Origin of the sequence: Aeromicrobium sp. 9AM, from assembly GCF_902506105.1 — a bacterium.
GTDB lineage: Bacteria > Actinomycetota > Actinomycetes > Propionibacteriales > Nocardioidaceae > Aeromicrobium.
The window spans coordinates 953885-1175480 of the sequence record NZ_LR733303.1 but is presented as its reverse complement, the minus strand read 5'-3'; the positions used below and the strand labels follow the sequence as shown (position 1 = coordinate 1175480).

The 221596-nt window shown below is 68.2% G+C and carries 235 protein-coding genes, 4 tRNA genes and 1 riboswitch (1 of these 240 only partly in view); of the genes, 91 read left to right on the top strand and 148 right to left on the bottom strand.

Annotated elements, in window-relative coordinates:
* Positions 1-41 precede the first annotated feature (41 nt).
* Entirely contained in the window at positions 42-305 is a 264-nt protein-coding gene (locus tag BOSE46_RS05955) for a phosphoribosyl-ATP diphosphatase (RefSeq protein WP_159539269.1), read from the bottom strand.
* 127 nt (positions 306-432) lie between these two features.
* Here BOSE46_RS05955 and BOSE46_RS05950 point away from each other — a divergent pair, with 127 nt between their 5' ends.
* Both BOSE46_RS05950 and BOSE46_RS05945 read left to right on the top strand, forming a co-directional pair.
* Positions 433-1272, top strand: a complete 840-nt coding sequence (locus BOSE46_RS05950) for a metalloregulator ArsR/SmtB family transcription factor (RefSeq protein ID WP_159539267.1) — start codon at positions 433-435, stop codon at positions 1270-1272.
* Positions 1269-1865, top strand: a complete 597-nt coding sequence (locus BOSE46_RS05945) for a dihydrofolate reductase family protein (protein ID WP_159539265.1) — start codon at positions 1269-1271, stop codon at positions 1863-1865. The genes BOSE46_RS05950 and BOSE46_RS05945 overlap by 4 nt, the downstream gene beginning before the upstream one ends.
* A gap of 40 nt (positions 1866-1905) precedes the next feature.
* On the opposite strand, the gene ribH is transcribed toward BOSE46_RS05945, so the two are convergent.
* From ribH to BOSE46_RS05915, 6 genes are all read right to left on the bottom strand, one after another.
* Positions 1906-2376 carry a 6,7-dimethyl-8-ribityllumazine synthase gene (gene ribH, locus BOSE46_RS05940; protein WP_159539264.1) on the bottom strand — a complete coding sequence of 157 codons (471 nt, stop codon included), beginning with the start codon at positions 2374-2376 and terminating at the stop codon, positions 1906-1908.
* Entirely contained in the window at positions 2373-3605 is a 1233-nt protein-coding gene (locus BOSE46_RS05935) for a bifunctional 3,4-dihydroxy-2-butanone-4-phosphate synthase/GTP cyclohydrolase II (RefSeq protein ID WP_159539262.1), read from the bottom strand. The genes ribH and BOSE46_RS05935 overlap by 4 nt, the downstream gene beginning before the upstream one ends.
* Positions 3602-4219: a riboflavin synthase gene (locus BOSE46_RS05930; protein WP_159539260.1), complete on the bottom strand. Its 618-nt coding sequence runs from the start codon at positions 4217-4219 to the stop codon at positions 3602-3604. The genes BOSE46_RS05935 and BOSE46_RS05930 overlap by 4 nt, the downstream gene beginning before the upstream one ends.
* Complete coding sequence (gene ribD / locus BOSE46_RS05925; RefSeq protein WP_159539258.1) at positions 4219-5256, bottom strand: bifunctional diaminohydroxyphosphoribosylaminopyrimidine deaminase/5-amino-6-(5-phosphoribosylamino)uracil reductase RibD; 1038 nt, start codon at positions 5254-5256, stop codon at positions 4219-4221. The genes BOSE46_RS05930 and ribD overlap by 1 nt, the downstream gene beginning before the upstream one ends.
* An 88-nt stretch (positions 5257-5344) precedes the next feature.
* Positions 5345-5482: riboswitch (FMN riboswitch) on the bottom strand.
* A gap of 47 nt (positions 5483-5529) precedes the next feature.
* The gene (gene rpe / locus BOSE46_RS05920) at positions 5530-6192 is read right to left on the bottom strand and encodes a ribulose-phosphate 3-epimerase (RefSeq protein WP_159539256.1); all 663 of its coding nucleotides are present in this window, start codon (positions 6190-6192) and stop codon (positions 5530-5532) included.
* A gap of 31 nt (positions 6193-6223) precedes the next feature.
* Positions 6224-6841 carry a TetR/AcrR family transcriptional regulator gene (locus BOSE46_RS05915; RefSeq protein ID WP_159539254.1) on the bottom strand — a complete coding sequence of 206 codons (618 nt, stop codon included), beginning with the start codon at positions 6839-6841 and terminating at the stop codon, positions 6224-6226.
* Between the two features lie 111 nt (positions 6842-6952).
* On the opposite strand from BOSE46_RS05915, the gene BOSE46_RS05910 reads away from it, so the two are divergent.
* Complete coding sequence (locus BOSE46_RS05910; protein WP_159539252.1) at positions 6953-8365, top strand: MFS transporter; 1413 nt, start codon at positions 6953-6955, stop codon at positions 8363-8365.
* Here the strand turns inward: BOSE46_RS05910 and BOSE46_RS05905 are convergent.
* From BOSE46_RS05905 to pyrR, 15 genes are all read right to left on the bottom strand, one after another.
* On the bottom strand, positions 8351-9634 hold the full coding sequence (locus tag BOSE46_RS05905; protein WP_159539250.1) for an RsmB/NOP family class I SAM-dependent RNA methyltransferase: 1284 nt from the start codon (positions 9632-9634) through the stop codon (positions 8351-8353). The two genes, BOSE46_RS05910 and BOSE46_RS05905, sit on opposite strands and share 15 nt — an antisense overlap.
* Complete coding sequence (gene fmt, locus BOSE46_RS05900; protein ID WP_159539248.1) at positions 9631-10554, bottom strand: methionyl-tRNA formyltransferase; 924 nt, start codon at positions 10552-10554, stop codon at positions 9631-9633. Before fmt ends, BOSE46_RS05905 begins: the two co-directional genes overlap by 4 nt.
* A 44-nt stretch (positions 10555-10598) precedes the next feature.
* Entirely contained in the window at positions 10599-12590 is a 1992-nt protein-coding gene (locus BOSE46_RS05895) for a primosomal protein N' (RefSeq protein WP_159539383.1), read from the bottom strand.
* Between the two features lie 98 nt (positions 12591-12688).
* Positions 12689-13882, bottom strand: a complete 1194-nt coding sequence (gene metK, locus BOSE46_RS05890) for a methionine adenosyltransferase (protein ID WP_159539246.1) — start codon at positions 13880-13882, stop codon at positions 12689-12691.
* A gap of 61 nt (positions 13883-13943) precedes the next feature.
* Entirely contained in the window at positions 13944-15146 is a 1203-nt protein-coding gene (gene coaBC / locus BOSE46_RS05885; protein WP_159539244.1) for a bifunctional phosphopantothenoylcysteine decarboxylase/phosphopantothenate--cysteine ligase CoaBC, read from the bottom strand.
* Positions 15147-15175: 29 nt separating this feature from the next.
* Entirely contained in the window at positions 15176-15466 is a 291-nt protein-coding gene (gene rpoZ, locus BOSE46_RS05880) for a DNA-directed RNA polymerase subunit omega (protein ID WP_159539242.1), read from the bottom strand.
* A 19-nt stretch (positions 15467-15485) separates the two neighbouring features.
* The gene (gmk, locus tag BOSE46_RS05875; protein WP_159539240.1) at positions 15486-16088 is read right to left on the bottom strand and encodes a guanylate kinase; all 603 of its coding nucleotides are present in this window, start codon (positions 16086-16088) and stop codon (positions 15486-15488) included.
* Positions 16081-16419 (bottom strand): integration host factor, actinobacterial type, encoded by a 339-nt coding sequence (gene mihF, locus BOSE46_RS05870; RefSeq protein ID WP_056214275.1) that lies wholly within the window; start codon positions 16417-16419, stop codon positions 16081-16083. The genes gmk and mihF overlap by 8 nt, the downstream gene beginning before the upstream one ends.
* Positions 16420-16449: 30 nt before the next feature.
* Positions 16450-16884 (bottom strand): hypothetical protein, encoded by a 435-nt coding sequence (locus BOSE46_RS05865; RefSeq protein ID WP_159539238.1) that lies wholly within the window; start codon positions 16882-16884, stop codon positions 16450-16452.
* A gap of 35 nt (positions 16885-16919) precedes the next feature.
* Positions 16920-17735, bottom strand: coding sequence for an orotidine-5'-phosphate decarboxylase (pyrF, locus tag BOSE46_RS05860; protein ID WP_159539236.1), 816 nt, complete (start codon positions 17733-17735; stop codon positions 16920-16922).
* 79 nt (positions 17736-17814) lie between these two features.
* Positions 17815-21144: a carbamoyl-phosphate synthase large subunit gene (gene carB, locus BOSE46_RS05855; RefSeq protein ID WP_159539234.1), complete on the bottom strand. Its 3330-nt coding sequence runs from the start codon at positions 21142-21144 to the stop codon at positions 17815-17817.
* Complete coding sequence (carA, locus tag BOSE46_RS05850) at positions 21144-22271, bottom strand: glutamine-hydrolyzing carbamoyl-phosphate synthase small subunit (protein WP_159539222.1); 1128 nt, start codon at positions 22269-22271, stop codon at positions 21144-21146. The genes carB and carA overlap by 1 nt, the downstream gene beginning before the upstream one ends.
* A complete protein-coding gene (locus tag BOSE46_RS05845; protein WP_159539209.1) occupies positions 22268-23563 on the bottom strand; it encodes a dihydroorotase in 1296 nt (431 codons plus the stop codon). The genes carA and BOSE46_RS05845 overlap by 4 nt, the downstream gene beginning before the upstream one ends.
* Positions 23560-24513 carry an aspartate carbamoyltransferase catalytic subunit gene (locus BOSE46_RS05840; protein WP_159539207.1) on the bottom strand — a complete coding sequence of 318 codons (954 nt, stop codon included), beginning with the start codon at positions 24511-24513 and terminating at the stop codon, positions 23560-23562. The genes BOSE46_RS05845 and BOSE46_RS05840 overlap by 4 nt, the downstream gene beginning before the upstream one ends.
* Complete coding sequence (pyrR, locus tag BOSE46_RS05835) at positions 24510-25118, bottom strand: bifunctional pyr operon transcriptional regulator/uracil phosphoribosyltransferase PyrR (protein ID WP_159539205.1); 609 nt, start codon at positions 25116-25118, stop codon at positions 24510-24512. The genes BOSE46_RS05840 and pyrR overlap by 4 nt, the downstream gene beginning before the upstream one ends.
* Before the next feature lie 157 nt (positions 25119-25275).
* On the opposite strand from pyrR, the gene BOSE46_RS05830 reads away from it, so the two are divergent.
* Positions 25276-25476, top strand: coding sequence for a hypothetical protein (locus BOSE46_RS05830; RefSeq protein ID WP_159539203.1), 201 nt, complete (start codon positions 25276-25278; stop codon positions 25474-25476).
* Between the two features lie 109 nt (positions 25477-25585).
* Here BOSE46_RS05830 and BOSE46_RS05825 read toward each other — a convergent pair whose 3' ends face one another.
* From BOSE46_RS05825 to BOSE46_RS05745, 18 genes are all read right to left on the bottom strand, one after another.
* Positions 25586-26317 (bottom strand): WecB/TagA/CpsF family glycosyltransferase, encoded by a 732-nt coding sequence (locus BOSE46_RS05825; protein ID WP_159539201.1) that lies wholly within the window; start codon positions 26315-26317, stop codon positions 25586-25588.
* 221 nt (positions 26318-26538) lie between these two features.
* The gene (gene nusB / locus BOSE46_RS05820; RefSeq protein WP_159539188.1) at positions 26539-26949 is read right to left on the bottom strand and encodes a transcription antitermination factor NusB; all 411 of its coding nucleotides are present in this window, start codon (positions 26947-26949) and stop codon (positions 26539-26541) included.
* Positions 26949-27515 (bottom strand): elongation factor P, encoded by a 567-nt coding sequence (gene efp / locus BOSE46_RS05815; protein ID WP_201299556.1) that lies wholly within the window; start codon positions 27513-27515, stop codon positions 26949-26951. Before efp ends, nusB begins: the two co-directional genes overlap by 1 nt.
* Positions 27512-28579 (bottom strand): Xaa-Pro peptidase family protein, encoded by a 1068-nt coding sequence (locus BOSE46_RS05810; protein ID WP_159539163.1) that lies wholly within the window; start codon positions 28577-28579, stop codon positions 27512-27514. Before BOSE46_RS05810 ends, efp begins: the two co-directional genes overlap by 4 nt.
* The gene (gene aroB / locus BOSE46_RS05805; protein WP_159539142.1) at positions 28576-29670 is read right to left on the bottom strand and encodes a 3-dehydroquinate synthase; all 1095 of its coding nucleotides are present in this window, start codon (positions 29668-29670) and stop codon (positions 28576-28578) included. Before aroB ends, BOSE46_RS05810 begins: the two co-directional genes overlap by 4 nt.
* Complete coding sequence (locus BOSE46_RS05800; protein WP_159539140.1) at positions 29667-30176, bottom strand: shikimate kinase; 510 nt, start codon at positions 30174-30176, stop codon at positions 29667-29669. Before BOSE46_RS05800 ends, aroB begins: the two co-directional genes overlap by 4 nt.
* The gene (aroC, locus tag BOSE46_RS05795) at positions 30173-31351 is read right to left on the bottom strand and encodes a chorismate synthase (protein ID WP_159539138.1); all 1179 of its coding nucleotides are present in this window, start codon (positions 31349-31351) and stop codon (positions 30173-30175) included. Before aroC ends, BOSE46_RS05800 begins: the two co-directional genes overlap by 4 nt.
* Before the next feature lie 54 nt (positions 31352-31405).
* Positions 31406-32077, bottom strand: a complete 672-nt coding sequence (locus BOSE46_RS05790) for an A24 family peptidase (RefSeq protein WP_159539136.1) — start codon at positions 32075-32077, stop codon at positions 31406-31408.
* 10 nt (positions 32078-32087) lie between these two features.
* Positions 32088-32891, bottom strand: coding sequence for a shikimate dehydrogenase (locus BOSE46_RS05785; protein ID WP_236551621.1), 804 nt, complete (start codon positions 32889-32891; stop codon positions 32088-32090).
* The gene (gene mltG / locus BOSE46_RS21425) at positions 32891-34036 is read right to left on the bottom strand and encodes an endolytic transglycosylase MltG (RefSeq protein ID WP_159539132.1); all 1146 of its coding nucleotides are present in this window, start codon (positions 34034-34036) and stop codon (positions 32891-32893) included. The genes BOSE46_RS05785 and mltG overlap by 1 nt, the downstream gene beginning before the upstream one ends.
* 7 nt (positions 34037-34043) lie before the next feature.
* Positions 34044-34490 carry a Holliday junction resolvase RuvX gene (gene ruvX / locus BOSE46_RS05780; protein WP_159539382.1) on the bottom strand — a complete coding sequence of 149 codons (447 nt, stop codon included), beginning with the start codon at positions 34488-34490 and terminating at the stop codon, positions 34044-34046.
* Positions 34491-34492: 2 nt separating this feature from the next.
* Positions 34493-37150, bottom strand: coding sequence for an alanine--tRNA ligase (gene alaS / locus BOSE46_RS05775; protein WP_159539130.1), 2658 nt, complete (start codon positions 37148-37150; stop codon positions 34493-34495).
* A complete protein-coding gene (locus tag BOSE46_RS05770) occupies positions 37150-37422 on the bottom strand; it encodes a DUF6167 family protein (protein WP_159539128.1) in 273 nt (90 codons plus the stop codon). Before BOSE46_RS05770 ends, alaS begins: the two co-directional genes overlap by 1 nt.
* A gap of 76 nt (positions 37423-37498) precedes the next feature.
* On the bottom strand, positions 37499-37963 hold the full coding sequence (locus BOSE46_RS05765) for a hypothetical protein (RefSeq protein WP_159539126.1): 465 nt from the start codon (positions 37961-37963) through the stop codon (positions 37499-37501).
* Positions 37964-37981: 18 nt separating this feature from the next.
* Positions 37982-39346 carry a replication-associated recombination protein A gene (locus BOSE46_RS05760; RefSeq protein ID WP_159539124.1) on the bottom strand — a complete coding sequence of 455 codons (1365 nt, stop codon included), beginning with the start codon at positions 39344-39346 and terminating at the stop codon, positions 37982-37984.
* A 127-nt stretch (positions 39347-39473) separates the two neighbouring features.
* A complete protein-coding gene (aspS, locus tag BOSE46_RS05755; protein WP_159539122.1) occupies positions 39474-41249 on the bottom strand; it encodes an aspartate--tRNA ligase in 1776 nt (591 codons plus the stop codon).
* Positions 41246-42556, bottom strand: coding sequence for a histidine--tRNA ligase (gene hisS / locus BOSE46_RS05750; protein ID WP_159539120.1), 1311 nt, complete (start codon positions 42554-42556; stop codon positions 41246-41248). The genes aspS and hisS overlap by 4 nt, the downstream gene beginning before the upstream one ends.
* Positions 42553-43248 (bottom strand): MBL fold metallo-hydrolase, encoded by a 696-nt coding sequence (locus tag BOSE46_RS05745; protein ID WP_159539118.1) that lies wholly within the window; start codon positions 43246-43248, stop codon positions 42553-42555. Before BOSE46_RS05745 ends, hisS begins: the two co-directional genes overlap by 4 nt.
* A gap of 64 nt (positions 43249-43312) precedes the next feature.
* Between BOSE46_RS05745 and BOSE46_RS05740 the strand changes: the two genes are divergently transcribed.
* Entirely contained in the window at positions 43313-44548 is a 1236-nt protein-coding gene (locus BOSE46_RS05740; RefSeq protein WP_159539116.1) for a DUF349 domain-containing protein, read from the top strand.
* A 95-nt stretch (positions 44549-44643) separates the two neighbouring features.
* Positions 44644-45627, top strand: a complete 984-nt coding sequence (locus BOSE46_RS05735) for a hypothetical protein (protein ID WP_159539114.1) — start codon at positions 44644-44646, stop codon at positions 45625-45627.
* A gap of 36 nt (positions 45628-45663) precedes the next feature.
* On the opposite strand, the gene BOSE46_RS05730 is transcribed toward BOSE46_RS05735, so the two are convergent.
* The 32 genes from BOSE46_RS05730 to thrS form a co-directional block, all read right to left on the bottom strand.
* Positions 45664-47964: a bifunctional (p)ppGpp synthetase/guanosine-3',5'-bis(diphosphate) 3'-pyrophosphohydrolase gene (locus BOSE46_RS05730; RefSeq protein WP_159539112.1), complete on the bottom strand. Its 2301-nt coding sequence runs from the start codon at positions 47962-47964 to the stop codon at positions 45664-45666.
* A 171-nt stretch (positions 47965-48135) separates the two neighbouring features.
* Positions 48136-48666, bottom strand: a complete 531-nt coding sequence (locus BOSE46_RS05725; RefSeq protein ID WP_159539110.1) for an adenine phosphoribosyltransferase — start codon at positions 48664-48666, stop codon at positions 48136-48138.
* Between the two features lie 71 nt (positions 48667-48737).
* Positions 48738-49208 carry a hypothetical protein gene (locus BOSE46_RS05720; RefSeq protein ID WP_159539108.1) on the bottom strand — a complete coding sequence of 157 codons (471 nt, stop codon included), beginning with the start codon at positions 49206-49208 and terminating at the stop codon, positions 48738-48740.
* A gap of 86 nt (positions 49209-49294) precedes the next feature.
* Positions 49295-50395, bottom strand: coding sequence for a protein translocase subunit SecF (secF, locus tag BOSE46_RS05715; RefSeq protein WP_159539106.1), 1101 nt, complete (start codon positions 50393-50395; stop codon positions 49295-49297).
* The gene (gene secD, locus BOSE46_RS05710) at positions 50395-52068 is read right to left on the bottom strand and encodes a protein translocase subunit SecD (protein WP_159539104.1); all 1674 of its coding nucleotides are present in this window, start codon (positions 52066-52068) and stop codon (positions 50395-50397) included. Before secD (BOSE46_RS05710) ends, secF begins: the two co-directional genes overlap by 1 nt.
* Entirely contained in the window at positions 52068-52361 is a 294-nt protein-coding gene (gene yajC / locus BOSE46_RS05705; RefSeq protein WP_159539102.1) for a preprotein translocase subunit YajC, read from the bottom strand. Before yajC ends, secD (BOSE46_RS05710) begins: the two co-directional genes overlap by 1 nt.
* Positions 52362-52478: 117 nt before the next feature.
* Positions 52479-53525 (bottom strand): Holliday junction branch migration DNA helicase RuvB, encoded by a 1047-nt coding sequence (gene ruvB, locus BOSE46_RS05700; RefSeq protein WP_159539100.1) that lies wholly within the window; start codon positions 53523-53525, stop codon positions 52479-52481.
* A complete protein-coding gene (ruvA, locus tag BOSE46_RS05695) occupies positions 53525-54115 on the bottom strand; it encodes a Holliday junction branch migration protein RuvA (protein WP_159539098.1) in 591 nt (196 codons plus the stop codon). Before ruvA ends, ruvB begins: the two co-directional genes overlap by 1 nt.
* Positions 54112-54627, bottom strand: coding sequence for a crossover junction endodeoxyribonuclease RuvC (gene ruvC / locus BOSE46_RS05690; protein ID WP_159539096.1), 516 nt, complete (start codon positions 54625-54627; stop codon positions 54112-54114). Before ruvC ends, ruvA begins: the two co-directional genes overlap by 4 nt.
* Positions 54628-54679: 52 nt before the next feature.
* Entirely contained in the window at positions 54680-55102 is a 423-nt protein-coding gene (locus BOSE46_RS05685) for a hypothetical protein (protein WP_159539094.1), read from the bottom strand.
* A gap of 4 nt (positions 55103-55106) precedes the next feature.
* On the bottom strand, positions 55107-55868 hold the full coding sequence (locus BOSE46_RS05680; RefSeq protein ID WP_159539092.1) for a YebC/PmpR family DNA-binding transcriptional regulator: 762 nt from the start codon (positions 55866-55868) through the stop codon (positions 55107-55109).
* Between the two features lie 12 nt (positions 55869-55880).
* On the bottom strand, positions 55881-56480 hold the full coding sequence (gene pdxT / locus BOSE46_RS05675) for a pyridoxal 5'-phosphate synthase glutaminase subunit PdxT (protein WP_201299532.1): 600 nt from the start codon (positions 56478-56480) through the stop codon (positions 55881-55883).
* A gap of 60 nt (positions 56481-56540) precedes the next feature.
* The gene (locus tag BOSE46_RS05670) at positions 56541-57665 is read right to left on the bottom strand and encodes a signal peptidase I (protein WP_201299531.1); all 1125 of its coding nucleotides are present in this window, start codon (positions 57663-57665) and stop codon (positions 56541-56543) included.
* A complete protein-coding gene (locus BOSE46_RS05665; protein ID WP_159539090.1) occupies positions 57665-58273 on the bottom strand; it encodes a SipW-dependent-type signal peptide-containing protein in 609 nt (202 codons plus the stop codon). The genes BOSE46_RS05670 and BOSE46_RS05665 overlap by 1 nt, the downstream gene beginning before the upstream one ends.
* A complete protein-coding gene (locus BOSE46_RS05660; RefSeq protein ID WP_159539088.1) occupies positions 58266-58892 on the bottom strand; it encodes an LPXTG cell wall anchor domain-containing protein in 627 nt (208 codons plus the stop codon). Before BOSE46_RS05660 ends, BOSE46_RS05665 begins: the two co-directional genes overlap by 8 nt.
* Entirely contained in the window at positions 58889-59443 is a 555-nt protein-coding gene (locus tag BOSE46_RS05655) for a signal peptidase I (RefSeq protein ID WP_159539086.1), read from the bottom strand. Before BOSE46_RS05655 ends, BOSE46_RS05660 begins: the two co-directional genes overlap by 4 nt.
* Positions 59444-59535: 92 nt before the next feature.
* Entirely contained in the window at positions 59536-60060 is a 525-nt protein-coding gene (locus BOSE46_RS05650) for an alternate-type signal peptide domain-containing protein (RefSeq protein ID WP_159539084.1), read from the bottom strand.
* A 394-nt stretch (positions 60061-60454) separates the two neighbouring features.
* A complete protein-coding gene (locus BOSE46_RS05645) occupies positions 60455-60937 on the bottom strand; it encodes a signal peptidase I (RefSeq protein WP_159539082.1) in 483 nt (160 codons plus the stop codon).
* Positions 60938-61038: 101 nt separating this feature from the next.
* Positions 61039-62067: a signal peptidase I gene (locus BOSE46_RS05640; RefSeq protein WP_159539080.1), complete on the bottom strand. Its 1029-nt coding sequence runs from the start codon at positions 62065-62067 to the stop codon at positions 61039-61041.
* Entirely contained in the window at positions 62064-62669 is a 606-nt protein-coding gene (locus tag BOSE46_RS05635; RefSeq protein WP_159539078.1) for a TasA family protein, read from the bottom strand. The genes BOSE46_RS05640 and BOSE46_RS05635 overlap by 4 nt, the downstream gene beginning before the upstream one ends.
* Positions 62662-63276: a hypothetical protein gene (locus tag BOSE46_RS05630; RefSeq protein WP_159539076.1), complete on the bottom strand. Its 615-nt coding sequence runs from the start codon at positions 63274-63276 to the stop codon at positions 62662-62664. The genes BOSE46_RS05635 and BOSE46_RS05630 overlap by 8 nt, the downstream gene beginning before the upstream one ends.
* Positions 63273-63794, bottom strand: coding sequence for a signal peptidase I (locus tag BOSE46_RS05625; RefSeq protein ID WP_236551620.1), 522 nt, complete (start codon positions 63792-63794; stop codon positions 63273-63275). Before BOSE46_RS05625 ends, BOSE46_RS05630 begins: the two co-directional genes overlap by 4 nt.
* Positions 63795-63883: 89 nt before the next feature.
* The gene (locus BOSE46_RS05620; protein WP_159539072.1) at positions 63884-64417 is read right to left on the bottom strand and encodes an alternate-type signal peptide domain-containing protein; all 534 of its coding nucleotides are present in this window, start codon (positions 64415-64417) and stop codon (positions 63884-63886) included.
* 344 nt (positions 64418-64761) lie between these two features.
* Positions 64762-65658 carry a pyridoxal 5'-phosphate synthase lyase subunit PdxS gene (pdxS, locus tag BOSE46_RS05615; protein ID WP_159539070.1) on the bottom strand — a complete coding sequence of 299 codons (897 nt, stop codon included), beginning with the start codon at positions 65656-65658 and terminating at the stop codon, positions 64762-64764.
* Positions 65659-65692: 34 nt separating this feature from the next.
* Positions 65693-67417, bottom strand: coding sequence for an FAD-dependent oxidoreductase (locus tag BOSE46_RS05610; protein ID WP_159539068.1), 1725 nt, complete (start codon positions 67415-67417; stop codon positions 65693-65695).
* Between the two features lie 3 nt (positions 67418-67420).
* Positions 67421-68443, bottom strand: coding sequence for a diiron oxygenase (locus BOSE46_RS05605; protein WP_159539066.1), 1023 nt, complete (start codon positions 68441-68443; stop codon positions 67421-67423).
* A 164-nt stretch (positions 68444-68607) separates the two neighbouring features.
* Positions 68608-69216: a hypothetical protein gene (locus tag BOSE46_RS05600; RefSeq protein WP_159539064.1), complete on the bottom strand. Its 609-nt coding sequence runs from the start codon at positions 69214-69216 to the stop codon at positions 68608-68610.
* A gap of 150 nt (positions 69217-69366) precedes the next feature.
* Positions 69367-69966 carry a sortase domain-bontaining protein gene (locus tag BOSE46_RS05595; protein ID WP_159539062.1) on the bottom strand — a complete coding sequence of 200 codons (600 nt, stop codon included), beginning with the start codon at positions 69964-69966 and terminating at the stop codon, positions 69367-69369.
* Positions 69967-70051: 85 nt separating this feature from the next.
* Complete coding sequence (locus tag BOSE46_RS05590) at positions 70052-71704, bottom strand: sigma-70 family RNA polymerase sigma factor (protein ID WP_159539060.1); 1653 nt, start codon at positions 71702-71704, stop codon at positions 70052-70054.
* A gap of 126 nt (positions 71705-71830) precedes the next feature.
* Positions 71831-72469, bottom strand: coding sequence for a phosphatidylinositol phosphate synthase (gene pgsA / locus BOSE46_RS05585; protein ID WP_159539058.1), 639 nt, complete (start codon positions 72467-72469; stop codon positions 71831-71833).
* A 5-nt stretch (positions 72470-72474) separates the two neighbouring features.
* Positions 72475-73023: an HIT domain-containing protein gene (locus BOSE46_RS05580; RefSeq protein ID WP_159539056.1), complete on the bottom strand. Its 549-nt coding sequence runs from the start codon at positions 73021-73023 to the stop codon at positions 72475-72477.
* Positions 73020-74996 (bottom strand): threonine--tRNA ligase, encoded by a 1977-nt coding sequence (gene thrS / locus BOSE46_RS05575; RefSeq protein ID WP_159539054.1) that lies wholly within the window; start codon positions 74994-74996, stop codon positions 73020-73022. Before thrS ends, BOSE46_RS05580 begins: the two co-directional genes overlap by 4 nt.
* Positions 74997-75133: 137 nt before the next feature.
* On the opposite strand from thrS, the gene BOSE46_RS05570 reads away from it, so the two are divergent.
* Complete coding sequence (locus BOSE46_RS05570; RefSeq protein WP_159539052.1) at positions 75134-77464, top strand: PAS domain S-box protein; 2331 nt, start codon at positions 75134-75136, stop codon at positions 77462-77464.
* Between the two features lies 1 nt (position 77465).
* On the opposite strand, the gene BOSE46_RS05565 is transcribed toward BOSE46_RS05570, so the two are convergent.
* Positions 77466-78950, bottom strand: coding sequence for an FAD-dependent oxidoreductase (locus BOSE46_RS05565; RefSeq protein ID WP_159539050.1), 1485 nt, complete (start codon positions 78948-78950; stop codon positions 77466-77468).
* 127 nt (positions 78951-79077) lie between these two features.
* Here BOSE46_RS05565 and BOSE46_RS05560 point away from each other — a divergent pair, with 127 nt between their 5' ends.
* From BOSE46_RS05560 to BOSE46_RS05550, 3 genes are all read left to right on the top strand, one after another.
* A complete protein-coding gene (locus BOSE46_RS05560) occupies positions 79078-80538 on the top strand; it encodes an NAD(P)/FAD-dependent oxidoreductase (RefSeq protein ID WP_159539048.1) in 1461 nt (486 codons plus the stop codon).
* A 73-nt stretch (positions 80539-80611) separates the two neighbouring features.
* Positions 80612-81217, top strand: a complete 606-nt coding sequence (locus BOSE46_RS05555; protein WP_159539046.1) for an acetoacetate decarboxylase family protein — start codon at positions 80612-80614, stop codon at positions 81215-81217.
* A gap of 25 nt (positions 81218-81242) precedes the next feature.
* Complete coding sequence (locus BOSE46_RS05550) at positions 81243-81632, top strand: hypothetical protein (protein WP_159539044.1); 390 nt, start codon at positions 81243-81245, stop codon at positions 81630-81632.
* 3 nt (positions 81633-81635) lie between these two features.
* Here the strand turns inward: BOSE46_RS05550 and BOSE46_RS05545 are convergent, their stop codons facing one another.
* Entirely contained in the window at positions 81636-81974 is a 339-nt protein-coding gene (locus BOSE46_RS05545; RefSeq protein ID WP_159539042.1) for a cupin domain-containing protein, read from the bottom strand.
* A 195-nt stretch (positions 81975-82169) separates the two neighbouring features.
* On the opposite strand from BOSE46_RS05545, the gene BOSE46_RS05540 reads away from it, so the two are divergent.
* Complete coding sequence (locus BOSE46_RS05540; protein WP_159539040.1) at positions 82170-82337, top strand: hypothetical protein; 168 nt, start codon at positions 82170-82172, stop codon at positions 82335-82337.
* Entirely contained in the window at positions 82334-82468 is a 135-nt protein-coding gene (locus tag BOSE46_RS21555) for a hypothetical protein (RefSeq protein WP_256366697.1), read from the top strand. The genes BOSE46_RS05540 and BOSE46_RS21555 overlap by 4 nt, the downstream gene beginning before the upstream one ends.
* A gap of 7 nt (positions 82469-82475) precedes the next feature.
* Here the strand turns inward: BOSE46_RS21555 and BOSE46_RS05535 are convergent, their stop codons facing one another.
* Positions 82476-82805, bottom strand: coding sequence for a hypothetical protein (locus BOSE46_RS05535; protein WP_159539038.1), 330 nt, complete (start codon positions 82803-82805; stop codon positions 82476-82478).
* Positions 82806-82930: 125 nt separating this feature from the next.
* Between BOSE46_RS05535 and BOSE46_RS05530 the strand changes: the two genes are divergently transcribed.
* Positions 82931-83107, top strand: coding sequence for a YegP family protein (locus BOSE46_RS05530; protein WP_159539036.1), 177 nt, complete (start codon positions 82931-82933; stop codon positions 83105-83107).
* A 170-nt stretch (positions 83108-83277) separates the two neighbouring features.
* Here the strand turns inward: BOSE46_RS05530 and BOSE46_RS05525 are convergent, their stop codons facing one another.
* Entirely contained in the window at positions 83278-83616 is a 339-nt protein-coding gene (locus BOSE46_RS05525; RefSeq protein WP_159539034.1) for a hypothetical protein, read from the bottom strand.
* A gap of 205 nt (positions 83617-83821) precedes the next feature.
* Here BOSE46_RS05525 and BOSE46_RS05520 point away from each other — a divergent pair, with 205 nt between their 5' ends.
* Positions 83822-84457, top strand: coding sequence for a hypothetical protein (locus BOSE46_RS05520; protein WP_159539032.1), 636 nt, complete (start codon positions 83822-83824; stop codon positions 84455-84457).
* A gap of 366 nt (positions 84458-84823) precedes the next feature.
* On the opposite strand, the gene BOSE46_RS05515 is transcribed toward BOSE46_RS05520, so the two are convergent.
* Both BOSE46_RS05515 and BOSE46_RS05510 read right to left on the bottom strand, forming a co-directional pair.
* Positions 84824-84895, bottom strand: a tRNA-Val gene (locus tag BOSE46_RS05515).
* Positions 84896-84949: 54 nt separating this feature from the next.
* Complete coding sequence (locus BOSE46_RS05510; RefSeq protein WP_159539030.1) at positions 84950-85783, bottom strand: aminotransferase class IV; 834 nt, start codon at positions 85781-85783, stop codon at positions 84950-84952.
* 80 nt (positions 85784-85863) lie between these two features.
* Here BOSE46_RS05510 and BOSE46_RS05505 point away from each other — a divergent pair.
* The 4 genes from BOSE46_RS05505 (at position 85864) to BOSE46_RS05490 (ending at position 86462) form a co-directional block, all read left to right on the top strand.
* Positions 85864-85935: transfer RNA gene (locus BOSE46_RS05505), tRNA-Gly, on the top strand.
* Between the two features lie 27 nt (positions 85936-85962).
* Positions 85963-86036, top strand: a tRNA-Cys gene (locus tag BOSE46_RS05500).
* Between the two features lie 21 nt (positions 86037-86057).
* Positions 86058-86134 (top strand) — tRNA-Val (locus BOSE46_RS05495).
* Positions 86135-86231: 97 nt separating this feature from the next.
* Positions 86232-86462 (top strand): hypothetical protein, encoded by a 231-nt coding sequence (locus BOSE46_RS05490; RefSeq protein ID WP_159539028.1) that lies wholly within the window; start codon positions 86232-86234, stop codon positions 86460-86462.
* A 60-nt stretch (positions 86463-86522) separates the two neighbouring features.
* Here the strand turns inward: BOSE46_RS05490 and BOSE46_RS05485 are convergent, their stop codons facing one another.
* The gene (locus tag BOSE46_RS05485) at positions 86523-86726 is read right to left on the bottom strand and encodes a hypothetical protein (protein WP_159539026.1); all 204 of its coding nucleotides are present in this window, start codon (positions 86724-86726) and stop codon (positions 86523-86525) included.
* 171 nt (positions 86727-86897) lie between these two features.
* Here BOSE46_RS05485 and BOSE46_RS05480 point away from each other — a divergent pair, with 171 nt between their 5' ends.
* Both BOSE46_RS05480 and BOSE46_RS05475 read left to right on the top strand, forming a co-directional pair.
* Positions 86898-87065, top strand: coding sequence for a hypothetical protein (locus BOSE46_RS05480; protein WP_159539024.1), 168 nt, complete (start codon positions 86898-86900; stop codon positions 87063-87065).
* 44 nt (positions 87066-87109) lie between these two features.
* Positions 87110-87355 (top strand): hypothetical protein, encoded by a 246-nt coding sequence (locus tag BOSE46_RS05475; protein WP_159539022.1) that lies wholly within the window; start codon positions 87110-87112, stop codon positions 87353-87355.
* 1 nt (position 87356) lies between these two features.
* On the opposite strand, the gene BOSE46_RS05470 is transcribed toward BOSE46_RS05475, so the two are convergent.
* The 4 genes from BOSE46_RS05470 to BOSE46_RS05455 all read right to left on the bottom strand — a co-directional run bounded on the left by BOSE46_RS05470 (position 87357) and on the right by BOSE46_RS05455 (position 92422).
* A complete protein-coding gene (locus BOSE46_RS05470) occupies positions 87357-89114 on the bottom strand; it encodes a beta-galactosidase family protein (protein ID WP_159539020.1) in 1758 nt (585 codons plus the stop codon).
* A 96-nt stretch (positions 89115-89210) separates the two neighbouring features.
* Positions 89211-90551, bottom strand: coding sequence for a sugar ABC transporter substrate-binding protein (locus tag BOSE46_RS05465; protein WP_159539018.1), 1341 nt, complete (start codon positions 90549-90551; stop codon positions 89211-89213).
* Positions 90552-90597: 46 nt separating this feature from the next.
* The gene (locus BOSE46_RS05460; RefSeq protein ID WP_159539016.1) at positions 90598-91497 is read right to left on the bottom strand and encodes a carbohydrate ABC transporter permease; all 900 of its coding nucleotides are present in this window, start codon (positions 91495-91497) and stop codon (positions 90598-90600) included.
* A gap of 1 nt (position 91498) precedes the next feature.
* Positions 91499-92422 carry a carbohydrate ABC transporter permease gene (locus tag BOSE46_RS05455; protein ID WP_159539014.1) on the bottom strand — a complete coding sequence of 308 codons (924 nt, stop codon included), beginning with the start codon at positions 92420-92422 and terminating at the stop codon, positions 91499-91501.
* 180 nt (positions 92423-92602) lie between these two features.
* On the opposite strand from BOSE46_RS05455, the gene BOSE46_RS05450 reads away from it, so the two are divergent.
* The 4 genes from BOSE46_RS05450 (at position 92603) to BOSE46_RS05435 (ending at position 96655) form a co-directional block, all read left to right on the top strand.
* Positions 92603-93595 carry a LacI family DNA-binding transcriptional regulator gene (locus BOSE46_RS05450; protein ID WP_159539012.1) on the top strand — a complete coding sequence of 331 codons (993 nt, stop codon included), beginning with the start codon at positions 92603-92605 and terminating at the stop codon, positions 93593-93595.
* A 54-nt stretch (positions 93596-93649) separates the two neighbouring features.
* On the top strand, positions 93650-94507 hold the full coding sequence (locus BOSE46_RS05445; protein WP_159539010.1) for a hypothetical protein: 858 nt from the start codon (positions 93650-93652) through the stop codon (positions 94505-94507).
* 161 nt (positions 94508-94668) lie between these two features.
* Positions 94669-95136 carry a YdcF family protein gene (locus BOSE46_RS05440; protein WP_201299530.1) on the top strand — a complete coding sequence of 156 codons (468 nt, stop codon included), beginning with the start codon at positions 94669-94671 and terminating at the stop codon, positions 95134-95136.
* Positions 95137-95341: 205 nt separating this feature from the next.
* Positions 95342-96655: an HNH endonuclease signature motif containing protein gene (locus tag BOSE46_RS05435; protein WP_159539006.1), complete on the top strand. Its 1314-nt coding sequence runs from the start codon at positions 95342-95344 to the stop codon at positions 96653-96655.
* Here the strand turns inward: BOSE46_RS05435 and BOSE46_RS05430 are convergent.
* Positions 96652-97563, bottom strand: a complete 912-nt coding sequence (locus BOSE46_RS05430) for a YihY/virulence factor BrkB family protein (protein WP_159539004.1) — start codon at positions 97561-97563, stop codon at positions 96652-96654. The genes BOSE46_RS05435 and BOSE46_RS05430 overlap by 4 nt on opposite strands.
* Before the next feature lie 17 nt (positions 97564-97580).
* Here BOSE46_RS05430 and BOSE46_RS05425 point away from each other — a divergent pair, with 17 nt between their 5' ends.
* The 5 genes from BOSE46_RS05425 to BOSE46_RS05405 all read left to right on the top strand — a co-directional run bounded on the left by BOSE46_RS05425 (position 97581) and on the right by BOSE46_RS05405 (position 103985).
* Positions 97581-99230 (top strand): acyl-CoA dehydrogenase family protein, encoded by a 1650-nt coding sequence (locus BOSE46_RS05425; protein WP_159539002.1) that lies wholly within the window; start codon positions 97581-97583, stop codon positions 99228-99230.
* Positions 99231-99854: a hypothetical protein gene (locus BOSE46_RS05420; RefSeq protein WP_159539000.1), complete on the top strand. Its 624-nt coding sequence runs from the start codon at positions 99231-99233 to the stop codon at positions 99852-99854.
* 312 nt (positions 99855-100166) lie between these two features.
* Complete coding sequence (locus tag BOSE46_RS05415) at positions 100167-101852, top strand: nitrite/sulfite reductase (RefSeq protein ID WP_159538998.1); 1686 nt, start codon at positions 100167-100169, stop codon at positions 101850-101852.
* A gap of 208 nt (positions 101853-102060) precedes the next feature.
* Positions 102061-102819, top strand: coding sequence for a sirohydrochlorin chelatase (locus tag BOSE46_RS05410; RefSeq protein ID WP_159538996.1), 759 nt, complete (start codon positions 102061-102063; stop codon positions 102817-102819).
* A gap of 95 nt (positions 102820-102914) precedes the next feature.
* A complete protein-coding gene (locus tag BOSE46_RS05405; RefSeq protein ID WP_159538993.1) occupies positions 102915-103985 on the top strand; it encodes an acyltransferase family protein in 1071 nt (356 codons plus the stop codon).
* Here BOSE46_RS05405 and BOSE46_RS05400 read toward each other — a convergent pair.
* On the bottom strand, positions 103971-104810 hold the full coding sequence (locus BOSE46_RS05400; RefSeq protein ID WP_159538991.1) for a PPK2 family polyphosphate kinase: 840 nt from the start codon (positions 104808-104810) through the stop codon (positions 103971-103973). The two genes, BOSE46_RS05405 and BOSE46_RS05400, sit on opposite strands and share 15 nt — an antisense overlap.
* A 121-nt stretch (positions 104811-104931) precedes the next feature.
* On the opposite strand from BOSE46_RS05400, the gene BOSE46_RS05395 reads away from it, so the two are divergent.
* The 7 genes from BOSE46_RS05395 to msrB all read left to right on the top strand — a co-directional run bounded on the left by BOSE46_RS05395 (position 104932) and on the right by msrB (position 110752).
* Positions 104932-105564 (top strand): M15 family metallopeptidase, encoded by a 633-nt coding sequence (locus BOSE46_RS05395; protein WP_159538989.1) that lies wholly within the window; start codon positions 104932-104934, stop codon positions 105562-105564.
* Positions 105561-106727, top strand: coding sequence for an alanine racemase (gene alr, locus BOSE46_RS05390; RefSeq protein ID WP_159538987.1), 1167 nt, complete (start codon positions 105561-105563; stop codon positions 106725-106727). Before BOSE46_RS05395 ends, alr begins: the two co-directional genes overlap by 4 nt.
* Positions 106724-107701, top strand: coding sequence for a D-alanine--D-alanine ligase (locus BOSE46_RS05385; RefSeq protein WP_159538985.1), 978 nt, complete (start codon positions 106724-106726; stop codon positions 107699-107701). The genes alr and BOSE46_RS05385 overlap by 4 nt, the downstream gene beginning before the upstream one ends.
* Positions 107702-107827: 126 nt before the next feature.
* Complete coding sequence (locus tag BOSE46_RS05380) at positions 107828-109093, top strand: sensor histidine kinase (RefSeq protein ID WP_159538983.1); 1266 nt, start codon at positions 107828-107830, stop codon at positions 109091-109093.
* Positions 109090-109761, top strand: coding sequence for a response regulator transcription factor (locus BOSE46_RS05375; RefSeq protein ID WP_159538981.1), 672 nt, complete (start codon positions 109090-109092; stop codon positions 109759-109761). The genes BOSE46_RS05380 and BOSE46_RS05375 overlap by 4 nt, the downstream gene beginning before the upstream one ends.
* A 36-nt stretch (positions 109762-109797) precedes the next feature.
* A complete protein-coding gene (locus BOSE46_RS05370) occupies positions 109798-110289 on the top strand; it encodes a hypothetical protein (protein ID WP_159538979.1) in 492 nt (163 codons plus the stop codon).
* Positions 110290-110344: 55 nt separating this feature from the next.
* Entirely contained in the window at positions 110345-110752 is a 408-nt protein-coding gene (msrB, locus tag BOSE46_RS05365; protein WP_159538977.1) for a peptide-methionine (R)-S-oxide reductase MsrB, read from the top strand.
* 98 nt (positions 110753-110850) lie between these two features.
* Here the strand turns inward: msrB and hemQ are convergent, their stop codons facing one another.
* Genes hemQ through hemE form a run of 3 tightly spaced genes read right to left on the bottom strand, consistent with a single transcriptional unit; the run spans position 110851 to position 113931 of the window.
* A complete protein-coding gene (gene hemQ / locus BOSE46_RS05360; RefSeq protein WP_159538975.1) occupies positions 110851-111561 on the bottom strand; it encodes a hydrogen peroxide-dependent heme synthase in 711 nt (236 codons plus the stop codon).
* Complete coding sequence (gene hemG, locus BOSE46_RS05355; RefSeq protein ID WP_159538973.1) at positions 111558-112886, bottom strand: protoporphyrinogen oxidase; 1329 nt, start codon at positions 112884-112886, stop codon at positions 111558-111560. The genes hemQ and hemG overlap by 4 nt, the downstream gene beginning before the upstream one ends.
* Position 112887: 1 nt before the next feature.
* Positions 112888-113931 (bottom strand): uroporphyrinogen decarboxylase, encoded by a 1044-nt coding sequence (gene hemE / locus BOSE46_RS05350; RefSeq protein ID WP_159538971.1) that lies wholly within the window; start codon positions 113929-113931, stop codon positions 112888-112890.
* A 101-nt stretch (positions 113932-114032) separates the two neighbouring features.
* Between hemE and BOSE46_RS05345 the strand changes: the two genes are divergently transcribed.
* The 4 genes from BOSE46_RS05345 to BOSE46_RS05330 all read left to right on the top strand — a co-directional run bounded on the left by BOSE46_RS05345 (position 114033) and on the right by BOSE46_RS05330 (position 117476).
* Positions 114033-114626, top strand: a complete 594-nt coding sequence (locus BOSE46_RS05345; RefSeq protein WP_159538969.1) for a DUF3000 domain-containing protein — start codon at positions 114033-114035, stop codon at positions 114624-114626.
* Positions 114623-115900 (top strand): ribonuclease D, encoded by a 1278-nt coding sequence (locus BOSE46_RS05340; RefSeq protein ID WP_159538967.1) that lies wholly within the window; start codon positions 114623-114625, stop codon positions 115898-115900. Before BOSE46_RS05345 ends, BOSE46_RS05340 begins: the two co-directional genes overlap by 4 nt.
* 57 nt (positions 115901-115957) lie before the next feature.
* A complete protein-coding gene (efeU, locus tag BOSE46_RS05335; protein WP_159538965.1) occupies positions 115958-116824 on the top strand; it encodes an iron uptake transporter permease EfeU in 867 nt (288 codons plus the stop codon).
* Between the two features lie 61 nt (positions 116825-116885).
* Positions 116886-117476: a hypothetical protein gene (locus BOSE46_RS05330; RefSeq protein ID WP_159538963.1), complete on the top strand. Its 591-nt coding sequence runs from the start codon at positions 116886-116888 to the stop codon at positions 117474-117476.
* A 174-nt stretch (positions 117477-117650) separates the two neighbouring features.
* Here BOSE46_RS05330 and BOSE46_RS05325 read toward each other — a convergent pair whose 3' ends face one another.
* Positions 117651-118625, bottom strand: a complete 975-nt coding sequence (locus BOSE46_RS05325; protein WP_159538961.1) for an aldo/keto reductase — start codon at positions 118623-118625, stop codon at positions 117651-117653.
* Between the two features lie 64 nt (positions 118626-118689).
* On the opposite strand from BOSE46_RS05325, the gene BOSE46_RS05320 reads away from it, so the two are divergent.
* The 8 genes from BOSE46_RS05320 to BOSE46_RS05285 all read left to right on the top strand — a co-directional run bounded on the left by BOSE46_RS05320 (position 118690) and on the right by BOSE46_RS05285 (position 126442).
* Entirely contained in the window at positions 118690-119037 is a 348-nt protein-coding gene (locus tag BOSE46_RS05320) for a hypothetical protein (protein ID WP_159538959.1), read from the top strand.
* Between the two features lie 56 nt (positions 119038-119093).
* Entirely contained in the window at positions 119094-121388 is a 2295-nt protein-coding gene (gene secD, locus BOSE46_RS05315) for a protein translocase subunit SecD (RefSeq protein WP_159538957.1), read from the top strand.
* A gap of 31 nt (positions 121389-121419) precedes the next feature.
* A complete protein-coding gene (locus BOSE46_RS05310; protein WP_159538955.1) occupies positions 121420-121905 on the top strand; it encodes a TM2 domain-containing protein in 486 nt (161 codons plus the stop codon).
* Positions 121906-121970: 65 nt separating this feature from the next.
* Complete coding sequence (locus tag BOSE46_RS05305; RefSeq protein WP_159538953.1) at positions 121971-122504, top strand: DUF6318 family protein; 534 nt, start codon at positions 121971-121973, stop codon at positions 122502-122504.
* A 314-nt stretch (positions 122505-122818) separates the two neighbouring features.
* Complete coding sequence (locus BOSE46_RS05300) at positions 122819-123214, top strand: hypothetical protein (RefSeq protein WP_159538951.1); 396 nt, start codon at positions 122819-122821, stop codon at positions 123212-123214.
* A gap of 44 nt (positions 123215-123258) precedes the next feature.
* Positions 123259-124635 (top strand): cystathionine beta-synthase, encoded by a 1377-nt coding sequence (locus BOSE46_RS05295; protein ID WP_159538949.1) that lies wholly within the window; start codon positions 123259-123261, stop codon positions 124633-124635.
* Positions 124632-125807, top strand: coding sequence for a cystathionine gamma-synthase (locus tag BOSE46_RS05290; RefSeq protein WP_159538947.1), 1176 nt, complete (start codon positions 124632-124634; stop codon positions 125805-125807). Before BOSE46_RS05295 ends, BOSE46_RS05290 begins: the two co-directional genes overlap by 4 nt.
* Before the next feature lie 26 nt (positions 125808-125833).
* Complete coding sequence (locus BOSE46_RS05285; RefSeq protein WP_159538945.1) at positions 125834-126442, top strand: DUF998 domain-containing protein; 609 nt, start codon at positions 125834-125836, stop codon at positions 126440-126442.
* Between the two features lie 8 nt (positions 126443-126450).
* Here BOSE46_RS05285 and rmuC read toward each other — a convergent pair whose 3' ends face one another.
* Positions 126451-127800: a DNA recombination protein RmuC gene (rmuC, locus tag BOSE46_RS05280; protein ID WP_159538943.1), complete on the bottom strand. Its 1350-nt coding sequence runs from the start codon at positions 127798-127800 to the stop codon at positions 126451-126453.
* Positions 127801-127901: 101 nt separating this feature from the next.
* Here rmuC and BOSE46_RS05275 point away from each other — a divergent pair, with 101 nt between their 5' ends.
* From BOSE46_RS05275 to tgt, 5 genes are read left to right on the top strand one after another with little or no spacing between them, the layout of a single operon-like run.
* Positions 127902-128522, top strand: a complete 621-nt coding sequence (locus BOSE46_RS05275; RefSeq protein WP_159538941.1) for an NAD(P)H-dependent oxidoreductase — start codon at positions 127902-127904, stop codon at positions 128520-128522.
* A 10-nt stretch (positions 128523-128532) separates the two neighbouring features.
* Complete coding sequence (locus tag BOSE46_RS05270; RefSeq protein ID WP_159538939.1) at positions 128533-129174, top strand: hypothetical protein; 642 nt, start codon at positions 128533-128535, stop codon at positions 129172-129174.
* Between the two features lie 49 nt (positions 129175-129223).
* A complete protein-coding gene (locus tag BOSE46_RS21420; protein ID WP_236551618.1) occupies positions 129224-129628 on the top strand; it encodes a tetratricopeptide repeat protein in 405 nt (134 codons plus the stop codon).
* A complete protein-coding gene (locus BOSE46_RS05265; protein ID WP_371415502.1) occupies positions 129625-130287 on the top strand; it encodes a M50 family metallopeptidase in 663 nt (220 codons plus the stop codon). Before BOSE46_RS21420 ends, BOSE46_RS05265 begins: the two co-directional genes overlap by 4 nt.
* A 13-nt stretch (positions 130288-130300) precedes the next feature.
* A complete protein-coding gene (gene tgt, locus BOSE46_RS05260) occupies positions 130301-131503 on the top strand; it encodes a tRNA guanosine(34) transglycosylase Tgt (protein ID WP_236551617.1) in 1203 nt (400 codons plus the stop codon).
* A gap of 153 nt (positions 131504-131656) precedes the next feature.
* Here the strand turns inward: tgt and BOSE46_RS05255 are convergent, their stop codons facing one another.
* Positions 131657-132382 carry a queuosine precursor transporter gene (locus tag BOSE46_RS05255; RefSeq protein WP_159538935.1) on the bottom strand — a complete coding sequence of 242 codons (726 nt, stop codon included), beginning with the start codon at positions 132380-132382 and terminating at the stop codon, positions 131657-131659.
* A gap of 43 nt (positions 132383-132425) precedes the next feature.
* On the opposite strand from BOSE46_RS05255, the gene BOSE46_RS05250 reads away from it, so the two are divergent.
* Together BOSE46_RS05250 and BOSE46_RS05245 are read left to right on the top strand one after the other, a co-directional pair.
* Positions 132426-133679 carry a geranylgeranyl reductase family protein gene (locus BOSE46_RS05250; protein WP_159538933.1) on the top strand — a complete coding sequence of 418 codons (1254 nt, stop codon included), beginning with the start codon at positions 132426-132428 and terminating at the stop codon, positions 133677-133679.
* A gap of 43 nt (positions 133680-133722) precedes the next feature.
* The gene (locus tag BOSE46_RS05245; RefSeq protein ID WP_159538931.1) at positions 133723-134538 is read left to right on the top strand and encodes a hypothetical protein; all 816 of its coding nucleotides are present in this window, start codon (positions 133723-133725) and stop codon (positions 134536-134538) included.
* A gap of 57 nt (positions 134539-134595) precedes the next feature.
* On the opposite strand, the gene BOSE46_RS05240 is transcribed toward BOSE46_RS05245, so the two are convergent.
* Entirely contained in the window at positions 134596-135093 is a 498-nt protein-coding gene (locus BOSE46_RS05240) for a hypothetical protein (RefSeq protein WP_159538929.1), read from the bottom strand.
* Positions 135094-135219: 126 nt separating this feature from the next.
* Positions 135220-135705, bottom strand: a complete 486-nt coding sequence (locus BOSE46_RS05235) for a hypothetical protein (protein ID WP_159538927.1) — start codon at positions 135703-135705, stop codon at positions 135220-135222.
* Positions 135706-135772: 67 nt separating this feature from the next.
* Here BOSE46_RS05235 and BOSE46_RS05230 point away from each other — a divergent pair, with 67 nt between their 5' ends.
* The 5 genes from BOSE46_RS05230 to BOSE46_RS05210 are packed head-to-tail and all read left to right on the top strand — an operon-like array spanning position 135773 to position 140777.
* A complete protein-coding gene (locus tag BOSE46_RS05230) occupies positions 135773-137425 on the top strand; it encodes an FAD-binding dehydrogenase (protein WP_159538925.1) in 1653 nt (550 codons plus the stop codon).
* 21 nt (positions 137426-137446) lie between these two features.
* On the top strand, positions 137447-138271 hold the full coding sequence (locus BOSE46_RS05225; RefSeq protein WP_159538923.1) for an aldo/keto reductase: 825 nt from the start codon (positions 137447-137449) through the stop codon (positions 138269-138271).
* A gap of 24 nt (positions 138272-138295) precedes the next feature.
* Complete coding sequence (locus BOSE46_RS05220; protein ID WP_159538921.1) at positions 138296-138691, top strand: DUF1304 domain-containing protein; 396 nt, start codon at positions 138296-138298, stop codon at positions 138689-138691.
* Positions 138692-138733: 42 nt separating this feature from the next.
* Positions 138734-139549 carry an exodeoxyribonuclease III gene (locus tag BOSE46_RS05215; protein ID WP_201299529.1) on the top strand — a complete coding sequence of 272 codons (816 nt, stop codon included), beginning with the start codon at positions 138734-138736 and terminating at the stop codon, positions 139547-139549.
* Between the two features lies 1 nt (position 139550).
* Positions 139551-140777, top strand: a complete 1227-nt coding sequence (locus tag BOSE46_RS05210) for an APC family permease (RefSeq protein WP_159538917.1) — start codon at positions 139551-139553, stop codon at positions 140775-140777.
* Here BOSE46_RS05210 and BOSE46_RS05205 read toward each other — a convergent pair.
* Complete coding sequence (locus BOSE46_RS05205) at positions 140764-142479, bottom strand: phospholipase D-like domain-containing protein (protein WP_159538915.1); 1716 nt, start codon at positions 142477-142479, stop codon at positions 140764-140766. The two genes, BOSE46_RS05210 and BOSE46_RS05205, sit on opposite strands and share 14 nt — an antisense overlap.
* 135 nt (positions 142480-142614) lie before the next feature.
* Here BOSE46_RS05205 and BOSE46_RS05200 point away from each other — a divergent pair, with 135 nt between their 5' ends.
* Both BOSE46_RS05200 and BOSE46_RS05195 read left to right on the top strand, forming a co-directional pair.
* Positions 142615-143040, top strand: coding sequence for a MarR family winged helix-turn-helix transcriptional regulator (locus tag BOSE46_RS05200; protein WP_159538913.1), 426 nt, complete (start codon positions 142615-142617; stop codon positions 143038-143040).
* The gene (locus BOSE46_RS05195) at positions 143030-144295 is read left to right on the top strand and encodes an MFS transporter (protein WP_159538911.1); all 1266 of its coding nucleotides are present in this window, start codon (positions 143030-143032) and stop codon (positions 144293-144295) included. Before BOSE46_RS05200 ends, BOSE46_RS05195 begins: the two co-directional genes overlap by 11 nt.
* A gap of 163 nt (positions 144296-144458) precedes the next feature.
* On the opposite strand, the gene BOSE46_RS05190 is transcribed toward BOSE46_RS05195, so the two are convergent.
* Positions 144459-146837, bottom strand: a complete 2379-nt coding sequence (locus BOSE46_RS05190; RefSeq protein ID WP_236551616.1) for an immune inhibitor A domain-containing protein — start codon at positions 146835-146837, stop codon at positions 144459-144461.
* Between the two features lie 308 nt (positions 146838-147145).
* On the opposite strand from BOSE46_RS05190, the gene BOSE46_RS05185 reads away from it, so the two are divergent.
* Positions 147146-147556 (top strand): CAP domain-containing protein, encoded by a 411-nt coding sequence (locus tag BOSE46_RS05185; protein WP_159538907.1) that lies wholly within the window; start codon positions 147146-147148, stop codon positions 147554-147556.
* 214 nt (positions 147557-147770) lie between these two features.
* On the top strand, positions 147771-147974 hold the full coding sequence (locus BOSE46_RS05180; RefSeq protein ID WP_056214575.1) for a cold-shock protein: 204 nt from the start codon (positions 147771-147773) through the stop codon (positions 147972-147974).
* Between the two features lie 113 nt (positions 147975-148087).
* Here the strand turns inward: BOSE46_RS05180 and BOSE46_RS05175 are convergent, their stop codons facing one another.
* Entirely contained in the window at positions 148088-148264 is a 177-nt protein-coding gene (locus BOSE46_RS05175; protein WP_159538905.1) for a hypothetical protein, read from the bottom strand.
* Between the two features lie 80 nt (positions 148265-148344).
* Positions 148345-149457, bottom strand: a complete 1113-nt coding sequence (locus BOSE46_RS05170; protein ID WP_159538903.1) for a sorbosone dehydrogenase family protein — start codon at positions 149455-149457, stop codon at positions 148345-148347.
* 90 nt (positions 149458-149547) lie between these two features.
* Between BOSE46_RS05170 and BOSE46_RS05165 the strand changes: the two genes are divergently transcribed.
* Positions 149548-151221 (top strand): protein kinase domain-containing protein, encoded by a 1674-nt coding sequence (locus tag BOSE46_RS05165; protein ID WP_159538901.1) that lies wholly within the window; start codon positions 149548-149550, stop codon positions 151219-151221.
* An 83-nt stretch (positions 151222-151304) separates the two neighbouring features.
* On the top strand, positions 151305-151691 hold the full coding sequence (locus tag BOSE46_RS05160) for a co-chaperone YbbN (protein WP_159538899.1): 387 nt from the start codon (positions 151305-151307) through the stop codon (positions 151689-151691).
* A 49-nt stretch (positions 151692-151740) separates the two neighbouring features.
* Here the strand turns inward: BOSE46_RS05160 and BOSE46_RS05155 are convergent, their stop codons facing one another.
* The 7 genes from BOSE46_RS05155 to BOSE46_RS05125 form a co-directional block, all read right to left on the bottom strand.
* Positions 151741-151923: an excalibur calcium-binding domain-containing protein gene (locus BOSE46_RS05155; RefSeq protein ID WP_201299528.1), complete on the bottom strand. Its 183-nt coding sequence runs from the start codon at positions 151921-151923 to the stop codon at positions 151741-151743.
* 200 nt (positions 151924-152123) lie between these two features.
* The gene (locus BOSE46_RS05150; protein WP_159538895.1) at positions 152124-152912 is read right to left on the bottom strand and encodes an MBL fold metallo-hydrolase; all 789 of its coding nucleotides are present in this window, start codon (positions 152910-152912) and stop codon (positions 152124-152126) included.
* A 79-nt stretch (positions 152913-152991) separates the two neighbouring features.
* Positions 152992-153411 (bottom strand): DUF4234 domain-containing protein, encoded by a 420-nt coding sequence (locus tag BOSE46_RS05145; RefSeq protein ID WP_201299527.1) that lies wholly within the window; start codon positions 153409-153411, stop codon positions 152992-152994.
* Positions 153412-153504: 93 nt separating this feature from the next.
* A complete protein-coding gene (locus BOSE46_RS05140) occupies positions 153505-154323 on the bottom strand; it encodes a dioxygenase (protein ID WP_159538893.1) in 819 nt (272 codons plus the stop codon).
* A gap of 39 nt (positions 154324-154362) precedes the next feature.
* Positions 154363-154875, bottom strand: coding sequence for a hypothetical protein (locus BOSE46_RS05135; protein WP_159538891.1), 513 nt, complete (start codon positions 154873-154875; stop codon positions 154363-154365).
* Positions 154876-154904: 29 nt separating this feature from the next.
* A complete protein-coding gene (bluB, locus tag BOSE46_RS05130) occupies positions 154905-155549 on the bottom strand; it encodes a 5,6-dimethylbenzimidazole synthase (protein ID WP_159538889.1) in 645 nt (214 codons plus the stop codon).
* Positions 155546-156799 (bottom strand): serine hydrolase, encoded by a 1254-nt coding sequence (locus tag BOSE46_RS05125; RefSeq protein ID WP_159538887.1) that lies wholly within the window; start codon positions 156797-156799, stop codon positions 155546-155548. The genes bluB and BOSE46_RS05125 overlap by 4 nt, the downstream gene beginning before the upstream one ends.
* Before the next feature lie 131 nt (positions 156800-156930).
* Between BOSE46_RS05125 and BOSE46_RS05120 the strand changes: the two genes are divergently transcribed.
* Together BOSE46_RS05120 and BOSE46_RS05115 are read left to right on the top strand one after the other, a co-directional pair.
* Complete coding sequence (locus BOSE46_RS05120; RefSeq protein WP_201299526.1) at positions 156931-158211, top strand: phytase; 1281 nt, start codon at positions 156931-156933, stop codon at positions 158209-158211.
* A 66-nt stretch (positions 158212-158277) separates the two neighbouring features.
* Complete coding sequence (locus BOSE46_RS05115) at positions 158278-160869, top strand: DEAD/DEAH box helicase (protein WP_159538883.1); 2592 nt, start codon at positions 158278-158280, stop codon at positions 160867-160869.
* A gap of 1 nt (position 160870) precedes the next feature.
* On the opposite strand, the gene BOSE46_RS05110 is transcribed toward BOSE46_RS05115, so the two are convergent.
* From BOSE46_RS05110 to BOSE46_RS05075, 8 genes are all read right to left on the bottom strand, one after another.
* On the bottom strand, positions 160871-161284 hold the full coding sequence (locus BOSE46_RS05110; RefSeq protein ID WP_159538881.1) for a type II toxin-antitoxin system VapC family toxin: 414 nt from the start codon (positions 161282-161284) through the stop codon (positions 160871-160873).
* Positions 161281-161505: a FitA-like ribbon-helix-helix domain-containing protein gene (locus BOSE46_RS05105; protein WP_201299525.1), complete on the bottom strand. Its 225-nt coding sequence runs from the start codon at positions 161503-161505 to the stop codon at positions 161281-161283. The genes BOSE46_RS05110 and BOSE46_RS05105 overlap by 4 nt, the downstream gene beginning before the upstream one ends.
* A gap of 79 nt (positions 161506-161584) precedes the next feature.
* The gene (locus tag BOSE46_RS05100; RefSeq protein WP_159538877.1) at positions 161585-161917 is read right to left on the bottom strand and encodes a hypothetical protein; all 333 of its coding nucleotides are present in this window, start codon (positions 161915-161917) and stop codon (positions 161585-161587) included.
* Positions 161918-161920: 3 nt separating this feature from the next.
* On the bottom strand, positions 161921-163177 hold the full coding sequence (locus BOSE46_RS05095) for a histidine-type phosphatase (RefSeq protein WP_159538875.1): 1257 nt from the start codon (positions 163175-163177) through the stop codon (positions 161921-161923).
* 48 nt (positions 163178-163225) lie between these two features.
* The gene (locus BOSE46_RS05090; protein ID WP_159538873.1) at positions 163226-163453 is read right to left on the bottom strand and encodes a hypothetical protein; all 228 of its coding nucleotides are present in this window, start codon (positions 163451-163453) and stop codon (positions 163226-163228) included.
* Positions 163454-163537: 84 nt separating this feature from the next.
* Positions 163538-163807, bottom strand: a complete 270-nt coding sequence (locus tag BOSE46_RS05085; RefSeq protein WP_159538871.1) for a GlsB/YeaQ/YmgE family stress response membrane protein — start codon at positions 163805-163807, stop codon at positions 163538-163540.
* A gap of 90 nt (positions 163808-163897) precedes the next feature.
* Positions 163898-165418, bottom strand: a complete 1521-nt coding sequence (locus BOSE46_RS05080) for a serine/threonine-protein kinase (protein ID WP_159538869.1) — start codon at positions 165416-165418, stop codon at positions 163898-163900.
* Between the two features lie 70 nt (positions 165419-165488).
* A complete protein-coding gene (locus BOSE46_RS05075; RefSeq protein WP_159538867.1) occupies positions 165489-166487 on the bottom strand; it encodes an FhaA domain-containing protein in 999 nt (332 codons plus the stop codon).
* Between BOSE46_RS05075 and BOSE46_RS05070 the strand changes: the two genes are divergently transcribed.
* On the top strand, positions 166486-167298 hold the full coding sequence (locus BOSE46_RS05070) for a hypothetical protein (RefSeq protein WP_159538865.1): 813 nt from the start codon (positions 166486-166488) through the stop codon (positions 167296-167298). The two genes, BOSE46_RS05075 and BOSE46_RS05070, sit on opposite strands and share 2 nt — an antisense overlap.
* A gap of 27 nt (positions 167299-167325) precedes the next feature.
* Entirely contained in the window at positions 167326-167895 is a 570-nt protein-coding gene (locus tag BOSE46_RS05065) for a hypothetical protein (RefSeq protein WP_159538863.1), read from the top strand.
* 38 nt (positions 167896-167933) lie between these two features.
* Here BOSE46_RS05065 and BOSE46_RS05060 read toward each other — a convergent pair whose 3' ends face one another.
* From BOSE46_RS05060 to BOSE46_RS05045, 4 genes are all read right to left on the bottom strand, one after another.
* Complete coding sequence (locus BOSE46_RS05060) at positions 167934-169121, bottom strand: hypothetical protein (protein ID WP_159538861.1); 1188 nt, start codon at positions 169119-169121, stop codon at positions 167934-167936.
* 123 nt (positions 169122-169244) lie between these two features.
* The gene (locus BOSE46_RS05055) at positions 169245-169931 is read right to left on the bottom strand and encodes a FadR/GntR family transcriptional regulator (RefSeq protein WP_159538859.1); all 687 of its coding nucleotides are present in this window, start codon (positions 169929-169931) and stop codon (positions 169245-169247) included.
* Between the two features lies 1 nt (position 169932).
* Positions 169933-170697 (bottom strand): SDR family NAD(P)-dependent oxidoreductase, encoded by a 765-nt coding sequence (locus BOSE46_RS05050; protein WP_159538857.1) that lies wholly within the window; start codon positions 170695-170697, stop codon positions 169933-169935.
* Positions 170694-171554: a fumarylacetoacetate hydrolase family protein gene (locus BOSE46_RS05045; protein ID WP_159538855.1), complete on the bottom strand. Its 861-nt coding sequence runs from the start codon at positions 171552-171554 to the stop codon at positions 170694-170696. The genes BOSE46_RS05050 and BOSE46_RS05045 overlap by 4 nt, the downstream gene beginning before the upstream one ends.
* Positions 171555-171664: 110 nt before the next feature.
* On the opposite strand from BOSE46_RS05045, the gene BOSE46_RS05040 reads away from it, so the two are divergent.
* Complete coding sequence (locus BOSE46_RS05040) at positions 171665-172489, top strand: amidohydrolase (RefSeq protein WP_236551635.1); 825 nt, start codon at positions 171665-171667, stop codon at positions 172487-172489.
* Here the strand turns inward: BOSE46_RS05040 and BOSE46_RS05035 are convergent.
* The 7 genes from BOSE46_RS05035 to BOSE46_RS05005 form a co-directional block, all read right to left on the bottom strand.
* Entirely contained in the window at positions 172486-172824 is a 339-nt protein-coding gene (locus BOSE46_RS05035) for an L-rhamnose mutarotase (RefSeq protein WP_159538851.1), read from the bottom strand. The genes BOSE46_RS05040 and BOSE46_RS05035 overlap by 4 nt on opposite strands.
* Entirely contained in the window at positions 172821-173990 is a 1170-nt protein-coding gene (locus BOSE46_RS05030) for a mandelate racemase/muconate lactonizing enzyme family protein (RefSeq protein WP_159538849.1), read from the bottom strand. The genes BOSE46_RS05035 and BOSE46_RS05030 overlap by 4 nt, the downstream gene beginning before the upstream one ends.
* A complete protein-coding gene (locus BOSE46_RS05025) occupies positions 173987-174886 on the bottom strand; it encodes a carbohydrate ABC transporter permease (RefSeq protein ID WP_159538847.1) in 900 nt (299 codons plus the stop codon). The genes BOSE46_RS05030 and BOSE46_RS05025 overlap by 4 nt, the downstream gene beginning before the upstream one ends.
* Positions 174883-175854, bottom strand: coding sequence for a carbohydrate ABC transporter permease (locus BOSE46_RS05020; protein ID WP_159538845.1), 972 nt, complete (start codon positions 175852-175854; stop codon positions 174883-174885). The genes BOSE46_RS05025 and BOSE46_RS05020 overlap by 4 nt, the downstream gene beginning before the upstream one ends.
* 1 nt (position 175855) lies before the next feature.
* A complete protein-coding gene (locus tag BOSE46_RS05015) occupies positions 175856-177223 on the bottom strand; it encodes an ABC transporter substrate-binding protein (RefSeq protein WP_159538843.1) in 1368 nt (455 codons plus the stop codon).
* Between the two features lie 122 nt (positions 177224-177345).
* Positions 177346-178083: a FadR/GntR family transcriptional regulator gene (locus BOSE46_RS05010; RefSeq protein ID WP_159538841.1), complete on the bottom strand. Its 738-nt coding sequence runs from the start codon at positions 178081-178083 to the stop codon at positions 177346-177348.
* Between the two features lie 135 nt (positions 178084-178218).
* Complete coding sequence (locus BOSE46_RS05005) at positions 178219-179187, bottom strand: aldo/keto reductase (protein ID WP_159538839.1); 969 nt, start codon at positions 179185-179187, stop codon at positions 178219-178221.
* A gap of 154 nt (positions 179188-179341) precedes the next feature.
* On the opposite strand from BOSE46_RS05005, the gene BOSE46_RS05000 reads away from it, so the two are divergent.
* From BOSE46_RS05000 to BOSE46_RS04985, 4 genes are read left to right on the top strand one after another with little or no spacing between them, the layout of a single operon-like run.
* A complete protein-coding gene (locus BOSE46_RS05000) occupies positions 179342-180370 on the top strand; it encodes a zinc-binding dehydrogenase (RefSeq protein WP_159538837.1) in 1029 nt (342 codons plus the stop codon).
* Entirely contained in the window at positions 180367-181125 is a 759-nt protein-coding gene (locus BOSE46_RS04995) for an SDR family oxidoreductase (protein ID WP_159538835.1), read from the top strand. Before BOSE46_RS05000 ends, BOSE46_RS04995 begins: the two co-directional genes overlap by 4 nt.
* Entirely contained in the window at positions 181122-181751 is a 630-nt protein-coding gene (locus BOSE46_RS04990; protein ID WP_159538833.1) for a bifunctional 4-hydroxy-2-oxoglutarate aldolase/2-dehydro-3-deoxy-phosphogluconate aldolase, read from the top strand. The genes BOSE46_RS04995 and BOSE46_RS04990 overlap by 4 nt, the downstream gene beginning before the upstream one ends.
* Positions 181748-182683 (top strand): sugar kinase, encoded by a 936-nt coding sequence (locus BOSE46_RS04985; protein ID WP_159538831.1) that lies wholly within the window; start codon positions 181748-181750, stop codon positions 182681-182683. The genes BOSE46_RS04990 and BOSE46_RS04985 overlap by 4 nt, the downstream gene beginning before the upstream one ends.
* A 3-nt stretch (positions 182684-182686) precedes the next feature.
* Here the strand turns inward: BOSE46_RS04985 and BOSE46_RS04980 are convergent, their stop codons facing one another.
* Together BOSE46_RS04980 and BOSE46_RS04975 are read right to left on the bottom strand one after the other, a co-directional pair.
* Positions 182687-183460 carry a protein NO VEIN domain-containing protein gene (locus BOSE46_RS04980; protein WP_159538829.1) on the bottom strand — a complete coding sequence of 258 codons (774 nt, stop codon included), beginning with the start codon at positions 183458-183460 and terminating at the stop codon, positions 182687-182689.
* A gap of 28 nt (positions 183461-183488) precedes the next feature.
* Complete coding sequence (locus BOSE46_RS04975; protein ID WP_159538827.1) at positions 183489-183854, bottom strand: hypothetical protein; 366 nt, start codon at positions 183852-183854, stop codon at positions 183489-183491.
* A 63-nt stretch (positions 183855-183917) separates the two neighbouring features.
* On the opposite strand from BOSE46_RS04975, the gene BOSE46_RS04970 reads away from it, so the two are divergent.
* Positions 183918-184529 carry a hypothetical protein gene (locus BOSE46_RS04970; RefSeq protein ID WP_159538825.1) on the top strand — a complete coding sequence of 204 codons (612 nt, stop codon included), beginning with the start codon at positions 183918-183920 and terminating at the stop codon, positions 184527-184529.
* Positions 184530-184560: 31 nt separating this feature from the next.
* Here the strand turns inward: BOSE46_RS04970 and BOSE46_RS04965 are convergent, their stop codons facing one another.
* Positions 184561-185874, bottom strand: a complete 1314-nt coding sequence (locus tag BOSE46_RS04965; protein WP_159538823.1) for an HNH endonuclease signature motif containing protein — start codon at positions 185872-185874, stop codon at positions 184561-184563.
* A 266-nt stretch (positions 185875-186140) separates the two neighbouring features.
* Here BOSE46_RS04965 and BOSE46_RS21415 point away from each other — a divergent pair, with 266 nt between their 5' ends.
* On the top strand, positions 186141-186320 hold the full coding sequence (locus BOSE46_RS21415; RefSeq protein WP_236551615.1) for a hypothetical protein: 180 nt from the start codon (positions 186141-186143) through the stop codon (positions 186318-186320).
* Here the strand turns inward: BOSE46_RS21415 and BOSE46_RS04960 are convergent.
* From BOSE46_RS04960 to ppdK, 5 genes are all read right to left on the bottom strand, one after another.
* Positions 186307-187239: an NADP-dependent oxidoreductase gene (locus BOSE46_RS04960; RefSeq protein ID WP_159538821.1), complete on the bottom strand. Its 933-nt coding sequence runs from the start codon at positions 187237-187239 to the stop codon at positions 186307-186309. The genes BOSE46_RS21415 and BOSE46_RS04960 overlap by 14 nt on opposite strands.
* A 32-nt stretch (positions 187240-187271) precedes the next feature.
* Positions 187272-187697 carry a type II toxin-antitoxin system VapC family toxin gene (locus BOSE46_RS04955; RefSeq protein ID WP_159538819.1) on the bottom strand — a complete coding sequence of 142 codons (426 nt, stop codon included), beginning with the start codon at positions 187695-187697 and terminating at the stop codon, positions 187272-187274.
* The gene (locus BOSE46_RS04950) at positions 187694-187927 is read right to left on the bottom strand and encodes a FitA-like ribbon-helix-helix domain-containing protein (RefSeq protein ID WP_159538817.1); all 234 of its coding nucleotides are present in this window, start codon (positions 187925-187927) and stop codon (positions 187694-187696) included. Before BOSE46_RS04950 ends, BOSE46_RS04955 begins: the two co-directional genes overlap by 4 nt.
* 38 nt (positions 187928-187965) lie before the next feature.
* Entirely contained in the window at positions 187966-188610 is a 645-nt protein-coding gene (locus tag BOSE46_RS04945; RefSeq protein WP_159538815.1) for a hypothetical protein, read from the bottom strand.
* Positions 188611-188725: 115 nt separating this feature from the next.
* Positions 188726-191410, bottom strand: a complete 2685-nt coding sequence (gene ppdK / locus BOSE46_RS04940) for a pyruvate, phosphate dikinase (protein WP_159538813.1) — start codon at positions 191408-191410, stop codon at positions 188726-188728.
* 419 nt (positions 191411-191829) lie between these two features.
* Between ppdK and BOSE46_RS04935 the strand changes: the two genes are divergently transcribed.
* The gene (locus tag BOSE46_RS04935; protein WP_159538811.1) at positions 191830-193125 is read left to right on the top strand and encodes a hypothetical protein; all 1296 of its coding nucleotides are present in this window, start codon (positions 191830-191832) and stop codon (positions 193123-193125) included.
* Between the two features lie 182 nt (positions 193126-193307).
* Here the strand turns inward: BOSE46_RS04935 and BOSE46_RS04930 are convergent, their stop codons facing one another.
* Positions 193308-194027, bottom strand: coding sequence for a calcium-binding protein (locus BOSE46_RS04930; RefSeq protein ID WP_159538809.1), 720 nt, complete (start codon positions 194025-194027; stop codon positions 193308-193310).
* A gap of 584 nt (positions 194028-194611) precedes the next feature.
* On the opposite strand from BOSE46_RS04930, the gene BOSE46_RS04925 reads away from it, so the two are divergent.
* The 5 genes from BOSE46_RS04925 to BOSE46_RS04905 all read left to right on the top strand — a co-directional run bounded on the left by BOSE46_RS04925 (position 194612) and on the right by BOSE46_RS04905 (position 198694).
* On the top strand, positions 194612-195274 hold the full coding sequence (locus tag BOSE46_RS04925) for a hypothetical protein (protein WP_159538807.1): 663 nt from the start codon (positions 194612-194614) through the stop codon (positions 195272-195274).
* Positions 195275-195278: 4 nt separating this feature from the next.
* Positions 195279-196172, top strand: a complete 894-nt coding sequence (locus BOSE46_RS04920; RefSeq protein WP_159538805.1) for a hypothetical protein — start codon at positions 195279-195281, stop codon at positions 196170-196172.
* The gene (locus BOSE46_RS04915; protein ID WP_159538803.1) at positions 196169-196597 is read left to right on the top strand and encodes a hypothetical protein; all 429 of its coding nucleotides are present in this window, start codon (positions 196169-196171) and stop codon (positions 196595-196597) included. The genes BOSE46_RS04920 and BOSE46_RS04915 overlap by 4 nt, the downstream gene beginning before the upstream one ends.
* Before the next feature lie 183 nt (positions 196598-196780).
* Positions 196781-198223 carry a hypothetical protein gene (locus BOSE46_RS04910; RefSeq protein WP_159538801.1) on the top strand — a complete coding sequence of 481 codons (1443 nt, stop codon included), beginning with the start codon at positions 196781-196783 and terminating at the stop codon, positions 198221-198223.
* Positions 198224-198244: 21 nt separating this feature from the next.
* Complete coding sequence (locus BOSE46_RS04905) at positions 198245-198694, top strand: very short patch repair endonuclease (RefSeq protein WP_201299523.1); 450 nt, start codon at positions 198245-198247, stop codon at positions 198692-198694.
* Here BOSE46_RS04905 and BOSE46_RS04900 read toward each other — a convergent pair.
* The 5 genes from BOSE46_RS04900 to BOSE46_RS04880 all read right to left on the bottom strand — a co-directional run bounded on the left by BOSE46_RS04900 (position 198675) and on the right by BOSE46_RS04880 (position 205277).
* On the bottom strand, positions 198675-199997 hold the full coding sequence (locus BOSE46_RS04900; RefSeq protein ID WP_159538799.1) for a DNA cytosine methyltransferase: 1323 nt from the start codon (positions 199995-199997) through the stop codon (positions 198675-198677). The two genes, BOSE46_RS04905 and BOSE46_RS04900, sit on opposite strands and share 20 nt — an antisense overlap.
* Before the next feature lie 106 nt (positions 199998-200103).
* Positions 200104-203016, bottom strand: a complete 2913-nt coding sequence (locus BOSE46_RS04895) for a vitamin B12-dependent ribonucleotide reductase (protein WP_159538797.1) — start codon at positions 203014-203016, stop codon at positions 200104-200106.
* A 79-nt stretch (positions 203017-203095) separates the two neighbouring features.
* Positions 203096-203593, bottom strand: a complete 498-nt coding sequence (gene nrdR, locus BOSE46_RS04890; protein ID WP_159538795.1) for a transcriptional regulator NrdR — start codon at positions 203591-203593, stop codon at positions 203096-203098.
* A gap of 343 nt (positions 203594-203936) precedes the next feature.
* The gene (locus BOSE46_RS04885; RefSeq protein ID WP_159538793.1) at positions 203937-204797 is read right to left on the bottom strand and encodes a hypothetical protein; all 861 of its coding nucleotides are present in this window, start codon (positions 204795-204797) and stop codon (positions 203937-203939) included.
* 48 nt (positions 204798-204845) lie between these two features.
* Positions 204846-205277, bottom strand: coding sequence for an SRPBCC family protein (locus tag BOSE46_RS04880; RefSeq protein WP_159538791.1), 432 nt, complete (start codon positions 205275-205277; stop codon positions 204846-204848).
* Between the two features lie 107 nt (positions 205278-205384).
* Between BOSE46_RS04880 and BOSE46_RS04875 the strand changes: the two genes are divergently transcribed.
* The 4 genes from BOSE46_RS04875 to BOSE46_RS04860 all read left to right on the top strand — a co-directional run bounded on the left by BOSE46_RS04875 (position 205385) and on the right by BOSE46_RS04860 (position 208606).
* Positions 205385-205954: a Dps family protein gene (locus BOSE46_RS04875; RefSeq protein WP_159538789.1), complete on the top strand. Its 570-nt coding sequence runs from the start codon at positions 205385-205387 to the stop codon at positions 205952-205954.
* A gap of 158 nt (positions 205955-206112) precedes the next feature.
* Positions 206113-206463: a YciI family protein gene (locus tag BOSE46_RS04870; protein ID WP_159538787.1), complete on the top strand. Its 351-nt coding sequence runs from the start codon at positions 206113-206115 to the stop codon at positions 206461-206463.
* 1 nt (position 206464) lies between these two features.
* Positions 206465-207673, top strand: coding sequence for an RNA polymerase sigma factor (locus tag BOSE46_RS04865; RefSeq protein WP_159538785.1), 1209 nt, complete (start codon positions 206465-206467; stop codon positions 207671-207673).
* A 9-nt stretch (positions 207674-207682) separates the two neighbouring features.
* Complete coding sequence (locus tag BOSE46_RS04860) at positions 207683-208606, top strand: TIR domain-containing protein (RefSeq protein WP_159538783.1); 924 nt, start codon at positions 207683-207685, stop codon at positions 208604-208606.
* Positions 208607-208609: 3 nt separating this feature from the next.
* Here BOSE46_RS04860 and BOSE46_RS04855 read toward each other — a convergent pair whose 3' ends face one another.
* From BOSE46_RS04855 to BOSE46_RS04830, 6 genes are all read right to left on the bottom strand, one after another.
* A complete protein-coding gene (locus tag BOSE46_RS04855; RefSeq protein ID WP_159538781.1) occupies positions 208610-208999 on the bottom strand; it encodes a type II toxin-antitoxin system VapC family toxin in 390 nt (129 codons plus the stop codon).
* Entirely contained in the window at positions 208996-209226 is a 231-nt protein-coding gene (locus BOSE46_RS04850; RefSeq protein WP_159538779.1) for a FitA-like ribbon-helix-helix domain-containing protein, read from the bottom strand. The genes BOSE46_RS04855 and BOSE46_RS04850 overlap by 4 nt, the downstream gene beginning before the upstream one ends.
* Positions 209227-209265: 39 nt before the next feature.
* Positions 209266-209484, bottom strand: coding sequence for a hypothetical protein (locus BOSE46_RS04845; RefSeq protein WP_159538777.1), 219 nt, complete (start codon positions 209482-209484; stop codon positions 209266-209268).
* Positions 209481-210161 (bottom strand): type 1 glutamine amidotransferase, encoded by a 681-nt coding sequence (locus BOSE46_RS04840; RefSeq protein ID WP_159538775.1) that lies wholly within the window; start codon positions 210159-210161, stop codon positions 209481-209483. The genes BOSE46_RS04845 and BOSE46_RS04840 overlap by 4 nt, the downstream gene beginning before the upstream one ends.
* A 30-nt stretch (positions 210162-210191) precedes the next feature.
* On the bottom strand, positions 210192-212081 hold the full coding sequence (locus BOSE46_RS04835) for a penicillin-binding transpeptidase domain-containing protein (protein WP_201299522.1): 1890 nt from the start codon (positions 212079-212081) through the stop codon (positions 210192-210194).
* 235 nt (positions 212082-212316) lie between these two features.
* Positions 212317-212700: a LysM domain-containing protein gene (locus BOSE46_RS04830; RefSeq protein ID WP_159538773.1), complete on the bottom strand. Its 384-nt coding sequence runs from the start codon at positions 212698-212700 to the stop codon at positions 212317-212319.
* A gap of 284 nt (positions 212701-212984) precedes the next feature.
* On the opposite strand from BOSE46_RS04830, the gene BOSE46_RS04825 reads away from it, so the two are divergent.
* Complete coding sequence (locus BOSE46_RS04825; RefSeq protein WP_159538771.1) at positions 212985-213968, top strand: YihY/virulence factor BrkB family protein; 984 nt, start codon at positions 212985-212987, stop codon at positions 213966-213968.
* Here BOSE46_RS04825 and BOSE46_RS04820 read toward each other — a convergent pair.
* Genes BOSE46_RS04820 through BOSE46_RS04810 form a run of 3 tightly spaced genes read right to left on the bottom strand, consistent with a single transcriptional unit; the run spans position 213962 to position 216210 of the window.
* The gene (locus BOSE46_RS04820) at positions 213962-214459 is read right to left on the bottom strand and encodes a hypothetical protein (protein ID WP_159538769.1); all 498 of its coding nucleotides are present in this window, start codon (positions 214457-214459) and stop codon (positions 213962-213964) included. The genes BOSE46_RS04825 and BOSE46_RS04820 overlap by 7 nt on opposite strands.
* Positions 214460-214492: 33 nt before the next feature.
* Positions 214493-215368 (bottom strand): aminoglycoside phosphotransferase family protein, encoded by an 876-nt coding sequence (locus BOSE46_RS04815; protein WP_159538767.1) that lies wholly within the window; start codon positions 215366-215368, stop codon positions 214493-214495.
* Between the two features lie 11 nt (positions 215369-215379).
* Positions 215380-216210, bottom strand: coding sequence for an SDR family oxidoreductase (locus BOSE46_RS04810; RefSeq protein ID WP_159538765.1), 831 nt, complete (start codon positions 216208-216210; stop codon positions 215380-215382).
* An 84-nt stretch (positions 216211-216294) separates the two neighbouring features.
* Here BOSE46_RS04810 and lexA point away from each other — a divergent pair, with 84 nt between their 5' ends.
* From lexA to BOSE46_RS04795, 3 genes are all read left to right on the top strand, one after another.
* Positions 216295-217017 (top strand): transcriptional repressor LexA, encoded by a 723-nt coding sequence (lexA, locus tag BOSE46_RS04805; RefSeq protein ID WP_159538763.1) that lies wholly within the window; start codon positions 216295-216297, stop codon positions 217015-217017.
* Between the two features lie 166 nt (positions 217018-217183).
* A complete protein-coding gene (locus BOSE46_RS04800) occupies positions 217184-217462 on the top strand; it encodes a GIY-YIG nuclease family protein (protein WP_159538761.1) in 279 nt (92 codons plus the stop codon).
* Between the two features lie 326 nt (positions 217463-217788).
* Entirely contained in the window at positions 217789-219405 is a 1617-nt protein-coding gene (locus tag BOSE46_RS04795) for an HAD family acid phosphatase (RefSeq protein ID WP_159538759.1), read from the top strand.
* Positions 219406-219503: 98 nt separating this feature from the next.
* Here the strand turns inward: BOSE46_RS04795 and galE are convergent, their stop codons facing one another.
* On the bottom strand, positions 219504-220469 hold the full coding sequence (galE, locus tag BOSE46_RS04790; RefSeq protein ID WP_159538757.1) for a UDP-glucose 4-epimerase GalE: 966 nt from the start codon (positions 220467-220469) through the stop codon (positions 219504-219506).
* A gap of 25 nt (positions 220470-220494) precedes the next feature.
* Positions 220495-221596, bottom strand: partial view of a hypothetical protein gene (locus BOSE46_RS04785; RefSeq protein ID WP_159538755.1) — the 3' portion only. It continues 818 nt past the right edge of the window; only the last 1102 of its 1920 coding nucleotides appear in the window; its start codon lies beyond the right edge, outside the window; its stop codon occupies positions 220495-220497.

Sequence of the window (221596 nt, the reverse complement as noted above, 5' to 3'; positions counted from 1 at the left end):
CGGTATGGGGAGGCACGGATGGGCGCCGAAGGGCCGATCCGTCACAGATGCGCGTAGACGTCGTCGAGCGTGATGCCGCTGGCGATCATCATGACCTGGGCGTGGTAGATGAGCTGGCTGAGCTCTTCTGCTGTCCGCTCGGCACCTTCGTGCTCTGCCGCCATCCATGACTCGGCCGCCTCCTCGACGAGCTTCTTGCCGATCGCGTGCACGCCGGCGTCGAGCTCGGCGACGGTGCGCGAGCCCTCAGGGCGGCTGGCTGCCTTGTCGGACAGCTCGGCGAAGAGTTCATCGAAGGTCTTCATCGCGGAGCAGTCTATCCGCGCTCCCCAGCGCACGGTCCGCAGCATCACGGGCGCGAGACGGGAGGCAATCCAGAAAGTTCGTCATATTCCTTGACAGGCATATTCTTGTCAGAGAATACTTCTGGCCATGGACACCACATGGGCGGCACTGGCCGACAGCTCCCGCCGGCAGATCATCGGGCTGCTCGCCGAGCGGCCGCGTTCGGTCGGCGTCGTGGCCGACCTCATGGGTCTTCGTCAGCCGCAGGCGACCAAGCACCTGCAGACGCTCGAGCGCTCCGGACTCGCGGTGTCACGCCGTTCCGGCCAGCGCCGCATCTACGCGCTGGAGACCGAGGCGCTCCAGGCCGTCATCGCCGAGCTGGTCCGAGTCGCAGACCTTGCCGAGGCCAACCAGGCGAACCGCGACGCCTTCGACCAGTACGCAGCAGGCGTCGAGAGCGAGTCCACCGCGGCAGGCGACGAGCGCTGGGCCGATGACCGCGAGTACGTCTTCCGCCGCAGCCTTGCCGCACCCCGGCACATCGTCTGGCAGCACCTGACGAACCGCGACCTCCTCCCCGCGTGGTGGGCGCCGGCCGATCTGCGCCTTGCGCTCATCGAGTTCAGCGCCCGCCCCGGCGACCGGGTCGTGCAGGAGTACGCCGACGCCGACGACCACTCGGGCGTCGACGGTGTGATCGGTCGCGCCGAGGGCGTCATCGAAGCCGCGACCGAGGACGAACGACTCTCGTTCCGGCTCGCTCCGGTGCTGCCGGACGGCACGACCGCCTTCACGGCGCACTACACGTACTCGCTCGCCGACGCGGGCGAGGCGACCGATCTCGAGGTTCGGCTGCGCATCAGCGACAGCACCATCCCGTCCGCGGAGTTCATCGCGGGCATCCAGCTCGGCTGGGACCAAAGCCTCGACAAGCTCGCGACGACCGTCGCAGCAGACACCAACAACAGTGAGGAAACGTCATGACCACCAACGGACGCCGCGTCGTCGTCAACATCAGCCTCAGCATCGACGGCTTCTACCACGGCCCCGCCGGCCCGCAGGACATGGGATTTGTGATGCCGCACGCGATCACCGACGTCGCGCGGGACCATCTGACCGGCCTTTGGGAACCGGCGACGACCGCCCTGCTGGGTCGCAACAACGCGGAGGGGTTCATGGGCTTCTGGCCGTCCGTCGCCGACCAGGCTGACGCGGACCCGCGCGATCGCGGCTACGCCGCCTGGCTGCGTGATGCCGAGAAGGTCGTCCTGTCCAGCACGCTCGGCGAGGCACCCTGGGACAACACCCGGGTGTTCAATGAGCCCGCCGAGGACGTCGTCGACCGGCTCAAGGCCGAGGAGGGCGGTGACATCGTGGTCTTCGCGAGCGCCAGCGTCATCAAGGCACTGCTCGCCGCGGACCGGGTCGACCGGCTCTCGTTGATGATCTTCCCCGAGATCCTGGGTGGCGGAGCGCGCCTGTTCGACGAAGGACTGCCTGCCGGATCGTGGGACCTCGCCAGCACCGCGAACGGCGACGGAGTGCTGTCCCTGGCCTACGACCGGGTGCGCGCCTGAACAGCCCCAACCGCGTGGATCGTCCTGCGCGCGCTCGTCGTCAGGCGAGCGTGCGCAGGACGTTCCAGGTGGACAGGGCGGCCTCGACGGCCTCGCGGCCCTTGTCCTCGCGACTGTCGGGCAGGCCCGCGCGATCGAGCGCCTGCGCTTCGTCGTCGCACGTCAGCAGGCCGAAGCCGATCGGCACTCCGGTGTCGAGGGCGACCCGGTTGAGGCCGTCGGTGGCCGCCGCCGAGACGTACTCGAAGTGCGGGGTGCCGCCGCGGATGATCACGCCGAGGGCGATGACCGCGTCGTAGCCGTGCCGGGCGTACGCCTGGCAGAGGATCGGCAGCTCGAACGAGCCCGGTGCGCGGACGAGCAGGACGTCCTCGACCTTGGCGTCCTCGAGCGCGCGCTGCGCCCCGGCGATCAGGCCGTCCATGATCTCGGTGTGCCAGCACGACGCGACGATCGCGACACGCGCGCCCGTCCCGTCGACGAACAAGGTTGGTGCTCCTTGACCGCTCATGCCAGGTCCTCCAGTCCGGGAAGGTCGTGTCCCATGCGCTCCGCCTTGGTCTGCAGGTAGCGCAGGCTGTCCTCGTTGGGCGCGATCCGCAGCGGCAGCCGCTCGCTGATCTTGACCCCGTACGCCTCGAGGGCGATGGTCTTGTCCGGGTTGTTGGTCAGCAGCCGCGCGGACGTGACGCCGAGGTCACGCAGGATCTGCGCGCCGGCGGCGTAGTCACGCTCGTCCTCACCGAACCCGAGCTGCAGGTTGGCGTCGATCGTGTCGGCGCCGGAGTCCTGCAGGGCGTACGCCTGCAGCTTGTGCAGCAGGCCGATGCCGCGACCCTCGTGACCGCGGAGGTAGACGACGATGCCCGCGCCTGCCGTCGTGATCTCGGTCATCGAGAGCTCGAGCTGCGGCCCGCAGTCGCAGCGCCGCGACCCGAAGACATCGCCCGTGAGGCACTCGGAGTGGATGCGGGTCAGGACGTCCTCGGTGCCGGGATCGCCGTAGACCAGGGCGATGTGCTCCGAACCCTCGATCATGTCGCGGAAGCCGTGCGCCGTGAACTCGCCGAACTCCGTCGGGAGCCGGGTCGTCGCGAGCCGCTTGACCTGCGACTCGTGGAGGCGCCGATAGACCTGCAGGTCCTCGATCGACACCAGGGCGATGCCGTGCTCGTCGGCGAACTCCCGCAGCTCGGGTGCCCGCATCAGCGTGCCGTCGTCGTTGAGCACCTCGCCGATGACGCCGGCGGGCGTGAGTCCGGCCAGGCGGGCGAAGTCGACTGCGGCCTCAGTGTGGCCGGCACGTTCGAGCACGCCGCCGTCCTTGGCCCGCAACGGGATGATGTGGCCCGGCTGGTTGAGCTCGAACGGCTCGGTGGCCGAGTCGGCGAGCACGCGGCACGTACGTGCGCGGTCGGCCGCGGAGATGCCGGTCGTGATGCCGTCACGCGCGTCGATCGAGATCGTGTACGCCGTGCGCATCTTCTCGCGGTTGTGCGGGGTCATCAGCGGGATCGCGAGGCGATCGAGGATGTCGCCGGTGATCGGAGCGCAGATGAGGCCGCTGGAGTATCGCACCAGGAAGGCCATGAGCTCGGGGGTCGCCTTGCTCGCGGCGAAGATGATGTCGCCCTCGTTCTCGCGGTCCTCGTCGTCGACCACGACGATGGCCTTGCCGTCGCGGAAGTCCGCGATCGCCCGCTCGATGCTGTCGAGTCGTACGTTCTCATGTTCGGTCATGCCACGTGCCCTTCTGCGCGGGCGCCCAGCAGGCGCTCGACGTACTTCGCGAGGATGTCGACCTCGAGGTTGACCCGGTCCCCCGGGCCCTTGGTGCCGAGCGTCGTCTCGGCCAGCGTCGTGGGAATCAGCGACACCGAGAACCACGGCTCGTCTGCGTCCACGACCTCGACGACTGTCAGCGACGTCCCGTCGACCGTGACCGAGCCCTTGGCTACCAGGTACTTCGCCAGATCGGGCGGCAGCGCGATGCGGACGACTTCCCAGTGCTCGCTCGGCGTACGGTCGAGGATCCGGCCGGTGCCGTCGACGTGTCCCTGGACGATGTGCCCGCCGAGCCGCGCGCCGGCCCTGGTCGCGCGCTCGAGGTTGACCTCGTCGCCGACCCGCAGGTCGCCGAGCGACGTCTTGTCGAGCGACTCCTTCATGACGTCGGCCGCGAACGAGTCGGTGTCCTGCTCCATGACGGTCAGGCACACGCCGCTGACCGCGATCGAGTCGCCGTGCTGGGCGTCGGAGACCACCAGCGGGCCGCGGACCGTCAGGCGTACGGAGTCGCCCAGGTCCTTGACCGCGGTGATCGTGCCCTTCTCCTCGATGAGTCCGGTGAACATCAGTCGAAGTCCTCTCGTTGCATGCGGCCGGGCGTCCCGATGATGCGGATGTCGGGGCCGACCATCGTCAGGTCGTGCAGGTCGATCGGCCGCAGGTCGGCCAGGGTCGTCGCCTCGCCCTCGAGCGCGGCCCGTCCGGAGCCGAGCATCGCCGGGGCGATGTAGCCGATGACCCGGTCGATCACGCCGGCGTTCCAGAATGCGCCGGCGAGCCGGGGCCCGCCCTCGAGCCAGATGTGCCGGATCTGGTTGTCGATGAGCTTCTGCAGCACGACTTCCGGATCTCGGGACTGGACCAAGAGCGTCGGCGCCACGCGGTCGAACACCCGGTAGTAGTTGGGGATCTTGGTCTCGCCCACGACGACGCGCAGCGGCTGCTGGTCGTACGGGAGCGGGATGTCCTTCTCGTCACGCACCGACAGCCGCGGGTCGTCGGCGAGGACAGCGCCGGTTCCCGCCACGATCGCGTCGGACTCGGCACGGAACTTCTGCACGTCACGGCGTGCCTCGTCGCTCGTGATCCACTTGCTGGTGCCATCGGGGGCGGCGCTCAGGCCGTCGAGCGTTGCGGCGTACTTCCAGGTGACGTACGGGCGTCCGGAGGTGACGGCGAACGTCCACTCGACGTTGAGGTCGGTGGCTTCCTCGGCCATGACGCCGGGCTCCACCTCGATGCCCGCTCCCCGGAGCGTCTTGGTGCCGCCGGCAGCCGAACGATCGGGGTCGATCTGGCCGAACACGACGCGGGCGACTCCGGCGTCGATCAGCGCCTGGGCGCACGGCCCGGTGCGACCGGTGTGGTTGCACGGCTCCAGCGTCACGACGGCGGTTGCGCCTCGAGCGGCCTCTCCGGCCTGCGTCAGCGCGTCGATCTCGGCGTGCGGGGTGCCCGCACCGTGATGCACGCCGACCGCGATCTCACTGCCGTCAGCAGCCAGCAGGACGCAACCGACGCGTGGATTGGGGAGCGTACGCCTGACCGCGCGTGCCGCGTCGAGCGCGCGGTGCATCGCGCTGATCTCGGTGTCGGTTGCCATGCATTCCTCCGGGTCGTGATGCGCTCACGCCACCCGGGGTCATCGGCGACGATGTGTCACCGACCGGCCGTGGCGCACAGCGCCGCGACTCATGCTCCTCCCTTCCGGACTTTCACCGTCGGTGCCGGAATTTCACCGGCTCAACCGAAGTCTCATCACGAGGATGGGACCGCGGGTCGCGGACTGTCACCGCCGGCTCGGAATTACACCGACCCCGGAGCACGCGAGCAAAAGTGCTGCTCGTTGTGCTCAAGTCTAGCCGCCGCGTTCCAGTCAGTGCGTGTGACGTCCGGCATGTGACCGCAGCTCGGCCACCATGGCATCGGGGTCGTCGGCACTGAAGACCGCCGAGCCGGCGACGAACGTGTCGGCGCCGGCGTCAGCGCAGCGCTCGATGGTCTCGAGCGATACTCCCCCGTCGACCTGCAGCCAGATGTCCCCGCCGTGCTTGTCGATCAGCGCGCGGGTGCGCTCGATCTTCGGCAGGCAGATGTCGAGGAACTTCTGCCCGCCGAAGCCCGGCTCGACCGTCATGATGAGCACCATGTCGAGCTCGGGCAGCAGGTCCTCGTAGGGCTCGATCGGGGTGGCCGGCTTGAGCGCCATCGACGCACGTGCGCCCTTGGCGCGGATCTCACGGGCGAGCCGAACGGGCGCCTTGGCCGCCTCGACGTGGAACGTGACGCTGCCCGCGCCGGCCTCGACGTACGTTGGCGCCCAGCGGTCGGGGTCCTCGATCATCAGGTGCGCATCGATCGGCTGGGCGGCGACCTTGGCCAGCGCCTCGATGACCGGGGCGCCGAGCGTCAGGTTGGGGACGAAGTGGTTGTCCATGACGTCCATGTGCAACCAGTCGGCACTCGAGATGCGAGCCGCCTCGTCCTCGAGGTTCGCGAAGTCCGACGCCAGCATGCTCGGGGTGATCTGGATGCCCATGCCGCCAGCGTAGTGGTGTGACGCGGGCCGATCAGGAGGTGGCGGAGTCGCGCAGGATGCCGTCGATCACGATGCCGAGCATCGGAGCGGCCTCTTCAGTGGAGATGCCTGATGCATCTGCGACGGTCGCGATGCCGCTGACCAGGCGCATGACCTGACGCGACTCAATGTTGTCGCGGAGCTCGTGCGTGTCGGTCAGGTGACCGACCACGCGCTCGTTGGCGTCGGCGAGCATCTGGCACTTGCGATAGATCGGCGACGACGGATCGTCGAAAGCGGCACTGAGCTTGGCTGCGGCGCCGCGATGCAGTGTCAGGTGCTTGATGAGGTCGGTGAACCACCGCTCGAGCGTCTCGCGTGCCGGGAGGTCGGCCTCGACCGCTGCCTCGCTGTCGGCGAGAACCCGTGCTGACCAGTCGCGCATGAGGGCGTCGATCAGGTCGTCACGGGTCGGGAAGTGGCGGTAGAGCGTGCCCGGTCCGACGCCGGCCCGCTTGGCGATCTCGTCGAGCGACCCCTCGGCGCCACGTTCGGCGAACACCTCGCGCGCGGCCGCCACGAGCTTGTCGTAGTTGCGCTGCGCATCGGCACGGAGCGGCTTGACGCCCTCGTCGGCGGTCGCGGTCTCGGCAGGCGTGACAGGCACCATCGCCGAACCTCCCTTGCTAACCGGAGACATCCTCCGTATAGTCGTCGAAGAACCGGAGCCCTTCTCCGTTCAAGTGTACGACATCGCCGCTCTCCTGGAAGGGAGCCGACCATGACCACCCTCACAACTCCACCCGACACCGGTCGCCGCGCTTCGTACGGCATCGCGATCGTGCTGGTCGCCCAGCTCATGCTGGTGCTCGACGTCACCGTCGTGAACGTCGCACTCCCCCGCATCCAGTCAGACCTCGACTTCTCGCCCGCCGGTCTCTCCTGGGTCCTGAACGGCTACACGTTGGCCTTCGGCGGCTTGCTGCTGCTCGGCGGCCGTCTTGGCGACGTCTTCGGGCGCCTCCGGGTGTTCGAGCTCGGCCTCGGCCTGTTCACGGCCGCTTCGCTCGCGGGTGGGCTCGCGCCGACGCCCGAGCTGCTCGTGACCGCACGCGTCCTGCAGGGCGTCGGTGCCGCGATCGCCGCACCCAGCGTCCTGGCGCTGCTCACGACGTCGACACCGGACGCCGCGTCGCGCAATCGCGCGCTTGCCCTGTTCACCGCAGTCTCGTCGGCTGGCGGCTCCATCGGCCTGATCCTCGGCGGCGCACTCACGGACCTCGGCTCGTGGCGCTGGACACTCGTGATCAACGTGCCGATCGGCATCGGGGTGCTCGCGCTCGTCCGCCGTTTCGTGGACGAGACGGCACGTCGTCCCGGCCGGTTCGACGTCATCGGCGCGGCGACGGCGACGCTGGGCTCTGTCGCCGCTGTCTATGCCTTCATCAACGCGCCCGACCATGGGTGGGACTCGGTCGGCACGATCGGCGGCTTCGCCCTCGCGGCCGCGCTGCTGGTGATCTTCGTGCGCACCGAGCGGAAGGCCCCGCACCCACTCCTTCGGCTCGGGCTGCTGCGCAACCGGCGTCGCGCCAGCGCACTGGTCGTCATGTCCCTGCTCGTCGGCTCGCAGTTCCCGATGTTCTTCCTCCTGGTGCAGTACGACCAGCGGGTGCTGGGCTTCGGTCCACTCGCGTCCGGGTTCGCGTTCCTGCCCCTGACACTCGCGATCTTCGCCGTCTCGCGGATCTCGGCGCGTCTCGTGGGTCGCTTCGGCCCACAGCGGCTGATCGCGATCGGCACGGTCGGCATGGCCATCAGCTTCTTGTGGCTGAGCCAGATCAGCACGAGCAGCGAGTATGTCACCGCGATCCTCGGCCCCATGCTGCTGAGCGGGGCGTCGGCGGGCCTGGCCTTCATGCCGACGACCGTCGCGATCCTCGCGGATGTCGAGCCAGAGCACGCGGGTGCCGCCTCTGGCCTGCTCCAGACGATGCAACAGCTCGGCGGGGCCGTGGGCCTCGCGGTGATCGTCTCGGTCTACGCGTCGGGCGCCGAGCCCGGTGAGGTCGTGCCGGGAGCCGAAGCCGCGTTCCTGACCGCGATGGCCTTCGCCGTGACGGCGTTCCTCATCTCGATGGTCGTGATGCGGTCGCCTCGCAGGGCGGCCGTCCCGGTGTCAGCGCCGGCGTAGGACCGCGCAGAACATCGCATCGGTGCCGTCGATGTGGGGCCACCACTGGTGGGTGGTCTCCACATCGACGTCGTCGCGTCCTGCCGTGACAGCGTCGACCACGCCGCGCGTCTCGCGCACGTGCGGTGAGCAGGTCGCGTAGGCCACGACTCCCCCGGGTCGTACGAGCTCGAGTGCTCGCGTGAGCAGAGCCTCCTGCAGCGGCACAAGGTCGTCGAGGTCGGCCTCGGAACGCCGCCAGCGCGACTCTGGCCTGCGGCGGAGTGCGCCGAGTCCCGTGCACGGGGCGTCGACCAGGATCCGGTCGAACGTCCCGGGCTCCCACGGGCCGCTGCGACCGTCAGCCGTCGTGACGTCCACGTTGTCGAGCAGGCGTACGCCTTGGCGGACCAGCTCGGCCCGATGCTCGAGCACCTCGTTGGCAACCAGCCCTGCCCCGCGCTGCCTGGCCAACGCACCGAGCAGGGCGGCCTTGCCACCCGGGCCTGCGCAGAGGTCGAGCCAACGCGTGTCCTCACCGTCGAGCTCAGCCTCGGCGAGCGTGATCGCCACCATCTGCGAGCCCTCGTCCTGCACGCCGGCCCGACCGTCGCGCACCTGGGGTATCGCGCCTGGGTCGCCACCCTCGTCGAGGATGCGGGCGTACGGCGAGAGGTTGCCGGGCGTGCCAGGCAGCGCGTCGGGATCGCAGAGCCCCGGACGGGCCACGAGCGTGACGCGAGGCGGCGCGTTGTCAGCGGCCAGAAGCTTGTCGATCTGTGCCGCGTGGCCGCCCAGCGCCTCGCGCAGGGCCGTCACGATCCACAGCGGGTGCGACGTGCGTACGGCACGAGCTGCGTCGCCCTCGAGGCCCTCGGTCACGACGGTGAGCCAGCCATCGAGGTCCTTCTGGCCGATCTTGCGGAGCAGGGCGTTCGCGAAGTGCACGGGCTTGTGCCCGATCTCGCGCCGTACGAGGTCGACCGTCTCCGACACCGCTGCGTGCGCCGGGACGCGCATGTTGAGCAGCTGGTGCGTGCCGAGCCTCAGGGCGTCGAGCACCGGCGGGTCGATCGAGGCCAGTCCCTTGCTCGCCACTTGTCCGATGATCACGTCGTACGTGCCCTGCCGGCGGATGGTGCCGTGGACGAGCTCGGTGGCGAAGGCCGCGTCACGGCCCTCGATCTGGTGCTCGGCGAGCATCGCCGGCAGGACCAGGTTGACGTAGGCATCACGCTCGGCGACGGCTCGGAGCACGTGGAATGCGACAGCTCTGGACGGGTCAGTCATGCGAAAGCCGGATCGTCTGGGAACGTGGTTCCGCGGGCCCAGTCGGCGGCAGCCATGCGCTTCTTGCCGAACGCCTGCACCTCGCCGAGCACGAGATCCGTGGTGGTCGTGCCGACCCGGACCTCCTGCTTGCCGATCGACAGCTGACCGGGCACGAGCGTGCGGTCGTCCGCGATCGTGGCCGGGCCGATCTTGACGCGCTCGCCCTCGAGGAGCGTCCACGCACCTGGCGCGGGCGTGCAGCCCCGGATGTGCCGGTCGATGGCGAACGCAGGACGGTTCCAGTCGACGCGCGCCTCCTCGGTCGTCAGCTTGGGCGCGTACGAGATGTTGTCCTCGGGCTGCGGCACCGCGGCGATGTCGCCGTCCTCGATGTGGTCGACGACGTCGACGAGCAGCTTGCTGCCCCAGTCGGCCAGGCGGGCGAGCAGCTCCGCGCTCGTGTCCTCCTCGCGGATCCGCTCCGTGATCGAGCCGAGGACGGGTCCGGCGTCGAGCTCTTCGACGAGGCTGAACACCGTGGCTCCGGTGACCTCGTCGCCGGCCATGATCGCGCGCTGCACGGGAGCGGCTCCGCGCCACGCCGGAAGCACCGAGAAGTGCAGGTTGATCCAGCCGAACTGCGGGATGTCCAGCGCTTCTCGTCGGATCAGGGCTCCATAGGCGACGATCGGGATGCAGTCCGGAGCGATCTGTCGCAGCCGGTCCATGAAGTCGGGGTCGGCCGGCTTCGCAGGCTTGAGCACCTCGATGCCGTGGGCGGCAGCGGCCTCCGCGACGGGAGACGGCCTGAGCGTACGGCCGCGGCCCGCCGGAGCGTCGGGACGGGTGATCACCGCAGCGACATCGTGCCGGCTCGCGACGAGCGCTTCGAGGGACGGGAGGGCGGTCTCGGGCGTACCAGCAAAGACGACTCTCACGGCGTCGAGTCTAGGCGGCAGCGCTGTGCGGCCCGTGGCCGCGGTCAGAGCGACAGCGGATCGACCTGGATGCGCAGGCCCGCCTGCTTGGCGGCACTGCGTTCGGCCGCCAGCGCCGCCAGGGCCGCTGCGAGGGCGGCGCCCTCACGACGTGGTGCGCGCAGGATGAGCCGTTCCCCCGCCTCAGGCGACCGCGGATCGACCGGCACGGGCCCGAGCAGCTCGGTGCGGGGCGTCCAGGTGCGCGCGCTGAGCTCTGCCAGCACTTCGTCAGGACCAGCGACCGTCGCGAGTCGCGCGGTCGGCGGGAGATGTGTCTCGGCGCGGCTCGCCAGCTCTCGTGCGGCGAATCCGGCGGGGTCGGCGCGCACGAGGGCCTGCAGCGTGTGGGCGTCACCGACCGCGACTGCCGTGGCGCCCGGTCCGGCCAGCGCCAGCGCGTTGAACCACCGTCGATGCGACTCCTCCTCGACGCGCACGTCCTCGCGCGCCAGCATGAGCCAGGTGTCGAGCAGGATCACGACGTCGTAGCCGCCGGCAACGTGTGGTTCGGCACCGGGCGTCGCGAGGACGAGGCGCCGGCCGGGCTCGACGTGGTCGAGGATCGTCTGACCACCGGAGGTCACGACCTCGAGGTCGGGGAACGCGCGGGCGAACTCCTCGGCGGTGCGGAGCGCTCCGACGACCGGTGAACGCAGCTCGGTGCCCTGGCAGTGCGGGCAGGCCCACGGGGAGGCCGCCCGCCCGCACCAGCGACACGCGATCGGAGCCGAGGCCGACGGCTGGCCGAGCGGGCCCTGGCACTCGGTGCAGCGGGCGGGTTGGCGACACGTCTGGCAGGACAGCGACTCGCGATAGCCGCGCCGCGGGACCTGCACCAGGACCGGGCCCTTGGCGGCCCGGATCGCGCGGAAGGCCTCCTGCGGGAGGCGAACGGGGGCTGCGCCCGCCGTGGACCCGTCGGTGACCGTGAGTCGAGGCCAGGCGCGGCGACGCTCACGCTGGTCGGCAGTCAGCTCGACGCACCAGCCGCTGTCGATCAACGACTGGCCCTCGGCCGTACGCGCGTGGCCGCCGATCAGGAGGGCCGTCTCCTGGTTGGTGGCGCGCAGCAGGAGCACCTCGCGCGCGTGCGGGTAGGGCGAGCGCGGCTCGGCGAACAGGTCGTCGCCGTCGTCCCACATCGCGACGAGGCCGAGATCGCTGACCGGTGCGAATGCTGCCGCGCGGGTGCCGAGCACGACCTGCACGTCACCACGGGACGCGGCAAGGAACGCACGATAGCGGTCGGCCGGCTCCTCGGCAGCGGTCAGCGCGACGTGGCGGTCCTCGCCGAGCACCTCGGTGAACACCGCGTCCCAGCGTGCGACATCGCGGATGTCGGGCACGCACACGATCGAGCCGCGGCCGGAGCCGAGCGTCGCGAGCACCGCCTCGGCGACCAGCCGGGCCGGGTCCTGACCCGGGAGCGCACTCCACCAGGCCCGCGGCCGCTCCCCCGCACGCAGCGCCGCGACGAAGCCGAGCCCGTGAGCGTACGTCTGCCAGCCCGCGGCACTGCCGACCGGCAGCGCGGTGTCGGGCCGGGTCACTCGTGCCGCCTCAGCCCTCGCGTGTCGCGGCGGGATCGCCAGCCGCAGGACGTCGCCGAGGGTGCCGGCGTATCGGTCGGCCACGGCGCGGGCCAGCGCCAGCACCTCGGGGTGCAGCACAGGCTCGGACGAGACGACCTTGGCCAGGAACGCGAGGCGACCGTCGTGGTCGGTCTTGTCGACCCGCTCGACCACGAACCCGTCGACCAGTCGTCCCGCGAACCGCACCTTGACGCGACAGCCCACGACGGTCCTGGCGTCGAGCGTCGCCGGCACGAGATAGTCGAAGAGCCGGTCGAGGTGGGCCAGGCCGCTGTCGACGACGACCCTGGCCACCGGCCGGATCGAGGCCGCCTCTGGCGCAGGCTTGGCCGCGGGCTTGCGCGCGCGAGTCGTGGGCGCCGGAGGAACCAGAGCCAGCTGCTCGGGACCCTCGTCTGACATCACCGTGCTGTTCTATCAGCCGCCACCCACATCGCCGCACCGTGCGGACGCAGAACAGCCCCCGCCGAGGCGAGGGCTGTTCTGATCAGCAGTGACGCTCAGGCGGTGGCGTGCGCCTTGAGGGCCTCGGCACGGTCCGTCGTCTCCCAGACCACGCCGGGCAGCTCGCGGCCGAAGTGGCCGTATGCAGCGGTCTGCGCGTAGATCGGCTTGAGCAGGTCCAGGTCGCGGATGATCGCGGCCGGGCGCAGGTCGAAGACCTCGAGCACCGCAGCGCGGATCTTGTCGACCGGGACGGTCTCGGTGCCGAACGCCTCGACATAGAAGCCGACCGGGTGGGCCTTGCCGATCGCGTAGGCGACCTGCACCTCGACCTTGGTGGCGAGACCGGCAGCGACGATGTTCTTGGCGACCCAGCGCATCGCGTAGGCGGCCGAGCGGTCGACCTTGCTCGGGTCCTTGCCGGAGAACGCGCCACCACCGTGACGGGCGTAGCCGCCGTAGGTGTCGACGATGATCTTGCGGCCGGTCAGGCCGACGTCACCCATCGGGCCACCGATGACGAACTTGCCGGTCGGGTTGACCAGCAGGCGGTAGTCGGAGGTGTCGATGTCGAAGTCGGCGAGGATCACGTCGACGACGTGCTTCTTGATGTCGACCGTGAGCTGCGAGTCGAGGTCGATGCCGTCCTCGTGCTGCGTCGACAGGACGACGGTGTCGACCCGGACCGGCTTGTCGTTGTCGTCGTACTCGACCGTGACCTGTGTCTTGCCATCAGGACGCAGGTAGGGCAGCGTGCCGTCCTTGCGTACGGCGGTCAGCTGCTCGGCGAGCCGGTGGGCGATGGTGATCGGCAGCGGCATGAGCTCGGGGGTCTCGTCGCACGCGAAGCCGAACATCAGGCCCTGGTCGCCGGCGCCCTGGAGGTCGAGCGGGTCGGCCGAGCCCTCGGTGCGACCCTCGAACGCGGTGTTGACGCCCTGGGCGATGTCGGGCGACTGCGCGTCGAGGGTGATCTGGACACCACAGGAGGCGCCGTCGAAGCCCTTGACCGACGAGTCGTAACCGATCTCGAGCACGCGGTCACGCGCGATCTTGGCGATGTCGGCGTACGCCTCGGTGGTGACCTCGCCACCGACGACGATCAGTCCGGTGGTGATGAAGGTCTCACACGCAACGCGGCTCTTGGGATCCTGCGCCAGCAAGGCGTCGAGGACGCTGTCGCTGATCTGATCGGCGATCTTGTCCGGGTGACCTTCGGTCACCGACTCGGACGTGAAGAAGCGGCTCACATTCTCTCCTGTGTTGGATGGCGGTACAGCATTCTAACGAGCGAGATGACTGGTTGTTTCGTCAGTCCAAGCGATGGACCACAGCATCCCAGATCGCGTGCGCCAGCCGGATCTTGGGACCGTGCGGAATTTCTTCGACCGTCTCGTCGGCGCCGAGGATGACGGCCTCGCTGTCGTCCTGGCCGAAGACCTTGCCGGCACTGACGTCGTTGACGACGAGCAGGTCGCAGCCCTTGCGCGCGAGCTTGGCGCGCGCGTGCTCGATGACGCTCGCCCGGGCATCACCGGTCTCGGCTGCAAAACCGACGATCACCGGGTGCTTGCTCGTCCGTGCGGCGACCAGCTCGAGCAGGATGTCGGGATTCTCGACGAGGTGGATGTCGGGCGCCACACCGTCGGCGGTCTTCTTGATCTTGGCCTCGACGAACTCGGCCGGCCGGAAGTCGGCGGGGGCGGCCGCCATCACGACGGCATCCGCGTCGGCCGCAGCGAGGTGCATCTGCTGGCGCAGGTCCTCGGTGCTGACGACGCGTACGAGCTCGACGCCGGCGGGATCCGGGAGCGACACGTTGGCGGCGACCACCGTGACGCGTGCACCGCGTGCCACCGCCGCTTCGGCCAGCGCGTACCCCTGTCGACCTGATGACCGGTTGCCGAGGTAGCGGACCGGGTCGAGGTACTCGCGGGTGCCTCCGGCCGAGACGACGACGTGCTTGCCGGCGAGGTCCTGGGGTCGACCCTCGAGGATCTGGAGCGCTGCGGCGTAGATCTCGGTGGGCTCGGGCAGCCTGCCCTTGCCGGTGTCGACGCCGGTCAGCCGGCCAACGGCAGGCTCGAGGACGACGGCACCCCGCTCCCGGAGCAACGCGACGTTGGCCTGGGTGGCGGGGTGATTCCACATCTCGGTGTGCATCGCCGGGGCAAACATCACGGGACAGTGGGCCGTCAGCAGCGTGTTGGTGAGCAGGTCGTCGGCCAGGCCGTGCGCCGCCTTGGCCAGGATGTTGGCCGTTGCCGGCGCCACGAGCACGAGGTCGGCGCCCTGCCCGATGCGGACGTGCGCGACCTCGTCGACGTGCTCGAACACGCCGGACTGGACGGGCTTGCCGCTCAGCGCCTCCCACGTCGCGGCGCCGACGAAGTTGAGCGACGAGGCCGTCGGGACGACGCGCACGCTGTGGCCCGACTCGGTGAACAGGCGCAGCAGCTCCGCGGCCTTGTAGGACGCAATGCCACCGGACACACCAAGGACAACCTCGGTCATGTCGTCACCGCCTCACCTCGGAGGATGGATCAGGCCTTGCCGGCCGCAGCTTCGGCCTCGGGGTCGATGTCCTCGACGGTCAGCAGATCGGCATTGATCTCACGCAGCGCGATCGACAGGGGCTTCTCCTGGACACCGGTCTCGAGGAGCGGTCCGACGTACTCGAGCAGGCCCTCGCCGAGCTGCGAGTAGTAGGCGTTGATCTGGCGCGCACGCTTGGCGGAGTAGAGGACCAGCTTGTACTTGCTGTCCGCCTTCTCCAGAAGATCGTCCAGCGGCGGGTTGGTGATGCCGATGGCAGTCGAGCGTGTCGTGGACACAGAGAGCCTCACAAAAAGATTAGGAATGCACCCGGCTCGTGCCGGATCTGAACAAGTCTACCAATTCTTGGCAAGCGGTCTCGACATCGGTGTTGACGATCGTCACGTCGAACTCCGGCTCGGCAGCCAGCTCCGTACGAGCTGTGGTCAGGCGTCGCTCACGCTCTTCGGGCCCCTCGGTCCCCCGGCCGACCAGGCGTCGTTCCAGCTCCTCCCAGCTGGGTGGCGCGAGGAAGCACATCAGCGCGCCCGGCATCCGCTCGCGGACCTGACGCGCGCCCTGCAGATCGATCTCCAGCAGGGCCGGGGTGCCGGCGTTCAGGCGTTCCTCGACGGGTGCGCGTGGCGTGCCGTAACGGGCGGCCCGATGGACCACGGCCCACTCGAGGAGACCGTCCTCGGCGACGAGCCGATCGAACTCCTCGTCGGTGATGAAGTGGTAGTGGACGCCGTCGACCTCACCCGGCCTCGCGGGACGCGTCGTGACCGACACCGAGATCCAGATCTCCGGGTGGCTGCGGCGTACGCAGGCCGCAACCGTGCCCTTGCCGACCGCGGTGGGACCGGCGAGGACGACGAGCCGTGAGGGACGTGTGACGGGTTGCGATGACCCGTCAGGCACGGCCAGAGCGGCCTGTTCTATCAGCGAACTCGGCGATCAGGGCCTTGACCTGGTTGGCGCCCAGGCCACGGAGCCTGCGGCTGTCGGCGATGCCGATGCGCTGCATGATCTCCTGGGCCCGCACCTTGCCGACGCCGGGCATCGACTGCAGGAGGTCGATGACCTTCAGCTTGGCGATGACCTCGTTGGCGCGCGACTCCTGGATCACCTCGGTCAGGCTCGCCCGCGAGTTCTTGAGGCGGTTCTTGACCTCGGCGCGCAGCTGCCGGGCAGCCGCTGCCTTCTCGAGTGCAGCCTTGCGCTGCTCCGGCGTCAATATCGGGAGTGCCACTTGCCTCACCTCATCTGTTGAGCGATTGGATCACTTGAGCTTGATGTCGCACTTCTGCAGGACGTTCTTGACCACGGCGTTGCGCTCGTCCTTCGTGTCGTTGAACGTCTTGTAGGCCGTGTTGAGCTCCTTGAGCTGCGCGGCGGAGAGCTTCTTGACCTTGGCGCTGTCGGTCATGTCCTCGAGCTTGACGCCGGCCTTCTTCTGGGCGTTGATGATGCCGGTGGTGACCGTGGAGAGCGTCGTCCAGTCCTTCTTGATCGACGCCGGCGCCTTCTTGCCGATCGAGCCGAACACGGTGGCGTACTTGGCGTACGCCGCGTCGGTGCGCTTCTGGCCGAACGTGTTGAGGGTGTTCTTGTTCTTCTCGACCGCATCGCAGTAGGGATCACCACCACCGCCGCAGCCCGACAGCGTCGCGATCCCGACAATCGTCGTGACCAGGATCGCGGCGGTTCTCTTCATGCATGTACTCCTCGGGAAACGGGCCACCCTGAACGCTATGACCCTACAAGTTCGGCATTGACGCGGGCGACCGAATCGCGGAGCGCCTGGACATCCGGTCCGGCCGACAGCACGCCACGTGATGTCGACGGGATCACGTTGTCGATGACCGATCCGAAGATCCTGCGGATGTCGTCGACCGTGCCGCCCTGCGCACCGAACCCGGGCACCAGCAAGGGGCCGTTGATCGCCAGGTTCTCGGCCGCGCCGCCGATCGTGGCGCCGACCACTGCCCCGAACGCACCCATCGGGAACGCGTCGGCGTTCAACGCGGCCAGCTGGGCCAGGACATCGCCGGCGACCGTGCGGTCACCGTTGACGGCGTGCTGCACCTCGGGACCCTCCTTGTTGGAGGTCAGGGCGAGGACGAACACGCCGGCGTCGTTCTTGGCCGCGACGTCGAAGAACGGCTGCAACGAGCCGAATCCGAGGAACGGGTTGACGGTGATCGCGTCGGCCGCCATCGGGGCGTCCTCGTCGAGGTAGGCATCGGCGTACGCCGCGGCGGTCGACCCGATGTCACCGCGCTTGACGTCGAGGACCACGAGCGACCCGGTGTGGCGCAGGTCCTGGATCGTACGCTCGAGGACCACGACGCCGCGGGCGCCGAAGCGCTCGAAGAACGCCGACTGCGGCTTGACGAACGCCACGTTGCCGGCGAACGCCTCGACGCAGGTCGACGCGAACCGGTCGAGTCCCTCGACGTTGTCAGGCAGGCCCCACTCGGCGAGCAGGGAGGCGTGCGGGTCGATGCCGACACACGCCGGACCGTATGCCTCCATCGCCGCACGGGCGCGCGAACCAAAGCTCATGCCGCAACCTTCGTCACAAGGGCACGGTACGACGGCCGCGGCATGATTGCTGCCACATGATTCGTTCGCTGGCGCTCACTCATGCTGAGCGCCCCTCGGTCACGATGCGGCCCCAGTCCTGCAGCGACTTCACGCCGATCTTGCCCTCGATCAGCGCCTCGATGCCCTGCACCGCCGCCGCGAGGCCCTGCACCGTGGTGATGCACGGGATGCCCTCGGCGACCGCCGCGGTCCGGATCTCGTAGCCGTCGATGCGGGGACTGCCGCCGGACGTCACGCCGTGAGGCGTGTTGATGATGAGCTGCACGTCCTGCTCGTGGATCTTGTCGACGATCGTGCTGCGGGCCTGACCCGGCAGCGGCTCCTCGTTGAGCTTGCGGATCACCGTCGCGGTGACGCCGTTGCGGGCCAGCACGACCGCCGTGCCGCTCGTCGCGAGGATCTCGAAGCCGAGGTCCGCGAGCCGCTTGACCGGGAAGATCATGTGTCGCTTGTCGCGGTTGGCGACCGAGACGAACACCTTGCCGGACGTCGGCAGGCCGTTCTGGGCGCCGGCCTGCGACTTGGCGAATGCCGTGCCGAAGCCGGCGTCGAAGCCCATGACCTCACCCGTCGAGCGCATCTCCGGGCCCAGCAGCGTGTCGACGTAGCGCCCTTCGTACGTACGGAAGCGGTTGAACGGCATGACCGCTTCCTTGACCGCGATCGGCGCGTTGTCGGGCAGCTTGCCGCCGTCGCCGGACGCCGGCAGGACGCCCGCCGCCCGCAGCTCGGCGATCGACTCCCCCAGCATGAGCCGGGCGGCTGCCTTGGCGAGCGGCGTCGCCGTGGCCTTGGAGACGAACGGGACGGTGCGCGACGCCCTGGGGTTGGCCTCGATGACGTAGAGGATGTCCGAGGACAGCGCGAACTGGATGTTGATGAGTCCGCGGACCCCGACGCCCTTGGCGATCGCCTCGGTCGACGCACGGATGCGCTCGACCTCGGCCTCACCGAGCGTGATGGGCGGGAGCGCGCACGCCGAGTCGCCGGAGTGCACGCCGGCCTCCTCGATGTGCTCCATCACGCCGCCGAGGAACAGGTCGGTGCCGTCGTAGAGCGCGTCGACGTCGATCTCGATCGCGTCGTCGAGGAACCGGTCGACCAGCACGGGACGCTCCGAGGAGATCTCGGTGGCCCGGCCGATGTAGTCCTTGAGGGTCCCTTCGTCGTACACGATCTCCATGCCGCGGCCACCCAGGACGTACGAGGGGCGCACCAGCACCGGATAGCCGATCTCTTCGGCGATCTCACGGGCGCGGGTGAACGAGGTCGCCATGCCGTGCTTGGGCGCAGGCAGGTCGGCATCGGCGAGCACCTTGGCGAACGCGCCGCGCTCCTCGGCCAGGTCGATCGCCGACGGCTGCGTGCCGACGATCGGCACGTCGGCAGCCTCGAGGCCGGCCGCGAGCCCGAGCGGCGTCTGCCCGCCCAGCTGCACGATGACGCCCACCACGGGGCCGGCTTGCTGCTCGGCGTGCACGATCTCGAGGACGTCCTCGAGCGTCAACGGCTCGAAGTAGAGCCGGTCGGAGGTGTCGTAGTCGGTCGAGACGGTCTCGGGGTTGCAGTTGACCATGATCGTCTCGTAGCCGACCTCGGACAGCGCCAGGGCGGCGTGGACGCACGAGTAGTCGAACTCGATGCCCTGACCGATGCGGTTGGGACCGCTGCCGAGGATCAGCACGGCCGGCTTGGTGCGCGGCTCGACCTCGGTCTCCTCGTCGTACGACGAGTAGTGGTAGGGCGTCTTGGCCGAGAACTCCGCGGCACACGTGTCGACGGTCTTGTAGACCGGGCGTACGCCCAGCGCGTGGCGCACGCCGCGCACGACCTCCTCGGTCAGCCCGCGGATCTTGCCGATCTGGGCGTCGGAGAAGCCGTGGCGCTTGGCCCGCCGCAGCAACACGGGCGAGAGCTCCCTCGCGGACGTGAGCTCGACGGCGATCTCGTTGATCAGGGCCAGCTGGTCGACGAACCACGGGTCGATCTTGGTCGCGTCGAAGATCTCCTCAGGCGTGGCGCCGGCGCGGATCGCGTCCATGACCTTCTTGAGCCGGCCGTCGTGCGGCACGCTGATCTCCCGCAGCAGCGCGTCCTTGTCGAGGTCGACCCACTCCTTGCGCCAGTCGAACGCCGCGTCGGGTCGTTCGAGCGAGCGGAGCGCCTTCTGCAGCGCCTCGGTGAAGTTGCGGCCGATCGCCATGGCCTCGCCGACCGACTTCATGTGGGTCGTGAGCGTCGCGTCGGCGGCCGGGAACTTCTCGAACGCGAACCGCGGCACCTTGACGACGACGTAGTCGAGCGTCGGCTCGAACGAGGCCGGCGTCTCCTGCGTGATGTCGTTGGGGATCTCGTCGAGCGTGTAGCCGATCGCGACCTTGGCGGCGATCTTGGCGATCGGGAAGCCGGTCGCCTTGGACGCCAGGGCGGACGAACGGGACACGCGCGGGTTCATCTCGATGACGATGATGCGGCCGTCCTCGGGGTTGACCGCGAACTGGATGTTGCAGCCACCGGTGTCGACGCCGACCTCACGGATGATGCCGATCGAGATGTCACGGAGCCGCTGGTACTCGACGTCGGTCAGCGTCATCGCCGGGGCGACGGTGATCGAGTCGCCGGTGTGGACGCCCATCGGGTCGAGGTTCTCGATCGAGCACACGATCACGACGTTGTCGGCCGTGTCGCGCATGACCTCGAGCTCGTACTCCTTCCAGCCGAGGATCGACTCCTCGAGGAGCACCTCGGTGGTCGGGCTCAGCGCGAGGCCCGAGCCGGCGATCCGGTGCAGGTCCTCCTCGTTGTAGGCCAGGCCGGAACCGGACCCGCCCATCGTGAACGACGGACGTACGACGACGGGATAGCCGCCGAGGCCGTCCACGCCGTCGAGGCACTCCTGCATCGTGTGGCAGATGACGGACTTGGCCGACTCGGCGCCCCACTCCTTGGGCAGCGTCTCGACGACGGCCTTGAACGACTCGCGGTTCTCGCCCTTCTGGATCGCGTCGATCGACGCGCCGATGAGCTCGACGCCGTACTTCTCGAGCACTCCCGCCTCGTGCATCTGGATCGCGGCGTTGAGGGCCGTCTGGCCGCCGAGGGTCGCCAGGAGGGCATCGGGGCGCTCCTGGGCGATGACCTTCTCGACGAACTCCGGCGTGATCGGCTCGATGTAGGTCGCGTCGGCGAACTCCGGGTCGGTCATGATCGTCGCCGGGTTGGAGTTGATCAAGATGACGCGGATGCCCTCCTCACGGAGGACGCGGCACGCCTGGGTGCCGGAGTAGTCGAACTCGCAGGCCTGGCCGATGACGATCGGCCCCGAGCCGATGACGAGGATGCTCTTGAGGTCTTCGCGCTTCGGCATCAGGCACCTGCCTTGCTGGTCGAGCTGGTCATCAGGTCCACGAATCTGTCGAAGAGGTAGGCCGCATCGTGCGGGCCGGCCGCGGCCTCGGGGTGGTACTGAACGCTGAACGCCGGCTGGTCAAGCAGCGCGAGGCCCTCGACGACGTTGTCGTTGAGGCACACGTGGGTCACGCGACCCGGACCGTACGGCGTCTCGAACGTGCCCTCGATCGGCGCGTCGACCGCGAAGCCGTGGTTGTGCGCCGTGATCTCGACCTTGCCGGTCGTCAGGTCCTGGACCGGCTGGTTGATGCCGCGGTGGCCGTAGACGAGCTTGTAGGTGCCGAGGTCGAGCGCGCGGCCGAAGACCTGGTTGCCCAGGCAGATGCCGAAGTAGGGGATGCGCGCCGCCAGCACCTGCTTGAGCACCGCCGTGACGTGGTCCGTCGTCGCCGGGTCACCCGGGCCGTTGGACATGAACACGCCGTCGGGGCTGATCGCGGTGATCTCCTCGTACGTCGCGGTGGCCGGCATGACGTGCACCTCGATGCCGCGCTCAGCCATGCGGCGCGGGGTCATGCCCTTGATGCCGAAGTCGATCGCGGCGACCGTGAGCCGCTTGTCGCCGACGGCCGGCACGACGTACGTCTCGTCGGTCGTCACGTCGGCGAGGAAGTTGGCGCCCTTCATGCCCGGCGCTGCGGTGACCCTGGCCAGAAGGGCTTCGACGTCGGTCGTGGTCGAGCTGATGCCGCCGCGCATGGCGCCGCGCTCGCGCAGGTGCCGCGTCAGGGCGCGGGTGTCGATGCCGGAGATGCCCACGACGTCCTGGGCGGCCAGCTCGTCGTCGAGCGAGCGGTTGGAGCGCCAGTTGGAGCGCACGCGTGCCGGGTCGCGCACGATGTAGCCGTCGACCCAGATGCGGCGGGACTCGAAGTCCTCGTCGTTGACGCCCGTGTTGCCGATGTGGGGTGCGGTCATGGCGACGATCTGGCCCTTGTAGGACGGATCGGTCAGCGTCTCCTGGTAGCCGGTCATGCCGGTGGAGAACACGATCTCACCGATCGTCTCGCCGACAGCGCCGAAGGACTCGCCCCGGAACACCCGCCCGTCCTCGAGCACGAGGATCGCCTCGGTCGTCGTCATACCGTCACTCCTTCCACGAGTGCGCGGTCGCGGACGGTCGGTCTGCCGCGCAGGAACGTCGCGACGACCTCACCGGGCAACGTCAGCCCGGCGTACGGGTTGTTGCGCGACAGCGAGGCGGTGTCTCGTGCGTCGATGACCCGTGTCGCGGCCGGGTCGACCAGCACGATGTTGGCCGGCTCCCCCGCCTCGAGCGGGCGCCCCTGGTCGCGTACGCGGCCGATCGAGGCGGGCTTGGCGGACATCTTGTCGGCGACCTGCGCCCAGGTCAGCAGGCCGGTGTCGACCATGGTCTGCTGCACGACCGACAGCGCGGTCTCGAGACCGAGCATGCCGAACGCGGCAGCGGACCACTCGCACTCCTTGTCCTCCATCGGGTGCGGGGCGTGATCCGTGGCCACGATGTCAATCGTGCCGTCGGCCAGGCCCTCGCGCACGGCGGCGACGTCGTCGTTGGAGCGCAGCGGCGGGTTGACCTTGTAGATCGGGTCGTAGCTGCGGACCAGGTCGTCGCTCAGCAGCAGGTGGTGCGGCGTGACCTCGGCGGTGACGTCGATGCCGCGGCCCTTGGCCCAGCGGATGATCTCGACCGAACCGCGGGTCGACAGGTGGCACACGTGCAGGCGCGATCCGACGTGCTCGGCGAGCAGGACGTCGCGGGCGATGATCGCCTCCTCGGCGACAGCGGGCCAACCGGTGAGGCCGAGCTCGCCGGACAGCGGGCCCTCGTTCATCTGGGCGCCCTCGGTCAGGCGCGGCTCCTGGGCGTGCTGTGCGATGACGCCGTCGAACGCCTTGACGTACTCCAGCGCCCTGCGCATGATCACCGCGTCCGAGACACACTTGCCGTCGTCGGAGAACACCCGCACGCCCGCAGCGGAGTCGGCCATCGCACCGAGCTCGGCCAGGCGCGAGCCGCCGAGGCCGATCGTGACGGCGCCGACGGGCTGCACGTCGCAGTAGCCACCTTCGCGGCCGAGCCGCCAGACCTGCTCGACCACACCTGCCGTGTCGGCGACGGGATCGGTGTTGGCCATGGCGTGCACACAGGTGAATCCGCCGCGTGCGGCGGCCTTGGAGCCGGTCAGGACGGTCTCAGCGTCCTCGCGGCCCGGCTCGCGTACGTGGGTGTGCAGGTCGACGAGTCCGGGCAGCGCGACCAGGCCGGTCGCGTCGATCGTCTCGTCGCCCTCGAGCCCGGTGCCGATCGCGGTGATGACGCCGTCCTCGATCGTGATGTCATTGACGGTCTCGCCGAGGATGTTCGCTCCCCGGATGACGTACGAGGTCATTCAGTGCCTTCTTCGCTGGTGGGTTCCCCGGCCGCGCCGCCGAGGAGGAGGTAGAGGACGGCCATGCGTACGGCGACGCCGTTGGTGACCTGCTCGACGATGACCGAGCGCACGTGGTCGGCGACGTCGGCGGTGATCTCCATGCCGCGGTTCATCGGACCGGGGTGCATGACGATCGCGTGGTCGGGCAGCCGGTTGAGCCGCGGGGTGTCGAGGCCGTAGCGGCGGCTGTACTCGCGGGCGCTGGGGAAGAACGCGGCGTTCATGCGCTCCTGCTGAACGCGCAGCATCATGACGGCGTCGGCCTTCTCGAGCGACGAGTCGAGGTCGTACGACGTGTCGACCGGCCACTTCTCGACGCCGACCGGCAACAGCGTCGGCGGCGCGACGAGCGTGACGTTGGCGCCCAGCGTGTCGAGCAGCAGCGCGTTGGAGCGGGCGACGCGGCTGTGCAGGACGTCGCCGACGATCGTGATGTTCTTGCCCTCGAGGTCGCCCAGGTGCCGGCGCATCGTGAACGCGTCGAGCAGCGCCTGCGTCGGGTGCTCGTGCGTGCCGTCGCCGGCGTTGATGACCGCTCCGTTGGTCCACTTGGCCTTGGCCAGCCGGTGCGGGGCGCCGGAGTGCTGGTGGCGTACGACGACTGCATCGGCACCCATGGCCTGCAGGGTCAGCGCGGTGTCCTTGAGGCTCTCGCCCTTGGAGACGCTCGAGCCCTTGGCGGAGAAGTTGATGACGTCGGCGCTGAGCCGCTTGGCCGCCGCCTCGAACGAGATGCGGGTGCGGGTCGAGTCCTCGAAGAACAGGTTGACCACGGTGCGGCCGCGCAGCGTCGGCAGCTTCTTGATCGGCCGGCTCGCCACCCCGAGGAGCTCCTCGGCGGTGTCGAGGATGCGGATCGCATCCGTACGGTCGAGGTCGCCCGCGCTGAGCAGGTGCGTGAAAGTCATGATGCCGCTCCCCCGTTGGTGCCTTGGATGTCGACGGCATCGCGCTCGTCTGACTCGGTCAGCGCGACCTTGACCTTCTCGACCAGCGAGGTCGGCAGGTTCTTGCCCACGAAGTCAGCCCGGATCGGCAGCTCGCGGTGGCCACGGTCGATCAGCACGGCGAGCTGCACGGCCTTGGGCCGGCCCAGCTCGTTGAGCGCGTCGAGCGCGGCGCGAATCGTACGGCCGGAGAACAGCACGTCATCGACCAGTACAACGATCTTGCCGTCGATGTCGTCGGGGATCTCGGTGTGCTCCAGCGCGCGAGCGGGCTTGAGCCGCAGGTCGTCGCGATACATCGTGATGTCGAGCGCACCGGCGGTGATGGGTCGGCCCTCGACGTCGGACATGCGCTTCGCGATGCGCCGGGCCAGGTGCACCCCGCGGGTCGGGATGCCCAGGAGCACGATGTCGGACGCGTCGCGGTTGCGCTCGAGGATCTCGTGCGTGATGCGCGTCAACGCGCGGGAGATGTCCTTGTCGTCCAGGACGGTTCGAGCGGGTGCAGGCACCGCTTCGGGGATGTGCGCACTGTCAGCACGGGGGGCGTCATCAGACGCAACCATGTCTGACCTCCTTCTCCGCCTCTCGGGACGGCCGTTAAAGGATGTCGATGTTCGTCGGTCAGCCTAGCAGCGCGTCACCCCTGATCCGGACGCGGCTCGACCAGCTGCGCGATTGCAGATCGGGCGCTCGGGGTAGTCCCCACCACCAGGAGGCAACATGCGCATCGGAACCGTCGTCGTACTCATCTGGCTCGTGATCGGGGTGCTCGCGGCCGCCCAACGGGACTACTTCTCGTCGTCGGGCGACGCGGACTGCGCCAAGGTGGGCGACACCGTGCTGACGATCCTCGCGGGTCCACTCAACTACGTCGGGGTCAACCCCAAGGTCGACTGCAAGACACCAGAGCCCTCCAAGTGAGTCGCGTCAGAACGAGACAGCCGTCAGAACGAGACAGGAAGGCGTGACGCCGGGGGCGGGAGTATCCGGGAGGGAGTAGGCCCCCGACGCCACGGTATGTGGGGGCGGCTCAGACGCGGCTGCGACGCAGATAGCTCGGCAGGATGACCTTGAGGAACACCGGCAGGCACTCGATGAAGTAGCGCCGAAACAGTCGGCGCGGCTCCTGGGCCAGGCGGTAGAACCACTCGAGCTTGGTGGCCCGCACCCAGTGCGGGGCCATCGTGGCGTTGCCGGTGACCATGTTGACGGCGCCGCCGACGTTGAGCACGACGCCGTGGAATCCGGCGCGGCGGACCTCTTCGCCGATCATGTCGCCGAACGGCGGGGTGACGGCGACGATCAGGAGGTCGACGCCGTACTTCTGCAGCTTCTTGGCGAGGCGCTTGGGCTTCCAGTCGCCGCGCTGACCGTGGTCACGGAACGCGACCTCGAGCCCCGAGTTGTGCAGCTGACCACGGAAGTCGTAGCCGGCGTGGCGGTCGGCGCCGAGGATGGCCGCCTTCTTGCCGTGGAACTGGCGCCCCGCGAGCATCCGCTCGATGAACTCCGAGCCCGTGACGCGGGCCGGATCGATGCCGCGCGACCTCATCAGCGAGACGATCGGCCAGCCATCAGCCGTGATGAAGTCCGCCTCGTCGATGGTCTTGGCGAAGTCCTTCGACTTCGAGGCGAGTGCCAGGTGGTGCAGGTTGACGGTCTGAATGCGTTTCGGCCGCAGATCGAGCACAGCTGCGTCGAAGTCGTCGTCGTTCAGGATGCACTTTTCCGCCATGCGATCGATGAGTTCGTCGGTGATCACACATTCCCCTGTCTCCACGACGAGGCCTGTAGGCCTCGAATCCCCGATGAAGCCTGTGGGCTTCACACATGGAGAGTGTTGTCTGTCAGGAATATGACGTTCGGGACGACTTATTTTTCAACTAGTTTGCGCCGAGCGCGTGACAGGACCTCCGCGGTTTGTGATGTTCTAGGCGCTATCCCGGCGTTTTAGCGCCTGTAAGTCAACACATCGCGGAGGTTTCAGGAGGTCAGGGTCGGTTTGAGCTCGACGATGCGGCTCAGCAGCCCGTTGACGAATGACGGCGACTCATCGGTCGACAGATCACTCGCGAGACTCACGGCCTCGCTGACGGCGACCGCGTCGGGAACGTCGTCGACGTAGAGGATCTCGTAGGCGCCGATGCGCAGCAGGTTGCGGTCGACGGCCGGCATGCGGTCGAGCGTCCAGTCCTTGGCGTTCTCGGTGATGATCTCGTCGAGCCGGTCACGGTGCGTGACGACGCCCTCGATCAGCAGCACGGCATAGTCGTTGACGGGGTACTCGGTGTCGGCCCGACGGTCCTCGAGGGTGCCGCCGGGCGGCAGGCTCTGCGCCTCGGACTCGAAGAGGATGTCGAGGGCGCGCTTGCGGGACTTGGTGCGCGCAGACATCAGCTCTGCACGCGACCGAGGTAGCTGCCGTCGCGGGTGTCGACCTTGATCTTCTCGCCGTTGACGATGAACAGCGGGACCTGGATCTCCTTGCCGGTCTCGAGGCGGGCGGGCTTGGTGCCGCCGCTCGAGCGGTCGCCCTGCAGGCCCGGCTCGGTGTACTCGACGAGCAGCTCGACCGACGCGGGGAGCTCGATGTAGAGCGGCACACCCTCGTGCATCGCGACCATCGCGTCCTGGTTGTCGAGCATGTAGTCCTTGGCGTCGCCGACGACGGCCTCGGAGATGTTGACCTGGTCGTACGTCGTCTTGTCCATGAAGACGTACGAGTCGCCGTCGTGGTAGAGGTACTGGAAGTCGCGCTTGTCGACGTTGGCTGTCTCGATCTTGAGCCCGGCGTTGAAGGTCTTGTCGACGGTCTTGCCGCTCATGACGTTCTTGAGGGTCGTCTTGACCATCGCACCGCCCTTGCCGGGCTTGTGGTGCTGGAACCACACGACGGACCAGAGCTGTCCGTCGAGGTCGAGGACCATGCCGTTCTTGATGTCGTTCGTGGTGGCCATCAGCCAATCTCCAGGAGGTCTTTGGTCATCGTGGTGAGCACCTCGGGGCTGCCCGTGGTCACGAGGACGGTGTCTTCGATACGCACTCCCCCGCGACCCGGGACGTAGATGCCCGGCTCCATCGTGAGGACAGTGCGACTAGCCAGTTTACCTGCCTGCGAAGGCCCGATGAACGGGTCCTCATGGATCTCGAGCCCGACCCCGTGCCCGAGGCCCGTCGTGAACGCATGGAGCCACCCCGATGCCTCCAGCGCTGACGTCGCCGCAGCGTACGAATCGGCGACCACGACGCCCTCGCGGAGGGCCTCGAGACCGGCGGCCTGTGACTCCTTGACGGCCGCGTGGATCTCGCGCTGCCAGTCGTCGGCCGTGCCGAGCACGAACGTACGGGTGCAGTCGGCGTGATAGCCGTCGACGCGGGCGCCGAAGTCGATCTTGACCAGGTCGCCGTCGGCAAGGACCCGATCGGTCGGGCTGTGGTGCGGGATCGCGGAGTTCTCACCGGCGGCAAGGATCGTCTCGAACGCGATGGCCTCGGCACCGAGATCGAGCATCCGGTTCTCCAGGTCACGGGCGACAGCCCGCTCGGTGCGGCCAACCAAGGGGCCCTGCAGCAGCGAGTCAAGGGCCCGGGTCGAGAGGTCGCACGCGCGCCGCAGCGCGGTGATCTCCACCTCGTCCTTGACCTGGCGCAGCGACTCGACGACGCGGTCGGCGGGTACGAGCGACGTACCAGCCGCCAGCTCCGTGAGCCGGGCGTGGGAGTCGACGCTCAGCAGGTGCGTCTCGACCGCCCAGGTGCCGGCGGTGACGAGCTCTGCGGCAGTGCCGATCAGGTCGCGGCCGATGCGGTGCTCGACGTCAGGCAGCTCGGCCGCCGCCTGGTCGCGATAGCGCCCGTCGGTCAGGAACACCGCAGCACCGTCACGAGGCACGATGAGTGCACCGTTGGAGCCGGTGAACCCGGTCAGGTAGCGGACGTTGACCAGCGCCGTGACGACGATCCCGTCGAGCTCGCGCTCGGCGAGCAGGGCGGTGAGGCGCTCGCGGCGTGCGGCGGCGCTCACGACGAGATGGCCCGGTAGGCGTCCAGGATCAGCTGCTCGTCGGGACCGGCCAGGATCGTGGGCCTGGCCAGGCCGTCAAGGACGACGAACCGCAGCTGGTCGCCACGCGTCTTCTTGTCCAGCCGCATCGTGGCCGACAGCGCCTCCCAGATGCCCGGGCGGTACGTCATGGGGAGCCCCAGCGTGCCGAGGATCGAGCGATGGCGGTCCAGCAGGTCCTGATCGATCCGGCCGGCCCGGTGCGCCACCTCGGCGACGAAGACCATGCCGATCGAGACCGCCTCGCCGTGCCGGATGCGGTAGTGCTCGAACCGCTCGACGGCGTGGCCGAACGTATGACCGTAGTTGAGCGCCTCGCGCCCGATCTGCCCGTCCTCGCCCGTCTCGCGGAGGTCCCCTGCGACGGCGCGCGCCTTGACGGTGATGCCCTTGGCGATCAGCTCCGCGACGATCGGCGACGACGCCTCCGTGACGGCCTCCGGCGCCGCCTCGATCAGGTCGAGGATCGTCGGGTCGGCGATGAAACCGCACTTGGCGACCTCGGCGAGACCGCTGCGCAGCTCGGCCGGGGGCAGGCTCTGCAGGACATCCAGGTCGCACAGCACCCCGACGGGCTCGTGGAACGCACCGACGAGGTTCTTGCCCTCAGAGGTGTTGACGCCGGTCTTGCCGCCCACCGCGGCGTCGACCATGCCGAGCACCGTGGTCGGCACGTTGACGAAGCGCACGCCGCGCAGCCACGTCGCCGCGACGAACCCGGCGAGGTCGGTCGTGGCGCCGCCGCCGAGGCCGACGATGACGTCGGAGCGGGTGAACCCGGTCTCGCCGAGCACCTTCCAGCAGAATGCCAGCACGTCGGAGGTCTTGGCCTGCTCGCCGTCGGGAACCTCGATGAGGTGCACCTCGAGCGCGTCAGACACGAGCGGCTCACGCAGGACCTCTGCCTGCTTGGCCATCGTCGGGGAATGGATGATCGCGACCCGCAGCACGCCGAGGCCGAATCCGACGAGTCCGCGCAGCTGCTCGTGCACGCCGTTGCCGATCACCACGTCGTACGGTCGATCGGTCGGCACGGTCAGGCGCGTGGTCATCGGTCCTCCTTGATCAGGTCGAGTGCCCGGTCGGTCACCTGGGCGGCGTCGAGCTCGTCCGTCTCGATCGTGAATCGGGCCACCTCGGCGTAGAGCGGGCGGCGCTGGTCCAGCAGGTTCTTCATCTGCGCACGGACGTTGCCGAGCAGCAGGGGCCGGTTGCCGGTCATGCCGACACGCGCCACCGCAGCAGGAAGGCTGACGTCGAGGAAGAGCACGCGGTGCTGCGCGAGCTGGCCGCGCGTCGCCGCGCTGAGCACGGCGCCACCGCCGAGTGCGAGCACGCCGTCATGATCTGCGAGGGCTGCCGCGACGGCCTTCTCCTCGAGCGCGCGGAAATGTGCTTCGCCGTGGTCGACGAAGATGTCCTGCACCGACGTACCCTCGCGCGCCTCGATGTCCTGGTCCGTGTCGCGGAAGCTCACACCGAGCTGGGCGGCCAACGCCTGGGCCACCGTGGTCTTGCCCGCACCGGGCGGACCGACGAGGACGACAACGGGGCTCAACGGTGCCTCAGGTTCGCGAGGTAGCCCTCGACGTTGCGACGGGTCTCCTCGACGGCGTCGCCGGCGAACTTCTCGAGGATCGAGTCGGCGACGACGAGCGCCACCATGGCCTCGGCGACGATGCCTGCGGCCGGCACGGCGCACACGTCGGAACGCTGGTGGTGTGCGCGGGCCTCCTCGCCGGTCTCGACGTCGACCGTACGCAGGGCGCGCGGGACGGTCGCGATGGGCTTCATCGCCGCGCGTACGCGCAGGATCTCGCCCGTCGTCATGCCGCCCTCGGTGCCACCCGAACGTCCCGAGACGCGGCGGATGCCGTCGGCGGTCGGCACGATCTCGTCGTGCGCGAGGGAGCCGCGCGTGCGGGCCAGCTCGAAGCCGTCGCCGAGCTCGACACCCTTGATCGCCTGGATGCCCATCAGCGCGGCGGCGAGCCGGCCGTCGAGCCGCTTGTCCCAGTGCGTGTGCGAGCCGAGTCCGGGCGGCAGGCCCTCGACGACGACCTCGACGACGCCGCCGAGCGTGTCGCCGTCCTTGTGGGCCTGGTCGATCTCGGCGACCATCGCAGCGCTGGTCTCGGGGTCGAAGCAGCGTACGGGGTCGGCGTCGAGCGCCTCGACATCACCATGGCGCGGGATGACGCCGGCCGGCGCGCGTACGGTGCCGAGCTCGACGACGTGCGACACGATCGTCGCGCCGGTCGTCTGCTGGATGAACTGCGCGGCGATCTCGCCGAGTGCGACACGGGCAGCGGTCTCGCGCGCGCTCGCGCGCTCGAGGATCGGGCGGGCCTCGTCGAAGCCGTACTTCTGCATGCCGGCCAGGTCGGCGTGACCCGGGCGGGGGCGCGTCAGGGGCGCGTTGCGCTTGAGCCCGTCGAGCACGTCGGCGTCGACCGGGTCGGCGGCCATGACCTGCTCCCACTTGGGCCACTCGCTGTTGCCGATGCGCAGCGCGATCGGGCTGCCCATCGTCGAACCGTGCCGCAGCCCGCCGACGATCTCGAGCTCGTCCTGCTCGAACGCCATGCGCGCACCGCGGCCGTATCCGAGCCGGCGCCGGGCCAGCGCGGCCTGGATGTCCTTGCTGGTCACCTGCACTCCGGCGGGCAATCCCTCGAGCACGGCGACAAGAGCGGGGCCGTGCGACTCACCTGCGGTCAACCAACGAAGCATGGGAGCAATTCTCCCACGCCCCATGCGCAACCCGGGACGGCGTCCGTCCCCCGCTCAGAAGCTGTAGAGCGAGGGGCCCCACGCTGCGCCGATGACCGCGCCGACGACCATGTAGGGCCCGAACGCGTACGACTTGGGGTCGACGAGCTTGAGCCGCGACAGCACCACGCCGAACACGGCGCCGAGGATGAATCCGGCGTACATGCCGACCAGGACCTCGTTGGTGCCGAGCGCGCCGAGCGCCGGCGCCAGCAGGCCGGCCAGGCGTACGTCGCCGAAGCCGAACGCCCCGCGCGCGATCGCGTGAAGGATGCGGTAGATGACGTAGACGACGACATTGGCCACCAGCGCGTCGACGAGGACGTGCACGTCACGCAGCAGCAGCGCACCGAGGCCGACCAGCAACAAGGTGGCCAGATAGGTCGGCGCCACGATGACGTACGGCAGCAGGCGGGTGCGCCAGTCGATGAAGACCAGCCATGAGCCGACCCCGGTGACCAGGACCCAGACCGGCACGAGCTCGGCGTGGTCGATGCGCCACGCCACGACGCCCGCCATGACCGCAGCCCCCAGCGCGAGGCCGACCGTCAGACCCTTGGTGTGCGACAGCGCCTCATAGGTCACCTTGCCCTCGTCGGGCTCAGGAGGCTCGGGGATCCTCCGCATGACGTACGGTCCGGCAGCGCCGAGGAGAGCCGCTGCGAGAGCGGCGATGGCGATGGTCACGCCAGCGAACCTAGCGGGTCGCGAGCGCGGCCAGTGCCGCCTTGCGCAACAGCTGTGGAGAAACCTGGGTGCCGGTCATGAGCTCGACCTGCAGCGCAGCCTGGTGGGCCAGCAGATCCAGGCCCGACACCACACGTACGTCGGCCTGCTCGGCAGCCTTGGCCAGCGGCGTGGGCCACGGGTCGTAGACGACGTCGAACACGGCGCGGGAGGACTCGACGAACTCATGCGACCGCGATCCGACGACATCGCCGGGGACTGTCGAGATCAGCAGGTCGAGCTTGTCGATCAGCGGCTCGTCGACGGTGTGGATCGTGACCTCGAGGCCGGCCGCCTTGGCGACCTGCGCCGCCGCCGAGGCGCGGGACGGCTCACGGACGACGAACTCGACACGCTCGGCGCCCATGATCGACACGGCGTACGCCATGGAGGCAGCGGTCGCGCCGCCACCGAGGATGCGGGCCGAGGTGGCGCGTTCGACACCCCGCTCGTGCAGTGCCGCGATGGCGCCGGGCACGTCGGTGTTGTCGGAGCGGAGTCCGGTGTCCTCGACGATGATCGTGTTGGCCACGCCGAGTCGGCCGACGATCTCGGTGGCCTCGCCAACCAGCTCCGCCGTACGCCGTTTGAGCGGCGCGGTGACCGAGAAGCCGCGCACGTCGTCGCCGAGCGCCGACAGGAACGCCTCGAGGGTGTCCTCCTCGAGCTCGACGGCTTCGTAGGTCCAGTCGAGCCCGAGCTCGGCATAGGCCGCCCGGTGCATCGCCGGCGACAGCGAGTGGGCGATCGGCGAGCCCAGGACGGCGCAGCGCATCAGCAGATCTTGTCGTCGGCGGTCTGGCAGTACTGCTCGAGCTTCTTGACGGCGGCGTCGTGCTCGGCCTTCGTGTTGGAGAACACCGTCTCGCCGGTCTCGAGGTTGACCGCCACGAAGTAGAGCCATGCTCCGTCCGCCGGGTTGAGCGCCGCCTCGATCGTCTTCGCGCCGGGCGAGCCGATCGGTCCCGGCGGCAGGCCCGGGGCCTTGTACGTGTTGTAGGGCGAGTCCGAGTTGCGCTCGGCCTCGGTCGTGAACACGTCGCCCTCGCGACCGCTGGCGTACGAGACCGTCGAGTCGAGCTGCAGCAGCATGCCGTCCTTGAGGCGGTTGTAGAGCACGCGCGCGACCTTGGGGTAGTCCGAGGACTTCCGTGCCTCGTACTCGATGATGCTGGCGACCGTGAGCACCTGCTCGCCGTTGAGGCCGAGCGCGCGGGCGCGCGTGCCGATGTCGAGGTCCTTGGCCACCGAGAGCGTCTTGGCGACCATCTGCTTGAGCAGCTGGACCGCCGTCGTCTTGGCGCCGACCGAGTAGGTCGCCGGGAAGAGGTAGCCCTCGGGGTTGCCCTTGGCCACGGCCGGCAGGCCGATGGCGTCGGGATCGGCGAGGGCCTTCTTGACGTCCGCAGCGGAGATCTTGGTCTTGGCGGCGATGATCTTGGTGATGTTCTTGATGCGCGAGCCCTCGGGGATCGTCACCCGCGACTCCCCCGGAGCGCCGACGATGTTGCCCTTGTTGACGAGCGCCTTCATCGCGGCCTCGGCGGACATCTGCTTCTTGAGCTTGTAGAACCCGGCCTGGATCGCCTGGAACCGGGTGTCCTTGAGGGCGAGCTGGTAGAACGCCTCGGCGCTCTTGACGACGTCCTTCTTGGCGAGGATGTCAGCCATCTGCTGGCCGTTGGAGTTCCTGGGGATCTCGACGACCACGCTGCCCGTGCCGCTGCCGGAGTAGTCGGCGGGTCCGCTGATGTAGCCCGACACCTTGGTCCAGACGAAGTAGCCGCCGAACACGAGCGCCAGGATGACCAGCAGCGTCACGATCCGGCGTCCCCACGGCTTGCTGGGCGGCGAGTCCGCACGCCTGCGCCCGGGGCCTGAGGACCCACCCGTCATCAGGTCCAGTCCGCTGTCACTCATCGATCCCTCACACGCTCTCTCCGGGAGCAGACCCTCGGGTCCGTTCTGTGTCCAGTGCTGTCTGCAGGATCACCGTAGCGGCAGCCTGGTCGATCACGGTGCGCCTGGACGCTCCGGACCGGTTGCTGTGTCGCAGCTGGCCTGCGGCCGTCATGGTCGACATGCGCTCGTCGAACAGCCTGATCGGCACGGGCTTGATCGCCGGCAGCAGCTCGGCGCAGAACGTACGCACCTTGGCCGCAGCCGGGCCCTCGCGCCCCGACAGGCCCACCGGCAGCCCGACGACGCACTCGAGCGCGTCGTACTCCCGGACGAGCTCGGCCAGCCGTCCGATGGCGTCCGGACCCGCCGGCACGGTCTCGACCGGCGTCGCCAGGATGCCGTCTGGATCGCTCACGGCGACCCCGATGCGTACGTCACCGACATCCACACCGAGCCGCCGCCCACGACGCATCGTCACGCTGACAGTGCCGCCTCGACCGCTGCGAGGGCCGCCGGGATCGCCGAGACGTCGGTGCCACCGCCCTGCGCGACGTCGGCCTTGCCGCCGCCGCGTCCGCCGATCTTGTCGCCGACGACACCGATGAGCTGGTTGGCCGAGAGCCCACGCTCCTGAGCGGCCTCGTTGAGCGCGACCACGGCTGCGGGCTTGTCGCCGGCGTCGCCGATCACCACCACGACCGCGGGGCGATCGCGGAGGCGACCGCGGATGTCGAGCGCCAGGGTGCGTACGTCGCCCCCGCCGGCGCCGGCCGCATGGTGGCCGACGTAGGCCACACCGCCGATGTCCTTGGCCTTGGCTGCGATGTCACCGGCAGCACCCACGAGCTGAGCCGCCTTCATGCGCTCGGCGACCTTCTCGGCCGCCTTGAGCCGCTCGACCAGGTCCTTCACGCGCGCCGGGACCTCGTCGGGCTGGGTCTTGAGGATGTCGGTCAGCTGGCGCACGACGTCGCGCTCGCGGGCGAGATACTCAAAGCCTTCGATGCCGGTCAGCGCCTCGATGCGCCGGTTGCCGGCGCCGACCGAGCCGTCGGACGTGACGACGAGCGTGCCGATCTGCGACGAGCGCTCGACGTGGGTACCACCGCAGAGCTCGCGCGACCACGGGCCGCCGATCTCGACGACGCGGACGTCCTCGCCGTACGTCTCGCCGAACAGCGCGAGCGCGCCGAACTCACGAGCCTCGGGCAGCGACATGATCTGGGCACTGACCGGGAGGTCGGCGCGCAACGCGCGGTTGGATGCCTCCTCGACCTGGTGCAGCTGCTCCGGCGAGAGTGCGCCGTTCCAGCCGAAGTCGAGTCGGAGGTAGCCGGGCCGGTTGTAGGAGCCGGACTGCAGCGCCGTGGGGCCGAGCACCTCGCGCAGGGCGGCGTGCACGACGTGCGTGCCGGAGTGGGCCTGCCGGGCGCCGAGACGCCATTCGGGGTCCACGGCCGCCTCGAGCTGCCGGTCGAGCGTCAGCTCGCCCTCGAGCACGCGGACCTGGTGCACGACGAGACCGCGTACGGGGCGCTGGACGTCGAGCACCTCGGCGCGACCGCCGTCCCAGGTCAGGACGCCGGCGTCTGCGTGCTGACCGCCGGACTCGGCGTAGAACGGGGTGCGGTCGAGCACGACCTCGCCGATCGATCCGGCGGATATCGCCGGGACGCTGTCACCACCGGCGATCAGCGCGATGACGCGCGACTCGGTCGTGAGGTCGGTGTAGGCCAGCCAGTCCGTCGGGCCGTTGGCGTCGAGCGCCGCGCGATAGACCGTGGTGTCGGCGTGCGCACCCTTCTTGGACTTCGCGTCGGCCTTGGCGCGGGACCGCTGCTCGGCCATGAGGGCACGGAAGCCCTCCTCGTCGACCGCAAGGCCCTGCTCCGACGCCATCTCGAGCGTCAGGTCGATCGGGAAGCCGTACGTGTCGTGGAGCGCGAACGCCTGCTCGCCGGGCAGCGTCGTGCCGCCGCCGTCCTTGACCGCGATGGCCGCGCTCTCGAAGATCTGCGTGCCCTTGCCGAGGGTCTGGCGGAACGCGTCCTCCTCGGCGTACGCGATCTGGGAGATGCGCGGGAAGTCGGCCTCGAGCTCGGGGTAGGACGCCTTCATGCGGTCGAGGCTGACCGGCAGCAGCTCGGGCAGCGCCGGGTCGTCATAGCCCAGCAGGCGCATCGAGCGCACGGCACGGCGCAGCAGACGGCGCAGGACGTAGCCGCGTGCCTCGTTGCCCGGCGTGACGCCGTCGCCCATCAGCATCAGGCCGCTGCGCACGTGGTCGGCGACCACGCGGAAGCGGACGTCGTCGGCATGGTCCTTGCCGTAGGTGCGCCCGGAGATCTCCGAGGCCTTCTCGATGACGGGGTAGACCTCGTCGATCTCGTAGAGGTTGCCCTTGCCCTGCAGCAGGTAGGCGACGCGCTCGAGGCCCATGCCGGTGTCGATGTTCTTGTTGGGCAGGTCGCCGATGACGTCGAACTGGTCCTTGGCGCGGACGTTGGTGATCTCCTCCTGCATGAACACGAGGTTCCAGATCTCGAGGAAGCGGTCCTCGTCGACGACCGGGCCGCCCTCAGGTCCGAACTCGGGGCCGCGGTCGACATAGATCTCGCTCGCGGGTCCGCCCGGACCGGCGACGCCCATGTGCCAGTAGTTGTCGAGCAGGCCGCGGCTCTGGATGCGCTCGTCGGGCAGGCCGGCGATCTCCTTCCAGAGGCTGCGCGCCTCGTCGTCGGAGTGCAGCACCGTGACCCAGATCGTGTCGGGGTCGAAGCCGAGACCGCCCTCGTCCACCGAGCTCGTGATGAGGGTCCACGCGTGTGTGATGGCGCCGGCCTTGAAGTAGTCGCCGAACGAGAAGTTGCCGTTCATCTGGAAGAACGTGCCGTGGCGGGTGGTCTTGCCGACCTCCTCGATGTCCTGCGTGCGTACGCACTTCTGGACGCTCGTGGCGGTGTCCCACGGCGGGGTCTCCTGGCCCAGGAAGTAGGGCTTGAACGGCACCATGCCGGCGTTGACGAACAGCAGGTTGGGGTCGTCGAACAGCAACGGTGCCGAGGGTACGACGGTGTGGCCGGCGTTCTCGAAGTGCGCGAGGAATCGGCGGCGGATCTCCGCGGTCAGCATCAGGTCTGGTCCTTCTGGGTGTGCTCGGCCTCGAGGCGGAGCAGGTCGGTGTGGGCATCGGGGGTGCCGGACAGCTCGCGCGCGATGTCGCGCTGACGAGTCTCCATGCCGTCTCGCAGCTCTGAGCTGAACGCTCGCCAGCCGAGCCCGAGGGCTGCGGCCTGGTCGACGAGACCCGGCGTGGAGAGCCGGTAGGCGGCTCGACGCGCCTTGACCGAGGCGTAGAGACCGGCCGCGGAGCCGGCCGCGAACCACACCACTCGCGATCTCATGCCGTCACCTCCAATGAGAAGCAACGGTACGGAGGTGCCGGCATCGATGCTTGATTGTTCACTCGCTGGCGCTCGTTCACGGACCCCCCAGCCATTCCTCGGAGGGCGGTGTCGGGCGGCCCGCGCGAACGGCGCGACGGCCGGCTTGCAGGCGTTCGCGGCGACGGCGGCGGTACTCGCGGCGCATCAGCGACGTGATGCGGTCGCGGCTCTCGGGCCGCAGTGCGTGGGCGATCCCGTGAGCGAGGATCGAGAGGCGTACGCCGGGACGTCCCAGCGCGGTGTTGACGACCTGCTGCTGCGACGGGGGCACGATCAGCCGGCCCTCGACCAGACGCGGCTCGAGCTCCTGCGACACCGGCACCGGCCGGGGCTCGTCGTACGTGATCACCAGCGAGGACTCGTAGGGCGCCGTCACGGCCGGCCGGGACTCCACGGGCGGGACGACCCGGCGGGCGGCGCGTACGGCAACGAGCGCAGCACCGATCGCCACGACCGCGAGAACTGCGGTCGCGACGAGGATCCAGAGCTCCGCCGACATGCCCACGAGCCTATCTCGTCAGCGGTCGCGCAGGATGGCCCGGATCACGGCGAGACGTTCACCGAGCCGCGCCTCGAACCCGTGCTCGGTGGGCTCGTAATACGTCGCACCGTCGACGTCGTCAGGCGCGTACTGCTGGCCGACCACACCGCGGACGTCATTGTGGGGGTATGTGTAGTCGTGACCGTGGCCGAGCTTCTTGGCCCCCGAGTAGTGCGCGTCGCGCAGAGCGGGTGGAACGGCACCGATCTTGCCGGCGTGCACGTCCGCCTGCGCACGGTTGATCGCCTCGACGACAGCGTTCGACTTCGGCGCCGACGCGAGGTGGATCACCGCCTGGGCCAACGGGATGCGCGCCTCGGGGAAGCCGATCATCGCGACGGCCTGCGCCGTGGCGGTGGCCAGCGGCAGCGCGGTCGGATCGGCCATGCCGATGTCCTCGCTCGCGTGGATCATCAGGCGCCGCGCGATGAATCGCGGGTCCTCCCCCGCCTCGATCATCCGGGCCAGGTAGTGCAGGGACGCGTCGACGTCCGACCCACGGATCGACTTGATGAACGCGCTGATGACGTCGTAGTGCTGGTCGCCCTGCCGGTCGTAGCGCACCGCGGCCTTGTCGACCGCCAGCGCGGCGTCGTCGACGTCGATCTCGGTCTTGCCCTGGCTCGTCGCGGCTCCCGCCGCGGCCTCGAGATAGGTCAGCACGCGTCGGCCGTCGCCACCTGCGAGGCGTACGAGGTGGTTCTTGGCCTCGTCGGTCAGCGTGACGGTGCCGCCCAGACCGCGCTCGTCCTTGAGCGCGCGGTCGACCAGCACGCCGATGTCGTCGTCGGTCAGCGACTCGAGCGTCAGGAGCAGTGAGCGCGACAGCAGCGGCGAGATGACGCTGAAGTGCGGGTTCTCGGTCGTCGCGGCGACGAGCGACACCCAACGGTTCTCGACACCCGGCAGCAGCGCGTCCTGTTGGGACTTGCTGAAGCGGTGGACCTCGTCGACGAACAGGACCGTCTCGACCCCGCTCTGCGCCAGCGCGCGACGGGCACCGGCGATCGTCTCGCGGACCTCCTTGACGCCGGCCGAGACCGCGGAGACCTCGACGAAACGGCGCTGCGTATGAGCGCTGAGCAGGCTCGCGATCGTGGTCTTGCCGGTGCCGGGCGGCCCCCACAGCAGGATCGTCAGCGGCTGGTTGCCCTCAATCATCTGCCGCAGCGGCGAGCCCGGAGCCAGCAGGTGCTGCTGGCCGACGAGCTCGTCGAGCGACTGCGGCCGCATGCGTACGGCCAACGGCGCCGAGGCATGCGTGTTGCCGGAGAGACTGCCGCCGCCCGTGCCGGTTGACGGGGGTGCCTCAGGAAGGTCGAACAGCCCGTCGTCGCTCATGTGGCGAGCCTAGTTGCCGGTCCGGGACACAAACTGTGCGAGTCTCCCCCGGTGCAGATTCGAACTGTGCGAGTCCGCACCGGCGCGACGGCCAGGATGGTGCAGACTCGCACAGTTTTGCGCTGGGTCAGGCCGATGGGGCGTCGGTCTTCTTGGGCTCGGGCTTCCAGTCCACACCGGCGTCCTTGCGCTGCTCCGGCGTGATGGGTGCCGGCGCCGCGGTCAGCGGGTCGAATCCGCCGCCGGACTTCGGGAACGCGATGACCTCGCGGATCGAGTCCGCGCCCGCGAGCATGGCGCAGATGCGATCCATGCCGACGGCGATGCCGCCGTGGGGCGGGGCGCCGAAGCTGAAGGCGTCGAGCAGGAAGCCGAACTTCTCCTGCGCCTCCTCCTCGCCGATGCCCATCATCGCGAAGACGCGCTTCTGGATGTCCTCGCGGTGGATTCGGATCGAACCACCACCGAGCTCGTTGCCGTTGCAGACGATGTCGTACGCCCAGGCGATCGCGTTGCCGGGATCGGTGTCGAACGTGTCGAGGTCCTGGGGCGACGTGAACGCGTGGTGCACGGCTGTCCAGGCGCCGGCGCCCACCGCGACGTCACCTGAGGCGACGGCGTCGCTCGACGGCTCGAACAGCGGAGCGTCGACGACCCAGACGAACTCCCAGGCGTCCTTGTCGATCAGGTCGCAACGCTCGCCGATCTCGAGGCGCGCGGCACCGAGCAGGCCGCGGGTGGCCTTGGTCGTGCCGGCGCCGAAGAAGACGCAGTCGCCCGGCTTGGCGCCCACGTGCTCGGCGATGCCGGCCCGCTCGGCGTCGGACAGGTTCTTGGCGACGGGACCGCCGAGCTCACCGTCCTCGGAGATGGTGATGTACGCCAGGCCGCGCGCACCACGCTGCTTGGCCCACTCCTGCCACGCGTCGAACTGCCGACGAGGCTGCGAGGCGCCTCCGGGCATCACGACCGCGCCGACGTACTCGGCCTGGAACACCCGGAACGGCGTGTCCTTGAAGAAGTCGGTGCACTCGACGAGCTCCTGACCCATGCGCAGGTCGGGCTTGTCGGAGCCGAACCGGCGCATCGCCTCGGCGTACGTCATGTGCGGGATCGGCGTCGGGATCTCGTAGCCGATGAGCGACCACATCTTGACGAGGATCTGCTCCATGAGCTCGAGCACGTCGGCCTGCTCGACGAAGCTCATCTCGATGTCGAGCTGGGTGAACTCCGGCTGGCGATCGGCGCGGAAGTCTTCGTCGCGATAGCAGCGGGCGATCTGGTAGTAGCGCTCCATGCCGCCGACCATGAGCAGCTGCTTGAAGAGCTGGGGGCTCTGCGGCAGCGCGTACCAGCTGCCGGGCTTGAGCCGGGCCGGGACGAGGAAGTCGCGGGCACCCTCGGGCGTCGAGCGGGTCAGGGTCGGCGTCTCGATCTCGACGAAGTCCTTGGCGGCGAGCACCTCGCGCGCCGCGGCGTTGACCTTGCTGCGCAGCCGGATGGCGGCAGCAGGGCCGGTGCGGCGCAGGTCGAGGTAGCGGTACTTGAGGCGCGCCTCCTCGCCGACGTCGACGTGGTCGTCGATCGGGAACGGCAGGGGTGCCGCGGCGCTGAGGATCTCGACGTCCTCGGCGATGACCTCGATGTCGCCGGTGGGGATGCCGGCGTTCTCGTTGCCCTCGGGGCGCTTCTGCACCGTCCCGACGATCTTGAGGCAGAACTCGGCCCGCAGCTGGTGGGCGACCTCCTCGCGTACGACGACCTGGACCACGCCTGAGGCCTCGCGAAGGTCGATGAACGCCACACCGCCGTGATCTCGACGACGGGCCACCCATCCGGCGAGGGTGACCTGCTGGCCGATGTCTTCGGCGCGCAGGCTTCCGGCGTCATGGGTGCGGATCACGTGTTCTGCTCCTTGCTAGGTGTGCGGAGGATGTGAGGCTTGAGGTCTTCGGCGGGTGGCGCCCAGGTCGCGGGGTCGGCGTCGACCTGCTCACCCGAGCGTATGTCCCGCACGGACGAGGGGGAAAACCAGACGTAGGGGATCCCGCGTCGCTCTGCGTGCTGGATCTGCTTGCCGAACTTGTCGGCCTTGGGCGCGACCTCCGTGGCGATGCCGCGAGCTCGTAGCTGCCGGGCGATCTCGTTGCTGGCGTGGCGGGAGTCCTCCGAGTCGACCGCGACCAGCACGACCGACGGCACGGAGCGCGAGGCGGTGAGCCCGAGCGGCACGAGCAGCCGGGAGACACCCAGCGAGATGCCGACCCCCGGGTACGTGGAGCGCTTGTCCTGCGCGAGCTGGTCGTACCGCCCACCGGAGCAGATCGAACCGAGGTGCTCCCAACCTTCCAGACGTGTCTCGAACACCGTGCCGGTGTAGTAGTCGAGCCCGCGGGCGATTCGCAGGTCCGCGGTGACGACGACTCCGTCGACGCCTGAGGCGCCCTCGATGACCTGGGCGAGCTCCATGAGGCCCTCGGCGAGCAACGGGTGGGTGACGCCGAATGACTCGACTCGTTCGACGAACGACGTGTCGGTCGTGACGACCAGGCCCAGGTCGAGGATCTTCTGGGCCTGATCCTCCTCGACTCCCTGCTCCATGAGCAGGTCCGCGATCTTCTCGGCCGGCACCTTGTCCAGCTTGTCCACGATCTGCATGACGGCGGTGGGATTGTCGAGACCCAGCCCGAGGTAGAAGCCCTCGAGGATCTTGCGGTTGCTGATCTGAAGCGTGGCCGTGGGGATGGGCAGACCGGCCAAGGCCTCGGCCATGACACGCGCCACCTCGATGTCGAAGTGGAACGGCAGCACGTCGCGGGCGACGATGTCGATGTCGGCCTGCGTGAACTCGCGGAAGCGGCCCTGCTGCGGACGCTCTCCCCGCCACACCTTCTGGATCTGCCAGCGCCGGAACGGGAACTCGAGCTTGCCGGCGTTCTCCAGGACGTACCTCGCGAACGGGACGGTCAGGTCGTAGTGCAGTGCCAGCTCGGCGGGCTCGGAGTCGGCCGCAGCGAGGCGCTTGACGGCGTAGACCTCCTTGTCGATCTCGCCCTTCCGCAGCAGCACGTCGAGTGGCTCCACGGCGCGGGTTTCGACATTGGCGAATCCGTTCAGCTCGAACGTCTGACGCAGGTGGTCGAGGACCTGCTGCTCGACGGCTCGCTCACGCGGGAGGAACTCGGGGAAGCCGGACAGAGCCCTGCTCATGACATGACCTCCGCCAGGAACGGGTTGGTGGCGCGTTCGCGGCCGATCGACGTCTGGCCGCCGTGGCCCGGCAGCACGACGATGTCGTCGTCGAGCGGCAGGACGCGGTCGCGGAGGCTGTCCTGCATCTGTGGGTGCGATCCGCCGGTGAGGTCCGTACGCCCGATCGATCCGGCGAACAGGAAGTCACCGGAGAACATGACCTGCGAGACGTCCTCGGGTCCGTCGTAGTCGACGCGGTAGAACACCGTGCCGGGCGTGTGGCCGGGCACGTGGTCGACGAGGAACGTCAGGCCGTCGACCTCGATGCGCGCGCCGTCGACGGCATCGCGTACGTCTGCGGGCTCGGTGAACTCGGGCAGGTCGGTCATGCCCAGCTGACTGCGCAGCATGGCGGCCGACTCCCCCGAGATCGCGGCCATCGGGTCGGCCAGCAGGTGCTTGTCGGCCGGGTGGATCCAGACCGGGCAGCCGTACTCGCTCGCGACGTCCTGGGCGCACCACATGTGGTCGAAGTGGCCGTGCGTGATGAGCACCGCGGTGGGCGTCAGGTTGTGCTCGGCGACGACCGCGCGGACCCCTTCCATGGCGTCCATCCCGGGGTCGACGATGGCGCAGCCGGTGCCCGGCCCGCGCGAGACGAAGTAGCAGTTGGCCTGCAGCGGACCAGCCGGAAATGACGTGAGAAGCACGTGCGACAGGGTACGCGAGACGCACTGGCAACCGACCGACCGGCTGACGCCTACACTGTGGGCCATGAGTTCTGCGCCCACGAACCCTTGGGGTCGTGTCGACGACGAAGGCAATGTCTACGTCAAGACCACTGACGGTGAACGACTGATCGGCCAGTGGCCCGGCGGTGACCCCGCTGAGGCGATGTCGTTGTACGTGCGCCGTTACGAAGGACTCGAGGTCGAGGTCGACCTGCTGGAGAAGCGCCTCGAAGGCGGTGCGCTCTCCCCCGACGACGCGGCCAAGGCCGTCACCAAGGTGCGCGCGCAGATCGTCGACGCCCAAGCGCTCGGCGATCTCGACTCGCTGCTCAAGCGGCTCGACGCCCTGCAGCCGGCGATCGACAAGCAGCGCGAGGTGCGCAAGGTCGAGCGAGCCGCCAAGGTCGCCGAGGCGCAGACCGAGAAGACGCGCATCGCCGACGAGGCCGAGAAGATCGCCGCCGGCAACGACTGGAAGGCAGGCGCCGACAAGCTCCGCGCCCTGCTCGACGAGTGGAAGGCGCTCCCCCGGCTCAGCAAGTCCGCCGACGACGAGCTGTGGCACCGCTTCAGCACGGCCCGCACGGCGTACACGCGGCGTCGCAAGACGCACTTCGGCGAGCAGTCGACGCTGCGCGAGCACGCCAAGACGATCAAGGAGAAGCTGATCGTCGAGGCCGAGGCGCTCTCGACGTCCACCGAGTGGGGGCCGACCGCCGGCAAGTACCGCGACCTGATGACGGAGTGGAAGAAGGCCGGCTCCGCACCCCGCAACGTCGAGGACAAGCTCTGGAAGCGGTTCCGGGCAGCGCAGGACGCGTTCTTCACGGCGCGCGACGAGGAGAACGCCAAGCTCGACGCCGAGTACGAGGTCAACGCCGAGAAGAAGCTCGAGATCCTGGCCGAGGCCGAGAAGCTCCTCCCGATCAAGGACATCGACGCCGCCCGCAAGGCGTGGCTCGACATCGCCGATCGCTGGGAGGCAGCCGGCAAGGTCCCGCGCGCCAAGATCGGTGAGTTCGAGGCGCGCATCCGCAAGGTCGAGCAGGCCGTGCGCGAGGCGACCGAGAGCAAGTGGAAGAAGACGGACCCGGAGAAGTCCGCTCGCGCCGACGACATGATCGGCAAGCTCCAGCGCGCGATCGACGAGGTGGGCGAGAAGATCGCCGCCGCCGAGGCCAAGGGCGACAAGAAGAAGGTCAAGGACCTCGAGGCCGACAAGGCGTCCAAGGAAGCCTTCCTCGACATGGCCAAGAAGGCCCAGGCCGACTACTCCTGACCCACCCCCGCTGAGGAGAGGGTTGCGCCCTGCCGACGGGGTGCCTGTGGACGCGCCGTTCGACGCAAGCATCGGGCCACGAGTTTGATCCGGGCATGCCCGATCTCCTCAACGACGGATTCCCGTTCACGACTGCCCAGGCCCTCGACCTCGCGCTGACGTCCCGTCAGCTCCGACGGATGGTCACCCTTGGTTTGTTACGGCGCGAGTTCCGCAATGTCTACGTGGACGCACGGGTGCCTGATTCCCGGAACGCCCGGCTGCGAGCGATCAAGCTCGTCAAGCCAGATGGCGCTGTCGCGTGCAGCGAGACCGCCGCGTGGTTGTACGGGCTTAATGTCTTCGCGCCCGGAGACCGGCACAAGTTCGAACCCGCCTTCCTCGTGGAGCACTCTCGCACCAAGGTCGAGCGTGCCGGTGCTGTCGGGCGCCAAGCGATTCTCGCTTCCAACGACATCGACTTCGTCGACGGGCTCCACGTGACGACTCCGGTGCGCACGGTCAGCGACCTGCTCCGCAGGATGTACCGCCCATACGCACTCGCGGCCGCCGACGCGTTCGCCCACGCCGGGCTGGTGAGCACCGACGAGGTCATCGAATACGTCGCACGCCTCAAGGGCTACCGCGGCATCGTGCAGGCACGCAGCCTCGCGTTCCTCATTGAGCCCAGGACGCAGTCGCCCGGCGAGTCGTGGCAACGCCTGCGGATCCTGGACGCCGGCTTCCCTCCACCGGATCCGCAGTTCGAGGTCGTGGACGACTTCGGTCGATCCTTCTTCATCGACCTTCCCTATCCGGAACGCCTGATCGGGACCGAGTTCGACGGGCGGGAGTTCCACACCGCTGGATTGCACCAGGCGCATGACCTCGACCGGCGTACATACTTGACTGAGCTCTTCGGCTGGCGCTGGGTCATCGGAACCCGGGAGCGAATCTTCGGCACGGACACATCGTTCGAGGACGAGCTCGGTGCCTTGCTCGGCATGACCCCGATCCCACGCTGGTGGGGAAACAGGCCGCCACCAGCGGTCACAACCCTCTCGTCGGTGGGCCACAACGCTCTCCTCAGCGGGGCATAACCCTCTCCCCGGCGGGTCGCAACCCTCTCGTCAGCGTTATTGGGTGAGACGGTAGACGTCGAAGACGCCTTCGACGGTGCGTACGGCCGACAGGACGTGGCCCAGGTGCTTGGGGTCGGCCATCTCGAACGTGAACTTCGACTTGGCGACGCGGTCGCGGCCCGTGGACAGGGACGCCGACAAGATGTTGACGTGCTGGTCGGAGATGACCCGGGTGATGTCGCTCAGCAGCCGCGGGCGATCGAGGCCCTCGACCTGCACCGCCACGAGGAACGTGCTCTTGCCGGTCGGCGCCCAGTGCACTGACACCAGCCGCTCGGGCTGGCTGCGCAGCGACAGCAGGTTGACGCAGTCCGTGCGGTGCACCGACACGCCGGCCGTACGCGTGACGAACCCCTCGATCGCGTCACCGGGCACAGGGGTGCAGCACCGGGCCAGCTTGATCATGATGTCGCCCTCGAGCCCTTCGACGACCACGCCGGCGTCGCGGCTCTCCGTGCGAGGGCGACGCGTACCGACGCCGGGCAGCGAGGTCGCCTCAGCGAGGTCCTCCTCGGCACCTTCGCGACCGCCGGCGAGGTCGATGACCCGCTCGACGACGTTCTGCGCACCGACGTTGCCCTCGCCGACCGACGCGTAGAGCGTCGACACGTCGGCCAGGTGCAGCTCCTTGGCGACGGTGTCGAGGGTCTCGTGCCGGAACAGCCGGTGCAGCGGCAGACCCTCCTTTCGCATCTGCTTGGCGATCAGGTCCTTGCCGCGCTCGATCGCCTCGTCGCGGCGCTCCTTGGTGAACCACTGCCGGATCTTGTTGCGGGCTCGCGGGCTGGCAACGAACTCGAGCCAGTCACGACTCGGCCCGGCATCTGGCGACTTGGAGGTGAAGACCTCGACGACGTCGCCGCTCTCGAGCTCTGACTCCAGCGACACGAGCCGGCCGTTGACGCGGGCGCCGATGCAGGCGTGCCCGACCTCGGTGTGCACGGCGTACGCGAAGTCGACCGGCGTGGCCTTGGCCGGCAGCTGGATCAGGTCGCCGCGCGGCGTGTAGGCGTAGACGCCGGCGTTGTTGATCTCGAACCGCAGCGAGTCGAGGAAGTCGACGGAGTCCGACGTCTCGGACTGCCAGTCGAGCAGCTCCCGCAGCCACAGCATGTCGTCCTTGTCGGGACCCTTGCCGGACTTGCCCGCGGTGGCGTCCTCCTTGTACTTCCAGTGCGCCGCGACACCGTACTCGGCGCGGCGGTGCATCGCGTTGGTACGGATCTGTAGCTCCACCGGCTTGCCCTGCGGGCCGATCACCGTGGTGTGCAGCGACTGGTACATGTTGAACTTCGGGACCGAGATGTAGTCCTTGAACCGCCCGGGGATCGGGTTCCACCGGGCGTGCAGGACGCCGAGCACGCCATAACAGTCCGCGACGGTGTCGACGAGGATGCGTACGCCGACGAGGTCGAAGATGTCGGAGAACTCGCGGCCGCCGACGAGCATCTTCTGGTAGATCGAGTAGTAGTGCTTGGGCCGGCTGGAGACCTTGGCCTTGAGCTTGACGTGTCGCAGGTCGGACTCGACGTCGTTGACCACGCGCTCGAGGAACTGCTCGCGCGACGGCGCGCGGTCGGCGACGAGCCGCACGATCTCGTCGTAGACCTTGGGGTGCAGGGTCGCGAACGCGAGGTCCTCGAGCTCCCACTTGATCGTGTTCATGCCGAGCCGGTGCGCCAGCGGGGCGAAGATCTCGATGGTCTCGCGCGCGATGCGCTCCTGCTTGTCCTGCCGCAGGTAGCGGAGCGTGCGCATGTTGTGCAGCCGGTCGGCGAGCTTGATGACCAGCACGCGGATGTCGCGGCTCATCGCCACGACCATCTTGCGGATCGTCTCGGACTGCGCCGAGTCGCCGTACTTGACCTTGTCGAGCTTGGTGACGCCGTCGACCAGCTGGCGGACCTCGTCGCCGAAGTCGGTGCTCAGCTCGGCGAGCGTGTAGTCGGTGTCCTCGACGGTGTCGTGCAGCAGCGCCGCGCACAGGGTCGGCGCCGTCATGCCGAGCTCGGCGAGGATCGTCGCCACCGCGAGCGGGTGCGTGATGTAGGGATCGCCGCTCTTGCGGGTCTGCCCTTCGTGCATCCGCTCGGCGATCTCGTACGCCTTCTGGATCGACGTGACGTCGCCCTTGGGATGGGTCGTCCGATAGACCTTGATCAGCGGGTCGAGCACCGCGTCCGAGGACCCCGACTTGCCGCCGATGCGGGCCAGCCGGTTGCGCACGCGCGCAGAAGCCGGTGCCGAGTCGGAATTCTTCGACTCGACCGGCGGCGCCTCGGTGCGTTCAGCCATCGCGTTCCTCACTGTGTCTTTCCATCGTATGTCAGTGGGTCACGCTGCAGGTCAGGTCAGGAGACCGTCGATCAGGGTGGCCGCAGCGGCCAGCACGAGCACGGTGACGAGGATGAGGGCGACGACGCGGACCTGGTGGGGGTTCATGGGTCTCGATTCCGGGATGAGGGCCTAGTACGTACGCAGGCTCGCACAGCCGAGCGGAGCCAGTCGCTCCTGGCCGCCGAGTGCGAGCAGCTCGATCATGACGAGGTTGCCGGCGACCGTGCCGCCGGCCTGGCGCACGAGGTCAGCAGCCGCCAGCATCGTGCCGCCGGTCGCGAGGACGTCGTCGACGACGAGCACCCGCGCACCGGCGTGGAGCGCGTCGACGTGCATCTCGAGGACGGCCGAGCCGTACTCCAGGTCGTACGACGTGGACAACGACGTCGCCGGCAGCTTGCCGGCCTTGCGGACCGGCACGAAGCCGGCGCCGAGTCGCAGGGCGATGCTGGGACCGAACAGGAAGCCGCGCGCCTCGATGCCGAGCACCGCGTCGATCGGTCCGACCTGCTCGGCGAGCTCGACCATCCCGTCGATCACGGCCGCCAGGGCGACCGGGTCGGCGAGCAGGGGCGTGATGTCACGGAACGTGACGCCGGCCTCGGGCCAGTCCTCGATAGGACGGACGAGGCGATCGATCGTCTCGGTCAGGTCGCTCATGTTCTCCCTCTGGTGGCGAATGACAGCAGGTCCCGCGGGCTGATGCCCACGAGACCTGCCGTCAACGTGACTTACGAACCGCTGAGGTCGACCTTGCAGGTCTTCTTCGCGTGCGTCTCGATGGCCTTCGACGACTTGGTGAAGTCCGAGCTGCTGAGCTTGGACATCTCGGTCGCGAGTCCCTGGAGCTTCGACGGGTCGACGTTCTCGGGGATCTTGCCCTGCTGGACCTCGGCCAGGTCGGAGAACTTCAGGCCGGCGTCCTTGAGGGCCTTCTCGACCGTGTTGAGCGCGGTGTCGAGCTTCTTCCAGTCGGCGTCGATGTCGCTCGGCGCTTCGTCGGCCAGCTTGTGGAACGCCTTGAAGGCTGCATCGAGGTCACCGAGGTCACCCGACGAGAAGTCGCCGAAGGACGCCTGGGCCTTCTTGAGGTCCTTGCAGTAGTCACTGCCCGAACCCCCGCTGCCGCCGTCGCCGCCACCACACGCAGCCAGCGTGCCGGCCAGCAGCACGGCACTCGCAATGGCCATAGGGATCTTCATGGGTTTCTCCTCCAAGATGCGGCGTAGCCCGGACTATCCCCGTGCCACTGAATCAGTTGGTACAGCATGGCACGGGGCGGTCGGGTCTAGTGACCCTTGCCCCGCTTGGAGCGCGGCTGCCGGGACGGCTGTGTACGCTTCGAGGCGCCCGAGGACGCGACGGGGCGGTGCACCGTGACCGGCGCGGCGGCCTCGACCGGCGCGTCGCCCTGCTTGGCACGCTTGGCCATGACACGGGCGGCCTGGGCCTTGATCGCCGGCTCCATCTCCTTGAGCTGCGACGCGAACGGGGTCGCGATGAAGATCGACGAGTACGTGCCGGCGAGCATGCCGACGAACAACGCGAGCGCGAGGTCCTTGAGCGGACCGGTGCCGAGGATCGCGGCACCGGCGAACAGCAAGGCACCCACCGGCAACAGTGCCGTGATCGACGTGTTGATCGAGCGTACGAGGGTCTGGTTGAGCGCCAGGTTGGCCTGCTCCGCGTATGTCTTGGACGTCGACTTGAGGATGCCTCGGGTGTTCTCCCGCACCTTGTCGAAGACCACCACGGTGTCGTAGAGCGAATAGCCGAGGATCGTCAGCAGTCCGGTCACGGTCGCAGGGGTGACCTCGAATCCCGACAGCGCATAGACCCCGCCGGTGATGATGAGGTCGTGCGCCAGCGCGACGATGCCGGCGACGGACATCCGCCACTCACGGAAGTACGCCCAGATGAACAGCACGACGATGATCAGGAAGACGATCAGGCCCTTGAGCGCCTTGTTGGCGACCTGTTTGCCGTAGGTCGGTCCGACCAGGTTCTGGCTGACCTCGGTCGCGCCGGCCTTGGTCAAGGCCTGGGTGATCTTTGTCGCCTGGTCCTGCGAGAGGGCCCGGGTCTGGATGCGGATCGAGTCGTTGCCGGACGTCTGTACGGTCGGGTCGCCGGCCTCCGGGACGTTGGCGTCCTCGATTGCCTGCACCATGTCGTCCGAGGTGGCCGAGTTGGCCGCCTTGACCGTCGCAGTGAACTCGACGCCACCCTTGAACTCGACGCCGTAGTTGAAGCCGCGGAGCACGAATGCCGACGCGGCGACGATCACGATGATGACCGAGATGGAGTACCAGAGCTTGCGGCGCCCGACGAAGTCGAACGAGACGCGCCCCTCGTAGAGGTGCTGTCCGAATGTGCTGATGCGGCCCATCAGTTGACCTCTCCAGTGGTGCGGACTTCAGCCGAGTGGGCGATCTGCGAAACCTTGCGACCCGTGATGCCCAGGTGAGCGGCGTCGAGCCCGGACAGCTTGTGGCCCTGCCCGAAGAACTTCGTGCGCGCGAGGATCGAGACCAGGGGCTTGGTGAACAGGAACACGACGAACACGTCGATCAGCGTCGTGAGGCCCAGCGCGAACGCGAAGCCACGGACGACCCCGATCGCGAAGATGAACAGCGTCAGCGCCGCCAGGATCGACACGGCGTCAGCAGCCAGGATCGTGCTCCGCGCGCGAAGCCAGCCGGCCTCGACCGCGAGGCGCAGGGACTTGCCGTCGCGCACCTCGTCTCGTATGCGCTCGAAGAACACGATGAACGAGTCCGCCGTGATGCCGATCGCCACGATGAGGCCCGCGATGCCCGGCAACGTGAGGGTGAAGCCCATGCCCTTGCCGAGCAGCAGCACCATCACGAACGTGAGGGCCGACGCCACGAACAGCGAGCCGATGATGACCAGACCGAGGCCGCGGTAGTAGAAGAGGCAGTAGACCACCACGAGCAGCAGGCCGATGACGCCGGCCAGCAGTCCCGCGTGGAGCTGGGTGCCGGCCAGGGACGGCCCGATCTCCTCGCTGCCGTTGACGCCGAATGTCAGCGGCAGGGCGCCGTACTTCAGCTGGTTGGCGAGCGTCTTCGCCGAACCCGCTGTGAAGTTGCCCTGGACCTGGGACTTGCCGTCCGTGAAGTGGCCGTTGGTCGTCGGCGAGCTGAGGATCTCGCCGTCCAGCACGATGGCGAACTTGCTGGCCTGGTCATTGCCACTCTGCTGCTGCTGGTAGAGCGCGTCGGTGACGGTGCTGAAGGTCTTCTTGCCCTCGCCCTTGATCGCGATCGCCACGACCCACGTCGCCTGCTGCTGCAGGAGCTCGGGGTTGGCGCTCTTGACGTCGGTGCCCTTGATGATCGTCGGGCTCAGGACCTGGACCTCGCCGGTTGCCGGGTCACAGGTCACGAGCGGCTGGTTCGCCACGTCGTTGACCTTGAGGCCCTCCTTGAGGCACTGGAATCCCTTGGCCTGCGCCTGCAGCGCCGCGATTCCCTCCTGGTACGTCTTGGGGAGGGTCTCGAGTCCGGTCGTCTCCGCCTTGATCATCTGGTCGAGCGTGAGCTTGCTCCAGTCGATCTTGTCGATGATCGCCTGCTGCTTCGCGGTGTCGGTCGGCGCCGTGGCGCTGGCCAGTCCGCCGGCCCACACGAGCCGGAAGCGGAGCTGGGCCGTCTTGCCCACCTCGTCGACGATGCCGGCTCGGCGCTCGCCGGGGATCTCGATGATGACCTGGTTGTTGCCCTGCGTCGTGACCTCGGCCTCGCTCACACCGGACGCGTTGACGCGCTGGTCGATGATGTCGCGCGCCTGCTCAAGCTTGGGCTTGGTGACTCGGCCGTCCTTGGAGCTGGCCTTGAGCGTGATGCGGGTGCCGCCCTCGAGGTCGAGCCCGAGCTTGGGCTGCCACGCGCTGTCCTCGCCCTTCTTGTGGTTGAGGTCGATCAGCGCGACCAGGCCGTACAGCGCGATGATCGCCGCGAGGAAGAGCACCAGGGTGCGCCGAGGACGGGGCAGGTTGCCGGCCGCCTTGGTGCCCCGGTTCTTGGGATTGGTCGCCATCAGTCCTCAGTGCTCGTTTCGGTCTCGGGCGTTGCATCAGGGATGACGTGCGCAACGGCCTGGCGCTTGACGACGATGACCGTGTCAGGGGCGATGCGCAGCTCGATCGTCTCGTCGCCGACGGACACGATCTCACCGAAGATGCCGCTCGCGATCATGATGCGCGCGCCGGGAGCGATCTCGCTCTGCACCTTGAGGAACGACTGCTGCCGCGCCCGGGCCGGGCGCAGGACCAGGAAGAAGAACGCAAGGACGATGAGGATGAGGGGCAGGAGTACGCCCAGGTCTTTCACGCTTTGATGCTCCCGTACGAGTATGAGGTTGCCGCTGTTGGGCAGGGATGACCGTAGGCCATCGGGAAGTTTAGCCTCTCCGCGCCAGCATCGTGACCTGGCTCATGTTCCTTCGGGTCAACGCGGGTCGTCATCGAGCGGCAACTGGTCGAGCGCGGCCGGGACAGGGAGTCCCAAATGCCGCCAGGCACGGGGTGTCGCGACACGTCCGCGCGGCGTGCGGGCCAGGAACCCCAGACGTACGAGGAAGGGTTCGGCGAGCTCCTCGACGGTCTCGCGCTCCTCGCCGACGGCGACGGCGAGAGTCGACGCACCGACGGGTCCCCCGCCGAAGCTGCGGCACAGCGCGTCGAGCACGGCCCTGTCGAGCCGGTCGAGACCGAGCTCGTCGACCTCGTAGAGGGCCAGGGCGTCGCGTGCCACGTCGTGGTCGACGACTCCCCCGGCCCTCACCTCGGCGAAGTCGCGTACGCGCCGCAGCAGACGGTTGGCGATGCGTGGTGTGCCCCGGGACCGCGAGGCGATCTCGCGGCCGCCCTCGTCCGTGACCTCGAGGTCGAGCAGGCCGGACGAGCGGTCGACGATGCGGTGCAGCTCCTCGGCGGCGTAGTAGTCGAGCTGCGCAGTGAAGCCGAACCGGTCACGCAGCGGACTGGGCAACAGTCCGGCCCGGGTCGTCGCACCGACGACGGTGAACGGCGGGATCTCGAGCGGGATGGCGGTCGCGCCGGGACCCTTGCCGACGATGACGTCGACCCGGAAGTCCTCCATCGCCATGTAGAGGAGCTCTTCGGCCGGCCGCGACATGCGGTGGATCTCGTCGATGAACAGCACGTCGCCCTCGTTGACCCCCGAGAGGATCGCGGCGAGGTCTCCCGCGTGCTGGATCGCCGGGCCGCTCGTGATGCGCAGCGGCGCCGCGAGCTGGTGGGCGATGATCATCGCGATCGTGGTCTTGCCAAGGCCGGGCGGACCGGACAGCAGCACGTGGTCGGGCGTACGTCCACGAGCCACCGCTGCCTCGAGCATCAGGGAGAGCTGTTCGCGTACGCGCTCCTGGCCGATCAGCTCGTCGAGCGTGCGGGGGCGCAATGCCGCCTCGAACGCGCGGTCCTCAGGTCCGGCCTCGGCGACGATCGCCTCGAACTCTTCGCGTTCGTCCATCAGCGCGCCTTCGAGAGGGTGCGGAGCGCGTCGCGCAGCACGGTGGAGACGTCGGGGGTGGCCCCGGGCTCGAGGTCGGCGGCGACTCGTTCGAGCGCAGCGTCAGCGTCACGCGCCGACCAGCCGAGCCCGAGCAGCGCCTCGTGGACCTGGTCACGCCACGCGGGTGCGCCGGTCGCCGCAATGGTGGCAACCCCGACGCGGTCCTTGAGCTCTACGACGATGCGCTCGGCACCCTTGCGGCCGATGCCGGGCACCGACGTCAGGGTCGCGAGATCGCTCTGCCCGATCGCCTGGCGGAGCCGGTCGGGGTCGAGCACGGCCAGCATCGCCTGGGCGACCTTGGGACCGACGCCGCTGGCGGTCTGGACGAGCTCGAACATGTCGCGCTCATCGGTGCTGGCGAAGCCGAAGATCGTCAGCGAGTCCTCGCGGACCACCATCGAGGTCGAGAGCTGCACCTCGTGGCCGATGCGCAGCGAGGCGATCGTGCTGGGGGTGCACATGATCTGCATGCCGACTCCCCCGACGTCGATCACGGCCGACGTCAGGGTCACGGCGGCGACCGGGCCGCGTACGTGGGCGATCATCGGGCTGCCTTCTCGACCGCGGCTTGCAGCCGGGTCTGCGCTCCCCCGCGCCAGATGTGGCAGATCGCCAGCGCAAGGGCGTCCGCGGCGTCGGCCGGTGTCGGCGCCGTCGTGAGCCGCAGCAGGCGCGTGACCATCTGCGTCACCTGCGCCTTGTCGGCGCGTCCGCTGCCGGTCACCGCAGCCTTGACCTCGCTGGGCGTGTGGAGCTGGACGGGTATGCCGTGACGTGCCGCGACGACCATCGCGATGCCGCTGGCCTGAGCGGTGCCCATCACGGTGCGGACGTTGTGCTGGCTGAAGACGCGTTCGACCGCGACGACGTCGGGGCGGTGCTCGAGGATGCTCGCCTCGATCTGCTGCTCCAGCTGGTGGAGGCGGCGGGCGACGTCGAGGTCGGCCGGCGTGCGGAACACGCCGACGTGGATCATCGTCAGGGCGCGGCCGACCGAGCCGTCGACGACTCCCACGCCACACCGGGTGAGGCCCGGGTCGATGCCGAGAACCCTCATGGCTGCACCACGCATACCGAACGCATGTTCGACAGCCTAGACGGCGCCTCGGTCAGGACGAAGCCGACTCGCCGAGCGGGAAATCCGTGTCCAGACGGCCCAGACGGATCGCTTCGGCGATGTCGTACATGCGTACGCGGGACGGCGTCCAGCCCTTGACCGAGTCGGTCCCCACGTACGTCTTGCCACGCCACACCTCGATGGGCCAGCGTCCGCCCGTCACCGCCCGGACGATGAGCCACAACGGCAGCAAGAGCAACAGGAGCAGCAGCTCTGCCAGCATCGCCGCGAACAGCACGATCACCGGCAGCAGCACGATCAGCAGGATGACGGCCACGATCCCGCTGAGAGCGTCGTCACCGCTGGTGAACATGCCGTCAACAGGCACGTCAGGCACGTCGCGCACCTTGCGGCGCCACGGCAGCCAGCGGCGACGCACCCGCCACGTCTGCCCCTCCGGGTCCTGGACCTTCACGCGGCTACTGGACCTGGGCCATGACCTCGTCGGAGGCGTCGTAGTTGGCGAACACGTTCTGCACGTCGTCGCTGTCCTCGAGCGCGTCGATCAGGCGTACTACCTTGGTCGCCGCGTCGACATCGACCTCGACCGTGACGGTCGGCACGAACGACGCGTCGGCCGAGTCGTAGTCGAGCCCGGCCTCCTGCAGCGCCGTGCGTACGGCTACCAGGTCGGTCGCCTCGCAGATGACCTCGAACGAGCCGTCGAGGTCGTTGACATCCTCGGCGCCCGCGTCGAGCACAGCCATCAGGACGTCGTCCTCGTTGGTCGTGCCGCCCTCCTGCTCGGCCGGCACGATGATGACGCCCTTGCGGTGGAACATGTAGGACACCGAGCCCGGGTCGGCCATCGTGCCGCCGTTGCGGGTCATCGCGGTACGTACTTCCATCGCGGCGCGGTTGCGGTTGTCGGTCAGGCACTCCACGAGCAGCGCGACGCCGCCGGGGGCATAGCCCTCGTACATGATCGTGATGTAGTCGACCGCGTCATCGCCGACGCCACCGCCACGCTTGACCGCGCGGTCGATGTGGTCCTTGGGGACCGAGGACTTCTTGGCCTTCTGGATCGCGTCATAGAGCGTGGGATTGCCTTCGGGGTCGGGTCCGCCGATGCGAGCCGCGACCTCGATGTTCTTGACCATCTTGGCGAACATCTTGCCGCGCTTGGCGTCGACGATGGCCTTCTTGTGCTTGGTCGTCGCCCACTTGGAGTGGCCTGACATGAGCTGCCCTTTCTACGACTGCTTGACGAGGTCGACGAAGTAACGATGGATGCGGTCGTCACTCCCGACTTCGGGGTGGAACGAGGTCGCCATCAGGTTGCCCTGCCGAACGGCGACGATTCTACCGGCGGCCTCGCCCGACGGGATCGTCGCGAGGGTCTCGACCTCCGGGCCGAGCTTCTCGACCCATGGCGCACGGATGAACACGGCGTGCACCGGCTCCCCGAAGCCGTCGAACGCGATGTCGCCCTCGAACGAGTCGACCTGGCGGCCGAACGCGTTGCGCCGGACCGTGATGTCGAGCCCGCCGAGGGTTTCCTGGCCGGCGATGCCGTCCTCGATGTGGTCGGCCAGCATGATCATCCCGGCGCACGTGCCGAAGGCCGGCATGCCGCCGCGGAGCCGCTCGACCAACGGCTCGAACAGCTCGAACGACCGGGCCAGCTTGTACATCGTCGTCGACTCGCCGCCCGGCACCACCAGGGCGTCGCAGCGCTCGAGCTCCTCGGGTCGCCGCACCGTGAACGCGGGCACGCCCAAGTCACCCAGGACGCGTACGTGCTCACGTACGTCGCCCTGGAGGGCGAACACACCGATCGACGGGGAAGTCACCCACCAAGCCTATTGCGGAAGGTTCGGCAGCCAGCCCGTGGGCAGCGACCGCAAGCCGACTCACGGGACCTGGGCGCAGGTCTTCCCGTTGTTCTTGCCTTGGAACCGGTACTTGTTGGACGAGACCGACGTGCCGCCAGGCGTGGTGACAGTCAGGACGAAGTCGCCGGACGAGTCGTTGTACGTGACGGTCTGACCCGTGTACGGCGACGTGTTGTCGGCCAGGTTCTGGGTGGCCGGCGACGGCAGAGGAGCACCCACGAAGTTCGAGTACGTGATCTTGAACTGCGTGTTGGCCGGGGTGGTCGCGGGGGTCGTGTTGGCCCAGGTCCACGTGATCTGGTTTGCCGATTCACCATTTGCCACGGTGCACCCGGTGATGACCGGGGCAGGCGGCACGGGATCGGCGCCCGGATAGTTGCCCGCGGTGAACGTGCCGCTCGTCAGGTTGGCCGCATCCGTGAAGTACGCCTGGGTGTTCGTCGACCCGCCGACGCCCGTCGAGATGAGTCCCACCGTGATGGTCGCGATCGAGATGCCGAACAGCTTGCGCGTCCCGGGCTTGCGCTGGTTGCGCGTGCCCGGGCCGAACGCCGTCAGCAGCAGGAGGCCCGCCAGGAGACCGCCGGCGAAGATACCCGTCGGGCCGGACAGCCAGCTGACCACATAGCCCGCCTTGGGGATGTCGAAGAGGACTCGATCGGCCGAACGCACGATGTAGACGTGGTCGTCGGGCACCTTGTTCGCATCGCCCTTGAGCACCATCGTGGCCTTGCCGTTGGCAAAGGTCAGGTCCTTGACCCGGTGGGTGACCCGGACGCCGGCGTCGGTCTTGACCGTCACGACGTCGCCGATCGCCAGGTCCTTGGCATCGACCGACTGCGAGATGGCGAGCGCACCGGTCTGGATCGACGGGGACATCGATCCCGAGCGGAAGATGATCGGCTTGATGCCGAACGCGAACGACGCAGCGGCCAGCAGGAGGCAGAAGACGCCGGCGACCGCGCCGAAGGTCAGCAGTCCTTCACGAAGACCCTTGACCGAGAACATGCGTCGGACCCGGCTCTTGGGCTTCTCGGCGGTCAGCAGCGCCTTCGCCTCGATCGCCTCATGTTTTGCGGCCTGGACCGCACGAGCCTTCGCGGCCCGCCTCGCCTTGGCTTTCGCCAGCTTGCGCCGGGACATTACGGGGCTCCGACCTGCTTGGCGTTGAACGTGAAGGATGCTGTCGCGCTCGTGCCCTGGCCCGACGTGGTGCCGGTGGGCAGGGTGGCCACGACGCAGAACGACTCGTTGCCGCCGCTCGCGGCGAGCGGGCGGTTGGCCGTGATCACGTTCTGGGTCGAGGCCATGGTCCCGGTGAAGCTCGCCGTTCCGGTGCAGTCGGTCGTGCCGCTCAAGGCGCCGCCAGGGACCACCTTGAACGAGAGCAGCGAGGCCAGTGCACCCCCGCTCGTCACTCCGGTCGCGGTGTAGGTGAAGCCGATGGAACCGGAGTTGCGTACGGTGACGATGGCCGCCTTCGAGTCGCCGGGCTGCATGTTCGTCATCGCGAAGTCGGTGGTGAACTGCGCCGGGCTGTTGTCCACGCCGGGCGCAGGCGAGCCGAGCTTGATGTCGAGATTGCCTGCGATGAACGAGCCGCCCGCCAGGGTCGCGGAGTCCGTCCAATAGGCCAGCGTCCCGACGGCACCGAGGCCGAACACCATGCCGAGGCTCAACAGCGCGCGAACGCGGGTCGACTTGATGCGCTTCAGGCCGGAGGCCGTACGCGGAGGCAGGTGGTTAGACATGGGATTCTCCCTGTTGGGTTTCGCGGCGGCGCGAGACGATCGCGACACCTGTTCCGAGAAGGACCGAGCCGAGGCCGAAGATCCAGAGACCGGGCGCACCCGTGTCGGGCAGCGGTCCGTTGTCGTCGTTGTCGTCCTCGCCGAGGACGGTCGAGGTCTGCTTGAGGTTGATGCGGAAGGTCAGGTCGCTGGAGAGCAGTTGTGTCTCGTTGGTCGATGCGTCCTCGAACGCCACCGTCACGGTGACCGGCACGATCTGATCGGCCTCGACGTCTGGGATGTTCAGGAGCCTGTGGTCGCCGGCACTCGAGACCGTCTTGGCCTGGCTGCCGCTGCTCGCTGTGACCTTCAGGTCGCCCGACTCGATCAGGTCGCTGACCTGCTCGCCGACGATGTCGACCGTCAGCCGAGCCGTGTCGCCGCCCTGGTTGCGTACGTAGAACGTCTCGGACTCGACATCTCCCGGCACCCACGTGAACGCTGGGTCGAAGAGCGAGCCACTGAGTGAGGAGGCGAACGTGACGCCGTTGCGACTGAGGCCGATCTCATCGGCGGCAGAGGCCGGACCGGCGAGGAGCACCACGCCCAGGGCCATGACGATGCTCAGGAGACGCTTCATGCTGCGGCCTCCAGCTTGCGTCGCGATGCGCGAGCTGGACGGGAGTCCGTCGCGGCGGACACGAGCATGAACGCGGCATAGATGAGCAGCCCGCCACCCACCGCCAGCACGATGGTCTGGTGCTGTGACTTGTCGAGCAGGGTGTTGGCGCGACCCAGGACCGGCACGGAGTACCAGAGCTTGCCGCGGATCTGTTCTGGCCGTACGAGGTCGGAATCGGCGGCGGCGTTGTCGTCGCCCTTCGTGATGAGGCGCGGGCTGCCGTCGTCGGCGACGGTCTTGCCGATGACGCGGTGCGACGCGACAGTCGGTTTCCCGCTCTCGATCTGGAAGGTGATGACGTCTCCGATGTCGACGTTGTCCGCCGACGTGGGCTTCACGACGATGAGGGTCCCCGGCGGCAAGGACGACCTCATCGAGCCAGTCAGGATCGTGTACGGCGTGCCGCCGCCGAGCCTGGGGATCAGGACGCACACCGCGAGGACAGCCAGCATCGCGAAGATGACGAACCAGGAGACGACCTGGCCGATCCATCCTGCAGTGCTCTTCATGCGTCCCCGCTTCGCGTCATGTCATGGGTCCCTGGCGTTGGGGTGCCGGCGCGGGCCGGCACCCCTGCCAGGGAGGGATACCTACTGATCGATCAGGGGTTGTGGACCTGCGTGGCCGTGACCACGTAGTCGCTCAGGGTCAGCTGATCGAGCTGGGTGTCGTTGTCGACACCGGTGCCATACGGGAACTTGAGGACGATCTTCGCCGTCAGGGTGTCGCCGTCGTTGTCCTCGGTGATCGATGTGACGGCGTTGCCGTCCACGACGAAGGTGGGCGTGACGGTCACAGCGGCAGCGAGGTCGCCGGAAGCGGCTCCACCACTCGCGCCGAGGGTGGCGCGCAGGTGGTCACCCGTCGCCCCGATCGTGTAGGTGCACGTCTTGGTGATCTCATCGCCCGGGACGATCGAGTCGGCCAGGTTGGCGCCGCCGACCACTTCACCGTTGTCGAGCACCCACTCGGAGCAGTCGTCATCGGTCAAGGTGAGCGAGCCGGCACTGATGTCCGAGCTGTCGATCGTTGCGGTGGCGTTCCAGAAGGCGAGTGACCCGGCCCCGCCGAGGAGGAGTACGCCGGCGGCCGATGCCGCAAGGGCGCCCTTGGTGGATTTCTTCATGTGGGAGTGTCCATTCGGGTTGGCACGACTGACGCCGCGCGGTGTTGTGACCCGATAAACGAGACGTACGTCTCAAAGACACTGTGTCGACGCAAAGATGACCCGTTGTGACTACGGGTCCAGTCCGAAGTGATGGCGCTGCCACACCTCTCGCACGCTGGACGGCGGCGGCGGTGTCAGAGACGAATCTCCAGGGGATACACCACCGCCGCCGCGCTCCCTCTCGGAATCCCTCCCGATCGGGTTCAGCGGAGGCAAGCTGATCGCCGACGACGAACGCCGACACGACCTAGGCTCCCTCTCGAACGCCGCCACCTGTGAGGCACTCCCATACCTCGTGACGGCGGTGACCTGATCTTACTCGTGTCGCGGCGAAAATCGAACTTCGGCCGACTCAGCTTTCGGCGCGTCGCGTCCCACGGAGCCGCCTGCGGGGCACGAACGCCACGATGACCAGGCAGCCGATGAACACTCCCCCGACGACGAGCGCGAGCAGTCCGTCCGCGGGCGCGAACAACCAACCGAGCCAAGGGAGCGCCACCACGACGCGCCTGACCTCGGTGACGTCGTACGTCTCGGCGTCCGGAGCGGGATTGGCGTCGGCCTTCAGGGTCAGGCGGATGCTGCTGCCGTACGGCTCCACCGCGACGACGCGATGCGTCACGCGCCTGCCCTGCCGGTCGTTCACGCTCACGATGTCGCCCTTGGAGACGTCCCCGGCGGAGACCTTCTTCACCAGCACGAGGTCGCTGGTGGAGACGGCTGGCGCCATCGAGTCCGAGCGGAGCACGATCGGGGTCACCTTCATGAGTCCACAGACCGCAGCACTCACCAGGCACAGCACTCCGAGCGCTGCACCGACGTTGAGCAGCGTCAAGCGCCAGAAGCCACTGGTGCTCGGACCAGACCTGGCCCTGCGTCGTCCGCCTTGCGGCATCGGCGTCCCTTCGGGTCTCCCACCCGGCGAAGATCCTAGCGTCAGGTCGCAGTGCCGCAGGTCATCGACAGCCCGAGCAGGCCGACCGTGACCGGCTGGTTGGCGTTGACGGACACCCACGCCCCGTTGGGCGCTGGGAGCTTGGCCTGGATCCGCACGTTGTACGTCTGGTTCAGGACCGTGCTGAGAAGCGATGCCGAGAACGCCACATGACGTGTCGCGCCGTCGTCGACCACCGTGATCGACTGGCCTGTCTCGACCAGTGCCGAGGTGTAGTCGAGCGCGTACGGCGACGACACCTCCGAGAACGTGATCGTCGCGGTCTTCTGGCCAAGGCCGCCGGTGACGTTGCACGACGTGATGACCGGCTTGGGGACCGTGTACGTCGTCATGGTCGTCCCCGCCACGCCGACCGAGTCAGTCCACGGTGCCGCGGCTGCGGGTGAAGTGATCGCGAGCGTGCCGACAGTCGTCGCCAGGAGTGCGCTGCGGACTGTGGACCGCGACCTCGTCGTCCTGCCGAGGCGACGCGATCCGCGGCGGCGCCGGCCGTCGCCCGACCCGGGCCCGTCGGGCCGGTCACCTCTCGGGCGGCGCACGATCAACGTGACCATCCATGCGACGTACAGGCCGAGGACGAAGACGCCACCGGGGCTCGCTGCGGCGTTCACGACGTAGCCGGCCTTGGGCACGTCGAACAGCACCTTCTGGGCGCGGGTCGCGGTGTACACCTCGGCGTCAGCCGTCTTGTTCGCGTCACCCTTGAGGACGAGCTGCGTCGCCCCGTGGCGCTCCGTGGACGCGACCAAACGGTGCGTGACCCGCGACCCGCCGGCATTGATCACCGAGACGATGTCGCCACGCTCGAGCTGTGAGGCGTCGACCTCGCGGGCGATGGCCAGGTCGCCGGTGCGGATGGCAGGTGACATCGACCCGGAACGGAAGACCAGTGGCTTCACATCGAGCACCGCCGAGGCTGCGGTGGCGAGAATGCACACGGCACCCAGCACAGCGCCGAGGGTCAGCAGCACGTCCCGCGTGGTTCGCCGCTGCCGTGTACGGGTCGTCATGAGAGATCCGAGGTCCCGGTGAACGTGAAGCCGACGCTGGTGGATCCGCCCTGGACGGTCGTGGGCGCCGCGGCATCGAGCGTCACCTGTACGCAGATCTGCTCCTCCGTGCTCGGCGCCAGGAGACGGCCGGGCGTGAGGAAGGAGGCTCCCGTGAACGACGTGGCGAAGCCCGTGATCGCCGCTCCCCCGCACGTCGCTGTCGGGAACGTCCCCGTCACGCTCGTCGCCGCGGTGACCTTGACCGTCAAGGACCCGCGTACGTTCTTGCCGTCGGCATTCGACGCCGTCGTCGTGGCGGTGTACTTCAGCGGTGCCGAGCCCTGGTTCCTGATCGTCAGGACCCCGGCGATCGTGTTGCCCGGCACGGCGTTGCTCATGTTCAGGGTCGTGTAGGTCGGGAGGGAGTCTGCGCCGTTGACGCGAAGGTCGATCGTGCCGGCCGTGAACGTCGTCCCGGTGATGACGACGTCGTCGGTCCAGAACGCGAACGTGCCGACGGAGCCGATGCCGAGTGCAATGCCGAGGCTCAGCAGCGCGCGCACGCGAACCGAGGTGAACCAGCCACGGCGCGCACGAGAGGTCGCGCGATGATCAGACATGAGCGTCTTCTCTCTCTGGGCGACGTGACGTCGCGATGATGCCGCCGGCGACGAGCGCGATCCCGAGAACCAGGTCCCACGCTCCCGGGGCGCCGGTGTCCGGCAGTCCGCCACCGTCCGGGCCGACGGCCGAGCGCTGCGTCAGGCTGAGGCGGAACCGGAGATCGAGCTGCCGACGCATCGACTCGTTCGACGATCCCGGGGCGAGGGCCACGGTGACGTCGATCGGCGTGCTCGCGCCCGCTGGCACGGCCACGTCGGACACCAGCCGATGCGTCCCGGGCCGCGACGTCGCACGCCAGTCGATTCCGTCACCGCGGGCCGAGATCCTCAGGTCGCCCGTGTCGAGCAAGGTGTGCAGCGCGGTGCCGAGCACGTCGACCGACAGGGTGGCCACGTCATCGGACTGGTTCCGTACGTAGAACGTGGCGCTGCGGGTGTCGCCCGGCACCCAGCGGAGGTCCGGGTCGAACAGCGGCGCCGTGAGGGTCGGCGCCCACGTCGCACCATCGACACTCAGCCCGATCTCGGTGTCCGCGGCTGCCGGCGACGCGGCGCCGATGACGAGCACGGTCAGGGCCACGACGTGCCAACCGGGCCGTGTCATGACACCGCTCCCATCCGTGTCGACTTCCTGCGTCGTTCCCGGCCGGCACCGAGGAACATCGCTGCGGCATAGCCGAACAACCCGATGGCGGCGATCGTCACCGCCGCCTGTCGTTGGGCGGACGTCAACGCGTTCGAGACGTGGCCGAGGTATGGGATCGCGTACCAACGCTCCCCTTTGACCTGCACCGGCTTGACCGGCTCGGGATCGGGCGCGCTGTTGGCGTCCCCCTGCGTGCGGAACACGCGCTCGCCCTCGCCGTCGAAGCCGATCCCCACGACCCGGTGGGTCACGACGGCCCGCTCGCCGGACTCGAGCTGGTACGTGATGACGGCGCCGACGGCGATGTCGGATGCGTCGACCGGCTTGACCACGACCACCGTTCCCGGCGGCATGCCGGGCTCCATCGAGCTGGTGAGGATCGTGTAGGGCGTGGCGCCCGCCAGCCGCGGGACCAGCACGGAGACGACCAGCACCAACAGGACTGCGGACATGACGAACCAGGAGATGGCCTGCACCAGCCATCCCCGGGTACGTCGTGCGGTGCGATGTGTCGACATCGTGGGTCCCCGAACCGGTCCGCCCCCTGGCGGCGGACCGGATCAGATCAGCTGTGGACCTGCTGAGCGGTGATCGTGACCGCGTTGAGCGTTGCCGACAGGGTCTGCGTGGCGTTGAGCGATGCCCCGTCGAACGTCACGGCGATCGTCGCGGTCACGGTGTCGCCGCCGTTGGCCTCGGTGATCTCGGCCGGGATGTCGACGCCGTCGATCTGGTAGGTCGCGTCGATGTCGAGATCCGCAGTCAGCGCATTCGCGGCGGCGAACCCTGCGGGTGACGCGCCGAGCGTTGCCCGCAGGTGGTCGCCGACGGCCGTGATGTCGAACGTGCAGACCTTGGTGATCACGTCGCCCGGGACCACCTTGTCGCCCGGTTCGTACGGATCGTTGGGCACATCCTCGCCGTCGTCCAGCAGCCAGCCTGCACCACAGTCCGGCGTCGACAGCTTCAGCTCTCCGGCGGCGATGGCGCCTCCGGGGACGGTGACAGTGGCGTTCCAGAACGCCAACGACCCGGCTCCGCCGAGCAGCAGGATCCCTGCTGCAGACGCCGCCAGGGCGCCCTTGGTAGACCTCTTCATGAATTGCTCCCTCTTCCATCGCTGCGCGCCGTGTGCGGTCGCGCAGTCGAACTCCCACCCATGAGCCTGCGCCCTGGAAGAGGAAAAAGTGGCCGAAACGCCGAAAATGGCCCAAAAGCCCTACGCGACGGGACAACAAAACGGCCGGGACCAGAAGGTCCCGACCGTCTCACACGTTGTTCCAAGCGTTGCGCTCAGTGGCTAGACCCGACCATGGGCCGAGCGCACCGAGGCTAGGACTCAGCCATAGCGACGAGCGAAGCGAGGAGAGGGCGTTCCGGCGGAGCCGGACAGCGACGAGGTACGAGTCGCGAAGGAGCTGCGAGGAACGAGCAGCTCACGCCCTACCAACCGCGCTCGGCCAACCGGTGGGGCTCGGGGATGTCGTCGACGTTGATGCCGACCATGGCCTCGCCGAGACCGCGCGAGACCTTGGCGATGACGTCGGGGTCGTCGAAGAACGTCGTGGCCTTGACGATGGCCTCGGCCCGCTGGGCCGGGTTGCCGGACTTGAAGATGCCCGAGCCGACGAACACGCCCTCGGCACCGAGCTGCATCATCATCGCCGCATCGGCCGGGGTGGCGATGCCACCGGCGGTGAACAGCACGACCGGGAGCTTGCCGTTCTCGGCGACTTCCTTGACCAGGTCGTAGGGCGCCTGCAGCTCCTTGGCCGCGACGAACAGCTCGTCCTCGGACAGCGAGCCGAGGCGGCGGATCTGCGCGCGGATCTGGCGCATGTGGGTCGTCGCGTTGGACACGTCACCGGTGCCGGCCTCGCCCTTGGAGCGGATCATCGCCGCACCTTCGGTCAGCCGCCGCAGCGCCTCACCCAGGTTGGTCGCACCACACACGAACGGCACGGTGAACTGCCACTTGTCGATGTGGTTGGCGTAGTCGGCCGGGGTCAGCACCTCGGACTCGTCGATGTAGTCCACACCGAGCGACTGCAGCACCTGCGCCTCGACGAAGTGACCGATGCGGGCCTTGGCCATCACCGGGATCGAGACGGCCTCGATGATGCCGTCGATCAGGTCGGGGTCGGACATACGGGCCACGCCACCCTGCGAGCGGATGTCAGCAGGTACGCGCTCCAGCGCCATGACGGCGACTGCGCCGGCGTCCTCGGCGATCTTGGCCTGCTCGGCGTTGACGACGTCCATGATGACGCCACCCTTGAGCATTTCTGCCATGCCGCGCTTGACCCGCGACGTACCGACCGTGGTTGCCTCGTTGCTCACTGCTGTGTCCTTTGATGTGCCCGGATGATCGCCTTCAGTCTACTCGGGGCCGGCTCTTGCCCATCCGGCGCACAGATCCACGAGACGCGCCGTGACGCCGGGCCAGATCGCGCCAGGTCGTGCGCGGCTGGTGCGCACCGTCGGCGACCTCGAACAGCTCCGCGACATCGGTCAGCTTGCGGCGGGTTCGTCCCTGCCGGGCTCCGTCGAGTCGCTCAGCACGGTCGATCGCCCGCCAGCCGTGCAGGTCGACGAGCTCCGGCACGCGTGACCGTACGAAGGCGGCGAACGCGCGGCGGGACGATCCCGGATCCGGGAGCAACCCGGCATTGAAGTCGGCCAGCAGGTGCTCGACGGTCTCCTGGGCGCAGGTCTTGTTGGTGCCGATGAATCCCGTGGGTCCTCGCTTGATCCACCCCACGGCGTACGTCTGCGGCGTCGCATCGACGCGACCACCGGTGTTGGGGATGACGCCTGCTGCCTCGTCGAACGGGACGCCTGCGACGGCGGCTCCCCGGTAGCCGATCGAGCGCAACAGGAGGCCGGTCTCGATCGTCGAGGCGTCGTCGGTCGGCACGGGGCGTACGACGCCACCGACCGTGATCAGCTGGTTGCGACGGACTCGCACACCGGCGACCTGCTCGCCGCCGAGCACCTCGACCGGCGAGGTCGCGAAGCGGAACACGATGCGCCGGTTGCCCTCGCGTCGTGGTCGAGCGGCGGCTGCGCGGAGCGCCGACAGCTTCTGGCCGACCATGACGTCATCGACGGGCCGGGTCAGGTCGGCGCCCTCCACCTCGACGTCGATGTCGTCGCGGCTGAGCAGCCCGATGAGCTCCGGCAGCGTGAACGCCGCCTCGGCCGCACCGCGCCGGCCGAGCAGCACGATCTCGCGGACGGCACTCTCCCGCAGGGCCTGCAGGGCATGGTCAGCGATGTCGGTGGACACGAGGCGGGTGGGGTGCGTCGCCAGGATTCGGGCGACGTCGAGGGCGACATTGCCGTTGCCCACGATGACCGCCCGCTCGCCGCTCAGGTCGAACGTGTCGCCCGCGTGCTCCGGGTGACCGTTGTACCAAGCCACGAAGTCGGTCGCCGTGGCGCTGCCGGGCAGCTGCTCTCCCGGTATGCCGAGGGTGCGGTCCTGCGCGGCGCCGGTCGCGTAGACGACCGCGTGGTGGTGGTCCAGCAGCTCGTCGTGCGTGAGGTGCGTGCCGACGTCGACGTTGAGGAAGTAGCCGAAACCGGGCTGGTCCTCGATCTGCCGGAACAACCCGTCGATCGACTTCGTGGCCTGGTGATCGGGCGCGACCCCTGCGCGTACGAGGCCGTGCGGCGTGGGCAGCCGGTCGATCATGTCGACCTCGACCCCCGGCCGCTTCAGCAGCTCGTCGGCCGCATACAGCGCTGCCGGTCCGGAGCCGACGATCGCGACCCGCAGGACTCCCCCGGCGGGATCCTTCGCCGCGACCGGCATGACGGGCGCCTGCGGCGGATACGTACGCCCGGCGCAGTGGAACAGCGCGTTGACGTCGACGAACGGCAGCTGCGCCTCCTGCAGCTTGGTGTCCGGCACGATCGCTCCGACCGGGCAGGCCCCGACGCAGGCACCGCAGTCGACGCACGAGACGGGATCGATGTAGAGCATCTCGGCCAGGCCGAAGTCGGCCTCGTCGGGCGTCGGATGGATCGCGTTGACCGGGCAGGCGAAGACGCACGAAGCGTCGCCGCAGCACGCCTGGGTGACGACGTGTGCCATGGCCTAGACCTGGGCGAAGGCGACGGGCGGCTCGCTGCGGAAGCGCGAGGGGCGACCGTCGATCCGGCACAGCTTCCACATCCAGCGAGCGAGACGGTTCTCCCGCAGGCCCGACTGGTCGGCCAGCATGCGTACGTCGCCGAACAGCTCCTGCAGGCGTTCACGCGACTCCGGCGCCCGCCAGTAGAGGTCCTTCATGACCTTGCGCGGGATGCCGAACTCCTTGCGGAACGCCTTGGACGGCACCATGATCACGTCGCACAGCACCCGCATGATGACCGGGAAGAGCAGCGAGATGACGAGCTTCTCGATGCGGCCTAGCTTGGGGGCGTTGCGCCGGATGTAGTGGTGCGCGAACGAGATGTGCCGCGCCTCCTCGGCGACGTGGATCTCCATGATCCGCGACAGCACCGGCGGAAGCTCCTTGCCGCTGCGCAGGATGCCCTTCTGCGTGTGGTCGATGGGCTCCTCGCCCGCGAGCACGCCGATGAAGAACGCGAACGGCACCGCGGAGCCCGCCCACGGCAGGATCCCGGCGATCTTGCGCATGAGCCACGGCATGCCCTCGACGTCGACCCCGATGCGGTTGACGGTCTGCTGGAACATCTGTGTGTGGTGGCACTCCTCGGTCGCCTCGTGGGTGAGGTAGCGGTACTCCGGCGAGCCGTTGGGCAGCGTGAAGACGTACTGCATGATGCCGCGGATCAGGATGTTCTCGAACTGCAGGCCGACCTTGAGGACGTTGGCCTGGCGCCACTGGCCGATCTCGATCTGCCGGGCCAGCGGCTGCGCCTGGTACCACGGGTGGGCGCCGAGCGGGTCGACGTCGGTGGGCAGCACCCACCGCGGGTCGTCGTGGCGCACCTGGAAGTCGGGGTCGTCCCACGGCACGTCGATGAACGCGTCGAAGTGCCGATCCACCGAGGCCTGGGACAGCCCCTCGAGGATGTCCGCGTACTGCTCGGGCGTCACGTCGACCGGGATGTCGGGCAGTTCGGCTTCGTGGTGGTCGAGCGTCTGGGACATCGTGGGCTCCTCGTGATCGGTGAACTTTCGCCAGCATGCGCCATACCGTCGGTATGTGTCAATGCCAATGTTACATAGTTCGTGTCACGTCATCGCCGACCGCTGGAATCGCAAGGAAGGGCCCCGCACCCCTGGACGGTGCGAGGCCCTTCTGTCGGTGCGGGTCAGGCGTTGCTGCCCGTACGCCTGCGGGCCGCGAACGCGACACCGGAAGCGGTGACGGCGAGGCCGCCGGCGAACAGCCACGCGAGGTCGAGGCCGCCTTCCTCCTGCTGATCGGAGGCCAGGCCCGCGTCGACGCGGTTCGGCAGTGCGACGGTGTCGACGACCTGGTCGACGGAGTTGCGCTCCTCGCCTCCGGTGCCCTCGGTGCCGTTGTCACCCTTGGGCTCGTCCTTGTCCGGGGTGCAGTCGACGCCGTGCGTCGGGCAGGGCTTCGGGGCGGTGATGTCGCCGGGACCCTTGGGGCCCTTGGGCTTCGGCGCGTCGGAGAGGTCGCCGGGACCCTGAGGACCCTTCGGCTTGGGCGCGTCGGAGAAGTCGCCCGGGCCCTTGGGCTTGGTGGGCTTCGGCGCCGGAGCGAGGTCGCCCGGGCCCTTCGGCTTCGTCGGCTTCGGCGCCGGTGCGATGTCGAGGTCAGGCTGGGGGTCGGTGTGCGGCGGGACGATGATGACCGGGCCGGGCTCGGTCGCCATGGCTGCGGCGGGGACCATCGTCAAGGCGGCAGTGGCCAGCGGGGCGGCGATGATCAGGTTGCGGATCGTGGTGTTCATGTCATGTTCTCCTGTTGGTTGGTGGTGCTGCTGTGGTGGTGGTGTCTGTGGTTGTTGCTTGCTCGGATGTAGGAGCACGAGCCCCCTCGAGTCCTTGCAACTTTCCTGAATCTTTTTTTCCGGACGCGTCTCGCGCGGCAAAACCGCAGGTCAGCGGGCCAGTCGGGCGTAGACGATCGTGTTGTCCGGATACATCCGGGTGACCGGGTCCGGCGTGCCGCCGCACGTGATCAGGCGCAGCACGGGACGGTCGGTGTCGTTCCAGATCCGGTCGTACGGCAGCGCGGTCTTGCCGGCCTGCTCCACCGACTCGACGACGAACGTCGACCTGCCGTCCGTACGCCTGACCGTCACCCGGTCCCCCGGCTCGAGCTCCTTGAGGCGGGCGAAGACGTCGTCGCCGGCGGGACCGTGGACGTGCGCGACGAGGACGGCCGGTCCCGGCGCGCCAGGACGTGGGCCGCGGTCGTACCAGCCGGCTTCGCCGAAGGCTGGTGTCTGCATCGCGCCGTCGGCCTTGAGCCCGACCGGATGCAGCCGCTCGCTGACCCCGATCGCCGGGATCGCCAGCTGGACAGGCTTGCCGACTGGGCGAGTCTTCTCGTGGGTCACCGTGACCGGCGGCGGTGCCTGCGTCGGCACCGGCTCGGCTGCCGGGACCTCGGTCTCGTGGTGCCCGCAGCCGGCGAGCCCCGACAGGGCTCCCCACGCGGCGAGGGTGACGACGGTCGTACGAATGATGCGGTTCATGCCAGGTGCCTCCGGCTCTCGTGTGACTACACGAGTGGGAGCACCGGCACGGCCCGGTTCTTACAACTTTGTGCCGCTCAGCTAGTTATCCCGGGCACGGGTTGACGTTGACCGTGCGTGACGCGGATGCGGAGTTGCCGCGCTTGTCGGTGGCCGTGACCCGCAAGGTCACGGACCCGCCGGTGTTGAACTGGCCCATGTCGGCTGTCCAGACCCCGCCCGAGCGCGACATCGACCTGCTGCCCGAGCCGGCCCCGCTCCAGCGCAGCGCGACCGACGAGAGTCCGCTCCCGTCCGACACACTGACGCGGACTGGATTGCTCGTGCAGGACGAGCTCGAGCCGAGGCTCGGCCGGCCGACGCTGGGATCGTGCTCCTCGATGAGCGAGACCTTGACCCCCGCACTCCCGGTCGCCCACGAGACGCCGATCGTCCCCGACGACGAGCCCTCGCCGCGGCCGCCGCGGTTCGCGCGTACGGTCACCCGTGTCGACGTGCCAGCCGCGACCCGGCCGGTCGACGGCGAGGCCGACAGCCAGCCGGCGTTCGACGTCAGCCGGTAGTCGACCGGGAGGCCGCCGGAGTTGGTGAGCGTGAACGTCGACGTGCTCCCGCTGCGACCGAGGGAGATCGACGTCGTCGAGACCGCGAGGACGCCAGGTGCCGCCTTCGTCTTGGTGGGCTTCGGCGTCGGGGTCGTGGTGGGCGCCGGGTCGTCGGTCGCGTTTGCGCTCGGTGTCGCTGATGGCTGAGCCGAGGGCGTCGCCACGATGTCGTCCTTGGGCGCCGGGTCGTCGTCATTGCCGGCCCAGAGCACGGCAGCGACTCCGGACAGCACGATGACGACCGCCGCTGCGACAGCCGTGACGGCGACGCGGGGCCTGCGGGTGCCGGGCTTGCGGGCCAGTGTCGACGTCGTCGCCAGCGGCTCCCCGGTCGGCGTCGTGTACGCCACGAGCTGGGTGTCCGCCACGACCCGGTCGCGGAGGGTCAGCGGTGCCGCGAAGATCGGCACGGACGCCAGCAGCATCCACGGGCTGAGGATCTTCTTGCGGCGCTTGGAGCACACGTCGCAGTCGTCGACGTGGCGTGAGACGCGCTTGCGGACGAGCGGTGAGAACGTGCCGTCCCAGTCGGCGAGCAGGTCGTCGAGGTCGTCGCAGTCGTCGCGGCCGAGGCGCGCGATCAGCAAGGCGCCGAGGGACCGATCGACCTGGGCGCGCAGGCGGTTGAGCATGACGTACGCATTGGACGCCGAGACGCCCATCGCCTCGCCGAGCTCGGCACCCTCGAGGCCCTGCCGCAGGTGCAGGTCGAGGAGGGCGCGATCGCGGTCGGCGAGGCCGGCCGAGGCGTCCCAGACGATCTTCTGCATCGCCGCGCGCTCGGCTTCCTGGTCGGGGGTCAGCGCGTCGTCAGCCATCTGAACCAGCTGCTCCTCGCCGCCGAACGCGACGCGTTTTCGCGCTCGAAGCCTGCGCAGGCACTCGCTGCGCACGATGGCGTACAACCACGGGCGCAGCCTCTCCGGGTCGCGCAGCTGGCTGAGTCGCTCGGCGACCAGCACGAACGAGTCCGCCACGGCGTCCGCCGCGTCCTCCCGGTGTCGCAGCATCGAGTAGGCGAAGTCGTAGAGCTTGGTGCCGTAGCGGTCGTAGACCGCAGCGAACGCGTCGCGGTCTGCTGCCAGCACCCCCGCGACGAGCTGGGCATCCGAGGGTCCGGTCTCGTCGGTCACGGTCGCATCCTATGAAGGATTGGTGCGACATTCCGGCAACCCACGACATCGGTCAGCCCTCTTCTCCTGGCGGTCATTTCACCTGTAGGAGTCGCGGGCGGGCCGAGTCTTACAACTTTTCGCCGGTCAACCTTCGAGGCCCGGGTCGGCCACGGCCTGCTTGTGCACCATCAGCATCCGCTGGGCCACCGTGATCGTGCTGGCGACGGCGAGGGCCCAGAGCGTGATCTCGCGCAGGAACGGCGCGTCGAACATGCCGGAGAACCCGGTCATGACGAGGATCGCCACGAGACGGTCCGAGCGCTCGGCGATGCCGCCCTTGGCCGTCATACCGAGGCTCTCGGCGCGCGCCCGGGCGTACGAGGTCAGCGATCCGAGCACGAGGCACGCGAGGCTCAGGTAGAGGTACGTCTTGGGGTTGCCCAGGTCGGCCTCCGCGTCGGAGGTCGTGTAATAGAGCAGCAGGCCGCCGAAGATCGCGGCGTCGCCGACGCGGTCGAGCGTCGAGTCGAGGAAGGCGCCCCACTTGGACGACTGGCCGGACTTGCGGGCCATGTAGCCGTCGATGATGTCGCTGAACACGAACGCCGTGATGACCAGGACGCCGATCAGGAACTCGCCGCGCGGGAAGAAGATCAGTGCGCCCGCGGTGACGCCGATCGTGCCGACCCAGGTGACCCAGTCGGGCTTGACGCCGAGCCGCAGCAGCAGGTCGCCGACCGGCGCCCACACGTTGGACCAGAACTGTCGGAAGCGTTCGAGCATCGGGACTACTCCTTGGGCCAGGCGGCCGCGAGCATGTCGCGGGTGTCGCCGAGCAGTTGCGGCATGGTCTTGGTCTGGCCGATCACGGGCAGGAAGTTCGAGTCGCCGCCCCATCGCGGGACGACGTGCTGGTGCAGGTGCGCGGCGATGCCGGCGCCCGCGACATTGCCCTGGTTCATGCCCAGGTTGAATCCCTGCGGGCTCGTCACCTCGCGCATCGTGCGCATCGCGGTCTTGGTCATCTCGGCGACCTCGAGGGTCTCCTCGTCGGTCAGGTCGGTGTAGTCCGCGACGTGCCGGAAGGGACACACGAGCAGGTGACCGGCGTTGTAGGGGTAGAGGTTGAGCACGGCGTACGCGTGCTCGCCACGGTGCACGATCAGGCCCTCGACGTCGTCCATCAGCGGGATGCGGCAGAACGGGCAGTCGGCCTCCGCGGCAGTCGTGGGCTTGCCCTCACCCTTGATGTAGACGATGCGGTGCGGGGTCCACAGGCGCTCGAACGCGTCCGGCTCCCCCACCCCGTCCTGGTGGCCGGTGTCCTGGTCGGTCATACCTGCACTCGCGTCTCGACCGCCTCGACGATGCGGGCGATGGCGTCATCGATCGCGATGCCGTTCTCCTGCTCGCCGCTGCGATAGCGGAACGACACGGCGCCGGCGTCGACGTCGTTGTCACCGGCGATGACCATGAACGGAACCTTCTGGGTCTGCGCGTTGCGGATCTTCTTCTGCATGCGCTCGTCTGAGTCGTCGACCTCGACGCGGATGCCCTCGGCCTTGAGCTTGGCCGCGAGCTCGTAGAGGTAGTCGGCGTGCCGCTCGGCGACCGGGATGCCGACGACCTGCACGGGTGCAAGCCACGGAGGGAACGCGCCGGCGTAGTGCTCGACGAGGACGCCCATGAACCGCTCGATCGAGCCGAACTTGGCCGAGTGGATCATGACCGGCTGCTGGCGCGACCCGTCGGCGGCGACGTACTCGAGGTTGAAGCGATCAGGTGACGGCTGGTTGAAGTCGTACTGGATCGTGCCGAGCTGCCAGGTGCGGCCGATCGCGTCGCGCGCCTGCACCGACACCTTGGGGCCGTAGTAGGCGGCGCCGCCCGGATCGGGCACGAGCTCGAGACCGCTCTCGACGCACACGTCCTCCAGCACCTTGGTCGCGAGCGCCCAGTCCTCGTCGGAGCCGATGAACTTGTCGGGCTTGGAGTCGTCCCGGGTCGACAGCTCGAGGTAGTAGTCCGGCATGCCGAAGTCGCGCAGCAGGCTGAGCATGAAGTCGAGCAGGTGGCGGATCTCGCCGGGCGCCTGCTCCGGCGTGACGTACGAGTGGGAGTCGTCCTGGGCGAATCCGCGTACGCGAGTCAGGCCGTGGATCACGCCTGACTTCTCGTGCCGGTAGACGTGCCCGAACTCGAAGAGCCGCAGCGGGAGCTCACGGTATGACCGACCGCGCGAACGGAAGATCAGGTTGTGCATCGGGCAGTTCATGGCCTTGAGCCGGTAGTCGTTGCCGTCGACGTCGAGCGCGGGGAACATGCCCTCGCCGTAGTAGGGCAGGTGGCCGGAGGTGTAGAACAGCTCCTCCTTGGCAATGTGCGGCGTACCGACGTACTCGAAGCCGGCCTCGATGTGCCGCTGGCGGACGTAGTCCTCCATCTCGCGCTTGATCACCCCGCCCTTGGGGTGGAAGACGGGCAGGCCGGAGCCGATCTCGTCGGGAAAGCTGTAGAGGTCGAGCTCGGTGCCGAGCCGGCGGTGGTCGCGGCGCTGCGCCTCCTCGATGCGGTGCAAATGGGCATCCAAGGCTTCCTTGGTCTCCCAGGCGGTGCCGTAGATGCGCTGCAGCTGCTTGTTCTTCTCGTCACCGCGCCAGTATGCGGCGGCGCTGCGCATGAGCTTGAACGCCGGGATGCGCTTGGTGGTCGGCAGGTGCGGGCCGCGGCACAGGTCCTTCCACGCCAGCGATCCGTCGCGCTTGAGGTTGTCGTAGATCGTCAGGCCACCGTCGCCGACCTCGACACTGGCACCCTCGGCCGCATCTCCGGCGGTCGACTTGAGGCCGATCAGCTCGAGCTTGTAGGGCTCGTCGGCGAGCTCGGTGCGGGCGGCGTCGTCGGAGATCTCACGGCGATCGAACTTCTGCCCCTCCTTGACGATCTTGCGCATGCGCGACTCGATCTTGTCGAGGTCCTCGGGCACGAACGGCTCGGGCACGTCGAAGTCGTAGTAGAAGCCCTCGGTGATCGGCGGACCGATGCCGAGCTTGGCCTCCGGGAACAGCTCCTGCACGGCCTGCGCCATGACGTGCGCGGTCGAGTGGCGCAGGATGTCGCGGCCGTCGGGTGAGTCGATGGCAACGCCCTCGACCTCGTCGCCGTCGGCCAGCTCGTACGCGAGGTCCTTGAGCTCGCCGCCGACGCGGGCTGCGATGACGTCGGGCGTCTCGGCGAACAGCTGCCACGCCTTCGTGCCCATCTCGACAGCTCGTGACTCTGCGTTCAGGACGACCTGGATGTCGGACATACGTGACCCTCTGTTCGGTATGACGCGCCCTACGGATGGCGCGTGCTGCTTCCCTCCACCCTAGGCCAGCGAGGAAGACCGGGATCAGGTGGCTGTTCCGGTCGCGAAATGTCGCTCGCGCGACCATAGTTGCGGTCATGGGCAACATCACTCCGACGGTCGTGCTCATCGACGACTCCTCCGAGGTCCGGGCCCTGATGAAGACCCAGTTCCGGCTGTCCGGCCTGCTCACCGTGGTCGGTGACGGCTCCGACGGGACCGAGGCGATCGCGCTCGCCCATCAGCATCGGCCCGACCTGCTGCTCCTCGACATGTCGATGCCCACGATGGACGGCCTCGACGCCCTGCCCGGCATCCTGACGGTCTCGCCGGACACCAAAGTCGTCATCTACACCGGGTTCGACAGCAACGGCCTCGCTGCTCGGGCCCTCGAGCTCGGTGCGGCGGCGCTGCTCGAGAAGTCCGTCCCGATCCATCAGGTGGCGCCGCGACTCATCGAGATCCTGACCCGCGAGGACGCACCTCTGGCTCCGCCGGTACTGGAGGCCGTTCCACGCCCGTCAGAGGCCGCCGACGCCCGGAGTCAGGCGCAGGACGACCAGAGCGTGCTCGACGAGCACCTCGAGCGGTTCCGGGAGATCTTCGACCAGGCTGCCATCGGCATGGCGACCATCACCCTCACGGGCGGGATCGTGCGGGCCAACCGCGCTCTCGGCGAGATCGTGCTGCGCAAGCATGACGAGCTCGTCGGTGTCGACTACGCGACGGTGACGGCGGGTCGAGCCGACCTGCTCGAGGGGGCCCTGGCCGAGATCATCTCCGGTTCCTCCGACCTCGTGCACTTCGAGCACGAGGTCAGCGGCGCACCTGAGCCCCGCACGGTGCGGGCCAGCCTCGCTGCCGTACGCGACGCCGCTCGCCAGCCGTTGTACGTGTTCCTGCAGGCGCAGGACGTCACGGCGCAGCGCGCCGCGGAGGATGCCCTGCGGCTCAGCGAGGAGCGCTTCCGGCTCCTGGTCGACGCCGTCGAGGAGTACGCGATCTTCATGCTCGATCCCAGCGGTCACATCGTCAGCTGGAACGCCGGCGCGCAGCGCAGCAAGGGATATCGCGCCGACGAGATCATCGGCCAGCACTTCCGGACGTTCTATCCGCGCGAGCTGCAGGAAGCCCGGCATCCTGAGTACGAGCTCGAGCGCGCCCTCATCGACGGCCACTACTCCGAGGAGGGCTGGCGCCTCCGCAAGGACGGCAGCCGGTTCTGGGCGCACGTGCTCATCACGGCCGTGTTCGACGACGCGGGGCAGCACCTGGGGTTCGCCAAGGTCACGCGCGACATCACGGCCAACCGCGACGCGGAGGAGACCTTGCGCCAGAGCGAGGAACGGTTCCGGCTCCTGGTGGAGGCCGTCGGCGACTACGCGATCTTCATGCTCGATCCCGACGGCCGGGTCGCCAGCTGGAACACCGGCGCGCAGCGGAGCACGGGCTACTCCAGCCGCGAGATCATCGGGCAGCACTTCCGCATCTTCTACTCCGTCGAGAGCCAGACCGAGCGGCATCCGGAGAAGGAGCTGGAGATCGCCGTGCGCGAGGGCCGCTACGAGGAGGAGGGCTGGCGCTACCGCAAGGACGGCTCGCGCTACTGGGCCAACGTCGTGATCACCGCCGTGCACAACGACGTCGGCGAGCACGTCGGATTCGCCAAGGTCACCCGCGACCGCACCGAGAAGCGTCGGGCAGAGGACGAGCGCGAGCAGACGACGTTGGCGCTCGCCGCCTTGAACGAACGCCTTCAGCAGGCCGCGGCCGACCAGTCGCAGTTCCTCGCCGTCACCGCGCACGAGCTGCGTACGCCGACCGCGGTCCTGGGCGGGTCGGCCGGCACCCTGTCACGCCACTGGGAAGAGCTCGGTGAGCAGGAGCGCGCCGGCCTGCTCGAAGGCATGACGGCCAGCGCCGACCGGCTCGGACGCCTGCTCAACGACCTGCTGACCGCCTCCAAGCTCGACGCTGACGCGCTGCACCTCCGCCCGGTGCCCATCTCGATCAGGGCCTTGGTCGAGGCCGCGGCCCAGACCGCCCAGGCGGCGCGCCCCGGTCTCCCGGTCGTCGTGGAGCCCGGGGACGACGCGGAGATCCTGGCCGATCCCGGTCGCATCAGCCAGGCGATCGACAACCTCATCGGCAACGCCCTGACCCACGGCGAACCTCCGGTGAGCGTCACCGTCGCGATCTCCGGCGGGCAGGCGCAGGTCAGGGTCAGTGACGCAGGTGACGGTGTCGACGCCGCCGTGCTCCCACGCCTGTTCGAGCGGTTCGCGACCGGTGACAGCATCGGCGGCAGCGGGCTCGGGCTCTTCATCGTCCGCGAGCTCGCCCGCGCCTCAGGCGGCGACGCGCACTACGAGCCGAGCTCGGCGGAGCAGCCGTCCGGCACGTTCGTCCTGAGTCTTCCGTTGGCCTGACTCAGAGGTGCTTGGCGACCTCTGCAGCAGCGCGCTCCCCCGCACGTACGGCGCCGTCCATGTAGCCGGCCCAGTAGGTCGAGGTCTCGGTGCCTGCCCAGTGAACGCGGCCGTGCGGCTGCCGGATCGTCGACCCGTACGCCACGGTGGCCCCTGGTTGCACCGACGCCACCGGGCTGCCCATCGTCCAGCGTTCGTGGGTCCAGTCGTGCTCGACGTACTCGATCGGGTTGAGCGCCTCGGGCCCCACCGCCTTGGCGAAGGCGGCGAGCACGAGCTTGCGGCGCTCGGCCAGCGGGAGCATCGCGCACCGCTGCCACGAAGAACCGCCGATGAACGCGAGCAGCACGCCGACCTTGGCATCGGCCGGACAGTTGTCGAACATGGTCCGCACGACTCCGTCGTCGAAGGTCGCCGAGCCCGACAGCCCCTTGGCTCGCCAGAACGGTTTGGCGTACACGGCGTCGACCTTCATCAACGTGCCCATCGGCATGTGCTGCAGGAGCTGCAGGCGCCGGGGCGGCAGCAACGGCGACCAGTCGATGCCCAGGGCGAGCGGCGGCGGAACCGCGACGATGACCCGCCTGGCCTTGACCGTGCCGCGGTCGCTGACGACGGTCACGCCGGTGCTCGTCTGCTTGATCTTGCGCACCGGTGCGTTGAGCGCGACCCGCGAGCCCAGCGCCGACGCGATGCGCAGCGGAAGGAGGTCGGAGCCGCCGACGAACCGTGAGTCCTGCGCGGCGTCGGCGGTGCCGGAGGCGCGTTCGAACGTGCCGGGATGGGTCTCGTCACCGGCGGTGGCCATGTACCAGAGGAAGAACAGCATCGAGATGCCCTCGGCGTCGGTGCCGAACGCAGCCTGGAAGAACGCCTTGAGGACCTCACGCACCTGTGGGATCAACGTGTTCTGCCGGAGCCATGAGTCCACCGTCGTCGCGTCCAGGTTCGCAGCGTCGGGGGCGGACCACGGGGCGTCGACCGGCACCTTCGACGCCATGTCGTCGATGCGCAGCTGCAGGATCGCGGCGTCGGCCAGGATCAGCGGGTCGGGCGGCACCGTGCCGGTGTACTTCAGCGTGCCGAGAGTCTTGGAGACGTAGACGTTGTCGCCCGTCACGTACTCCTTGAACGTCTTGACCTTGAGCTCCTTGGCCAGCGCGAGCACGTGATTCTGCGTTGGCCCGACGAAGGCGCCGCCCGACTCGATCACCGACCCGCCCTTCAGCGTGTGGTTGAGCAGTCGCCCGCCGACCCGGTTGCGAGCCTCGAGCACCAGGACGCTGTTGCCCGCCTTGACCAGGTTGCGGGCCGCCACGAGACCGGAGAGCCCACCACCCACGACGACGGCGTCGACGCTGGCGGGCAGGCTGCCTGAGGTGGTCGCCGCCTCTGCGGTCTCACCGATGCCCCCGATGGCGAGGATCGCGCCCCCGGCGGCAGCGCCGCTCAGCAGTCCGCGTCGTGATAGTCCGTGCTCAGCCATGGGGAGCCCTCTCGTTTTGCAGAGTCAACGAGAGTTACGGCAAAAAGAGACGGTGTCGCGGGCGATCCGACCGTGACACTATGTGTGTCAGCATCGGCCGGTCGGCCCGATCGGCGAAGGAGTGCACGTGACCTCAGTGGGCATCATCGGTTCCGGATTCGGCGCGCTGGCCGTCGCCCTCGAGCTCAAGCGCGCAGGGCACACCGATCTCCGGCTGTGGGAACGGTCGGACGACCTCGGCGGGGTGTGGCGAGACAACACCTACCCCGGCGCCGGCTGCGACGTGCCGTCGCCGCTCTACTCGTTCTCGTTCGAGCCCAACCCGCACTGGACCCGCCGCTACGCGCTGCAGGAGGAGATCCACACCTACATCCGGTCGGTCGCCGACAAGCACGGCATCACGCCGCTCGTACGTTTCGGCAGTGAGGTCGTCGCCGCGACGTGGGACGAGCACTCGTCGACGTGGACCGTGAGCTTCGCGGACCCTTCGACAAGCTCAGGGACCAGGGAGGAGACCGTCGACATCCTGGTCAGCGCGGTTGGCCAGCTCTCGCGGCCACGGCTGCCCGCGATCGAGGGCGTCGACTCGTTCGCCGGCACGTCGTTCCACTCCGCGGAGTGGGACCACTCCTTCGACCCGGCCGGCAAGACCATCGCGGTCGTCGGCTCGGGCGCCAGCGCCGTGCAGTTCATCCCGCACCTGGCTCGTGACGCCGCCGAGGTCATCGTCTTCCAGCGCTCCCCCAACTACCTGATGCCGAAGCCCGACAAGCCCTACAAGGCATTCCACAAGGCCCTTTTCCACAAGGTGCCGGCCAGCCAGCGACTCGAGCGCGGCGTCATCTGGACCTTCATGGAGCAGTTCGCCCGTGGCCTTGACGACGAGTCCAGGGTCGGGCGGGTCAACAAGTCCGTCGCCATGTGGCACCTGCGCAAGCAGGTCAAGGATCCCGACCTCCGCGCCAAGCTGACGCCTGACTACCCCATCGGCTGCAAGCGGATCCTGTTCTCCAACGAGTTCTATCCGGCACTCGCACAGGACAACGTCGACGTCGTCACGTACGCGATCACCAAGGTCACCCGCAAGGGCGTCGTCGACTCGGCCGGCACCGAGCACGAGGTCGATGCCATCGTCTACGCGACCGGCTTCGACAGCCAGGACTTCCTCCAGTCGATCGACATCACCGGCACCCACGGACAGAAGCTGGCGACCCAGTGGGCCGACGGCGCACATGCGTACCTCGGCATGTACGTCCCCAACTTCCCCAACCTGTTCGTCACCTACGGCCCCAACACCAACCTCGGTGGCGGATCGATCATCTACATGCTCGAGGCGCAGGCCCGCCACATGAGGCAGGCGCTGGACCGGCTCGTGGCCGGCGACTACGAGACGATCGAGGTCACGCAGGAGGCCGAGGAGGCGTACGACCGCGACGTCGTCGCCAAGCTCGAGCACTCCGCGTGGGCGCACTGCGACAACTGGTATCGCCATCGCTCCGGCCGCATCACGTCCAACTGGCCGGGCGCGACGCTGCCGTTCGCCAAGGCCACCAAGGTGCTCGAGCCGAGCGCCTTCCGGTGGGCATGAGCGAGCTTGCGAGCGAACATCGGGATGTCGTGTCGTCGCCTTCGTATCGTGGGCTTCTGTTGAAGGTGACGACATGACTGACTACCCCGACGAGCCGTGGGACCTGCACGGTCATGCGTACGTCGGCGTGTGGCTGCTCCCCCGTGATCTCGCGCCGGCCGTCAGTGCGCCGGGGACCAGGACCGTCACGCTCCTGGGCCGGGCGATCGTGTGTGCGGCGTTCTTCGTCTACGAGGAGCCGAGCCCGCTGACGTACGACGAGATCATGGCCACCGTGCTCGTGCGCGAGGGGTGGCGGCCGCGGGTGTCGATCACGCACATCTGGGTCAACAGCGTGGCCTCCCGCGATGGGGGGCGCCGGCTCTGGGCCATTCCGAAGGACCTGGCGGACTTCGACGTCGCCCGCCACTCCTCGTACGCCGCCCAGGGCATCGGGTCGCTCGCCGTCCGTCGCTCGCGCCGGCTGCCGTGGCGGCTGCCGGTCGGCTTCCGCATCGCCCAGGACCGGGCGGGCACGTTGCTGGTCTCACTCGTGTCGGGTCGCATTCGCCTCGGCCTCGCCACGGCGAAATGGTCGCTGGCCGGAGACGGGCCGCTCGCCTTCCTCAACGGCCGCAGGCCACTCCTGACCCTCGCCTGCCGGCCGTTCAACCTGCTCTTCGGGCGGCGGGCCGCCTAGCCCACGCTGCCGTTAGGGTCGGATCATGCCTCGCCTCGCGATCCTGACCTTGACCGCTCTGATGCTGCTCGCCGGTTGCACCTCGTCGGATGGCAAGAGCGACGGCCAGAGTGGCAAGGATGGCAAGGACTCGTCGAAGCCCTCGGCCACCAAGACCACACCAGCGCCGACGGGCCCGGACTGCGCCGAGATCTGGAAGAGCGGCGCGACCCTGCCCGAGGACTACACGCAGTGCGTCGAGGACGGCGCGTACGGCACTCAGGAGGTCACCAAGTGCCAGGACGGCACCAAGCTCGTGGCCTACGCCGACGCGTACTACGCGGTCACCGGTGGCCCCATCAGCAAGCCCGACGTCGCACCGATGCAGGACACCGAGGAGTACGGCAAGGCCTACAGCTCCTGCACGGGCGAGTAGCCCTCAGTCCGTCTGCGGCCCCAGCGTCGGCTCTGCGGACGCCGGTCCCGGTTCCTTGAGCTCGATGAACATCACGTGCGTCTCCGTGCTGCCGATGTTCTCGCCCGCGTGGGTCTGCGCCGGCAGCCACGCGGCGAGACCGGGCTCGAGCGACACCTCGCGGACCTGGTCGCCGACACTCAGACGTCGGTCGAATCCGCTCATCGTCACCATGACGGTGTCGGGATGGCTGTGCGGTGTCGTCCGGTCCCCCGGTGCATCGCGGTACTCCAGCACCCGCACCCGTTCGTTCTCGAAGACGACCGTGTAGTGCGACGGGTTGGACTCGACCGGATCTGCCATCCGTCGAGTGTGGTCCCGCGCGCAATGCCGGTCAAGAAGTGTGCGAAAAGGTCCAGAATCAGTGTTTGCTGCCAGACCTTTGGGGTATACACCGGACCTCGACCGGCAGTCGAGATATCGGGCGGGCTGGAGGCCTTACGCAGACTCTCCAGCCCGCCGATCTCATTCCGGAGCCGGCGAGGAAGGGAGAGCAACGTGAGCGAGTCACCCATCGAGCCCGGCGCGGATCCCGAAGCCCGGCCGACCGAGGACCCGGAGATCACACCCTCGTCGAATCCCGACGGCGGCTCCACCGTCATACCGGAGCCGGGAGTCACCAACCCGGACGCCGACGGTGGCGACGGATCCGGGGCCGACGGATGACCGTCGACCCGAGCGACCCGATCCGGCGCCAGGACCCGGACCTCGATCCCGGCCTCGCCCCGGACCCTGAGCACGAGGTCGACGAGAACCCACCCGAAGGCGACGGTCCGGCGCAGGCTGATCGCGACTAGCGACGCGTCAGGGCAGGCGGTCGACGAGCCGCTTGGCGTCGCCGAGTCCCAGCCCGGCGCGCTGCCGGAGGACCTTGACGGCGTGTGCCGGCTTGCGCTGGTCCTTGAGCGCCATGACCTCTACGAGCGTCGAGTCGTTCGGGACCGCCTTGCCCTCGCGCACTCCAGCCGCGACAGACGTGGCGATCTCGAGCCGGGCCGGACTCACGTCTGCAGGCACGGTCACCGCCGCGGCCGATCGCGACCGACCGGGACCGAGGACCCGGAACGCGACGGCCAGAGCCACGATGACCAACGGCGGACCCAGCATCAGCGAAAGCCCGAGCTCATTCGACATACGGACAGCCTATCCGTGACCAGAGTCCGTCGAGCTCACGTCGTTCCGGCGACAAGGCCGCCCGCACAGGACTACCTTGGCTGAACCGCATCATGCGGCGGAACGTCTCCGAGAGGTCGTGCGCCATGGCAGGAAAGTTCGAGCTGTACCGGGACAAGTCCGGCGAGTACCGGTTCCGCCTCAAGGCCAGCAACGGCCAGACCATTGCGGTCTCCGAGGGCTACTCGTCCAAGTCCAGCGCGCTGAACGGCATCGAGTCCGTCAAGAACAACGCGCCGGGAGCGCCCACGGTCGAGGTCTGACGGCTTCGGACGGCACCTCGAAAGCGCCGAATTCTCGGCCGGAATGCGAAATGCCCTCGTGTTCGAGGGCGACGGTCGCAACTGGGATACGGACACAGCGAAAGGCCGAGCCAACGAGCAGGCGCCGTCACCCGCTCAGCATGACAAATCTGAGCGGGTGAGCCTAGGCCTCAGTCCTCAACGTCTCCCGCGAGCGCGTCGTCGAGAGCAGCGCGATCCCACCCGTACAGGTCCACCGCGTCGTCTGCCGAGATCTCATCCGACTTCAGAAGCGGGTGATCGAAGCAAGCGGCCCAGACTCCGAGCCTCCTCAGCACGGCGCCGAGCGTGAAGCGGTAGTCGAATCCGCCGATGCCCACGTACCAGGCCCAGGTAGGCGGAGAGATGAGGCAGAACGCCTCGTCACAGTCGCCATCGTGCGTGCAGAACAGGTCGTTCACCACGGCGGCGGTCAATCCCTTGAGGCCGCCGACGTCGCGGGTCTCGAGAACGATCTTGCCCTCGGGCATGACGAACGTGCTTGATACGTACATTTGAGTACTCCAATCCCAGCCAAATGGCTGGAGCAAGTGGCCGCGCCCCTTACGGGCGCTGACCTATCTCGCGGCGAGATAGTCGCCGATCGGTGTTCATGCGCGTCACGCTACTCCCGGTAGCGGACGGAATGCAGCGAACTACGCCACACTGTTGACCGATCACTGCCATTGTTTCCGCATGGGAATCGGGGCGAGGCGTCATTGGGAGGCCGTGGCCCTCTGGGTTGGGATTCCGGCCAGCTTGCTTGCGTTGGTCGCCTACGCATTCACGGCGACGGAATGGGGCCGAGACTTGCTAGCGAACGACAAGGTTGTCGCAGAGCCACTCAAGAAGGGCGAAGGGTGTGGAAAGACCACCCTGGACAATCCGGGCAAGGATCTCGCGGTGCGTTTGGATGCTCAGCGACCGGGAGCCCACTGCGAGTGGGCCGACGAGGTTTCACCAGTGGGTTCCAGAAAGAAGATCGAGCTCCTGATCACCTACAAGAACACCAGCGCAAAAACGCAGAGGGACGTGATTGCGACCCTCGATCTTCCTTGGCAGCTCGGCCTCGTACCTGAATCGACCGTCATTGCCAATGGAAGCAATCCGGATGGCCTGCAGTTGGATCACGACGCCATAGCCAACACCGGGATACCCATCGGTGGTTACCGTCCGGGCAGCGTTGCCTACGTCAAGGTCACAGTCGTCGCAGCCGGTTTCCAGTCGCTTGAGTGTGGATGGAGCGACGTGCATCCACGGGTGTACGTGGCGCCCAAAGGGCTCGACCCTTGGTACGCCGAGGCGACGATCCGGATGTTCAAGGATTGCTGACGAACGGCCGCCCGACAGACGAGCGCTCGGCTGCTCTTCGGGAAGAAGTGACTGCGGGGCGGTCGAGTTGATGTCGATGCCAGAGCGACACTACGTCGGCCGCGAAGAGGTGCGGCAGCAATCGCTCCATTGACACGCTCCCTTGTCTCTTCCGAGAGATCAGCATCAACCACCAGCACCTTTGTGCGGGACGGTATCGGGCGTCCTTGCCGAGACTGGACCCTCTCACGACACGCACCCTGGATGTCGCTGGAAAAGTCATCTAGTCTCCGTCTCCGATTCCTTGGTGCACGTATGTTGCACGGGACGGGGAATGCGAAAGGCCCCTGACCGCGTTTCCGCTGGTCAGAGGCCATATCTCACGGGTGGGCGATACTGGGTTCGAACCAGTGACCTCTTCGGTGTGAACGAAGCGCGCTACCACTGCGCCAATCGCCCGCGTGCGTCAGAAACCTTAACCCATGGTCGGTGCGGGTTCCGAATGAGGCTGGCTCACGGGTCGACGTCCTTGGCTGCTTCGCGCGCCCAGATCTCCTGAGCCATGCGTGTCACGGGTCCTGGGGCGGGGAGCTCGCGCTCGTCGACGCGCGAGATGCCCTGCACGTCGCGGGTCGTACCGACCAGGATCACCTCGTCCGCCGTCTGGAGCACGTCGATCGGTGCATCGCGCTCGACGACGTCGAGCTCGTCGGCGCACCACTCGAGCACCAGGGCACGAGTGACGCCCGCCAGCGGACCGGCCTCGAGCGTCGGGGTGATGAGCTGCTCGCCGATGACGTAGAAGATGTTGGACCCCGTGCCCTCACACAGCAGGCCCGCAGTGTTGGGCATGACGGCCTCTGAGGCGCCGCGTGCGATCGCGTGCTCGACCATCAGGGCGTTCTCGGCGTACGACGTCGTCTTGAGGCCGGCGAGCGCTCCCCGCTCGTTCCTGGGCCATGGGACGGTCGCGATGGCGCTGACCGACGGCGGGCGCTCGCACGGCTCCGTGATGACGACGTGCGTCAGGCCAGCACTCCCCCGCGGTGACCCCAACGGGCCGGGTCCGGACGTCACGGTCACGCGTATGCGACCGAACGGCAGGCCCTGTCCCTCGATCGTCGCGGCGATGCCCTCGCGGACCGCAGAGACGTCCGGCTTGCCGATGCCGAGGCCCTCGGCGGAGCGCACCAGACGGTCGAGGTGACGGGTCAGCGCGAACGGCTGACCACCCTCGATCTTGACCGTTTCGAACACTCCGTCACCCACGATGATCCCGTGATCGAGGGCGCTGATGGCCGGTGCTTCCGGGGATTGCAGGAGGTCGCCGTTGAGCCATGTCTTCATGCCGCCACGCTAGCCGACCCCAGTTTGGGATCACGCCCACTCATCGGCTAAAGTCTCGTGTCGCCTCAATTTGAGGCAGTGCGGACATAGCTCAGTGGTAGAGCATCACCTTGCCAAGGTGAGGGTCGCGAGTTCGAATCTCGTTGTCCGCTCGGAGAGGGTCACCATACCCATCCTGCGGTGGGTTGGCCGAGAGGCGAGGCAACGGACTGCAAATCCGTTTACACGGGTTCAAATCCCGTACCCACCTCCACCATCACAACTCCATAGGCACGGGCGATTGGCGCAGTCTGGTAGCGCGCTTCCCTGACACGGAAGAGGTCACAGGTTCAAGTCCTGTATCGCCCACCACTGAGAACCTCTGAGAAATCAGAGGTTCTTCTGGTTTCCGGACCTCTGTCGAATCCTCCGTGTCGCGCCCCAGCTGATTGCGTCCTACGGTCGGAGGATGCGCACCACCGTCACCTCCTTGTCCGAGCCTCCCGAAGGTGTCAGCCAGCAGATCGTGGCCGCCGACGAGTCCCTTCGCAAGAGCTTCTCGGGGCTGCCGGTCGAGGACATCCTGCCCGAGGTCGAGCGGTCGCTGGCCGAGATCGGTGTCGAGGTCCCTGACACCCAGGTGCGGGACTACGCCCAGCACATCTCCGATCGCGCCGACTACGAGTTCGTGCTGCCCTGAGCTCTCGGCAGCACAGAAGGCCTCCGGCATCGCCGGAGGCTTTCTTGACGTGCGCCGAGCTCAGCTGGTGGGCGGTTGCGGGGCCTCCGGACCGGTCGCCGGTGCGCCTTGCTGGACCGGGTCGACGGGGTCGCCCTGGCCGGAGTCAGGTCCGGGTGCCGGGTTGGTCGGATCGGGATTCTCACCAGGATTCGGTGCCGGAGCGGTGTCCGGATCCTCGGGCGTCGAGTTCGGATCGGCGGGTGGGACGGGTGACTCGGTCATGAGTGCCTCCTCGTGTTGTCGGTGGCCTGAGACATACCCATCAGCAGCGCCCCGAACCACGTGCTGACCTGCGCGAACATGGTCGCCACGAAGTCTTGAAAATCGGACCGAACCGTCCTAATCTCTGCTTCGAAATCTCTGTGATGTGACGATTATGGGGAGGTCATGACCGTGGCAAGGCAACGCAAGGACGGCGGGTACGAGTCGCCGCTTCCGAACGACGAGCTGGCGGCGAGGATGAGCTCGACCGCAGGTCGCAAGCTCGAGGACAGGCTCCAGTCGATGGGGTGGACGACGGACCGACATCCCGACACCGAGCTCGAGTCTGACGACGTCTGACGCGTACGCGCGTGAGCACGGCCCGGCTGGGGTATGCCTCCGACGTGGACGAATCATCGAAGGACCTCGGCACGACACGCGGCAGCTGGTGGATCGCGATGTCAGTGATCCTCGCGGCCGTCGTCGCGGTGCTCGTCGTGCTCATCCTCGTCGACCAGGACGTGCTCTCGAAGACATGGGCGTACGCCGTCATCCCGGTCGCGATCATCGCGGCGGCGCTGTCGCGAGTACTGACGATGTTCAAGGCCGCCGCCGAGAGCAAGCGTCAGTCGCCACCCAGCCCTGAGTAGGTCAGGCCTCCGTGTGGCCCAGCTCGGGTGCGGACACGAACGACACCTCACGCGCCGTCGTCGCCTGCAGCTCGAACAGGATGATCTCGTTGCCGGCCTGGTGCAGCACCGGGCCAGGGATGTAGAGCGTGCGCTGTGGCCCGCGGGACCAGTAACGGCCGAGGCAGAAGCCGTTGACCCAGGCGACACCCTTGCCCCACGTCGCGGTGTCGAGGTAGAGGTCGCCTGACCCCGGGTGGTCGAAGGACGCGTTGACGAACGCCGGGCCGGCGACGGACGAGAGCCAACCGCTGGACTCCAGGGCCTGTGCCGCGGGGGTGATGTCGCTCAGCTCCAGCGGCAGGACCGACCACGAGCGCAAAGGTCGGCCGTTGATGCCGGCCTCGCCGATCAAGCCCTTGGCCTCACCGATGCGTGGGCCGTAGTCGACCCGGCCCTGATCCTCGACGAGCAGGTCGAGCGTGCCCTTCGCGGCGGCCGGCAGGGAGATCGTGGTGTCGTGGTGGTCGCGCGCCAGCACGCCGAGGCTGTCCTCGTTGAGGAACAGCTGCGCCCGGTCGCGTACCTCGTCGACGTGGAACACCGCAGGACCGGACACGTCGATCGCGGTGCGGTAGACGGCGAAGCCCTCGTAGTGACTCAGCGAGTCCATCGTCGGGGGGTTCTCGTGCGTGGTCCACGAGCCCAGGACCTCGAGCATGTCCCACAGCGGCAGGATGCGGCGGATCGGCGCGGTGAAGGCCGGCGGCGCCGGGGCAGGTTGCGGCTTCTCGTCGCCGACCGGGGCGTACTTCGCGATCACGTCGCGCATCGCCCAGTACTTCTCAGTCGGATTGCCGGCCTCGTCGAGCGGCGCGTCATAGTCGTAGCTCGTGACGATCGGGAGATACGTCCCCTTGTCGTTCGCGCCATTGGTGAAGCCGAAGTTCGTACCGCCGTGGAACATGTAGATGTTGACCGAGGCGCCACGTTCGAGCAGCTCGTCGAGGCTGCGTGCGGTGTCCTCGACCGACGTCAGGTGATGATGGCTCCCCCAGTCGTCGAACCAGCCGTCCCAGAACTCCGAGCACATGAGCGGGCCTGTCGGCTGGTGCCGGCGCAGGGTGTCGAGGCGCTCGGGTGAGCGGGACCCGAACGATCCGGTCCGGTGCAGCTCGGGGATGCTGCCGTTCTCGAGCATGTCGTCAGTCGGCTGGTCGACCGAAGTGAGCGGCACCGTGATGCCGATCCGTCGGTTCACAGCGACGAGCTTGCGCAGGTACGTCTTGTCGGCGCCGTACGCGCCGTACTCGTTCTCGACCTGCACGAGGATGATCGGGCCGCCCTGATCGATCTGGCGCGGCACCAGGACCGGTGCGAGCTGCTCGAGGAAGGTGGTGACGGCCGACATGTAGCGCGGCTCGTCCTGCCGCACCCCGGTCGTGCTGTCGCTGAACAGCCACGCGGGCAGGCCGCCGTTGGTCCACTCGGCGCAGATGTACGGTCCGGGGCGGACGATGGCGTACATGCCTTCTGCGGCCACCGCGTCGAGGAACGCCCCGAGGTCGAGGTTGCCCGAGAGGTCGAACTCGTCCTCCCGGGGTGCGTGGGCGTTCCAGGCGACGTACGTCTCGATCGTGTTGAGACCCATCTGACGGGCCTTGCGGATCCGGTCCGCCCAGAGATCTGGGTGGACGCGGAAGTAGTGGATCGAGCCGGACAGGATCCGGAACGGTTCGCCGTGCAGCAGGAAGTCGTGCTCGCCGATCGCGAATGTCATGCCGTTTCCTTCGTGGGGTGAGAGCAGTGGCGTGGTCCGACGGGGCGGTGAGGGCCTCTGATCGAGAGGCCCCCACCACCCGCGTACGTACGGCGGTCAGTTGACGGTGAAGCCTTGCTGGTCCCCGTAGGAGACCGACTTCTTCTGCCAGTCCTGCAAGCCGTCGGCGAGCGTCGTCTTGGACACGTACGCCTTGCCGACCGTGTCGTTGAAGATGCTGTTGGCGTAGACCTGGAACGGCAGGTAGGACCAACCCTTGACGACGTCCTCGGCCGAGGCCGCGAGGACCTTGTTGATCTCCTGGCCGCCGAAGTAGTCGGACTTCTTGTTGACGAACTCCGGCGAGTTGATCTGCTTGGTCGTTGCCGGGAACGCACCTGCGTCGACCCGGGTCTGGGCACCCTTGCCTGCGGTCGCGTAGTCCGCGAAGGCGTAGGCCAGCGCCTTGTTCTTGCTGGCGGTCGGGATGGCCAGCGAGCTGCCACCGTTCTCCGACGTCGCGTTGGCGCCGGCTTCCCACTGCGGCATCGGTGCGACGCGCCACTTGCCCGCGCCGGCCTTGACACCCGACTCGAGGTTGGCGGGCATCCATGCACCGAGGGTCAGCGTGGCGATCGTGCCGTCACCAAGGCCCTTGTACCAACCGTCGCTCCACGATGCGGTCGGCGCGAGCAGCTTCTTGTCGAGCAGCTTCTGCCACGTGTCGGCGAAGCGCTTGGAGCCGGCATCGCCGAGGTTGATCGAGACCTTCTCACCGTCGACCTTGAACGGCTGGCCGCCGGCCTGCCAGATCATGCTGGTCGTGAACCCGGCGTCGCCGATGTCGTTCGCGATGTACGCCTTGGGGTTGGCGGCGTGGATCTTCTCAGCAGCGGTGACGTACTCGTCCCACGTCTTGGGGACCGCGACCTTGTACTTGTCGAAGACCTCCTTGTTGTAGAACAGCGCCATCGGGCCGGAGTCCATCGGCAGGCCGTAGATGCCGTTGTTCTGCTTGACCGACGCCCAGGGGCCGGGGGTGAACGTCGAGTCGAGGCCGGACGCTCCGAACGAGCTGATGTCGGCGACGGACTTGGCCAGGGAGAACTGCGGGAGCGCGTAGTACTCGATCTGCGCGACGTCGGGGACGCCCTTGCCGGCCTTGACCGCGTTCTGCAGCGCCGTGTACTGGTCGTTGCCGGTGCCGGCGTTGACCAGCTTGACCTTGACGTTGGGGTGCTCGGCCTCGAAGTCCTTGGCAACCGCCTTCAGCGTCGGCTCCCAGGCCCAGACCGTGATGGTCCCGCCCTTCTTGAGCGCGGCCGCGACGTCCTTGGCCCCGCCGGTGTTGCTGGACTTGCCGTCGTCGGAGGCGCCGCCGCAGGCCGACAGGGCGAGCGCCGCCACGGCTGTGACGGCGGCGGCGCGGAGCAGCCGGCGTCGTGGAGTGGTGATCATGTGTTTCCTCTCGTTGGTTCGAAACTTGTGGGGTGGTGCGCCGGCGTCATTCCTTGACGCTGCCTGCCGACAGCCCGGACTGCCAGTAGCGCTGCAGGAGCAGGAACGCCGCGATGAGCGGCACGATCGTCAGGAGCGATCCGGTGATGACGAGGTTGAAGATGACGTCTCCACCCGCGGTCAGTGCCTGCTGGCTCCAGGAGTTGAGCCCGACAGTCAGCGGGTACCAGTCGGGGTCCTTGAGCATGATCAGCGGCAGGAAGTAGTTGTTCCACGTCGCGACCATCGAGAACAGCAGCACCGTGACGATGCCGGGCGCCAGGAGCGGCAGCGACACCTGCACGAACGTGCGGAACTCGGAGGCGCCGTCCATCTTGGCTGCTTCCATCAGCTCGTTGGGGATCGCGTCGGTGGCGAACGTCCACATCAGGTAGAGCCCGAACGGGGAGATGAGGGACGGGATGATCACGGCCCACGGCGTGTCGGTGATGCCCATCTTGCTGAACATCAAGAAGGTGGGGACCGCCAGCGCCGTGCCCGGCACCGCGACGGCGCCGAGGACGACGGCGAAGATGCCCTTCTTGCCCGGGAAGTCGAACTTGGCCAAGGCATAGCCGCCCATCACGGCCAGCACCGTCGCTCCCCCGGCGCCCACCACGACGTACAGCAGCGTGTTGGCGAACCACCGCACGAAGATGCCGTCGTCGTACGTGAACGTGTCCTTGATGTTGCTGAAGAACGAGAACCCGTCGCCGAACCAGAGCCCGAACGACGACAGCAGGTCCTCCTGCGACTTGGTCGAGTTGATCAGCAGCCAGGCGAGCGGGACCAGGCTGTAGACCAGGATGATCCCGGTCAGGACCGTGAGGAGCACGCTGCGGCGTGGCTTCGCGAACGAGTGCGACGTGTGCCGGCGCTGCTGGGGGCGGAGGGTCGTGACAGCCATGTCAGAGGGCCTTTCGCATGCCGCGGAGCTGGACCGTGTAGGCGATGACCATCGTCAGCAGCCCCATGATGATCGCGATCGTGGCGGAGTAGTTGTACTGCTGGCCCGAGAACGACAGCGAGTACGCGTACATGTTGGGCGTGTACTGCGTGTTGATGGCGTTCTTGGCGACGTAGTGCAGGATGTTGGGCTCGTTGAAGAGCTGGAAGCTGCCGATGATCGAGAAGATCGTCGCGATCACCAGCGCTCCCCTGATCGCCGGGAGCTTGATGGCGCGGATGATGCGGAACTCGCTGGCGCCGTCGATCGCGGCGGCCTCGTAGAGCGACACCGGGATGACCCGGAGCGCGGCGTAGAAGATCAGCATGTTGTAGCCGACGAACTCCCAGGTGACGATGTTGCCGATCGATGCGAGCACCAGACCGGGGCCGAGCGGGTCCGGCAGCGAGATCCCGAACGTGTCGTTGATGCTGCCGACCAGGCCGAACTGGTTGCCGTACATGAAGCCCCACATCAGCGTCGCGACGACGGCCGGCACGGCGTACGGCAGGAAGATCGAGATGCGGAACAGTGCTGCACCGTAGAGGCGGCCGCCGTCGATCGCCAGCGCCGCCAGCAGGGCGAGGAACAGCATGATCGGGACCTGGACGACCAGGAACAGGCCGACCCGGCGGACCGAGTCCCAGAACACCGGATCCGTCAGCGCCTGTTGGTAGTTGTCGAAGCCCACGAAGCTGTTGCCGCCGATGAGCTTGTCCTGGTAGACGCTCAGGTAGATCGAGTACGCGATCGGCGCCAGGAAGACGAGCGCGAAGATCACCGCGAACGGAGCCAGGAATCCCCAGCCGGCCCATGACCGGCGGTAGTGACTGGATGACGACGCAGCCTTGCGAGCCGGGGCGACAACCGATCCCGTGGCAACCATCAGTGCGGTCCTTTCGTGGCCCTTGTGGCCGATTCGCTTCACAACAAGCGGGAAACCGCCTATGTTTACGTAAACATCGTTGTGACGCGCGTTACGTTACACCCCTGGAAAGGAACGTCAAGGCCTGTGAGCGAATTAGAACCCGTCTCGAATGGCGCACCCCGGCAACGGCGTGTGTCGATGGCGGACGTGGCCAAGCGGGCGGGTGTCTCGTCGCAAACGGTGTCCCGTGTGTCCAACGGACACCCCGGTGTCATACCGGCGACGCGTGAGGTCGTGCAGGCCGCGATGCGGGAGCTGGGCTACCGGCCCAACAGTGCGGCGCGGGCCCTCAAGTGGGGCAGCTTCCGCACGATCGGCGTCATCCTCTTCTCACTCGCCAACGTCGGAAACAGCAAGACGCTGGAGGGCATCGCCGCTGAGGCCACGGCCCGCGGCTACGGCATCACGTTGATCCCGGTGGCCATGCCCACCGAGGCGGCGGTCATCGGCGCCTTCGGCCGGCTCGAGGAGTTGGCGGTCGACGCGGTGATCGTCATCATGGAGATCCACCTGCTCGACGCCGCGACCGTGGGACTGCCGCCCGGCGCACCCGTCGTCGTCGTCGACTCCAACGCCGGCGACCGCTATCCCGTCGTGGACACCGACCAGTCGAGGGGCGGTCAGCTCGCGGTGGAGCACCTGTTGTCGCTCGGCCACGAGACCGTGTGGCACGTTGCCGGACCTGAGGAGTCGTTCGCGAGCGAGCGTCGCCTGGCCGCGTGGCGCGAGACGCTCACCGCGGCAGGCAAGGACGTACCCCGGGTGCTGCGGGGCGACTGGTCCGCCGAGAGCGGGTATGCCGCCGGCAAGGAGCTCTTGGCCGAGGAGTCCGTGACCGCGGTGTTCGTCGCCAACGACCAGATGGCCCTCGGGCTGATGAACGCCCTGCACGAGGGTGGCCGGCGGGTCCCCGAGGACGTGTCGGTGGTCGGGTTCGACGACCTGCCCGACTCCGCGGCATACCTGCCGCCGCTGACCACGATCCACCAGGACTTCGCCGAGGTGGGCCGGCTCTGTGTGGAGGGTGCGCTCGACCAGGTGGACAACGGCGCGAGCCAGCCCGGCGTGACGCTCGTGCCCACCCGGCTCGTCGTACGCGCGAGCACCGGCTCTCCCCCGCGTCGGGACTGAAACGACAGGTCATATCGGGGACAGTGGACCTGCTCTGGGTCTACCGTTCGCACTATGGCCATCGACGAGCCGATCCACGAGCAGGAGAGCCTGCTGCTCGACGAGCTGAGCTCGCGGCTCGACTCGCTACGGCTCTTCCGCGAGCACGACGAGGCCGAGGCCAATGCCGTGCTCGAGCACTTCGGCAGCTCGGGTGTCATCGAGGACCAGATGCTCAAGGAGCTGAGCAGCCGGCTGCCGTTGAAGCATCCGGCCCGGTTCGACGAGGCCCATCGGCGGGCGATGCGCGCCCTCGAGGTGTTCGACCGCAACGGCGCTCGGCAGCCGTCGGCCCTCAAGGTGCCGCGACTGATCAAGCCGATCGCCAACAAGGTCGTCCAGCTGCTCATCACGGCCATCGTCCGCAGCCACCAGAAGCGCCTCGTCCGAGACCTGCGCCAGCTGTATGCCCTGCGGGAGGCCAACAGCCCGGTCGGCTCGGACGACTATCAGCTGCTGGCCACCGCTCGCATCCAGGTGGACGCGATCACGAACGACCTCAACAAGTCGTCGCTTCCCCTGCCGGCCTTCCTCGTCGGTGGCGCGGCGATCTCGGGGTTGCTGTCGGTGGTCAAGAACAGCCTCACCGGCGAAGCCTGGGAGCAGTACACGTTCTCGGCGGCGTTCTTCGTCATCGGCCTGGGCATGTTCTGGTGCATCCTCCGCGCGGCCGGCATCGCTCGCAGCCGTACGCGGATCGCCCTCGACGCGTCCTTCAAGGCGTTGTGGGAGGTCATCGGCGACGCCGGCAATCCGCCGCGAGACCGGGCGAAGCTGTTCGCCACGATCGCCTCGATCCTGCTGGTGCTCGTGTGGATCATCGTGCCGACGGTCATCGCCTGGGCCGCGATCAACCCGCTCGAGAAGCTCTGAATCGCCGAGTCAGCGCGCACCGCCGTCACGCCTAGAGTTGGCGCATGCGGCGGGCTTGGTACTGGACGGCGGGCGCGAGTGCAGTCTTCGCCTGGAGTGAGTGGCTCGACCGACGGTGGTCACGAGTGCTCACTGCGGACTGCTCGGATGCACGCTCTGAGGTGATCGTCGTCCTCGGCTTCCGCAACGCGGGATCGCGGATCAACCTGATCAACCGGTGGCGGGTCCGCATCGGGCTTCGGTCCGTGGACGATCGCCGTGACACGCTCATGATCTTCAGCGGCGGATCGACTCGTGGACGACATTCCGAAGCTGAGCTGATGGGCGACTATGCCGCGCACACGCAAGGTTTCGGCGGTCGGATCATCCTCGAGTCGCAAAGCCGTTCCACCTGGGAGAATGTCGCGAACTCGCTCACGCTCATCGAGAACTTCGATCGCATCAAGATCGCCTCCCAACCTGCCCACGCGCTGAAGGCTCGCATCTACCTGCGGCGGCAGCGTCCTGACCTGGCGGCTCGAGTGGCTCGTGCGCGGGACCACCGGGTCGGCGAATGGCTCCCGCTCAAACCCCTGCTTGCAGTTCACGGGCTGTGGACCCTTCGCCGGGTGAGGCAGCAACACCTCTGATCAGGGAGGCGTCTCACTATTCGAACAGGTGTTCGACAGTGTCGAGGTTTGGCGGTATGGTGGTGGGATCGAGGGTGAAGTCTTCGCAGCAATCTCTCGACGTGACTGGATTCGACTGAGACCGGCCCGTGGTGCATCGAGCTTGGGTGTGCCGCACTGTGATCGTGGCCAAGCGTGCGACCGCCCTGTTGGCTTGAGGTGTGTCGTGTCGGTTGCTCCGGTCGTGTCGCTCCCGCACCCGTTGGTGGGTGCGGTCGAGCAGATCGAGAGCGCGTTGGATCGTATGCCGCTCAGTGCGCGGGCTGGTCTGGAGCCGGTCGAGGTGCAGGGGCTGGTGGAGCGGCTGATGCGGGTCGAGGCACGGGTCAAGGCGCAGCAGGTCGCTGCTGCGCGGGTGCTGGACGCGTCGGGTCTGGCCAAGTCGCGGGGTGCGTCGTCAACCGGCGCGATGTTGGCGGGCGCGTTCGGTGGCGATCGTCGTGCTGGTGACCAGATGGTCAACATGGGCAAAGCGCTGCAGAGTGCCTCGCGGACTGAGGATGCGTTGGCTCGTGGTGAGATCGGCCCGTCGCAGGCGGCGATCATCGCGGGAGCTGTGGCGGACCTGCCTGATGACACGACGCCGGAGCAGAAGCAGGCGTGTGAGGACACGTTGATCGGTGACGCCGGGCGGTTCTCGTTGAAGGATCTGCGGAACCGGTCGAGGCGGATCACGGACCAGTTAAAACCCGCTCCTGAGGTCGACGCGATCGAGAACCAGAGTCTGGAGCGTCAGGAGTCCGAGGCGTGGCGGCGTGCCGAGTTCTGGATGGTGGACAACCGTGACGGCACCCACCGGGGTGGATTCGTTCTTCCTGACGCCCAGGCCGACATGCTGCGCACCGCGATCGAGGCGATCAGCGCACCCCGCCGCGACCACCTCCACGACGATTCACCGGCCGCGGAGTCCTACTACGACCGCGACCTGACCCACCGGCACCGCCTCGGCATGGGATTCGCCGAGCTGTGCGGCCACCTGCCCGCCGACCAGCTCCCCGGCAAGGGCGGACTCGGCGCCACGTTGATCGTCCGGCTCGACCACGAGACGCTGGTCGACGGCATCAAGGCCGCCACGTTGTCGACTGGCACCCGGTTGTCCGCCGGGCAGGCCCGGCAGATGGCCTGCCGGCTCGGCATCATTCCCCAGGTCTTTGGTGGCAAGTCCCTCCCGCTGGACCACGGGCACGAACAACGGGTCTTCACCAAGACGCAACGCCAGGCGTTGGAGAATCGCGACGGTGGCTGCACCTTCCCCGAATGTGACAGGCCACCGGAATGGTGCGAAGCCCACCACTGGCGCACAAGGTGGGCAGACGGCGGAGAAACCCGACTCGAGGACGGCGTCCTGGTCTGCCCCTTCCACCACCGCACCATCCATGACACCAGCACCGCGATCCGGATGTCACCCCTCGACGGCCACCCCGAATACCGGTCACCCGGCACAGCCGTCTGGAAACGAAACCACCGATGGCGGCCCTAGGCGGGTTCGGGCGGCAGGGCGGCTCGGCGGTGACCCCACCACCCCATCTCCTCGAGGCCTTCCTCGACGGCGGCGTTGATCGCTGCTCCGATCAGGACGGCGATCGACAGGACATACAGCCACAAGAGCACGGCGATCGGCGCTGCCAGCGGGCCGTAGATCGAGGTGCCACCGGTCGAGAAGCCGAGCGCCCAACGTACGAAGTAGCTGCCGAAGATCCACAGCAGCAGCGTGAACACGGCGCCCGGCAGACCGTGGCGCCATCGTTTACGCACCGGCACGGCCAGGTGATAGAGCGTGGTCAGGAAGCCGACCGACAGGAGCAGCACGGCCGGCCAGTAGACGTACCGCAGGAACGACCAACGATCCGACAAGCTGTCGGCCGCCACCTGCGGGCCGGCCAGCACGAGCGGCACCAGGACGATGCCGACCATCAGGGCGACGATGTAGAGCACGAACGACAGCGCGCGGGTCTTGACGATGCCCCGGTGCCCACCGAGGCCGTAGATGATCGAGATCGTGTCGATGAAGACGTTGAGAGCCCGCGAACCCGACCACAGGGCAAGGACGAACCCGATCGAGATGACGTCGATGCGTCCGCCACCGAGCACGTCGTCCAGGGTCGGGGTGATGACTTCCTTGACCGTTCCGGGCGTCAGGGCCTGCGAGGCCAGGTCGATGACCCGGTCCTTGAGCACCTCGACCTTGGCGACCTCGAAGCGCTCGGCGATGAATCCGATCGTGCCGGCGAGGCCGAAGACCAGCGGCGGGAGCGAGAGTATCGCGAAGAACGCGGCCTCGGCAGCGAGGCCCGTCACGCGGTAGCGAAAGCAGCTGCTGACCGTGCGGGCGACCAGCTTCTTGCCCGCTTCGGGGACACCCGGTCGGTCTACCGGTTCGCCCACCATGGCTCTACCGTAGCGACATGGATCCCCTGCAGCGTGCACCTTCGAATCAGGCGACCCCGCTGGTCGGATACAACATCGCCACCGCTGATCACGCGCTGATGGATGGGGTGGCCGCGTTCGGCGGGGACCACCGTGCGGAGATCGTCGAGGCGCTGACCCCGCTGGGCTCCCTGGCCGGCTCTGCGGAGGCGCGCGAGCACTGGCACCTGGCCAACGAGAACGAGCCGGTCCTGCGTACGGCCGACCGCTACGGCAACCGCATCGACGAGATCGAGTTCCACCCCTCGTGGCACTGGCTGATGGCACAGGGCGTCGGCTTCGGCCTGACCGCCGAGCCGTGGGTCTCGCAGAGCCCGGTCGCCCACCTCAAGCGGGCCGCAGGCTTCTTCGCCTGGGGACAGACCGAGCAGGGCCACATGTGCCCGATCACGATGACGTACGCCGTCGTGCCCGCACTGCGCGCCGACGACGCCCTCGCCAAGCAGTGGACGACCGGGCTGGCGTCGAGGACGTACGACTTCGGACTGCGGCCGCCCGAGCAGAAGTCCGGCCTGCTCGCCGGCATGGGCATGACCGAGAAGCAGGGCGGCTCGGACCTGCGCACCAACACCACGGTTGCCGCACCAACCGAGACCCATGGCGAGTACCTCATCACCGGCCACAAGTGGTTCACGTCGGCGCCGATGAACGACGTCTTCCTCGTCCTGGCCCAAGCACCCGAGGGCATGACGTGCTTCGTGGTGCCCCGCGTGCGCCCCGACGGCAGCCGCAACGCGCTCTCGGTCGTGCGGCTCAAGGACAAGCTCGGCAACCGGTCCAACGCCTCCAGCGAGCTGGAATTCAACGACGCCCACGCCGTACGCCTCGGCGACGAGGGCCGCGGCATCCGCACGATCATCGAGATGGTCTCGGCGACGCGGATGGACTGCATCCTCGGGTCGGCCGGCATCATGCGCAAGGCGCTGGCCGAAGCCGCCTGGCACACGTCGCAGCGCGCAGCGTTCGGTGCGACCCTCGCCGACCAGCCCGCCATGACCAACGTGCTCGCCGACCTCGCGGTCGAGAGCGAGGCCGCGACCCTGGTCGCGCTGCGACTGGCCAGCGCGGTCGACCACCTCAACGACCCGCACGAGCAGGCGCTGCGGCGCATCGGCCTTGCGCTCGAGAAGTTCTGGGTCTGCAAGCGCACCCCGTTCATGGTCGCCGAGGCACTGGAGTGCCTGGGCGGCAACGGGTACGTCGAGGAGTCCGGCATGCCGCTGCTGTTCCGCGAGTCGCCGCTCAACTCGATCTGGGAGGGCAGCGGCAACGTCAACGCGCTCGACGTGCTGCGTGCCTTGAGTCGTGAGCCGGAGAGCCTCGACGCGTGGATCACCGAGGTCGGCTCCGTACGCGGCGAGGACGCGCGGCTCGACGCCGTCGTCGACGAGGTCCTCACCGAGCTCGCCGACCTGAGCGACGTCGAGGTGCGCGCCCGGCGCATCGCCGGCCGCATGGCCGTGGCGCTGCAGGGCACGGTTCTCCTCAAGCACGGCGACCCTGCGGTCGCCGACGCGTTCTGCGCCTCACGCCTCGCAGGCGACTGGGGAGGTACGTTCGGCACGCTGCCCCGCGGGCTCGACCTCGCGGGCATCGTCGCCCGTGCCACCCCTCACCTGGAGAACTGAATGCGCCTTCTGTCCATGGCGGCCTTGCTGTCCGCCCTGATCACCCTTGTCTCGGCGCTGGCACTGAGGGCGGCCGACGCGACGCTCGCCGTCGCCGCCGTGGCTGCGGTCGCGATCCTGTTCACCTGGTACGCCCAGCTGCACTCGAGCGAGCAGCGCTCGACGCTCGGCCTCGCCAACCCGGCAGCCGTGCTCACGCTCGCCGTCGTCGGCCGCCGTCCTTGGGCGACGATCCTGCCGGCGCTGGCGGCCCACACCGTCGGCGCCGTGCTCGGCGGGCTCGCCGCCCTGGGACTCGACGACCGGCTCGGCGACACGTTGGTCTTCACCCAGCCCGGGCTCGTGGTGACGGCCGTGGGCGCGGCGATCGTCGGCGTGATCGGTGCGTGGACGACGCTGAGCGTCGACGGTGGCGGCCCCGATGCACTCGCGGGCATACCGGCGGTCGTGAGCGGAGCGGTCCTGCCCTTGGGGCTGCTCACGGTCTTCCACCCGGCGGCCGTGATCGGCCTCGCGACCGCGGGCCTGGTGCCGTGGGACGTCGCGCTGGTGGCCGCAGGCAGTGCCCTTGCGGCGTCGATCGCGGGAGCATACGCCGTCACAGTGCTCGTGCCACACGAGTGACCCAGCCCACAAAGGACAGCGGTTTCCCGCGTGAACCTCGCGCGCAATCTCATACTCTGGATGCCCGTCCCACATAGTAAGACCAGTGCTTGTCGGGAGCATGAGACCGCCCGCAGACTGTTTCCCATGCTTAGTGCGCAGACCCTCTGGCTCGTGGGACGACTTCACGTCGACCTCGGTCGCGCCCGCAACATGATGTGTCGTTGATACACGCGCGACCTCTGCACTGATTTCGATCATCCAGGCGTGCGGCGACAAACATCGTGACGCAATCGTCCTGATCGCCGTGTGCCCTGCCTCCAAGGGAAGTTCATGGCCTCAGCACCCGGCACCGACACACCAGCCCGTCGCCCGCGCCCCAAGCGCGGCGAGGGCCAGTGGGCGTTGGGCTACCGCGAGCCGCTGAACGCCAACGAGCAGTCCAAGAAGGACGACAACCCGCTCAACGTCCGCGCCCGCATCGAGAACATCTACGCGCACCGGGGCTTCGAGTCGATCGATCCCGGCGACATGCGCGGCCGGTTCCGCTGGTGGGGCCTCTACACGCAGCGCAAGCCCGGCATCGACGGCGGCAAGACCGCGACGCTCGAGCCCGAAGAGCTCGACGACAAGTACTTCATGCTCCGCGTACGCATCGACGGCGGCCAGCTCAACCTCGAGCAGCTGCGCACCGTCGCCGACCTGTCGGTCGAGTACGCCCGTGACTCCGCAGACCTCACCGACCGGCAGAACGTCCAGTACCACTGGATCGACATCCGCGACGTCCCCACGATCTGGAACCGCCTCGAGGCTGTCGGCCTGTCGACGCAGGAAGCATGCGGCGACTGCCCCCGCGTGATCCTCGGCAGCCCGGTCGCCGGCGTCTCCGAGGACGAGATCATCGACGGCACCTCCGCGATCGAGCGGATCGAGAACGAGTTCATCGGCGACAAGGAGTTCTCGAACCTCCCCCGCAAGTTCAAGACCGCGATCAGCGGTCACCCCGGACACGACGTCGTGCCGCAGATCAACGACATCGCGTTCGCCGGTGCGGTGCACCCTGAGCACGGTCCGGGCTTCGACCTCTGGGTCGGCGGCGGGTTGTCGACCAACCCGATGCTGGCGCAGCGCCTCGGCGTCTGGGTCCCGCTCGACGAGGTGCCCGAGGTGTGGAAGGGCGTCACGAGCATCTTCCGCGACTACGGCTACCGCCGGCTGCGCACCCGTGCACGCCTGAAGTTCCTGATCGCCGACTGGGGCGTCGAGAAGTTCCGCGAGGTGCTCGAGACGGAGTACCTCGGACGTACGCTGATCGATCTCGACGAGCCTGAGGCTCCCGAGACCCCCGCCGACCACGTGGGCGTGTTCCGCCAAAAGGACGGCAAGTTCTTCGTGGGCGCCGCCGCGACCGTCGGCCGGATCTCCGGCACCCTGCTGCACCAGGTCGCCGACATCGTCGAGGCGCACGGCAGTGACCGCGTACGCACGACACCCATGCAGAAGCTGCTGGTGCTCGACGTCGACGAGGACAAGGTCGAGTCGCTCGTGGCCGCCCTCGCCGAGATCGGCCTCAACGCCCGTCCCTCACAGTGGCGTCGCAACACGATGGCCTGCACCGGCATCGAGTACTGCAAGCTCGCGATCGTCAACACCAAGGACCGCGCCAAGGAGCTCATCGGCGAGCTCGAGCAGCGTGTGCCCGAGCTCGACACGCCGATCACGGTCAACGTCAACGGCTGCCCCAACTCGTGCGCCCGCATCCAGACCGCCGACATCGGCCTCAAGGGCATGCTCGTGATGGACGAGGACGGCAACCAGGTCGAGGGATTCCAGGTGCACCTCGGTGGCGCGCTCGGGCTCGAGGCCGGCTTCGGCCGCAAGCTCCGCGCGCACAAGGTCATCGGCGACCACCTGCCCGACTACATCGAGAAGCTCTCGCGGACCTACCTCGAGCAGCGGGAGGACGCCGAGTCCTTCGCCCGCTGGGTGGCCCGCGCCGACGAGGAGGTGCTCCGCTGATGACTGCGCGCGCCGTTCCCTTCCACTGCCCGTACTGCGCCGACGAGGACCTGCGTCCCCACGGCGACACGCACGGCGAGTGGGAGTGCCGATCGTGTCTGAGGGCGTTCCGCCTCGGCTTCATCGGCCAGCTCTCCCCCAGCAACCTGACCACCCACGATTCCCCCGCAACATCAACCCAAGCACCACCTCGGAAGGAGGATGCATCATGACCGCACCAGCACTCATTGCTCTTGCGCACGGCAGCCGCGACCCGCGTTCTGCCAAGACGATCTCAGCCCTTACGGAGTTGGTCGCATGCATGCGTCCCGACCTCCGGGTGGAGCCTGCGTTCCTCGATCTCGCCGATCCCGACTTCGACCGGGTCGTCGACCAGCTGGTGGCCGAGGGCTTCCAGGAGATCGTGGTCGTCCCGCTGCTGCTGACCGAGGCGTTCCACGCCAACGTCGACGTGCCGCAGGTCATCAAGGCCGCGCTCAAGCGCCACGACGGCATCAAGATCGAGGCGACCAAGGTCCTCGGCATCGAGAACGCGTTCTTCCACGTGCTCGACAAGCGGCTGCGTGAGGCACTGTCCAAGAACCGGGTGCGTGAGCTCGACGCGCTCGTCCTGGCCGGTGCCGGCTCGTCCGACCCGATCGCCAACGCCGCGATCTCCCGGGCAGCCCGTGCCTGGGGCGCGCACCACAAGCTGCCGACGATCGCCGCGTTCGCGTCGGCGGTCCCGCCGGCCGCGGGCGAGGCCGTACGCACGCACCGTGCTGACGGTCGTCGTCACATCGCCGTCGGCCAGCTCTTCCTCGCGCCGGGCGTCCTGCCCGACCGGGTGGCCGAGCTGGCGTACGAGGCCGGCGCGGTCGCCGTGGCCGAGCCTCTGGGCGTCGACGTCGAGGTGGCCCGGGTCATCCTGGCCCGCTACGCCGTTGGCGCGGTCGACCTGGTCCCGTTCGAGGCACTGTTCGCCTGAGTAGTACCTGAGGCGGAGGCAGCCGGTCCCTGCAGTCACGGGACCGGCGCCTCCGGCTGATCCGCCGGCGGGCGCCTCGCTCGTACGTTCGTGGCATGCCGGATCGCGACGCCCTGAAGCCCACCCGACATCGCGAGACCTGGCCCGACGTGGCCAAGGGTGTCTGCATCGTCCTCGTGGTGCTCTGGCACGTCGTCACGAAGCATTACCAGCGCGTCGACTGGGACACCTCCCTGCCGTTCTCCGCGGCATGGGGCTCGCTCGGCGAGCAGCTCCTGCCGTTGCGCATGCCGCTGTTCTTCACCATCTCGGGCCTCTTCGCGATCGGTGCCGTCAACCGCCCGTGGCCGACCTTGGTCCGCACCCGGATTGGCAAGTTCGCGACCCTGTATGCCATCTGGCTGCTGATCCACACCGCGGTCATGTGGTTCACCCCCAGCTTCGACACCGCGCGTGCCCGCGGCCCGCTGCAGCTGGTCGAGCAGCTCACGATCACCCCGACCAACCTCTGGTACCTCTACGCCCTCGCGCTCTACTTCCTCGTCGCGCGCGTCACCGCCAAGGTGCCGACCGTCTGGCTGCTCACAGCGGCATTCCTGCTCTCGGCAGTCGCGGCAGCCCACCTGCTGCCGGTGCCGAGCAACCGCGGGCAGGTCTACCAGAATGCGTTCTTCTTCCTCGCCGGCCTGCGCCTGGGACCGACCGTCACGGCGTACGTGGTGAAGGTTGATCGGCGTCGCCTGGTCACGAGTGCCGCGGCGTACGCGTCGGCGCTCACGGCGATGGCAGCGCTCGGTGCGCAGCAGTGGTTCGGGGTATGGCCGGCGGTGTCGATCCTCGCGACCTGGTTCGGGGTCACGGGAGCCGTGCTGCTCAGCCGGCACCTGCCGCGCCCCGCGGCCCTGCTGAGCCGCCTGGGCGTGCGCACCTTGCCGATCTACGTGATCCACCTGCCGCTGCTGGCCGTGCTCGACCGCCTGTTGCGCGGGCCGCTGTCGGTGCTCGAGCCGCGCACGCCCGTGCTGGCGGCGATCGAGCCCGTCCTGCTCACGGCCCTGCTGATCGGCGCCTGCCTCGGCCTGCACCGCGGCTTGCGGGCGTGCGGCCTTCGCCGGTTGTTCGAGCCGTTCCCTGACCGGAGGCTCGTCGCGTCACATCGCGGCTAGGCGGGCCTTCTCGGCCTCGACGTCGAAATCCGCCTTGGGCCAGTCGAGGTCCAGGTCCCGCAGACGCTCGATCAGGAGCGTCGCGACAGCCCAGTTGCGGTACCACTTGCGGCCGCTGGGGACCACGTGCCACGGCGCGTGATCCGTCGAGCAGCGCTCGAGCGCCACGGCGTACGCGTGCTGGTAGTCGGCCCACAGCATCCGCTCGTCGAGGTCACCGGGGTTGTACTTCCAGTGCTTCGTCGGATCGTCGAGCCGCGCCACGAGCCGTTCCTTCTGGTCGTCCGTCGTGATGTGCAGGAAGCACTTGATCAGGATGCCGCCGGAGTCCGTGAACGCCTTCTCGAAGTCGTTGATCGCGCCATACCGCCGCTCGATCTCCTCCGGCGTGGCCAGCTGCCGCACCCGGCCGATCAGCACGTCCTCGTAGTGCGAGCGGTCGAAGACGCCGATCAGACCGGCCTCGGGCAGCCTGCGCTCGACCCGCCAGAGGAAGTCGTGCTCGAGCTCGTCGGACGTCGGCTTCTTGAACGACGTGATCGCGAGGCCCTGCGGGTCGACGAGGCCGGCGACGTGCCGGATGATGCCGCCCTTGCCGGACGTGTCCATGCCCTGCAGCACGAGCAGCACACGCGTCGGGCTCGCACCGGATCGCCCACCTGCGAAGAGCTTCTCCTGCAGGTCGCTGAGCTCCTCGCCCATCGCCGCCAGCTGCTTCTCGGCGTCGGCCTTCTTGCCGTCGAACCCGGTCGTGGCGCGCGAGTCGTACGCCGAGAGGTCGACCGGGCTGGTCACGGTGAGCGCGGGGCTGAGGAGGTTGGCCATCCCCGAAGTATGCCCGGGACTCCGCAGGTCGTCCTGCCGGCGCCGGATCCCATACCAGCGGGTGACGGTTCGGTACTTGAGGTGGAGGCCGCGGGCGCCCGCGATTCGTAGCGTCGATGTCATGACGATTCTCATCGGCGACTCGCGCGTCGCCTCGATCCCGGTCAGGGACAACGGCGATCCCCTGGTCAGCCTGGGAGACCTCGCGCCGACAGCAGTCGGCGCGGGCGGGCTGGCACGTCGAAGCCTGGCGCTCCGTCTCGAGGCGGCGAACGACCTGCTTCCGGCCGGGATCGGCCTCCGGGTCGTGGAGGGGTTTCGCACCGCCTCCGCCCAGCAGGCGATCATCGGCGCGTACTCCCGCCGGCTCCGCGAGGAGCGGCCTGGCCTCGAGCAGGCCGAGCTCGGCCGGCTGGTCAGCCGATACGTCGCGCCGCTGGACAACGCGCCTCACGTCGCTGGCGCAGCGGTCGACCTGACCCTCGTGGACCCCGACGGAGCCGAGCTGTGGATGGGCTCGGCCCTGGACGCCACGCCCGAGGAGAGCGACGGCGCCTGCTTCACGGCAGCGCCCGGGCTCGACGCCCTCGCACAGGCGCACCGGGCCCTGCTCGTCGCCACGCTGGAGTCCGTCGGCCTCGTCAACTACCCCACCGAGTGGTGGCACTGGAGCTTCGGCGACCGCTACTGGGCGTACGTGACCCGTGCCCCGTATGCCCGCTACGGAGCGCTGACCGAGACGGCCGCAGCATGAGCGCCGACATCGCCACCCAGGCACTGCCGCGGCAGCAGAGCGGGCCCGTGCTCGAGATCGACCTCGAAGCGGTCGCCACGAACACCCGCCTGCTCGCCGACCGGGCGACCGGCGAGCTCATGGCGGTCGTCAAGGCCGACGGGTTCGGACACGGAGCCGAGGCCGTGGCGCGCACCGCGCTGGCGAACGGCGCGACCTCCCTCGGCGTCACCTCGATCCAGGAGGCAACCGCCCTGCGCGATGCCGGCCTGGTCGCCCCCGTGCTGAGCTGGCTCAACACGCCGGAGGCTGACTTCGCCGCGGCGATTCGCCGTGACATCGACCTGGCCGTGCCGACTGCCGACCATCTCGCGGCGATCGCCGGTGCTGCCGCTCGTACGGGACGGGTCGCCGCGATCCATCTGCACGCCGACACCGGCATGGCCCGCGACGGCGCGGCGCCGGCCGACTGGTTGCGACTCTGCGTCCTCGCGCGGGAGGCGCAGCACCGCGGACACGTACGCGTCGTCGGTCTGATGGGACACCTCAGCTCGGCCGACGACCCGGCCGACCCCGCGAACGTCGCAGGACGGCGGGCGTTCGCACGGTTCAGCCGCATCGCTCGCGCCAGTGGGCTGCGCCCGGCCACCCGGCACCTCGCGGCGACCGCGGCGACCCTCACCGACCCACGGAGCCACCACCAGCTGTGCCGCGTCGGCGCCGGGCTCGTGGGCATCGATCCCAGCGGCACGACCGCCCTGCGGGGGGCCATGACGCTCACGGCTCCGGTGGTGAACGTCCGCCGGGTACCTGCCGGCACGCCCGTGGGATACGGACACACGTACGTGACCGACGGCGCCGCAACCCTCGCGCTGCTGCCGGTCGGATACGCCGATGGCATGCCACGGGCCGCGTCCGGGCAGGCGGAGGTGCTGGTGCGCGGCCGGCGCCGCCCCGTCGTCGGCCTGATCTCGATGGACCAGATGGTCGTCGACGTCACCGGCGTACGCGTCGGGGCCGGTGAGCTCGTGACGATCCTGGGGCCCGGAGAGCGAGGCGAGCCCACGATGGCCGACTGGGCCACCTGGTCCGGCACCTTGCCGCACGAGATCGTGACGGGGCTCGGCTCACGCCTGACCCGCTCGGTGATCCCCGCGGCGCCGCACCTCAGGAGCCTGCCGTGAAGCGCCTCGTGGTGGCTGTCATCGGCGGCGGAGCGAACTGCGAGCACGCCGTGTCATTGGCGTCGGCCGCCTCCGTCGCCTCGGCGCTGGACCCAGGGCTGCACGACGTCAGGTCCCTCACGATCGGCCAGGACGGCGTCTGGTCCGATGCCTCGGGCCCGCTCGGCAGCTCTGCGGCCGAGAGCCTGGCGGCGGCTCTCGTACGCATCGCAGGCTGCGACGTGGTGCTGCCGATCGTGCACGGACCGCGTGGCGAGGACGGCACCCTGGCCGCGCTCTGCGAGCTTGCCGGCGTCCCGTACGCCGGCAGTGGCGTACGCGGGGGTGCCATCGCGATGGACAAGTGGGCCACCAAGCTCGTCGCCGACGCGCTCGGGATCGGTACGGCCCGCGGTGTCCTGCTGACGGCGCGCGACGCCCGCAACATCGGCCACCACTCCCCTGTCGTGGTCAAACCGGTCGCCGCCGGATCGAGCCACGGCGTGACCCTGGTGCACGAGGCAGCCGAGCTCGACCCGGCCATCGACGCGGCGCTCGCGCTGGACGACCGGGTGCTCGTCGAGGAGCTGGTCGTGGGCCGCGAGGTCGACATCGCCGTCCTCGAGCGCGCCGACGGCAGCCGGCTCGTCGGTCCGGCATTGGAGATCATCGTGGCACCCGACTCCGTGTTCGACCTGGCCACGAAGTACGACGGCAGCGCCGACTTCCGGCTGCCGGCCGATCTCGAGGAGGCCGAGCACAAGGGCCTCGTCGATGCCGCACTGGCGCTGTTCGATGCTCTCGGCTGCGCCGGGGTCGCCCGGTTCGACTTCTTCGTCACCGCCGAGGGCCTTGTGCTCAACGAGGTCAACACGATGCCGGGCCTGACCGCTGAGTCGCAGGTCCCGCGGATGTTCGCCGCGATCGGTCTCCCGTACGCCGATCTGCTCGCCGAGCTGGTCCAGGCGGCGCTCGGCACGTCCCGGCGTCGATGATTCCGTGCTCATCGCTGCAACGGCCGGGTGGCTCACCGTGATTTCATGGTGTGAGCACCTGCTGGATCACCCGCTCGGAGGCATTCCCATCGCACGGCGACGCACTGGAACACCATGACGATGTCCATGTCTGGTTTCGCGACCCCGGAGGCCCGCCGCGAGTGGTGGCCGGACGCCACGCTCGGAGGTGCCGTCGCTTTCGTCGGACTGGCCGAGCAGAGCTCGGGATTCCAGTTCCTCGACGAGTTCACCCGCGACTCGTTGATTTTGATCCTCGGCTTCGGCGTCGCCGCCGGCCTGTCGCGCCGGATCCCGGGCGCCGCCCTGGTCATCGTCTGGCTGACCTGCCTGGTGCAGGTGCTCTCGGGGACGCACCTGATGATCGTCGAGCTGGCCGTGGGCATCGTCGCCTTCGGCACGGCACGCTACGGCAGCCCGCTCGTGGTCTGGCTCAGTGGCCTGTCCATCCCGGTCGGCACCCTGGCGGCCGTCGTCGTCGTGCACGAGGTGGGATCCGGGTTCCTGATGCGGCTCTACAACCCGGTGAGGACGATCTACGCCGATGGTTCGGTCGGGCCCGCCACGATGGCGGTCTTCGGGCTCGGTGTGCTCGCCGTCCCGTGGCTGCTGGGCCTGCTGGTCCGCAGCCGGGCGCAGACCGAGGTGTCCCGAGCCGATCGCGACGTCGCCGAGTCACTGCGCGAGGAGGCCGAGGCTGGCCGGGCGCAGGCGCAGGAGATCGCCGACCTCCGTGCTGAGCAGGCCCGGCTCGCGCACGACGTGCACGACGTCGTCGGGCACTCCCTGGCCGTGATCCTGGCCCAGGCCGAGTCGGCCCAGTTCCTCTCGGACGACGACATCGATCGCATCCGGCAGACGCTGGAGAACGTCGCGGTCTCGGCGCGACGGTCACTGCAGGACGTACGCACCGTGCTCGCGGGTGAGGACGCAGTCGGCACCGCCACGGCGAGTCTCGACAGCCTGGTCGACAGCCTGCGGATCGCCGGCAACGACCTGCGCTCATCGGTCATCGGCGAACCGCGACCCCTGCCGCCTGAGCTCGAGGTCGTCGCGTACCGCGTCCTGCAGGAGATGCTGACCAACGCGCTCAAGCACGGGCGTCGAGCCGAGCCCGTGTGGGTCGAGCGCCACTGGGAGGGAGACCTGCGGATCGAGGTGCGCAACCTGGTCGACGTGTCCGACGAGCCCGACTGGCCGATCGAAGGTGCCGTCCCGGACACGACGCCAGGCATCGGCATCGACGGCATGCGCCAACGGGTCGAGTCCGTGGGCGGGCACCTCGACGTACGCCGCCGGCACGACGACGAGCACGGCACGACGTTCACCACGACGGCGTGGGTGCCCTTCCGCACGGCGACGGTCGACGCATGAGCGACGACATCCGGGTCGTCCTGGTCGACGACCAAGAGCTGTTCCGCGCCGGCGTGTCGGTGATCGTCGACGCACAGCCCGGGATGGCAGTCGTCGGCGAGGCGGCCGATGGGCGTGAGGGGGTGCGGCTGGTCGACGAGCTGGAGCCTGATGTCGTGCTGATGGACATACGGATGCCCGAGCTCGACGGGGTCGAGGCGACGCGCCTGATCTTCTCCCCCGACCGCGTCGCACGACGAAGCTCCCCCGTGCGCGTCGTCGTGCTCACGACGTTCAACCTCGACGACCGTGCGGCGACGGCGATCCGTCACGGTGCGAGCGGCTTCCTGCTCAAGGACGCGACGCCGGTCATGCTGCGCGACGCCATTCGCACGGTGCACGCCGGCAACGCGGTCCTCGCGCCCGACGACCTGACGTCCCTGCTCGAGGGCACGTTCCGCACTCGGCGACCGGTCCCCGCGGGCTTCGAGCAGCTCACGCAGAAGGAACGCGACGTCCTCAGCGCCGTGGCTCGCGGCCTCAGCAACGCGGAGGTCGCCCAGGAGTCCTTCACCAGCGAGTCGACCGTCAAGACCCACGTCGGCGCGATCCTGCGCAAGCTCAACCTGCGCGATCGCGTGCAGATCGTGGTGTTCGCGCACGAGCACGGACTGGTCGGCAGAGGCTGACGTGCAGGCGATGCACCCGCCCGTAGGATGATCCCCATGTATGACGTTGCCCTCCTCATCGAACGCCAGCTCAACGCCCTCGACGCCGACCAGATCATCGCGCTGCACGAAGGGCTCGAGGACACCGTCCGCTACCACCTGCTGCTGCCGGTCGAGAACTCCAACGCGATCCTGACCTCGTCCATGAGCGCACTCGGCTCGGGCCAGATCGTGCCGATCGGCGAGCCGGACGCCGTCGAGGACGTGCAGGAGGAGATCGTCAAGGCCGGGCAGTCCGAGCTCGACGCCAGCGCCGGCCTCCTCAGCGAACGTGGCCAGCAGGTCACCGCGCTGCTCACCGAGGACGACCCGATCGACGCGCTCGTCCAGCTCGTCAAGGACACCGGCTCGTCCGAGGCCATCATCCTCACCGAGCCGCACGTCGTGCAGGAGTTCCTCCGGATCGACTGGACCGCACGGGCGCAGCGCAAGCTCGAGGTCCCCAGCGTCCACCTGCTCGAGCACGTGCCCTTCGACGCGCAGCGCTGACCTACGTCACCGCTTCGTCACGGCTCAGCCCCACACCCGCGCGTACGCTGGACACATGACGTACGACGTGGAGAAGACCGAGGAAGAGTGGAAGGCCGAGCTCAGCCCCGAGGAGTACCAGGTGCTGCGCAAGCAGGGCACCGAGCGGCCGTTCAGCTCGTCGTACGAGACCGATCCGACGATCGGGGTCTACGCGTGTCGCGCCTGCGGGGCTGAGCTGTTCCGCAGCGAGACCAAGTTCGACGCGCACTGCGGCTGGCCCGCGTTCTATGCGCCGCTCGCCGAGGATCGCGTCCAGTACATCGAGGACCGCTCGCTCTTCGGCGGCGTACGCACCGAGGTCCGCTGCTCGCGCTGCGGCTCGCACCTCGGGCACGTGTTCGAGGGCGAAGGCTTCCCGACACCCACGGATCAGCGCTTCTGCATCAACGGCGTGGCCCTTCAGCTCGCCCCTGATGCCTGAACCGGAGGCCGCCTGCGGCCGGAGCGTTCAGGCAGGTTGAGCGATCGCGGCGAAGCCGCCCGATGACGAAACCAGGTGAGCGAACTCGCCAACGCCACTCACGGCCAGAGCTCGGTGAGCTCGGTGACCGTGTGAGCGCGGCCGGTGTAGAACGGGACTTCCTCGCGTACGTGGCGCCGGGCCCGGCTCGCGCGGAGCTCGCGCATCAGGTCGACGATGCGGTGCAGCTCGTCGGCCTCGAACGCGAGGATCCACTCGTAGTCGCCGAGCGCGAACGACGCGACGGTGTTGGCGCGTACGTCTGGATAGTCGCGGGCCTGCATGCCGTGCTCGCGCAGCATGTCGCGGCGCTCCTCGTCCGGCAGGAGGTACCACTCGTACGACCGGACGAAAGGGTAGACACAGACGTAGGGGTGCGTCTCCTCCTCGGCCATGAACGCCGGGATGTGCGAGCGGTTGAACTCAGCTGGACGATGCAGCGCGAGCTGTGACCAGACCGGCGCGAGGTGCGAGCCGAGCTCGGTGCGGCGGAAGGCGTTGTAGGCGGCCTGGAGCGCATCGCTCGTCGGCGCGTGCCACCAGACCATGAGGTCGGCGTCGGCCCTCAGGCCGCTCAGGTCGTACGTCCCGCGCACCACGACGTCGTCGGCGGCGAGCTTGGCGATCAGCTCGTCGACCTCCGCCGCGATCGCGGCGCGGGGTGCGTCGCCGAGCACGCGCTCGAGGCGGAAGACCGACCACATCGTGTAGCGGATCGTGTCGTTGATCTCCTTGGCCAGCTTGCCCTTGTTCTCCACCCGCTCGCTCATGAACCCATTGTCCCAGCGTCGAGGATGCGTCGCGCAGCCGCCCGACCCGAGGCGATGACCGCAGGGATGCCGACGCCGTTGTAGGCCGCGCCGCAGACCTCGAGCCCGGGCACCGTCGCGACCGAGCGCTCAACAGTCGCGACGCGATCGAGGTGTCCGACGTCGTACTGCGGCAGCCCGCCGCCCCACCGCTGCACGACCTGGTCGATCGGCTCGGGCAGGCCACCGAACGCCGCGCGCAGGTCGGCCAGCGCGCGAGCTGCGATGTCGCCGTCGTCGTGCTGCAGCAGCGTGGCCTCACCGGCCCTGCCGACCGAGGCGCGGATGACGGTGCGACCGCTGTCGGCGACCCACTGCCACTTGTTGGACGAGACCGTCGCTGCCTTGATGAACGTGTGGTCGACCGGCGGCACGAGGAAGCCTGACCCGTCGAACGCGGGCGGCTCGTCGAAGACGTACGTGACGATCGCCATGCTGGCGTACTCGATCGCGGCCAGCGCGAACGCCGCGTCAGGTGCGTCCTCGGCGATCAGCCGCGCGGCGGCCGGTGCCGGCGCTGCCACGACGACGGCGTCGACGTCGAGGTGCTCGACGTCGGTGGTCGGCCCGACCGACAGCCGCCAGCCGTCGGATGTACGCGTGATGGCTCGCACCGTCGACTCGAGGCGTACGTCGATGCCGTCGGTCGCAGCGACGGCCGCGGGCAGCTGGCCCACTCCCCCGACCAGGCCGGCGAACACCGGGCCGGTCGCGTTGGCAGTCGCCCGGGCGGCCGCCGCGCCCGCAAGAAGGTCGGGGCCCAGCGCGGCGATCTGCGGCGTCGTCGCGCGCAGCGAGAGCGAGTCGGTGTGCCCGGCGTACACCCCACCGAGCAGCGGCTCGACGAGGCGGTCCAGCACGTCCCGGCCCAGGCGCTCGGTCACGAACGAGGCGACCGAGACGTCCTCGTCGGGCACCGGCACGACGTGCGGGTCGACCGTCGCGATGCCGGAAGCCGACAGCGCCGCCACGTCGGCCGGTATGCCCATGACCGTCGGCGGCATCGGACGCAGCGACCCGTGCGTCCAGATCGACGCGGTGATCGTGTGGGGGTTGACGACATGGGCGTCGAGGCCGACGGCGTGCACCAGGTCGAGCGCCTCGGGCCGGCGGGCCAGCATCGACTCGGCGCCCAGGTCGAGCGTCAGGTCGCCGGCCGAGCCGAGCTTGAGCTTGCCGCCGAGGCGGTCCGAGCCCTCCAGCACGATGACGTCGGCACCGCCGGTGGCCAGCTCGTACGCGGCGGCGAGGCCGGACATGCCACCGCCGACGACCGCTACGCGCATGTCAGCGAGAGACCGGCTCGTAGCCGTGGACGAACTCGACGAGTCGCGTGAGCGCGTCGGGGTCCATCGCCGGCGTCACGCCGTGCCCGAGGTTGAAGATGTGGCCCTCCGCGGCGCGTCCGGCCTCGATGACCTCCGCCGCTCGGGCGTGCAGGAACTCGGTGGGCGCGAAGACCGCAGCCGGGTCGAGGTTGCCCTGCACCGCCTTGCCGGGGCCGATGCGGCGTACGGCCTCGTCGAGCGGCACCCGCCAGTCGACGCCGACGACGTCAGCGCCGGCTTCGCCCATCGCGTGCAGCAGCTCGCCCGTGCCGACGCCGAAGTGGATGCGCGGGACGCCGAGGTCGGCCACCGACGCGAGCACCGCGGCCGAGTGCGGCTTGACGTACGTCTCGTAGTCGGCGAGCGACAGCGCACCGGCCCACGAGTCGAACAGCTGGATCGCCGACGCACCGGCCTGGACCTGGAGGCGCAGGAACTGTCCCGCGATCGCCGCGATGCGGCCCAGCAGCGCGTGCCACAGCTCGGGCTCGGAGTACATAAGCTGCTTGGTCAACCGGTGGTCGCGCGACGGTCCGCCCTCGACGAGATAGGACGCGAGCGTGAACGGTGCACCGGCGAAACCGATGAGCGGCGTGGCCCCCAACTCGCCGGTCAGTGCCGTGACGGCGTCGGTGATCGGCGTGACGTCGTCGGGCTCGAGGTCACGGAGCTGGTCGAGCTGTGCGAGCGAGCGGATGGGCTCGGCGACGACCGGTCCCGTGCCGGGCACGATGTCGAGGTCGACGCCAATCGCCTTGAGGGGCACCACGATGTCGGAGTAGAAGACCGCGGCGTCGACGCCGTAACGACGTATCGGCTGCATCGTGATCTCGACGACCATGTCGGTGCGGAAGCACGACTCGAGCATCGGGACGCCCTCGCGGATGGCGAGGTACTCGGGCAACGCGCGACCGGCCTGGCGCATGAACCACACCGGTGTGTGGGCAGGGCGCTCGCCGCGGGCTGCCTGCAGGAAGGCACTGTCAGTGAGGGTCACGGTCACACTTCATTCTCTCAGGTGCGCAAATGCCTCAAGAGGGCAGTGACCCGGCTCGTGCGGAGTGTCGGGACCCGACCTGACCCCGGCACGCCTACGATCACAGTGTGGGAGCCCGAAGCGACATCGACCGCACCCCCGCGCAGTTCACCGCTGCGGTGGAGCACATACGGCAAGCCGTCCTTCGACCCGAGGTCGTGGTCGACGAGATGCCAGCGCCCCAACGCATCGCACCGCACGCCTTCGCCATCAGCGGGGACGTGCTCGTCGGTGAGGACGAGCTCGCCACCGGACGATTCATCCTGCTGCATGACCCTGCCGGAAACGACGCCTGGGGCGGTACGTTCCGTTGTGTGACGTTTGCTCGCGCCGACATCGAGGCCGACATGGCAGCAGATCCCGTGCTGCCCAGCGTCGGCTGGAGCTGGCTGACCGAGGCCCTCGAGGCGTACGGCAGCGGCTACACGGCCGGCAGCGGCAGCGTCACGGTCGTACGCTCCGAGGGCTTCGGCGAGATGGAGGCCGACGGCTCGGACGCGCAGATCGAGGTGCGCGCGTCGTGGACGCCGATGATCGATCCCCCGACACCGGGCATGGACTCCCACGCGGCAGCCTGGTCCAACTTGTTGTGCGCGATCGCCGGCCTGCCCCCCTTGGCGCCCGGCGTCATCCCCCTACCCCGCAGGCGTGGTGTCCGTTGACCCAGTCCGACCCCACGACTCCCGACGAGACCCCGACCGACGCCGTCGCACAAGAGACGGCGGAGCCGGTCACACCCCAAGCGCCTCGCCTCGAGCTCCGCGACCCGCTGCCGCCGGTCGTCAACACCCCCGAGCTGCTGCGCGACACGTGCGAGCGCATCGCCGCCGGCACGGGACCGATCGCCCTCGACGCCGAGCGGGCCTCGGGCTATCGCTACTCCCAGCGGGCCTACCTCGTGCAGGTACGCCGTGAGGGCTCTGGCACGCACCTCATCGATCCCACGGCCTTCGACAGCCTTGTTCCGCTCGACACCGCGTTCGACGGCAATGAGTGGATCCTGCACGCCGCGACGCAGGACCTCATGTGCCTCGCCGAGGTCGGCCTCTATCCCGAGTCGCTGTTCGACACCGAGCTGGCCGGCCGGCTGCTCAACCTGCCGCGTGTCGGGCTCGCGGCCCTGGTCGAGCACTACCTCGGACTGAGCCTGGCCAAGGAGTTCTCCGCGGCCGACTGGTCGACCCGCCCGCTGCCCGAGCCGTGGCTCGTCTACGCGGCCCTCGACGTCGAGGTGCTGGTCGAGCTCCGCGACCTCATCGACGCCGACCTCCAGAAGGCCGGCAAGCGCGAATGGGCCGCCGAGGAGTTCGAGGCACTGCTCACGTTCCAGGGACCGCCCGAGCGCAAGGAGCCGTGGCGCCGTACGTCGGGCCTCCACAAGGCTCGCGGACGCCGCGCCCTCGGCCTGGTCCGGGAGATCTGGGAGACCCGCGACGCGATCGCCGAGGCGCGCGACACGACGCCGGGGCGCATCCTGCCCGACACCTCGATCCTCGAGATCGCGGTCAACCCGCCCAAGGACGAGAACGCGCTCAAGTCGATGCGCATCATGAAGAACCGCGGGCCGCGCCGGTTCGTCAGCGAGTGGTACGACGCGGTCGAACGCGGCCTGACCCTCGACGAGGCCGAGCTGCCGACGACCGGTCAACGTACGGACGGCCCGCCCCCGCCGCGCGCTTGGGCCGACAAGAACCCTGACGCCGCCGGGCGCCTCGCCCGGGCCCGCGAGGTCGTCGTCGAGCTCGCCGAGAAGCACGACCTGCCGACCGAGAACCTCATCAGTCCCCAGCTCGTCCGCAACCTGGCCTGGGAGCCGCCGACCCCGATCACGGTCGACTCGGTCACCGCGGCCCTTCTCGCCGACGGTGCGCGGGCGTGGCAGATCGGCCTGATCGTCGATCCCCTCACGGCAGCGCTCGCTGCCGATCCGGTGTGACGTAGTTCTTAGGTTCTCGATCGTTAGGTAAGCGCCACCTAAGTTACGATCGAGGATGTGTTCGCCAACCTCCTGATCGGTCTCCGCGAGGGCCTCGAAGCCAGCCTGATCGTCAGCATCCTGATCGCGTACCTCGTCAAGACCAAGCGTCGCCACGAGATCCGCTACGTGTGGCTCGGAGTCGCCGCCGCGATCGTCCTCGTCGTCGCCGTCTTCACGTTCGTGACGATCGCGTTCGAGGCACTGTCGTTCCGGGCGCAGGAGGGCGTGGGCGGCACGCTGTCGATCCTCGCCGCAGGCCTGGTGACCTGGATGATCTTCTGGATGCGCCGCACGGCTCGCGGGCTCAAGAAGGAGCTCGAGGGCGAGATGGCCTCGGCCGTCGCGCTCGGCAACGGCGCCATCGCACTCGTCGCGTTCCTCACGGTGGGCCGTGAGGGGCTCGAGACGGCGGCGATCATGTGGAGCACGATCGCCAATGCCTACTCCCCGCAACCGTTCATCGGCGCCACGCTCGGCTTCATCATCGCGATCCTGCTCGGCATCGGCATCTACCGCGGCGCGATCAAGGTCAACCTCGGCAAGTTCTTCACGATCACCGGGTTCCTGCTGATCATCGTGGCAGCGGGGGTCTTGGCGTACGGCGTGTACGACCTGCAGGAGGCCGGCTTCCTGCCCCGCCTGACCGGTGACGTCGGCAGCATCAGCCACCTCGGCAACGCGATCTTCGACATCTCCTCGACGATCCCCAAGGACAGCTGGTACGGCACGCTGCTCAAGGGCACCGTCAACTTCCAGCCCGACCCGTCGTGGCTGCAGGGCATCTGCTGGGCGGCCTACCTCGCAGTCATCCTGCCGCTCTACCTGCGCAAGCCCAAGGCGGTCGCGACACCCGCCGAAAACAAGGTCGTCCAGAGCGCCTGATCTTGGGTGCCCGCGGTTACGGTTGTCGCATGACCGGAGGGATTCCGCGGGGAGCAATGACATGACCGAGTTCAAGCGACCGTCGTTGCCGGGCTCTGCCTTGTTCGAGGCCCAGGCCGACGGTGCCGATCCGGCCGAGATGGCCGCCGCCGGTCACCGCATCGCCAACCTGTTGGTCCGTGGCCCGCGCTCGGGCGACGACCAGGGGCTGGTCGACCGGGTCCTGCACCTTGCGGACGAGGAAGGGCTCGGCGTCATCGCCGACCTGTGGTCGCACGCCGCGGCAGACAGCCTCGCCGGGGCGCTGTGGCGGCTCTACCTCCTGCGCACGTGGGTCTACCGGCAGCCCGAGCAGGCGGCTCGCGAGTTCGCCGCCGGCAAGGCGTACGCGCCGGTGCACGAGGTGCTCGCCGGCGTCGTCGACCCGCCGGGGCCCGAGGAAGTCATCGCTCTCGTCGACACGGTCGTACGCGGGATCGTCGGTGCCGACTTCGACGTGACGCTCGACCGCGCAGCGGCCTTCGCGCACATCGTGGGGGTGGGCCGGGCCCAGCTGGAGAGCGGCGATCCGCAGAGCGCGGCCAAGCTCGTCGACACCGCCGTGCACCTTCGCCGGGCCGCGGAGCTCGAGCGCTCAGACCGCCTGCACTGACGCTCGGTTGATCTGAGTCACACACGTCGTTCACGGTGCTTGAGTTGCGCCCGTGCTCGGTTAGGCTGGTGCACGCGTCGGGCTGTGGTAGCCCCGGGTCCCAAAATTAGCCGCTTCGAGCGGCCACGCGCCGTGAGGCGCTTCCCAGCCCGGCGCGACCCTCACACGTACGGGTCAGCGCCGCGGCGCGAACGTCGTGTACGACTGGGCCGGACGGCCGAGCTCAGCCAGCTCGTCGAGATCCTCAGCGGTCGGCATCCACTCACCTGCAGCCGCGTTGGCGGCGACCTGCTCCGGCTTGGTGGCACCGGCGATGACGCTCGTGACGGCCGGCTGGGCCGCGAGTCCGCCGATCGCGAGATCGAGGATCGAGATGTCGCGCGCTGCCGCGAATGACTCCAGCGCCTCGATGCGGTCCCAGTCGGCGCTCTCGAGGCGGCCCCGCTGCACTGCGAGGCGGGTGCCCTCCGGGGCGTCCTCACCCCGCGTGTACTTGCCGGTCAGCAGGCCGTACGCCAGCGGGAAGTACGGCAGCAGGCCGACGCCCAGCGCCTCGCACGCCGGGACGAGCTCGGTCTCGGCGGTGCGGTTGTAGAGCGAGTACTCGTTCTGCGCCGTCACGAACGACTCGAGGCCGCTGGTCCGGGACGTCCAGTCGGCGTCGACGACCTGCCACGCCTGCAGGTTGGAGCTGCCGATCGCGCGGACCTTGCCCTCCTTGACGAGCTCGGTCATCGCGCCGAGCGTCTCCTCGATCGGCGTCGAGGGGTCGGGGGTGTGCAGCTGGTAGAGGTCGACGTGGTCGGTCCCGAGCCGCTTGAGGCTCGCCTCGATGGCCGTACGCACGTAGGTCGCGGTGCCACGCCGGCCGCCGTCGTCGCCGTTGACGCCCTGCATGTCCATGCCGAACTTCGTCGCGATGACCACCTCGTCGCGGCGCCCCTTGAGCGCGTCGCCGAGCAGCTGCTCGCTCTGGCCCGTGCCGTAGACGTCGGCGGTGTCGAAGAAGTCGACGCCGTGCTCGAATGCCGCGTCGACGACGGCTCTTGTCTGGTCCGCGTCGATGCGGGTGCCGAAGGCGTTGCACCCGACGCCGACGGTCGAGACGGTGATGCTGCTGGTTCCGAGGTTGCGGCGGGAGATCGTCATGCGTCCAGCCTAGGCAGGCGATCGGTGCGACCGGCAACCGTCTCATCTCACGTACACTCGCCAGATGTTCTCGAGGCATGCAGCGCGCAGGATCGCCGCTGCCCTGACGGCTGCGCTGGTCGCCGTCCTGCTCGTGACGTTCGGCGGACCCGCCCGGGCCAGCGCGCACCGCACCACGGTCGGCAACCCCAGCCACGCCGGCTCCGCTGCCAAGGCGGCGCGGACGCCCCAGGCTCTCCTCGCGGCACACCACCATCAGCAGACCCCGCAGCACCTCGACCTGGCCTCGACCCCGCCGACCGCGACCCCGGACGTACGTCCGACCGCCGCCGACGCGACCCCCGAGACCCTCGTCGTACGAACCGGGAGTGACCGCGTCACCCCGACCGGACGGGCGCCGCCGGCTCTTTGAGCCCGCGCCATCCACCCGTCCTTCCACGCTCCTGCGTGTCGCTCGAAAGCTGACCCATGTCTCGTGCCCCACTGTGGCGCGCCGTCGCCGCATTCGCCGTCGTCGCCATCTCCCTGATCTTTGCCCTGACCAGCACCGCCAACCTCGGCCTCGACCTCAAGGGCGGCACCCAGATCGTCCTGCAGGCCAAGGACTCCGACCGCGCCAAGGCCAACGCCGAGTCGACCGATCGCGCCCTCGGAGTGCTGCGCGGCCGCGTCGATGCGCTCGGCGTCGCCGAGCCCACGCTGGCGCGCTCCGGCGACACCCGCATCATCGTCGAGCTGCCCGGCGTGCAGGACCCGCGCGAGGCGGCGAAGGTCATCGGCCAGACCGCACAATTGTCGTTCCACGAGGTGCTGCGCATCCCGGCCGCCGACGAGAAGGCGGCCAAGGGCGAGCAGGTGCTCAACGACGAGAGCGGCGCCCCCGTCGTCATCGGCAAGGCCCTCCTCGACGGGACCGGGGTCAAGAACGCCACGGCCGAGACCGAGCAGCAAGGCCTCGGCGAATGGGTCGTCGGCGTGACGTTCAACGGCTCGGGCAGCGGCGGGTGGAAGGAGCTCGTGGCCGACGCGTGCGCCAACACCGCAGCCGGCAACCGGGTCGCGATCGTGCTCGACGACAAGGTCATCTCCTCCCCCGGCGTCGTCCCTGAGCTCTGCGCCTCCGGCGGCGGCAACAGCACGCAGATCCAGGGCAGCTTCACGCAGGAGTCGGCCAAGGACCTGGCCGTGCTGATCAAGGGCGGCGCCCTGCCGATCGAGGTCGAGATCGTCGAGCAGAGGACCGTCGGCCCCACGCTCGGCAAGGTCGCGATCGACGCCTCGATCGAGGCCGCGATCATCGGCATCGTCCTCACCGGGCTGTTCATCATGTTCGTCTACCGGCTCGTCGGCCTGCTCGCCACGATCGCCCTGGGTGCGTACGCCCTCATCTCGTACGGTCTGCTCGTCTGGCTCGGTGCGACCCTCACGCTGCCCGGTCTCGCCGGCTTCGTCCTCGCGATCGGGCTCGCGATCGACGCCAACGTGCTGGTCTTCGAACGAGCGCGTGAGGAGTATGCCGAGCGCAGGGCCGGCGGCCTGTCCCCCGCGCTCAACACCGGCTTCAACAAGGCGTGGTCGGCGATCATCGACTCCAACGTCACGACCCTGCTCGCGGCCGCGCTGCTGTTCTTCTTCGCGTCCGGTCCCGTCAAGGGGTTCGGCGTGACGCTGTCCATCGGTGTCGTGGCCTCGATGGTGTCGGCGCTGGTCGTCGCGCGAGTGCTGAGCGAGTGGGCGATGCGTCGGGCGTACGTCCGGAAGCATCCGGGCATCAGCGGCATCGCCGGCACGGGACGCATCCGCGCGTGGCTCACCGAGAGCGGCCCCAACCTCATGAAGCGCAGCGGCACGTGGATCGCCGTCACGCTGGTCGTCGCGGTGATCTCGATCGGTGGCATCGCCCTGCGCGGCCTCAACCTCGGTGTCGAGTTCACCGGCGGGCGCTTGCTGGAGTACTCCTCGTCGCAGTCCGTCGACGTCGACGACGCTCGTGACGCCGTGGGCGAAGCCGGTTTCCCCAAGGCCGTCGTGCAGTCGTCGTCCGGCGAGGGCGGCAAGGAGAACATCACGGTGCGCGTCGACGACATCACCAACGACGAGGCATTCGAGATCGAGAAGGCCCTCACCGGGGTGGCCGGCGACGTCGAGAAGGAACGCGACGAGCTCGTCGGTCCGAGCCTCGGCAAGGAGCTGCGCGACAAGGCGCTGATCGCGTTCGGCATCGCTATCGCCGCTCAGATGATCTATCTCGCGTGGCGGTTCCGTTGGACGTACGCCGCGGCGGCCGTGCTGTCGATGTCGTCGGTGGTGCTGACCGTGGTCGGCGTGTTCGCGTGGTGGGGCAAGCCGATCGACGGCGTGTTCCTCGCGGCGGTGCTGTCGATCATCGGTCTGGCGGTCAACGACACGATCGTCGTGTTCGACCGCATCCGCGAGCACACCCGCGAGAACCGCAAGCGGCCCCTGCGGGAGGTGGTCAACGAGGCGATCCTGCAGACGATCCCCCGCACGATCAACACGGGGCTGGGCGCGATGTTCATCCTCGCGGCGCTGGCGGTGCTGGGCGGCGACTCGCTGACCGACTTCGCGATCGCGTTGCTGCTGGGCCTGTCGGTCGGCATCCTGTCGACGATCTTCACGGCGTCGGCGTTGGCGGTCGTGCTCGAGGAGCGGTGGCCGTACGACCCGACGGAGCCCGGTGCACGGGTCATCGACCCGTACGCGAATGTCGATGACGGCAGGTCGACGGGCGCGGTGGTGTGAGGCGGGCCGGGCGGACCCCTAGGGTGTTGGCATGACGTCGACCCCGCCGGAGCCGCCCGAGTCCGACCCCACCGAGCCGACTGTTCCGCTCGAGGGCGGCGAGCCCGACTACGGACGGGCCAACCAGCCGCCTCCGGGGTACGCGCCGCCGCCTCCGGGCGGTCAGGCTCCGCCGCCGCCTCCGGGCTACGGTCCCCCGCCCGGCTACCAGCCGCCACCCGGTGGTTACCCGCCTCCGGGCTACGCGTACGGCGCGCACGCCGGCGCCCCGTGGGGCGTGCACCCGGTGACGGGTGTGCCGTACTCGGACAAGCAGAAGCTCATCGCCGGGCTGCTCAACATCCTGTTGCCGTTCGGCATCGGCCGGTTCTACATCGGCGACACCGGCACAGGCGTCGCTCAGCTGCTCGTGTCGATCTTCACCTGCGGCATCGGCGGAATCTGGTCCCTGATCGACGGCATCCTGATGCTCACCGGTGAGCCGAACGACTCACAGGGCCGCCCGCTCCGTCCGTGACGGGTTGTCCACAGGTCCACGGCAGGGGCTGACAGAACCGCGCGTGTTTCGGTAGTTTCTCGGGCATGCGATTCGGGGGAATTGTTCTGGCCGTCCTGTTGACCCTTGGCGCGTGCTCGTCGGATCCAGCGCCCAAGGAGCCGAAGCGCACGAGCACCTCGGCGTCGCCGACCGCGACCCCGCCGACCATGCCGGCGCAAGCCAAGGAAGACACATCCGAAGGCGCCGCCGCGTTCGTCAAGCACTACATCGACGTCTTCAACTACGCCGCGAGCACCGGAGACGTCGAGGAGTTGTCGCGCCTTTCGTCGCCGAAGTGCGAGGGCTGCCAGAGCTACATCAACCTCTACCGCGACACCTACAAATCCGGCGGCTACTTCAAGGGCGGGAAGTGGACTGCTTCGAAGTTCACGCTCGAAACCGGGGATTCTGAAACTTACGCAACTACAACGATCACCTCCGGCAGGAACCGATTCCGAACGAGTCGAGACGACAACGAACAAACTTCAAGCTCGGAGAAAATCGAACTGACGTTCGCTATCCAAGGGACTTCGGGCTCCCGAAGGATCACCCAACTGGCACTTGGCGACGCGAAATGAAGGGGCTCACTCCATCGATCCTGTCCATCGTGATTCTGCTTGTCACCGGGTCACCAGCTACTTCCGCAATTGACGTCACGCCCGACCCCAGCAAACCGAGGATCCGCCTTCACGGATCAGAAATTGAACGCCCTGACAGGCGGCAAGACGTATCGAACAGGCCAGCTGGGGTGCGCAAGGCCACCGAGACCACTGAGTGCATCGAAGATCCAGGGGCCGGCTTCAATTGCGAGCCAGCACCTGAGGCGCCGACACGGGTTCAGCCTGAGGACATCACCGACGGGGATGTTTTGCGGGCAGTGCGGGAGATCGGGTTGCCGAGCCTCAAGGTGCGGATCCAGCCCGGCGAGGAGACCCTCGTCAACATCGAGACCATCTTCTACACGCGGCCGCAGCCCTTCGAGCGCAGCATCACGCTGCTGGGCTTCGACATCGATCTCGTCGCCGAGCCGATCCGCTACACCTGGGTCCACGGCGACCGCACGGTCAAGACCACCAGCCGGCCCGGCAAGCCGTACCCGGCGATGGACGTCACCCACCGCTATCGCGAGCCTGCCGACAACGTACGTCCGCGCGTCGACGTGACCTACCGGGTGCGCTACCGCGTCGACGGCGGCGCATGGCAGACCATCGGGCAGACGCTGCAGGCATCCGGACCGGCTGCGGACCTCGACGTCCGCGAGGCCGCACCCGTGCTCACCAAGCGCTGACGACGTGAAGATCCTGCCGATCCGACGAGTGCAAGAATGGCCGCATGCCCATTGCAAACCACATCGTTGAGCTGATCGGCAACACCCCGCTGGTCCGTCTCAACTCGGTCACCTCCGCGGGATCCGCGACCGTGGCCGCCAAGATCGAGTACCTCAACCCCGGCGGCAGCGCCAAGGACCGCATCGCGGTCAAGATGGTAGACGCCGCCGAAGCCTCCGGAGCCCTCAAGCCCGGCGGCACGATCGTCGAGCCGACCTCCGGCAACACCGGGATCGGGCTGGCGCTCGTCGCCCAGCAGCGCGGCTATCACTGCATCTTCGTGTGCCCCGACAAGGTCGGCGAGGAGAAGCGCAACGCCATGCGCGCGTACGGCGCCGAGGTCGTGGTGTGCCCGACCGCCGTGCCGCCGGAGCATCCCGACAGCTACTACAACGTTTCCGATCGTCTGGTCCGCGAGACCGAGGGCGCTTGGAAGCCCGACCAGTACTCCAACCCCGCCGGACCCGAGAGCCACTACGAGACCACCGGACCCGAGATCTGGGCTGACACCGACGGCAAGGTGACCCATTTCGTCGCCGGCGTCGGCACCGGCGGCACGATCACCGGCGTCGGCCGCTACCTCAAGGAGGTCTCCGGCGGCAAGGTCAAGGTCATCGGCGCCGACCCCGAAGGCTCGGTCTACTCCGGCGGCACGGGCCGGCCCTACCTTGTCGAAGGCGTCGGCGAGGACTTCTGGCCCAGCGCGTACGACCCGTCGATCCCCGATCAGATCATCGCCGTCAGCGATGCCGACTCGTTCGAGATGACCCGCCGGCTCGCTCGCGAGGAAGGCCTCCTGGTCGGCGGATCGTGCGGCATGGCGACCGTCGCGGCCCTGCAGGTCGCCAAAGAGGCCGGACCGGACGCCCTCGTGGTGGTCCTGCTGCCCGATGGCGGCCGCGGCTACCTCGCGAAGATCTTCAACGACGAGTGGATGTCGTCCTACGGCTTCCTCAGCGAGCCGCTGGACGGTCACACCCACCAGGTCACGGCCGGTGAGCTGCTGCGCAGCAAGTCCGGCGGCATGCCGGCCCTGGTGCACACGCACCCGTCCGAGACGATCCGTGACGCGATCGAGATCCTGCGCGAGTACAACGTCTCGCAGATGCCCGTGGTCGGCGCCGAGCCGCCCGTCGTGATCGGCGAGGTCGCCGGCAGCGTCAGCGAGCGCGCGCTGCTCAGCGCTGTGTTCGAGGGCCGCGCCCACCTCACCGACGCCGTTTCGCAGCACATGGAGCCCGCCTTCCCGCTCATCGGCGGCCAGGAGGACCTCGACACCGCCCTCAAGGCGCTCAGCGCCAGCGATGCCGTGATGGTCGTCGAGGACGGCAAGCCGCTCGGTGTCCTGACCCGCCACGACCTCTTGGGGGTTCACGTATGAGTGAAAAGAAGAGCACGCAGGACGAGGGCGCGTGGCAGGGATTCGCGACCCGCGCGATCCATGCGGGCTATGAGCCGAACGCCGAGAACGGCGCGGTCAACGTGCCGATCTATGCGTCGTCGACGTTCGCGCAGGACGGCGTGGGCGGCATGCGAGGCGGCTATGAGTACGCCCGCACCGGCAACCCCACGCGTACGGCGCTCGAGGCCAACCTCGCCGCGCTCGAGGGTGGCGCCCACGGTCGGGCGTTCAGCTCCGGCATGGCGGCCACCGACTGTGCACTGCGTTCGCTCCTGCGGCCCGGCGACCACCTCGTCATCCCCGACGACGCGTACGGCGGCACGTTCCGCCTGATCGACAAGGTGTTCACCCAGTGGGGCATCACCTACACCGTCGCCGCGGTCAACGACCTCGACGCGATCCGGGCCGCGATCAGGCCCGAGACCAAGGCTGTGTGGATCGAGACGCCCACCAATCCCCTGCTGAACGTCGGTGACATCGCCGCGATCAGCGAGATCGCCCACGCCGCCAACGCCAAGCTCGTCATCGACAACACCTTCGCGTCGCCCTACCTGCAGCAGCCGCTCGCGCTGGGCGCCGACATCGTGCTGCACTCGACGACGAAGTACCTCGGCGGCCACTCCGACGTCGTGGGTGGAGCGCTCGTCACCGATGACGACGAGCTCGACACCGCGTTCGCGTTCCTGCAGAACGGAGCCGGCGGCGTGCCGGGCCCGTTCGACGCGTTCCTGACGATGCGCGGGGCCAAGACGCTCGCCGTCCGCATGGACAAGCACTGCGACAACGCCGAGGCGATCGTCGAGTTCCTGCAGGGGCACTCCGCCATCTCGTCGATCCTCTATCCCGGTCTCCCCGAGCACCCGGGCCACGAGGTCGCGGCCAAGCAGATGCGGCGGTTCGGCGGCATGATCTCGGTGCGTCTCGCCGGCGGCAAGCAGGCTGCGCTCGACTTCTGCGCCCGCACCGAGCTGTTCACCCTCGCGGAGAGCCTCGGCGGCATCGAGTCGCTGATCGAGCACCCCGGCGCGATGACGCACGCCTCGACCGCGGGCTCGCTGCTCGAGGTCCCGGACGACCTCGTACGCCTGTCCGTCGGCATCGAGGACATCGGCGACCTGATCGGCGACCTGGAGCACGCATTGCGACCGTAAGGCGCTCAAGGTTGACCCCACGAGGCGTGGGCAGGGCCGCCTGGACGCTGCAACCGCTCTACGTCGTCACCGAGGTCGTCGTCGGACTGCAGGCCTCGCGGGACTACAGCTTCGTCGACTCGACCGTCAGCGACCTCGGCAACACCTCGTGCCGGACGATCCGCGGCGACGTGCTGTGCTCGCCATGGCACGCGACGATGAACGTCGCGTTCATCTGGTTCGGGGTGACCCTCGCCCTCGGCGCGCTCCTGCTCGGCTCCCGCATCCTGCCAGGCCGAGTCGGCACAGCGGCCGTCGTGACGTGGTGCGTCTCGGGCCTCGGCTCAGTCGGTGTGGGGCTGGTGCCGGTCAACGAGAACGGCGGGCTGCACGGGCTCGTCGCCCTTCCGGTCTTCCTGGCTCAGCCCACCGCGCTGGTGCTCACGGCGCTCAGCCTGTGGGCCACACGTCCCGGGCTCGCACGCGCCACTCTCGCGGCCGCGGCGCTGTCGGCGATCGGAGTCCTCGGCTTCGCGGCACTGCTGGCGGGTGACGGGTCAACCGCCCTCGGCGGGTTCGAACGCCTTGCCCTCTGGCCGGGCTACGTGTGGGTCGGCGTCATCGCCATGCTGAGCCGCCGGCGCACAGCCGACTGACAGGACGATCAGGCGGTGCGTTCGTCGTCTTCGGCGACGCCGGGCAGGCCGACCTGCTCGAAGTCGATCTCCGGGCGGGCGATGCCGGTCTCGTCGAGCACCGTGAACTCGCTCGCGGTGAGCCGGCGGGTGTCGCCCTCGATCTGCTTGACCTCGCCGAGCATCCGCGCCTCGTCGATGCCGTCGAGCTTGCGGGCGGTCACCAGCACGCGACCCTCGAGCGAGCCGGCGAAGTCGTTGTAGGACCGCACCGTGGTCTCGATCGACCGGCCCAGCTTGGAGACATGGTCGGACAGCTTGCCGAGCCGCTTGTAGAGCTCGCGACCCAGGTCGACCAGCTCCTGGGCGTTCTCGGCGAGGTCTTCCTGCTTCCACGTCAGTGCGACGGTCTTGAGCGTGGCCCACAGGTTGACCGGTGTCGCGAGCACGATGCCACGGCTGAAGGCGTACTCCAGGAGGGTGGGATCGGCGTCGAGGGCGGTGTTGAGGATCGCCTCGCTCGGGATGAAGGCGATCGTGTACTCGGGGCTGACCGGCAGTCCGGTCCAGTACTCCTTGCCGGCCAGGGCATCGACGTGCCCGCGCACCTGCTTGGCGTGCTGGGTCTGGAGCGTCTTGCGCTCGGCCTCGCTGATGTCCTCGCGGAACGAGTCGATGAACGCACTGAACGGCACCTTGGAGTCGATCGCGACCTGCTTGCGACCGGGCAGCTTGATCACCATGTCGGGGCGCCGGGCGCCGGAGTCGGCGGAGATCGACTCCTGCACGGAGTAGTCGATGCGGTTGAGCAGCCCTGCGGACTCGACCAGCGTCTTGAGCTGGAGCTCACCGTAGGCACCGCGCACCGAGTTGTTGCGCAGCGCGGCTGACAAGGTCTCGGCGGCCATCTTGGACTGCTCGGCGCTCTGCCGGGTCGCGCGGATCTGCGCGGCGAGGTCGCCGTGCTGCTCGCTGCGCTGCTTCTCGAGGTCGAGGACCTTCTGCTGCATGTCCTTGAGCTGCGCGGCGACCGGCGCGAGCTTCTGCAGCACCTTGCTCTCGGTCTGCGTCGCGGCCTCGCGCTGACGGGTCTCCTGGCGGTGCGCCTCGACCGTCTGGCGGTGCTGCTCCTGCGCCTGCACGAGCTGCTCACGCAGGCCCTGGACCGACGCCTGGGCGGCGGCGAGCTGCTGCTCGACCTCAGCGCGTACGACCGCCTCGTCGTGACGGATCTGCGAGATCAACGCCTCGTGGCGTGCCTCGGTCACCTGCGGGTCGATCGACCCCGTGGACTCAGCGACGACGCCCGCACGCCCGAACAACCAGCCTCCGACGAGGCCGAGCGCGAGTCCGACGAGAAGCACGATGACGAGTTCCATGTCGTCAGTGTCGCAACCGGGACCGACACATTCGTGGAGGAAGGCCACTGACACGCCCGATCGGCCCCACGAGACCCCCGGGACTGCCAGAATCGTCAACCATGTCGACCGTGATGCTCCTGCTGGCCCACCCGAGGGCCACGAGCTATTGCCACGCGATCGCCCAGCGTATCGGCGAGAGCCTGCTCAACCTCGGCCACGAGGTGCGGTCGCACGACCTGTACGCCGAGCTGTTCGATCCCGTGCTCACCGCCGAGGAGTCGCACACCAGCGGCGGTGCGATCGAGTCGGTGCTCGCCCGCGAGAACGACCCGCTCGTGGCGCTGCACCGCGAGGAGCTCCGCGTGGCCGACGGACTCATCGCCGTGCACCCCAACTGGTGGGGCATGCCGCCGGCGATCCTCACCGGCTGGATCAACCGCGTGGTCGTGCCCGGCGTCGCCTACCGCCTCGCGGAGGCCACCGGCTACCCCGAGCCGCTCGCCCCGATCACCGAGCTGTTCGTGGTCAACACGTCCGACACGACCGACGAGCGGGAACGCGACCTCTACAAGGACCCGCTCGACTCGATCTGGGGACGCTGCGTCGCGCCCTACCTCGGCGGCCCACGCGTGACCCGGCGCGTGCTACGGCCGGTCGGCGACTCCACGAACGAGCAGCGAAAAGCCTGGCTCGACGAGGTCGACGCGCTGGCAGCGCAGACATTCGGCACCGCCCTTTAGTCTGGCCGGTATGTCTGAACGTCGCGGGTTCCTGGGTGAGGTGTCCTGGTTCCAGGTCGCCGCAAGTGTCCTTGCGGCGGTGACGGCCGCGTGGATCGCGTCCTCTCTGGGCGTCGCGGGCACCCTCGTCGGCGCCGCGGTCGGCAGCGCGGTCGTCACGCTCACGTCGGCGTTCTACGCGCGTACGCTCGACAAGGGCCGCACCCTGCTCGTGACCACGGCCAGCGGCACGATCATCCAGCGGCGGGTCGACGAGGACGGTGAGATCGCCGAGACGATCGACCAGGCCGCCGAGGACGCACCCGTCGAGCGCGCCGAGTTCGTCCCCGACGAGGCGCCCCCGCGACTGCACTGGAAGACCATCATCGCGACGACCGTCGTCGTGCTGCTCCTCGCGCTGGCGGCCATCACGACGTACGAGCTGGTGACCGACCGTACGCTCGACGGCTCCAAGGGCACCACGATCGGCGACACCTTCGGCGGCCACAAGGGCAAGCCCAAGCCGAGCGACAAGCCGACCGATCCGACCACCACACCGACCAAGACCGACCCCACGACGACACCGACCCCGTCGGCCACCACGCCCACACCCAGCGACACGGCGACGACCCCGACTCCGACCCCCACCGAGACGACCGAGCCGGCGGAATGAACCCCGTCATGGCGGCGTTGACCCGGCCGACGCCCTGGAAGGAGGCTTCATGACCATCTACCTGACCCCGAACATCAGCGACGAGAAGATCGCCGCGCTCGACCTGTTCGACGCCTACCGCTACGGCGAGGACCTGCTCGACTCGCGCTTCCCGCGCGACGCCGCACGCGTGCTGCGCAAGGTGGTCGAAGCCGAGCCCGACAACTCCGCAGGATGGGAGCTGCTCGGCCGGGCGCACTTCGCGGCCGCCCAGCTCTCGCCCGCCGAGGACGCGTTCCGACGCCTCATCGAGCTGGAGCCCACCAGCATGTGGGCGCAGACCGCACTCGGGCTGACCCTCGACCGGCAGAGCCGTCACCGCGAGGGCGCAGTTCATCACCGCGTCGCTGCGGCGATGGGCGCGTCCGAGCGCGACGCCACGCGCGTCGAGCTCGTCGACAGACAGACCGGCTGAGCGTCCTGGACACGCAGCAGGCTGCCGTCGCGACCGCCCTCGCGCTCGTCCTCATCCCGACCGTGTGGCGGACGACCAGGCATCTCGTGACGCTGGTGCACGAGGCCGGTCACGCGGTCGTGGCAGTGCTGACCGGGCGGCGACTCAACGGCATACGGCTGCACAGCGACACCTCGGGGCTGACCGTCTCCAGCGGTAAGCCCCGGGGTGCCGGCATGATCGCGACGGCGGCGGCCGGCTACCTCGCGCCGGCAGCGCTCGGCCTCGGCTCCGTGCTGCTGGTCGACGGCGGGCACACCCCTTGGGCCCTGTATGCCGGGCTGGCCACCTTGGCGCTGATGCTGCTGTACATCCGCAACTGGTTCGGCCTCGTCGTGGTCGGGCTCAGCGGGGTCGCCGTCGGTCTGCTGATCTGGAAGGCGCCCGAACGTGTGCAGGACTTCGCCGCGCTGGCGTTCGCTTGGTTCCTGCTCGTCGCCGCACCACGCATGACTGTTGACCTCTGGGCACACCGGCGGCGCGTCCGTACGCGTACGACCGACGCCGACATCCTCGCCCGCCTCACGATCCTGCCCGCTGCGGTGTGGAACACCATCTTCCTGCTGCTGACGCTCGCCGCGCTCGCCGGTGCGGTACGCGTGACCGATCTGCTCACCTGATTGACTGGCGGACGTGTTCACCGTCGGCAAGGAGCTCCCAGGCGCACTCGGGCGCAGCGGCACGATCTCGACCCCGCACGGTGAGATCCGCACCCCGGCGTTCATCCCCGTCGGCACGCGCGCCACGGTCAAGGCCGTGCTGCCCGAGGCGATGGCCGACCTCGGCGCGCAGGCGCTGCTCGCCAACGCGTACCACCTCTATCTCCAGCCCGGCGCCGACATCATCGACGAGGCCGGCGGCCTCGGCACGTTCATGAACTGGCCCGGCCCCACGTTCACCGACTCCGGCGGGTTCCAGGTGCTGTCGCTCGGCGCGGGCTTCAAGAAGACGCTGTCGATGGACGCCAAGGGCGCCGAGGCCGACGACGTCATAGCCGAGGGCAAGGACCGTCTCGCGATCGTCGACGACGACGGCGTGACGTTCAAGAGTCACCTCGACGGCACGAAGCACCGCTTCACCCCCGAGGTGTCGATGCAGATCCAGCACCAGCTCGGCGCCGACATCATGTTCGCCTTCGACGAGCTGACGACGCTGATGAACACCCGCGGCTACCAGGAGGAGTCGATCAAGCGCACGCAGGCCTGGGCCGAGCGTTGCGTCGTCGAGCACCAGCGGCTGTCGGCCGAGCGGGCGCACAAGCCGCGGCAGGCGCTGTTCGGCGTCGTGCAGGGCGCGCAGCACGAGGACCTGCGCCGCGCTGCCGCCCGCGGGCTCGTCGGGCTCGACTTCGACGGCTACGGCGTCGGCGGCGCAATCGAGAAGGAGAACCTCGGCACGATCGTGGGTTGGGTCAACGAGGAGCTGCCCGACGACAAGCCGCGCCACCTGTTGGGGATCAGCGAGCCCGACGACCTGTTCACCGCTGTTGAGAACGGTTGCGACACGTTCGACTGCGTCTCGCCGTCGCGGGTGGCCCGCTCGTCACGCGTGTATGCCATGACCGGCCGCTACAACCTCAACGTCGCCGCGTCACGGCGCGACTTCGGCCCGATCGACCCTGAGTGCGACTGCTACACGTGCGGGCACTACTCCAAGGCGTACCTGCACCACATGTTCAAGACCAAGGAGTACGTCGCGGCGACCCTCGCGACGATCCACAACGAGCGGTTCACGGTGCGGCTCGTCAACGACATGCGTACGCACCTCGAAGCCGGCACGTTCGCCGAGTTCAAGGCCGACTTCCTGACCCGGTTCTACGGCCCTCCCGCACCCTAGCGAGGGCGCTCAGCGCCCGAGCGGGAGCGAGCGAGGAACGAGCGAGCGAAGGGCAGTGCCGTCAACCACTCGCGCCGGGAGGTCATGTCACCACGCTTCGCTCGCAGAGCTCGCTCCCGCTCGGCCGCGGACGGCCTCACTAGCGAGCGAGTTCTAAGCCCAGTAGGACGGCTCGCGGTCCTTGAGCAGGCGGATGACCAGCATCGTGACCGGCATGACGATCAGCTCGACGGCGCACTTGAAGACGAACCCGACGACGAAGTAGTTGACGAACTGGCCACCCGTCGAGATGCCGATCGCCGACGCGGCGATGGCGCAGAAGATCAGCGTGTCCGCCGCCTCGCCGACACCGGTCGACCCCGCGAGCCGGCGGAACAGCCCGGGCTCCGCGCTTCGGGCCTTCATGCGTACGAGCACCCACGAGTTGAGGAACTGGCCGGTGAGGTACGCGATCATCGACGCCGCCACGATCTGCAGACCGGACCAGACGACGCTCTCGAACGCCTCCTGGTTCTCGTAGAAGCTCGCGCCCGGCAGCTTCATGACGATCAGGAACGTCGCGAACGTCATGATCGCCGTGCCGAAGCCCACCAGGATCGCCCGCCGCGCGGCCTTGAAGCCGTAGACCTCGGACATGACGTCGCCGAGGATGTAGGCCAGCGGGAACAGCACCGCTCCCCCGTCGGAGATGATCGGCCAGATCTGCACCGGGCCCAGCGACAGGTCTCCTGAGCCGAACTCGGTGGCCTTGGTCGCGGCGATGTTGGACACCACGAGCACGACGCAGAACACCGCGAGGATGACGTCGTAGTAGGACGATCCGCGGGACGCGTAGTGGATCTCGCGTTCGGGCTGAGCAGCGGTTTCCTGCGATGTCATGGGCCCATCCTGCCAGTCTGGGCACCTCTGGGAGAATCGAGTCATGACCGCCGAGCTGCCGACACGTACCGACGTGCTCGTCGTCGGCGCCGGCCCTGCGGGCTCGGCGGCCGCCGCCTGGACCTCACGCTTCGGCATGCAGACCGTCCTGGCTGACGCGGCAACGTTCCCGCGCGACAAGACCTGCGGCGACGGCCTCACGCCCCGTGCGATCGCCGAGCTGCAGCGACTCGGCCTCGAGGACTGGGTACGTGGCCACGGCACCAACCGCGGGCTCCGCGCGTCAGGGTTCGGCCAGGAGCTCCTGCTGCCCTGGCCCGGCGGCTCGCTGCCCGACTGGGGTTCCGCGGTCCCCCGCACCGAGCTCGACGACAAGATCTTCCGTGTCGCGGTCGAGTCCGGCGCCACGCCACTCGAGGGTGCCCGCGCCGTCGATGCCGAGCGCGACGCCGCCGGCAAGGTCGTCTCGGTGACGTTCCACCTCGGCAAGGACCGCACGCCGCACACGATCCAGTGCGACCGGCTCGTGATCGCCGACGGCGTACGCTCGCCGCTCGGTCGGGTCCTCGGCCGCGAGTGGCACCGCGACACCGCGTACGGCGTGGCCGGCCGCTCGTACGTGAAGTCCGGCCGCAGCGACGATCCCTGGATCTCCTCGCACCTCGAGCTCCGCGGTGAGGACGACGAGCTGCTGCCCGGATACGGCTGGATCTTCCCGCTCAGCGACGGCGAGGTGAACCTCGGCGTCGGCGCGCTCGCGACGGCCAAACGGCCCGCCGACCTGCAGATCCGGCCGCTCATGGAGTACTACGCCGGTCTGCGCCGCGAGGAGTGGGACCTCAGCGGTGAGCTCCGTATGCCCACCAGCGCGCTGCTGCCGATGGGCGGCGCGGTGTCGGGCGTCGCCGGGCCCAACTGGATCCTCGTCGGCGACGCCGCCGGCTGCGTCAACCCGCTCAACGGCGAGGGCATCGACTACGGCCTCGAGACCGGCCGCGTCGGTGCCGAGCTCATGCGCACGCACACCGACCTGCAGGACGCCTGGCCCACCCTCCTCACGACGCACTACGGCGAGGCGTTCTCGATCGCGCGTCGCCTCGCCGGACTCATCACGGTGCCGCGACTGCTGCCCACCGCAGGGCCCGTCGGCATGCGGTCGCACCGCCTCATGACCTTCGCCCTGCGGGTCATGGGCAACCTGGTGACCGACGAGGACCGCGACTTCACTGCACGCCTCTGGCGTTGGGCCGGCCGGCAGTCCGTACGCCTCGACGATCGCCCTCCGTTCTCTTCCTGACGGATTCCCTACGAACGCGACAACCGGCCGCTAATCTCTGGCCATGACCGAACCGCCTCCGGGTCAACCGCCGTACAACCCACCGCCTCCCGGCTACGGCCCGCCTCCGGGTTACGGCCCTCCGCCGCCTGGTTACTACCCGCCACCGCCGGGCTACTACGGTCCGCCGCGCTTCGAGGTCGGCCAGGCGTTCGGCTGGGCGTGGGCCAAGTTCAAGGCCAACACCGCGACCCTGCTCACCGGTGGCGTCATCATGCTGCTGGCGACGATCGCCATGTATGCGGTCGCGATCGCTGTGGTGTTCGCGGTGGTGCCGCATCCAACGCTGACGTTGACCGATTCCGACACCGGCGAGCTCGATGGTGTCGGCCGCTACTTCGCCACGCTGGGCGTCAGCTATGGCGTGTTCTTCCTGCTGTCGATCCCCTTCGCGGTGGTGTCAGCAGGCCTGATCCGCACGGGCCTGCGGATCGCGGACGGTGAGTCGCCCGGTGTCGGCGCCCTCTTCTCGTACCGCAACGCTCCGCGCATCATGCTGACGTCGCTGATCATCTCCGTGGTGACACTGATCGGGTTGATCCTCTGCTACGTGCCCGGCCTCGCCTTCGGCTTGTTCGCCGGTTTCACGCTCTACTTCGTGGTCGATCAGCGTCAGGGTCCCATCGCTGCGATCAAGTCGAGCTTCGCGGTCGTGAAGGCCAACTTCAGCAACGCGCTGGTCGCGACGCTGCTGGCCGGGCTCGTGGCGACCGGAGGAGTCATCGCCTGCTTCGTCGGCATGATCTTCACGGTGCCGTTCGCCATGCTCGTGCACGTGTACACGTACCGGTTCCTCAGCGGCGGCACCGTCGCACCCTGACCGCTCGCGCACACACGAAAGGCCCGGCCGAAGCCGGGCCTTTCGTCGTTCAGTGGATCACGCAGCAGGCGGAGCCGGCGGCGTGTCGTTCTTCTTGATCTCCGGGATCTTCTCGCCCGACTCCTTGAAGGACAGGAACGTGAAGACCGTCAGCGCGATGCAGGCGATCCAGAGCAGGTAACCCGACCAGCCGGGGCCGACATCCAGACCCGGGAAGTTGGGGTCGCCCGGGAACAGAGCCCGCAGAATCAGCAGGACAGTGCCGAGACCGGCCGTGCCGAGCGCCACGAGGCTCCACGGCACGCCGTCCGGAAGGTTCTCCTTCGAGAATGCCTTGACGGCAACGATGGCGGTCGCGGCAATGATCAGCAGGATGCCCAGAGTGGCGTAGCTCGTCCAGGCATTGGTCCCGGCTGACGAGGTGATCGCGCTTGAGCCCGGACCGTCGTATGACGCGGTGACGTAGCTGCCGAAGAACGACAGGATGATGGCGACAGCACCCGAGATCAGTGCGCCTTGTTCGAACTTGCCCAAAGACTTGAAGTCAGCGGCCATAGTTATTTTCTCCCAACGATGAATGTTAGGGCTGAATCTAGTGCCCCGAGCGTCCTATACGACAGCAATTCCACCGGTAATCACGCCGTGTCTTGGGCGGTCGAAGTGTGGTAGAGGTCTGGATCCTCACACCCGGGAGGACGCCGCAGACGTCGCCGGAGCGGTAGGTCGATCGGCCAGCATCGCACCGACGAGGCCGGCCACCATGCCAACGACCAGCAACCCGAACACGACAAAGGCCGACCAGCCGAACCTGAGCCCCAGACCGTCCAGGTTCTCGATCGCCACGTTCGTCTCATAGGCCCGGTAGAGCACGAACATCGCGATGGCCAGGACACAGGACACGCTGGTCAGCCCCGACACCAGGCGGCGCCCCACCGACAGCTGCGTCGGCAGGACCGCTGCCACGACCGCGAGGAGGAGCCCACCAGCGACCACCAGGCAGCCGAGGAGGCCGAACGTGCCGCGCCACGGCGTGGCACCGGCGGAGGTCGCCGCGAGACCTTGGATGTCGATCGTCAGCACGAGGAACTTCCGAATGAACGTCGCCCCGAGGGCTGCGAGCAATGCCACCGCCGCCACGATCCGTGCCGCCAGTCCGAGAGGGTTCATCGCCGAAAGCGTATCCGCGCATCAGGCAGCGCACAGCCAGACACCCACGTACGACACAATCTGCGTCATGGATGCAGATGTCATCGTCGTCGGAGCGGGCCTCGCCGGCCTCGTCGCCACCGCAGAGCTCGTCGAAGCCGGCCGCAAGGTCATCCTCGTGGACCAGGAGGGCGAGCAGGGCATCGGCGGCCAGGCGTTCTGGTCGTTCGGCGGCCTGTTCCTCGTCGACTCGCCCCAGCAGCGCCGCATGGGCATCAAGGACTCGGTCGAGCTGGCGATGCAGGACTGGATGGGCAGCGCCCAGTTCGACCGCGACGAGGACAACTGGCCGCGGCAGTGGGCCGAGGCGTACGTCAACTTCGCCGCCGGCGAGAAGCGGGCCTGGCTCAAGGAGCGCGGCCACAGCCTGTTCCCGGTCGTCGGCTGGGCCGAGCGCGGCGGCGGGCTCGCGAGTGGCCACGGCAACTCCGTCCCCCGGTTCCACATCACCTGGGGCACCGGTCCCGGCATCGTCGAGCCGTTCGAGAAGCTCGTCCGGGCGGGCCACGACCAGGGACTCGTGCAGTTCGCGTTCCGCCACCAGGTCGACGAGCTGATCGTCAGCGACGGCGCCGTCACCGGCGTACGCGGGCAGGTCCTCGAGCCCAGCGACGCCGAGCGCGCCGCACCCACCTCACGTACGTCGATCGGTGAGTTCACGATGACCGCCCAGGCCGTCATCGTCACGTCGGGCGGCATCGGCGGCAACCACGACCTCGTACGCGCCAACTGGCCCGAACGGCTCGGCACTCCCCCGCAGCACATGATCTCCGGCGTCCCGGCTCACGTCGACGGCCGCATGCTCGGCATCGCCGAGTCGGCCGGCGCGAGCCACATCAACCGCGATCGCATGTGGCACTACGTCGAAGGCATCAAGAACTGGGACCCGATCTGGCCCAAGCACGGCATCCGCATCCTCCCCGGACCGTCGTCGATCTGGCTCGACGGCGGCGGCAAGCGCCTGCCGATCCCGGGACTGCCCGGCTACGACACCCTCGGCACGCTCAAGCTGCTCCGCCAGAGCGGCCACGACCACTCGTGGTTCGTGCTGACGCAGGCGATCATCGAGAAGGAGTTCGCCCTCTCCGGCCAGGAGCAGAACCCTGACCTGACCGGCAAGAGCGTGCGCGAGCTGCTCAAGCAGCGACTCGCCAAGGGCGCGACCGGCCCCGTCGAGGCGTTCAAGTCCAAGGGCGAGGACTTCATCGTGGCCGACACGATCGAGGAGCTCGTCGCCGGCATGAACGCCCTGACGCCCGAGGCGCCGGTCGATGTCGACGACGTACGCCGGCAGGTCGCCGACCGTGACCGCGAGCTCGACAACGCATTCACCAAGGACCTGCAGATCGCCGCGCTCAAGCAGGCACGCAGCTATCGCGGCGACAAGCTCATCCGTGTCGCCTCCCCGCACAAGATCCTCGACCCCAAGAAGGGGCCGCTGATCGCCGTACGCCTGCACGTCCTGACCCGCAAGTCGCTCGGCGGGCTCGAGACCAACCTCGACTCGCAGGTCCTCGGCACCGACGGATCGCCGCTCGACGGGTTGTATGCCGCGGGTGAGGTCGCCGGCTTCGGTGGTGGCGGCGTGCACGGCTACAACTCGCTCGAGGGCACGTTCCTCGGCGGCTGCATCTTCAGCGGACGCGCCGCCGGCCGCGCCGCAGCGAAGCAAGTCGGGTGAGGTCGACGTAGGTTTGGACGTATGAACACCGCACCGCTGCTGGAGCTCAACGACGGACGCCAGATGCCGGTCCTCGGCTTCGGGACGTACTCGATCAAGGACCCCCAGGTCTTCGTCGAGGCGATCGCCACCGGCTACCGCCTGCTCGACACGGCCACCCGCTACGAGAACGAGACAAAGGTCGGCCGCGGCATCGCCGAGTCGCCGGTGTCGCGCGACGAGCTGTTCGTCACGACCAAGCTGCCCGGCAACGCCCACGGCTCGCAGGGTCCACGCATCGAGCTGACCGCCTCTCTCGAGAGGCTCGGACTTGATCACGTCGACCTCTTCCTGATCCACTGGCCGCTGCCTCGCATCGACAAGTACGTCGAGACGTGGCAGGCCATGATCGAGCTCCGCGACGAAGGGCTGGCGACGTCGATCGGCGTCTCCAACTTCCTCCCGGACCACCTCACACGCCTCGTTGCGGAGACCGGCGTGGCGCCAGCCGTCAACCAGGTCGAGCTGCATCCCTACTTCCCGCAGGTCGAGCAGCGTGCCGCCGACGAGGCCTACGACATCGTCACGCAGAGCTGGACGCCGATCGGTCGGGGCACCGACCTGCTCGACAACCCCGTGCTCGCCGAGATCGGAGACCGGCACGGCAAGTCGCCGGCCCAGGTGGTGCTCCGGTGGCACACCCAGATCGGCGCCGCACCGATCCCCAAGTCGGCGACACCGGAGCGGTTCCGCAGCAACCTCGACATCTTCGACTTCGAGCTCGACCAGGACGACCTCGACCGCATCGCCGGGCTCGACCAGGGCCGGCGCATCGGCGGCGACCCGCGTACGCACGAGGAGTTCTGAGCGCCGAACCGCTAGGTTCCTTGCATGACCGCTCTCGCGCTGATCCTCGCCGGCGTCGCCGCCCTGCTCCACGTGCTGTTCTTCAAGCTGGAGTCGCTCGACTGGCGCAAGCCCAAGACGTGGAAGACGTTCGGGCTCGAGTCGCAGGCCGACGCCGACACGACCGCCTCGCTGGCGTTCAACCAGGGCTTCTACAACCTGTTCCTCGCCATCGGCACCGCTGTGGGCATCGGGCTCATCGCGTTCTCCGACGACCACGACGCGACCGGCTGGGCCCTGATCGTGTTCGCGTGCGGCAGCATGCTCGCAGCCGCGGTGGTGCTGATCTCGCACGGCGGCAAGTCGTACGCCCGGGCGGCCACGATTCAGGGCCTGCCGGCATTGCTGGCCGTCGTCACGAGCCTCATCGCCGCCAACTGACCGCCCCCGGAACCGTCGGGGCCGCGGACTAGGGTGGCACCCGTGCTTCGTATCGCCACCGTCAATGTCAACGGCATCCGCGCCGCCCACAACAAGACCCGGGGCCAGACCCTCGGATTCGGCGACTGGCTCGCCGACCGGGGTGCCGACATCGTCACCCTGCAGGAGGTCCGCGCACCCGACGAGATCGTGCGTGAGCTGACCGCCGATGCCGGCTATCACGTCGTCCACGCCGAGGCGGCCGCCAAGGGGCGCGCCGGTGTCGCGGTGCTCAGCCTGGCCGAGCCCAAGGAGGTCCGCGTCGGCAACGGCGACGACTACTTCCACGACTCCGGGCGCTGGATCGAGTCCGACATCCCGCTCTCCGACGGCTCGATCCTGACGACCGTGTCGGCCTACGTCCACTCCGGCGAGGCGGGCACGCCGCGTCAGGACGACAAGTACCGATTCCTCGAGCAGATGGCCACTCGCCTCGCGCAGATCCGCGCCACGGGCAATCACGGCGTCGTCACGGGTGACCTCAACGTCGGTCACACCGAACGCGACATCCGCAACTGGAAGGGCAACGTCAAGAAGGCCGGCTTCCTGCCCGAGGAACGCGCCTACTTCGACCGCTACTTCGGCGAGCTCGGCTGGGTCGACGTGCACCGCACGCTCGCCGGCGACGTCGACGGCCCCTACACGTGGTGGTCGATGCGCGGTCAGGCGTACGACACCGACACCGGTTGGCGCATCGACTACCAGATCGCGACGCCCGAGCTGGCCGCAGCAGCGCGCGAGGCGGTCGTCGACCGGGCGCCCAGCTGGGCCGAGCGCTGGTCCGACCACGCACCCCTGGTCATCGACTACGACCTCTGACATGACGACCCCGCTCGATCGACGTCTGGGGCTCGTCGGCTCCGTCGCCGTCGGCATGAGCGCGATGATCGGCGCTGGCCTGTTCGTGGTGTTCCCGCCCGCCGTGTCGGCGGCCGGCGATGGGCTGCTCATCGCACTGGGACTCGCGGCGGTCGTCGCAGCGTGCAATGCGATCTCGTCGGCCCGCCTCGCCCGGCGGCACCCGGTCGCCGGCGGCACGTACGTCTACGGCCGCGAGCGTCTGGGTCCGCTGTGGGGCTACCTCGCCGGCTGGTCATTCATCGCCGGCAAGGTCGCATCATGCGCTGCGATGGCGTTCGCGCTGGGCAGCTACCTGTGGCCCGGCCATGCGCGGCTCGGTGCGATCGCCGCCGTCGTCGTCTTCACCGCGGTCAACCTGGCGGGGGTCGAGAAGTCCGCAGCGGTGAGTCTCCCACTGGTCGCCGGCGTCGTCGTGATCGTCGGCGCCGCGCTGATCGCCATGCTTGCGGGTTCCAGCGGTCGCGGCCCGGACCTGCCCACCTCGTCGGGTGGGGTGCTCGAGGCCGCGGGGCTGCTGTTCTTCGCGTTCGCCGGCTACGCGCGCCTCGCGACGCTCGGCGAGGAGGTACGCGAGCCGGCCCGCACCATCCCGCGAGCGATCGCCGTGACGTTCGTGCTGGTCCTCGCGCTCTACGCGGCTGCTGCCCTGGCGCTCCTGCACGCACTCGGCGCCTCCGGCCTCTCCCAGGCCGCGCGACCGTTTGTCGCCGGTGTCGACGCTGCCGACGCGCATGGCCTCGTGCCGCTGGTCCTCGTCGCCGCTGCGCTCGCTGCCGGAGGTGCGCTCCTCTCCCTGATGCTGGGCGTGTCTCGCACGACCCTCGCGATGGCCCGCGACGGACACCTGCCTCGCGGCCTCGCCGCGGTCAGCCGCCACACCCGGGTCCCCCACCTGGCCGAGATGGCCGTGGGCGTGGTCGTCGCAGCGCTCGTCTGCTTCGGTGACCTCGTCACCAGCGTGGCGTTCTCGTCGTTCTGCGTGCTGATCTATTACGCGATCGCCAACGCGTCGGCGTGGACGTTGAGCGCGGCTGTCGTGCCGCGTCTCGTGGCCGCACTGGGGCTGGCAGGTTGCGCGGTGCTGGCATTGAGCCTGCCGCCGTCAACGATCCTCGCGGGTGCGATCGTCGTCGCCGTCGGCGGCGCGTTCTACGCGCTCCGGCGCGGGCGCGTCAGGAGAAGATGAGCCGGTCCCGAGCCTTCCGGCCGTTCGTGTAGTCCTCGAGCCACCAAGGGGTCGCGCCCGCCTTGCTGGGCGGCCTCTGCAGCACCAGCTTCTTGACGCCGGTCTTCGCCTCCTCCTGCCGGAGCCGGAACTCGTAGTGGTCGAAGAGCCGCACCGCCTCGATCGCGTACGACACGGCGACGCGCCGGTCGCGGATCAGCAGGAGGTTCTCGCCGTTCTCCCGGTCGGCCGCCTTCGAGAAGTTGTAGGACCCGAGATAGACCCGTGCCGTCGGCAGGTCGAAGTCGACGACCACGAACTTGTGGTGCATACGGATGCCGCCGCCCCCCGTCGGTTCGGACTTGAACGGCTCAGGAACGTGCGCCGAGAGGGCAGCCGGGCTGACCGGGGCCACGTTGCCGTCCGGCTTCTGCAGGTCGATGCCACCCACAGCCCGATCGGCAATGCCGTAGACGAAGACCCGATCACCCTCGGTGACCACCTTCACGGCCTGGCGGATCGACCCCTTGGTCTGGGCCAAGAACGCCAGGGAGTAGAGCAGGCTCGACGTCGCCCCTTCGCGGATGTCGCCGGCGATCGTGGCCAGCTGGGCATTGCCCGCCGAGTGCGGAGAGAACGCAACCTCGGCCTCGATCCCGTCGAACCCGAGATCCACCCACTGGGCGGCAGGCAAGGCGCCGAACTCAGCCGCCTCGTCGGTGCCCCAGTACGACTCGAACGCGTCGACGAACGGCTGGATCGCCTGGCGACCGGTCAGGACCACCGCGTTGTTGCTCTGGACGAAGAATCCCCGCCAGCTGAAGTTCGTCGAGCCGCAGACCGCTTGGTTCAGCTTGGGCCCGGTCACGACGATGCACTTGTTGTGCTGCAGGCCGCCCATGTGTTGCCGTCTGACATTCGCGGTCCCCGCGGAGGCGCGGAGCCGCCGGGCAGCTTCGGTCTCGGCCGACCCCTTCTCGCCGTGCGCGTCCGAGTCGTCGACGATGATCGTCAGGCGCGACCCCAGCTGTTCGAGCCGACTCACGACGTCTGCCTCGCTCAGGTCGTACGCCACGACCTTCACGGCCGTGGTCTCGTCCGCGATGGCGGCGTCGAGGACGGCGAGGACGGCCCGTCGTGCCTCGAAGCCCATCCAGTCGAGCGCCTCTTCGGCATCCGGGTGCGTCGGGACGAAGTCCAGGCCGTCGTCGGCCTTCGCCGGCAGCAGCGTCGAGATGGCCCCGCCCCGCTCGAACCGGTCCACGAACGCCTGGGAGGACACGAATCCGCGGGTGAAGCAGACGTTGAGCCTGCCCGGGTAAGTCTCACCGGCCAGGTCGATCTCCGCCTCCTGGGCCTCCCCGTAGCTGAGCACCCCGTCCGCCGCCATGAAGACCGGCGTGACCCGATACAGGAACCCACCGGGGCGTTCCGCCCTGAACGGGAAGTGCACCCAACGGAACTTCTGGATCGGCGACCGCAGCGACGACCGAACGTCTCCCCCTGCCGGCGAGCCGAAAGGCTCGAACGTCAGGCGGTTCCTGACGGACAGGAACCTGTCGCCGCCGGGCTCGCGATACTGGATCGCGAAGCCGACGAAGTCGTCCGGCGGTCGCCCCACCCGCCAGTTCATGCCGAGCAGTGCCATGCCCTCGCCACGGTGCACCTTCAGCGTGAAGGCCGCGCTGTCGTTCTCGCCGACCACCTCGAAGTCATCATTCATGTGCCGCACCTCGGTCCCGACCCAGCCCACCGATTCGATGCGCTGGGCTCAGTGAATCCCTGCACGAGAGCTGTGGCAACCCCTGCGCCACGCCACAAGTTGAACGTTGCATAACCCTGTCATACACTTGGTTGCATGCCGCAACCTGATCTGGACCATCTCGCCCGCGGACTCCGCGAGTTCGCGGGAGCGCTCCTGCGGTCGACGCGCACCGACTCCCTCAGCCGTACGGCCGCCTCGACCCTCTCCTGGCTCTCCCGGGAGGGCGCACTGAGGATCACGACGCTCGCCGAGCGCGAGGTCGTGACGCAGCCGGCCATGACCGGGCTCGTGCAGCGTCTCGAGGCAGCCGGCCTCGTGACCCGCAAGGCCGATGCCCGCGACGGCCGTGTCGCCCTGATCGACATCACCCCGCTGGGTCTCGAGGCCTTGCATCGGAGGCGCGCGTCGCAGGACGCCATCATTCTCGACCGGCTCGCCGGGTTGTCCCCTGACGAGCTCGCCGCCCTCGAGGCGGCACTTCCCGCCCTCTACAACGTCACGGAGCTCCATGTCGTCTGACAACGCCACCTTGTTCAAGCAGCCCAAGGCCGTCTACGCGGTCGCCTTCGCCTGCGTCATCTCGTTCATGGGCATCGGTCTCGTGGACCCGATCCTGCCGGCGCTCAAGACCCAGCTCGACGCCACCGAGAGCCAGGTGACCCTGCTCTTCACCAGCTACCTCGTGGTGACCGCAGTCGCGATGCTCGTCACCAACTGGGTCTCCAGCCGCCTCGGCGCGAAGCGGACACTGCTCACCGGCCTCGTCATCATCGTCGCGTTCGCTGCCCTCGCCGGGTCGACCGACACCATCTCGGGGATCGTCGCGTTCCGCGCCGGCTGGGGCCTGGGCAACGCGTTGTTCATCGCGACGTCCCTCGCCGCGATCGTGGCGAGCGCCCGAGGCGGCTTCGCCGGCGCGATCATCCTGTACGAAGCCGCGCTCGGCCTGGGTATCGCCGCCGGTCCGCTCGTCGGCAGCGTGCTCGGCAACATCAGCTGGCGCGGACCGTTCTACGGCGTCTCGGTGCTCATGGCCATCGCCCTCGTCGCGACGTTCTTCCTGCTCCCGTCCACGCCGAAGCCGGAGCACCGTACGTCGCTCAGCGCACCGTTGCGAGCCCTCGGCCACCGCGGCCTGCTCACGATGAGCGTCACCGCGCTGCTCTACAACTGGGGCTTCTTCACGATGCTGGGCTATGCCCCGTTCCCGATGGGCCTGTCGATCACGGCACTCGGCTGGGTGTTCTTCTGCTGGGGCGTGCTCGTCGCGTTCTTCTCGGTCATCGGTGCGCCATGGCTGCAGGCCCGGTTCGGCACCGCCGCCTCGCTCTACGGCTCGTTGGGCCTGTTCGCGATCGACCTCGCCGTGATGGCGGTCAGCCCGACCAACCAGGTGCTGATGATCGGCTGCGTCATCGCCGCGGGCATCTTCATCGGCATCAACAACACCTTGATGACCCAGGCCGTCATGACCGTCTCGCCGGTCGAACGGCCCGTCGCATCCGCGGCGTACGGCTTCGTGCGATTCATCGGCGGTGGCCTCGCCCCGTTCGCCGCAGGCAAGCTCGTCGAGCACTTCAACGTGCACGTGCCGTTCGCGATCGGCGCGATCACGGTGCTCGTCGCGATCGGGGTCCTCGCCTCCGGTCGCACGCTCCTCGCCGAGGCCGATCGCAGCCTCGCCGGCCACGGTGACGACGACGTGAGTGGCGAGGTCGCCGACGAGTTCGGCGGCGCATCAGGCGCGATCGACGAGGTCATGACAGCCCGCTGATCCCTCGAGCCGCCGCGGCGTCCCACTTCCCAGGTCAGAGCGGGCGCCGCGGCTCCACACAAAAGCCCGGGTGTGCAACGCATGACTGCGCTGCACACCCGGGCCTTCTTCCTGGCCCGGGGCCACGCATCCCCTGAAGCATGGTCCCGGGCTCGGGTCTAGATCAGTTGAACCTGACCTTCAGTGAGGTGCCGTTCTCCTCGAGCACCCGCACCTTGACACCAGCAGCCGGCAGCTTGACGCCGTGGTTCGGCAGCTCCGCGTACCAGTACTTCTTGGTGTCATCGAACAACGGCTTCGCATTCTGGCCGCGGATGTAGCTGGCGACACCGTTGGTGTGCAGCGTCATCGAGTCGGCCTTGTGCAGCGAGAACGGCGCGTCGTACATCTGGATCCGCGCACGCCACGGTGCACCCGTTGCGATGTTGATGATCGGCTCCGGGTTGGCGTCGATCGGCAGGTTGCGACCCGTGCCCGGGTGCTCCGACGTGTTGTTGTCGCCGACCGAGGTGTCCCAGTAGGAGATCAACAGGCCGTGACCGTACTTGTAGTGCTCGACCCAGTCCGGCTTCGTGTTGGTGAAGCCGAAGTTGTACGGGCCGGTCAGCAGGTACTTGTCGAAGCTCACGTAGGAGCGGTGACCCATGACGTAGTAGTTGTCGGCGAGGCTCGACGTGGTGGCTCCCACGATCGAGAATCCGTCGAACGTCCACGCCGGTCCACCGGTCTCGGCACCGTCGGTCAGCAGCGTCTCGCTGCCGGCCTTGATCGCGATGTCGTCGACGTACAGACCAGCCTTGGCCAGACCACCGTCGGTCTTGTAGTAGAACCGCAGCTTGATCTTCTGGCCGTCGTACGCCCCGAGCGGGACGTTGAGGTCCGCCCAGGTCGCCTGGTCGCCGCTGAGACCCGGGTTGCCCGAGGTGTCATCGCCGATCGCCGTGCCGCCGACCGTGCCGTCCAGCGACTTCCAGTTGGTGCCGCCGTCGGTCGAGGCCTGGACGTACGCGTAGTCGTAGCCCTGCTCGATCGAGTAGCGAACCTTGGCCGTCAGCACTCCGCCGGACTTGCCGGTGAGGTCGACGTCCGTCGTCTGGGAGTTGGCCAGATCATCGCCGGAGCCGGAGAAGAACTGCTTGCTGCCCGACGCCGGAGCGCCGTTGTTCTTGACGACAGTCTTCTTGGGCAGCACCACGACAGCGCCTTGCGCCTTCTTGGTGTTGTACTCCTGCGGGCCGAGCTTGATCGTCTTCTTCTGGTGCGTGCTCAGCGCCTCGTAGTCGAGCCAACCGAGCTGCAGCTTCTCCCACGCGCCGATGTCGCCGGGACGCGTGCCGAGCGGCTCGCCCTTGGCGTTGAGCCGGCTCTGGGCCATGAGGGTCCAGTACTCGTTGGAGTTGTCGCCGCCACCGCTGGTGTCGTACGCGTCCGGCAGACCGAGGTCGTGGCCGTACTCGTGGACGAACACCGACAGGCCGCCGTTCTCGGGCTGCACCGTGTAGTCGGAGATCCAGATGCCCGTGTTGCCGATCTGGGTGCCGCCGAGACGGTTGTAGTCCGGGCCGGTGATGCCGGCGTCGGTCAGGAAGGCGTTCCAGCGGTGCGACCAGATGGCGTCCTCACCCTGCTGCGGATCGCCGTCGGCCTCGTCGCCGCCGGCGTGCACGATCTGGAAGTGATCGATGTAGCCGTCGGGCTCGTTGAAGTCGCCGTCACCGTCGTAGTCGTAGCGGTCGTACTTGTCGTACGCCTGCAGCGCCGTCTTGATCTGGGCGTCAGTCTGGCCGGCCGCCTTCTGCTGCGCGATCCATGCGGTGACCGCGTCCTGGATGAGGTACCAGGTGCCGGAGTCCTCGCGACCGTAGCGAGCCTCGTTGTAGGGCACCTTGACCCAGTCCGAGACCGTGCCGTCGACGGAGTAGCGACCTGACGACTGCGTGCTGTAGTACGTCTTGAGCGACTCGGCGTTCTTCTTGAAGTACAGGTCCTGGTAGTGCTTGCGGTTGAAGTCCGCCTGCCACACCGTCGAGTTGTCCTTGGTGCGGTCGGGCTCAGGGATCTTGTTGTGCAGCGGGCCCTCGAAGGTCGTGGGTCCGGGGGTGTCCGGATCGGTGTCGACGTCCGGGTAGTCAGGGTGACGCTGGTTGCCGAACTCAGCGAGGATCACGAAGATCTTGTCGGCACGCTCCTGCGACAGCTCGACGTACTGGTCCTGCTGCTTGGCGCCGGCGCGGGCCTTGAAGTTCTTGCGGAACTTCTTGTTGCCTGCGCGAGCAGCGTCAGCGGGGCTGGTGCCGCGTCCGACCTTGACGACGGTGCTGCCGTCCTTCTCGACCGGCTTGAGGTCACCGTTGAGGACGCCGGTGATGGCCGACTCGCGCAGTGCGCGTCGCTTGTCCTCCATCGGGCTCTTGAGCTCGTCCTGCTTGTTGGTGACCCGGTCGCTGCCGGAGACGGGTGGTGCTGCGGATGCGGAACCCGGCGCGGCATAAGCCGTACCGAATGCGGCCGCGAGTGCAAGGCCGACGAGGCCTGAGGTCACACGCTTCACTGTTCCCCCTGTTTCCCATTTCGAGTGAGCAGCCGGGCGGATTTGCCCGGCCTGCTGGTGCGCACGCCCTCGTGAGGCGCGCGCGGCACAACGAAGTCAACTTAGGTAATTTTCAGGTAGAACGGCAGTCTTGACATTTGGACAGCATGGCTATAGGTGACTAGTCCTTCGTGACTAGTCACCAAACGTACAAGCCGCCGAATTCGCCCGCCCCTGCCCGGCCGTGTCCTATCGTGTAGAGCGGGAGGGAGAACCCAATGAAAAAAATACTGAACCCGCGCGCGCTCGCGGGAGGTGTGATGATCCTGATGATCCTCACGTTCACGCCGGCATCGGCGCTGACCTCGGCAACGTACGAGTCCGAGACCATCCGATGGACCAACGTCAAACGAGAGGCGCACGACAAGCACCCGGTCAAGCCACAGACGTGCGCCGACCGGTACGCCGAGAAGCAGGCGGCCTGGCTTGCGAGTCACCGCAAGCTCAAGCACCAGAACATGGGCACGATCCTCGATGCGTGCGACTTCACGAGCGTGTCGGAGAACATCGCGTACGGCTTCTCGTCAGGCAGATCCGTCGTCACCGCCTGGATGAAATCACCGGGACACCGAGCCAACCTGCTGAAGGGCAACATGCGGTGGATCGGCGTCGGCGCGGTTCAGGACAAGAATGGCGTCTGGTGGGTGTCGCAGGTGTTCGGCACCAGGTAGCGGAGTTTCCGGGTCGTGAATTTTTCGATTCACGACCCGGAACACTTCCCAAGGGGGGTTCGCTGTGCCCTAGGCTTGTCGGCAGTTGCACGACGTTGGGCCGCAAGAATGAATAAGAGTTCCTCTCGGGGTGTCTGTTCTTCACGAAGGTTGGATGTACGTCGCGACAGTCATTCGCGAAAGTCGTGAGTGAACTCGCCAAGAGGAGTAGGACATGGCAACAGGAACCGTCAAGTGGTTCAACGCTGACAAGGGCTTTGGATTCATCGCCCCTGACGACGGCAGCGAAGACGTCTTCGCGCACTTCAGCGCGATCCAGTCGAGCGGCTACCGCTCGCTGAACGAGAACCAGAAGGTCGAGTTCGACGTCGAGCAGGGCCAGAAGGGCCTGCAGGCCGCGAACATCCGGCCCCTGTAAGTAGGCCGAACGGCTCGCGAGAGCCGAGGGGCCGGCTTGCAGGCCCCTGTAAGTAGGTCAGACGAAAGCCCCCGGAGCATGGCTCCGGGGGCTTTCGCTTGTCTGGGGCTTGCTCAGAGGTGTCCGCCCTCGTCCCACGCGTGGCGGCCGAACTCGGCGCTCGGCGCGGTCTCGAGATAGGTCACGTCGGTGTCAGGCTTCGCGTGCCGCGGGGCCAGCCGGTGAGCCGGGAAACGGGCCGAGGTCTCGGCAACCTGCTCCGAATCGATCTCGAACGTGGACTCGTCCATGGGGCTCTCCTCTGCTCACGGGCGTTGACATGAGGATAACCTCATGTTTGCCGCGGCGTAACCCTTACCAATCGGTAGGTTCAGAGCGTGACGCGCAGGATCCGGTCGTCCTTGGCGCGCAGCTCGCCACGACCGTCGGTGTTGCTCGTGGTGACCCACAACGAGCCGTCGGGCGCCGCGGTCACGCTGCGGATGCGCCCGTGGTCGCCGCTGAAGTAAGCCTTGGGCTTGCCGGCCTTCTTCCCGTCGAGGGGCACGGCGAACATGCACTCACCCTGCAGCGCTCCCAGGAACGCCGTGGACCGGGTGATCGCCAGGCCGGCCGGCGAGCACTCGTCGGTGCCCCACGTGACCTTGGGGTTGACGAGGTCGTCGTCGTCCGACTTGCCCTCGACGCCGGGCCAGCCGTAGTTGCCGCCACGTTCGATGAGATTGAGCTCATCGAACGCCTTGTCGCCGAACTCCGTGGCCCACAAGCGGCCGTCCGCGTCGTAGGCGAGACCCTCGATGTTGCGATGTCCGTAGGACCACGTGCGGTTGCCGAACGGGTTGCCCGGCGCCGCCTTGCCGTCGCGGGTGATGCGCAGGACCTTGCCGTTGAGCGAGTTCTTGTCCTGCGCGAGTGGGCCGTTGCCTGCGTCGCCGGTCGACACGAAGAGGGCTCCGTCGCCGTCGAACAGCAGGCGCCCGCCGTGGTGACGGGACCCGATGGCGATGCCGGTGAGGATCGGCTTCTGGGACTTGATCGAGTCGCCGTCGAGGGTCAGGCGTACGACGCGGTCGTCCGACCTGGTCGAGACGTACGCATAGAGCGTCGACTCGTCGTCGGGCGCGAGCGCCAGGCCGAGCAGGCCGCCCTCTCCCCCGGCCCCGCCCGATGCGCCGTCGACATCGCCGACCTTGGTGACCTTGCCGTCGGTCGAGATGCGGACGATCGACCCCACGTCACGCTGTGACACCAGGGCGTCGCCGCTCTCGAGGAACACGATGTCCCACGGCACGTTGAGGCCCGTGGCGATGGTCGAGGCGATCTTGGGCTCGATGCTCGTGGGGGTCTGCGTCGTCGTGGCGGTCGTGGTCGGGGTCTTCGACGGCGTGCGCGTGGGACGCGGCTTGTCGTCGTCGCTCCCGCACCCCACCAGGGCCACAGCCCCGATCGCCGCGAAGCCGGTCAGCAGGGTTCGACGCTCCATGGAACGATCATGCCCTTCGCAGCTGCGATGCGACAGTGCGTCAGCTCCGCTCGACATGAGAAGTCGCCGATCTGCTCCTAATCTTGAGGGATGCCCCCTCTGCTCGGCGGTCGCTACCGCCTCGACAAGCTCATCGGCGGCGGCGGCATGGGCGAGGTCTGGCAAGGCCACGACGAGGTCCTCGATCGCACCGTCGCGATCAAGATCATCCGGCCGCACCTGGCCGACGACGAGAACATCCGCGCACGACTGCGGGTCGAGGCGCAGCTGGCCGGCAAGCTGCACCACCCGGGCATCGTCGACGTCTTCGACTACGGCGAGGACGAGGAGGACGGCAAGCCCGTCCCCTACCTCGTCATGCCGTTGATCGACGGCGCCCCGTTGTCGGCGTTGCTGGCTGAGCGCGGCTCGCTGTCGACCGGCGAGACGATGGCGATCGTCTCCGAGATCGCCGCCGCACTGCAGATCGCGCACGAGGCCGGCATCGTCCACCGCGACCTCAAGCCGGGCAACATCCTCGTCACGCCGGATGGGCGGGTCATGCTCGTCGACTTCGGCATCGCCCACGCGGCCGGCGGCGAGCCCCTGACCCAGACCGGCGCCCTCGTCGGCACCGCGGACTACCTGAGCCCCGAGCAGGCTGCCGGCCGTACGGCCACTCCTGCCTCGGACCTCTACTCCCTCGGCGTCGTGGCCTACACCTGCCTGAGCGGCAATCTGCCGTTCCATCGCGACAGCGACATCGCGACGGCCCTCGCCCACCTCCAGGACGACGCGCCCGCCCTGCCGGACAACGTCCCAGCCGACGCCACCGCTCTGGTCAACGGGATGCTGGCCAAGGAGCCGAGCGCTCGCCCCGCTTCGGGCATCGTCGTCGCCAATCAGGCGGCCGCGCTGGCGACGTCTATCCCGGCTCCTCCGGGCCATGCCCCGGCCCTCACCGGAGAGCCGACCATGCCGGACGCCGCGGCCATGCCCGGCACCACGCTGCCGGGCATCGTCGAGCGGCCCGTCGATGTCGGTGCCGACGACGACGCGGGACCCGCGACGCTCGTGGGTGCACCGGTCGGCAGCGCTGTCGCGGCCGAGCATGTGCGCCGCAGGCGTTCACGGCGACCCATGGTGCTGCTCAGCTCGGTCCTGCTCGTTCTCGTCGCTGCGGCTCTCGGCTGGCTGCTGCTCGGCGGTGGCGGCGACACCGTGACCGTGCCGAACGTGAAGGGCACGTCCGTGAGCGCCGCGAAGAGCAAGCTGGATGCTGCCGGCCTGGTGGCCAGGGTGCGGAAGGTCGATGTCGCGAACGCCAAGGCCGGCGAGGTCGTGCGCCAGACGCCCCCGCCGGGCACCGAGGCCGACGAGGACAGCACCGTGACGCTCTCCGTCGCGACCGGTCGAGTACGCATACCGGTCGACAAGCTTGTCGGAGCGACGTACGACGAGGCGGCGGCCGTGCTCACCAAGCTGGGGCTCACACCATCGAAGGCCTTTGCGCCGTCGGACGAGGCCGCGGGCACCGTGATCTCGGTCGATCCCGACACCACCGCCAAGGCAGGCGCGACCGTGAGTCTCACGGTCGCCAACGGCGTACCGGCGCCCCCGGACGACAAGAAGGGCGAAGGCAAGGGCAAGAAGGAGCCCGACAAGGACAAGAAGGACTCCGGCAAGAAGGGCGGGAAGACCGGGCCGGCCAAACCCGGGAAGACGAGTCCCTCGCCGGCGCCCACGACGACCTCGCCGACCACGGCGGAGCCGGCCAACCCCTGAGCACCCTCGCCGAGGGCCCGGGAATGCCCACCACGGTCGTACCGTTGAACAGTGCGTACGGAGTTTTCCTATGAGAGGCAGTCATGAGCACCGTCACCCTGACCAAGGACACCATCGACGACGTCATCGGCGCTGAGGGCATCACCCTCGTCGACTGGTGGGCTGAGTGGTGTGGTCCGTGCAAGCAGTTCGGCCCGGTCTTCGAGGCCGCGAGCGAGCAGCACACCGACGTCGTCTTCGGCAAGATCGACACCGAGGACCAGCGCGAGCTGGCCGCCGCCGCGCAGATCACCTCGATCCCGACGCTGATGGCGTTCCGCGACGGCGTCCTGGTGTTCTCACAGCCCGGCGCCCTCCCGGCCGCCGGACTCGAGCAGATCATCACGGCGGTCAAGGACCTCGACATGGACGACGTACGTCGTCAGATCGCCGCCCAGGAGGCTGACGCGCCCGAGGCGCGCCAGGCCTGAGCCGACCACGCCGCGTGTCAGGTGCACCAGCGCCTGACACGCGGCGGTGTCACTTCTTCTCGCAGGCGATGCCGTCCTTGTCACGGTCTCGTGCCTTGTTCTTCGTGTAGACCGCCTTGTTGCGGGTGAAGTTGGTGACCGGCGTCCCGGATGTGTGATCGTGGGCCCCGGGCTTGCCGACACCGTGCTTGTAGTCCTTGTTGAGCTTCTTGCAGTTGCTGTACTTCTTCACCGCTGCCTCTGCTGGATAAGACGTAGCGGCGATGACTCCAACGCTGAGCGCGGACGCGCAACAGGCAATGACGAGCTTTCGAAACATGGCGGATTCCCTCCCGTTGTGACAGTGCGCCTCGAATCTTCCGGCACCGCGGGAGGCCACGTGTGGCTTTGCCGAAAGATGGCTCAAGGGAGCCATGTCCGGCGATCGTCGAGTCAGACCGAAATGACGGTGGAGCCGCCTGGGTCGACCCACGTGATGCGTTCGGCGTAGGGCGAGCTGGCCAGCACCTGCTCGGCGTCGTCGCGGCCCTGCTGGAAGTGCGTCCAGCCCTCGTAGTGCACTGGCACGACAGCCGATGGCTTGACGATGTCGAGCAGCTCCGCGCCCTGCCGGGCGTCCATCGTGTAGCGGAACCAGCCGGTGAGGTAGCGGAAGCGCACGGCCCCCAGATGCATCAGCATCGTGCCGACGTCCACGCGTGAGGCGACATCACGCAACCCACGAAACAGCACGGTGTCGCCGGTCATCCAGAGCGCACCGTGCTCCTGTCCCTCCCAGGTGAGGGCGAACCCGACCACCGGTCCGGTGATCGGGTTGAGTGCCACCGGCCCGTGCTGGCACGGGGTCGCGGTGACCGTGATCGTGGGCTTGCCGGGCGCCTCGAGGGTCCAGGTGTCCCATGCGGCGAGGCCGATGGCACCACCGCCGAGCCGGGTCGCCGCCTTCTTGGTCGTCAGCACCGTGCCAAGCTTCGGCAGCATCGAGACTCCGGTCGGGTCGAGATTGTCGGCGTGATGGTGATGACTGATCAGCACGGCATCGATCGGGCCGAGCGCCTCAGGGGCGACCGACGGGCCGACGACCTTGCTCGACATGGTGCCCCACCCGAAGAAGTAGCGCTTGCCCGGCGGATCGAACGTCGGATCGGTCAGGATCCGCCATCCGTCGAACTCGATCAGCGCGGTTGGGCCGCCGATGTGGGTGATGGTGACAGCAGTCATGTCGGCTCCTTGGGTGGCCACGAGCATACGGGCCGCCCACCATCCTGAGATGGTGAACGGCCCGTCGGTCAGAAGGTGCTCAGGCGGTCGCGCCCTGCGACTTCCAGTACTCGTTGAGGGCACCGTTGGTCTTGACGAACCAGACGATCGCACCGGCGATCGGCAGGAGGATCCACAGACCCGTCACGCCGGAGACCGGCGCGGCGCGGCCGGCCCGCTTGTAGAGATTGCCCACCTCGCTGGCCATCGTGAACGGAAGGACGAATCCGACGAAGATGGCCAGGACGAGTGCGATGCCTCCACCGAGGCCGTCGCCCGAATGCCGCTTCATCTCATCGTGGGTCTTGAAGAAGTAGACCCAGCCGTAGATGCCGAGCGTCACGATGTAGAGCAGGATCGAGATGCCGGTGCCGCGGATCTGGCCCGGCGGGCCTGCGGCTGGGGGCGGCGCGTACGCCGGCGGAGGCGGCGGTGAAGCGGGCGGATCGAAGTTGGACACAAGAGTTCCTCTGGCTTGGCGGATCGAACGCCAAACCGTAGCGCGTCCGCTGCCTCTGCCGCGTCGTTTTGTCGCAACTTGACGCCTTCGTCATCAGACCGAGATGAACGACCTCATGCTGATGGCGCCCATGTCGATCTCGTCGTTGAAGAACTCGATGTCCTCGCCCTCCTCGAGCAGGCTCAACGCGGCGACCATCGGCCGATAGTGGTCGTCGGTCGGCACCGCGATGCGCGCTTCGGACCACGTCGCGTAGGGGTTGACCAGCTTGCCGATCTCGCGGTCGCGGAGCGCCACGGCGGTGTCGGCGTCGAACTGCTCGGCCCAGTCCCAGGCGCTGCCGCCGTCCCACTTGACCCGGTTGAGGGCGTGGACGATGTTGCCGCTGCCGATGAACACGACACCGCGGCGGCGCATGGCACGCAGGCGGCCATAGAGCTGGAAGAGCTCCGGCAGCGGCATCGCGTAGTCGATGCTGATCTGCAGGACCGGCACCTCCGGAGCAGGCGCGAGGTGCCTGAGCACGCTCCACGTGCCGTGGTCGAGGCCCCACTGCTTGTCGAGCTCGGCCTCGTACTCGATGAGCTGCTTGGCCAGGAGCCTCGCGACGTCCTCGTCACCGACGGTGTCGTACTGCACGCGGTAGAGCTCGTCGGGGAATCCGCCGAAGTCATAGATGATCTTGTTGCGGGGTGCGTCGGTGATGTGGGTCTGCCCCGGCGTCAGCCAGTGCGCACTGACCACGACGATGGCCTGCGCGTCGGGCAGGCCCTGACCGACCTGAGCCCACTTCTGTGTGTAGGAGTTGTCGGCGATGGCGTGCATCGGGTTGCCGTGGCCGACGAAGAGCACAGGCATCAGCGGGCTGGGGGTCAGCCGGTTGTCGAGGTCTGAGATCGAGTAGTTCGCCATCGTGCCGCTCCTGTATTAGTTGATGCTTCAACTATAGCATCACCACTGCGGTCCCGGCTCCTGCCTGAAGCGAAGAGGCATTTCCTGTGCCCACTCGTCGGGCTCGCGTGTCGCCGAGCGGCCCTCGAGATCGACCCGTGCCTGCTTGACCGCCGCCTCGGCCTCCCAATAGGCGCATCGTACGACCGAGAAGTCGATCAACCGTTTGCGGCTCAGGTGACTGAGCAGGCGCGAGACCAGGCTGATCTGCGTGCGCGCCTCGCCCAGACCATCGGGCATCCATGGCTCCAGGAGGAAGCCGGGCAGCGCACAGACCAGCTCGTCTGCACTGAACAGCTGCCAGAACGCACCGCTCTCGTGGAACTCACGCTCCGCGGAGAGCAGCGTCCCCGGCTCGCTGCCGAGCCATGGGCTCATGTCACCGGTGTCGAGGAACCGCGTCAGCCGGTCGCGTACGCGGACGTAGCGCCGCACGGTCGCCTCGGCGCGTCCCGACGCCTCCTTGGCGAAGAAGTCGTCGAGCAGCTGCCATCCGGGTTCATCGGGCTCCATACCCCGACTCAAGCACCGAGGTCTGACAGTCAGATGGGCCAGGAGTTCTCGCCGAGCAGCTCGTCCAACGGACGTACGGTGGTCCAGCTCTCCTGCTCGAGCATGGGCCGCGCGTAGAACGCATCGACGGGTCCGAGGCACAGGATCGCGACCGGCTCGGCGCCCTCCGGCGCACCGATCAACCCGGCGACCTCGTCCGGCACGAACAGTGACACCCACCCCATGCCGAGGCCTTCGGCGCGGGCGGCCAGCCAGAGATTCTGGATCGCGCACGACACCGATGCGAGGTCCATGTGCGGCATGGTCCGTCGGCCGAAGACATGCCGCTCGCGGTCGTCGCCCAGGGCGACCACCAGGACCTCGGCGCAGTCGAGGATGCCCTGCACCTTGAGCCGCATGAACTCCTCAGCGCGCTCCCCCATCGCCTCGGCGGTGTGCCGGCGTTCGACCTCGACATGGTCGTGAAGCGCCTGACGCAGCTGCGGATCTGTCACACGTACGATCCGCCACGGCTGCATGAGCCCCACGCTCGGCGCCTGGTGCGCCGCCGACAGCAGCCGGGCGAGGACGTCCTCGTCGACCGCGCCACCCGCGAAGTGCCGCATGTCGCGCCGCTCGGCAATGACTCGGTAGACCGCCTCAAGGTCCTCCTTGTCGTACGCGTGATCGGTCACTCGACGCCCAGACCTTTGAGGACGCCGCTCGTGAAGCCGTCGAACGTCAGGTCGTCGGGGCTCGCGGGCCGGGCTCCCAGACGTACGGCAACAACGCCTTCGGAGGGCACGACGGCCACGTACTGGTCGCCATAGCCGTACGCCCAGAACGCGTCGTCGGGCACGTTCGGCGCGAGCCGGCCCTCGTGCGGCGGCTTGTCCGTCGCGTAGCCGGCCTGCCGGAGCACCTCGACGATCCGCCCCTCGCCGTTGACCCACCAGAGCAGCCCGTACGCGGCGTTGAGGTCGGACGACGGCCGCGTCGACTGCTGGACGAAGCCGGCCGAGACGAGCCGCTTGCCGTCCCACGACCCGCGGTTGAGCATGAGGTGACCTACGCGGGCGAGATCGAGGCACGTCGACTCGACGCCGGAGAACGTCAGCGCGTTGCCGGCCTGGTCGCGAGCCCAGGTCGTGTCGCGCATGCCCAGTGGATCGAGCAGGCGGTCCTCGGCGATGTCGGCCACGTCGCCGGTCTCGTAGACGTCGTCGAGCACGGACTCCAGGGCCTGCGCGGCCGAGTTGTCGTAGACCCACTTCGTGCCCGGTGGGCGGTCCTGCGGGAGGTTCACCGCGTACGTCGTCTTGTCCGCCTCGTCGCGGATCATCCGGTTGTCGGCTGCTTCGTCCCAGTGCCGGCCCGACGTCATCGAGAGCAGGTCACGGATGGAGACCTCGGTGGCTGCGCCGATCCGCCACTCGTCGATCTCCTCCGAGGCCGTGTCGTCGAGCGTCAGATAACCCTCGTCCGCGGCCATGCCGAGCAGCAGCGCGGTCAATGACTTGGTGATCGAGTAGACCCGGTGGGGTCCATGCTCGCTGCCACCGTTCCAGTACGCGTCGTGGACCAGCTCTCCGTTCTTGATCACCGCGACACACGTCGAGCCCGTACGTCCGAGGGTCGCATCGAGCTTCGACCAGTCGCCCTGCTCCGCGCGCTGCCAGCTCTTCCCCGGGAAGGCGTCTGGCACAGCGGTGACGGTCGGCAACGTCACGGGTGTCACGCTGACCTCGTCGTCCGGGTCCTCGCCGGTGCACGCCGCGACCACGAGCATCGTCCCCACAGCAAGAACCCGCCCGATCAGCACTCCCCCACGATCCCACTCGGCCCCCAGCCCGAGGGCCCGGCCCCTAGCGACGAAGTCGCGGGAGGGAGCGAGGAACGAGCGACCGAAGGGGCGTACGACGAGAGGCTCGGGCGAGCTGATCACCTCACCACCCTTCGCTCGCAGAGCTCGCTCCCGCTCGGCCGCAGGCGGCCTCACTAGGGAACGGTTGTTGTTCGCCCAGCGCTCACCTTGACGCCGCGTCGCGTACAACCCGCATGGTTAGCGTCTCGCGCGTGACCACACCTGCGCGCCCCTTCGCGGCCCTCGCCCTGATCGTCGTACCCACCCTGATCGCCTCCCAGGCGTCTGCCCACCCGCGACCGAGCGACCACCTCGTGTCCGTGACGGCCAAGACCGAGACGCCGGGCGTGTATGACGACGCAGCCGGCCACAAGGGCGACGCCGATGACCCGGCGATCTGGGTCAACCGTCACGACAGGGCGCGCAGCGTCGTGATCGGCACGGCCAAGAACGCCGGGCTCAACGTGTACGACCTCAAGGGCAGGCTCGTGCAGAGCATCGCGGCACCGGCAGCACCCGGGCCCGACGACGAGGCGGGCCGCTTCAACAACGTCGACATCGTGCACGGCTTCAAGCTCGGCGGACGGACCGTGGACCTCGCCGTGACGAGCGACCGCGGACGCGACCAGATCCGGTCGTACGTCATCGACCAGCGCACCGGCAAGCTCACCGACGCGACCGCCGCCAACGTGCCGCTCGCCTTCTCCCGCAACCAGGCTCAGGTCAACGACCAGGAGACGATCTACGGCCTCACCACGTTCCAGGACCACGGCACGGCGTACGTCGTGGGCACCCGCAGGCACCAGACCGACGTCGGCCTGTTCGAGCTGATCGCGTCCGGCGGCAAGGTGACCTACAAGAAGGTCGACACGCTCGACTTCCCGTCGTCGTTCCGCCTGCCGAACGACACCACCTGGTCGCCGTGCGAGGAGCCCGGCGAGGGCCCGCAGCTCGAAGGAGTCGTCGTCGACGAGGCGGCCGGCACGCTGTACGCCGCTCAGGAGGACATCGGCCTGTGGCGGGTCCAGCTGAAGCACGGGTCGTTCCAGGGCCGGCCGAGGGCCGTCGAGCGTACGAAGGAGTTCGGCGTCCCCGCGACGTACGACGAGAAGACCGAGGAGTGCGTGCCTTCGGGCGTCGACCCAGGGTTCGGCGGTCGCATCGCGGCCGACACCGAGGGCCTCACGATCCACGAGACCGGCAAGCGCAGCGGGACGCTGCTGGTGTCGAGCCAGGGTGACAACACCTTCTACACGTACGACCGGCAGACCAACCGGCCGCTCAAGCACTTCGCGGTCGTCGACGGCGCCGCCGCTGACGGCTCGCAGGACTGCGACGGCGCCGACACCGTCAGCACTCCCCTGCCCGGCTATCCGCACGGCCTCCTCGTCGTGCAGGACGGCGACAACACACCGGTCGAGCTCGGCGCCGACGGCGAGCCGCGGGTCAACACCAACTTCAAGTTCCTCGACGCGAAGATCCTGACCCGCTGACTCGAGCTCCTTTCGAATCGGGTAGCCGCATGACCGCTTGTTGGAGCGGTGAGCGACAATGGAGGGATGCCTACGTCCACGGATCTGCGCCGGCTTTTGCGCTTCCCCGTGGAGTTCGTCGCAGCCGAGGATCCCGCTGATTCGCGCTTCGTGTTCCACGCCACCGACGGCGATCACGAGGCCACGGCCAACGAGTCGATCGGAGCGCTGAGCCAGGGCATCCGGGTGATGTCGGCCGATCCTTCGGTACGCGCGTGGGCGACTCCCGCGATCCTCGCGCTGCGCATCATGGCCCGCGGCGCGCTGGGCTCACCGGACTCGACCGAGCTCAACCAGCTGCAGAACGCCGCGACCGCGATCGACAGCAACGCCGGCCGTGGCCAGGCGACGATCAACGCGTTCCTCAAGGCGCTCGCCGTCGACGCGCCCGCTGCGGCCTCGACGCCGCAGCGGCAGCCGTACGTGTCTCCTCAGGCGAAGCAGCCCCGGCAGCGCGAGACGACGTTCTCGTGGACGCTCATGGTGTCGTTCCTCGAGCAGCCCACGGCAGAGCAGGCCGCCGTCGTACGTCTGAGGGTGCAGCCGCGCTCGGGCTCGTGGGCCGCGTTCGACGCGGGAGACATGTTCGCCGGATCGACGACGCACCCCCTCGGCCAGGACGCCAAGGAGCCGACCGCGGCGATGCTGCGCCGGCTCGAGCCGTGGTGGTCCCCTGCCGAACGACTGCGTGATCCGCACACTCGCGGCGCGGCGACCGTCAGTCCCGACGAGCTCGCCCGGCTCGGCGACCGCTCCCTCGCGCCGACCCTGATGGCCAACCGCATCGAGATCCGCTGGCCACCCGAGCTCGTACGCGAGCTGTCGACGTCCGCCGTCGTACGCCGTGACGAGACACCGCGATCCGACCGACCGTCGGCGTTCACGCAGGGCCAGCTCTTCTCGTTCGACTGGCAGGTGGCGCTCGGCGACGACGTGCTGTCGGCCGCCGAGCTGGACCAGCTCGCGCAGTCACAGACCGGACTGCTGCGGCTGCGCGACCGCTGGGTCTTCGTCGACAAGGCGCGGCTGCAACGCGTGCTCGAACGGCGTACGCGCGAGATCTCCCCGCTCGAGGCGCTGAGGGCCGCCGTCACCGGCGAGCTCGAGGTCGACGGCCGGATGACCGAGGTCGACACGGTCGGCTGGCTAGAGGACGTACGCAAGCGACTCGCAGTGCAGGACCGCGACATCGCCCCTGCGGTGCAGCCGGACGGACTCGACGGCACCCTGCGCGACTACCAGCTGCAGGGACTGCGCTGGATGACGCAGCTCGTCGACCTGCAGCTCGGCGGCATCCTCGCCGACGACATGGGCCTCGGCAAGACCGTCATGCTGATCGCCCTGCACCTGCAGCGCACCGCGATCTCCTCGTCGCCGACGCTCGTGGTGTGCCCCGCCTCCGTGCTCGGCAACTGGGAGCGCGAGATCAAGCGATTCGCCCCGGGTGTCAACGTCCGCCGCTATCACGGGCCCAAACGGCGCCTCGACGGCGTCGACGACGGATTCCTCGTCACGACGTACGCCACGATGCGCTCCGACGCGATCGAGCTGTCCGAGCACCAGCCCGGCTGGGGCCTGGTCGTCGCCGACGAGGCGCAGAACATCAAGAACCCGCACGCCCGCACCGCTCAGGCCATCCGCGGCATCCCGGCCCAGGCCCGGCTGGCGCTGACCGGCACCCCGGTCGAGAACAACCTCGGTGAGCTGTGGGCGATCCTCGACTGGACCACGCCCGGCCTCCTCGGGACCAACCAGCAGTTCCGCAACACCTGGTCGCGAGCGATCGAGTCGCGCCGCGACTCGGGCAAGGCGACCGGGCTGTCGCAGCTCATCCGCCCGTTCGTGCTGCGCCGACGCAAGTCCGATCCCGGCATCGCCCCGGAGCTGCCGCCCAAGATCGAGACCGATCACCGCATCAACCTGACCCGCGAGCAGGTCGGGCTCTACGAGGCGGTCGTCCGCAGCACGATGGCGCAGATCGAGAACGCACAGGGCATCCAGCGCCGCGGCCTCGTCGTCAAGCTGCTGACCCAGCTCAAGCAGATCTGCAACCACCCCGCCCAGTTCCTCCGCGAGCCCGACGGCCGCATCACCGGGCGCTCGGGCAAGCTCGGCGTCTTCGACGAGCTGGTCGAGGAGATCGTCGCCGAGGACGGCGCGACGCTCGTGTTCACCCAGTACGCCCAGATGGGCCGGCTGCTGACGCGGCACCTCGAGGAGAAGAAGATCGGCCACCAGTTCCTGCACGGCGCCACGACCGTACGCGCGCGCGAGAAGATGGTGCACAAGTTCCAGGGCGGCGAGATCCCGGTCTTCGTGCTGTCGCTCAAGGCGGCCGGCGTCGGCCTCAACCTGACCAAGGCCGACCACGTCATCCACTACGACCGCTGGTGGAACCCCGCCGTCGAGGACCAGGCCACCGACCGGGCGCACCGCATCGGCCAGACCAAGAACGTCCAGGTGCACCGGCTCATCAGCGAGGGCACGATCGAGGAGTCGATCGCCGAGCTGATCCGATCCAAGCGCTCACTCGCTGACGCGGTCGTCAACGGCGGCGAGGGCGCGCTGACCGAGCTCTCGGACGCCGCGCTCGCCGACCTCGTCCGCCTGCGCAAGTAGCTCAGGCAGCGAACGGGTTCACGACATCGACTCCGCAATCCGCAAAGTCAGCGGTGTTGCGCGTCGCGACGGTCGCTCCGTGGACGAAGGCAATGCTGGCGATCTGTGCGCCTGGCGCCGAGATGGGGCGCCCTGATCGCTCGCGCGCAGCGACCAGCTCGCCGTAGCGATCCGCCGCGGCAACATCGAGTGACAGCGTGCGATCGGCGATCTGCGCGAACACAGTCCGAGCTCGACCCCTCAGCTGGTCACGACGGCGTCCATCGGGGAGCCGGGCGATTCCGTAGCCAATTTCCGCCCTCGTGATGACGGTCGTGTGCAGGTCGTCGCCCCGCACCGAGGCCAACCATCGCGTGATCTCCGCGCTTCCCCCTCGCATGAGCTCGGAGATCACGTTGGTGTCAAGAATGATCACAGATTGACTGGTCGCTGCGACATCGCGCCGCGCTCGGGGAGTTCGAGCTCGACGGGATGGCGTGAGAACTCGTCCAGGAAGACGTCGGCAATGCTGGGACGCGCCTCGTCGATCTCCACGGCTCGCGCAAGGATCAGCCTCACCTCAGCCTCCATCGACCGCCCTTGACGTGCCGCTCGCGCGCGCAGCTTTGCCTTGACTTCAGGGTCGAGGTCTCGCACCGTCAACATGCTCATGTGATCGCCTCCTGATCCCAAGACTAACCATTTGCATGCATTGCATGCAAACGGTTGCTCTGGCTTATTGCCGCACGGCCAGGTGGATCTCGGCGTAGAGCTCGTCGTTGCCGAGATTGAGCTCGTCGTCGATCGCGAAGGTGCTGTCGAGCAGCTTGGTGACCCACACGCGCGACAGGTCGAACGACCGCCACGCAGGTTCGGTCAGTCCCGTCGACGAGAATCCCGCAACTTGCACAGCGTGCAGCGTCAGCGAACCGTTCGACGCCGTGAACACCACGTGCGGGTTCACCACGCGCAGCCCGCGCGACTGCGGCCCGAGCACATACCTGATCTCGAGCTGCCGCCGATGCTCGATCGCGTACGCCAACCGCTCGTCGATCGTCACGTCAGTCATGACTCAGGACATGCACTTCTTGAGCGCGGAGACGCGGTAGAAGTACGGGGCCACGGTCGACTGGGCGCATGAGCTGTGCAGCTTGACCGGCTGCTCGTTGTAGCGGACCGTCACCAGCACGGCGCCCGTCGAGTTGCGATAGGCGGCCCACTCGATGTTGCCCGCCATGCGCCCCGCGACATAGCCGCGCCAGGGGTTGTTGCCGTACGAGTAGGGGGTGCCGGTCGTGGCCTGCTTGGTGCTGCCCGGCATCTTGCTCAGAGCGGCGAACGGCATCGTGGTCTCGCCGTGCGCGAGCCGGAAAACGGCCGCCGTGTGTCCGCCCTTGAGGCGCTTGTCGAGCTGGGCGAAGAAGTCGTCGAGCACGGGCTGCGCCTGCCGGTAGGAGCCGGTCTGCCCCTTGACGCCGGGACCGTAGCGGTAGAAGTTCTGCGCGTCCTTGGCGAAGCCCAGCAGGTGTGCGTCGGCGACCGGGACGTAGCGGCTGAACGTCACCGGCGTCTCGGTCCGCATGCTCGGCGCGATCGCATAGAGCCCGTAGATGTCGAGCGCCTTGCCGACAGGATCGCTGAGGCTGTCGACGAACTTCGCGGTGTAGAGCCGGCGCAGCACGTGCCGCGCCGCTGTGCGTACGTCGGACCGACGCAGCACACTGGCGATCCCCGCCCGGCCCGCGCTGGTCGAGCCGTCGGTGATGCGCATCCGGTCGTCGACCGATGCCGGCTTGAGGTCGAGACCGGGGACCGCGGTGTCGAGCGCCCTGAGCAGCGCCGCGGCGCTCTGCTTGGTGCGGGTGACACTCGTCGTCCGGAACGCGATGTCGTCGCCGGTGGTCGCGGCCTGGGTGAGGAAGTCGTGGTAGTTGGCCGCCGTACGCCGGCCGATCCCGGCCCATTGCGCCTTGCCGAGGGCGCTGAGCTTGCCGTATCCGATCGCCGACTCCGCCTTCTGGAACGCCTTGAGGTCGTCGTCGAACTGCTTGCCGGCGGTGGTCAGCTGTCCCTTGCCGGAGGCGGACTTCCACACGGCGTACGCGCGCTGCTCGCCGTCGTTGGTCGTCTGGCTGCGTGAACCGTGGCGTCCCACGTTCTCGAGGAACACCAGCTGGTAGCCCGGCGGCGGCGCCTTGATCGACGTGCTCGCCGGGTCGCCGTACGGCGTCTGGTTGGCGTACGCGTGGTTGTCGCTGACGATGTCGGCCTCGGCGGGGCCGATCAGGGCAGCCAGCAGGGAGACGATGATGCTGATGATCTTGAGCATGGTCTCCCTGTCGGTGGCGCTGCTCAGTCTAGGCGGGCGCCACGCCGGTCAGGCGAGTTTGGTCCGGTTGGCCGGGTGCGCGCCGTTGTCGGACGGAGTGGTGTCGTTGTAGGCGTTCATCGCCCGGTCCTCGACCCGCACCACGATCTCCTTGATCCGCGGGTGGTTGGTGATCCTCTCCCACGCCCGTCGAATCTCCTCGTACCGTTCGCGTCCCGCCCTCGCACCCAGCACATACCCCGTCGCGAAGACCCCCGCGGTCATCAGCTTGCTCATGCCCGGGGCATACCCAGCGACCGCTCTCGTATGCGACGAAAGGGACCCCGGCCAGCCGGCCGGGGTCCCTGGTGTCCGTGCTGTCTAGACGCGGGTCTTGCTGCGTCCGGTCACGGTCGACGCGACGATGACGAGCACCGCAGCGGTGACGATCGCGACGAGCCAGCGGACCCAGTCGACGCCGTCGCTGCCGTCTCCACCGAATGCGCCATAGATGAACCGGCCGATCAGGACCCCTCCGACGCCGCACACGATCGTGAGCCAGATCGGGATGTTGTCCTTGTCGCCGGGAGCGATGAACTTGCCGAGCAGGCCGATGATGATGCCCGCCACGATCAGACCGATGATTTCCATGAGAGTCCTCTTTCCGTGTTGCTTGGTGCGACGGGTGCGCCGCAGGACATGTCTACCCAGCCACGCACAGCCGATGCATGCCGACAGGGCTCAGAGCGCGAGGGGGTATGCCACGAAGAGCACCGCGGCGAGGCCTGCCCCGGTCAGGTGCATCATGGCCATCAGCAACGAGCCGAACCGGAGCCTGAGCCGCGAGATCCCGCGAATGACGAGCAGCATCGCGGCGGCGGGCATCAGGACCCACGCCAGGCCCCAGGTCGTGCCGAACACGTCGTCCGGCCACGCGACGTCGGTCGCCTTGGCGAACCCGGCGACCAGCACGACGTACCACGGGAACAGCATCGGCAACGAACCGCGCGCTGCCGCTCCCGCCGCGAGTCCGAGTCCACTCCGCATCGACCGGTCGACCACGCGTGGCGGTGCGGGTTGCCCCACGGCCGGCCCGCCGATCAACGCGAGGAAGCCCTGCCTGCGTGTCAGCAGGAAGACGCCGGCGATCGCGACCGCGAGCAGCCACCAGCCGAACGAGCTGGACTCACGCATCGCGTGCGGCCGGTAGTCGTCGGAGACGAACGCGGTGCTCAGCCACACGAGGCCGGGCAGGAGCGCCACGATGAACGCGCTCAGCGCCCACCCGACGGCGTACGTCTTGAGCCTGCTCCAGCGCGTGACGACCGGCCCGCCGGGCGCCACGGCCCCGATCCTCGGGTCGTCGCCCCTTGAGCCTGACGAAAGGACATCGCTCTGCGGGGCCGTCGGAAGGACCTCTGCCGGACTCAGGTCGGCCGCCGCCAGGGCCGCGAGCATCTCGGCGACGCTCTGGTAGCGCTGTGTGGGTTCTATCGCCATCGCCCGCATGACGACCGCCGCCAGCGACGCACTCACCGGCGCCAGCTGGCGCGGATCGGGGCGCGGCCGGTTGCGGTGGGCCATGACCTGGGCGGCCATGGTGCCCTCGAACGGCGGCTTGCCGGTCAGGCACTCGTACAACAGGCAGCCGACGGAGTAGATGTCGCTGCGTTCGTCGGCCCTGCCGTCGAACTGCTCCGGCGCCATGTAGTGCGGAGTGCCGGCCACCGTCGCGGTGGTGTCGGAAGCCGCTCGCGCGATGCCGAAGTCGACGATCTTGATGCCCCCGCGCGTCGTCACCAGGATGTTGGCGGGCTTGATGTCGAGGTGCAGGATGCCGGCCTGGTGGCACGCGGCGAGTCCTTCGAGCACTCCGCGCACCGCGGTGACCGAGCGCAGGCTCGGGCCGCGCGTGGCCAGCAGGTCACGCAGCGAGGTGCCCTCGACGAGCTCCATCACCAGGTGCGGCGTGACCTCGCCGTCGCCATCCGGCATGTGCACGAGGTCGTGCACCGTCACGACGTTCGGGTGCGACACCCGTGCCAGCGCCGCCACCTCCCGGGTGATGCGGCGCATCGCGCGTGGATCGTCGGCGAGGAAGTGCGAGAACCGCTTGATCGCGACCTCGCGCTGCAGCTGGCTGTCCCGGGCCCGGAACACGACCCCGTGGTTGCCCGCACCGATGCGGCCCAGCAGCTCGAAGCGCTGCTCGACCGGTACGGTGCTGGGCGGGGTCGCCGGGGTCGCAAGAGGATCTGGCATCGGGCTGATCCTCCTGCTCCACATCGGCAACACGCTCACCTCGACGGTACGTCGGTCAGCTCCATTGTCCCTAGTGACTCGTCAATCCCTGCAGATGCACGGTTCCCGCCGTGTCCATCGCCGCCACGACGCTGACCCCGGCGAGCGCGATGACCGATCCGGGACGCAGCGCGGTCCAGTCGTCGATGCGCTGGCCGTCGACCGTGGTGCCGTTGGTGCTGCCGAGGTCCTTCACCTCCCACCGGGTGCCGTGCAGGCGGATCGCAGCGTGGCGGTAGGACACCTGGGGCTCCTCGAACCGCATGGGGCTCTCCGGCAGCCGGCCCAGCACGGCGCCGTCGATCGGGACCGAGGCCGTACGCCCGCCGCGCTCGAGGCGCAGCGCACTCGCGACGTTCATGGTCGGCGCGGTGTCCTCGAGATCGGGAACGAGCGCCGGGAAGTTCATCGTCGCCGCCGGGTCGGGCGCGGGCGGTTGAGGAACGGCGCCACTCGGTGGTTGAGGAGCGACGAGGAACGAGGAACGTCTCGAAACCACGTCATCCGGTCCATCCGCCACGTCCTCCCACCCCAGTCCCGTACGTTCGGGGACACGCCTGGCCGGGTCCGCGCGGCCGCTGCCTCGCGCCGGCGGGATCCAGCCCGACCGCAGCCCTGGGTCCACCTCCACGATCACCGTGACCTCAGGCGGCACCGCCCAGCCGGCCCGCTCAGCGTGTGCGACGTAGAGCTGAGCCCCGTCGTCACCGAGCCGCTCCAGGTCGCCGTCGGGGTCGAGCCGCTCCAGGTCCTCCGGTGCCACCCGAACCGTGAGCTCCGCGAACGCGAGCCGCTCACCGCTGGGCATCACGACGTGCTGCGCGGTCAGCGCGCGGACGAACCGACGGCGCAGCACCGCGGCGGACCCGGTCGGGTAGGACACGAGCTTGGCCCCGACCTCGGCGGCGGCCGCGCGTTTGGAACTGACGCCGAAGATGCTCTGCGCGATCCGCAGCCCGACCCACACGACGGCGACGAAGATGACGAGGATCAACAGGTTGGAGGCGAGCCCCGAGACAGTTCCATACATGGCATCATCGTGGGGGTCATCCGGGGCTGAGGTCGAGCCGCGGCGGAACGCATTCCACGAAGGAGCACCGGTGCTGCACATCGCCTGGTCAGCCGGCGAGCAGCACTCGGGCGAGGCGGCGATCGAGCCCGGTTCGGCGTTCGTGCTCGCCCGGCGGATGAACCTGCCCGAGCAGCAGCCCCTCGTCGCCGAGCAGATCGCCGGGTCGGCGTACGTCTTCGTGCGCCTCCCCTACGTCAGCGACCCGGCGCTGGTGATCTCAGCGACCGCGGCGCATCCCGTCGTGCATCGAGGGCAGCGCGCCAACGGTGCGATCGTCGAGCTCACCGCACCGTCGGGCGAGGCGACCACGCCCGCACCGGGGCAGAAGATCTCGCTGACCCACAGCGGCACCCGCATCGAGCTTCGCTATCCCGACCTGACGTTCACCGCGGTCGTGGAGTTCGACCTGCCGGAGGCGCAACTGATGGACTCGGGCACGGTGCAGCTGGGCGTCGACGCCCTGCAGCACGACGACGCCTGGCTCGTGGCGGCGATAGCGGTCGCCCTCTCGCCGGAGCACGGCGTGGTCGCGCACGGCGACCTCAAACGGGCCTTCGCCGCGTGGCGCGGCACCGAGATCGCCAGCGACGGCGCCTTCGACCGCAACATGCTCCGCCCGGCGCTTGCGTCCCGAGGGCTCGAGATGCCGGGGCCGCGGCTCAACAAGATCGTCTACCTCGTCGAGCGGTGCCGGCGTACGTCGGAGTTCCCGGCCCGCCTGCTCGACGACATCCGCGCGAGGTTGCGGGCCGTGGGCATCGACGCCTGAGCCCACGCTCGATGGCACACTCGGTGCATGGATTTCAGCGACGCGATCAACGAGATCGACGAGATTCACGAGTCAATGGGTCTTGTCGGGCGAATTGCCGCATTTCGTGCGCGAGCATCCGAACTTGAGATCGGCGAGCACGGGCGCGCCGAGTTCCTGACCTCCCTTGCGGCCGAGCTGGAAATGAACGGCGAGCTGGACGCCGCGCGCATCGCTTACCTAGACGCGATAGCCGACGGTGGACCGACCGAGCTCGAACCGCGTTGTGGCCTGTTGATGGTCGAGCTGGCCGCCGGAGACGACGATCGCGTGCAGAATCTCCTCGCTGAGCTGCTGTCCATCACTCGGCTTCAAGGCCTCAGGAACACCGAGCATCAATGGGTTGGGGAGTCCCTCGAAGAAGCCGGGAGGTTCCGTGAGGCGATGCGGTGGTTCACGATTCCTCTGCGCGACCTCGATCCCGAGGACGATCTTGAAGCGCTGCCGATGTCGTTGCTAGACGGTCGTTGGCGCGCACGACGAGAGCTCGGACTCCCCCGGGACGCGTACGACGAGGCTCGTGACCTGTTGGTGCGCCTCCGCGAACAGGTCGAGTGAGCCCGGCGGCCGAGGACGGCGCCCCGGCCACCGCAGACTCAGCTCGAGGTGATCTCGTCTGGCACGACGTCGAGCCTCACGCTCTTGACGACCTTGCCCGACGGGATGTCGACGACGTGCACCGTCGAGATGGCGGGCTCGGTCACCCACGCCGTGTCACCGCTGACGTGCAGCGTCGGCCGCGGCTGCATCCAGTCGACGGGCTCGGACCACGGCTTGACGACCTTGATCGTCGAAAGCGTGCTGCCGTCCTTCGCGTCGAGCACGTGCATCGCGCCATCGGTGCCGAGGATGATCGCCTCGCCCGCGGCGCCACGCCCCAGCGAGCGGAACGAGTAGCTCGTGCCCAGGTCGACGAGCTTGAGCTCCTTGGTCTCCGTGTTGATCAGCGTGATGCGCTCAGGACGCTCGAGCACGGCATCCTTGTCGACCTTGTAGTCACCCAGCACGATCGGGGACGACGGCGACCCGGCCTGGTTGCCGATGCGCCCGTACGCGTCGGGGCTGTCGAGCTTGGTGAACCTGCCGGTCTCGTAGAGCTCGACGCCGTTCTCGCAGCCGATCACCGCCACACCGTTGCCGGCCGTCGCCTCGCCGTGGACGCCGGGGCAGTCCTTCGTGCTGGCGACCTCCTTGCCGAGCCGTATGACCTTGGCTCCGGTGCGCTGGTCGGCCGTGCCGTCCGTGACCAGCAGCCCGTCGTCCAGCTGCACCGCAACGCCGTGGTGCGGGCTGGCCGCCTTGTAGGTGCCGACGACCTTGGTCGGCCTGGCCGAGTCGAGGATCTGCGCCGTGCCGGTCCCGTCGCTCCACAGCACCGTCTTGCCGTCGTGGATCGTGACGTGCCCGGGCTCCTGCGCCTCGAAGGATCCGGCCAGGGCCGGCTTGCCGTCGGGGAGGTAGTGCGAGTGATCGCCGTGCGACTCGACCTTGACCGCGGTGTCGAGCAGTCGGAAGCCCTGGGTCTCGGTCGACACGAGGACATGCCGCTCGTCGCCGGCCCGGTTGACCCGCAGGTAGCCGGTCATGGGGAAGTCGGCGACCGTCTTGAGCGTGTCGCGCTCGAGGACGCGGACTCCCCCGTCGTACGTCATCGCGAGTCGCGGCCCGGTGAGCTGGCCGGCCGGCTCGTCCGAGGATGACACGTTGACGGCGTCGTCCTGCTTGCCGCCGCTGCAGGCCGATGTGGCGAGCGCAAGCGTCGAGATGATGACCGCAAGGGCCACCCGAGATCGTCGTACGAGGTGCATGAGGATCGCTTTCCTTATTGGGAATGATTTTCATTCACATTAAGGGTTCAGATGAGGGCATGGCAAGCCCGCCCCGCGTGCGGGGCGGCGGTGTTCGTCTCAGGACTCGGCGCCACCGAGGCTGCGCCGCAGCCAGCCCTCGATCCCCGCGACATGAGTCAGCGCGCACGCTGCCGCGACGCTCGGCTGCCGCTCGGAGATCGCCAGCGCGATCGCACGGTGCTCGCGACGCGTCTGCTCGAACGAGTCCTCCTGCGTCACACCCCGCCACACCCGTGCCTGATGCGTGCGGGCGGCCACGCTGTCGGCCAGCAGGCACAGCACGGAGTTGTCGGCGGCGAGCGCGATCCGGTGGTGGAACTCGATGTCGTTGGCGACCCAGGCCTCGACCGGGTCGTCGGCCCGCACCGAGTCCACCAGCGTGAGCAGCTCGGCGGCCTCGTCAGCGGGCATCAGCCGCGCGGCCTTCTCCGCAGCCATCGGCTCGAGTGCACGACGGACCTCGAACAGGTCGAGGACGTCGGAGTCCTGGTGGAAGTCGATGACGAACGTCAGCGTCTCCAGCAACAGCTCGGGCTCGAGGCTCGTCACATACGTGCCGTCGCCACGGCGTACGTCGAGGATCCGGATCATCGACAGCGCCCTGACCGCCTCACGCAGGGAGCCGCGGGAGATGCCGAGCTGCTCGGCCAGATCGGCCTCGCGCGGCAACCGGTCGCCGGGCTTGAGCCGGCCGTCGAGGATCATGGTCTTGATCTTCGAGATCGCCTCGTCGGTCAGTGCCATCTCACTCCCTAGCGGCGGGACGGGTGCGCAGACCTGCCATGCCACCGTCGACGGCGAGTGATGTCCCGGTGGTCGAGCCGGCAAGCGGGCTGGCGAGGTACGCCACGGCGTGCGCGACCTCCTCCGGGCTGACCAGTCGGCCGTGCGGCTGGCGCGCCGTCACCGCGGCGCGCTCGGCGACCGGGTCTTCGGCCTTCTCGAGCAGCAAGGTGACGAAGTGCGTCTCGACCGTCCCCGGGTTGACGCTGTTGATCCGGATGCCCTCGCGTACGTGGTCGGCAGCCATGGCCAGAGTGAGCGCATGCACGGCACCCTTGGTGGCTGAGTAGAGCGCGCGCTCGGGCAGCCCGGCGGTCGCGGCGATCGAGGAGACGTTGACGATCGCGGGGCTCGGCGAGAGCCGGAGGTACGGGAGCGCAGCGCGGGTCGTGCGGACGACGCCGAACACGTTGACGTCGAACACCCGCTGCCACTCGGCGTCGGAGTTGTCCTCGACCGTGCCCTTGGCGCCGATGCCGGCGTTGTTGACGACGATGTCGATGCGGTCCAAGCTGCTCACCACGCTCGCGATGGCCGCGCGGACGCTGTCGTCGGAGGCGACGTCCGCCTGCACAGCGAGCGTTCCCTCAGGTGCGGTGCTCGGGTCGAGGTCGAGGACCGCGACCGATGCTCCCCGGTCGCGGAGCTCCATGGCGACGGCGGCGCCGATCCCGCTGGCACCACCGGTGACGATCGCGACGAGGCCGTCGAGCTCGGGCGCGCTCATCGTGCCGCCTCGTACGCGACGACGTCCTGACGCTGCCGGCCGAGACCGCCGATCTCGAGCTCGACGACGTCACCGGGCTGCAGGTAGGGGAACCGCCCCGACAGCGCGACACCCTCGGGCGTACCGGTCAGGACCACGTCGCCCGGATCGAGCACCATGTACTGGCTCAGATGATGGATGATGTGCGCCACGTCGAAGATCAGGTCCGCCGTCGACGAGTCCTGTCGCGGCTCGCCGTTGACCCAGCTGCGGAGCCGGAGGTTCTCGTGGTCGACCTCGTCGGGCGTGACGACCCACGGGCCGAGCGGGCTGAACCCGGGTGCGATCTTGCCCTTGCTCCACTGCCCGCCGGACTCCTCGAGCTGGAACGCCCGCTCCGACAGGTCGTTGGCCAGCACGAATCCAGCGACGTGGTCGAGGCTCTGCTCGACCGAGTCGAGGTAGGACGCCCGGCGGCCGATCACGATGCCGAGCTCGACCTCCCAGTCGGTCTTCTCGCTGCCGCGCGGGATCGTGACGGTGTCGTTGGGGCCTGCGATCGTGTTGGCGGCCTTGAAGAACAGCACGGGCACGCTCGGCGGTTCGGAGCCGGACTCCGCAGCGTGCGCTGCGTAGTTCATGCCGATGCAGACGATCGTGCCGGGCTTGGCGATTGGCGCACCCACCCGCAGTGTCTCGGCATCGGCCAGGACGGGCAACGTGCCGTCAGCCAGTGCGGCGCTGACCTTCGCGACGCCGCCGGACTCCCAGAACGACGCGTCGATGTCGGCCGTGACCGAGGACAGGTCGAAGACGCGGTCCTCGGCCTGGACGACGGGGATCTCGTGACCCAACGGGCCGAGCCGAGCAAACTTCATCAGATTCCTTCACAGACATTCGATCTTTAATACGCGATGCGCTCGTCATTGAGCGGTCAGTAGATATCTTGACGGATCAAACATCGAATGTCTAGGCTCGGGCTGTGGCCATGTACATCGACACGCATCTGCACTGCTGGGACCGGCGACTGTTCTCGTACGCGTGGCTGGACGGGGCGCCGTTCCCCGAGCGGTTCACCCCCGCCGACGTCGCCGAGGTGAGTCCGAGCTCCCTCGGAGCGGTCTTCGTGGAAGCGGATCGGACCGCTGCCGAGGCTCCGGCCGAGGCGGCGTGGGCCTCGCAGCTGGACGAAGGCGGCCCCGCCATCGCTGCCGTCGTGGCCTTCGCACCCATCGATCGCGGCGACGCCGTGGCCGCCGACCTCGACGTGCTGCGTGAGATTGACAAGGTCACCGGCATTCGCCGGTTGCTGCAGGACGAGCCGGTCGAGCTCTTCGACGACCCAGGGGTCGCCGCGGGCCTGGCGGCCGTCGGCGACGCCGGTCTGACGTTCGACGCGTGCGTCCGGGCCCACCAGCTGCCCGCCCTGACGCGGCTGAGCCGGCAGGCCCCGCAGACCACGATCGTGCTCGACCACCTCGGCAAGCCCGCGATCGACGACGAGTGGGGCAGCCCGTCGGCGACACAGTGGCTGGACGGTCTCCGAGCCCTCGCGGCAGAGCCCAACACCCTCATCAAGCTGTCGGGCCAGGCGTCCACCGACCGTGCGCGCCCGTTCGTCAGCGCGGCGCTCGAGACGTTCGGACCCGGGCGCTGCCTGGTCGGCAGCGACTGGCCGGTCTCCCGACGCGACGCCGAGCCGTACGAAGCGTGGTTCGACCACGTCGCCACCTCGTACGGCCTGTCGGACGCCGAGCAGGACCTCGTGCTGGTGACCAACGCCGCAACGACGTACGGGATCGAGCTCGGCTAGCCGCGTGACAGGCGCCAGGCCAGCGTGAGCTCGCGCCACGGCCCGCCCGGCTGACCCGGTTCAGGGTCCAGCTGGCACGGATCGGTGAGCGCCAACCACCGCTGCATGTCGGGATCGTCGTCGAGCACCGCGAGGTCGGCGGCCAGGTCGTCCCCCGTGTACTCGAAGTAGGCGACGAGCGTGTCGCCGCGCACGAAGATCGAGTAGTTCTCGATGTGCGCGGACCGGATCCCGGCTTCCACCGTCGGCCAGACCGCCGAGTGCAGCTCGAGATAGCGCTCCCGCATCTCCGGACGAAGCTGGGTCGTCTGGCAGACCCGCAGCGGCTCGCTCATGCGCCGAGCCAGGTGGTGTCGCCGGGATCCCCCGGCACCATCCGCAGACCGGCGCGTTCGGGTCGCACGTGGGGCCCCGCAGGCGTGGCCCAGCCCTGACCGACCGGCAGCTGCTCGATCAGCGCCTCGTCGATCGTGATGCCGGCGCCCGGGGCGTTGCCCAGGACGATGCCGCCGTCGGCGATCTCCTGGTCGATGTGCACCCCGATGGGCTGGCCGAGGTCCTGCACCTCGGTCGTCAGGTGGTTGGGCATCGTGCTCGCAGCGTGCGCGATGATCGGCGTGAAGCCGATCGGGCTGACCGGCAGGTCGTGCGCGTGGGCCACCACGGCGACGCGCAAGGCGTTCGTGGTGCCCCAGCCGCTGTTGAACTGCACCACGTCGACGGCATCGGCGTCGAACAGCGGGCGATACTGCTCGAGTCCGGTCAGGTTCTCGCCGGTTGCCACCCCGGTCTTGACGCTGCGGCGCACCTCCGCCAGCCCGTGGGCGTCCCAGCGGCGTACGGGCTCCTCGATCCAGGTCAGGTCGACCTCCGCCTCGATGCGCTGGATGTGCCGAACCGCCTGGGAGCGGTGCCACGACTCGTTGGCGTCGAACATCATGGCGGGCTGTGCGGAGTTGGCGGTCAGCACGTCGCGCACGAGGCGCAGCCGGCGTACGTCGTCATCGACGTTGCGGCCGCCCTTGAGCTTGGCCTGGGCGAAACCGGCGTCGGCGAACCGCTGGTAGAGCGCGTGCACCTCCTCGTCCGCCAGCCCGAACTCGAGGCCCGAGGCATAGCCGGGCACGAACCGCGTACGGCCGCCGAGCATCCGCCACAGGGGCTCGCCGGCCATCTTGGCCTTGAGGTCCCAGAGCGCGTCGTCGATCGCACCGATCGACGCGAAGACGCTGCCGGTGTGCCCGGTCTTGAAGACGTACGCCAGCATGCGGTCGTAGAGCGCCGTGACGCTGCGCGGGTCCTCGCCCTCGATCGCCGGGAAGACACGTGCGAGGTCTCCTCGGCTCGACGGGCCGATGCTGATGCCCTCATAGCCCTCATCGGTCGTGAGGATCAGGACGTGCACATCGGTGCGGGTCCCCACGCTGACGCCGTTGACGTCGCCGACGGGGCGGTGCCACTCGTGCTGGGTGAAGAGCTCGCGATAGCCGGTGATCTTCATTCCTTGACTCCCCCGGCCGTCATGCCCGCCACCAGGAAGCGCTGCGAGAACAAGAACAGGATCAGCACCGGCAGCATCGACAAGATGGTCGCCATCGCGAGCGCTGGCAGGTGCATCGACTCCGATCCCACGGCGCTCGGGTTGAACGCGGGCGTCGACGAGAGCAGCGTCGAGAGCCCGACCTGCATGGGATAGCTGTCGCTCGACGGCAGCATCACGAACGGCAGGAAGTAGTTGTTCCAGTTCTGCACGAAGCTGAAGAACGCCACGAGGGCCACCACTGGCGCGGCGAGCGGGAGCGCGATCCGGGTGAACACCTGCACCTCGTTGCAGCCGTCGAGACGGGCCGCGGCGAGCAGGTTCCGGGGAATGCTCGTCGAGAAGTAGATGTAGGTCAGGTAGACGCCGAACGGGTAGAACGAGAACGGCAGGATCACCGACAACGGCTGCCCGACGAGCCCCACCTTGTTCATCTCGAGGAACACCGGCAGCACGAGCGCCGTGTTGGGCATCAGCATCACGACGAGCGTCGTGACCATCAGGATCCGGCGGAAGCGGAACTCGGTCAGCGCCAGGGCATACCCCGCCGGCACCGAGATCGCGAGCGTGATGACGAGCGCGCCGATGGAGTAGAACGCGGAGTTGCGCATCCAGCCGACGACGGCGCCGGACTGGAAGTCGAAGAGCTGTCGCACGTTGGAGGTGAACGTGTCCCAGGACCCGATCGCGAACGGCGAACGTACGGCCAGCTCGTGCTCGGTCTTGGTCGCCGCGATGAGCAGCCAGATCAGCGGGACGATGAAGAACATCGTCGCGACCACCAGCATCAGCCCGATGATCGACCGGCCGCTCCAGCCGGTGAGTCGGTTCGGGCGGGTCGCTGTTGCCGTACTCATACATCCTCGGTATCGAACAGGCCGCCCTTGGCGACGAAGACTGCGGACAGCAGCAGCGCGACGACCAGCAGCATCACGGAGATCGCCGCGGAGCCGTTGAAGTCGTTCAGGTCGAACGCGTACTGATAGGCCAGCTGGTTGAGCGAGTAGTCGTTCGGTACGACCGCGTTGCTCGCCTGCGACAGCAGCGACGGCTCGATGAACAGCTGCGTGCCGGTCGCGAGCGACAGGACCGCCATGTAGGCGATCCACTTGCGTAGCAGCGGCAGCTGGATGTGGATCGCGACCTGGAACGGGTTGGCGCCGTCGATGCGGGCCGCCTCCATGATCTCGGTCGAGATGTTGTTGAGCGCGCCGTACATGACGATGATCCATCCGCCGGCGCCGGTCCAGAACGCAATGATGGCGAAGATCAGTGGCAGGTGGCTCGGCTGGATGACGTTGGTGAACGTGTCCCAGCCCAGGGCGCGCAGCAGCGGGCCGGCGGGACTGGCGACGGGGTCGAGCACGAAGAGCCACAGCATGACGCTCGAGGCACCGGCCAGGGCTCCCGGGAGGTAGAAGAAGAGCCGGGCGGTCCCGCTGAGCCAACGCGACCGGATGGCATGGACGACGATCGCCAGGAAGACGACCAGCACGAGCAGTGCGCCAAGCCAGATCACGAGGAAGAAGGCGACATGACGCGCCGCGGCGAAGAACCTGAAGTCGTCGATGACCTTGGAGAAGTTGGCGGTCGGGGTGAACCCGCCGTTGGCGTCGGTCAGCGCCAGATAGATCGCGTAGAGCGCCGGCAGCACGCCGAACGCCAGCATGAACACCGCGTACGGTGCCACGAACACGGCGCCGATCGACCGTTGCCTGCGTTTGCGATCGCGGTTCACGCTCACGGCCTCCTTCGGGATCCCGTTGTCGTCGGTGGCCGCCGGCCGGCTCGGGGTCTCCGAGCCGGCCGACTGCGCAGTGGTCATCTCAGTCATTGACCTGGTAACCGTTGACCTTCGCCTGGTTCTTGATGGCGGTTCCCCAGGTGCCAAGATTCTCCTCGATCGACTTGCCCGAGGACACCAGCGGAGTGATGGTCTTGGCCCAGATCGCCTCCTGGCTGAAGGAGGGGAATCCCCAGCCGTCCCACACGAGGCCGCCGGCCTTCAGCAGCCCGGACAGGTCCGTGGCGTAGTAGCCGGACGACTCCTGCTTGGCGACCCACTTGTCGGCGGCTGCCGAGAACGCGGGGTATCCGGGAGCGAGGTTGACCTGGTACGCGTCGTCCGTCGTGACGAACTCGGCGAACTTGGCGGAGTTGGCCAGGTTCTTGGAGTGGCTCGAGATGAACCACGTGCCACCACCGACGTTGCCGGCGACAGCCGAGTCGCCGTCCCACGCCAGCGGAGCCGCGACGCCCAGACGGCCCTTGGGCACGTTGAGCGACTCGGGGTTGTTGAAGATCGCGCCGGCGAACCAAGCCGGGCCGGGCATCATGAGGACCTTGCCGGTGTAGGTCTTGACGAAGTCAGGCGTGAAGACGCTCAGCTTGGTCAGCGACTTGTTGGCCACGAGGGTGTCGAGCATCGACGCGGCACGCTTGCACTCGGTGGAGTCGGTCTTGACGGTCACCGAGCGGATGTCGGTCACGTCGTTGGCCTGGCACTTGCTCGACCACATGAACACCTCAGGCGTCCACGTGTCGCCGACCGAGCCGACGATGTAGCCGGGGTGCTCCTTGGCGACCTTCTCGCCGAGCGCCTGGTACTCCTCCCACGTCTTGGGGACCGCGTAGCCGAACTTCTTCAGCAGCGAGTTGTCGTACCAGAGCACGGTCTGGGCGAGGTCGTTGCGCAGGCAGTAGACACCGCCGTCGACTGTGCAGGGGTTGAGCGCGCCCTTGGAGAACCCGGACAGGGTGCCTTCGGGGACGAGGCCCTTGTCGAGGCGGGCCGCGAACGACTGCTTGCCGGCCACCTTCTGCGTCGCCCAGGCAGCGTCGTTGTTCTGCGACGAGAAGACGACGTCGGGCCAGCCCTTGCCGGCGCGGTCGTAGAGCGCCATCTTCGTCTTGAACGAGTTGGACCCGTTGGCCGAGCCGTCATACGTGACGGTCTTGACCTTGATCGACGGGTTGGCCTTCTCGAACGCCTTCACCGCCGGTACGCGGGTCGCGTCGACCCACACCGTGATGGTGCTGTTCTTGTCCTGCTTGGCCTCGGAGAACCCGCGGCCTCCGTCCGAGCTGTCACTGCTGCCGCTGGAGCATCCCGAGAGGACGGCCACGGCGGTCACGCTGAGGACACCGAGAAGGCCGATCTGCCGAACAAGGCGGCGGGGTTGGATGCGGTTCATTCATTCCTCCACTGTCACAGGGTCTGCCTTGGTCGGCAGCAGAGATAGCACATCATACGTGTGATGTTTGCGCAAGAGATTTGTGTGAAGCGGATCACTTTTCTTCAGATCACGCGGGAGGGCTAGGACTTGCGGGCCGGGTTGCGCCGCTCCCACGAGCCGACGATGTGGTCGATCATGGCCTGCTGTGCCTCGGCGACCTTGCCTGCGGCGATCGCCTCGTAGACCGCGCGGTGCTCGTCGACCGTACGGTCGATGGCGTCCGACGGCGGATCGCCCTCGAACCGCGCGAAGGAGCGGGCGCGGCTGTAGAGCGTGTAGGCGATGTTGCTCGCCAGGAAGTTCTCGGACAGGTCCATCACGGTGCGGTGGAAGACGGCGTCGGCCTCGCTGAACTGGTCGTAGTCCCCCGTCAGCGCGACCATCCGGTCGAGCGCGGCGGACAGCTCGGCGCGCCCCTCGTCGCCGGCCCGCTCCGCCGCCTGCGCGGCCATGACACCCTCCAGGGAGCCGCGCACCAGCGTGAGCTCGTCGAGGGTGTGCAGCTCCTCGTCGTGGGAGATGACGGCGCTGAGCACCACGGGATCCAGCACGTTCCAGCTCGAGTGCGGCTGCACCAGGGTGCCGCGGCCCTGCTGGACCGCCACGAGGCCCTTCTCCTCGAGACGCTTCATCGACTCGCGGACGATCGTGCGGCTGACGCCGAAGTGCTCGGCCAGTGCCGCCTCGGGCGGGAGCGCCTGCTCGGCCTCGTAGCGACCCGCGACGATCGAGTCGACGATGGCACGCATCAACATGTCGGCAGGTCGTTCCCGGCTCTCGGGCGCCTGCAGATCCTTGATCTGACCTCGACCACTCATGCGTGGGGACTCCAATGCTCCGTGGGGCTTCCTGGCGTGGTCCGAGACGTGACCACACATGACCTCATACGTCCTATCATCGCGCCCACCAGCGCAGATGGGGGCGGCGACGCGCAGATCGCGGTGCGACGGCGGTCATACGCGGACCAGTCCTTCATCAGCCAGTGCGCCCCAGAGCTCGTCGGGGATCGGCGCAGTCGCCCGCTCGACCGACGAGATCGCGTGTCCGGCCGTACGTATGCCCAGCACGACCGAGGCGACCTCGGGTCGCCGCAGGGCGAACTGGACCGCGGCGGCCGGCAGGTCCACCTCGAAGGTCGCGCACACCTCCTGGATCCGCCGCGCCTTCGCCAGGACCTCGGCCGACGCGACGCCGTAGTCGAAATGCGCATCGGCCGGGACCGTCGACGTGCTGAGGATGCCGGAGTTGTAGACGGCGGCCGCCACGACGCTGACGCCTCGCTCGGCTGCGATCGGCAGGAGGTCGTCAGCCGCCGACTGGTCGAGCAGCGAGTAGCGGCCGGCGACCATCATGATGTCGACGTCGGTGCGCCGGACGAACTCGGCGAGCATCGCGGACTGGTTCATGCCGGCGCCGATCGCCCCGACCACGCCTTGGTCCCGCAGCTCGACCAGGGCGTCAACGCCCGTCGTCGACGCCGCCTCCCAGTGATCGTCAGGGTCGTGCAGATAGGCGATGTCGAGCCGGTCGACGCCCAGCCGCTCGAGGCTGGACTCGACCGACTGCAACACGCCGTCCCGGGTGAAGTCGAAGACCCGCTTGGTCTCCGCCGGGACGACGAAGCCGTCATCGTCCTGCTGGTGCGCGGTCTCCGGCGAGTCGACGAGCAGACGCCCGACCTTGCTGGAGAGCACGTACTCCTCGCGCGGCCGGCCGGCCAGCGCGCGTCCGAGGCGTCGCTCCGACAGGCCGAGACCGTAGTGGGGTGCCGTGTCGAAGTAGCGGATGCCCGCCTGCCACGCGGCGTCGACCGCAGCGGTGGACTCCTCGTCGGTCGTCTCGACGAAGAGGTTGCCGAGCTGCGCAGACCCCATGCCGACCTCGGTGAGTGATCCACCGCGCCGGTAGTCGCGTCGCTCCATGGAACCGTCCACAGCAGATCGTCCCACGGCGCTCATCCTCGTTCCCTTGCGAAAGTCGGTGCAGGAGCAGCCGATGCGCCTCAGTGTAAGGTGTGATGTATGACCTATTCAACCGAGGATGTCGGTGCGGTCTCCAGCTGAAGGGAACAGGTCGTTGCGCGCAGCCCATTATGTCGGTGACAAGACGGTCCGGACAGAGCCGGCCGAGCCCCTCCAGCCCGGTCCGGGCGAGGTGCAGATCGCGGTGGCATACACCGGCTTGTGCGGCACCGACCTGCACATCGTCCACGGCAACATGGACGCCCGGGTCACGCGACCCCTGGTGTTCGGCCACGAGATGAGCGGCACGGTCGCCGCCGTCGGCTCGAACGTCACCGCCGTCTCCCCCGGCGACCGGGTCACCGTGATGCCGCTCGACTGGGACGGCACCTGCCCGGCGTGCCTCGCCGGTCACCAGCACCTGTGCCACCACCTCAACTTCATCGGCATCGACTCCCCCGGCTCGCTGCAGGAGCTCTGGACCGTGCCCGAGCACGTCGTCGTACGCCTGCCGGACGACGCCTCGCTGCGGCACGCGGCCCTGGTCGAGCCGGTCGCCGTGGCAGCCCACGACGTACGCCGGTCCGAGCTCGCGTCGGGCGACAAGGTCGTGGTGCTCGGCGGCGGGCCGATCGGCGTGCTGATCGCCACCGTCGCGCGTCATGCCGGCGCCGACGTGTGCGTCTCCGAGGTCGACCCGACCCGGCTGCAGCAGGTCGAGGAACTCGGCTTCCGTACACTCAACGCGCGCGACGAGGACGTGGAGGCCAGCGTCACCGAGTGGACCGGCGGCGCCGGCGCGGATGTCGTCTTCGAGGTCTCCGGCGCTCCGGCGGCCGTGCTGGCTGCGACCGCGCTGGCCAAGGTGCGCGGCACGATCGTCGTGGTCGCCATCCACCCGACGCCCCGCCCGGTCGACCTGCAGCGCGTGTTCTGGCGCGAGCTGCGCATCCTCGGAGCGCGGGTGTACGAGCGCGAGGACTTCGATCGCGCCGTGCAGCTCATCGTCGACGGAGTCATCCCGGCCGACGAGCTGATCACCGACGTCGTACCGCTGGAGGCCACCGGCGAGGCGTTCGCCCGCCTCGAGGCCGGGACCGCGATGAAGATGCTCGTCGCCGTGCAGGAAGGGGCCGCGTCATGACCGGACCGTTCGATCTCACCGGCCGGCTCGCCGTCGTGACCGGTGCCCGCCGCGGCATCGGACTGGCTTTCGCCGAGGCCCTCGCCGCTGCGGGCGCCGACATCATCGGGATCAGCGCCTCGATGGAGTCCGAGGGCAGCGCCGCAGCAGCCGCCGTCGAGAAGCACGGCCGGCGGTTCGAGGCCAAGGCCGTCGACTTCGCCGACCGGGCCGCGGTCGAGGCCCTGGGCGCCGAGCTCGCCGAGCGCGAGGTCGACATCCTGGTCAACAACGCCGGCACGATCGAACGCGCACCCGCTGCCGAGCACTCGCTCGCGTCGTGGGACCGGGTGCTCGAGGTCGACCTGTCGAGCCAGTTCGCGCTGTCCCAGGCCGTCGGCCGCGGGATGCTCGACCGCGGCACCGGCAAGATCATCTTCACCGCGAGCCTGCTCAGCTTCCAGGGCGGCATCAACGTGCCCGGCTACGCGGCCGCGAAGTCCGGCCTGCTCGGCCTGGTCCGCGCGCTGTCCAACGAGTGGGCCGGCCGGGGTGTGACGGTCAACGCGATCGCACCGGGCTACATCGCGACCGACAACACGCAGGCGCTCCAGGACGACGCGGACCGCTCACGCTCCATCCTCGAGCGGATCCCCGCCGGCCGTTGGGGTCGTCCCGACGACCTTGCCGGCGCAGCGGTGTTCCTCGCCTCGCCCGCCTCGGACTACGTGAGCGGCATCGTCCTGCCGGTCGACGGTGGCTGGCTGGCGCGATGAGCAGCGTCGCCGAGCAGCTGTCGCAGCTCCGGATGGTCCCGGTCGTCGTCATCGATGATCCGGCTGCTGCGCGGCCGATGGCCGAAGCGCTGCTGGCCGGAGGCATTGGCTGCGCCGAGATCACCCTGCGTACGCCGGCAGGCATCGAGGCGATCCGCGAGGCGGCCAAGGTCGACGGCTTCCTCGTCGGCGCCGGAACGGTGCTCAGCCCCGGCCAGGTCGACGAGTGCGTCGACGCCGGGGCCCGGTTCATCATCAGCCCGGGGCTCGACAGCGACGTCGTCGCGCAGGCCCGTACGCGCGAGGTCGCGGTGATCCCAGGTGTGGCGACGGCGACCGAGGTGCAGCACGCGTTGCGGCTCGGCCTGTCCCTGCTCAAGGTGTTCCCGGTCGGCGCGCTGGGCGGGCCGAAGCTTTTGAACGCGCTCGCCGCTCCGTTCCCCGACGTCAGGTTCGTGCCGAGCGGCGGGGTCTCGTTGGCGAATGCGGCGGACTACCTCGGCGTCCCGTCCGTCGCCGCGATCAGCGGCAGCTGGCTGACGCCGCGGTCGGCGCTGGCCTATGGCGACTTCGCCGAGATCGAGCGGCTCGCCCGCGCGACGGCCTCGATGCTGGCGGCGTCATGACCCGCGTCCTCACCCTCGGCGAGGGCCTCGGCGTCATCCGTACGTCCGAGGCGCTCGTGACCGCCCCCCACCTCGGCGTCGGCGTCGGCGGGGCCGAGCTCAACGTCGCCATCGGGCTTGCCCGCCTCGGCACGGAGGTCACCTGGCTCGGCCGGGTCGGCCCCGACGGGCTGGGCCGCCGCGTGGTCCGCGAGCTGCGAGCCGAGGGGGTGCATGCCATCGCGCCAACCGACGACCGGCACACCGGCTTGCTGCTCAAGGAACGCGACGCGCTCGGTCGCACCCTCGTGACCTATCACCGCACCGCAAGCGCCGGCAGCAGGCTCGAGCCGGCCGACCTCGACGGCGTGGACTGGTCGCAGTTCGGCCTGCTGCACATCACCGGCATCACCCCGGCGCTGTCGGACTCGGCCGCCGCCACGGTCACCGAGGCCGTACGCCGCGCCGGCGACGCCGGCCTCACGATCTCGTTCGACGTCAACCACCGGTCACGCCTGTGGAGCAGCGAGGCGGCCGCGCCGATCTATCGTGAGCTCGCGGCACGGTCTGACGTACTGTTCGCCGGCCTCGACGAGGCGGCCGTCCTGCTGGGCGACCTGCCCGACGATCCGTGGAAGACCGTCGAGGCGCTCGCCGACCTGGGGCCGTCGACGGTCGTGCTCAAGCTCGGCGAGCGCGGTGCCCTGGCCCGGTCCGGCGCGGGACGAGCCCGAGCCAGCGCCGTACGTGTCGATGTGGTCGACACGGTCGGCGCCGGCGATGCGTTCGTCGCCGGCTACCTGGCCGAGCTGATCGAGGGCCGGTCGCTGACCGAGTGCCTGGCCACCGCGGTCAAGGCAGGCGCCGCGGTGTGCCGCCACGAGGGCGACTGGGAGGGCGCGATCACCCGCCAGGAGCTCGACGCCGAGGTGACCGACGCCGTCGTGCGCTGACGCTCAGGCCTTGCCGAGGTCCACTTCGTACGCGAGCGGCACCGCGAGTCGGCGGATCTGCTCGGGGCCGAACTCGTGCAGCCGCGGCCCGGTCAGCGCATCGGTGACCACGACGAGCAGCCAGTCGAGGTCGTGGCCGGCGGCACGCAGCTCGTTGCGGGTGACCAGCACCTTGGGCACCGAGCCGGCGACGCCCTTGACCTCGACGTGCCGCACGCGCGGCCCCTTGGTGGCGGTGATGTCCCAGCCGAGGTTGAGGGCGCTGACGTCCTCGACGATCCAGCCGTCGACGGCGTACTGCCCGCTGACGAAGCTCATCGCCACGAGCTCCACCTCGCGGTTCGACGCGGGATCACCGAAGCCGGCTCCGTTGTCGCCGACGTGGAAGACCTCGCTCTGCTCGGGTGTCGCCATGTCAGGTGTGTCCGGCACGTACGAGATGGGGTTTCGCCCACGCGACTCCGGCGCCGGCTGGTTGACGTACGCGTCGTGGATTCGCTCACCCGGGCCGAGCACGCGGCCGTAGACGACGCTGCGCATCGAGCGCTTCGGTGCCGGCTCGACGCTCGAGATCTCGACGACCTGGCGGACGATGCCGTTGAAGCTGAAGATCGCGTACCGCTCGTCCTGCGCGCGTGCACCCAGACGCCAGCAGCCACGATTGGCCTCGTACACCTGGGCGTCGGTCATGCCCTCGCGATAGCCGACGACGCTGCGGCCGAGGTCGTCGGCCACTGGATCGACTTGGCGGAGCTCGCCGAGGCGAATGTGCAGCATCGGGTCAGGATAGCCCCGAGATGCCGGGTCAGCGTTTGCGGTCGGCGACGATCGCGGCCGCGTTGAGTGCGGCCCAGCCGATCGTCACGGCCAGCACCTTGGCCTTGCTGCCGGCCGTCGTCGCCTCGCTGCTGAACAGCGCCCCGTCGGTCAGGTCGAACACGACGCGGCCCATCATCGCCTGCTCGCGCGCGGCGGTGGTCGGAGCGGCCAGCGCCATTCCGCTGATGACCAGGTCACGTACGCCGAACGTACGCGCGGCGACGTCGTAGTCGGGCTGCTTCAGCGGGCTCGGCGTCAGCGCGTTGCCAAGGTGACGCGGCTTGGCCAGGGCGAACACGGAGTAAGCAAGGGTGGCGACAGAGATCAGGGCGCTGTAGCTCGGCTTCTTCATCCTCCGACGCTAGGCGAGCTCGGCGGCGCTTGCACGGCGAGATCGTGTGGGAGGGTGTTCGCCATGCAGATCCCCAGGACACGCGGCTTCTATGCTGCGGTCGTCATCTTCGCGCTCACGTTCATCCAGCTCGCCGTCGGCACGTTCGCCGGGCTCGACCAGTTCGAGGGCAAGGGGTTCGGCTACCGCCTGCTCGCCTATCCGCTGCTGATGCTGATCGTCCCGGCCATCTGGTGGTGGCGAACGCGCGAGCGTACCCCCGTTGACCAGCTGCCCTGGGGTGCGTTCGCGCTGATCATGTCGCCGTTCCTGATCGATGTCTCCGGCAACACCGTCGACCTCTACGACTCGGTCGACTGGTGGGACAACGCCAACCACTTCTTCAACTGGATGCTGCTGCTCTGGGGCTGCGGCCTGCTGCTGCGTCTCGTCTGGTCCGGCCCGGCATGGGGACTCGTGCTCACGATCACCGGCCTCGGCGCGATCCTGGCCGTCGGCTGGGAGCTCGGCGAGTGGTACACCTTCATCCGCCGCGGCACCGAGCTCGACGGCGCATACGAGGACACGCTCAGCGACGAGCTGCTCGGCACTTTGGGCGCCTTGATCGCCGCGCTGATCGTGGGACGCAAGCACAAGGCCGACGAGCAGGTGGAGGACATCGCCTCGGTGGTGTGACGGCATGCCGAATGGGCCCGGTGCAACGGGCTCAGGCGGCGGTTGAGGTGGTGGCTTCGGCGCGGAATCGTGAGTTCCGCAACGGCCTTCGTCTCGGGTCGATCGATGCGGGTGGGACGTACTCGGGATAACCATCCTCGCCGAACCGGATGTCCCATTCATCAGCGTGAACCACCCGGTGGTGGTGCGCGCAGATCAGCACGATGTCGTCCAGATCTGTGGCGCCACCCTTGGCCCAGTGCTTGCGGGCGTGATGACCCACGCACCACGACGGTGGCCGGTCGCATCCGGGGAAGCTGCACCCGCCATCGCGCCTTTCGGCTGCGCGGCGCTGAGCCCGGTTGAACAGTCGCTGCTCGCGACCGCAGTCGAGTGGGAGAGGCTTGCCGTTGAAGACCATCGGCAGCAACCCATGCTCGCAAGCCATCCGGCGGGCCTCCGTGGCGGAGATCCGGCAGCCGGTCGATAGGGTGCCTGCCTTGAGCCCGTCGATCAGGCTCTTGAGGTCGATGTTGACCGTCACCGTCACGCCGACACCCGCGGTGTCGGGAAGCTTGTCGGCCGGCAGGTGCTCGATGAGGGTGCAGAACGCACTGGCCATCTGCTGGCCGTAGGTCGGCTTGTCGTCGAGGACGGCCAGCGTCGGATCGTCCTCGGCCTTCTTGACCTGGGGCGCGTTGAGCGCCTGCAAGGCGTTCTTGAGCATCTCGCCCTGGGCCTCGGGGATGACGAACTCACCTTTGTATGTGCCGTCCTTGCGGTCGGCCATCCAGAAGTAGGAGTTCTTGCGAGCCTTGGCTTCGCGCTGCCTGAGGGTCTCGTTCTCGTGCGCATCGACATCGTCGGGCGCGAAGGTCTCGGTGATGCGGTCAGCACGGCGGCTCAGGTCCTTGAGGCTGAGCTTCTTGGCGTCGTCCAGCAACTGGGTCTCGCAACCCTCGCGTTGCGCCTCAGTCGGATCACCCGGCAGGTCCTTGACCTTGTCGGCGATCAGCTCGGCCTGCGCCAGCGACACCTCGCCGCGGGCCAATGCCTTCTGCGTCGCGGACAGGTCCTCGATCTTCTTGGCCTGCTTGAGCAGACGAGCCGCCGCACTCGGATCACCGCCGAACCCGTTGGCGATCATCGCGCCGGTCGAGGCCGCGCCGATCGTCGACGCAGCCTCCGAGCGGTCGGCCGCTGCGGCTGCTGCCATCTGGTGCGCCTTGACCCGCGACTCCAGCCGGCCCAGCGCCTCACACGCGGCAATCTGCTCGCGTGGACTCATGCGGTCGTACGTGTCGAGCTCAATCGCGTCCAGCGCACGCGAGACATCCGCGAGGGTGGGAGGCGACTGTTCGAACATGTGTTCTATTCAATCAGCAGCTCAGCCATCGCGCAAGACTTTCACGCCACTTTTTTCCTGCAATCACAGCGATAATCACTGTTACGACTGTGCCCAGTCCCAGCCTACAGACGCCCGCTGACACGACTCCAACGAGCCGGATCGGGCTGTGGACAACGGCGCTTGCGAACGTACGCGAAGCCCACTTTCACCCAGCGCTTGCACCACTTCCGACCTACTATGAGGGGTCGTCTTTGAGGGAAGTCGGCATTGCGAGAGGGAGCTCGATGACCGACGCACCGCCTGCGGGCTGGTATCGCGATTCCGACGGTACGAAGCGGTGGTGGACCGGGACGATCTGGATGGAGTCATGCGGTCGTCACGTACGCCGACAGCCGCCGTCCCTCGCCGATCGGTACGACAACCGCGCAACCCGCGTGCTGAAGCGCCTGCTCAGTCGACCGTGATGACGATCTTGCCGCGCGTGTGACCGCCCTGGCTGTCCTCCCACGCCTTGCCCGCGTCGGCCAGCGCGTACGTCGCCGCGATCTCGACCTTCAGCGACCCGTCGTCGAACATCGCCGCCAGCTCGTCCAGGTCCTCGACGTCGGGTGACACGAAGACGTACTGGCCGCCCATCTCCTTCACGACGGGGTCGATGATCGAGACGATCCGCCCCTCGGACGACTCGCCCAGCAGGCCGGGGCTGACCTCGAGGTCTCCCCCGTTGAGGTCCAGCACCGCGGTGACGCCCTCCGGGATGGCCTCGCGAACCCGCTCGACCAGCCCGTCGCCATACGTGAACGGCTCGGCGCCCAGCTCGCGGAGGTAGTCGTGGTTGGCCTCCGACGCCGTACCCAGCACTCGGGCGCCCAGCGAGCGGGCGATCTGGACGGCGAACGATCCGACTCCCCCGGATGCGCCGTGGATCAGCACGGTGTCGTCCGCGCCGATGTCGAGCGCGTGCACGAGGCACTGGAACGCGGTCAGCCCCGCCAGCGGGATGGCGGCCGCCTCGGCAAAGCTCGCGTTGGCCGGCTTCTTGGCCAACGTACGAATGGGGGCGGAGACCTTCTCGGCGTACGTCCCGCCGTGCACGGCGTCCTTGCGTACGTACCCGAAGACCTCGTCGCCCGGTGCCAGCCTGGTCACGGCGGGCCCGACCGACTCGACGACTCCCGCGACGTCCCAGCCCGGCGTGACCGGGAAGTACGTGTCGAGCATGCCGTCCATCCCGCCGCTCGCGAGCTTCCAGTCGACCGGGTTGACCGAGCTCGCCTTGACCTGGACCTTGACCCAGTCAGGACCGATCTTGGGCTCGTCGACGTCGGTGAGCTCGAGGACCTCGGGGTCGTCGCCGTATGTCTGATAGGTGATCGCCTTCATGTGTCATGCCTACCCGCCGACGACAAGAAGAATCACGGTTCCGCGGTCCAAGGGTTGATCACCGTGAGACCACACGCCTCGAATGGACTGGTGTCACGGGTGGCCACGGCGAAACTGTGGTGGGACGCCGTCGCCGCAATCTGTCCATCCGCGAACGAGATCGACCGGCCCCGCATTCTGGCGTCTGCGACGAGCGACGCGTACGCCTGGGCGACGGCGCCGTCGAACGCCAGCACCCGCCCGCGGAAGGTCTCCGCGATCAACGAGCGGACCGCACCCCTCAGGTCGTCCTTGCGCCGGCCGTCGGAGAGCAGCTCCACACCAAGCGTCAGCTCGGCCACCGTCACCGCAGAGAGATAAAGCGTCTCCGGCGCCTGGCGATTGAGCCAGTCACGTACGCGCTGTTCGTGGCCCTTGCGCAGCGGCTCCGAGATGACGTTCGTGTCGACGACGATCAACGCAGATCCGGCGCTTCTGGCTCGGTGGTGTCCCGGACGACATCGAGCTCGACGCCGCCGACGCGGGCCCCGACCTCAGCCAGGACGTCACCGAGACCCACTCGCGGCTTGACCGCCTCGCCCAGGATCTCGCGAATCTCAGCCTCCGTGCTGCGTCCGTTGCGCGCTGCCTGTGCCTTGAGCGCCCGGTGCGTTTCGTCCGACAGGTTCCTGATCGTCACCGCCGCCATGGCGTCCTCCTCGCTGATATCACACTCTCTCAACGATATCACCAGCCGCGGTGGTCCCAGTGTTCCTCCGGCTCTCGCCAGACCGTCACCTGGACCGGATTGAGCCGTGCGCTGATCGCCTCGTCGAGCGTCTCGTACCTGCCCTCGGTGACGCCCTCCAGCAAGCGGTCGACCAAGTGCTCGACCAGATCCAGAGTCACCGTGCAGGTGACCATTCCGGCGCGACCCGCAGTGCGATCGGCATAGTCCTGCGAATAGGCGTGGCCAAGTGCCCTCTCGATGGCAGCGAAGTCCTCCCGCCGCAGACATCCCCTCTGTGACGCTTCAAGCCGCAGGCGTGTCTTCAGACGCCGGACCACCGATCGGTGAGTCCGCCGCTGGGCTCCCGGTGGCGGCAGCCACGGGTTCGCGAGAAACGCCGGAAGGACGCGGATCAGCGAAGCCAACCCGAGCGTCACGATGAAGGCGCCGGGTCCGAGGCGACGTCGTTCCGCGTCGAGATGCGCTGCGATCTCCGCACCCAGCCACGACTCGACGTCGACGCTGTTCATGAATGCCTCGAGGTCGTCGGCGGCCCGCACGTAGCGCTCGACCGTCTCTCCCGTACGGCCGCCGGCCTGGTCGATGATGAACTGGCGCATCCCGAGAGCAAGGTCGTGCGCCGAGGGCGCGGTGGCGATCACGTTCGCACTGCTGTCCATACAGCGACGCTATGGGTCAGCCCGCCCGGCGAAGGCTCGAATGTCGTTGGCTGTGGACTCCGCGGCACCGGACGTCATGATGTGGACAACGGAATCCTCAGGCCGACGCCGAACCCGCCGCAGCAGACCGACCGGCCTCCAGACGAGCCACCGGTACGCGATAAGGAGAGCACGACACGTAGTCGAGGCCGATCGCGTCGAAGAAGTGGATCGAGTCCGGGTCTCCCCCGTGCTCGCCGCAGACGCCGAGGTGCAGGTCGGGACGCGCCCGGCGCCCCGCCTTCACCGCGTGCTCGACGAGCAGGCCCACGCCCTCGACGTCGAGTGACTCGAACGGCGACACCGGGAAGATGCCCTTGTCGAGGTACGTCGAGAAGAACGACGCCTCGACGTCGTCCCGCGAGAACCCCCACGTCATCTGCGTCAAGTCGTTGGTGCCGAACGAGAAGAACTCCGCCGACTTCGCGATCTGGTCGGCCACCGTCACCGCACGGGGCAGCTCGATCATCGTGCCGACCTTGAACGTCAGCTTGGTGCCGGTCTCCTTCTCGACTTTGGCGGCCACCGCGATGATCTCGGCCTTCATCAGCTCGAGCTCCTGCGGCGAGCCGACCAGCGGGATCATGATCTCCGGCTGCGGGTCTCCCCCGGCTCTCGTACGTGCAGCGGTGGCCTCGAGGATCGCCCGCGCCTGCATCGTGTAGAGGCCGGGGATGACGATGCCGAGGCGTACGCCGCGCAGGCCGAGCATCGGGTTCTCCTCGTGCAGCCGCTTCACCGCGGTGAGCAGCTTGTGCGTCCGCGGCTTGTCCTGATCGTTCTCCTCCTCGTGCGCGAGCCGCACCGCCAGCTCGGTGTAGTCGGGCAGGAACTCGTGCAACGGCGGGTCGAGCAGCCGAATCGTGACCGGCAGCCCGTCCATCGCCCTGAGGATGCCGATGAAGTCCTTGCGCTGCATCGGCAGCAGCGCGTCGAGCGCCTCGTGCTGCTGCTCCGGCGTGTCAGCCAGGATCAGCCGCTCGACGAGCTCGCGCCGGTCGCCGAGGAACATGTGCTCGGTGCGGCACAGCCCGATGCCCTGGGCGCCGAACCTGCGCGCCCGCGCAGCGTCCTCAGGGGTGTCGGCGTTGGCGCGCACGCCCAGCCGGCGTACGTCGTCGGCGTGGTCCATGAGCGCGACCACCGCGCGTACGAGCTCGTCGTCGTCCGCGGTCTCGTCGCCCTCGAAGTGGCGTACGACCTTGGAGTCGACGACGTCCACGGCGCCCTCGAAGATCTCGCCGGTGGTGCCGTCGATCGAGATGACGTCGCCCTGCTCGATGACCGTGCCGTCGGCGGCGGTGAGCCTGCCTGCATCGATGTCGACGTCGAGCTCGTCGGCGCCGCACACGCACGTACGCCCCATGCCGCGCGCCACGACGGCCGCGTGCGACGTCTTGCCGCCGCGGCTCGTCAGGATGCCCTTGGCCGCGACCATGCCGGCCAGGTCATCGGGGTTGGTCGTGCGGCGCACGAGGATGACGTCGTCGCCGTTCGCCGCCCACTCGACGGCGGTCGGCGAGTCGAACACGGCTTTGCCGACCGCGGCACCCGGCGAGGCGTTCATGCCCTTGCCGATCAGGTGCCGCTCGGCGTCGGCGTCGAAGCGCGGGAACATCAGCTGCGCCAGCTGCGCTCCCGTCACCCGGTCGACTGCCTCGTCGAGGTCGATGATGCCCTCGGTGGCGAACGAGTGCGCGATGCGGAACGCCGCCTCGGCCGTACGCTTGCCGACCCGGGTCTGCAGCATCCAGAGCTTGCCGTGCTCGACGGTGAACTCGATGTCGCACAGGTCCTTGTAGTGGTGCTCGAGCTTCTGCATGATCGCGAGCAGCTCGTCGTACGCACTCTTGTCGACCTGCTCGAGCTCGGCGAGCGGGATCGTGTTGCGGATGCCGGCGACGACGTCCTCGCCCTGTGCGTTGACGAGGTAGTCGCCGTAGAGGCCCTGCGCGCCGGTCGCCGGGTCGCGGGTGAACGCGACGCCCGTGCCGGAGTCGTCTCCCCCGTTGCCGAACACCATCGAGCAGATGTTGACCGCCGTGCCGAGGTCGTCGGGGATGCGCTCCTGCCGGCGATAGAGCGCGGCGCGCTCGGTGTTCCACGAGTCGAAGACCGCCAGCACCGCCATGTCGAGCTGCTCGCGCGGGTCCTGCGGGAAGTCGCGGCCGCCGTGCTCGGCGATGAGCCTCTTGTATGTCTCGATGAGTCCCTGCAGGTCCTCGGCGGTGAGGTCGAGGTCGTTCTCGGTGTTGCGCTCGGCCTTGAGCGCGTCCAGCGCCTCGGCGAACACACCGGCGTCGATGCCCAGCACCGTGCTGCCGAACATCTGCAGCAGCCGGCGATAGGAGTCGTACGCGAATCGCTCGTCGCCGCCCGCGACCTGCGCCAGACCCTTGACCGACTCGTCGTTGAGGCCGACGTTGAGGACGGTCTCCATCATCCCGGGCATGGAGAACTTCGCGCCCGACCGCACCGACACCAGCAGCGGGTCCTCCGGATCGCCGAGCCTCTTGCCGCGCGCCTCCTCCAGCGCCGCAAGGTGCTCGCTGACCTCGTCGGTCAGACCCTCCGGCGCCTTGCCCTCGTCCATGTACGCCCGACAGGCGTCGGTGCTGATCGTGAATCCCGGCGGCACCGGCAACCCCAGGTTCGCCATCTCCGCAAGGTTCGCCCCCTTGCCGCCCAGGAGATCCTTCTGATCCATCCCGCCTTCGCTGAAGTCATACACGAATTGGGTCATATCGCGATCATGCTCCCCAATCGGGTCACCCGCACAGGGACAAAGGCCCCGACGCCTGCCACGCGCCGGTCGAGTAGCGGCGAGACACGACCCCTCGCCGGCCGAGTAGCCGACCGAGCTCTGCACGGAAGGCGTATCGAAACCTCTCGCGCCGACCGAACGATGTACGAATGGCCGCTAGCGCTCTGGCACCGGAGTGACCTTTGAAGGTTCGAGGCATCGTCGAGTCCCCGAGGGAGCCCTCCCCGCCTCCCGGGAAAACCAACTCCCTACAGGAGCCCGATTCAGGCGGCTCCAGCGAATCTCGAAGCCTGTTGGCCGACTAGGTCCGGCTCACTTTCTCTGCCCGGCAGCCGAGCCCGCACCCCTCCCCCACGATTCGGGACCGGAGATCCAACGGGCCGAATAGTGTTTGATTTGTGACCGTCTTCAATGAGCAGCCCTTCCCGCGCGTTCTATTCGAGGATGTTCCGTCCGCCATCCTCGACTCGCTCATCGACCTGGTGCCCACGCCCGTCGTCGTGACGTCGGATGACGATCCCCACGAGACAGACTTCGACTGCGTGGTTTCGTTCGGAGGCTCATTCACGCACCGCAGCCGCCATCTTCACGTCTTGTCGTTCGGCGCCGAGACTGGGGTCGGTTTCACCAAACGAACGCCAGGCAGATACAGCAAGATGCATCGTGAATTCAGCACTACTTCGCGCTTGGTGACCGTTTGCCCCGATCTGCCAGCCGACGAAGCGCGACTGCTTCGCCGGACAGTTGCGCCTTTCGTGGAGCCTGCTGGCGACAAGTACTTCTGGAGCTCCGAAACCTACATTCAGACTGACAACTGCGGCCCGCTTATCCCACTGATTTCCGTTGCTCCAGAGCAGTATGTCTACGCATTCGAATGGCCGGGCGATGGTTCGCACGGGCTGAGACTGTCACTTCCTGAAGAGACAACAGACCATCGAGAGTGGTTTCGCTATTTTCTCAAACGGTTACGTGAAGTCGACCCCGTTCACTTTCCAGCCGACCCGGACTGGCGTACAACGCCAGAATGGGCCACAAACCCGCTGCTGGAAGCTGTGAACGCGCTCGCCGCCATTGAAGCGGCTCGGGAGACAGCTATGACTGACTTCGACGCTAGATCGACTGCAGCAGAGCAAGCGATCGAGGCAGAAGCGGCATCGGCGGCCGCGGGTCACCAGCGGCTGTTGACTGCGACGGGAACCGACCTTGAGAAGGCAGTCGCGTCAGCTTTCGAGGATCTCGGCTTCACGGTCCAAGAGATGGACGAGACTCATAAGGATCGTCAGGGCGTTGCGCTAGAAGATCTGCGTCTGTTCAACGGCGAGCCCACTGACTGGACATGTCTGGTTGAGGTCAAGGGGTGGACCGGAGGATTCAAGAGCAACGAGGTCTCCCAAGTCGTCGTGCGCCCGACAACGCAGTTCGTACTCGACGAGCAACGAGTCCCGGAGAAGGTGTTGCTCGTCTTCAACCAGCACAGATTGGAATCGCCAACTGCGCGCCCCGTTCCAGCGATCAGCAATCCAGCACTGGACCTCGCACCGCTCGAACCATTCAACGGCGCCGCGATCGACACGCGCGACCTATTTCGGGCGCTGCGAGACGTGTCCAGCAAGGTAGTTGGTCCCGACGAAATCCGAAGTTCCATCATTGGGACCACCGGCCTTTGGTCTTGGCCAGCCTCTCCTTCGGAATAGGCTTTCGTCCAGAGTCCAGTCCGGGCGTTCAATTCCGCCAGCCTCGCCGTATTGACGCGGGAGACCTGGAGGGGCGTCTTGGCCCGAGCAGCACAAGTGCTCGACGTGCTGCCCGTCGACGCATGGCTCCTCCGGCCGCACACCCCCGAGAGGATGTACGGCCGGAGAGGCGTGGCGCTGACTCAGTGGAACGTGTCAGCGGCGTTCTTGTTGATGGGGTCGAAGTCGAAGAAGTCGACCTGCACGTCGTCGCGGTTGACCGAGTTGTGCTCGATGACGTCCTTCGTCGCGAACTTGTCCTTGCCCTGACCGCCGACGAGGTTGTCGCGGACCGGGTTGACCTCGTGCGAGTCGAGCGTGTCATCACCGAACTGGCCCTCGACCTGGTCAACGCCCTCGCCACCGTTGAGGGTGTCGTTGCCGTCGCCGCCGTACAGCTCGTCGGAGCCGTCGTTCACGTTGGCGCCGGCGAAGCTGGTGAGCTTGTCGTTGCCCTCTTCGCCGCGGATGATGTCGTCGCCGGAGCCACCGTTGATGGTGTCGTTCTCGGTGCCGCCCATGATGAAGTCGTCACCCTTTTCGCCCTCGACGTTGTCCGCACCGCTGCTGGTGTAGATGTCGTCATCGCCGGCGCCGCCGAACACGTTGTCCGCGCCTTCCGCAGACATGATCTCGTCGTCGCCACCGAGGGCGAAAATGACGTCCTTGCCGGGGGTGCCGTAGATCTTGTCGTCGCACTCGGTGCCGACGGTCGTCTTGCCCGCCTTCGCAATGATGATGTTGCCGTCGCTGCACGCGGGGGCGGCCTGGGCCGCGGTGCCGGCGGCGGTCAGGCCGACGACGGAGATGGCGCCGGCGAGAGCCAGCTTGGTGGCGCTGCGGAAGATGCGGTTCGTGGTCATGATCTGTCCTTGGAGGTGAGTTGTTTCAGCTCCGGACTTTTGCCGGGCTCACAGGTAAGAGCGTGGGGCTGGGAGAACCTTTCAAGAATTTCCGCACCAGTCCAGAAACCGTGGCCTGGGTGCGACGGCTGTCCAGCTCGAACTCGGCCGACCTGTAGGACTCAAACGACCTGTGGGCAATGCCACGCGATTCAACTGCCTGCCGCACCCGTCGCCTCTGAACGCGGGCCGTACAGCGTCGGCCTCGGCGCGGCCGTCCTGACCATCACCGGTTACGACTCCCATACAGCCGGCGCGACCTTCGGCGATCTGCGACCGAACATTGCTGCAGGTGATCTGATGCCAGCGCAGTCAACACGGCAAAGATCGTTGAGCGAGGGTGTTCGCACCCCGGATCAGCGACGCGCTACGCAGCTAATTGAAACCGCTTCGCCGACACCTTGACGCTGGTATTTTCTGAACGTGCACACAGCTCGGGACTCGGCCGAATGACGACCGCCTTGTCCGACGTTGCCCATACGTGGGTGCAAGGCATGCGCCCGGTGGAGGATGGGGCGGTTCGATCAGCCCCCACCATGTCGTGGATGGAACTGCTGTTTCGCCGACTGACTGGGAGGTTCGCGAGCATCGAGCCCACGGAGAACACGCGTCAATCCGAGGATGAACTCGCTATCGGGCGAAATGTCTATTACTACGTGGGGCATTGCGTGCCTGACTTTGGACACCTAGTAGTGGCTCACACGTGTGGGGTTACTCCGCCGGCCCCCGGCACAGCAGTGACGCCCTTCGACACCGGCGGTCTGTCACGTAACCATCTTTCTGTACCGGAGATGACACTGCAGGCTAAGCGAGAATTCCTAGCCAAGAACTCCTACGCCGTCCCAAAGCATGCGACGGTCTTTGATGAGTGGATTGCGATGGCATTCGACGAGGCGTCCGACTACGTGAAGGGCGAGCGCCCCACCTGTGGTGCTGTCAGCGAGATTGACATACACAACGACGAATGTGATGCCCGATCGTGGTTGTGGGAGGCGCGGGTTCCGCGAGCGGATTACTCCGTGCCGCCCTTGTTGCCCAAGAGGGTGATCTTCAAGCGTTCCCAAAAAGAACTCTATCTAGACTGGGTAGTGTCAGAGAAGGTGCTCGGGTACGCCGAAGCGGTAGAGCACATCGCACTAGTGGAGTCGATGGCCGACGAGTCGGACATACCAGTAGACGCTATGATCCACTTCTTAGTTGAAGGGTAGGACGATGGTCGAACTTCGCCTTGTTGGCTTCGTTGCAGATCTTGCCGGCAACGAAGACTTTTTGCTGACTGCGGAGCCCATCGTCTCTAACGAGGGACGGAAGTTCGTTGCCCATGGACGTCATTGGACCGTCGAATCGTTGCGCCCTGTCAGTACAGGTGAAGAGCGATTTGCCAACTTCTTGAAGGACGATGACACAGAGCCGATCGAAGAGGGGCACGTCGTTTGGCTGGCCGGGCGGAATTTCGTGTCTGATGTACTTTCGCACAGTTCGCTTGTCGCGTTCAGCCGCGAGATTGGGTCACCTCGCTGGAAATTGCACTCACGTGGATACAAGTGGCGGACAGGGCCGATTCGCGAATTTGATGATCGCCGTGTCCAACTCGCTAACATCCTCGAATCTCAACTACATCGCCAATTGTTCGATCAACTGGAGAAAACCCTCGGGGACCTCGCCAGTACTTTTCGGCTGTACTTGGCACTCGCTACTGAGCGCACGAAGTCGAGATACTTGAACATCGCGCTGTACCACTTCGAGATGCGTGACACGTACGCGCTTGGGCTTACTCGCCACCGCGCCGTCATTAACGGCGACTTGTTTGCGGACGCTTCGACATTCGACCAAGAGCTTGCGCAGCTTCGTTCCGTGCTGACTGCTGCCAGGCTCGACGAAGTTGTGGAGGATCGTCTCTCGACCAGCCATTCGTATCGCCTTCCGAATGGTGAGGAGGCGCATTCCAAGCACGTCGAATCGGCTGTCCGCAAAAGCATTGCGGAGAACTGGGCAGACATGTACGGATCGGGCGCGCTTTCGACACTCTTTGAGCGTTATCTCGCTACTCACAACGGCGAAGAATCGGACGACGACCTCCGAGCTGAGCTAGGGATAGAACGATGAGCGATGGCCAGGATGCCGAACCCGACGAGACGCCAGCCGCCGAGTCTCCCACACTGTCGCTGGATCGGAACTTCGCCGAGTTTATTGAAGAGCAACGCCGTTTGCATGTGAAGAAGTACGAGGATTTCGCCAGGCGGACCGAATACCCGAGCCGGCTCGCCGAGGCCTTCGGGTCATACTCTGCGCTCCAGAAGTTTCAGCCGGGCCAACTCATTCAGTGGAAACCGCTGATGAAGAATCGTCCGATGCCTGCCTACGGCGCACCTATTGTGCTTATTGAGTACCTCTCCGAACCTCAGGCTGTAGATGGCGACGGTGACCCACTTGAAGAGCCCCGAGACATACGGATCGGCCTCCTGAACGGCGACGGCAACTTCGCCGTGTACACGTACAACAGCGCGCGATTCACGCTCTGGGCGGACTGACCTCGTCCCGAATTGAGGTGCGGGCACCAGTTCAAACCTCAGCTGGGATAATGGCAGACGTGCTTGAATCGGAAAATTCACTCCCGGAGCATGACCGTTGCAAATCTTCAGATCGGTTAGGCGTGACACCCGGACCGCATCATTCTGCGGTGGTCCACTCCGGCACGGGATACGGTCGATGGCGTGCGTAGCCCAGACCAACCAATCTTTCTTCCTGCAGCGTCCTACGACGAAGCGACGGCGCGCGTCTACGCGCTGACCGGTGGCGCGCCCAGTGACGGGTCACCCGGCGGCTCGCGAGGAGTGCGAGGTGCGCTCTCCGTGCTGGCGGAAGCGCTCGACATCGAAGAGGACCCTTCCTGGACAAGCGCACGGACCGCTCAGCGGATCGCTAATCGTCTCGACCTGTTCTGGGAACCTGAATACGTCGACAGGACGAGCGTGACACTTCCTGGCTTCAATGCCCTGCTTCAGGCTGTCTCGTACGCACATGCGGAAAGAGCATTGCGACGCGTCGTCGCTCGGTCGGCACCCGGGTTGCACGGACCTGAATGGGCCGCGTTCAACCCTGCTCGTTCCAAGATTGAAGCCGTTACGCGTATCGCCGCACTCACCGGGGCGCCCCGAGAGTGGCTCGGGCCGGGATCCAAGGAGCACAAGAGTGTCCTTCTCAACTTGGCGACCAATCTGTTCCCGAACGACGCTCGTATCGACGTGACAAGCAAGCACAGACTCGGCGCCTCGCTTGCTCAGGTCCTCAACGCGCCCTGGTCGAACGACTTCACAGCTACAGGGCAGACCATCAAGCTCACCGGGCTGAACGCAATCCTCGCTGGAGCGGAACGGCGCCTCGGGCGGTTGGGCGAGGTCGTGACGGATGCCATCACCACTCCGGAGGCAGAGGGCGACGCGCTTGCCGCGGCATTGCTCGCTTCCCTGCCAGTCCATTGGGACGCCAGGAAGGCTGTCCGATGGCTGGCAGACAACGGTCTTCGCGGGTCAAACGATCTTGAGTGGCAGGGCTTCTACGGTGAGGAGAAGGCGAAGGCAATCCTGAATGCGTCATTTACTCCAAAGGTCCCTGGTACGAAACGTTCCTACGGCTCGACGGACTTCGACTACGCGCTCTCGTGGGTCTGGGACATCAAGGTTCACACCTCCCTGCAGACTGTCGGCGCACTGACCAAGCGCGCGAACGACGCCATGTTGCTCAACGACGAACAGGCCGTTCGAAACTGTGTTGAGGAGCAGGGGCTCGGGTTCCTCGTCGTGAGCGGTGAGGCCATCATGGATCACACTGGCGAATTCAAGGTCTGGCATGACGCGTGGAAGCTGACGCGTTCGAAAAGGCCGCCTGCACCATCTAACTCAGGCATCAGCAAGACTAGGAAGACAGCCTTCACCCCCCTGCATGTCGATGCCTACTGGGTGCCCGACACGCTCAGCCTCAGAGCCGCGATCCTTTCCGGGCAGCTCGCTCCCCGCCCACAAGGACGACAGGCGCCCAAGACCCCGGGTGGCGTGGGCTCACCGCGACCACCCAAATTTGAGATGAACACTGCCAAGGCGAGTCATGGCATACGAGTTGCCTCACACTCTTGGCCCACTCCCCGCCGCGGTGCTTGAAGGTGGGCAGACTTCGAGCAGATGGAGGATCGCTTGCCCACGGAAGAACCAAATCGGATCAGCCCAGGAGGGTGGCTGTCGGCGAAGATGTCGACGCTCGCACGTCGTGACACTGCGCCTGAGCTTGCACTTCGCTCTGCATTGCATGCGATGGGACTTCGGTACCGCGTACAGGTCCACGTGCCTGGAAACCGACGACGACGGATCGACGTCGCCTTCACGAAGTTGAAGGTCGCAGTGTTCGTCGACGGGTGCTTCTGGCACGGTTGCACTGAGCACGGCACTCGGCCCGCCACGAACTCCGATTGGTGGGACTGGAAGATCCAGCGCAACAAGACCCGCGACGAGGACACCAACCGTCTGCTTGCAGAGCACGGGTGGGAGGTGGTCCGCGTGTGGGAGCACGAACCTGCACCCGAGGCAGCCACTCGGATACGGCAGATCGTTGACGCTAGACGTCGGTCTTCGTGATTTCCTGAATCGCCTCGTCCGCGTTGGCCGGGGTTGACGCCGCAAGCGCCTCCCAACGCTTTCCGGAGCGAGCCATCTGCGAACGTAGGACGTGGTAGGCCACGCCCACGTTCACGCCGTTGCCCATCTGCTTGTAGGTCAGCGCGTCGGGCTGACCGGGGAAGTCGTACGAGTCCGGAAGACCCTGCAATCGAGCCGCTTCCCGGGGGGTCAGCCGCCGTAGTGGCGAGCCAAGGATGGTGGTCTGGGTGATGGCCACTAGCGCGGGCACATAGGTGGGGCGCTTGGCACGGATTCCTGATGGCCGGAAGTGCATGATGCACTCCTCCAGCGACTGCGCATCCTGCGCTTGCCACTCGAACTTCCGACGAGACGTCGGTAGATCGACAAGATAGTTGAACTCGTTGAGCCAAGGGTCGAGCACAGCGCGGTACTGCGTGTAGAACTCGGCGTTCTTGCGCAGAAAGTTGGCCTTCCAACGCGGCGTATCTTCGGAGATGACGAGATCGTCCTCGTGCTTGAACTCATCAACCCAAATCGGGAACCCGGGGAGCTTCGGGACGTCAGCCTCGCGAAGGCGACGTACGAACTCGGACCACACGCGGACCCAGTGCTGCTCGGTCGCGGTGAGCTCATAGTTGGCGCGGTCGGCAATCTCGCCTTCGGACTGAAGGATGTCCCTCACGAGCGACCATTGCTGCGGGTCCCAACCTGGCAGCGGACGATTCGTCACGATCGGCTCGACCTCGTCGTGCGCGGTCTCATCGCCAACATAGGTGCCGACAATGAAGACTCGCTCCCGGATCTGCGGCCGACCGCCCATGTCAGGCGGGAGGAGATGCGGGGAAAACACCGCTGGTGACGACGAGACCTGGTAGCCGAGATCGCGCAGGCTGCGGATGATGACGTCCCACTCATGCGTGTGGCGAGGTCCTGCGATGTTGCGGACGTTCTCGAGTAGCACGAGGGCCGGTCGATGCTCTTCGAGGATCCGGCAAATGTTCCAAAAGAGCGTTCCCCGAGCTTCATCCATACCGCGCTGGAAGCCCGACTTCGAGAACGGCTGGCACGGGAACCCAGCTGCGAGGACGTCGTGCGCCGGGACCTTCACGACGGGATCGGTCTCGGGGACGATGTCACCGTGGACTGGCATGTTCCAGTTGTGCTGGTAGATCTTGGCAGCTGCCTCGTCGATCTCTGACGCGTAGACGCATTCGCCACCGAGAGCACTGAGTGCCGCGTGGAAGCCACCGATGCCGGCGAAGAGGTCGATGAAGGTAAAGGCTGGGTCTTTCGAGCTCATGTTCGAACCCTATTCCTCTCCTCGGACAGCCTCTGGGATTGAACTTGTGTGTCTGTGGATGAGCCCCGACCTTGTGGGTCGGGGCTCATCCACGTTCACGGCTTGATCAACTGCAGCCGCTGGTGCTGCCGCAGCCTTCGCAGACGTGGCACGAGCCGGCGGGGCGCATCTTGGTGCCGCAGGTCATGCAGAGCGGCGAGTCGACCGCGGAGCCGGTGAGGGTCTCCAGGAGCTCGGCGCTCGTGTGGGCGGTTGCCGGGGCAGGCTTGGACGTGATCGCGATGTGCTCGACCGGGTCCGTGTCGGCCTTGTCCTCGGCTTCGAGGTGACCCTTGGGCTCCGTCGTTTCGACAGGCTCAACGACCGCGGCGTCGTCCGAGACCAGTTCGGCGGCGGTGCTGCCGTTGCCGACCAGGGGCTCGTAGCTACCGGTGTCGAGGTAGCGCTGGCGCTCTTCGGCGGAGTGGATGCCGAGGGCTGAGCGGGTCTCGAAGTCGAGGTAGTCTAGGGCGAGGCGACGGAACGTGTAGTCCATGATCGACTGGCTCATGCGGACATCCGGGTCGTCGGTCAGACCGGCCGGCTCGAACTTCATGTTGGTGAACTTGCTGACGAACGTCTCCAGCGGCACGCCGTACTGCAGCGAGATGCTGATGGCGATCGAGAAGGCGTCCATCATGCCGGCGAGGGTCGAGCCCTGCTTGCCGAGCTTCATGAAGATCTCGCCGAGCGAGCCGTCGGGGTGAGCGCCTGAGGTCATGTAGCCCTCGGCACCGCCGACGGAGAACGACGTCGTGATCGACTGGCGCGACTTCGGCAGGCGACGACGGATCGGCTTCTCGACGATGACTTCCTTGACCTCGACCTTGGTCGAGCCCGACTCCTTGGCGCCCTTGCCGTCGGACAGCGGCTGCCCGACCTTGCAGTTGTCGCGGTAGACCGCGAGCGCCTTGAGGCCGAGCTTCCAGCCCTGGAAGTAGACGTCCTCGATCTCCTCGACCGTGGCCGACTCCGGCAGGTTGACCGTCTTGGAGATCGCTCCGGACAGGAACGGCTGGCAGGCAGCCATCATCAGCACGTGGCCCATCGGCTTGATGGAGCGCTGACCCATCGCGGTGTCGAAGATCTCGTAGTGCTCGGTCTTGAGCCCGGGCGCGTCGACGACGTGACCGTTCTCGGCGATGAACTCGACGATCGCCTCGATCGTCTCGCCGGTGTAGCCGAGCTTCTTCAGCGCTGCGGGGATCGTCTGGTTGACGATCTGCATCGAGCCGCCACCGACGAGCTTTTTGAACTTGACCAGCGAGAAGTCCGGCTCGATGCCGGTCGTGTCGCAGTCCATCATGAAGCCGATCGTGCCGGTCGGCGCGAGGACGGAGGCCTGGCTGTTGCGCCATCCGTTCTTGTGGCCGATCTCGAGGTTGAGCTTCCACTGCTTGGCAGCCTCACGGTGCACCGCTATGTCGATCGAGTGCATCGTGCGGATCTCGTCGTTGGCGGCCTGGTGCTTGCGCATGACGCGCTCGTGCGCCGAGGCGTTCTGCGCGAAGCCGTCGTAGGGGCCGACGACGCCGGCGAGCTCAGCCGAGCGACGGTAGGACGTACCGGTCATCAGCGACGTGATCGCACCGGCGAGGGCGCGGCCACCGTCGGAGTCGTACGCCAGACCGGACGCCATGAGCAGCGCGCCGAGGTTGGCGAAGCCGATGCCGAGCTGGCGGTAGGCACGCGTGGTGTCGCCGATCGCCTCGGTCGGGAAGTCCGCGAAGCAGATCGAGATGTCCATCGCGGTGATGATGAACTCGGTCGCCTTGACGAACGTCTCGGTGTCGAACGAGCCGTCGTCCTTGAGGAACTTCAGCAGGTTGAGGCTGGCGAGGTTGCACGACGAGTTGTCGAGGTGCATGTATTCCGAGCACGGGTTGGACGCCGTGATGCGGCCGGCCTCGGGCGAGGTGTGCCAGTCATTGATCGTGCCGTCGTACTGGATGCCGGGGTCGGCGCACGCCCAGGCAGCCTGCGCGATGTCCTCCCACAGCTTGCGGGCGTCGACGGTCTCGATGATCTCGCCGTTCGTACGGGCGCGGAGCCCGAACTCCTTGCCCTCCTCGACCGCGCGCATGAACTCGTCGTTGACGCGGATCGAGTTGTTGGCGTTCTGGTATTGGACGCTGGTGATGTCGGCGCCGCCGAGGTCCATGTCGTAGCCGGCGTCGCGGAGGACGCGGATCTTGTCCTCCTCCTTGGCCTTGGTCTCGACGAACTCCTGGATGTCGGGGTGGTCGACGTCGAGCACGACCATCTTGGCCGCGCGACGCGTGGCGCCACCGGACTTGATCGTGCCTGCAGAGGCGTCGGCGCCGCGCATGAACGAGACCGGGCCCGAAGCGGTGCCGCCCGAGGAGCGGAGCAGCTCCTTGGACGAGCGGATGCGGCTCAGGTTGAGACCGGCACCGGAGCCACCCTTGAAGATCAGGCCCTCTTCCTTGTACCAGTTGAGGATCGAGTCCATCGAGTCATCCACCGCGAGGATGAAGCAGGCGCTGACCTGCTGCGGGCTCGACGTGCCCACGTTGAACCACACCGGGCTGTTGAAGCTGAAGACCTGGTGCAGGAGCATGTGCGTCAGCTCGTGCTCGAAGATCGTCGCGTCTTCCTCGGAGGCGAAGTAGCCGTGGTCGCGACCGGCCTGCGTGTAGGTCAGGACGACGCGGTCGAGGAGCTGCTTGAGCCCGGTCTCACGGTCGGGGGCGCCGACGGCTCCGCGGAAGTACTTGGTCGTGACGATCGTGGAGGCGTTGACGCTCCAGAAGTCGGGGAACTCCACACCGCGCTGCTCGAAGACGTTCTCGCCGGTCTTCCAGTTGGTCTGCACGACGTCGCGACGTTCCCAGGTGACGGCGTCGTACGGGTGCACCCCCTCGGTCGTGTAGACGCGCTGGATCTTGAGGGCGGCGTTGCCCTTCTTGCCAGCAGTCTTGCGCGAGGACCCCGAGGGTCCGCTGACCGTTTCCGTCATGTGAGTGCTCCTATTTCGCGGTGTGTGGTGGTGGTGCTACTTGCGTCTCGGTGGTTTCGACAAGCTCAACCAGCGGGACTCAGGTCTGTTGGTGATCCGTCTTGCGGGTGTGCTCGGCGAGCTCGCCGTCGGCGCCGGCCGCCATGAGGCTGGCGATCTCGTCGGCGAAGTCGTCGGCGGACTCGAACTGCTTGTAGACGCTGGCGAATCGCAGGTAGGCGACCTCGTCGAGGCTCTTGAGGGGCTCGAGGATGGCGAGGCCGACCTCGTGGGCCGGGACCTCCGCGCATCCGGAGTCGCGAAGCGTGTCCTCGACCTGCTGGCCGAGTCGCGCCAGGTCGTCGTCGTCGACCGGTCGGCCCTTGCAGGCCTTGCGGACGCCGGCGATGGCCTTGTCACGGACGAAGGGCTCGGTGGCGCCGGAGCGCTTGACGACCGTGAGCTGCATCTGCTCGATCGTGGTGAACCGCTTCTCGCAGGAGGAGCAGACCCGGCGACGGCGGATCGCTCCACCTTCGTCGGCGACACGGCTGTCGAGAACCCGGGTGTCGGTGTTCTTGCAGAACGGACAATGCATGTCGGTCAACTCCTTCCCATACAAGGGTCTTGGCCCGAAAGTTGTCCCCCGATGGGGACAAGTCGTGTGGAAGCCGTGTGGATTCCGACGATTTTCGGTGGGTAACTTCCCCAACATGTGGAGAACTACATCTGTGTAACTACTAGATCTAGTGCCACTGTACGCCGGTGGAATGGCCCGTGCAACACGATTCCAGCAAGCAGCGACACTTTTTCTGGGCATGCCTGTCATCGCAGGTCAGAGGCCATTTGTGAGAGAGATCACGGCGTGTCGCAACCCCTCTGGACACACCTGTATCAACGCTTTCCGGCTTTCCGGTATGCCCGGGAGCCGGCGTCCACCACTAGTGGTGGTGGGCCCAGCGGAGGAAGGCTGCGGCGTGGTGGAGGTCGTCGAATCCGTCGCCCAGCAGCTCGATCAGGAGGTCGTTGCTCCACACGCCGACGCGGCCGATCGTCAGCGCGGTCAGGTCGGTGTCGGGCAGCTCGAGGCCGTACACCGTGCTCGTGATGGCGCGCTTGTCGGCGTACGTGGCGATCGGCAGGAACCGGTCCGGATCGGCGACGGCGAGGGTCTTGGTCAGCAGTGCCTCGCCCCAGCCGGGCATCGAGAACCCGAAGCCCTGGTCGACGAGGTTGCTGAGCCGGTCCTCAAACTCCCCAGGGCCGCGCAGCAGGTGGTTGGTCACCGCGCGTACGCGGCGGGCGCCCTCGAGCTCACCGAGCAGGACCCATGCCTTGTCGAACTCGGTCGAGTCCCCCGTGCTCACGCCGGTCGGGTCGTCGGCGAACAGCTTGAAGTCGTCGATGGTCGCCTTGTCGAGGCCGTCAGCGGAGAAGACCCACTTGAACTTCGCCCAGTGCCGGGCGACCAGCGGGTCAGCCTCGTACGGCGTCGCCAGGAACTCCTGCTTGAGCGCCTCGGCGCGCTCGAGCGTTTCCGCATCGACGGTGGTGGCCTTGGGGAACTGCTGCACGGCGTACGCGATGGGGCGCGGCGCGACGACCGTGCTGGCGGCTCGCTTCGGGGCGCTGCGCGGCGTGCTCCGGCGGGCCGGCGCAGCCTTGGGCTCCGGCGTCGGCGAGCCGAACGGGAACGTGAACTTGCAGTCGGTGCACTCGGCCTCCTTGCGCCCGTCGGGCAGGGTGCGAAGCACGACGACGTCGTCCTCGCGGACACACAGAGGACACACGATCAAAGCCATGTCGCAACCGTATGCCGACGTGCGCGCGGGCCGGCAGGGGCGTACGGGTCAGATCTTCTCGAGCTCCTGCTGCATCTGCTCCGCGGCGTCGTCGCCGAGCTTCTTGAGCGGCAGTCCGGCGAACGGCTCGGCGAGCTTGGCCAGGCCGTGGAAGTCGAACTCCGCGACGTACGTGACCCGCGCCTCGGTCTCCGAGCCGTCGACGGTGATGGTGTCGGTCGAGGTGAACGACTTGCTCTCGCCCGCGAGCGTGATGGAGCTGCCGGGCGTCACCTCGGTGACGGTGTAGGTGATCTCGACCTCGTTGCCGGCGAACTCCGAGACGTTCTTGTAGACCGTGCCGACTCCCCCGTCGCCGGACTCGCGAGTCGTCTGCTTGGTGCCGGGATCCCAGTCGTTGGTGCTGCGGAAGTCCGAGAGGTAGTCCCACACGAGGCGGGCCGGCTTGTTGACGGCGAGGTGGCGTTCGATGCTCTTCATACGTTCAACGCTAAGCACGGTGTGTCGTTCGTGCAGGATGAAATCGGGGCTCCTGCGACGTGGCGTATGCCTCGTGTAGCCGCCGGGGAGGTGGGTACGGGACGCACATGCCTACCTCACCCAAGTACACGATTCCCGGACTCACCACCGCCGAGGGCGAGAAGCTCGCCGGCATCCTGCAGGAGCGCCTCAACGCGCTGATCGACCTGCACCTGACCCTCAAGCACGTGCACTGGAATGTCGTCGGCCCGCACTTCATCGCGGTGCACGAGATGATCGACCCGCACGTCGACGAGGTCATCGCGATGGTCGACGAGACAGCCGAGCGCATCGCCACCCTCGGCACCTCGCCGCAGGGCACGCCCGGCGCCGTGGTGAGCGGACGCAGCTGGGACGACTACTCGCTGGGTCGCGCCACCACCAATGAGCACCTCGGCGCGCTCGACGAGGTGTACGTCCGGCTGATCGCCGATCACCGCAAGGCGCAGGAAGCCGTCTCGGACATCGACCCGGTGACCGAGGACATGGTCATCGGCCAGATCAAGCAGCTCGAGCTGTTCCACTGGTTCGTCCGCGCGCACCTGGAGAACTCCGGCGGCGCGCTGTCGACCGACGGCGCACTGTCCGAGGCCGAAGCGGCGATCCAGGCCAGCGACGCCGCCGACGTCACGGAGTAGCCCGAGCCGACAACTTTTGAAGCGTTGCGGCCCACAAACCAGCGCAAAGTGGTGCGCAAGTCTTCAAAAGTCGGGGCCAGGTGTCGATTTCCCTGGGTGTCGATCGTGTAGGTGGTGAGAGGCTGGCAGCAGGTCGGCCGCACACAGGAGGCACCACCATGACGCAGTACGTGCTCAACGTCATCGAACCCGTGATGGAGCCGGGGTTCACTCCCCCTCCGGAGTTCCTCGAGCCGATCATGCGCAAGCTCGCGATCATCAACGACGAGCTTCAGGCGTCCGGCCAGTGGGTCTTCGCCGGCGGGCTCAACGGCCCGGACACGACCACGGTCGTACGCCATCAGGACGGCGAGACACTCCTGACCGACGGGCCGTACGTCGAGGGCAAGGAGCACGTCGGCGGCTTCACGATCGTCGACTCCCCCGACCTGGACGCCGCGCTGGAGTGGGCCGGCAAGTACGCCGAGGCGACCGGGCTGCCGATCGAAGTACGCCCGTTCCGCCACTGACGTGACGACCGACGACGCCGACATCGCGCGCGTGTTCCGTGAGGAGCACGGTCGCTCGGTGGCGGTCCTGGCCCGTGTCTTCGGCGACCTCGACATCGCCGAGGACGCGGTCCAGGAGGCGTTCGCCGCCGCCGTCGAACGCTGGCCGACCGACGGCATACCGCCCAGTCCCAGCGGCTGGATCATCACCACCGCCCGTCGGCGGGCCATCGACCGGCTCCGCCGCGAGGCGAACCGCGACGACAAGCAGGCCCAGGCAGCGCTGCTGCTCGAGCAGGACGAACCGAAGGAGGTGGGTCCCGTGTCCGACGACCGGCTCCGCCTCGTCTTCACGTGCTGCCACCCGGCCCTGTCCCCCGCCGCTCGCGTCGCGTTGACGCTGCGGATGCTCGGCGGGCTGACGACTCCGGAGATCGCCCGCGCGTTCCTCGTGCCGGAGCCGACGATGGCGCAGCGGATCGTGCGCGCGAAGGGCAAGATCCGCGCGGCGCGCATCCCGTATCGCGTGCCTCGCGACGCGGATCTGCCCGATCGGCTGCGCGGCGTGCTGGCCGTGGTCTACCTGATCTTCAACGAGGGCTACACCGCAAGCGCAGGCCCCGACCTCGTACGCGAGGACCTCTGCGCCGAGGCGATCCGGCTCGGCCGCCTGCTGGTCGCGTTGATGCCGGACGAGCCCGAGGCAGTCGGTCTGCTCGCGCTGATGCTGCTCAACGACTCGCGGCGGTCAGCCCGTACGTCCGACGGCCGGCTCGTGCTGCTCGCCGACCAGGACCGGTCGCTCTGGGACCGTGAGCTGATCGCGGAGGGCCAGGAGCTCGTACGCCGATGCATCCGGCGCGGCCAGCCCGGGCCCTACCAGCTGCAGGCCGCGATCGCCGCCGTGCACAGCGACGCCGCGACGGCGGCCGACACGGACTGGGCGCAGATCGTGCAGATCTACGACCACTTGATGCGGATCGCACCGAGCCCGGTTGCCGCGCTCAACCGTGCCGTTGCGGTCGCCGAGGTCGACGGGCCCGCGGCTGGGCTCGACCTGGTCGACGCGTTGGACCTCGACGGCTTCGGCCTGTTCCACGCCATCCGCGCAGACCTGCTGCGTCGTGCCGGCCGTACGGACGAGGCCGCGCAGGCATACGAGCGCGCGATCAACCTCACCGAGAACGAAACTGAACGAGAATTCCTCCGCGGGCGGCTGGCCCATCCCTAGGATTGCTCCATGACCAAGCCTCGCATTTTCCTCGGCTCGTCCGGCAAGCAGGTCAAGCTGTTGCAGTCGCTGACGAAGGGGTTGGCCGAGGTCGCCGATGTCGAGCCGTGGACCACGACGTTCAACCCTGGGATCTCGACACTGGAGCGGCTCGTCGAGCTCACCGGCGAGGTCGACTTCGCAGCGTTCGTCTTCGCCCAGGACGACTGGACCACCGACGACATCTCGGCCAACACCGCCGGGGCTCAGGCGTCACCGAGGGACAACGTGGTGTTCGAGGCTGGGCTCTTCGGCGGCGCGCTCGGCATGCGGCGCACGTTCATCCTGCACGCCAACGGTGCCAAGCTGCCCACGGACCTGCTCGGCCTGACGAGCGTGCGCTACGACGTGCCGACCACGCCGGCGGGATTCAAGGAGATCAACCAGAAGCTCCGCAAGGCGATCGAGGCCGAAGGCCGAGTCGCTGGGATTGAAGGCTTGTGGTGGCAGTACTCGCTCACCGCCCGCAGTGAGCTCGAGCCGTCAGCGATCAGCCTCCTGCGCATCTCGCGTGACCGGACCGGCGCGATCGAGGTCAAGGGCGACTCGTGGCAGGAGGATGGCACGCTGTCGGCGCGCTACTGGAGCGTCGCGTCCAAGGAGCAGTCCGATCCTTCAGGCATCTTCTACTTCTGGAACGGCGAGCGACCCCGGGACCCGGACGCGCCGCAGCTCGAGGGAACCGGGGAGATCCGGCTCGAGAACGCCGATCGTGCCGCCGGCCATTGGCGTACGCGGTCGAGCACCGAGCCGACCCTCAACATGCGCACGTCCGGCATCTACGTACGCGCCGACCCTGCCGACGTGGCCCTGCTCGACGGCAGCGACACGGCGCAGCGCGCAGCCCTCGTGGCGAAGCGGATCAACGACTGGAAGGCAATCGCCAGCTCCTGAAGGTCAGAGCACGACCACGTCGACCCGTCGGCCCGCAGCCTTCGCCAGCCGGCGGTCTCGGGTCACCAGCGGACAGCGCAGCATCTGCGCCAGGACGACGTAGGCGGCGTCGTAGGCACTGACGTTGTCGCGCCACCCCAATGCCTTGCGTCGGAAAGCATCCACCGAGTCCCAACGGCGGATCGCGAGACCGTCAAAGTCGGTGAGTGCGTCGTTGGCCCGGTCAGCGCTCAGCGTCGACCGGAGCACCATCCCACTGATGGCTGCGGTCAACTCGTAGTCGATGAGCGTTGGCGCATGCAACTCATCGGCGACGAGCAAGGCGGTCAGATCCTCTGTGCCTTCAACCCCCGTCATGGCGTCGATCAGCGCCGAGCAGTCGACAACGATCATCGGCGACCGTCGCGAAGAGCGCGGATGACCTCGACCGACGACTCGGTCGCCCGCTCGGAGCGCGATCGGGCACGTTCGAGAACTTCGGCGACCGTCGGTCGTGCAGCCTCGTCGATCAGGAGCTTGAGGAGGTACTCGTTGAACGACTCGCCGCGCGCTGCGGCACGCGCCTTGAGCGCTTGCCGAGCTTCGTCGGGGACGTTGCGGATCTGCACCAAACCGGCCATGCATACAGAATATCACCCAATGCATACACAATGTATGTGTCAACGGTTGCGCGGGTGCTGCTTGGCCGTACGTTCGTTGCCGCGCTTGTAGTTGCCGGTGAGCCGCGCCATCAGCAGCTGCGGGTCGCTCGTCTCGGCATCGCGTACGAACTGGTGGGCCTTCGCGCCGCGCAGCACCGCCGCCTCTCGGCCGTGGTGCGAGATGACGACCTCCTTGCCCCGCACGACCCACTCGAACCCGCTCGGCCGGCCCTTCACGCGCTGACCCGCAGGTAGGTGAGCGCCGCATCGACCAGCGCGTGCGCCCGGTTGCGGGTCGGCGCCGCGTTGGCGCGGGCCTGCCGCACCAGGTCCTTGGTGTCGATGCCGGCATCGCCGTAGTAGCCCTCGTGGACCCAGCGCTCGTACGTCGCCGCGGTGACCTCGGGGTGGAACTGCCACGCGATCGCCCGCGCACCGTGCGCCTCGTCGACGAAGCACTGCGGGCCGCGCCACGACGTGCCGATGACCTTCGACGTCGGCCCTGGCGCGAACACGTCGCTGTGCATCTGCGCCCACGGCCCCTCCGGGCACAGGAGCGGGTCGGTCGTGTCGACGCGCTGCCAGCCCAGCTCGGGGGCGTCGGCGCGCCACGACGTGCCACCGAGCGCGCGAGCCATCAGCTGCGCGCCGTAGCAGATGCCCATCACCGGAGTGCCGGCTCGCAGCGCGACGCGTACGAACCGCGACTCGGCCTCGACGACGTCCTTCCACTTCGGCTCGTGGGCGCCCTTGTCGGAGCCGAGCAGGAGGATCAGGTCCGTCTCGCCGATGCTCCCGTACGCCGGAAGGTCGTCGCGGTCCAGCTCGATCAGCTCGGCGCCGAGCTCGAGCAGGCGCTCGTGGAAGTAGCCGCCGTCCTTGTCAGCCTCGTCGGCGACCACGTGAATGCGCATGACCTCATTGTGCCCGTTGATAGGGCGCCGCTACTGCGCGCTCCGCAGGAACTCCTCGAGCAACGGGCCGGCGGTCTGCGAGCCGGACTCGCCGTCGTCGACGAACACCGCGACCGCGAGGTCGCCCTGCGTGGCGATCATCCATGCGTGCGTACGTGGTGGGGTGCCGTTGCCGTACTCGGCGGTGCCGGTCTTGGCCGAGACCGGCTTGCCCGGCACGTCCGACAGGAACGCGCCGCTGCCGCCGGTCACCACGCCGCGGAACATCTCCTGCAGCTGCTTGGCCTCAGCCCCGGTCAACGGGTCGGCGGGCTTCGCCACCGGCTTGGTCCGCGAGTCCGCGATCAACATCGGCGTGACGCGGGAGCCCTTGGCGATCGACGCGGCCACCACGGCCATCGCGAGCGGCGAGGCCTCGATCTTGCCCTGGCCGATCATCGAGGCCGCGCGCTCGGTGCCCTTGGCCTGTGTCGGCACCGAGCCGAGGTAGGCCGGGTAGCCGAGGTCGAGGTCCGGACCGAGGCCGAGTGCGGCGGCGGCCTGGGCCAGCTTGTCCTGAGGCGCCTTGCCGCGCGTCGCGATCATCGCCGTGTTGCAGGAGTTGGCGATCGCCGAGCTCAGCGGGATCTTGCCGATCGCGCGGCCCGGATAGTCGGAGTAGTTCTTGAACGTACGTCCGTCGACCGTGACGGTCGGCGTGCACGGCACGATGCTCGACGGCTTGAGCCCGGAGCGCAGGAACGCCAACGCCGTGACCAGCTTGAACGTCGAGCCAGGAGCGTAGTGACCCGCCGCGGCGGTGTCGGCACCCTTGCCGCCCGGGCCGCTCGCCAGAGCGACGATCTTGCCGGACGAGGGCCGCATCGCGACGATCGCGCTCGCGGGCTTCACGTCGGCGAGGATCTCGTCGGCCGATCCCTGCAGCTTGAGGTCGATCGTCGTGCGCAGGTTCTTGCCGGCGCGCGCGTCGCTGGAGAACAGCTCGCGAGCCTTCGACCCGGCCACCGCCTCGACCGTCACGCCGGGCGCACCACGCAGCCGGCTGTCGTAGCGCTGCTCGAGACCGGTCAGCCCGACCAGGTCGCCGGCGGTGACCGAGCCCTTGGACTTCGCGATCACCTCGGCGGTCGCCTCGCCGACGGCTCCGAGGAGCGGCTGTCCGAATGTCTTGGTGGGCGCCAGCGGCAGCTCGGCGCCCAGCTGGACGGCGCCGGGGATCGACGCGACCTGGGCGTCGCTGAGGGTGTCGTCGGAGTCGGCGCGCACCACGAGGGCCACGACGAACGCCTGGGGGCCGGCCGCCTTGACCGCCTTAACGTAGCGATCGGCGTTGACGTCGACCAGCTGCGCCAGTGCTCGCGCCGACCCCTCGGCCTCGGCCGCCCTGATGCGCGACTTGTCGATGCCGATGCGCTCGACCCGGCGCTCGATGACGAGTCCCTCGCCCCGCGCGCCGACGATGTCGCCGCGGTCAGCCGGGGACGTACGCAGCCGCAGCTCCTCGTCGGCCTTCAGCTTGGGCGCGACGATCGCCGGGCTCCACTTGACGCGCCACTCGTCGTCCTCGTACGCCAGCTCGGCGCGCGTCCTGTAGCTCCAGTCCGCGCCCTTGAAGGTCCAGCTCGTCTTGAGCGTCGCGGTCGCGGACTTGTCGTCCTGCTCGACCTTGCTGACGCTGACCTTGGCCCGGGCCGAGCCCATGCCCTCGACGATCCGGTCGAGGTCGGCCTGTGGGATGCGGCCACCCTTGGTCACCGGTACGCCCTTGAGCTGCTGTTTCGTCAGAGCGCTCGCGAGTGCATCGGCTGCCTTGTCGGGACTGGGCGGACCGCCGGTGCAGGCGCTCAGCAACGCCGCCAGCATCGTGACGCCGCACAGTGCGGCGATGGTCCGTCGGCCGGGCACAGCAGGTGACGTCACGTGGTTCCCCTCGAAATCGTGTCAGGCTTTCGCGCACAGGCGGAAGGAGCAGTCAAACAGGTGCGGCTCCCCCGGTCAACGAACGCTCCCGCGAGTCCTTCATCTTGCGTGGTCTCGATACGCCGGCTCGCAGAGCTCGCGGGCTACTCGACCGGCGGGTGGTGAGAACACGAACGTCCGCGGCACCCCTTCCCCAAGGTGCACCGCGGACGTCAGTGGATCGTGCAGCAACCGGTCAGTTGTAGACCGGCACCGCGATCTCCGAGCCCAGCTGCAGCGCTGAGGCGTTCGGAAGCGAGTTGAGCCGGACGATCTCGTCGACCGTCTTGCGAATGTCACCGTTGGGGTTGGCCTCGGAGGCGATCTGCCACAGCGTCTGACCGGGGAGGACGCGGACCGACGTGGTCTCGGGCGCCGCTCCGGCCTGGTCGCCGGCGAATGACGACGAGCCGAACATCACCACGAGCAAGGCGACGACCGCGACGGCGGCCGCAAGGACGACGACCTTGCCACGGCGGGTCAGCCGGACACGCGGAGCGGGCCTGGCGTCGGGCACCGCACGCAGGTGGCGGACGGGACGGATGTCGTGGTCGTGACGACCGATGGCGATGGTGCTCATGATGGCCTCCAAGGGGGAAGTGAGGGCTGGATCTGAAGTTGTGGTGTGGTCGATCAAACGCTGTTCTCGATGTCATTCGATGGTGCGAACAGGCGTTCGATCGAACACATGTACGACGATAGGGTACGCCTCTGACAAAAGGAAGCACCTGTCGAACACAAATTCGATCAGCGTGACGTTTTCGGCGATATAGCAGGCAGAATTCGTTCGAACATTGTGTCGACCCGCCACGTTCGCACGCGCGTCGACAGGCGAAGCCGACAGCGCCGCACTACCGTCGAGACATGGCATCAGCTCGAGCAAGCGTCATCACCGCCTGGAAGCAGGCGTCCGCCCGACAGGCCCCGTTGCTGGCTGCCGGCGTGGCCTTCTACGCGTTCCTCTCGCTGTTCCCCGCGATGATCGCGGCCGTCATGACGTACGGGCTGGTGGCCTCCCCCGGGACCGTCGCGAAGCAGTCGCAGGACGTGGCCGACGCCCTCCCGTCCGACGCCGCCTCGGTCGTCACCGGACAGATGGACTCGCTGACCAAGACCGCCGACGGCTCGCTGGGCATCGGCCTCGCGATCGCGCTCGTGCTCGCGATCTACGGTGCAGCGGGCGGGGTCGGCAACCTCGTCACCGCGATCAACGCGATGTTCGGTCTCGCGGAGACCCGCAACTTCATCAAGCGAAAGCTCCTGGCGTTCGTCCTGACGCTCGGCGCGCTCGTCTTCGTCATCCTCGTGGTCGCCCTCGTCGCGGTCGCGCCGGCGGTGCTCGACGAGGTCGACATCGTGCCGGGCGTACGAGCGGCGTTCGAGGCAGGTCGCTGGCTCCTGCTGCTGTTCGCCGTCATGGTCGCCATCGGCGTGCTGTTCCGCCTCGCGCCCAACCGCTCCGCGGGCGACAAGCTGATCACCAAGGGCGTGCTCGTCGCGACCGCCCTGTGGCTGCTCGTGTCGGTCGGCTTCTCCCTGTACGTCGACAACTTCGGCAGCTACGGCAAGACGTACGGCGCACTGGCCGGTGTCGTCGTGCTGCTGCTGTGGCTCTGGATCGGCATCTACGCGATCCTGCTCGGCGCGTGCGTCGAGGCGGTGCGCGAAGAGGTCGTGACGGCCGAGACGGTCGAGGAGGACAACGAGATCGCCGAGTGGCGTACGGCCGAGGCCGACGGCGAGACCGTGCCCGTCGAGGTGGTCGAGGAGCCAGAGCCGGCGAAGGAGCCGGACAAGAAGTCCCGCCTCGGCTCACTCTTCAAGCGCAAGGCTCGCCAGGATCAGTAGGGGTAGACCGGCACGCCCAGCTTCCGGGCCTTGCGGTCGTCTTCAGGCGGCGTGATCCCGCAGACGAAGCCGTGCCGCTTCGCCGAGATCGCCAGCTGCTCTGTGTCGATGTCCCGGTGCTTCGACCCGTCCACCCTGATCCAGAGGTGCGTCCTGGCGCCGTTGACCGTGACCTTCGGCAGCTCGTTGGCACCCTTCGCATAGGCGCGCTTGACCGCCTTGCAGATCTCGTACGCTGCCGCCCAGGAGGTCGGCCGATCCGGCGAGTAGTCCGTCTCGACGGTGATGCCGCTTCCGGTGTCCCAATGCTTGACGTGCTTCATCCACGGAGCGCGAGCATTGTCGCGCCTGACCCACTTGACGACGGTCTGGTTGGGCGAGTCGTTCGAAGAGTTGTCGCCGGCGTCGTCGTTGTTCCCACTGCACATGGTGGCGACGCCGATCACCATGATCAGCCCGACGCCGCCAGCCACGAGAGTGTTTTCTCGCATGGTGGGACGTTACTCCGCGCGGGTGTCACAGGCTCAGTCGTCGAGCACGGCCTCGATCCGCCGCCGGCACGCTTCGGAGAACTCGGGGAACGACTCCCGGTAGTAGCCGAGACCCTGCAACGCCGGCGCCAGGACCCATCCGCGTGCCCTCCTCCGGGTCGCGTCGTCATGGCCGAGCGCATCCAGGAAGGCCCGGCGGGACTCCCCTTCGAACAGGTTCCACGCCGGCATGAGGTCGACGGCCGGGTCACCCGCCCCGATCCCGCCGAAGTCGATGACCGCGACGAGCCGCCGGTCGCGAACGATCAGGTTGCCGGGCTGGATGTCGGCGTGCAGCCACACCGGAGGCCCCTGCCATGGCGGCGCGGCCAGGGCGTCCTCCCATGCCGCGGTCACGGCGGCCGCGTCGATCTCCTCCGCCAGCTCGTCGATCCTCGGTCGTACGCCTGGATCCTGATGGGACAAGGGTGCACCCCTCGACCTACCGGTCCTCACCTGAGCTCCGGAAGTCGGTACGCCTTGGAGGGCTATGACGAACTCCGCGAGGTCGACCGCGGCCGCGGCCAGGTCGACATTGTCGCCGGTGACGACGTCTCCGGTGAACCAGGTGACGAGCGTCCACGGCCACGGATAGCCCTCGCCCGGCCGGCCGATCGCGACGATGTCCGGGACCTGCAGCGGCAGGTGTGGCGCCAGCGCGCGTATCCACCGTTGGTCCTGCTCGGCCTGCCCGGGCGCCCACTCGAGGACCGGCAGGCGGGCAAGCAGCTCGCCACCGACGCGATAGAGGTCGTGATCGGTTCCGGACTCGGTCACTCGCCTGATCGGCAGCCCGGCCAGCTCGGGGAACTGGGACTCGAGCAACCTGCGTACCAGCTCAGGGCTCGTCTCGACCTGGCCATCGTGCATACGGCCCACGGTCAACGCTTGCCGGCCTTCTTGAGCCGCCGGGCGCCGAGCCTGCGCACCCACGGGTCGAGGTGGACCGCGGCTCGCGGCGCGAGTGATGCGCTACGCGCGACAGCCCCGCGCCACGCGGGCAGCGTCTTGTAGACGCGACCCGTGCCGAACATGTCGACGAGCTCGCGCGCGACCTGCGGCGGCGTGAGCAGCACACCGGCGGCAAGCGCAGCGCGTACGTCGCCCTGCGCGTCCATCCCCGCGACCATCGCGGTGTCGACCCCGTCAGGGCACACGGCGTGCACGCGGATCTTGTCGGGACGCAGCTCCGAGGCCAGCGAGGTCGTCAACGACAGCACAGCCGCCTTGGTCGCGGCGTAGACACTGAGGCCCGGCACCGGCGCATGGGCACTGAGGGACGCGATGACGCCGATGTCGCCGCCCTTGACCTCGTGCTGATCACGGAACGCGTCGGCCGCAGCGCGTACGCCCCACATCACGCCGAGCACGTTGACCTCGACCATCGCGCGTACCTGCCCGACCGACAGCGCCGTCAGGTCGCCCTCCATGAGCACGCCGGCGTTGCAGACCCACGCGCCGAGCGGTGCGATCTCACGGGCGCGCGCGGCGATGTCGCGGTTGGCGTCGGGGTCGGTCACGTCGAGACCGAGGCCGAGCGCCGCGCCGATCTCGTTGGCCGTCGTTTCGGCTGCGGCGGCGTCGAGATCCGTGACGATCACCTGGTAGCCACGACCGACCAGCTCGACGGCGATGGCCCGTCCGATGCCCCGCCCGGACCCTGTCACGACGGCGGATCGAGGCTTTCCGGGCTTCACGAGGGGCTTCGGCACCACGCCAACCTAGACGCCACGACTCGCGACACGCCATCGAACATATGTTTGAACTGGCCCTGTGTTCCGGGTTACCCTTCCCGCATGACCGACGACCGCAATGCCGATGTCACCGAGCTTCCCGACGGACCCGCGGACTCCTCTGGGCTGACCGCGCGGCAGCGCAAGGTGCTCGAGTTCCTGCGTGACGAGATCGAGAAGCGCGGCTATCCACCGAGCATGCGCGAGATCGGTGCGGCGGTCGGCCTCACCAGCACGTCGTCCGTCGCGCACCAGCTCCGCGCCCTCGAGGCGCTCGGCTACGTCAAGCGCGACCCCAACCGCCCGCGCGCACTCGAGATATTCCTGCCCGACGTCATGGCCGCGCGCCGTTCGATGAGCAGCGCCGTCGAGAGCACGTTCGACGAGACCGGCATCGGCGACGCACTCCCCCAGGCCACCAACGTCCCGCTCGTCGGCCGCATCGCCGCCGGTGGCCCGATCCTGGCCACCGAGCAGGTCGAGGAGATCTTCCCGCTGCCCAAGTCGCTCGTCGGCGACGGCACCCTGTTCCTCCTCGAGGTCTCCGGCGACTCGATGATCGACGCCGCGATCTGCAACGGCGACTACGTCGTCATCCGCCAGGAGCAGACCGCCAACAACGGCGACATCGTCGCTGCGCTGCTCGACGGCGAGGCCACGGTCAAGACGTTCCAGCGCAAGGACGGCCAGGTCTGGCTGCTCCCGCACAACGAGGCGTACGACCCGATCGACGGCACCCACGCCTCGATCCTCGGCATCGTCACCGCAGTCCTCCGCAAGGTCTGACCCTTCGCACGCTAGCGACGAGCCCTGCGAGGAGCGGGAGCGAGCTGGGGGCACCCCCGCGAGCTCTGCGAGCAGGGGGCGGAACGAGCGAGCGAAGGTAGCGAGGTGGAGGGTCGCCTGTGGAAGGTTCTCTGCGCCGTACAAGCGATTCGGCCATCATCCGCAGATGGGCTACTTCTACATCCTGCTGTGCGCCGACGGTACCTTCTACGTCGGCAGCACCCGCAACCTCGTTCGGCGACTTTGGGAGCACCGTGAGGGTCTTGGCGCCGAATACACCCGCACCAGACTGCCTGTGCAGGTCCTCTACTTCGAAGAGTACGAAAGAGTCTCCGAGGCGTGGGGGCGCGAGCGAACCGTGCACGGGTGGACTCGTAGCAAAAAGAAGAAGCTGATCGCGTACGGACCCGGCGTCAAGGTTGAGGACCAGTCACAACTGTTCTGAGCTGCCGTAAGCCTGCGACCTCACGGCCCTTCGCTCGCAGAGCTCGCTCCCAGTCGGCCGCAGACGGCCTCCTTAGGGGGCGGGGTCCGCGCGAGCGTGCAATCTCACCACCCTTCGCTCGCAGAGCTCGCTCCCAGTCGGCCGCGGGCGGCCTTCTTAGGGGGCGGGATCCGCGCGAGCGTGCAATCTCACCACCCTTCGCTCGCAGAACTCGCTCCCAGTCGGCCGCAGACGGCCTTCTTAGGGGGCGGGATCCGCAGTCGCCGAAATGGAAATTGGGGAGTAGCGTCGTTGCGTCTGGCAACCGCATCGTCCTTGGGGGACACATGATCTCGATCCGTACGCTCGTGGCTGTCGCCGCGACCACCTCACTCGTCCTCGCCGGCGGACCCGCGCAGGCCAAGAGCCACCACCACGGCCACGACACGAAGCTGGCGCCACGCACACACTTCGTCATGAAGCCAGACGGCTCCAGCGGCCTCAGGGCCGATGGCGCCGGCATCCCCAACATCGACTCGGTCAAGAAGACGATCGCCGCCTACTACGGCGATCCCGGCACCGGCATCGCCGACAAGAGCTCCTCCCCCTACATCTCCGAGATGGACCGCATCGTCAAGCGGGCGACCAAGAACCTCCAGTCGACGTACGACCGCGAGATCAGACACGGCAAGAAGCCCGCCATCGTCTTCGACGCCGACGACACGACCCTGTGGACGTACGACATGGAGGTCGCCGGGATGCACTTCACGTTCGACCCCGCCCTCCAGGACGTCTACGTGCAGGGCCAGAAGTTCCCCGCGACCCCGGCCATGGTCGGCTTCGTCGACAAGGCCGCCGACATCGGCTACACGATCTTCGGCCTCACCGGACGCAACGACAACCAGAAGGCAGCGACCCTCGCCAACCTCGACAAGGTCGGCTACGACGACTTCACCGCCGACCGGTTCTACACCAAGTGGACCGGCACGGGCAGCTCGCAGCAGCCGTCCTACATCACCTGCGCGGCGACCAAGTGCACGACCGTCGAGTACAAGGCGGGCACCCGCAAGCACATCGAGTCACTCGGCTACGACATCACGCTCAACGTCGGCGACCAGTGGTCCGACCTGCAGGGTGGGTATGCCGACCGCGTGCTCAAGCTGCCCAACCCGACCTACTACCTGCCGTCGGCCAACCTGCCGGGCGTGCGCGAGCCGTGGCTGTCGCCGCGTACGCACTTCACGATGCAGCCCGACGGCTCCAGCGGGCTCAAGGGTGACGGCGAGGGCATCCCCAACGTCGACTCGGTCAAGAGCACGATCTACGCCTACTACGGCGATCCCGGCAACGGCATCGCCGACAAGACGAGCTCGCCCTACATCCGCGAGATGAACAAGCTGACCCGCTCGTTCGCCCCGTCGGTGCTCGCCAAGTGCCGCGCCGGCGCCAAGCACCACACCAAGCCGGCGATCGTCCTCGACGCCGACGACACGACCCTCTGGACGTACGACATGGAGGTCGCCGGGATGCACTTCACGTTCGATCCGGCTCTGCAGGACGTCTACGTGCAGGGTCAGAAGTTCCCCGCGACGCCCTCGATGGTCGGCTTCGTCAACGCTGCCGGCAAGGCCGGGTGCACGATCATCGGGCTGACCGGGCGCAACGACAACCAGAAGTCGGCGACGATCGCCAACCTGCAGAAGGTCGGCTACCAGGGCTTCACCGCGGCGAACTACTACACCAAGTGGACCGGTGTCGGGTCGTCGCAGCAGCCGTCGTACGTCACGTGCGCGGCCGCGAAGTGCACGACGATCGAGTACAAGTCGCAGACCAGGGCGCACGTCGAGTCACCGAGTGGCGGCGGCTACGACATCGTCGCGAACTTCGGCGACCAGTTCAGCGACCTGATCGGTGGGCACGGCAAGCCCTACAAGCTGCCCAACCCGACCTACTACCTGCCGTAAACGTCCGGTGGTTGAGGTGCGGAGCGAAGCGGAGCCTCGAAACCACTGGGTGGTTTCGAGACGCTCGTTCCTCGCTCCTCAACCACCGGATCGGTGGGTCAGACGGGGTGGTTCTGGCGGGCGTTCCAAGCGCTGCTGACCATGTCGATCAGGGAGTGCCGCATCGCCCAACCGAGGTCGCGGGTCGCCAGCTCGCCTGATGCGACGATCCGCGCCGGGTCGCCTGGCCGGCGGTCGACGACCTCGGGCTCGAACTCGATGCCGGTCGCCTCGGCCACGGCCGTCATGATCTGGCGCACCGAGACACCGTCGCCGCTGCCGAGGTTGTAGACCGGCTCGAGGTCCTGCCCGGCGAGCAGCTTCTGCGCCGCGACGACGTGTGCATCGGCGAGGTCGGCGACGTGGATGTAGTCGCGTACGCAGGTGCCGTCGGGCGTCGGGTAGTCGTCGCCGAAGATCCGCGGCGTACGACCCTCCAGCAGCGCCTCGATGACGAGCGGGAAGAGGTTGTGCGGGCTGGTGTCGTAGAGGTCGGGCACCGCCGAGCCGACGACGTTGAAGTAGCGCAGCGACGTGTGGTGCATCGGGAACGCGCGAGCCGCGTCGCGCAGCAGCCACTCGCCGATCAGCTTGCTCTCGCCATAGGGCGACTCGGGCGCCGTCGCCGTCGTCTCGGTGACCAGGTCGACATCAGGCGTGCCGTAGACCGCGGCGCTGGACGAGAAGACGATCTTGTCGACGTCCGACTCGTGCATCGCCTGCAGCAGGCTGACCGTGCCCTGCACGTTCTGCTCGTACGTGTGCAGGGGGCGCTGGACGGACACACCGGCGTACTTGAACCCGGCGAGGTGCACAACGGCCTCGACCTCGTGCTCGACCATCGCCTTGGCGACGAGGGTCGAGTCGAGGATGTTGGTGTCGATCAGCTCGACATCGGCCGGTACGAACTCCCGGTGTCCGCTCGAGAGGTCGTCGACGACGACGCACTCGAGACCGGCGAGCCGGAAGGCCCGGACGATGTGCGAGCCGATGTAGCCGGCGCCGCCGGTGACGAGGACTGTCATGCCGACCAGACTGTCAGAGCGGCGGTCAGCCCTTGAACTTGAGGGTGCCGGCGCTGTAGGTGTGCCCGCGCTTGACCGTGATCGAGTGCTTGCCGGAGAACGTACGCCCGATGCCGCGCCACGAGTCGGAGTTGACCGAGATCGTGTACTTGCCCGATGCCAGGCCGGCGATGTAGAAGTTGCCGCTGCTGTCGGTGAAGTCGGTGCGCAGGACGATCGTGCCGCCGGAGTTGGACAGCCGCACCATCATCTCCTTGTTGGTGCGACCACCGGTGCGCGACACGTGTCCCTTGACGATGGCGCCCTTGTCGTTGGTGCTCGTCGTCTTGGTCGAGGCCGACGTCGGGCTGACGGTGAGGCTGTTGACGGTGCCCTCTCCGTACGCCTTGCAGTAGTCGCGATACATCCAGCCGGCCTTGCCACTGGACTTGCCTTCACGGTCGTAGGACGCACCGTGCACGATCGCCACGTGCTCGAGCCCGGTGTTCGCACTGCCCGGCAGCGAGGCAAGCCTGCGGAAGGACTTCCACGCCTCCGCGCCCCGGTCGGCGCCATTGAAGTAGGCCTTGTTGTTGGTGTAGACGCTGGGGTACCAGGCGGAGCAGCCCGTGCGACGGCCGACCTCGACCCAGTACTGGCCGTAGGGCAGGCTGAACGCCTTCTCGTGATCGCTCCCTGTGCCGCCATCGGCGACGACCGGAGTGTCGAGGACCGACAGGCCCGGCACCTTCTCGCGGATGCGGACGTACTCGTCGAAGACCGTCGGCTTGAAGCCGCTGTACTTCGCCTTGATCGTGGTGGTCCTGCGGTCCGCGCCGACGTTGACGTTCTGCCCGCCGAGGGTGGGGCCGTTGAGCGCGATCAGGTTGCTGCGGCTGAACCTGTAGTCCAGCACGGCCTGGCAGCTGCCGAAGCGCTGTCCGCCGCTGCCGAGCCACACCTGGTCGCCGCTGACCTTGGTCATGACGGTGTAGTTCTTGGTGGCAGGAGTGTTGTCGTACGGCAGGAACGGGATCGAGTAGCCGCCGCCCGAGTTGGCCTCGTCCTCACCGAAGATGTTGGCGCAGCTGGGCACGTCGAGCTCACGCCGGACGACGGTGCCGCCGCTGGACGATGCCGGCGGAGCG

Bases quoted from the DNA above. Each gene is read 5' to 3' on its own strand.
- BOSE46_RS05955 (WP_159539269.1), bottom strand. From the start codon at position 305: ATGAAGACCTTCGATGAACTCTTCGCCGAGCTGTCCGACAAGGCAGCC.
- BOSE46_RS05950 (WP_159539267.1), top strand. From the start codon at position 433: ATGGACACCACATGGGCGGCACTGGCCGACAGCTCCCGCCGGCAGATC.
- BOSE46_RS05945 (WP_159539265.1), top strand. From the start codon at position 1,269: ATGACCACCAACGGACGCCGCGTCGTCGTCAACATCAGCCTCAGCATC.
- ribH (WP_159539264.1), bottom strand. From the start codon at position 2,376: ATGAGCGGTCAAGGAGCACCAACCTTGTTCGTCGACGGGACGGGCGCG.
- BOSE46_RS05935 (WP_159539262.1), bottom strand. From the start codon at position 3,605: ATGACCGAACATGAGAACGTACGACTCGACAGCATCGAGCGGGCGATC.
- BOSE46_RS05930 (WP_159539260.1), bottom strand. From the start codon at position 4,219: ATGTTCACCGGACTCATCGAGGAGAAGGGCACGATCACCGCGGTCAAG.
- ribD (WP_159539258.1), bottom strand. From the start codon at position 5,256: ATGGCAACCGACACCGAGATCAGCGCGATGCACCGCGCGCTCGACGCG.
- rpe (WP_159539256.1), bottom strand. From the start codon at position 6,192: ATGGGCATCCAGATCACCCCGAGCATGCTGGCGTCGGACTTCGCGAAC.
- BOSE46_RS05915 (WP_159539254.1), bottom strand. From the start codon at position 6,841: ATGGTGCCTGTCACGCCTGCCGAGACCGCGACCGCCGACGAGGGCGTC.
- BOSE46_RS05910 (WP_159539252.1), top strand. From the start codon at position 6,953: ATGACCACCCTCACAACTCCACCCGACACCGGTCGCCGCGCTTCGTAC.
- BOSE46_RS05905 (WP_159539250.1), bottom strand. From the start codon at position 9,634: ATGACTGACCCGTCCAGAGCTGTCGCATTCCACGTGCTCCGAGCCGTC.
- BOSE46_RS05895 (WP_159539383.1), bottom strand. From the start codon at position 12,590: ATGTCAGACGAGGGTCCCGAGCAGCTGGCTCTGGTTCCTCCGGCGCCC.
- coaBC (WP_159539244.1), bottom strand. From the start codon at position 15,146: ATGACCGAGGTTGTCCTTGGTGTGTCCGGTGGCATTGCGTCCTACAAG.
- BOSE46_RS05865 (WP_159539238.1), bottom strand. From the start codon at position 16,884: ATGAAGAGAACCGCCGCGATCCTGGTCACGACGATTGTCGGGATCGCG.
- pyrF (WP_159539236.1), bottom strand. From the start codon at position 17,735: ATGAGCTTTGGTTCGCGCGCCCGTGCGGCGATGGAGGCATACGGTCCG.
- carB (WP_159539234.1), bottom strand. From the start codon at position 21,144: ATGCCGAAGCGCGAAGACCTCAAGAGCATCCTCGTCATCGGCTCGGGG.
- carA (WP_159539222.1), bottom strand. From the start codon at position 22,271: ATGACGACGACCGAGGCGATCCTCGTGCTCGAGGACGGGCGGGTGTTC.
- BOSE46_RS05845 (WP_159539209.1), bottom strand. From the start codon at position 23,563: ATGACCTCGTACGTCATCCGGGGAGCGAACATCCTCGGCGAGACCGTC.
- BOSE46_RS05840 (WP_159539207.1), bottom strand. From the start codon at position 24,513: ATGACTTTCACGCACCTGCTCAGCGCGGGCGACCTCGACCGTACGGAT.
- pyrR (WP_159539205.1), bottom strand. From the start codon at position 25,118: ATGGTTGCGTCTGATGACGCCCCCCGTGCTGACAGTGCGCACATCCCC.
- BOSE46_RS05830 (WP_159539203.1), top strand. From the start codon at position 25,276: ATGCGCATCGGAACCGTCGTCGTACTCATCTGGCTCGTGATCGGGGTG.
- nusB (WP_159539188.1), bottom strand. From the start codon at position 26,949: ATGTCTGCGCGCACCAAGTCCCGCAAGCGCGCCCTCGACATCCTCTTC.
- aroB (WP_159539142.1), bottom strand. From the start codon at position 29,670: ATGACCACGCGCCTGACCGTGCCGACCGATCGACCGTACGACGTGGTG.
- aroC (WP_159539138.1), bottom strand. From the start codon at position 31,351: ATGCTTCGTTGGTTGACCGCAGGTGAGTCGCACGGCCCCGCTCTTGTC.
- BOSE46_RS05785 (WP_236551621.1), bottom strand. From the start codon at position 32,891: ATGCGCTGCGCCGTCCTGGGCTCGCCGATCGCCCACTCGCTGTCGCCG.
- mltG (WP_159539132.1), bottom strand. From the start codon at position 34,036: ATGAGTGACAGCGGACTGGACCTGATGACGGGTGGGTCCTCAGGCCCC.
- ruvX (WP_159539382.1), bottom strand. From the start codon at position 34,490: ATGCGTCGTGGGCGGCGGCTCGGTGTGGATGTCGGTGACGTACGCATC.
- alaS (WP_159539130.1), bottom strand. From the start codon at position 37,150: ATGCTGACCGCGGAGATCCGCCGCCGATTCCTCGCGCACTTCGAGAAC.
- BOSE46_RS05770 (WP_159539128.1), bottom strand. From the start codon at position 37,422: ATGAGATCGCGAGTGGTGTGGTTCGCGGCCGGCTCCGCGGCCGGTCTC.
- BOSE46_RS05765 (WP_159539126.1), bottom strand. From the start codon at position 37,963: ATGTCGGCGGAGCTCTGGATCCTCGTCGCGACCGCAGTTCTCGCGGTC.
- BOSE46_RS05760 (WP_159539124.1), bottom strand. From the start codon at position 39,346: ATGAGCGACGACGGGCTGTTCGACCTTCCTGAGGCACCCCCGTCAACC.
- hisS (WP_159539120.1), bottom strand. From the start codon at position 42,556: ATGAGCAGGGCTCTGTCCGGCTTCCCCGAGTTCCTCCCGCGTGAGCGA.
- BOSE46_RS05740 (WP_159539116.1), top strand. From the start codon at position 43,313: ATGAGTTCTGCGCCCACGAACCCTTGGGGTCGTGTCGACGACGAAGGC.
- BOSE46_RS05735 (WP_159539114.1), top strand. From the start codon at position 44,644: ATGCCCGATCTCCTCAACGACGGATTCCCGTTCACGACTGCCCAGGCC.
- BOSE46_RS05730 (WP_159539112.1), bottom strand. From the start codon at position 47,964: ATGGCTGAACGCACCGAGGCGCCGCCGGTCGAGTCGAAGAATTCCGAC.
- BOSE46_RS05725 (WP_159539110.1), bottom strand. From the start codon at position 48,666: ATGAGCGACCTGACCGAGACGATCGATCGCCTCGTCCGTCCTATCGAG.
- BOSE46_RS05720 (WP_159539108.1), bottom strand. From the start codon at position 49,208: ATGAAGATCCCTATGGCCATTGCGAGTGCCGTGCTGCTGGCCGGCACG.
- secF (WP_159539106.1), bottom strand. From the start codon at position 50,395: ATGGGCCGCATCAGCACATTCGGACAGCACCTCTACGAGGGGCGCGTC.
- secD (WP_159539104.1), bottom strand. From the start codon at position 52,068: ATGGCGACCAATCCCAAGAACCGGGGCACCAAGGCGGCCGGCAACCTG.
- ruvB (WP_159539100.1), bottom strand. From the start codon at position 53,525: ATGGACGAACGCGAAGAGTTCGAGGCGATCGTCGCCGAGGCCGGACCT.
- ruvA (WP_159539098.1), bottom strand. From the start codon at position 54,115: ATGATCGCCCACGTACGCGGCCCGGTCGCCGCCGTGACCCTGACGTCG.
- ruvC (WP_159539096.1), bottom strand. From the start codon at position 54,627: ATGAGGGTTCTCGGCATCGACCCGGGCCTCACCCGGTGTGGCGTGGGA.
- BOSE46_RS05680 (WP_159539092.1), bottom strand. From the start codon at position 55,868: ATGTCAGGCCACTCCAAGTGGGCGACGACCAAGCACAAGAAGGCCATC.
- BOSE46_RS05670 (WP_201299531.1), bottom strand. From the start codon at position 57,665: ATGTCCCGGCGCAAGCTGGCGAAAGCCAAGGCGAGGCGGGCCGCGAAG.
- BOSE46_RS05665 (WP_159539090.1), bottom strand. From the start codon at position 58,273: ATGTCTAACCACCTGCCTCCGCGTACGGCCTCCGGCCTGAAGCGCATC.
- BOSE46_RS05660 (WP_159539088.1), bottom strand. From the start codon at position 58,892: ATGAAGCGTCTCCTGAGCATCGTCATGGCCCTGGGCGTGGTGCTCCTC.
- BOSE46_RS05655 (WP_159539086.1), bottom strand. From the start codon at position 59,443: ATGAAGAGCACTGCAGGATGGATCGGCCAGGTCGTCTCCTGGTTCGTC.
- BOSE46_RS05650 (WP_159539084.1), bottom strand. From the start codon at position 60,060: ATGAAGAAATCCACCAAGGGCGCCCTTGCGGCATCGGCCGCCGGCGTA.
- BOSE46_RS05640 (WP_159539080.1), bottom strand. From the start codon at position 62,067: ATGACGACCCGTACACGGCAGCGGCGAACCACGCGGGACGTGCTGCTG.
- BOSE46_RS05635 (WP_159539078.1), bottom strand. From the start codon at position 62,669: ATGTCTGATCATCGCGCGACCTCTCGTGCGCGCCGTGGCTGGTTCACC.
- BOSE46_RS05630 (WP_159539076.1), bottom strand. From the start codon at position 63,276: ATGACACGGCCCGGTTGGCACGTCGTGGCCCTGACCGTGCTCGTCATC.
- BOSE46_RS05620 (WP_159539072.1), bottom strand. From the start codon at position 64,417: ATGAAGAGGTCTACCAAGGGCGCCCTGGCGGCGTCTGCAGCAGGGATC.
- BOSE46_RS05610 (WP_159539068.1), bottom strand. From the start codon at position 67,417: ATGGCACACGTCGTCACCCAGGCGTGCTGCGGCGACGCTTCGTGCGTC.
- BOSE46_RS05605 (WP_159539066.1), bottom strand. From the start codon at position 68,443: ATGTCCCAGACGCTCGACCACCACGAAGCCGAACTGCCCGACATCCCG.
- BOSE46_RS05600 (WP_159539064.1), bottom strand. From the start codon at position 69,216: ATGAACACCACGATCCGCAACCTGATCATCGCCGCCCCGCTGGCCACT.
- BOSE46_RS05595 (WP_159539062.1), bottom strand. From the start codon at position 69,966: ATGAACCGCATCATTCGTACGACCGTCGTCACCCTCGCCGCGTGGGGA.
- pgsA (WP_159539058.1), bottom strand. From the start codon at position 72,469: ATGCTCGAACGCTTCCGACAGTTCTGGTCCAACGTGTGGGCGCCGGTC.
- BOSE46_RS05580 (WP_159539056.1), bottom strand. From the start codon at position 73,023: ATGACCGACCAGGACACCGGCCACCAGGACGGGGTGGGGGAGCCGGAC.
- thrS (WP_159539054.1), bottom strand. From the start codon at position 74,996: ATGTCCGACATCCAGGTCGTCCTGAACGCAGAGTCACGAGCTGTCGAG.
- BOSE46_RS05570 (WP_159539052.1), top strand. From the start codon at position 75,134: ATGGGCAACATCACTCCGACGGTCGTGCTCATCGACGACTCCTCCGAG.
- BOSE46_RS05565 (WP_159539050.1), bottom strand. From the start codon at position 78,950: ATGGCTGAGCACGGACTATCACGACGCGGACTGCTGAGCGGCGCTGCC.
- BOSE46_RS05555 (WP_159539046.1), top strand. From the start codon at position 80,612: ATGACTGACTACCCCGACGAGCCGTGGGACCTGCACGGTCATGCGTAC.
- BOSE46_RS05550 (WP_159539044.1), top strand. From the start codon at position 81,243: ATGCCTCGCCTCGCGATCCTGACCTTGACCGCTCTGATGCTGCTCGCC.
- BOSE46_RS05545 (WP_159539042.1), bottom strand. From the start codon at position 81,974: ATGGCAGATCCGGTCGAGTCCAACCCGTCGCACTACACGGTCGTCTTC.
- BOSE46_RS21555 (WP_256366697.1), top strand. From the start codon at position 82,334: ATGACCGTCGACCCGAGCGACCCGATCCGGCGCCAGGACCCGGACCTC.
- BOSE46_RS05535 (WP_159539038.1), bottom strand. From the start codon at position 82,805: ATGTCGAATGAGCTCGGGCTTTCGCTGATGCTGGGTCCGCCGTTGGTC.
- BOSE46_RS05530 (WP_159539036.1), top strand. From the start codon at position 82,931: ATGGCAGGAAAGTTCGAGCTGTACCGGGACAAGTCCGGCGAGTACCGG.
- BOSE46_RS05525 (WP_159539034.1), bottom strand. From the start codon at position 83,616: ATGCCCGAGGGCAAGATCGTTCTCGAGACCCGCGACGTCGGCGGCCTC.
- BOSE46_RS05520 (WP_159539032.1), top strand. From the start codon at position 83,822: ATGGGAATCGGGGCGAGGCGTCATTGGGAGGCCGTGGCCCTCTGGGTT.
- BOSE46_RS05510 (WP_159539030.1), bottom strand. From the start codon at position 85,783: ATGAAGACATGGCTCAACGGCGACCTCCTGCAATCCCCGGAAGCACCG.
- BOSE46_RS05490 (WP_159539028.1), top strand. From the start codon at position 86,232: ATGCGCACCACCGTCACCTCCTTGTCCGAGCCTCCCGAAGGTGTCAGC.
- BOSE46_RS05485 (WP_159539026.1), bottom strand. From the start codon at position 86,726: ATGACCGAGTCACCCGTCCCACCCGCCGATCCGAACTCGACGCCCGAG.
- BOSE46_RS05470 (WP_159539020.1), bottom strand. From the start codon at position 89,114: ATGACATTCGCGATCGGCGAGCACGACTTCCTGCTGCACGGCGAACCG.
- BOSE46_RS05465 (WP_159539018.1), bottom strand. From the start codon at position 90,551: ATGATCACCACTCCACGACGCCGGCTGCTCCGCGCCGCCGCCGTCACA.
- BOSE46_RS05460 (WP_159539016.1), bottom strand. From the start codon at position 91,497: ATGGCTGTCACGACCCTCCGCCCCCAGCAGCGCCGGCACACGTCGCAC.
- BOSE46_RS05455 (WP_159539014.1), bottom strand. From the start codon at position 92,422: ATGGTTGCCACGGGATCGGTTGTCGCCCCGGCTCGCAAGGCTGCGTCG.
- BOSE46_RS05450 (WP_159539012.1), top strand. From the start codon at position 92,603: ATGGCGGACGTGGCCAAGCGGGCGGGTGTCTCGTCGCAAACGGTGTCC.
- BOSE46_RS05445 (WP_159539010.1), top strand. From the start codon at position 93,650: ATGGCCATCGACGAGCCGATCCACGAGCAGGAGAGCCTGCTGCTCGAC.
- BOSE46_RS05430 (WP_159539004.1), bottom strand. From the start codon at position 97,563: ATGGTGGGCGAACCGGTAGACCGACCGGGTGTCCCCGAAGCGGGCAAG.
- BOSE46_RS05425 (WP_159539002.1), top strand. From the start codon at position 97,581: ATGGATCCCCTGCAGCGTGCACCTTCGAATCAGGCGACCCCGCTGGTC.
- BOSE46_RS05420 (WP_159539000.1), top strand. From the start codon at position 99,231: ATGCGCCTTCTGTCCATGGCGGCCTTGCTGTCCGCCCTGATCACCCTT.
- BOSE46_RS05415 (WP_159538998.1), top strand. From the start codon at position 100,167: ATGGCCTCAGCACCCGGCACCGACACACCAGCCCGTCGCCCGCGCCCC.
- BOSE46_RS05410 (WP_159538996.1), top strand. From the start codon at position 102,061: ATGACCGCACCAGCACTCATTGCTCTTGCGCACGGCAGCCGCGACCCG.
- BOSE46_RS05405 (WP_159538993.1), top strand. From the start codon at position 102,915: ATGCCGGATCGCGACGCCCTGAAGCCCACCCGACATCGCGAGACCTGG.
- BOSE46_RS05400 (WP_159538991.1), bottom strand. From the start codon at position 104,810: ATGGCCAACCTCCTCAGCCCCGCGCTCACCGTGACCAGCCCGGTCGAC.
- BOSE46_RS05395 (WP_159538989.1), top strand. From the start codon at position 104,932: ATGACGATTCTCATCGGCGACTCGCGCGTCGCCTCGATCCCGGTCAGG.
- alr (WP_159538987.1), top strand. From the start codon at position 105,561: ATGAGCGCCGACATCGCCACCCAGGCACTGCCGCGGCAGCAGAGCGGG.
- BOSE46_RS05380 (WP_159538983.1), top strand. From the start codon at position 107,828: ATGTCTGGTTTCGCGACCCCGGAGGCCCGCCGCGAGTGGTGGCCGGAC.
- BOSE46_RS05375 (WP_159538981.1), top strand. From the start codon at position 109,090: ATGAGCGACGACATCCGGGTCGTCCTGGTCGACGACCAAGAGCTGTTC.
- BOSE46_RS05370 (WP_159538979.1), top strand. From the start codon at position 109,798: ATGTATGACGTTGCCCTCCTCATCGAACGCCAGCTCAACGCCCTCGAC.
- msrB (WP_159538977.1), top strand. From the start codon at position 110,345: ATGACGTACGACGTGGAGAAGACCGAGGAAGAGTGGAAGGCCGAGCTC.
- hemQ (WP_159538975.1), bottom strand. From the start codon at position 111,561: ATGAGCGAGCGGGTGGAGAACAAGGGCAAGCTGGCCAAGGAGATCAAC.
- hemG (WP_159538973.1), bottom strand. From the start codon at position 112,886: ATGCGCGTAGCGGTCGTCGGCGGTGGCATGTCCGGCCTCGCCGCCGCG.
- BOSE46_RS05330 (WP_159538963.1), top strand. From the start codon at position 116,886: ATGACCGAGTTCAAGCGACCGTCGTTGCCGGGCTCTGCCTTGTTCGAG.
- BOSE46_RS05325 (WP_159538961.1), bottom strand. From the start codon at position 118,625: ATGACGATCTCCCGCCGCAACCTCGGAACCAGCAGCATCACCGTCTCG.
- BOSE46_RS05320 (WP_159538959.1), top strand. From the start codon at position 118,690: ATGTTCTCGAGGCATGCAGCGCGCAGGATCGCCGCTGCCCTGACGGCT.
- secD (WP_159538957.1), top strand. From the start codon at position 119,094: ATGTCTCGTGCCCCACTGTGGCGCGCCGTCGCCGCATTCGCCGTCGTC.
- BOSE46_RS05310 (WP_159538955.1), top strand. From the start codon at position 121,420: ATGACGTCGACCCCGCCGGAGCCGCCCGAGTCCGACCCCACCGAGCCG.
- BOSE46_RS05305 (WP_159538953.1), top strand. From the start codon at position 121,971: ATGCGATTCGGGGGAATTGTTCTGGCCGTCCTGTTGACCCTTGGCGCG.
- BOSE46_RS05295 (WP_159538949.1), top strand. From the start codon at position 123,259: ATGCCCATTGCAAACCACATCGTTGAGCTGATCGGCAACACCCCGCTG.
- BOSE46_RS05290 (WP_159538947.1), top strand. From the start codon at position 124,632: ATGAGTGAAAAGAAGAGCACGCAGGACGAGGGCGCGTGGCAGGGATTC.
- rmuC (WP_159538943.1), bottom strand. From the start codon at position 127,800: ATGGAACTCGTCATCGTGCTTCTCGTCGGACTCGCGCTCGGCCTCGTC.
- BOSE46_RS05275 (WP_159538941.1), top strand. From the start codon at position 127,902: ATGTCGACCGTGATGCTCCTGCTGGCCCACCCGAGGGCCACGAGCTAT.
- BOSE46_RS05270 (WP_159538939.1), top strand. From the start codon at position 128,533: ATGTCTGAACGTCGCGGGTTCCTGGGTGAGGTGTCCTGGTTCCAGGTC.
- BOSE46_RS21420 (WP_236551618.1), top strand. From the start codon at position 129,224: ATGACCATCTACCTGACCCCGAACATCAGCGACGAGAAGATCGCCGCG.
- BOSE46_RS05255 (WP_159538935.1), bottom strand. From the start codon at position 132,382: ATGACATCGCAGGAAACCGCTGCTCAGCCCGAACGCGAGATCCACTAC.
- BOSE46_RS05250 (WP_159538933.1), top strand. From the start codon at position 132,426: ATGACCGCCGAGCTGCCGACACGTACCGACGTGCTCGTCGTCGGCGCC.
- BOSE46_RS05245 (WP_159538931.1), top strand. From the start codon at position 133,723: ATGACCGAACCGCCTCCGGGTCAACCGCCGTACAACCCACCGCCTCCC.
- BOSE46_RS05240 (WP_159538929.1), bottom strand. From the start codon at position 135,093: ATGGCCGCTGACTTCAAGTCTTTGGGCAAGTTCGAACAAGGCGCACTG.
- BOSE46_RS05235 (WP_159538927.1), bottom strand. From the start codon at position 135,705: ATGAACCCTCTCGGACTGGCGGCACGGATCGTGGCGGCGGTGGCATTG.
- BOSE46_RS05230 (WP_159538925.1), top strand. From the start codon at position 135,773: ATGGATGCAGATGTCATCGTCGTCGGAGCGGGCCTCGCCGGCCTCGTC.
- BOSE46_RS05225 (WP_159538923.1), top strand. From the start codon at position 137,447: ATGAACACCGCACCGCTGCTGGAGCTCAACGACGGACGCCAGATGCCG.
- BOSE46_RS05220 (WP_159538921.1), top strand. From the start codon at position 138,296: ATGACCGCTCTCGCGCTGATCCTCGCCGGCGTCGCCGCCCTGCTCCAC.
- BOSE46_RS05210 (WP_159538917.1), top strand. From the start codon at position 139,551: ATGACGACCCCGCTCGATCGACGTCTGGGGCTCGTCGGCTCCGTCGCC.
- BOSE46_RS05205 (WP_159538915.1), bottom strand. From the start codon at position 142,479: ATGAATGATGACTTCGAGGTGGTCGGCGAGAACGACAGCGCGGCCTTC.
- BOSE46_RS05200 (WP_159538913.1), top strand. From the start codon at position 142,615: ATGCCGCAACCTGATCTGGACCATCTCGCCCGCGGACTCCGCGAGTTC.
- BOSE46_RS05195 (WP_159538911.1), top strand. From the start codon at position 143,030: ATGTCGTCTGACAACGCCACCTTGTTCAAGCAGCCCAAGGCCGTCTAC.
- BOSE46_RS05185 (WP_159538907.1), top strand. From the start codon at position 147,146: ATGATCCTGATGATCCTCACGTTCACGCCGGCATCGGCGCTGACCTCG.
- BOSE46_RS05180 (WP_056214575.1), top strand. From the start codon at position 147,771: ATGGCAACAGGAACCGTCAAGTGGTTCAACGCTGACAAGGGCTTTGGA.
- BOSE46_RS05175 (WP_159538905.1), bottom strand. From the start codon at position 148,264: ATGGACGAGTCCACGTTCGAGATCGATTCGGAGCAGGTTGCCGAGACC.
- BOSE46_RS05170 (WP_159538903.1), bottom strand. From the start codon at position 149,457: ATGGAGCGTCGAACCCTGCTGACCGGCTTCGCGGCGATCGGGGCTGTG.
- BOSE46_RS05165 (WP_159538901.1), top strand. From the start codon at position 149,548: ATGCCCCCTCTGCTCGGCGGTCGCTACCGCCTCGACAAGCTCATCGGC.
- BOSE46_RS05160 (WP_159538899.1), top strand. From the start codon at position 151,305: ATGAGCACCGTCACCCTGACCAAGGACACCATCGACGACGTCATCGGC.
- BOSE46_RS05150 (WP_159538895.1), bottom strand. From the start codon at position 152,912: ATGACTGCTGTCACCATCACCCACATCGGCGGCCCAACCGCGCTGATC.
- BOSE46_RS05140 (WP_159538893.1), bottom strand. From the start codon at position 154,323: ATGGCGAACTACTCGATCTCAGACCTCGACAACCGGCTGACCCCCAGC.
- BOSE46_RS05135 (WP_159538891.1), bottom strand. From the start codon at position 154,875: ATGGAGCCCGATGAACCCGGATGGCAGCTGCTCGACGACTTCTTCGCC.
- BOSE46_RS05115 (WP_159538883.1), top strand. From the start codon at position 158,278: ATGCCTACGTCCACGGATCTGCGCCGGCTTTTGCGCTTCCCCGTGGAG.
- BOSE46_RS05100 (WP_159538877.1), bottom strand. From the start codon at position 161,917: ATGACTGACGTGACGATCGACGAGCGGTTGGCGTACGCGATCGAGCAT.
- BOSE46_RS05095 (WP_159538875.1), bottom strand. From the start codon at position 163,177: ATGCTCAAGATCATCAGCATCATCGTCTCCCTGCTGGCTGCCCTGATC.
- BOSE46_RS05090 (WP_159538873.1), bottom strand. From the start codon at position 163,453: ATGAGCAAGCTGATGACCGCGGGGGTCTTCGCGACGGGGTATGTGCTG.
- BOSE46_RS05085 (WP_159538871.1), bottom strand. From the start codon at position 163,807: ATGGAAATCATCGGTCTGATCGTGGCGGGCATCATCATCGGCCTGCTC.
- BOSE46_RS05080 (WP_159538869.1), bottom strand. From the start codon at position 165,418: ATGCCAGATCCTCTTGCGACCCCGGCGACCCCGCCCAGCACCGTACCG.
- BOSE46_RS05070 (WP_159538865.1), top strand. From the start codon at position 166,486: ATGGCATCATCGTGGGGGTCATCCGGGGCTGAGGTCGAGCCGCGGCGG.
- BOSE46_RS05075 (WP_159538867.1), bottom strand. From the start codon at position 166,487: ATGTATGGAACTGTCTCGGGGCTCGCCTCCAACCTGTTGATCCTCGTC.
- BOSE46_RS05065 (WP_159538863.1), top strand. From the start codon at position 167,326: ATGGATTTCAGCGACGCGATCAACGAGATCGACGAGATTCACGAGTCA.
- BOSE46_RS05055 (WP_159538859.1), bottom strand. From the start codon at position 169,931: ATGGCACTGACCGACGAGGCGATCTCGAAGATCAAGACCATGATCCTC.
- BOSE46_RS05050 (WP_159538857.1), bottom strand. From the start codon at position 170,697: ATGAGCGCGCCCGAGCTCGACGGCCTCGTCGCGATCGTCACCGGTGGT.
- BOSE46_RS05045 (WP_159538855.1), bottom strand. From the start codon at position 171,554: ATGAAGTTTGCTCGGCTCGGCCCGTTGGGTCACGAGATCCCCGTCGTC.
- BOSE46_RS05040 (WP_236551635.1), top strand. From the start codon at position 171,665: ATGTACATCGACACGCATCTGCACTGCTGGGACCGGCGACTGTTCTCG.
- BOSE46_RS05035 (WP_159538851.1), bottom strand. From the start codon at position 172,824: ATGAGCGAGCCGCTGCGGGTCTGCCAGACGACCCAGCTTCGTCCGGAG.
- BOSE46_RS05030 (WP_159538849.1), bottom strand. From the start codon at position 173,990: ATGAAGATCACCGGCTATCGCGAGCTCTTCACCCAGCACGAGTGGCAC.
- BOSE46_RS05025 (WP_159538847.1), bottom strand. From the start codon at position 174,886: ATGAGTACGGCAACAGCGACCCGCCCGAACCGACTCACCGGCTGGAGC.
- BOSE46_RS05020 (WP_159538845.1), bottom strand. From the start codon at position 175,854: ATGACCACTGCGCAGTCGGCCGGCTCGGAGACCCCGAGCCGGCCGGCG.
- BOSE46_RS05015 (WP_159538843.1), bottom strand. From the start codon at position 177,223: ATGAACCGCATCCAACCCCGCCGCCTTGTTCGGCAGATCGGCCTTCTC.
- BOSE46_RS05010 (WP_159538841.1), bottom strand. From the start codon at position 178,083: ATGAGTGGTCGAGGTCAGATCAAGGATCTGCAGGCGCCCGAGAGCCGG.
- BOSE46_RS05005 (WP_159538839.1), bottom strand. From the start codon at position 179,187: ATGGAGCGACGCGACTACCGGCGCGGTGGATCACTCACCGAGGTCGGC.
- BOSE46_RS04995 (WP_159538835.1), top strand. From the start codon at position 180,367: ATGACCGGACCGTTCGATCTCACCGGCCGGCTCGCCGTCGTGACCGGT.
- BOSE46_RS04990 (WP_159538833.1), top strand. From the start codon at position 181,122: ATGAGCAGCGTCGCCGAGCAGCTGTCGCAGCTCCGGATGGTCCCGGTC.
- BOSE46_RS04985 (WP_159538831.1), top strand. From the start codon at position 181,748: ATGACCCGCGTCCTCACCCTCGGCGAGGGCCTCGGCGTCATCCGTACG.
- BOSE46_RS04980 (WP_159538829.1), bottom strand. From the start codon at position 183,460: ATGCTGCACATTCGCCTCGGCGAGCTCCGCCAAGTCGATCCAGTGGCC.
- BOSE46_RS04975 (WP_159538827.1), bottom strand. From the start codon at position 183,854: ATGAAGAAGCCGAGCTACAGCGCCCTGATCTCTGTCGCCACCCTTGCT.
- BOSE46_RS04970 (WP_159538825.1), top strand. From the start codon at position 183,918: ATGCAGATCCCCAGGACACGCGGCTTCTATGCTGCGGTCGTCATCTTC.
- BOSE46_RS04965 (WP_159538823.1), bottom strand. From the start codon at position 185,874: ATGTTCGAACAGTCGCCTCCCACCCTCGCGGATGTCTCGCGTGCGCTG.
- BOSE46_RS21415 (WP_236551615.1), top strand. From the start codon at position 186,141: ATGACCGACGCACCGCCTGCGGGCTGGTATCGCGATTCCGACGGTACG.
- BOSE46_RS04960 (WP_159538821.1), bottom strand. From the start codon at position 187,239: ATGAAGGCGATCACCTATCAGACATACGGCGACGACCCCGAGGTCCTC.
- BOSE46_RS04950 (WP_159538817.1), bottom strand. From the start codon at position 187,927: ATGGCGGCGGTGACGATCAGGAACCTGTCGGACGAAACGCACCGGGCG.
- ppdK (WP_159538813.1), bottom strand. From the start codon at position 191,410: ATGACCCAATTCGTGTATGACTTCAGCGAAGGCGGGATGGATCAGAAG.
- BOSE46_RS04930 (WP_159538809.1), bottom strand. From the start codon at position 194,027: ATGACCACGAACCGCATCTTCCGCAGCGCCACCAAGCTGGCTCTCGCC.
- BOSE46_RS04925 (WP_159538807.1), top strand. From the start codon at position 194,612: ATGGAACTGCTGTTTCGCCGACTGACTGGGAGGTTCGCGAGCATCGAG.
- BOSE46_RS04920 (WP_159538805.1), top strand. From the start codon at position 195,279: ATGGTCGAACTTCGCCTTGTTGGCTTCGTTGCAGATCTTGCCGGCAAC.
- BOSE46_RS04915 (WP_159538803.1), top strand. From the start codon at position 196,169: ATGAGCGATGGCCAGGATGCCGAACCCGACGAGACGCCAGCCGCCGAG.
- BOSE46_RS04905 (WP_201299523.1), top strand. From the start codon at position 198,245: ATGGAGGATCGCTTGCCCACGGAAGAACCAAATCGGATCAGCCCAGGA.
- BOSE46_RS04900 (WP_159538799.1), bottom strand. From the start codon at position 199,997: ATGAGCTCGAAAGACCCAGCCTTTACCTTCATCGACCTCTTCGCCGGC.
- BOSE46_RS04895 (WP_159538797.1), bottom strand. From the start codon at position 203,016: ATGACGGAAACGGTCAGCGGACCCTCGGGGTCCTCGCGCAAGACTGCT.
- nrdR (WP_159538795.1), bottom strand. From the start codon at position 203,593: ATGCATTGTCCGTTCTGCAAGAACACCGACACCCGGGTTCTCGACAGC.
- BOSE46_RS04885 (WP_159538793.1), bottom strand. From the start codon at position 204,797: ATGGCTTTGATCGTGTGTCCTCTGTGTGTCCGCGAGGACGACGTCGTC.
- BOSE46_RS04880 (WP_159538791.1), bottom strand. From the start codon at position 205,277: ATGAAGAGCATCGAACGCCACCTCGCCGTCAACAAGCCGGCCCGCCTC.
- BOSE46_RS04875 (WP_159538789.1), top strand. From the start codon at position 205,385: ATGCCTACCTCACCCAAGTACACGATTCCCGGACTCACCACCGCCGAG.
- BOSE46_RS04870 (WP_159538787.1), top strand. From the start codon at position 206,113: ATGACGCAGTACGTGCTCAACGTCATCGAACCCGTGATGGAGCCGGGG.
- BOSE46_RS04860 (WP_159538783.1), top strand. From the start codon at position 207,683: ATGACCAAGCCTCGCATTTTCCTCGGCTCGTCCGGCAAGCAGGTCAAG.
- BOSE46_RS04855 (WP_159538781.1), bottom strand. From the start codon at position 208,999: ATGATCGTTGTCGACTGCTCGGCGCTGATCGACGCCATGACGGGGGTT.
- BOSE46_RS04850 (WP_159538779.1), bottom strand. From the start codon at position 209,226: ATGGCCGGTTTGGTGCAGATCCGCAACGTCCCCGACGAAGCTCGGCAA.
- BOSE46_RS04840 (WP_159538775.1), bottom strand. From the start codon at position 210,161: ATGCGCATTCACGTGGTCGCCGACGAGGCTGACAAGGACGGCGGCTAC.
- BOSE46_RS04830 (WP_159538773.1), bottom strand. From the start codon at position 212,700: ATGAGCACCATCGCCATCGGTCGTCACGACCACGACATCCGTCCCGTC.
- BOSE46_RS04825 (WP_159538771.1), top strand. From the start codon at position 212,985: ATGGCATCAGCTCGAGCAAGCGTCATCACCGCCTGGAAGCAGGCGTCC.
- BOSE46_RS04820 (WP_159538769.1), bottom strand. From the start codon at position 214,459: ATGCGAGAAAACACTCTCGTGGCTGGCGGCGTCGGGCTGATCATGGTG.
- BOSE46_RS04815 (WP_159538767.1), bottom strand. From the start codon at position 215,368: ATGCACGATGGCCAGGTCGAGACGAGCCCTGAGCTGGTACGCAGGTTG.
- lexA (WP_159538763.1), top strand. From the start codon at position 216,295: ATGACCGACGACCGCAATGCCGATGTCACCGAGCTTCCCGACGGACCC.
- BOSE46_RS04800 (WP_159538761.1), top strand. From the start codon at position 217,184: ATGGGCTACTTCTACATCCTGCTGTGCGCCGACGGTACCTTCTACGTC.
- BOSE46_RS04795 (WP_159538759.1), top strand. From the start codon at position 217,789: ATGATCTCGATCCGTACGCTCGTGGCTGTCGCCGCGACCACCTCACTC.
- galE (WP_159538757.1), bottom strand. From the start codon at position 220,469: ATGACAGTCCTCGTCACCGGCGGCGCCGGCTACATCGGCTCGCACATC.